General features: G+C 71.2%; 183 protein-coding genes, 2 tRNA genes and 1 pseudogene. 133 read left to right on the top strand and 53 right to left on the bottom strand.

What is annotated here, in order from left to right; genetic code table 11:
* The 7 genes and pseudogenes from AB3X52_RS02915 to AB3X52_RS02885 form a co-directional block, all read left to right on the top strand.
* Nucleotides 1–342 (top strand): annotated as a pseudogene (locus AB3X52_RS02915) (Asp-tRNA(Asn)/Glu-tRNA(Gln) amidotransferase subunit GatB); the annotation flags it as partial.
* A 72-nt stretch (nucleotides 343–414) separates the two neighbouring features.
* Nucleotides 415–717, top strand: a complete 303-nt coding sequence (locus tag AB3X52_RS02910; RefSeq protein WP_367991275.1) for a hypothetical protein — start codon at nucleotides 415–417, stop codon at nucleotides 715–717.
* A gap of 199 nt (nucleotides 718–916) precedes the next feature.
* Nucleotides 917–2,044, top strand: a complete 1,128-nt coding sequence (locus AB3X52_RS02905) for a prenyltransferase/squalene oxidase repeat-containing protein (protein WP_367991274.1) — start codon at nucleotides 917–919, stop codon at nucleotides 2,042–2,044.
* Nucleotides 2,045–2,056: 12 nt separating this feature from the next.
* Nucleotides 2,057–2,746 (top strand): hypothetical protein, encoded by a 690-nt coding sequence (locus tag AB3X52_RS02900; protein ID WP_367991273.1) that lies wholly within the window; start codon nucleotides 2,057–2,059, stop codon nucleotides 2,744–2,746.
* Nucleotides 2,743–3,894, top strand: a complete 1,152-nt coding sequence (locus tag AB3X52_RS02895) for an energy-coupling factor transporter transmembrane component T family protein (RefSeq protein ID WP_367991272.1) — start codon at nucleotides 2,743–2,745, stop codon at nucleotides 3,892–3,894. The genes AB3X52_RS02900 and AB3X52_RS02895 overlap by 4 nt, the downstream gene beginning before the upstream one ends.
* Nucleotides 3,891–5,492: an ABC transporter ATP-binding protein gene (locus tag AB3X52_RS02890; RefSeq protein ID WP_367991271.1), complete on the top strand. Its 1,602-nt coding sequence runs from the start codon at nucleotides 3,891–3,893 to the stop codon at nucleotides 5,490–5,492. Before AB3X52_RS02895 ends, AB3X52_RS02890 begins: the two co-directional genes overlap by 4 nt.
* Complete coding sequence (locus AB3X52_RS02885; RefSeq protein ID WP_367991270.1) at nucleotides 5,493–6,302, top strand: ECF transporter S component; 810 nt, start codon at nucleotides 5,493–5,495, stop codon at nucleotides 6,300–6,302.
* 8 nt (nucleotides 6,303–6,310) lie between these two features.
* Here AB3X52_RS02885 and AB3X52_RS02880 read toward each other — a convergent pair whose 3' ends face one another.
* The 7 genes from AB3X52_RS02880 to AB3X52_RS02850 form a co-directional block, all read right to left on the bottom strand.
* A complete protein-coding gene (locus tag AB3X52_RS02880) occupies nucleotides 6,311–7,240 on the bottom strand; it encodes an alpha/beta fold hydrolase (RefSeq protein ID WP_367991269.1) in 930 nt (309 codons plus the stop codon).
* Complete coding sequence (locus AB3X52_RS02875) at nucleotides 7,237–7,401, bottom strand: hypothetical protein (RefSeq protein ID WP_367991268.1); 165 nt, start codon at nucleotides 7,399–7,401, stop codon at nucleotides 7,237–7,239. Before AB3X52_RS02875 ends, AB3X52_RS02880 begins: the two co-directional genes overlap by 4 nt.
* Before the next feature lie 122 nt (nucleotides 7,402–7,523).
* Nucleotides 7,524–8,390: an EamA family transporter gene (locus AB3X52_RS02870; RefSeq protein ID WP_367991267.1), complete on the bottom strand. Its 867-nt coding sequence runs from the start codon at nucleotides 8,388–8,390 to the stop codon at nucleotides 7,524–7,526.
* Between the two features lie 77 nt (nucleotides 8,391–8,467).
* A complete protein-coding gene (locus tag AB3X52_RS02865; RefSeq protein ID WP_367991266.1) occupies nucleotides 8,468–8,863 on the bottom strand; it encodes a TA system VapC family ribonuclease toxin in 396 nt (131 codons plus the stop codon).
* Entirely contained in the window at nucleotides 8,860–9,090 is a 231-nt protein-coding gene (locus AB3X52_RS02860) for a hypothetical protein (RefSeq protein ID WP_367991265.1), read from the bottom strand. The genes AB3X52_RS02865 and AB3X52_RS02860 overlap by 4 nt, the downstream gene beginning before the upstream one ends.
* Nucleotides 9,091–9,133: 43 nt before the next feature.
* Nucleotides 9,134–11,746: a glycoside hydrolase family 65 protein gene (locus tag AB3X52_RS02855; protein WP_367991264.1), complete on the bottom strand. Its 2,613-nt coding sequence runs from the start codon at nucleotides 11,744–11,746 to the stop codon at nucleotides 9,134–9,136.
* A complete protein-coding gene (locus AB3X52_RS02850) occupies nucleotides 11,743–12,486 on the bottom strand; it encodes an HAD family hydrolase (RefSeq protein ID WP_367991263.1) in 744 nt (247 codons plus the stop codon). The genes AB3X52_RS02855 and AB3X52_RS02850 overlap by 4 nt, the downstream gene beginning before the upstream one ends.
* A gap of 19 nt (nucleotides 12,487–12,505) precedes the next feature.
* Between AB3X52_RS02850 and AB3X52_RS02845 the strand changes: the two genes are divergently transcribed.
* The 5 genes from AB3X52_RS02845 (at nucleotide 12,506) to AB3X52_RS02825 (ending at nucleotide 17,582) form a co-directional block, all read left to right on the top strand.
* Entirely contained in the window at nucleotides 12,506–12,751 is a 246-nt protein-coding gene (locus AB3X52_RS02845) for a hypothetical protein (protein WP_367991262.1), read from the top strand.
* Between the two features lie 68 nt (nucleotides 12,752–12,819).
* On the top strand, nucleotides 12,820–13,890 hold the full coding sequence (locus tag AB3X52_RS02840; protein ID WP_367991261.1) for a WD40/YVTN/BNR-like repeat-containing protein: 1,071 nt from the start codon (nucleotides 12,820–12,822) through the stop codon (nucleotides 13,888–13,890).
* Between the two features lie 104 nt (nucleotides 13,891–13,994).
* Complete coding sequence (gene ilvD / locus AB3X52_RS02835; RefSeq protein ID WP_367991260.1) at nucleotides 13,995–15,842, top strand: dihydroxy-acid dehydratase; 1,848 nt, start codon at nucleotides 13,995–13,997, stop codon at nucleotides 15,840–15,842.
* Nucleotides 15,839–16,864: an FUSC family protein gene (locus tag AB3X52_RS02830; RefSeq protein WP_367991259.1), complete on the top strand. Its 1,026-nt coding sequence runs from the start codon at nucleotides 15,839–15,841 to the stop codon at nucleotides 16,862–16,864. The genes ilvD and AB3X52_RS02830 overlap by 4 nt, the downstream gene beginning before the upstream one ends.
* Before the next feature lie 28 nt (nucleotides 16,865–16,892).
* Nucleotides 16,893–17,582 carry a GNAT family N-acetyltransferase gene (locus AB3X52_RS02825; protein ID WP_367991258.1) on the top strand — a complete coding sequence of 230 codons (690 nt, stop codon included), beginning with the start codon at nucleotides 16,893–16,895 and terminating at the stop codon, nucleotides 17,580–17,582.
* On the opposite strand, the gene AB3X52_RS02820 is transcribed toward AB3X52_RS02825, so the two are convergent.
* Nucleotides 17,560–18,003: an NUDIX domain-containing protein gene (locus tag AB3X52_RS02820; protein ID WP_367991257.1), complete on the bottom strand. Its 444-nt coding sequence runs from the start codon at nucleotides 18,001–18,003 to the stop codon at nucleotides 17,560–17,562. The genes AB3X52_RS02825 and AB3X52_RS02820 overlap by 23 nt on opposite strands.
* Before the next feature lie 64 nt (nucleotides 18,004–18,067).
* Between AB3X52_RS02820 and AB3X52_RS02815 the strand changes: the two genes are divergently transcribed.
* A complete protein-coding gene (locus AB3X52_RS02815; RefSeq protein WP_367991256.1) occupies nucleotides 18,068–18,481 on the top strand; it encodes a VOC family protein in 414 nt (137 codons plus the stop codon).
* Between the two features lie 18 nt (nucleotides 18,482–18,499).
* Here the strand turns inward: AB3X52_RS02815 and AB3X52_RS02810 are convergent, their stop codons facing one another.
* Nucleotides 18,500–20,167, bottom strand: coding sequence for an APC family permease (locus AB3X52_RS02810; protein WP_367991255.1), 1,668 nt, complete (start codon nucleotides 20,165–20,167; stop codon nucleotides 18,500–18,502).
* 207 nt (nucleotides 20,168–20,374) lie between these two features.
* On the opposite strand from AB3X52_RS02810, the gene AB3X52_RS02805 reads away from it, so the two are divergent.
* From AB3X52_RS02805 to ilvC, 4 genes are all read left to right on the top strand, one after another.
* Nucleotides 20,375–21,028, top strand: a complete 654-nt coding sequence (locus AB3X52_RS02805) for a 4a-hydroxytetrahydrobiopterin dehydratase (RefSeq protein ID WP_367991254.1) — start codon at nucleotides 20,375–20,377, stop codon at nucleotides 21,026–21,028.
* A 284-nt stretch (nucleotides 21,029–21,312) separates the two neighbouring features.
* Nucleotides 21,313–23,064, top strand: a complete 1,752-nt coding sequence (locus AB3X52_RS02800) for an acetolactate synthase large subunit (RefSeq protein ID WP_437440528.1) — start codon at nucleotides 21,313–21,315, stop codon at nucleotides 23,062–23,064.
* The gene (gene ilvN / locus AB3X52_RS02795) at nucleotides 23,061–23,627 is read left to right on the top strand and encodes an acetolactate synthase small subunit (protein WP_367991253.1); all 567 of its coding nucleotides are present in this window, start codon (nucleotides 23,061–23,063) and stop codon (nucleotides 23,625–23,627) included. The genes AB3X52_RS02800 and ilvN overlap by 4 nt, the downstream gene beginning before the upstream one ends.
* Nucleotides 23,628–23,778: 151 nt before the next feature.
* Nucleotides 23,779–24,804 carry a ketol-acid reductoisomerase gene (ilvC, locus tag AB3X52_RS02790; protein ID WP_367991252.1) on the top strand — a complete coding sequence of 342 codons (1,026 nt, stop codon included), beginning with the start codon at nucleotides 23,779–23,781 and terminating at the stop codon, nucleotides 24,802–24,804.
* An 83-nt stretch (nucleotides 24,805–24,887) separates the two neighbouring features.
* On the opposite strand, the gene AB3X52_RS02785 is transcribed toward ilvC, so the two are convergent.
* The 4 genes from AB3X52_RS02785 to AB3X52_RS02770 all read right to left on the bottom strand — a co-directional run bounded on the left by AB3X52_RS02785 (nucleotide 24,888) and on the right by AB3X52_RS02770 (nucleotide 28,425).
* Nucleotides 24,888–25,277, bottom strand: a complete 390-nt coding sequence (locus AB3X52_RS02785) for a PPOX class F420-dependent oxidoreductase (RefSeq protein ID WP_367991251.1) — start codon at nucleotides 25,275–25,277, stop codon at nucleotides 24,888–24,890.
* 104 nt (nucleotides 25,278–25,381) lie between these two features.
* Nucleotides 25,382–26,278, bottom strand: a complete 897-nt coding sequence (locus tag AB3X52_RS02780; protein WP_367991250.1) for a glycine betaine ABC transporter substrate-binding protein — start codon at nucleotides 26,276–26,278, stop codon at nucleotides 25,382–25,384.
* A gap of 52 nt (nucleotides 26,279–26,330) precedes the next feature.
* Nucleotides 26,331–27,221 (bottom strand): ABC transporter permease, encoded by an 891-nt coding sequence (locus AB3X52_RS02775; RefSeq protein WP_437440529.1) that lies wholly within the window; start codon nucleotides 27,219–27,221, stop codon nucleotides 26,331–26,333.
* Between the two features lie 25 nt (nucleotides 27,222–27,246).
* Complete coding sequence (locus AB3X52_RS02770; RefSeq protein ID WP_367991248.1) at nucleotides 27,247–28,425, bottom strand: quaternary amine ABC transporter ATP-binding protein; 1,179 nt, start codon at nucleotides 28,423–28,425, stop codon at nucleotides 27,247–27,249.
* Between the two features lie 305 nt (nucleotides 28,426–28,730).
* On the opposite strand from AB3X52_RS02770, the gene AB3X52_RS02765 reads away from it, so the two are divergent.
* From AB3X52_RS02765 to efeB, 4 genes are all read left to right on the top strand, one after another.
* Nucleotides 28,731–29,438 (top strand): DsbA family oxidoreductase, encoded by a 708-nt coding sequence (locus AB3X52_RS02765; protein ID WP_367991247.1) that lies wholly within the window; start codon nucleotides 28,731–28,733, stop codon nucleotides 29,436–29,438.
* 143 nt (nucleotides 29,439–29,581) lie between these two features.
* Nucleotides 29,582–31,138, top strand: coding sequence for an iron uptake transporter permease EfeU (gene efeU, locus AB3X52_RS02760; RefSeq protein WP_367991246.1), 1,557 nt, complete (start codon nucleotides 29,582–29,584; stop codon nucleotides 31,136–31,138).
* Complete coding sequence (gene efeO, locus AB3X52_RS02755) at nucleotides 31,119–32,348, top strand: iron uptake system protein EfeO (RefSeq protein WP_367991245.1); 1,230 nt, start codon at nucleotides 31,119–31,121, stop codon at nucleotides 32,346–32,348. Before efeU ends, efeO begins: the two co-directional genes overlap by 20 nt.
* On the top strand, nucleotides 32,348–33,610 hold the full coding sequence (gene efeB / locus AB3X52_RS02750) for an iron uptake transporter deferrochelatase/peroxidase subunit (RefSeq protein WP_367991244.1): 1,263 nt from the start codon (nucleotides 32,348–32,350) through the stop codon (nucleotides 33,608–33,610). The genes efeO and efeB overlap by 1 nt, the downstream gene beginning before the upstream one ends.
* A 45-nt stretch (nucleotides 33,611–33,655) precedes the next feature.
* On the opposite strand, the gene AB3X52_RS02745 is transcribed toward efeB, so the two are convergent.
* Nucleotides 33,656–34,225, bottom strand: coding sequence for an O-methyltransferase (locus AB3X52_RS02745; RefSeq protein WP_367991243.1), 570 nt, complete (start codon nucleotides 34,223–34,225; stop codon nucleotides 33,656–33,658).
* Between the two features lie 269 nt (nucleotides 34,226–34,494).
* Here AB3X52_RS02745 and AB3X52_RS02740 point away from each other — a divergent pair, with 269 nt between their 5' ends.
* The 7 genes from AB3X52_RS02740 (at nucleotide 34,495) to AB3X52_RS02710 (ending at nucleotide 42,187) form a co-directional block, all read left to right on the top strand.
* Entirely contained in the window at nucleotides 34,495–34,638 is a 144-nt protein-coding gene (locus tag AB3X52_RS02740; protein WP_367991242.1) for a hypothetical protein, read from the top strand.
* Between the two features lie 11 nt (nucleotides 34,639–34,649).
* The gene (locus AB3X52_RS02735) at nucleotides 34,650–35,702 is read left to right on the top strand and encodes a 3-isopropylmalate dehydrogenase (protein WP_367991241.1); all 1,053 of its coding nucleotides are present in this window, start codon (nucleotides 34,650–34,652) and stop codon (nucleotides 35,700–35,702) included.
* Nucleotides 35,703–35,735: 33 nt separating this feature from the next.
* Nucleotides 35,736–36,815 (top strand): branched-chain amino acid aminotransferase, encoded by a 1,080-nt coding sequence (locus AB3X52_RS02730; RefSeq protein ID WP_367991240.1) that lies wholly within the window; start codon nucleotides 35,736–35,738, stop codon nucleotides 36,813–36,815.
* A 106-nt stretch (nucleotides 36,816–36,921) separates the two neighbouring features.
* Nucleotides 36,922–38,493 carry a serine/threonine protein kinase gene (locus tag AB3X52_RS02725; protein ID WP_367991239.1) on the top strand — a complete coding sequence of 524 codons (1,572 nt, stop codon included), beginning with the start codon at nucleotides 36,922–36,924 and terminating at the stop codon, nucleotides 38,491–38,493.
* A 189-nt stretch (nucleotides 38,494–38,682) separates the two neighbouring features.
* The gene (gene cimA / locus AB3X52_RS02720) at nucleotides 38,683–40,266 is read left to right on the top strand and encodes a citramalate synthase (RefSeq protein ID WP_367991238.1); all 1,584 of its coding nucleotides are present in this window, start codon (nucleotides 38,683–38,685) and stop codon (nucleotides 40,264–40,266) included.
* A 63-nt stretch (nucleotides 40,267–40,329) separates the two neighbouring features.
* A complete protein-coding gene (locus tag AB3X52_RS02715) occupies nucleotides 40,330–40,728 on the top strand; it encodes a hypothetical protein (protein WP_367991237.1) in 399 nt (132 codons plus the stop codon).
* Nucleotides 40,729–40,777: 49 nt separating this feature from the next.
* Complete coding sequence (locus tag AB3X52_RS02710) at nucleotides 40,778–42,187, top strand: amidase (protein WP_367991236.1); 1,410 nt, start codon at nucleotides 40,778–40,780, stop codon at nucleotides 42,185–42,187.
* Nucleotides 42,188–42,336: 149 nt separating this feature from the next.
* On the opposite strand, the gene AB3X52_RS02705 is transcribed toward AB3X52_RS02710, so the two are convergent.
* From AB3X52_RS02705 to AB3X52_RS02695, 3 genes are read right to left on the bottom strand one after another with little or no spacing between them, the layout of a single operon-like run.
* The gene (locus AB3X52_RS02705) at nucleotides 42,337–42,942 is read right to left on the bottom strand and encodes an energy-coupling factor transporter transmembrane component T family protein (RefSeq protein ID WP_367991235.1); all 606 of its coding nucleotides are present in this window, start codon (nucleotides 42,940–42,942) and stop codon (nucleotides 42,337–42,339) included.
* Nucleotides 42,939–43,682 (bottom strand): energy-coupling factor ABC transporter ATP-binding protein, encoded by a 744-nt coding sequence (locus AB3X52_RS02700; protein WP_367991234.1) that lies wholly within the window; start codon nucleotides 43,680–43,682, stop codon nucleotides 42,939–42,941. Before AB3X52_RS02700 ends, AB3X52_RS02705 begins: the two co-directional genes overlap by 4 nt.
* Before the next feature lie 3 nt (nucleotides 43,683–43,685).
* The gene (locus AB3X52_RS02695; protein ID WP_367991233.1) at nucleotides 43,686–44,285 is read right to left on the bottom strand and encodes a biotin transporter BioY; all 600 of its coding nucleotides are present in this window, start codon (nucleotides 44,283–44,285) and stop codon (nucleotides 43,686–43,688) included.
* An 85-nt stretch (nucleotides 44,286–44,370) separates the two neighbouring features.
* On the opposite strand from AB3X52_RS02695, the gene AB3X52_RS02690 reads away from it, so the two are divergent.
* Nucleotides 44,371–44,928 carry a TetR/AcrR family transcriptional regulator C-terminal domain-containing protein gene (locus tag AB3X52_RS02690; protein ID WP_367991232.1) on the top strand — a complete coding sequence of 186 codons (558 nt, stop codon included), beginning with the start codon at nucleotides 44,371–44,373 and terminating at the stop codon, nucleotides 44,926–44,928.
* A 2-nt stretch (nucleotides 44,929–44,930) separates the two neighbouring features.
* Here AB3X52_RS02690 and bioD read toward each other — a convergent pair whose 3' ends face one another.
* The 3 genes from bioD to AB3X52_RS02675 are packed head-to-tail and all read right to left on the bottom strand — an operon-like array spanning nucleotide 44,931 to nucleotide 48,021.
* On the bottom strand, nucleotides 44,931–45,584 hold the full coding sequence (gene bioD, locus AB3X52_RS02685; protein WP_367991231.1) for a dethiobiotin synthase: 654 nt from the start codon (nucleotides 45,582–45,584) through the stop codon (nucleotides 44,931–44,933).
* The gene (locus tag AB3X52_RS02680) at nucleotides 45,581–46,717 is read right to left on the bottom strand and encodes an 8-amino-7-oxononanoate synthase (protein WP_367991230.1); all 1,137 of its coding nucleotides are present in this window, start codon (nucleotides 46,715–46,717) and stop codon (nucleotides 45,581–45,583) included. Before AB3X52_RS02680 ends, bioD begins: the two co-directional genes overlap by 4 nt.
* The gene (locus tag AB3X52_RS02675; protein ID WP_367991229.1) at nucleotides 46,714–48,021 is read right to left on the bottom strand and encodes an adenosylmethionine--8-amino-7-oxononanoate transaminase; all 1,308 of its coding nucleotides are present in this window, start codon (nucleotides 48,019–48,021) and stop codon (nucleotides 46,714–46,716) included. Before AB3X52_RS02675 ends, AB3X52_RS02680 begins: the two co-directional genes overlap by 4 nt.
* A gap of 73 nt (nucleotides 48,022–48,094) precedes the next feature.
* On the opposite strand from AB3X52_RS02675, the gene bioB reads away from it, so the two are divergent.
* A complete protein-coding gene (gene bioB / locus AB3X52_RS02670; protein WP_367991228.1) occupies nucleotides 48,095–49,090 on the top strand; it encodes a biotin synthase BioB in 996 nt (331 codons plus the stop codon).
* An 11-nt stretch (nucleotides 49,091–49,101) separates the two neighbouring features.
* The gene (bsaP, locus tag AB3X52_RS02665) at nucleotides 49,102–49,296 is read left to right on the top strand and encodes a biotin synthase auxiliary protein BsaP (RefSeq protein ID WP_367991227.1); all 195 of its coding nucleotides are present in this window, start codon (nucleotides 49,102–49,104) and stop codon (nucleotides 49,294–49,296) included.
* Between the two features lie 84 nt (nucleotides 49,297–49,380).
* Here the strand turns inward: bsaP and AB3X52_RS02660 are convergent, their stop codons facing one another.
* Nucleotides 49,381–50,268, bottom strand: coding sequence for a 3-methyladenine DNA glycosylase (locus AB3X52_RS02660; RefSeq protein WP_367991226.1), 888 nt, complete (start codon nucleotides 50,266–50,268; stop codon nucleotides 49,381–49,383).
* Between the two features lie 32 nt (nucleotides 50,269–50,300).
* Here AB3X52_RS02660 and AB3X52_RS02655 point away from each other — a divergent pair, with 32 nt between their 5' ends.
* From AB3X52_RS02655 to AB3X52_RS02635, 5 genes are all read left to right on the top strand, one after another.
* Nucleotides 50,301–51,131, top strand: a complete 831-nt coding sequence (locus AB3X52_RS02655) for a fumarylacetoacetate hydrolase family protein (RefSeq protein ID WP_367991225.1) — start codon at nucleotides 50,301–50,303, stop codon at nucleotides 51,129–51,131.
* Between the two features lie 32 nt (nucleotides 51,132–51,163).
* Nucleotides 51,164–52,633 (top strand): glutamate--tRNA ligase, encoded by a 1,470-nt coding sequence (gene gltX / locus AB3X52_RS02650; RefSeq protein WP_367991280.1) that lies wholly within the window; start codon nucleotides 51,164–51,166, stop codon nucleotides 52,631–52,633.
* Nucleotides 52,634–52,641: 8 nt separating this feature from the next.
* Nucleotides 52,642–53,607: a CPBP family intramembrane glutamic endopeptidase gene (locus AB3X52_RS02645; RefSeq protein ID WP_367991224.1), complete on the top strand. Its 966-nt coding sequence runs from the start codon at nucleotides 52,642–52,644 to the stop codon at nucleotides 53,605–53,607.
* Between the two features lie 55 nt (nucleotides 53,608–53,662).
* A tRNA-Gln gene (locus AB3X52_RS02640) sits at nucleotides 53,663–53,734 on the top strand.
* Nucleotides 53,735–53,858: 124 nt separating this feature from the next.
* A tRNA-Glu gene (locus AB3X52_RS02635) sits at nucleotides 53,859–53,934 on the top strand.
* A 144-nt stretch (nucleotides 53,935–54,078) separates the two neighbouring features.
* Here the strand turns inward: AB3X52_RS02635 and AB3X52_RS02630 are convergent.
* Complete coding sequence (locus tag AB3X52_RS02630; protein ID WP_367991223.1) at nucleotides 54,079–55,197, bottom strand: LCP family protein; 1,119 nt, start codon at nucleotides 55,195–55,197, stop codon at nucleotides 54,079–54,081.
* Nucleotides 55,198–55,344: 147 nt separating this feature from the next.
* Here AB3X52_RS02630 and AB3X52_RS02625 point away from each other — a divergent pair, with 147 nt between their 5' ends.
* Together AB3X52_RS02625 and AB3X52_RS02620 are read left to right on the top strand one after the other, a co-directional pair.
* Nucleotides 55,345–56,889: an Ada metal-binding domain-containing protein gene (locus tag AB3X52_RS02625; RefSeq protein WP_367991222.1), complete on the top strand. Its 1,545-nt coding sequence runs from the start codon at nucleotides 55,345–55,347 to the stop codon at nucleotides 56,887–56,889.
* Complete coding sequence (locus AB3X52_RS02620; protein WP_367991221.1) at nucleotides 56,889–57,368, top strand: methylated-DNA--[protein]-cysteine S-methyltransferase; 480 nt, start codon at nucleotides 56,889–56,891, stop codon at nucleotides 57,366–57,368. Before AB3X52_RS02625 ends, AB3X52_RS02620 begins: the two co-directional genes overlap by 1 nt.
* Before the next feature lie 91 nt (nucleotides 57,369–57,459).
* Here the strand turns inward: AB3X52_RS02620 and AB3X52_RS02615 are convergent, their stop codons facing one another.
* On the bottom strand, nucleotides 57,460–58,182 hold the full coding sequence (locus AB3X52_RS02615) for an IclR family transcriptional regulator (protein WP_367991220.1): 723 nt from the start codon (nucleotides 58,180–58,182) through the stop codon (nucleotides 57,460–57,462).
* A 103-nt stretch (nucleotides 58,183–58,285) separates the two neighbouring features.
* On the opposite strand from AB3X52_RS02615, the gene leuC reads away from it, so the two are divergent.
* Nucleotides 58,286–59,704, top strand: coding sequence for a 3-isopropylmalate dehydratase large subunit (leuC, locus tag AB3X52_RS02610; protein ID WP_367991219.1), 1,419 nt, complete (start codon nucleotides 58,286–58,288; stop codon nucleotides 59,702–59,704).
* A gap of 14 nt (nucleotides 59,705–59,718) precedes the next feature.
* Complete coding sequence (gene leuD / locus AB3X52_RS02605; RefSeq protein WP_367991218.1) at nucleotides 59,719–60,324, top strand: 3-isopropylmalate dehydratase small subunit; 606 nt, start codon at nucleotides 59,719–59,721, stop codon at nucleotides 60,322–60,324.
* 142 nt (nucleotides 60,325–60,466) lie between these two features.
* On the opposite strand, the gene cofC is transcribed toward leuD, so the two are convergent.
* A complete protein-coding gene (cofC, locus tag AB3X52_RS02600) occupies nucleotides 60,467–61,108 on the bottom strand; it encodes a 2-phospho-L-lactate guanylyltransferase (protein ID WP_367991217.1) in 642 nt (213 codons plus the stop codon).
* Between the two features lie 73 nt (nucleotides 61,109–61,181).
* Here cofC and AB3X52_RS02595 point away from each other — a divergent pair, with 73 nt between their 5' ends.
* Together AB3X52_RS02595 and AB3X52_RS02590 are read left to right on the top strand one after the other, a co-directional pair.
* Nucleotides 61,182–61,949 carry a lysophospholipid acyltransferase family protein gene (locus tag AB3X52_RS02595; protein ID WP_367991216.1) on the top strand — a complete coding sequence of 256 codons (768 nt, stop codon included), beginning with the start codon at nucleotides 61,182–61,184 and terminating at the stop codon, nucleotides 61,947–61,949.
* Nucleotides 61,946–62,950 carry an NAD(P)H-dependent glycerol-3-phosphate dehydrogenase gene (locus AB3X52_RS02590; RefSeq protein ID WP_367991215.1) on the top strand — a complete coding sequence of 335 codons (1,005 nt, stop codon included), beginning with the start codon at nucleotides 61,946–61,948 and terminating at the stop codon, nucleotides 62,948–62,950. Before AB3X52_RS02595 ends, AB3X52_RS02590 begins: the two co-directional genes overlap by 4 nt.
* Before the next feature lie 51 nt (nucleotides 62,951–63,001).
* On the opposite strand, the gene AB3X52_RS02585 is transcribed toward AB3X52_RS02590, so the two are convergent.
* On the bottom strand, nucleotides 63,002–64,093 hold the full coding sequence (locus AB3X52_RS02585; protein ID WP_367991214.1) for a trans-sulfuration enzyme family protein: 1,092 nt from the start codon (nucleotides 64,091–64,093) through the stop codon (nucleotides 63,002–63,004).
* A 130-nt stretch (nucleotides 64,094–64,223) separates the two neighbouring features.
* On the opposite strand from AB3X52_RS02585, the gene AB3X52_RS02580 reads away from it, so the two are divergent.
* Complete coding sequence (locus AB3X52_RS02580; protein ID WP_367991213.1) at nucleotides 64,224–65,579, top strand: UDP-N-acetylmuramoyl-tripeptide--D-alanyl-D-alanine ligase; 1,356 nt, start codon at nucleotides 64,224–64,226, stop codon at nucleotides 65,577–65,579.
* 66 nt (nucleotides 65,580–65,645) lie between these two features.
* Entirely contained in the window at nucleotides 65,646–66,794 is a 1,149-nt protein-coding gene (locus AB3X52_RS02575; protein ID WP_367991212.1) for a D-alanine--D-alanine ligase family protein, read from the top strand.
* Nucleotides 66,795–66,856: 62 nt separating this feature from the next.
* Here AB3X52_RS02575 and AB3X52_RS02570 read toward each other — a convergent pair whose 3' ends face one another.
* Together AB3X52_RS02570 and AB3X52_RS02565 are read right to left on the bottom strand one after the other, a co-directional pair.
* Entirely contained in the window at nucleotides 66,857–67,816 is a 960-nt protein-coding gene (locus AB3X52_RS02570; protein WP_367991211.1) for a D-alanine--D-alanine ligase family protein, read from the bottom strand.
* Nucleotides 67,817–67,836: 20 nt separating this feature from the next.
* A complete protein-coding gene (locus AB3X52_RS02565; protein WP_367991210.1) occupies nucleotides 67,837–68,073 on the bottom strand; it encodes an Lrp/AsnC family transcriptional regulator in 237 nt (78 codons plus the stop codon).
* A gap of 130 nt (nucleotides 68,074–68,203) precedes the next feature.
* On the opposite strand from AB3X52_RS02565, the gene AB3X52_RS02560 reads away from it, so the two are divergent.
* Nucleotides 68,204–69,163: a thiamine-phosphate kinase gene (locus AB3X52_RS02560; protein WP_367991209.1), complete on the top strand. Its 960-nt coding sequence runs from the start codon at nucleotides 68,204–68,206 to the stop codon at nucleotides 69,161–69,163.
* Between the two features lie 80 nt (nucleotides 69,164–69,243).
* Here the strand turns inward: AB3X52_RS02560 and rpmB are convergent, their stop codons facing one another.
* Nucleotides 69,244–69,429, bottom strand: coding sequence for a 50S ribosomal protein L28 (gene rpmB, locus AB3X52_RS02555; RefSeq protein ID WP_135080083.1), 186 nt, complete (start codon nucleotides 69,427–69,429; stop codon nucleotides 69,244–69,246).
* A 246-nt stretch (nucleotides 69,430–69,675) separates the two neighbouring features.
* On the opposite strand from rpmB, the gene AB3X52_RS02550 reads away from it, so the two are divergent.
* From AB3X52_RS02550 to AB3X52_RS02505, 10 genes are all read left to right on the top strand, one after another.
* Nucleotides 69,676–71,310: a DAK2 domain-containing protein gene (locus tag AB3X52_RS02550; protein ID WP_367991208.1), complete on the top strand. Its 1,635-nt coding sequence runs from the start codon at nucleotides 69,676–69,678 to the stop codon at nucleotides 71,308–71,310.
* Nucleotides 71,311–71,369: 59 nt separating this feature from the next.
* Nucleotides 71,370–73,613: an ATP-dependent DNA helicase RecG gene (locus tag AB3X52_RS02545; protein WP_367991207.1), complete on the top strand. Its 2,244-nt coding sequence runs from the start codon at nucleotides 71,370–71,372 to the stop codon at nucleotides 73,611–73,613.
* Nucleotides 73,610–74,185, top strand: a complete 576-nt coding sequence (gene rsmD / locus AB3X52_RS02540; protein WP_367991206.1) for a 16S rRNA (guanine(966)-N(2))-methyltransferase RsmD — start codon at nucleotides 73,610–73,612, stop codon at nucleotides 74,183–74,185. Before AB3X52_RS02545 ends, rsmD begins: the two co-directional genes overlap by 4 nt.
* 22 nt (nucleotides 74,186–74,207) lie before the next feature.
* Nucleotides 74,208–74,708, top strand: a complete 501-nt coding sequence (gene coaD, locus AB3X52_RS02535) for a pantetheine-phosphate adenylyltransferase (RefSeq protein ID WP_367991205.1) — start codon at nucleotides 74,208–74,210, stop codon at nucleotides 74,706–74,708.
* Between the two features lie 109 nt (nucleotides 74,709–74,817).
* Nucleotides 74,818–75,390, top strand: a complete 573-nt coding sequence (locus AB3X52_RS02530; RefSeq protein WP_367991204.1) for a YceD family protein — start codon at nucleotides 74,818–74,820, stop codon at nucleotides 75,388–75,390.
* 71 nt (nucleotides 75,391–75,461) lie between these two features.
* Nucleotides 75,462–75,647: a 50S ribosomal protein L32 gene (rpmF, locus tag AB3X52_RS02525; RefSeq protein WP_081790257.1), complete on the top strand. Its 186-nt coding sequence runs from the start codon at nucleotides 75,462–75,464 to the stop codon at nucleotides 75,645–75,647.
* Nucleotides 75,568–76,371, top strand: coding sequence for a ribonuclease III (rnc, locus tag AB3X52_RS02520; RefSeq protein WP_437440527.1), 804 nt, complete (start codon nucleotides 75,568–75,570; stop codon nucleotides 76,369–76,371). The genes rpmF and rnc overlap by 80 nt, the downstream gene beginning before the upstream one ends.
* A 6-nt stretch (nucleotides 76,372–76,377) precedes the next feature.
* The gene (gene mutM / locus AB3X52_RS02515; protein ID WP_367991203.1) at nucleotides 76,378–77,307 is read left to right on the top strand and encodes a bifunctional DNA-formamidopyrimidine glycosylase/DNA-(apurinic or apyrimidinic site) lyase; all 930 of its coding nucleotides are present in this window, start codon (nucleotides 76,378–76,380) and stop codon (nucleotides 77,305–77,307) included.
* Between the two features lie 14 nt (nucleotides 77,308–77,321).
* The gene (locus AB3X52_RS02510; protein WP_367991202.1) at nucleotides 77,322–78,251 is read left to right on the top strand and encodes a DUF6576 domain-containing protein; all 930 of its coding nucleotides are present in this window, start codon (nucleotides 77,322–77,324) and stop codon (nucleotides 78,249–78,251) included.
* Nucleotides 78,252–78,387: 136 nt separating this feature from the next.
* Complete coding sequence (locus tag AB3X52_RS02505; RefSeq protein WP_367991201.1) at nucleotides 78,388–78,588, top strand: hypothetical protein; 201 nt, start codon at nucleotides 78,388–78,390, stop codon at nucleotides 78,586–78,588.
* Nucleotides 78,589–78,715: 127 nt separating this feature from the next.
* On the opposite strand, the gene AB3X52_RS02500 is transcribed toward AB3X52_RS02505, so the two are convergent.
* Genes AB3X52_RS02500 through AB3X52_RS02490 form a run of 3 tightly spaced genes read right to left on the bottom strand, consistent with a single transcriptional unit; the run spans nucleotide 78,716 to nucleotide 80,646 of the window.
* On the bottom strand, nucleotides 78,716–79,390 hold the full coding sequence (locus AB3X52_RS02500; RefSeq protein ID WP_367991200.1) for a phosphotransferase: 675 nt from the start codon (nucleotides 79,388–79,390) through the stop codon (nucleotides 78,716–78,718).
* Between the two features lie 43 nt (nucleotides 79,391–79,433).
* Nucleotides 79,434–79,826 (bottom strand): VOC family protein, encoded by a 393-nt coding sequence (locus AB3X52_RS02495; protein ID WP_367991199.1) that lies wholly within the window; start codon nucleotides 79,824–79,826, stop codon nucleotides 79,434–79,436.
* 4 nt (nucleotides 79,827–79,830) lie between these two features.
* Nucleotides 79,831–80,646 carry an AraC family transcriptional regulator gene (locus tag AB3X52_RS02490; protein ID WP_367991198.1) on the bottom strand — a complete coding sequence of 272 codons (816 nt, stop codon included), beginning with the start codon at nucleotides 80,644–80,646 and terminating at the stop codon, nucleotides 79,831–79,833.
* A gap of 134 nt (nucleotides 80,647–80,780) precedes the next feature.
* Between AB3X52_RS02490 and smc the strand changes: the two genes are divergently transcribed.
* Both smc and AB3X52_RS02480 read left to right on the top strand, forming a co-directional pair.
* Complete coding sequence (gene smc / locus AB3X52_RS02485; protein ID WP_367991197.1) at nucleotides 80,781–84,323, top strand: chromosome segregation protein SMC; 3,543 nt, start codon at nucleotides 80,781–80,783, stop codon at nucleotides 84,321–84,323.
* A 104-nt stretch (nucleotides 84,324–84,427) separates the two neighbouring features.
* On the top strand, nucleotides 84,428–84,649 hold the full coding sequence (locus AB3X52_RS02480; protein WP_367991195.1) for a hypothetical protein: 222 nt from the start codon (nucleotides 84,428–84,430) through the stop codon (nucleotides 84,647–84,649).
* 7 nt (nucleotides 84,650–84,656) lie between these two features.
* Here AB3X52_RS02480 and AB3X52_RS02475 read toward each other — a convergent pair whose 3' ends face one another.
* From AB3X52_RS02475 to AB3X52_RS02465, 3 genes are all read right to left on the bottom strand, one after another.
* Nucleotides 84,657–87,317: a Stealth CR1 domain-containing protein gene (locus tag AB3X52_RS02475; RefSeq protein WP_367991193.1), complete on the bottom strand. Its 2,661-nt coding sequence runs from the start codon at nucleotides 87,315–87,317 to the stop codon at nucleotides 84,657–84,659.
* Nucleotides 87,314–88,153: a hypothetical protein gene (locus tag AB3X52_RS02470; RefSeq protein WP_367991191.1), complete on the bottom strand. Its 840-nt coding sequence runs from the start codon at nucleotides 88,151–88,153 to the stop codon at nucleotides 87,314–87,316. Before AB3X52_RS02470 ends, AB3X52_RS02475 begins: the two co-directional genes overlap by 4 nt.
* Before the next feature lie 123 nt (nucleotides 88,154–88,276).
* A complete protein-coding gene (locus AB3X52_RS02465) occupies nucleotides 88,277–89,413 on the bottom strand; it encodes a sulfotransferase family protein (protein WP_367991189.1) in 1,137 nt (378 codons plus the stop codon).
* A gap of 153 nt (nucleotides 89,414–89,566) precedes the next feature.
* Between AB3X52_RS02465 and ftsY the strand changes: the two genes are divergently transcribed.
* From ftsY to AB3X52_RS02420, 9 genes are all read left to right on the top strand, one after another.
* Entirely contained in the window at nucleotides 89,567–90,712 is a 1,146-nt protein-coding gene (gene ftsY, locus AB3X52_RS02460) for a signal recognition particle-docking protein FtsY (protein ID WP_367991187.1), read from the top strand.
* 262 nt (nucleotides 90,713–90,974) lie between these two features.
* On the top strand, nucleotides 90,975–92,231 hold the full coding sequence (locus AB3X52_RS02455; protein ID WP_367991185.1) for an ammonium transporter: 1,257 nt from the start codon (nucleotides 90,975–90,977) through the stop codon (nucleotides 92,229–92,231).
* Nucleotides 92,228–92,566, top strand: coding sequence for a P-II family nitrogen regulator (locus AB3X52_RS02450; protein ID WP_367991183.1), 339 nt, complete (start codon nucleotides 92,228–92,230; stop codon nucleotides 92,564–92,566). Before AB3X52_RS02455 ends, AB3X52_RS02450 begins: the two co-directional genes overlap by 4 nt.
* A 195-nt stretch (nucleotides 92,567–92,761) precedes the next feature.
* Nucleotides 92,762–93,100 carry a P-II family nitrogen regulator gene (locus AB3X52_RS02445; RefSeq protein WP_367991181.1) on the top strand — a complete coding sequence of 113 codons (339 nt, stop codon included), beginning with the start codon at nucleotides 92,762–92,764 and terminating at the stop codon, nucleotides 93,098–93,100.
* Nucleotides 93,101–93,128: 28 nt separating this feature from the next.
* Nucleotides 93,129–95,342, top strand: a complete 2,214-nt coding sequence (locus tag AB3X52_RS02440) for a [protein-PII] uridylyltransferase (protein WP_367991179.1) — start codon at nucleotides 93,129–93,131, stop codon at nucleotides 95,340–95,342.
* A gap of 81 nt (nucleotides 95,343–95,423) precedes the next feature.
* Nucleotides 95,424–96,989: a signal recognition particle protein gene (gene ffh / locus AB3X52_RS02435; protein WP_367991177.1), complete on the top strand. Its 1,566-nt coding sequence runs from the start codon at nucleotides 95,424–95,426 to the stop codon at nucleotides 96,987–96,989.
* A 139-nt stretch (nucleotides 96,990–97,128) separates the two neighbouring features.
* Complete coding sequence (locus AB3X52_RS02430) at nucleotides 97,129–97,497, top strand: NYN domain-containing protein (RefSeq protein ID WP_367991175.1); 369 nt, start codon at nucleotides 97,129–97,131, stop codon at nucleotides 97,495–97,497.
* 55 nt (nucleotides 97,498–97,552) lie between these two features.
* Nucleotides 97,553–99,394 (top strand): FHA domain-containing protein, encoded by a 1,842-nt coding sequence (locus AB3X52_RS02425; protein WP_367991173.1) that lies wholly within the window; start codon nucleotides 97,553–97,555, stop codon nucleotides 99,392–99,394.
* 52 nt (nucleotides 99,395–99,446) lie between these two features.
* A complete protein-coding gene (locus tag AB3X52_RS02420) occupies nucleotides 99,447–100,523 on the top strand; it encodes an amidohydrolase family protein (protein ID WP_367991171.1) in 1,077 nt (358 codons plus the stop codon).
* A gap of 3 nt (nucleotides 100,524–100,526) precedes the next feature.
* Here AB3X52_RS02420 and AB3X52_RS02415 read toward each other — a convergent pair whose 3' ends face one another.
* From AB3X52_RS02415 to AB3X52_RS02405, 3 genes are read right to left on the bottom strand one after another with little or no spacing between them, the layout of a single operon-like run.
* Nucleotides 100,527–101,498, bottom strand: a complete 972-nt coding sequence (locus tag AB3X52_RS02415; RefSeq protein ID WP_367991169.1) for a 3-hydroxyacyl-CoA dehydrogenase — start codon at nucleotides 101,496–101,498, stop codon at nucleotides 100,527–100,529.
* On the bottom strand, nucleotides 101,495–102,739 hold the full coding sequence (locus AB3X52_RS02410) for an iron-containing alcohol dehydrogenase (protein ID WP_367991167.1): 1,245 nt from the start codon (nucleotides 102,737–102,739) through the stop codon (nucleotides 101,495–101,497). The genes AB3X52_RS02415 and AB3X52_RS02410 overlap by 4 nt, the downstream gene beginning before the upstream one ends.
* Nucleotides 102,736–104,310, bottom strand: coding sequence for an NAD-dependent succinate-semialdehyde dehydrogenase (locus AB3X52_RS02405; RefSeq protein ID WP_367991165.1), 1,575 nt, complete (start codon nucleotides 104,308–104,310; stop codon nucleotides 102,736–102,738). The genes AB3X52_RS02410 and AB3X52_RS02405 overlap by 4 nt, the downstream gene beginning before the upstream one ends.
* 81 nt (nucleotides 104,311–104,391) lie before the next feature.
* On the opposite strand from AB3X52_RS02405, the gene AB3X52_RS02400 reads away from it, so the two are divergent.
* The gene (locus AB3X52_RS02400; RefSeq protein WP_367991163.1) at nucleotides 104,392–105,126 is read left to right on the top strand and encodes a GntR family transcriptional regulator; all 735 of its coding nucleotides are present in this window, start codon (nucleotides 104,392–104,394) and stop codon (nucleotides 105,124–105,126) included.
* Between the two features lie 104 nt (nucleotides 105,127–105,230).
* Entirely contained in the window at nucleotides 105,231–106,961 is a 1,731-nt protein-coding gene (locus AB3X52_RS02395; protein ID WP_367991161.1) for a sigma-54-dependent Fis family transcriptional regulator, read from the top strand.
* Between the two features lie 89 nt (nucleotides 106,962–107,050).
* On the opposite strand, the gene AB3X52_RS02390 is transcribed toward AB3X52_RS02395, so the two are convergent.
* From AB3X52_RS02390 to AB3X52_RS02375, 4 genes are all read right to left on the bottom strand, one after another.
* The gene (locus AB3X52_RS02390; RefSeq protein WP_367991159.1) at nucleotides 107,051–108,055 is read right to left on the bottom strand and encodes an ABC transporter permease; all 1,005 of its coding nucleotides are present in this window, start codon (nucleotides 108,053–108,055) and stop codon (nucleotides 107,051–107,053) included.
* 41 nt (nucleotides 108,056–108,096) lie between these two features.
* On the bottom strand, nucleotides 108,097–110,658 hold the full coding sequence (locus AB3X52_RS02385; protein ID WP_367991157.1) for an ATP-binding cassette domain-containing protein: 2,562 nt from the start codon (nucleotides 110,656–110,658) through the stop codon (nucleotides 108,097–108,099).
* Nucleotides 110,659–110,687: 29 nt separating this feature from the next.
* Entirely contained in the window at nucleotides 110,688–111,410 is a 723-nt protein-coding gene (locus AB3X52_RS02380; RefSeq protein WP_367991155.1) for an SDR family NAD(P)-dependent oxidoreductase, read from the bottom strand.
* 118 nt (nucleotides 111,411–111,528) lie between these two features.
* Complete coding sequence (locus AB3X52_RS02375; RefSeq protein ID WP_367991153.1) at nucleotides 111,529–112,692, bottom strand: substrate-binding domain-containing protein; 1,164 nt, start codon at nucleotides 112,690–112,692, stop codon at nucleotides 111,529–111,531.
* 258 nt (nucleotides 112,693–112,950) lie between these two features.
* Here AB3X52_RS02375 and AB3X52_RS02370 point away from each other — a divergent pair, with 258 nt between their 5' ends.
* The 3 genes from AB3X52_RS02370 to AB3X52_RS02360 all read left to right on the top strand — a co-directional run bounded on the left by AB3X52_RS02370 (nucleotide 112,951) and on the right by AB3X52_RS02360 (nucleotide 116,370).
* On the top strand, nucleotides 112,951–113,856 hold the full coding sequence (locus AB3X52_RS02370) for an alpha/beta hydrolase (RefSeq protein WP_367991151.1): 906 nt from the start codon (nucleotides 112,951–112,953) through the stop codon (nucleotides 113,854–113,856).
* Between the two features lie 110 nt (nucleotides 113,857–113,966).
* Nucleotides 113,967–115,592 (top strand): flavin-containing monooxygenase, encoded by a 1,626-nt coding sequence (locus AB3X52_RS02365; RefSeq protein ID WP_367991149.1) that lies wholly within the window; start codon nucleotides 113,967–113,969, stop codon nucleotides 115,590–115,592.
* 7 nt (nucleotides 115,593–115,599) lie between these two features.
* A complete protein-coding gene (locus AB3X52_RS02360; RefSeq protein WP_367991147.1) occupies nucleotides 115,600–116,370 on the top strand; it encodes an SDR family NAD(P)-dependent oxidoreductase in 771 nt (256 codons plus the stop codon).
* An 85-nt stretch (nucleotides 116,371–116,455) separates the two neighbouring features.
* On the opposite strand, the gene AB3X52_RS02355 is transcribed toward AB3X52_RS02360, so the two are convergent.
* Nucleotides 116,456–117,262: a VanW family protein gene (locus AB3X52_RS02355; RefSeq protein WP_367991145.1), complete on the bottom strand. Its 807-nt coding sequence runs from the start codon at nucleotides 117,260–117,262 to the stop codon at nucleotides 116,456–116,458.
* A 311-nt stretch (nucleotides 117,263–117,573) separates the two neighbouring features.
* Here AB3X52_RS02355 and rpsP point away from each other — a divergent pair, with 311 nt between their 5' ends.
* The 16 genes from rpsP (at nucleotide 117,574) to AB3X52_RS02275 (ending at nucleotide 131,290) form a co-directional block, all read left to right on the top strand.
* Entirely contained in the window at nucleotides 117,574–118,089 is a 516-nt protein-coding gene (gene rpsP, locus AB3X52_RS02350; protein WP_367991143.1) for a 30S ribosomal protein S16, read from the top strand.
* A gap of 2 nt (nucleotides 118,090–118,091) precedes the next feature.
* Nucleotides 118,092–118,334, top strand: a complete 243-nt coding sequence (locus AB3X52_RS02345; RefSeq protein ID WP_367991141.1) for an RNA-binding protein — start codon at nucleotides 118,092–118,094, stop codon at nucleotides 118,332–118,334.
* A 162-nt stretch (nucleotides 118,335–118,496) separates the two neighbouring features.
* Entirely contained in the window at nucleotides 118,497–119,057 is a 561-nt protein-coding gene (rimM, locus tag AB3X52_RS02340) for a ribosome maturation factor RimM (protein ID WP_367991139.1), read from the top strand.
* A 13-nt stretch (nucleotides 119,058–119,070) separates the two neighbouring features.
* Nucleotides 119,071–120,243 (top strand): tRNA (guanosine(37)-N1)-methyltransferase TrmD, encoded by a 1,173-nt coding sequence (gene trmD / locus AB3X52_RS02335; RefSeq protein ID WP_367991137.1) that lies wholly within the window; start codon nucleotides 119,071–119,073, stop codon nucleotides 120,241–120,243.
* Between the two features lie 186 nt (nucleotides 120,244–120,429).
* The gene (gene rplS, locus AB3X52_RS02330) at nucleotides 120,430–120,780 is read left to right on the top strand and encodes a 50S ribosomal protein L19 (protein WP_367991135.1); all 351 of its coding nucleotides are present in this window, start codon (nucleotides 120,430–120,432) and stop codon (nucleotides 120,778–120,780) included.
* Between the two features lie 36 nt (nucleotides 120,781–120,816).
* On the top strand, nucleotides 120,817–121,656 hold the full coding sequence (lepB, locus tag AB3X52_RS02325) for a signal peptidase I (RefSeq protein WP_367991133.1): 840 nt from the start codon (nucleotides 120,817–120,819) through the stop codon (nucleotides 121,654–121,656).
* Nucleotides 121,653–122,396 (top strand): ribonuclease HII, encoded by a 744-nt coding sequence (rnhB, locus tag AB3X52_RS02320; protein WP_367991131.1) that lies wholly within the window; start codon nucleotides 121,653–121,655, stop codon nucleotides 122,394–122,396. Before lepB ends, rnhB begins: the two co-directional genes overlap by 4 nt.
* Complete coding sequence (locus AB3X52_RS02315) at nucleotides 122,393–122,701, top strand: DUF2469 domain-containing protein (protein ID WP_367991129.1); 309 nt, start codon at nucleotides 122,393–122,395, stop codon at nucleotides 122,699–122,701. Before rnhB ends, AB3X52_RS02315 begins: the two co-directional genes overlap by 4 nt.
* Before the next feature lie 160 nt (nucleotides 122,702–122,861).
* A complete protein-coding gene (locus AB3X52_RS02310) occupies nucleotides 122,862–123,329 on the top strand; it encodes a TadE/TadG family type IV pilus assembly protein (protein ID WP_367991127.1) in 468 nt (155 codons plus the stop codon).
* Nucleotides 123,326–125,089, top strand: coding sequence for a pilus assembly protein TadG-related protein (locus AB3X52_RS02305; protein ID WP_367991125.1), 1,764 nt, complete (start codon nucleotides 123,326–123,328; stop codon nucleotides 125,087–125,089). Before AB3X52_RS02310 ends, AB3X52_RS02305 begins: the two co-directional genes overlap by 4 nt.
* 157 nt (nucleotides 125,090–125,246) lie before the next feature.
* Nucleotides 125,247–125,744: a TadE/TadG family type IV pilus assembly protein gene (locus AB3X52_RS02300; protein WP_367991123.1), complete on the top strand. Its 498-nt coding sequence runs from the start codon at nucleotides 125,247–125,249 to the stop codon at nucleotides 125,742–125,744.
* Nucleotides 125,745–125,785: 41 nt separating this feature from the next.
* Nucleotides 125,786–127,054, top strand: coding sequence for a pilus assembly protein TadG-related protein (locus tag AB3X52_RS02295; RefSeq protein WP_367991121.1), 1,269 nt, complete (start codon nucleotides 125,786–125,788; stop codon nucleotides 127,052–127,054).
* Nucleotides 127,055–127,187: 133 nt separating this feature from the next.
* A complete protein-coding gene (locus AB3X52_RS02290) occupies nucleotides 127,188–127,556 on the top strand; it encodes a YraN family protein (protein ID WP_367991119.1) in 369 nt (122 codons plus the stop codon).
* Nucleotide 127,557: 1 nt separating this feature from the next.
* Complete coding sequence (locus AB3X52_RS02285; RefSeq protein WP_367991116.1) at nucleotides 127,558–129,138, top strand: YifB family Mg chelatase-like AAA ATPase; 1,581 nt, start codon at nucleotides 127,558–127,560, stop codon at nucleotides 129,136–129,138.
* Entirely contained in the window at nucleotides 129,135–130,310 is a 1,176-nt protein-coding gene (dprA, locus tag AB3X52_RS02280) for a DNA-processing protein DprA (protein WP_367991114.1), read from the top strand. The genes AB3X52_RS02285 and dprA overlap by 4 nt, the downstream gene beginning before the upstream one ends.
* A gap of 29 nt (nucleotides 130,311–130,339) precedes the next feature.
* Nucleotides 130,340–131,290 (top strand): tyrosine recombinase XerC, encoded by a 951-nt coding sequence (locus AB3X52_RS02275; RefSeq protein ID WP_367991112.1) that lies wholly within the window; start codon nucleotides 130,340–130,342, stop codon nucleotides 131,288–131,290.
* On the opposite strand, the gene AB3X52_RS02270 is transcribed toward AB3X52_RS02275, so the two are convergent.
* Nucleotides 131,263–131,952, bottom strand: coding sequence for a peptidoglycan DD-metalloendopeptidase family protein (locus tag AB3X52_RS02270; protein ID WP_367991110.1), 690 nt, complete (start codon nucleotides 131,950–131,952; stop codon nucleotides 131,263–131,265). The two genes, AB3X52_RS02275 and AB3X52_RS02270, sit on opposite strands and share 28 nt — an antisense overlap.
* Before the next feature lie 402 nt (nucleotides 131,953–132,354).
* Between AB3X52_RS02270 and rpsB the strand changes: the two genes are divergently transcribed.
* The 10 genes from rpsB (at nucleotide 132,355) to AB3X52_RS02220 (ending at nucleotide 140,895) form a co-directional block, all read left to right on the top strand.
* Nucleotides 132,355–133,272 carry a 30S ribosomal protein S2 gene (gene rpsB / locus AB3X52_RS02265; protein ID WP_367991108.1) on the top strand — a complete coding sequence of 306 codons (918 nt, stop codon included), beginning with the start codon at nucleotides 132,355–132,357 and terminating at the stop codon, nucleotides 133,270–133,272.
* A gap of 47 nt (nucleotides 133,273–133,319) precedes the next feature.
* Nucleotides 133,320–134,129: a translation elongation factor Ts gene (tsf, locus tag AB3X52_RS02260; protein WP_367991106.1), complete on the top strand. Its 810-nt coding sequence runs from the start codon at nucleotides 133,320–133,322 to the stop codon at nucleotides 134,127–134,129.
* 141 nt (nucleotides 134,130–134,270) lie between these two features.
* Nucleotides 134,271–134,984, top strand: a complete 714-nt coding sequence (gene pyrH, locus AB3X52_RS02255; protein WP_367991104.1) for a UMP kinase — start codon at nucleotides 134,271–134,273, stop codon at nucleotides 134,982–134,984.
* A 61-nt stretch (nucleotides 134,985–135,045) separates the two neighbouring features.
* Nucleotides 135,046–135,600: a ribosome recycling factor gene (gene frr, locus AB3X52_RS02250; protein WP_367991278.1), complete on the top strand. Its 555-nt coding sequence runs from the start codon at nucleotides 135,046–135,048 to the stop codon at nucleotides 135,598–135,600.
* 22 nt (nucleotides 135,601–135,622) lie between these two features.
* On the top strand, nucleotides 135,623–136,531 hold the full coding sequence (locus AB3X52_RS02245; protein WP_367991102.1) for a phosphatidate cytidylyltransferase: 909 nt from the start codon (nucleotides 135,623–135,625) through the stop codon (nucleotides 136,529–136,531).
* Nucleotides 136,532–136,613: 82 nt separating this feature from the next.
* Entirely contained in the window at nucleotides 136,614–137,012 is a 399-nt protein-coding gene (locus tag AB3X52_RS02240; RefSeq protein ID WP_367991100.1) for a hypothetical protein, read from the top strand.
* A gap of 42 nt (nucleotides 137,013–137,054) precedes the next feature.
* Complete coding sequence (gene rlmN, locus AB3X52_RS02235; protein ID WP_437440526.1) at nucleotides 137,055–138,236, top strand: dual-specificity RNA methyltransferase RlmN; 1,182 nt, start codon at nucleotides 137,055–137,057, stop codon at nucleotides 138,234–138,236.
* A 4-nt stretch (nucleotides 138,237–138,240) separates the two neighbouring features.
* On the top strand, nucleotides 138,241–138,807 hold the full coding sequence (locus tag AB3X52_RS02230; RefSeq protein WP_367991099.1) for a P-loop NTPase family protein: 567 nt from the start codon (nucleotides 138,241–138,243) through the stop codon (nucleotides 138,805–138,807).
* A 47-nt stretch (nucleotides 138,808–138,854) separates the two neighbouring features.
* Nucleotides 138,855–139,649: a GNAT family N-acetyltransferase gene (locus AB3X52_RS02225; protein ID WP_367991098.1), complete on the top strand. Its 795-nt coding sequence runs from the start codon at nucleotides 138,855–138,857 to the stop codon at nucleotides 139,647–139,649.
* A gap of 70 nt (nucleotides 139,650–139,719) precedes the next feature.
* The gene (locus AB3X52_RS02220; RefSeq protein WP_367991096.1) at nucleotides 139,720–140,895 is read left to right on the top strand and encodes a glycosyltransferase family 4 protein; all 1,176 of its coding nucleotides are present in this window, start codon (nucleotides 139,720–139,722) and stop codon (nucleotides 140,893–140,895) included.
* Here AB3X52_RS02220 and AB3X52_RS02215 read toward each other — a convergent pair.
* Nucleotides 140,887–141,981: an LOG family protein gene (locus AB3X52_RS02215; protein WP_367991095.1), complete on the bottom strand. Its 1,095-nt coding sequence runs from the start codon at nucleotides 141,979–141,981 to the stop codon at nucleotides 140,887–140,889. The two genes, AB3X52_RS02220 and AB3X52_RS02215, sit on opposite strands and share 9 nt — an antisense overlap.
* An 88-nt stretch (nucleotides 141,982–142,069) precedes the next feature.
* Here AB3X52_RS02215 and AB3X52_RS02210 point away from each other — a divergent pair, with 88 nt between their 5' ends.
* The 6 genes from AB3X52_RS02210 (at nucleotide 142,070) to scpC (ending at nucleotide 149,947) form a co-directional block, all read left to right on the top strand.
* Entirely contained in the window at nucleotides 142,070–143,206 is a 1,137-nt protein-coding gene (locus AB3X52_RS02210) for a 1-deoxy-D-xylulose-5-phosphate reductoisomerase (protein WP_367991094.1), read from the top strand.
* On the top strand, nucleotides 143,203–144,516 hold the full coding sequence (locus AB3X52_RS02205; protein ID WP_367991093.1) for a M50 family metallopeptidase: 1,314 nt from the start codon (nucleotides 143,203–143,205) through the stop codon (nucleotides 144,514–144,516). Before AB3X52_RS02210 ends, AB3X52_RS02205 begins: the two co-directional genes overlap by 4 nt.
* 19 nt (nucleotides 144,517–144,535) lie before the next feature.
* Entirely contained in the window at nucleotides 144,536–145,687 is a 1,152-nt protein-coding gene (gene ispG / locus AB3X52_RS02200; protein WP_367991091.1) for a flavodoxin-dependent (E)-4-hydroxy-3-methylbut-2-enyl-diphosphate synthase, read from the top strand.
* Nucleotides 145,688–145,763: 76 nt separating this feature from the next.
* Nucleotides 145,764–146,609, top strand: coding sequence for a GNAT family N-acetyltransferase (locus AB3X52_RS02195; RefSeq protein ID WP_367991089.1), 846 nt, complete (start codon nucleotides 145,764–145,766; stop codon nucleotides 146,607–146,609).
* 51 nt (nucleotides 146,610–146,660) lie between these two features.
* Nucleotides 146,661–148,427 carry a proline--tRNA ligase gene (locus AB3X52_RS02190; protein ID WP_367991088.1) on the top strand — a complete coding sequence of 589 codons (1,767 nt, stop codon included), beginning with the start codon at nucleotides 146,661–146,663 and terminating at the stop codon, nucleotides 148,425–148,427.
* Nucleotides 148,424–149,947, top strand: a complete 1,524-nt coding sequence (gene scpC, locus AB3X52_RS02185) for a succinyl-CoA:acetate CoA-transferase ScpC (RefSeq protein ID WP_367991086.1) — start codon at nucleotides 148,424–148,426, stop codon at nucleotides 149,945–149,947. Before AB3X52_RS02190 ends, scpC begins: the two co-directional genes overlap by 4 nt.
* Before the next feature lie 357 nt (nucleotides 149,948–150,304).
* Here the strand turns inward: scpC and AB3X52_RS02180 are convergent, their stop codons facing one another.
* Complete coding sequence (locus AB3X52_RS02180) at nucleotides 150,305–150,745, bottom strand: DUF4439 domain-containing protein (protein ID WP_367991084.1); 441 nt, start codon at nucleotides 150,743–150,745, stop codon at nucleotides 150,305–150,307.
* Nucleotides 150,742–151,176: a hypothetical protein gene (locus AB3X52_RS02175; RefSeq protein WP_367991082.1), complete on the bottom strand. Its 435-nt coding sequence runs from the start codon at nucleotides 151,174–151,176 to the stop codon at nucleotides 150,742–150,744. The genes AB3X52_RS02180 and AB3X52_RS02175 overlap by 4 nt, the downstream gene beginning before the upstream one ends.
* 143 nt (nucleotides 151,177–151,319) lie before the next feature.
* On the opposite strand from AB3X52_RS02175, the gene rimP reads away from it, so the two are divergent.
* The 11 genes from rimP to AB3X52_RS02120 all read left to right on the top strand — a co-directional run bounded on the left by rimP (nucleotide 151,320) and on the right by AB3X52_RS02120 (nucleotide 163,961).
* On the top strand, nucleotides 151,320–151,799 hold the full coding sequence (gene rimP, locus AB3X52_RS02170) for a ribosome maturation factor RimP (protein WP_367991080.1): 480 nt from the start codon (nucleotides 151,320–151,322) through the stop codon (nucleotides 151,797–151,799).
* A 9-nt stretch (nucleotides 151,800–151,808) separates the two neighbouring features.
* A complete protein-coding gene (gene nusA / locus AB3X52_RS02165; RefSeq protein WP_367991079.1) occupies nucleotides 151,809–152,792 on the top strand; it encodes a transcription termination factor NusA in 984 nt (327 codons plus the stop codon).
* Between the two features lie 67 nt (nucleotides 152,793–152,859).
* Nucleotides 152,860–153,183: a YlxR family protein gene (locus AB3X52_RS02160; RefSeq protein ID WP_367991276.1), complete on the top strand. Its 324-nt coding sequence runs from the start codon at nucleotides 152,860–152,862 to the stop codon at nucleotides 153,181–153,183.
* Between the two features lie 120 nt (nucleotides 153,184–153,303).
* On the top strand, nucleotides 153,304–156,132 hold the full coding sequence (gene infB, locus AB3X52_RS02155; RefSeq protein WP_367991078.1) for a translation initiation factor IF-2: 2,829 nt from the start codon (nucleotides 153,304–153,306) through the stop codon (nucleotides 156,130–156,132).
* Nucleotides 156,133–156,239: 107 nt separating this feature from the next.
* Nucleotides 156,240–156,722, top strand: coding sequence for a 30S ribosome-binding factor RbfA (rbfA, locus tag AB3X52_RS02150; RefSeq protein WP_367991077.1), 483 nt, complete (start codon nucleotides 156,240–156,242; stop codon nucleotides 156,720–156,722).
* Nucleotides 156,719–157,609 (top strand): tRNA pseudouridine(55) synthase TruB, encoded by an 891-nt coding sequence (truB, locus tag AB3X52_RS02145; RefSeq protein ID WP_367991076.1) that lies wholly within the window; start codon nucleotides 156,719–156,721, stop codon nucleotides 157,607–157,609. The genes rbfA and truB overlap by 4 nt, the downstream gene beginning before the upstream one ends.
* Nucleotides 157,610–157,665: 56 nt before the next feature.
* Complete coding sequence (locus tag AB3X52_RS02140; RefSeq protein WP_367991075.1) at nucleotides 157,666–158,604, top strand: bifunctional riboflavin kinase/FAD synthetase; 939 nt, start codon at nucleotides 157,666–157,668, stop codon at nucleotides 158,602–158,604.
* A complete protein-coding gene (locus AB3X52_RS02135; RefSeq protein WP_367991073.1) occupies nucleotides 158,601–159,638 on the top strand; it encodes a hypothetical protein in 1,038 nt (345 codons plus the stop codon). Before AB3X52_RS02140 ends, AB3X52_RS02135 begins: the two co-directional genes overlap by 4 nt.
* Before the next feature lie 170 nt (nucleotides 159,639–159,808).
* Nucleotides 159,809–160,084, top strand: coding sequence for a 30S ribosomal protein S15 (rpsO, locus tag AB3X52_RS02130; protein WP_367991071.1), 276 nt, complete (start codon nucleotides 159,809–159,811; stop codon nucleotides 160,082–160,084).
* 274 nt (nucleotides 160,085–160,358) lie between these two features.
* The gene (locus AB3X52_RS02125; RefSeq protein ID WP_367991070.1) at nucleotides 160,359–162,587 is read left to right on the top strand and encodes a polyribonucleotide nucleotidyltransferase; all 2,229 of its coding nucleotides are present in this window, start codon (nucleotides 160,359–160,361) and stop codon (nucleotides 162,585–162,587) included.
* Between the two features lie 9 nt (nucleotides 162,588–162,596).
* Complete coding sequence (locus tag AB3X52_RS02120) at nucleotides 162,597–163,961, top strand: M16 family metallopeptidase (RefSeq protein ID WP_367991069.1); 1,365 nt, start codon at nucleotides 162,597–162,599, stop codon at nucleotides 163,959–163,961.
* 20 nt (nucleotides 163,962–163,981) lie between these two features.
* On the opposite strand, the gene AB3X52_RS02115 is transcribed toward AB3X52_RS02120, so the two are convergent.
* Nucleotides 163,982–164,497, bottom strand: a complete 516-nt coding sequence (locus AB3X52_RS02115; RefSeq protein ID WP_367991067.1) for a class I SAM-dependent methyltransferase — start codon at nucleotides 164,495–164,497, stop codon at nucleotides 163,982–163,984.
* A gap of 158 nt (nucleotides 164,498–164,655) precedes the next feature.
* Between AB3X52_RS02115 and dapB the strand changes: the two genes are divergently transcribed.
* Nucleotides 164,656–165,399 (top strand): 4-hydroxy-tetrahydrodipicolinate reductase, encoded by a 744-nt coding sequence (gene dapB, locus AB3X52_RS02110; protein ID WP_367991065.1) that lies wholly within the window; start codon nucleotides 164,656–164,658, stop codon nucleotides 165,397–165,399.
* 30 nt (nucleotides 165,400–165,429) lie between these two features.
* Here dapB and AB3X52_RS02105 read toward each other — a convergent pair whose 3' ends face one another.
* On the bottom strand, nucleotides 165,430–165,651 hold the full coding sequence (locus AB3X52_RS02105; RefSeq protein WP_367991064.1) for a hypothetical protein: 222 nt from the start codon (nucleotides 165,649–165,651) through the stop codon (nucleotides 165,430–165,432).
* 176 nt (nucleotides 165,652–165,827) lie between these two features.
* Nucleotides 165,828–166,415, bottom strand: a complete 588-nt coding sequence (locus AB3X52_RS02100; protein WP_367991062.1) for a DUF3043 domain-containing protein — start codon at nucleotides 166,413–166,415, stop codon at nucleotides 165,828–165,830.
* Nucleotides 166,416–166,595: 180 nt separating this feature from the next.
* Between AB3X52_RS02100 and AB3X52_RS02095 the strand changes: the two genes are divergently transcribed.
* The 11 genes from AB3X52_RS02095 (at nucleotide 166,596) to AB3X52_RS02045 (ending at nucleotide 177,705) form a co-directional block, all read left to right on the top strand.
* The gene (locus tag AB3X52_RS02095; RefSeq protein WP_367991060.1) at nucleotides 166,596–167,366 is read left to right on the top strand and encodes a PspA/IM30 family protein; all 771 of its coding nucleotides are present in this window, start codon (nucleotides 166,596–166,598) and stop codon (nucleotides 167,364–167,366) included.
* Complete coding sequence (gene pspAA / locus AB3X52_RS02090) at nucleotides 167,363–167,641, top strand: PspA-associated protein PspAA (protein WP_367991059.1); 279 nt, start codon at nucleotides 167,363–167,365, stop codon at nucleotides 167,639–167,641. The genes AB3X52_RS02095 and pspAA overlap by 4 nt, the downstream gene beginning before the upstream one ends.
* An 82-nt stretch (nucleotides 167,642–167,723) precedes the next feature.
* A complete protein-coding gene (gene htpX / locus AB3X52_RS02085) occupies nucleotides 167,724–168,644 on the top strand; it encodes a zinc metalloprotease HtpX (protein WP_367991058.1) in 921 nt (306 codons plus the stop codon).
* Between the two features lie 30 nt (nucleotides 168,645–168,674).
* Nucleotides 168,675–169,262 (top strand): PspA-associated protein PspAB, encoded by a 588-nt coding sequence (pspAB, locus tag AB3X52_RS02080; RefSeq protein ID WP_367991057.1) that lies wholly within the window; start codon nucleotides 168,675–168,677, stop codon nucleotides 169,260–169,262.
* A gap of 110 nt (nucleotides 169,263–169,372) precedes the next feature.
* On the top strand, nucleotides 169,373–170,632 hold the full coding sequence (locus tag AB3X52_RS02075; protein WP_367991055.1) for an efflux RND transporter periplasmic adaptor subunit: 1,260 nt from the start codon (nucleotides 169,373–169,375) through the stop codon (nucleotides 170,630–170,632).
* The gene (locus AB3X52_RS02070; RefSeq protein ID WP_367991054.1) at nucleotides 170,629–171,327 is read left to right on the top strand and encodes an ABC transporter ATP-binding protein; all 699 of its coding nucleotides are present in this window, start codon (nucleotides 170,629–170,631) and stop codon (nucleotides 171,325–171,327) included. The genes AB3X52_RS02075 and AB3X52_RS02070 overlap by 4 nt, the downstream gene beginning before the upstream one ends.
* Nucleotides 171,324–172,553, top strand: a complete 1,230-nt coding sequence (locus AB3X52_RS02065) for an ABC transporter permease (protein ID WP_367991053.1) — start codon at nucleotides 171,324–171,326, stop codon at nucleotides 172,551–172,553. The genes AB3X52_RS02070 and AB3X52_RS02065 overlap by 4 nt, the downstream gene beginning before the upstream one ends.
* A gap of 42 nt (nucleotides 172,554–172,595) precedes the next feature.
* Nucleotides 172,596–173,483, top strand: a complete 888-nt coding sequence (locus AB3X52_RS02060) for a hypothetical protein (protein WP_367991052.1) — start codon at nucleotides 172,596–172,598, stop codon at nucleotides 173,481–173,483.
* Nucleotides 173,480–175,534: an HlyD family efflux transporter periplasmic adaptor subunit gene (locus tag AB3X52_RS02055; protein ID WP_367991051.1), complete on the top strand. Its 2,055-nt coding sequence runs from the start codon at nucleotides 173,480–173,482 to the stop codon at nucleotides 175,532–175,534. Before AB3X52_RS02060 ends, AB3X52_RS02055 begins: the two co-directional genes overlap by 4 nt.
* A gap of 57 nt (nucleotides 175,535–175,591) precedes the next feature.
* Nucleotides 175,592–176,320, top strand: a complete 729-nt coding sequence (locus AB3X52_RS02050) for a response regulator transcription factor (protein ID WP_367991050.1) — start codon at nucleotides 175,592–175,594, stop codon at nucleotides 176,318–176,320.
* Nucleotides 176,317–177,705: a sensor histidine kinase gene (locus AB3X52_RS02045; RefSeq protein WP_367991048.1), complete on the top strand. Its 1,389-nt coding sequence runs from the start codon at nucleotides 176,317–176,319 to the stop codon at nucleotides 177,703–177,705. The genes AB3X52_RS02050 and AB3X52_RS02045 overlap by 4 nt, the downstream gene beginning before the upstream one ends.
* 130 nt (nucleotides 177,706–177,835) lie before the next feature.
* On the opposite strand, the gene nadA is transcribed toward AB3X52_RS02045, so the two are convergent.
* Nucleotides 177,836–179,020, bottom strand: a complete 1,185-nt coding sequence (nadA, locus tag AB3X52_RS02040; RefSeq protein WP_367991047.1) for a quinolinate synthase NadA — start codon at nucleotides 179,018–179,020, stop codon at nucleotides 177,836–177,838.
* Nucleotides 179,021–179,128: 108 nt separating this feature from the next.
* Between nadA and AB3X52_RS02035 the strand changes: the two genes are divergently transcribed.
* Together AB3X52_RS02035 and erpA are read left to right on the top strand one after the other, a co-directional pair.
* Nucleotides 179,129–180,211 (top strand): glycerate kinase family protein, encoded by a 1,083-nt coding sequence (locus AB3X52_RS02035; protein WP_367991045.1) that lies wholly within the window; start codon nucleotides 179,129–179,131, stop codon nucleotides 180,209–180,211.
* A gap of 98 nt (nucleotides 180,212–180,309) precedes the next feature.
* Nucleotides 180,310–180,663, top strand: a complete 354-nt coding sequence (gene erpA / locus AB3X52_RS02030) for an iron-sulfur cluster insertion protein ErpA (protein WP_367991044.1) — start codon at nucleotides 180,310–180,312, stop codon at nucleotides 180,661–180,663.
* A gap of 104 nt (nucleotides 180,664–180,767) precedes the next feature.
* Here the strand turns inward: erpA and AB3X52_RS02025 are convergent, their stop codons facing one another.
* On the bottom strand, nucleotides 180,768–181,028 hold the full coding sequence (locus AB3X52_RS02025; protein ID WP_367991043.1) for a hypothetical protein: 261 nt from the start codon (nucleotides 181,026–181,028) through the stop codon (nucleotides 180,768–180,770).
* 118 nt (nucleotides 181,029–181,146) lie between these two features.
* Between AB3X52_RS02025 and AB3X52_RS02020 the strand changes: the two genes are divergently transcribed.
* Complete coding sequence (locus AB3X52_RS02020; RefSeq protein WP_367991041.1) at nucleotides 181,147–182,130, top strand: carbohydrate kinase family protein; 984 nt, start codon at nucleotides 181,147–181,149, stop codon at nucleotides 182,128–182,130.
* Nucleotides 182,131–182,198: 68 nt separating this feature from the next.
* On the opposite strand, the gene AB3X52_RS02015 is transcribed toward AB3X52_RS02020, so the two are convergent.
* Nucleotides 182,199–182,435 carry a sulfurtransferase TusA family protein gene (locus AB3X52_RS02015; RefSeq protein ID WP_367991040.1) on the bottom strand — a complete coding sequence of 79 codons (237 nt, stop codon included), beginning with the start codon at nucleotides 182,433–182,435 and terminating at the stop codon, nucleotides 182,199–182,201.
* Nucleotides 182,432–183,574 carry a cysteine desulfurase family protein gene (locus AB3X52_RS02010; protein ID WP_367991038.1) on the bottom strand — a complete coding sequence of 381 codons (1,143 nt, stop codon included), beginning with the start codon at nucleotides 183,572–183,574 and terminating at the stop codon, nucleotides 182,432–182,434. The genes AB3X52_RS02015 and AB3X52_RS02010 overlap by 4 nt, the downstream gene beginning before the upstream one ends.
* Nucleotides 183,575–183,680: 106 nt before the next feature.
* On the opposite strand from AB3X52_RS02010, the gene ctaC reads away from it, so the two are divergent.
* The 4 genes from ctaC (at nucleotide 183,681) to AB3X52_RS01990 (ending at nucleotide 188,310) form a co-directional block, all read left to right on the top strand.
* On the top strand, nucleotides 183,681–184,670 hold the full coding sequence (ctaC, locus tag AB3X52_RS02005) for an aa3-type cytochrome oxidase subunit II (protein ID WP_367991037.1): 990 nt from the start codon (nucleotides 183,681–183,683) through the stop codon (nucleotides 184,668–184,670).
* On the top strand, nucleotides 184,667–186,364 hold the full coding sequence (gene ctaD / locus AB3X52_RS02000; RefSeq protein WP_367991036.1) for an aa3-type cytochrome oxidase subunit I: 1,698 nt from the start codon (nucleotides 184,667–184,669) through the stop codon (nucleotides 186,362–186,364). Before ctaC ends, ctaD begins: the two co-directional genes overlap by 4 nt.
* A 5-nt stretch (nucleotides 186,365–186,369) precedes the next feature.
* A complete protein-coding gene (locus AB3X52_RS01995; RefSeq protein ID WP_367991034.1) occupies nucleotides 186,370–186,786 on the top strand; it encodes a cytochrome c oxidase subunit 4 in 417 nt (138 codons plus the stop codon).
* A 255-nt stretch (nucleotides 186,787–187,041) separates the two neighbouring features.
* A complete protein-coding gene (locus AB3X52_RS01990) occupies nucleotides 187,042–188,310 on the top strand; it encodes a L,D-transpeptidase (protein ID WP_367991032.1) in 1,269 nt (422 codons plus the stop codon).
* Nucleotides 188,311–188,365: the final 55 nt, after the last annotated feature.

The following is a 188,365-nucleotide window of genomic DNA, read 5'->3' as shown; positions in this document are numbered from 1 at the left end:
GAGCTCCCGGTCGGTCCGGCGGAGGTCGCGGAGGTCCAGAAGCTCGTCGACGCCGGGACGCTCAACGACAAGCTGGCCCGCCAGGTCTTCGAGGGCATGCTCGCCGGCGAGGGCACCCCGACCGAGGTGATCGAGAAGCGCGGGCTCGCGCTCGTCTCCGACGACGGCGCGCTCGGCGCCGCGGTCGACAGGGCGATCGAGGCCAACCCCGACATCGCCGCGAAGATCCGCGACGGCAAGGTCCAGGCCGCCGGGGCGCTCATCGGGCAGATCATGAAGGAGATGCGCGGCCAGGCCGACGCCGCGCGCGTCCGCGAGCTGATCCTCGAGAAGCTCGCCTGACGTCGAGTCGGCGTACATGTACGCCGACTCGATGGAGGTTTCCGCGGTCCATGGACGCGGAAGGATCCGGGCATGGCCTCTTCCGATGACGCCCCCGCACCCACCACCGCACGTGGCGACGGCGACCCCGGCGACACCGGCCCCGAGTCACCCTGGGGGCTGGTGGCCGCCGGGGGCCTCATCGCGGCGCTGGGCGGTTGGTTCGTGACTGCCTCCGGGGGAGCCGTCTGGGCGTGGGTCGTCCTCGGCCTGGGGGCTGCGGCCGTCCACGTCGGGCTCGTCGGGCTCGGGACGATGATCGGCCTCCGGCGTGACCGCTGGAAGCGGTCCGCTCCGCGTGGGACCGATGCGGGAACCGGGCCCCGAGGGGACTAGGATTCGGCCCGCAACTCAACAACCACCACGCCCGTGGCGGGGGAAGCCGGTCGAAGTCCGGCGCTGACCCGCAACCGTAGGCCGTCTGCCCCGCGCAGCGGCGAGCCGGAGCACCTGCCGCGACGCGTCGACCACCACGCTGCCGAGGAATGCTGCGGGTCGCCCTCGGGCCTCCCGCTGTCGCGGCGGGAAGGACACCATGAAGAAGCTGCCGGTCCTCGTCGTCGCGGGCGCGCTCGTCGCGCTCGCCGGATGCGGCTCCTCCGACGACTCCTCCGGCTCGGCCGGCACGGACTCGAGCACGCCGAGCAGCAGCACGTCGGCGTCGTACGACCTGAGCGCGCAGCAGCGCGCCGCCACGTGGCTCGCCGGTCAGCTCGACGGGGGAGTGGCGCACAACCGGCAGTACAAGTTCGACGACTACAGCCTCTCCGCCGACATCGCGTTCGGGCTCCACACCGTGTCGGGGCACGACGAGGACGTCCGAGCGGTGGCGAAGGCCGTCGCCGCCAACCTCAAGGCGTACGTCGCCCCCGGATACGGCACGCTGACCTCCGCGGGCTCGGCGGCGAAGGCGCTCGTCCTCGGGCAGGACGCCGACGCCGACACCGACGGGCTGGTCGCCACGCTCGAGCGCACGGTCACGACGAGCGGCCCGAGCAAGGGGCGGATCGCCGACCAGCTGGATCCCAAGGACAAGAAGGCCACCGACTACGCGAACGTGATCGGGCAGAGCTACGCCGTCCAGGCGCTCGCCGCGGCCGGCAGCTCCGACGCGGACGAGGCGACCGACTTCCTGCTCGAGCAGCAGTGCTCCGCCGGCTGGTTCCGGGTGACGTTCACCGCCGACCCGAAGGCCGCCGACCAGACCTGCGACGGCGACCCGAAGGCCACCCCGGACCCCGACGCCACCGCGTTCGCCGTCCTCGCCCTCGCGTCGCTGGAGGACGCCGACGACGACGTCACCGCCGCGCGCGACAAGGCCGTGGCCTGGCTGGAGAAGCAGCAGGCGGCCAACGGGTCGTTCTCGTCGGCCCAGCCGAAGGTCGCCAACGCGAACACGACCGGTATGGCCGGCTGGGCGCTCGGCACCGTCGGGGAGACCGAGGCAGCCGGCAAGGCGGCGACCTGGGTCGCGCAGCACCAGCTCGGCTGCGACGCCGGGAAGGCCGCCGGCGCGATCGCGTACGACGACAGCTCGCTCGCTCAGACGAGGGCGAAGGGCATCACGGTGAAGACCGAGGGGCAGATCCGGCTCGCGACCGCCCAGGCGCTGCCGGTGCTGCGGTGGCTGCCGGTCCACGCCGCCCCACAGGAGACCTGCTGAGGTGAGGCCGGCATGAGGCTGTTCGGCACGGCGGTCGCCGCGCTCCTCCTCCCGACGGCGTTCGCGGTCGGAGGAGCGGCGGCGTCCGCGCCCGAGCGGCCGGCCCTCGCCGACCCGGCGGGCGCCTGTCAGCATGGCCACGGCGTCACGGTCGTCCTCGAGCCCGGATCGCTCGGCGGCCGGACCGAGGTGAGCTGCGACGCCTCTGGCGGCGGGCGCACCGCCGCACGGATCTTCGCCGACGTCGGCCACGAGCTGAGGCCGGTGAGCTCCTCGCCCGACTTCGTCTGTCGGGTCGATGACCGCCCGGCGGACGCCTCCTGCGCGCAGGTCCCGCCCGCCGATGCGTACTGGTCGCTGTGGTGGTCGGACGGCAGCACGCCGTGGACCTACGCCTCGCTGGCAGCCGGTGGCCTCACCGTTCCCGACGGTGGCGCGGTCGCGTTCACCTGGGTCGACGGCCGTGACGACGGCACCCCGGCCACCCGGCTCGCCGGGATCGCGGGCAGTCCGAACGGCCCCGAGGCCTCCGACACGGCGACCCCGAGCGACGACAGCCCCGACGACAGCGCTGACGACAGCGCTGACGACAGCGCCGACGACTCGGGCGGCAGCCTCCCGGGCTGGGTGGCGCCGGTGGTGGTCGTGGTGATCCTGGGCGGCGCCGGAGGGGTGGCGTTCGCCCGGAGGCGTCGGCCGTGACCTCTGCGCCGACGCTGGCATCGGTGCGGGCGGGCTGGTCGGCCGCCCGGCTGCCGCGAGACCTCCACCCGGTCGCGTGGTGGATCTGGGGCATCGGGCTGGCGGCGTACGCCTCCTCGACGATCAACCCGTGGCTCCTGCTCGGCCTGATCGCGGTGGCCGGCCTCGTGGTCGCCGCCCGCCGCTCGGACCAGCCGTGGGCGGGGGCCTTCCGGCTCTACCTCGCGGTGGGCGCCGTCATCGTCGTGATCCGGGTGCTCTTCCGGGTCCTCCTCGGTGGGGTGCCCGGACACGTCCTGCTCGACCTGCCGGCCGTGCCGCTGCCCGGCTGGGTCCTGGGCATCCGGCTCCTCGGTCCGGTGACGCGGGAGGCCCTCCTGGCCGGCTTGTACGACGGCCTGCGACTCGCCGCGATCATCATCTGCCTCGGAGCGGTGAACGCGCTCGCCAACCCGAAGCGCCTGCTGCGCTCGGTGCCGCCGGCGCTCTACGAGGTGGGGACGGCGCTCGTCGTGGCCGTGACGGTGCTGCCGCAGCTCGCCGACTCGGTCCGCCGGGTCCGGGCGGCGCAGGCGCTCCGCGCCGGGGACACCCGCCGGGTGGGCCGGCTCCGGCGCTTCCTCGTGCCGGTGCTCGAGGACGCGCTCGAGCGCTCGCTCGCGCTGGCCGCCGGGATGGACACCCGCGGCTACGGCCGGTCCGGCACGCTGTCCGCCCGCGCCCGGCGTACGACGTCGGCGCTGATGCTCGTCGGACTCGTCGGCCTCGCCGCCGGGGTGTACGCCGTCCTCGACCCGACCACGCCGGACTGGCTCGCCCCGGTGATGGTGGTGGGCGGCCTCGCAGCCGCCGTCACGGGGCTCGCGCTCGCCGGTCGTCGGGTGGGACGCACCGTCTATCGACCCGATCCCTGGCGCTGGCCGGAGCTGACGGTGGTCGCCGCCGGGGTGGCCGCCGGTGCCGTCGGCTGGTGGGTCGGCCACCATGACGTCCGCGTCGCCTTCCCCGACCTCTCGACGTCGCCCACGGTCAGCCTGCTCGCGCTGGTCGGCGTGCTCGTGGCCGCCGTTCCGGCGCTCGCCGCGCCGGAGCCGGCGGTGCTCGAGCCCGACGTCGGCGCGCGGGACCTCCTCGAGGAGGCGGCATGATCGAGCTGCGCGGCGTGACCTTCGCCCACGACGGCGCGACCCCGGTCCTCGACGATGTCGACCTCACCGTCGAGGAGGGCGAGCTGCTGCTCGTCTCCGGGTCGACCGGGTCCGGCAAGTCGACGCTGCTCGGCGTCTTGAGCGGGCTCGTCCCGCGGTTCTCCGGCGGCACGCTCACCGGTGACCTGCTGCTCGACGGCGTCTCGATCCTCCACCGGCCCCCGCGCGAGCGCGCGGCGACGATCGGGTACGTCGGCCAGGACCCGGCCGCCGGCTTCGTGACCGACACGGTCGAGGAGGAGCTCGCCTACGGCATGGAGCAGCTCGGCCTCCCGCCTGCGACGATGCGGCGCCGGGTCGAGGAGACGCTCGACCTGCTCGGCATCGCGGACCTGCGCCACCGAGCGCTGCGGACGCTCTCCGGCGGCCAGCAGCAGCGGGTCGCCCTCGGGTCGGTCCTCACGATGCACCCGCGCGTGCTCGTCCTCGACGAGCCCACCTCCGCGCTCGACCCGACCGCCGCCGAGGACGTCCTGGCGACCATCACCCGGCTCGTCCACGACCTCGGCGCCTGTGTCGTCCTGGCCGAGCACCGGCTGGAGCGCGTGGTCCCCTTCGCCGACCGGATGGCGCTGCTCGCCGGCGACGGCCGGGTCCGGGTGGGGGAGCCCGCCGAGCTGCTGCGGTCATCGCCCGTCGTACCCCCGCTGGTGGAGCTGGGCCGCGTCCTTGGCTGGGACCCGCTGCCGCTCACCGTCCGCGATGCGCGGCGGCAGGCCCGCAGCCTCGGGCTGGGCGCGTCCTCCCAGCAGGCCTCGGCGCCGTGCGCCGACGCCCCGGGGCGCGAGCCGCGGTCGGCGCTCACGGCCCGTGGCCTGACGGTGCAGCACGGCAAGCGGGTCGTGCTCCGGGAGGTCGACGTGGCCCTTGCCGCCGGTCGCGTGACCGCCCTGATGGGCCGCAACGGCGCCGGCAAGTCGACGCTGCTCTGGACGCTGCAGGGCACCCGCGGACGGGTCGCGGGCGAGCTCGTCGTCGACGGCCGTGACCCCGCCCGCCTGGACGCCGCGGGACGCAGGGCGCTGGTCGGGCTGCTGCCGCAGACCGCCGCCGACCTGCTCTACCTCGAGACGGTGGGGGAGGAGTGCGCCGCCGGCGGGCCGCGGACCCGGGAGATCCTCGACCGGCTGGTCCCCGGCATCCCCGACGACCGCCACCCGCGTGACCTGTCGGAGGGACAGCGGCTCGCCCTCGCGCTCGCCCTCGTCCTGGCCTCCGACCCGCCCGTGGTGCTCCTCGACGAGCCGACCCGCGGCCTCGACTACGCCGCCAAGGCGGCGCTCGCCGGCATCCTGCGCGACCTGGCCGGGGCCGGGCACGCGGTCCTGGTCGCCACCCACGACGTCGAGTTCACCGCCCGGGTCGCCGACGACGTCGTCGTCCTCGCCGAGGGAGAGGTCGTCTCCGCCGGGGACGTCCGCCGCGTGGTCGCTGAGTCCCCGGCGTTCGCGCCCCAGGTGAGCAAGGTCTTCGGCCCCGGGTGGCTCCGGGTCGAGGAGGTCGTCGCCGCCGCGCGCGACCGTCGGGGCGTGGTCTGAGTGCGCGCCGTACGCGTGTCGCCGTGGTCGGCGGTGGTGCTCGCCGCCGCGTCGGTGGGCGGCCTGCTGATGCTGATGTGGCCCCTGCTCGTGCACGGCGACCGGGTGCAGCCGCCGTTCATCTTCCTCGCCCTGCTGCCCGTCATGATCGCGGTCGTGCTCGCGGAGCTGGGTCAGGGCGGGCTCGACCCGCGGGTGCTGGCCGTCCTCGGAGTGCTGAGCGCGATCGAGGCGGTGCTGCGCGGGATCTCCGCCGGCACCGCCGGCGTCGAGCTGGTCTTCTTCCTGCTGGTGCTCGCCGGGCGGGTGTTCGGGGCCGGCTTCGGGTTCGTGCTGGGCTGCACGTCGATGTTCGCCTCGGCGCTCACCACGGCCGGGGTCGGGCCGTGGCTGCCCTACCAGATGCTCGTCGCCGGCTGGGTCGGCCTCGGCGCGGGCCTGCTCCCGCGCCGGCTCGGGGGTCGTGCCGAGATCGCCGCGCTGGCGGCGTACGGCGTGCTCGCGTCCTACGCCTACGGCCTGCTGCTCAACCTGCAGGGCTGGCCGCTGCTGACCGGTGTCGCCGTGCCCGGCCACACCGGGAACCTCTCGTTCGACCCCACCGCCTCGTTGGGCGACAACATCGTGACGTTCCTGCGCTACACGGTCCTCACCTCGACCGGGAGCTGGGACACCGGTCGGGCGGTGACGACCGCGATCGCGACCGTCGTCCTGGGGCCGGCCGTCCTCACGACCCTGCGTCGGGCCGCCCGGCGCGCCACCGTCGTCGGGCGGATCGGTGGGCCGGCCGAGGGGTCGGTCGGCGGCTGACGGACGGGTCAGCGGCTGACGGAGCGCAGCACGTCGACGCGGCGGAGGAAGTCGACCAGCAGCTGGTGGACCAGGTCGGGCTGCTCCATCTGGACGAAGTGGGATCCGCGGATCTCGACGTAGGTCCCGTCGCGGACCTGCTGGGCGGCCGCGGCCATGTGGCGAGCGCCGGCGAGCACGTCCCACGTGCCGGCGACGAAGAGGCACGGCACCTTGATCCGCCGCAGCGAGACGCGGCTGTGGTGGGAGGTGCGGACGGCGAGGTGGAAGTACCACTCGACCGGGGTCGAGAGGAACTCCTGCAGCGCCAGCGCGGCAAGCTCGGGGTCGGGGACCTTGAACATGAGGCCGGTGTGAGCGAGCACGTCGATCAGGCGCGGGCCGACCTCGAGGCGCGCGGCGAGCGGAGTCAGGAGCCGACCGGCGACGCGCAGGACGCGTGACGCGGTGAGCGTGACCGCGCGGGCCGCCGGACGCGGCATCCGCAGCGGGCCCAGCGTCGTCGAGAAGGTGTCGCCCGGGACGCCGGCCACGGCGAAGAGCCCGCCGACCCGCTCGGGATGGGCGGCCGCCAGCTCGAACATCGTGGCCACGCCGACCGACCAGCCCATGACGACGGGCCGCTCGAGGCCGAAGTGGTCCATCACGGAGAGCGCGTCCTCGACGAACTGGTCGAGACCGACCTGCTCGGGATCGAGCGGGCGGTCGGAGCCTGAGGTCCCGCGGTGGTGCCAGGAGACGACCCGGACACCGCAGTCGGTGTGGAGCAGGGCCGGCCAGTTCCACGGCGAGGTGCCGAGCCCGTTGCAGAGCAGGACGGTGGGGCCGTCGATCACGCCGTCGGGGTCGTTGGTCCACGCGCGCAGCAGGGTGCCGTCGTCGGACATCACGTCGCGGAAGGCGACGGTCGACTCGACCACGGCGCGCGGGAGTGTCACGCGCCGATTCTGCCCGATCCCAGCTCGTGGAGGAACCGCTGGACCTCCTCACGCTCGTGTCGGCGCGCGACGAGCGCCGTGTTGGCCAGCAACGCGTTGTGGCGCGCCCGCTGTTGCGACTCGACGGGCCAGTGCCAGAACCAGTGGACGAGAGCGAGCATCGCGCAACTCCGGGGTGGGGGCCGGGTGGGGACGGGACGACCTTAGGCCGGTGCCGGCCGGCGGCGGGTCACGCGCAGGTGACCGTTGTGTGAATGACGTCTCATCGCCGGCGGCAGGCGGCTCAGTCCACGGGTCGCGGCGCGGAGGAGGTCCGGGTCGCGCCCACGCTCGCCGCCACGACGCACAGCACCGCGAGCCACTGAACGGCGCTCAGGCGCTCGCCGACCACGACCAGGCCGGCCAGCGCCGCGGCGGCGGGCTCGAGCGACATGAGGATCCCGAAGGTCGCCGGCGGTAGCGACCGCAGGGCGACGAGCTCGCAGCTGTAGGGGATGACCGAGCTGAGCACGCCCACCAGCGCCCCGAGCAGCCAGGCCCGTGGGGCGTCCGGCCCGCCGGCGTACGCGAGGGTGACGGGGCTGAGCCCGAGGACCGCCACCAGGGAGGCGACGGCCAGCCCGTCGAGCCCGGCCCAGCGGGCGCCCGTGGCGCGGCTAAGCAGGATGTACGACGACCAGGCGGCTCCCGCGAGGATGGCGAACCCGACCCCCGCCCAGGTGACCGTGCCCGGCTCGAGCCCGAGGGCCAGGACGCCGAGACCGGCGAGCAGCACCCACAGCAGGTCGCGGGGACGGCGCGAGCCCGCGATCGCGAGCGTGAGCGGACCGGCGAACTCGAGCGTCACCGCGATGCCGAGCGGGATGCGCGAGAACGACTGGTAGATGGCCCAGTTCATCAGGCCGAGCGAGGCCCCGAAGCCCACGACGACCAGCCAGTCACGCCGGGTTCGACCGCGCAGCGACGGCCGCACCCACGCCAGCAGCACGACGCAGGAGGAGAGCAGCCGCAGCCAGACGATCGTCGTGGGAGAGACCTCGTCGAAGAGGCTCTTCGCGATCCCCGCGCCGAGCTGCACCGAGCAGATGCCCACCAGCACCAGGAGAACCGGCGAGGCCCCGCGTCGACGCACGGGCAGGGCGGGACTCACCACCACACTGTAGGGGTGGCGACGGGGCGCTCAGCCCTCGCCCGCGCGGAGCGCGGCGAGGGGTCTGAGGCGGGCTGCTAGGGGATGAGGTCGACGTGCTGGGGGAGCGCCGCTGCCAACGCCTGGTCGAAGGTGGCCAGCCGCGCTCCGCGCTCTGCGGCCAGCGCGGCGAGGTAGGCGTCCGTGACCTGGCGATGTCCCACCACGTGTCCGAGGTCGGCGGCCGTGTAGGTCAGGGAATCAGCCCAGAACTCACAGCGCGTCGAGGCATACATGTCGGAGAGGACCGTCACTGCTGTCGCCCTGTGCTCTCCGAGACGGACGAGGAACCGGACGAGTGCGCCTTCCACGATGGGGCACAGCGCGATCCGTGCGACGCTCGCTGCCCATGCCGCAGCACGATCGTGGTGCTCGTGATCAGTGATCGTGAGTGAGATGAGCGCGTTCGCATCGAGCAGGTAGGTGTCGGTCACTCGTCATCCAGCGCGTCGGCCACGTCGTCGGCGGTGATCCGCTGCCCCACCGTGATCGCCGGCAGTCCACTCACCGGATCGGTGGTCACCTTCGTCGGCTCGCCCAGAGCAGCGAGCCCACGGGTGGTGAGGTCGGCGACGACGGCGGACAGGGACTGATGACGCTCCTTGGCGATCTCACGCACGCGGCGGTGGACCGCCGGCGGCAGGTCTGTGGTGGTTCGCATGTCCGCATCATATCTGCATCAGGTGTGATGCACGAGTGGGCAGTCATCGAGGCCCGCCCGCCTCGGGCACAGGCCCCGCGGTCTCTTCGCGCCGGGTGGGAGGCTCGGGGCCGAAGGCGGGGACGGCGTGGGCATGCTCCTGCTCGTAGTCCTCGGGCTCGATCGCCGCCGGCACCTGCGCGGTGATGGTGCTGCCGTCGGGCCGCGTGCCGCCGACGATCGGCCGCTCGCCGAGCTGGCCTTCGATGCGCGGGCCCTGGTCGGGCAGCGGGACGACGAGCGGCGCGCCCTTCGAGACGGTGTACGGCGTCCCGCGGACCGTGAGCGGCACCTCGGGGGTCGCCCCCTCGGTCTCGACGGTGAAGGACACCTCGTCGCGGGTGAGCAGCACCCTGATCCGAGAGCCACGCCAGGCGGTGCGGAAGCACATCGAGTCCCAGGTCTCGGGCAGCCGCGGGTCGAAGTAGAGCCCGTCGGAGTGGTCGCGGAGCCCGCCGAAGCCGTAGACGAGTGCGCTCCACACGCCCCCCGTCGAGGCGATGTGGAGGCCGTCGACGGTGTTGCCGTGCAGGTTGTCCAGGTCGACATAGAGGGCGTCGTGGAAGTAGCGCAGCGCGACCTCGTGGTAGCCGACCTCGGCGGCGATGATCGCCTGGACCACCGCCGAGAGGGTCGAGTCGCCGGTGGTGATGGGGTCGTAGTACTCGAAGTCGGCACGCTTCTGCTCGAGCGTGAACCGGTCGCCCTGGAGGAAGAGCGCGAGCACGACGTCGGCCTGCTTGAGGACCTGGAAGCGATAGATCACCAGCGGGTGGTAGTGCAGCATCAGCGGCCGCAGCGAGGCCGGGGTGCGGGAGAGGTCCCACACCTCCCGGGAGAGGAAGAGGTCGTCCTGCGGGTGGATGCCGAGGCCCTCGTCGAAGGGGATGTGCATCCCCTCGGCGCAGCGCTCCCACTCGGCGACCTCGTCCGCGTCGAGCCGCAGCCGCCCGGCAACCTGCTCGTACTCACGCGGGTGGTCGCGCTGGATCCGCGTGACGGCCTGCGCGGCCTTCTCGAGGTTGTAGCGCGCCATCACGTTGGTGAACAGGTTGTTGTTGACGACGGTGGTGTACTCGTCCGGCCCGGTCACCCCGTGGATGTGGAACGACGGCTTGCCGTTGTGGCGCCAGAAGCCGAGGTCGGCCCACATCCGGGCGGTCTCCACGAGGATGTCGATGCCCTCGCGGATCAGGAACCCGATGTCGCCGACGGCGTACACGTACTTCATCAGCGCGTAGCAGATGTCCGCGTCGATGTGCATCTGCGCGGTGCCGGCGGCGTAGTAGGCCGAGGCCTCCTCGCCGTTGATGGTGCGCCAGGGGTACATCGCGCCGTTCGACGCCATCTGCGCCGCGCGCCGGCGCGCGGCGGGGAGCATCACAGAGCGGAAGTGGAGCACGTTGCGGGCGATGTCGGGCTGCGTGTGGCACAGGAACGGGACGACGTAGACCTCGGTGTCCCAGAAGTAGTGCCCCTCGTAGCCGGAGCCCGTGACCCCCTTCGCCGGCACGCCGAGGCCGTCGGTGCGGGCCGTCGCCTGGGCGAGGGAGAAGAGGTTGAACCGGATCGCCTGCTGGACCGCCTGGAGCTCGGTCCCCGGGCCGCACACGTCGACGTCCGCGCGCGCCCAGAAGTCGGCGTACCAGGCCTTCTGGTCCTCGACGAAGTGCTCGAGACCGAGCCGGCGGACCCGGTCGAGGGTGCGGTCGCAGCGGTCGGAGAGCTCACGGGCCGGAACGCCGCGGGAGGTGTGGTAGGCGACGACCTTCTCCAGTCGCAGGGTGTTGCCCTCCGTGGCGTCGACCCGGAAGACCATCTTGGTCACGTCGTCCTCGGACCGCAGGACGGTGTCGACCGGATCGGGCGTCCGGATGTCGTGGTCGGCCGCGACCGCGATCGTCATCCCCGAGCGCGCGCACTGGTAGCCGAGCGCCATCCGGTCCTCGGCGGCGTAGCTCAGCCGGGGGAGCAGGACGCGGTCCTCGAACGCCGCCGCCTTCCGCGGGTCGGCGGCGCCGTGGCCGAGCGACTCCTTCGCGACGTGGTATTCGTCCTTCCCGTCCTGGCGGTTGAGGATCTGCGACGAGATCACCACGGGTGCGCTGCCGGTGAGCATCGTGACCTCGAGCGTCATGATCGCGAGGTGGCGCTGGGTCATCGACACCATGCGGGTCGAGCGGATGCAGACCCGCTTGCCGGACGGCGTCCGCCAGATGAGGTTGCGCTTGAGGACCCCGTCGCGGAAGTCGAGCACCCGCTCGTAGTCCTCCAGGTCGGCGGTGCCGAACGTGAGCGGCTCGTCGTCGACGTAGATCTTCATGACCTTCGCGTCCGGCGCGTTGACGATCGTCTGACCGGTCTCCGCGAAGCCGTACGCCGCCTCGGCGTGCCGGATCGGCCAGGTCTCGTGGAAGCCGTTGATGAAGGTCCCGTGGGCGTACGCCGGACGCCCCTCCTCGGGCGTCGCACGCATGCCGAGGTAGCCGTTGGCGACCGAGAAGAGCGTCTCGGTCAGCCCCAGGTCGTCGGGGGAGTAGCTGCGCTCGACGAGGCGCCAGGGGTCGATCGGGAAACGGGCCCGGTCGAGCGGGTCGGGGCCGACGCCGGTCTTCATCGCGCACCTCCGGGGACGAGCTCGGCGAGGTCGCTGACGACGAGCGTGGCGCCGGCGGCGGCGAGGGCCTCGCGGCCGGCGCCGCGGTCGACCCCGACCACGAGGCCGAAGCCGCCGGCGGCGCCCGCGCGGACGCCGGAGACGGCGTCCTCGAGGACGACCGCGTCGGCAGCAGCCGCGCCGAGCTGCTCGGCGGCGAAGAGGAAGGTGTCCGGCGCGGGCTTCCCGGCCAGCCGGTGCTCCGTGGCGACCGCGCCGCTCACGATCGTCCGGAACCGGTCGACCAGTCCCGCCGAGGCGAGCACGCTCGGCGCGTTCGCCGACGACGAGACCACGCCGAGCGGGGTCCCGAGGCCGCGCAGGTGGTCGAGGAAGGCGACCGAGCCGGGGTAGGCCGCCACGCCGTCGCGGGCCAGGACCTCGTTGAAGGCGTCGTTCTTCCGGTTGCCGAGCCCGCAGACGGTCTCGGCCTCCGGCGGGTCGTCGGGCGTGCCCTCCGGCAGCGTGAGGCCGCGCGAGGCGAGGAAGTCCCGCACGCCGTCGTAGCGTGGCTTGCCGTCGACGTAGGCGTAGTAGTCGGCGTCGGTGTAGGGCGCCTGCTCGGGCGCCCTGTCATGGAGGTAGTCGTTGAACATCTCCGCCCACGCCCGCATGTGCACCACCGCTGTCGGCGTGATGACGCCGTCGAGGTCGAAGAGGACCGCGGCGTACTTCTCCCAGCTCACCTGTCCGGTGTCCATGCCTGAAAGGCTAGGGGTAATGGCCAGCCGACCGCAGTATCCGGAGCGCCGTGCCAGGCGATGCGCCCGGCTGATCGGCGCTCGGTCGGCGATCCGGGCCAGGCTCGCAGCGCTCGCCTCGCGGCCGGGCGTGGTGGGCGGCAAGATCCACGACACGCGGATCGCGGCGATCTGCTTGGGCCATGAGGTGACCGAGCTGCTCAGCGCGGCACGCGACTTCGGGCTCTTCCCGGAGCTCGTCGTCCCGAACCCGCTGGCCGGATGAGGGGCGGCCCCGTGCGCTTTTGCCCGTGAAGGGTCGCCATTTCCGTGCCGCAGGTTCATCGTGGAGGCATGGCTACGGTGCTGTTGGTCGGGACGCGCAAGGGGCTGTGGATCGGGACGTCGGACGACGCCCGGGAGGAGTGGGCCTTCAGCGGTCCGCACCACGACATGGAGGAGATCTACTCCGCGATGGTCGAGCCGGGCACCGGCCGTTTGCTCGTCGGGGCCTCCTCCCTCTGGCTCGGGCCACTCGTGCGGGCCTCCGAGGACGGCGGGAAGACCTGGAGCGAGGCGTCGGTGAAGTTCCCCGAGGACGTCGACGAGAGCGTCTCCCGGATCTGGCAGCTCCAGCCGGGGCCGCTCCCCGGCACGATCTGGGCCGGGACCGAGCCCGGTGCGATCTTCCGCTCGACCGACGCCGGCCGCAGCTTCGCGCTCGAGCGGGGGCTGTGGGAGCACCCCCACCGGCCGCAGTGGAACGCCGGCTTCGGCGGGCAGGCGTTCCACACGATCCTGCCGCACCCGACCGACCCCGACTCGGTGACCGCGGCGATCTCCACTGGCGGCGTCTATCAGACCCGGGACGGCGGCAAGAGTTGGGAGGCGCGCAACCAGGGGATCCGGGCGGTCTTCCTGCCCGAGGGGCAGCAGTTCCCCGAGTTCGGACAGTGCGTCCACAAGGTGGCCCGGCACCCTGCCGCACCGCAGCGGCTCTACCTGCAGAACCACGGTGGGGTCTACCGCTCCGACGACGAAGGGCTCACCTGGACCTCGATCGCCGAGGGGCTGCCGACCGACTTCGGCTTCGCGATGGTCGTGCACCCGCACGAGCCCGACACGATCTTCACCTTCCCGATCGGCGCGGGTGAGAGCCGGTATCCACCCGAGGGGAAGGCGAGGGTCTGGCGCTCACGGGACGCCGGCGGGACGTGGGAGCCGCTCGACCACGGCCTCCCCGAACCGTTCTACGTCGCGGTCATGCGCGACGCGATGTGCGCCGACGACCACGACCCCGCCGGGCTGTACGTCGGGGCGCGCAACGGCTCGGTCTGGGCCTCGCACGACGCGGGGGCGACCTGGTCGCAGATCGTCCACGACCTGCCGGACGTGATGGTGGTGCGCGCCGCCCGCACGGCATGAGCCGGTGGCGGGCTCGCCCGACCCGTGACGCTGGCCGCCGGCGTACTCGTCCACGTCCGGAGCAGGCGGAGGAGGCGTCCCGCTCGCAGGGTTAGCCTAGGACCATGCCGACTCTTCGCTCCGCGACCTCGACGCAGGGACGCAACATGGCCGGGGCTCGCGCGCTGTGGCGCGCGACCGGAATGACCGACTCCGACTTCGGCAAGCCGATCATCGCGATCGCCAACTCGTTCACGGAGTTCGTGCCGGGTCACGTCCACCTGCGCAACCTCGGCAAGATCGTCGCCGACTCCGTCAAGGAGGCCGGCGCGGTGGCGAAGGAGTTCAACACGATCGCCGTCGACGACGGCATCGCCATGGGCCACGGTGGCATGCTCTACTCCCTGCCCAGTCGCGAGCTGATCGCTGACGCGGTGGAGTACATGGTCCAGGCGCACTGCGCCGACGCCCTGGTCTGCATCTCCAACTGCGACAAGATCACGCCCGGCATGCTGCTGGCCGCGCTGCGCCTCAACATCCCGGTCGTCTTCGTCTCCGGCGGCCCGATGGAGGCCGGCAAGACGACCGCGATCGAGGGCATCGTCCACGAGAAGCTCGACCTCATCGACGCGATGATCGCCAGTGCCAACGACGCGGTGAGCGACGAGCAGCTCTCGACCATCGAGCAGTCCGCGTGCCCGACCTGCGGCTCCTGCTCGGGCATGTTCACCGCCAACTCGATGAACTGTCTCACCGAGGCGATCGGGTTGTCGCTGCCGGGCAACGGTTCCACCCTGGCGACCCACGCCGCCCGCAAGGGGCTGTTCCTCCAGGCCGGCCGCACGATCGTGGACCTGGCGAAGCGCTACTACGAGCAGGACGACGAGTCCGTCCTGCCGCGCAACATCGCCACCCACGCGGCCTTCGAGAACGCCTTCGCACTCGACGTGGCCATGGGCGGCTCCACCAACACGGTCCTTCACCTGCTGGCCGCCGCCCGCGAGGCCGGCATGACCTTCAGTGTGGACGACATCGACGCGGTCTCGCGCCGCGTTCCCTGCCTGTCCAAGGTCGCGCCGAACAGCCCGAAATACCACATGGAGGACGTCCACCGTGCGGGCGGCATCCCCGCCATCCTGGGCGAGCTCAACCGGGCCGGCCTGCTCAACACCGACGTCCACTCGGTGCACAGCCCCGACCTGCAGAGCTGGCTGGACGAGTGGGACATCCGGGGCGGCAAGGCCTCCGAGAAGGCCGAGCAGCTGTTCCTGGCCGCGCCGGGCGGCGTGCGCACCACGGAGCCGTTCTCGACCGAGAACGTCTGGGCGTCCCTCGACGTGGACGCCGCCGAGGGCTGCATCCGTGACCGCGCGCACGCCTACACCGCCGATGGCGGCCTCGCCATCCTCAAGGGCAACCTGGCCCCTGAGGGCTGCGTGGTGAAGACCGCCGGCGTGCCGGAGGAGGTCTGGACCTTCCAAGGCACCGCCCGGGTCTTCGAGTCCCAGGAGGCCGCGGTCCAGGGCATCCTGGACAAGACCGTCGTCGAGGGCGACGTGGTCGTGATCCGCTACGAAGGCCCCAAGGGCGGTCCGGGCATGCAGGAGATGCTCTACCCGACGTCGTTCCTCAAGGGCCGCGGTCTGGGCCAGAAGTGTGCGCTCATCACCGACGGCCGCTTCTCGGGCGGCACGAGCGGCCTGTCGATCGGCCACATCTCGCCCGAGGCGGCCGGGGGCGGTCTGATCGCGCTGGTCGAGGACGGCGACCCGATCGCCATCGACATCCCGAACCGCTCGATCCGGCTCGAGGTCGACCAGCTCGTCCTCGACGAGCGGCGGGCCGCTCAGGAGAAGCGCGACAAGCCCTACACCCCGCTCGACCGGCAGCGTCCGGTCTCGGCGGCGCTACGGGCCTATGCGTCGATGGCGACCGCCGCCTCCGACGGCGCCTACCGCCGCGTCCCTGAGTGACCTCTGGGTTGAACAACGACTTCGTCGCCCGGCTCATCGCGTTCGGGCCGCACGACGGCGCCCACCGGGTGGCCGTGCGTGCGTGCGTGTCGATCGTCGTACCCCTCCTGGTGGTGCAGGCGACGGGGCATGCGCCCTGGACGATCTATGCGGCCTTCGGTGCCTTCACCTCGCTCTACGGCCGTGAGCGGGTGGACCGCAGCCGGCTGTTGCTGCAGGCGGAGGCCGGGCTCGTCCAGGTGGCCTGCGTCGTGCTCGGCGTCCTGGTCGGGACGAGCGACCAGCGCGCCTGGCTGGCGGTCCCGATCGCGGCGATCGTGGCGACCCTCGCCGCCGCCCGGTCGTCCTTCGCCGGCTGGCATCCGCCCGGTTCGCTCTTCCAGATCTTCGCGTTCGCGTCGGTGGCGTCGGTTCCCAGCCACCTGGGTGACGTCGGCACCGGTGCCGCGGTCGCCGGGGCCTCGGCCGCCTTCGCCGTCCTGGTCGGGGCGGTCGGCTCCCTGCAGCGTCGCGTGCGTGGCTATGGCGTGGTCTCGATGAACCGCCCGATCGGCGGCGCGCTCGAGGGTGTGTGGCCCTATGCGCTGCAGGCCGGTGTCGGCGTGCTCGTCGCCGGCGCGATCGCCACCGGCGTCGGGATCGGCCGACCGTACTGGGCGATGGTGGCCGCCGTCGTACCCCTGGCTGCGCGCAACCTGACCGCCCAGCTGGTCCGCGGGCTGCACCGTATCGTCGGCACCGGACTCGGTCTGCTGGTCGCGTGGGCGCTGCTGGCGCTGGACATCCGGGGGATCGCCCTGGTCGCCGTCATCGCCGTCCTCCAGGCCGCGGCCGAGCTGCTGGTCGGTCGCAACTACGCGCTCGCCCTCGTCTGGGTGACCCCGCTGGCGCTGCTGATGGTGCATGCCGCCGCACCCGTGCCCACCGACCAGTTGCTGGCCGACCGCGGTCTGGAGACCCTCATCGGCGCGGTGATCGGGATCGTGATCGGCTACCTCACGCGGCCTCGCCTGAGGTTCTGAGCCCGAGGTCGTGAGAGTGGTCGAGGAGATGGACGCTACGCAGCTGCTGCCGGACTGGACGCCGCGGCCCTGGCCGGAGCCAGTAGCCCTGGAGGGACGGTACGTCCGGGTGACGCCGCTGACGTCGGCGGCCTACGCCGACCTGTACGCCGCGACCTGCGGCCCTGACGACGTCGACCTGTGGACCTATCGTCCGGTCGAGGCGCCGACGTCGCTGGCCGCGCTGTGGATGCATCTGGCCGAGGCGGTCGATGCGCCGGACCAGGTGCCGTACGCCCTCGTCCCGACTGAGGGTGAGCGGGCCGGGAAGGCGAGCGGCCTGGCGTCGTACCTGCGGATCTCGCCGACCCACGGCAGCCTCGAGGTCGGCGGCGTCCTGTTCGGCCACGCGATGCAGCGCACCCGGGCGGCGACCGAGGCGATCCACCTGCTGATGCGGCACGCCTTCGACGACCTCGGCTACCGCCGGCTCGAGTGGAAGTGCGACCGGCTCAACGAGCCGTCGCGGCGTGCGGCGCTCCGGCTCGGGCTCAGCCACGAGGGCCGCTTCCGGCGACACCTGGTCGTGAAGGGCCGCAACCGCGACACCGACTGGTTCGCCGTCACGGACGAGGAGTGGCCGGCGGTGCGGGCCGCGCACGAGCGCTGGCTCGATCCGGCGAACTTCGACCTCGACGGGCAGCAGCGGGTGGCCCTCAGCGCGCTGACGGCCGGCTGAGCCACGCGTCGAGGAGCTCCTGAAGACCCTGGGGGAGCAGGGGTACGTCGGTGAGCCCCGCGACCGGCCGCCACTCGAGCCGACCCGCCCCGGCCTCGGGCGCGGGGCCGAGCAGCCGCCCGGCGTACACGAAGACGACCTCGTGGCCCGACTCGTCCTCGCGCGAGAAGATGTTCTCCAGGACGCCGAGCAGCTCGGGCTCGGCCAGCGTGGCGCCGAGCTCGTGCGCGATCGCCCGCGCGACCGCGTCCGCCGAGCGCTCGCCGCGCCGGACGCCGGCGCCGAGGGGCCGGTGGAAGGTGGGGTGGGCGGCCGCCGTCGCGCGGACGACGGCGTGATGCTCCGCTCGCTCGTCGAGCACGACGACGTAGGCCTTCACCCTGATCCGGGAGCGGCCCACCGGCGGGTAGGGGAGGATCACCTCTGGAGCCTAGGGCACGAGCGGGCCGCTGAGGACTGTCGGTCGTGCGTGCCAGGGTGTCCTCATGGACCAGCGGATCAGCTTCGTGACCCTCGCCGTGCGCGATCTCGCGCGCTCCCACGCCTTCTATGTCGACGGCCTCGGATGGTCGCCGGAGATGTACGTCGCCGGGGAGGTGCTCATGCTGAAGGTCGGCCCCCACGTGGTGCTGAGCCTGTGGGACCGGGCAGCGTTCGCCGCCGAGGTGGGGGAGCCGCTCGACGGCCCGGGCGTCCCGCCCGTGACGCTCGCCCACAACGTCGCCACCCGGGAGGAGGTCGACGAGGTCCTGGCGACGATGCAGGCCGCCGGGGCCGAGGTGAGCGAGCCGGCCGAGCGGGAGTGGGGCGGTTACACCGGCTATGCCGCGGACCCCGACGGCTTCCGGTGGGAGATCGCGTGGAACCCCGGCGAGATCGGGCAGACCGTGCTGCCCTGATCGCGCCGGGGTCATCCGTCACGGCGTGGCGAGCTCCGCGTCCTCCTCGGCCGTCTCCTGCTCGGCCTCGGCGATGTGGCGCTCGATCGCCTCGCGCGGCAGCGAGTTGTTGACGCCGATGTAGTAGATCACCACCGAGAACACCACGATGATCGCGATCGCCGGCCAGAACGACACCCAGCCCCGGCCGCCGTCGAAGTCGCCGATGTAGGACATGACGGCGAGGCCGACGAGCCACGGGATGACCCAGATCGCGCCGGACGGAAGCTCGAGCGGCGGCGTCTTCGCCGAGATCAGCTCCCGCATCGCCAGCAGGACGTAGCCCAGCAGGATGGCGACGAAGAGCTTCCAGTCGGTGTTCCACCCCGTCCAGTAGATGATCAGGTTGCTGGATGCGAAGCCGAGGATCGGGATGAGGTCGCCGCCGGGGATGCGGAAGCCGCGTGGCAGCGACGGCAGGCGGCGGCGGAGCGCGCCGAGCACGAGCGGCCCGGGACCGAACGACAGCACGGTGGCCGAGGTGATGAAGCCGACCAGTTGCTGCCAGCTCGGGAACGGCAGGAACGCGATGATGCCGACGATGAAGGCGACCAGCAGGCTCACCCACGGCGCGCCGCTGGGGGTGGTCCTGGTGAGCGACTCCGGGGCGTTGCCGTTCTTGCCCATGGCGTAGGACAACCGGGCCGCGGTCGTGGTGTAGATCAGGCCCGTGTCGCCGGGGGAGACGACGGCGTCGATGTAGAGCAGGACCGCGAGCCAGCCGAGGCCGATCGCGCTCGCGACCGAGGCGAGCGGTCCGGCCGAGTTCGTCAGGATGTCGCTGACGTTGTCCCAGCCCTTCGTGGCCACGGCGTGCGGGTCGAGCGCGACCAGGAACGCGATCTGCAGCAGGACATAGAGGATCCCCGTGACGAGCAGGGAGCCGAGGACGGCGAGCGGGATATCGCGCTTCGGCTTCGCGCCCTCGCCGGCGAGCTCGATCGCCTGGCGGAAGCCGAGGAACGAGAAGACGATGCCGGAGGTCGCCACGGCACTGAAGACGCCCTGGGCGCCATGGGTGAAGAAGCCGTGGCTGTGAAGGTTGCTGCCGTGGAAGGAGACGGTGAGGAAGGCGACGATGACCAGGACGATCATGACCAGCTTCCAGGTCACCAGCACGTTGTTGATCCTCGCGAACCAGGCGATGCCGACGTAGTTGATCACCACGAAGACGGCCATGAGGACGATCGCGACCACGAACCCGAGCGGCGTGAGGGTGTGCACGGTGCCGTTCTTGTGCGGGGTGGTGAAGTCGACGTACCGGGTGGCGTACTGCAGCGCGCCCTCCACCTCGATGGGGGCCGTGGTCGCGGCGGCGACCCACGTCGACCAGCCGGCGGTGTAGCTCGCGAACGAGCCGAAGGCGAGGTGGGGGAAGCGCACCACGCCTCCGGCGATCGGGAACATCGAGCCGAGCTCCGCGAAGACGAGGCCGATGAAGGCGATCATCACGCCGCCGATCGCCCATGACAGGATCGCGGACGGCCCCGTGGTCGCGGCGGCGTTCATCGCGCCGAAGAGCCAGCCTGAGCCGATGATCGAGCCGACGCTCGCGAACAGCAGGCCGACGACGCCGAGCCGACGTTTGAGGCCGGGGGCGGACGCTGCGCCTCCGGCCGCCTTCGTGGTCGAGATTGGGGTTGTCATGGAACCTCCGAGATCGAAAAAAGGTCACTCGACCATAGGGGAACGATCATTTCGGTGGGGGAGCAGACGTCGGTGGGCGTGCCGCGGCCCGGAGGCCGGTACCCGGCCTGACCTGCGGCGATGCCTGCGCAGGAGCAACCGGCGTAGCCTCGCCGAAGAGGGGTACCTCGCTCTCGTCACCGTCGACCCCGACCCGGGAGGTCCCAGATGCCCATCCCCGACGAGGACCGTGTCGTGCTCGAGCCGTCCGCCGTGGCAGCCGAGCTGCTGAGCGACTGGCGGCTGCTCGCCGGACAACTGTGTGCCAGGTTCTCCACGGGCACCTTCGTCCGTGGCGTGACGCTGGTCGACCGGCTCGCGGAGGAGGCGGAGAAGGCCAACCATCACCCCGACGTCGACCTGCGCTACGGCCATGTCGAGGTGCGGCTCGTCAGCCACGATGTCGGCGGCATCACCCAGCGTGACGTGCGACTCGCCCGGGTCATCAGCGCGATCGCCGATCAGATGGGCGCCAGCCCGCAGCCGGCGGCCCTCCAAGTCGTGGGCCTCGCGCTCGACACGCCCGACCCGGCGACGGTCAGCCCGTTCTGGCAGACCGTGCTCGGGGCGCACCCGGATCCGTCGTACGACGCCTTCCTGGTGGCTGCAGACGGGCCCGGGCTCTATCTGCAGCAGACCGACGAGCCGCGCGGCTTCCACGTGGACGTCGATGTCCCCGACGACGTCGCCGACCTGCGGATCAGGCAGGCGCTCGACCACGGTGGCCGCCTCGTGAGCGACGCTCGTGCGCCGGCGTGGACGACCTTGGCCGACGCGCAGGGCAACAGGGTCGACATCGCGACCTGGCTCGGTCGCGACTGACCGGGGCGCGAACCCGTGCACCGCGCCTTCGACCCCGTTCCGAGACGTGGGACGGCGATCCCATATGGTGGGACACCTGCCACACTCGGGTGACAGGCCACGATCGGCGCGGTTACGGTGAGCGCATGCTGCACCAGATTCTCGTACTCACCGGGCGCGTCGGCTGATCCCAGCCAGCTGACGCGCCTCCCTCCGTTGCCCCTCGGGCCGGAGGGCTTTTTTATGCAGCACCGCTGTGGCAGCAGACACCACCGCAGGACCGACGGACAGGACACGACGGAGACATGAGCGAGCAGATCACGGGCGCGCAGAGCCTGGTCAAGTCGCTGGAGGCGGCGGGCGCCGACACCATCTTCGGCATCCCGGGGGGCGCGATCCTTCCGGCGTACGACCCCCTCATGGACTCGAGCGTGCGTCACATCCTCGTTCGCCACGAGCAAGGGGCGGGCCACGCCGCCGAGGGGTACGCCGTGGCGACCGGGCGGGTCGGGGTGTGCATGGCGACCTCCGGGCCGGGGGCGACCAACCTGGTGACGCCGATCGCCGATGCCTACATGGACTCCGTGCCGATGGTGGCCATCACCGGCCAGGTCGCGGAGAGCCTGATCGGCACCGACGCCTTCCAGGAGGCGGACATCCGCGGCATCACGATGCCGATCACGAAGCACAACTTCCTCGTCACCGATCCTGCTGACATCCCGCGCCGGGTCGCCGAGGCGTTCCACATCGCCTCCACCGGCCGTCCGGGGCCCGTCCTCGTCGACGTCGCCAAGAGTGCGCTCCAGGCGAGCACGACGTTCACCTGGCCGGCCCAGCTGAGCCTGCCCGGCTACCGCCCGGTGACCAAGCCGCACGCCAAGCAGATCCGCGAGGCCGCCAAGCTCATCCTCGCGGCGAGGAAGCCGGTGCTCTACGTCGGCGGTGGCACCATCCGGGCGCGGGCTCACCGCGAGCTGCGCACCCTCGCCGATCTCACCGGCATCCCCGTCGTGACCACCCTGATGGCCCGCGGCGCCTTCCCGGACAGCCACCCGCAACACCTCGGCATGCCCGGCATGCACGGCACCGTCTCGGCCGTTGCGGCGCTGCAGAAGAGCGACCTGATCATCAGCCTCGGGGCCCGCTTCGACGACCGCGTCACCGGCGACCTGTCCAGCTTCGCGCCCCACGCGGCCGTCATCCACGCCGACATCGACCCGGCGGAGATCGGCAAGAACCGGTACGCCGACGTGCCGATCGTCGGCGACATCCGCGAGGTCGTCACCGACCTGCTGGGCGCGCTCCAGCCGGAGATCGCGGCCGGGCGCACCGGGGACTACGAGGCCTGGGTGGCCTACCTCGCCGGGATCAAGAAGCAGTACCCGCTCGGCTACGACACGCCCGCCGAGGGGCTCGCCCCGCAGTACGTCATCGAGCGGCTCGGCAAGATCGCCGGGCCCGAGGCGATCTACGTCGCGGGCGTCGGCCAGCACCAGATGTGGGCCGCCCAGTTCGTCGGCTATGAGAACCCCAACACCTGGCTCAACTCCGGAGGGGCCGGCACCATGGGCTACTCCGTGCCGGCGGCGATGGGCGCCAAGGTGGGGTGTCCCGACTCGACCGTCTGGTCGATCGACGGCGACGGCTGCTTCCAGATGACGAACCAGGAGCTCGCGACCTGCGCCATCGAGGGCATCCCGATCAAGGTCGCGGTCATCAACAACGACAACCTCGGCATGGTCCGGCAGTGGCAGACGCTCTTCTACAACGAGCGCTACTCCAACACGAACCTGCAGCGTCACGACAAGCCCGTGCGCATCCCCGACTTCCCGAAGCTCGCCGAGGCGTACGGCTGCGTCGGACTCTCCTGCGAGTCCGCCGACGACGTCGACGCGACGATCGAGAAGGCCATGGAGATCAACGACGTCCCCGTGGTCGTCGACTTCCGGGTCAACAAGGACGCCATGGTCTGGCCGATGATCGCCGGCGGCGCCAGCAACGACGAGATCCAGTACGCGCGCGACCTCGCGCCCAAGTTCGACGAGGACGACCTGTGAGCATCACTCCCGTGAAGTCGACCGGCAAGCACACCCTCTCGGTCCTCGTCGAGGACAAGCCCGGTGTCCTGGCCCGCATCGCCGGCCTGTTCAGCCGCCGCAGCTTCAACATCGAGTCGCTGGCGGTCGGGCCGACCGAGCATTCCGAGATCTCGCGGATGACCATCGTCGTCAACGTCGAGGACACCCCGCTCGAGCAGGTCACCAAGCAGCTCAACAAGCTCGTCGAGGTCATCAAGATCGTCGAGCTCGAGCCCGACGCCTCCGTCCAGCGCGAGCTCATGCTCGTCAAGGTCGGCGCCACCGCGGAGACGCGCGGACAGGTGCTCGACGCCGTGCAGCTCTTCCGGGCCAAGGTCATCGACGTCTCGACCGATGCGGTGACGATCCAGATCATCGGCAACGCCGGCAAGCTGGCCGACTTCCTCCGCGTGCTCGAGCCGTTCGGTGTCCGTGAGCTGGTCCAGTCCGGCATGGTCGCCATCGGCCGCGGTTCGCGGTCGATCTCCGAGCGCAGCCAGCGCCCGGTCGCCGTACCCGCCCCGCCGCCGGCCGTCGGCTGACGACCCGGGCACTCCGCTCCACCCCGAGTAGTTAAGAATCAATCGCGCGGCAGCGTGGCGGCGGAGCCGTCCTGGTCGTGCAGCCCCATCCAGAGACAGTGACGGCGCAGCCGACACGCTCGCGCAATTCAACACAGAAGGAGAGCCCCAAGTGGCTGAGATCTACTACGACGACGACGCCGACCTGAGCCTGATCCAAGGCAAGAAGGTCGCGGTCATCGGCTACGGCAGCCAGGGCCACGCCCACGCGCTCAACCTGCGTGACTCCGGCGTCGACGTGCGCATCGGGCTCCAGCCGGGCTCGAAGAGCACGGCGAAGGCGGAGGAGGAGGGCTTCAGGGTCCTCACCCCTGGCGAGGCCGCTGCCGAGGCCGACGTGATCGTCATCCTCGCCCCCGACCAGCACCAGCGCGGTCTCTACAACAACGAGCTCGCCGAGCACACCACCCCGGGCAAGACGCTGGTCTTCGGCCACGGCTTCAACATCCGCTTCGGCTACATCCAGGCGCCCGAGGGCGTCGACGTGATCATGGTCGCCCCGAAGGCGCCGGGCCACACCGTGCGTCGTGAGTACGTCGCCGGCCGCGGCATCCCGGACATCATCGCCGTCGAGCAGGACGCCTCGGGCCAGGCCTGGGACCTCGCGAAGTCCTACGCCAAGGGCATCGGCGGCACTCGCGCCGGCGTCATCAAGACGACCTTCACCGAGGAGACCGAGACCGACCTGTTCGGTGAGCAGGCTGTCCTCTGCGGTGGCGTCTCCCACCTCGTCCAGGCGGGCTTCGAGACCCTGACCGAGGCCGGCTATCAGCCGGAGATCGCCTACTTCGAGGTGCTGCACGAGCTCAAGCTCATCGTCGACCTGATGTGGGAGGGCGGCATCGCCAAGCAGCGCTGGTCGGTCTCCGACACCGCGGAGTACGGCGACTACGTCTCCGGCCCCCGCGTCGTCACCGACGCCGTCAAGGAGTCGATGAAGGGCATCCTGTCCGACATCCAGGACGGCACCTTCGCGAAGCGCTTCATCGCCGACCAGGACAACGGCGGCAAGGAGTTCCTCGAGCTGCGCGAGAAGGAGGCCCAGCACCCGATCGAGGCGACCGGCAAGCTGCTGCGGTCCCACTTCGCGTGGAAGCAGCAGGACGAGGACTACACCGAGGGCAGCGCCGCCCGCTGACCGCAGCCCCCACGAGTCGGGGCAAATGCGAGCCATTTGCGCCGACTCGGCATTGTGGGGGCGGCCAGCGCCGACTGAGGGTCTCAGTCGAGCCGGATGACGACCGCACTGTCGGCGTATCCCAGGCCCTGACGCCGCATCATCAACCCGCCGGTGAGGCGGGCGAAGCGGGCCAGCAGGCCGTACTTCTTCTGGATCTTCGCCAGCACCTCCTCGTGGAGCGGGTCGGCCTGGTGGAGCTCGGCGGTCCCGGTCACGGGGAGGGAGCCAGGCTTCAGCTTCCCGCTCCAGCCGCATGGCTGCAGGGTCACTCGCGGGTCGCGCTTGAGGCGCTTGGTCTTGCCGGAGCCCATCGAGGTGTAGAAGCCGACGCGCCCGTCGTCGAGCCGCGTGATCCAGACCGGCGCGGTGACGGCCGCGCCGTTGCGTCGGTACGTCGTCAGCGCGACGCAGGTCGAGTCTGCGATGTCCATCGTCTCAACCTAACGGCGCCGCAGTGGCCGCGACAGAGCCTGGAGACGGCGATGCCCCGCCGCCCGGAGGCAGCGGGGCATCGTGGTTCCTGGTCGGCGCTGGGTCAGCCCAGGGACTTCTCGAAGTCCGGGTTGGCCTTGAGCCACTCCTCGACGCCGGCGTCCATGTCGTCCTTGTGGTCCTGCAGGACGGTCTGCTCGAGCGAGCCGAGGGACTTGTCGTCCATGTGGAACTTCTTGACCATCGCGGCGACCTCGGGGAAGTCGTCGGCGAACGAGCCGGTGCCGATCGCGTGGATGCCATCGGGCTTGCCCATGGCGCCCTTCGGGTCCTTGAGGTCCTTGATCGGGAACGCGGTGTAGGCCCAGTGCGGCCGCCACAGGTCGACGACGATCGGCTTCTTGGCGTCGGTGGCCTTCTTCAGGGCCGCCAGCATCGCCGAGGTCGAGGACGTCTGGAGCTTCCAGCTCGACAGGCCATACTGCGGCATCATCTTCTTCACGATGCCGGTCTCGCCGGCGCCCGGCTCGATCCCGGTGATGGTGCTGTCGAACTCGCTCGCGTGGGCCTTGAGGTCCTCGATCGAGTTGATGTCCTTCATGTACGTCGGCACCGCGATCGTGAGCGGGGCCGCGTCGTACCACGTCGTCAGGTCGGTCAGCTGGCTGCCGTACTTCTTCCAGTACGCCGCGTGCGTGGCCGGCAGCCAGCCGTCGAGGTAGAGGTCGATGTTGCCCTTGGAGAGGCCCACGTAGGTCGGGCCGGCGTCGGAGATCTGCTGGATCGTGACGTTGTAGCCCTTGTCCTCCAGGACCTTCTGCCACAGGTGGGTGACGGCGACGTCCTCGTCCCAGTTGATGTAGCCGATGGTGATCTGCTTGCCGCCACCGTTCCCGGCGTTGCCATCGGTGCCGCTCTCGCTGTTGCCGCTCGCGCAGCCCGCCAGCCCCACGAGGGACAGGGCGGCGATCAGAGCGGCGCCGAGCTTGAGGCGCTTCATGCTGACTCCTTCTGGTTCATCGTCGTCGTACGGTTTCCGAGAATCTGCGGGACTAGGAAGCGACCGGCTGTGCCGAGGCGCGCTGGCGCTGGAAGAGCCGGACCGCCTTGCTGAGCGGCGACGGCTCGCCGCGGCCGAGGCCGGCGGTGACGCGGTCGAGGTAGATCGCGAGGAAGACCACGGACACGCCCGCCTCGGCGCCCTTGCCGATGTCGAGGGTCGTCAGGGCGGACGTGACGTCCTGGCCGAGGCCGGGCGCGCCGACCATGCCGCCGATGACGACCATCGAGAGGGCCAGCATGATCACCTGGTTGACGCCGGCCATGATCGTGGGCATGGCGAGGGGGATCTGGATGCCGAAGAGCACCTTGCCGGGGGGAGCGCCGAAGGCCTGGCCGGCCTCGACCATCTCGCTGTCGACCTGGCGGATGCCGAGCTCCGTGAGGCGCACGCCCGGCGGCATCGCGAAGATGATCGTCGCGACCACGCCGGCCGCTGAGCCGAGTCCGAAGAAGAAGAGCGCCGGCAGAAGGTAGACGTAGGCTGGCAGCGTCTGCATGAAGTCGAGCACGGGCCGGACCACCATCGAGCCGATGCGCGACTTCGCGGCCACGATCCCGATGGGGATGGAGAGCACGATCGCGATCACGGCGGCGACCACGATCAGGGCGAGCGTCTGCATCGCGGAGGACCACTCGTTGAAGCTGTCGATCAGCAGGAGGCCGATGGCGGCGGCGATGGCGGTGCCGATGCCGCGGGCGAGGAGTGCGATCACTGCGAGCACGATGACGACGACGAAGATCGGTGACGACATCAGTGCGTCGGTCAGGTGCGCGACGACGCTGTTGAGGCCGTTGCCGATCCCGTTGAAGAAGCCGCTCCAGTGGGTGGTGAGCCACTCGACGGCGCTGTTGACCCAGTTGCCGAGATGGATCCGCGGCATCAGGTTGAGTGGGGCGATGAGCAGGTCAGACAAGGGTGCCCTCCTCGTCGGTCTTGATCGGGGCGTCGGCGTGCGCGCCGAGGGCGGAGAGCAGCGTGACGCGAGGGACGACGCCGGTCAGCCGGCCCTCGGCGTCGACCACCGGGAGCGGCAGCGGCGTCGCGGCGGCAGGCGCGAAGAGCTCGGCCACCGGCGTGCTCTCGGGCACCGCCTCGGGGGCCGGGCGGAGGAGGTCCGTCAGGTCGCCCTTCTGAAGCTGACCGCTGACGTCGTCCTCGGTGACGTAGCCGAGGAGGCGGCGGTCGCGGCCGACGACGTACAGGCCGCGCTGCTGCTGCTCGCGCATGAGCTTGTGGGCCGCACGCGGACCCTGCTCCCCGCCGAGCACGGCGACGGGCGGCTCCATGATGGAGCCGGCCGTCAGGACGCGGGTGCGGTCGACGTCGGCGACGAACTGGGCGACGTAGTCGTTGGCCGGATCGGTGAGGATCTCCTCGGCGGTGCCGACCTGGACGATCTCGCCGTTGCGCATCATCGCGATCCGGTCGCCCAGGCGCATCGCCTCGTTGAGGTCGTGGGTGATGAAGAGGATCGTCTTGCCGAGCTTGTGCTGCAGCTCGATGAGCTGGTCCTGCATGTCGCGGCGGATCAGCGGGTCGAGCGCGCTGAACGCCTCGTCCATCAACAGGATGTCGGTGTCGGCGGCGAGCGCGCGGGCCAGGCCGACGCGCTGACGCATGCCGCCGGAGAGCTCGCCCGGCTTGTGGTCGTCCCAGCCGGTCAGGCCGCAGAGCTCGAGCGCCTCGTGGGCGCGCTCGCGCCGCTCCGCCTTCCCGATGCCCTGCGTCTCCAGGCCGTAGGCGGCGTTGTCGAGCACCGTGCGGTGGGGGAAGAGGGCGAAGTGCTGGAAGACCATGCTGATCCGCTCGCGGCGGATCCGGCGCAGGTCGCGGCGTGAGGCCGCGGTGAGGTTCTCGCCGTACACCTCGACGTGCCCGGACGTCGGCGGGTGGAGGCCGTTCATCATCCGGATCAGCGTCGATTTGCCGGACCCCGACAGGCCCATGACGACGAAGATCTCGCCCTCCTCGACCTCGAACGACGCGTCGATGACGGCCGGCGTCAGCCCGGCCTTCCTCAGGTCCGCAGGATCCTCCCCGGCCTCGAGCCGGCTGACTGCGTCTCGTGCCTTCCTTCCGAACACCTTGTACAGATGGTGTGCTGCGATGGCCGGCACTCAGCCCCCTCGGTCGTCGTTTCGGTTGTACGCCTAGATGACGCTTCGGTCGTGTCGAGATCCTTTTCAACCCATCACAGGTAAAGGGTTTGTGCAAACCGAGCCGGGGTACCGGCACGGCCGTTGTGGGTCCTCGACACGAATAAATACGCGCGCGCGAGAAGACTTGTGGAGGCCAAGGGCCTCAGGTCCAGACCAGCCACGCTACTCCGGTGGGCACCGGCGTGCCATGGGGAAGGAATGCCGGACCGCCCGCGGGGCGTTGTTCGGCCATGCGCATCGACATCTGGTCCGACGTGGTCTGCCCCTGGTGCTATCTCGGCAAGCGCCGGCTCGAGGCGGCGCTGGGCGACCTCCCGCATGTCGAGGACGTCGAGGTGGTCTACCACTCCTACCAGCTCGACCCGGCGGCGCCGCGGACGGCGACCGAGACCGCGCGGGAGATGCTGGCGCGGAAGTACCGCATGACACCGGCGCAGGCGGCGGAGACCCAGGGCCGGGTGATCGCGCTGGCGGCCGAGGAGGGCATGCACTGGCGACACGACGAGTCGCCGCACGTCAACACGCTCGACGCCCACCGGCTGCTCCACCTCGCCCTGGAGCAGGGGCGTCAGCGCGAGCTCAAGGAGGCGCTGCTCCACGCCTACTTCGGCGAGGCGCGCAACGTCGCCGACCACGCCGAGCTGCGTGCCATCGCCGTCGGGGTCGGGCTCGACGGGACGCGGGTCGACGAGGTGCTGGCCGGGCGCGAGTTCGAGGCCGCGGTCGAAGCCGACGTACGCCAGGCGGCGGCGTACGGCGCGACCGGAGTCCCGTTCTTCGTCGTCGACGGCAGGTACGGCGTCTCCGGCGCCCAGCCGACCGAGCTGTTCCGTGAGGTCGTCGAGCGCGCCTGGAGCGAGTCGCACGCGAGCATCGAGCTGGTCGGCGGCGGCGCCGGCGGGGGAGAGGCGTGCGGACCGGACGGCTGTGCCATCTGACCGCTCTGGCATCTCGCGGCCCGACGGCCGAAAGGCAAAGTTCGAGACGTCACCTGGTCGGAAAGGCTGCCCTTAGATAGGCTAGCCTAAGTAAATCTGACCACGCGAGCGCTGCGCTCCCGGACCTGAATCGAAGACCTGCCGTGCTGCCTACGTTCGTGATCGGCCTGCGTGAGGGCCTCGAGGCGGCGCTGATCGTCTCGATCGTGGCCACGTTCCTGCGGCGCAACGGCGCCTCCCTGCGTGGTCTGTGGATCGGCGTGACCGCCGGTGTCCTGCTCAGCGTCGCCGTCGGTGTCGTCCTCAAGGTCGTCGAGCAGGGCCTCCCGCAGCGTCAGCAGGAGGGGATGGAGACGGTCATCGGAGCCGTGGCCGTCTTCTTCGTGACCGGCATGGTGCTGTGGATGCGCACCCACGCGCGCAGCATGAAGAAGGAGCTCGAGACCGCGGCCGCGGCGGCGCTCAAGAACGGCACGACGACGGCGCTGGCCGTGATGGCGTTCCTGGCCGTGCTGCGCGAGGGGTTCGAGACCTCCGTCTTCCTGCTCGCGACGTTCCAGACCGCCAGCAGCACGCCGAGCGCGCTGATCGGCGCGGTCCTGGGCATCCTCGTCGCCGTCGCCCTTGGCTGGGGCATCTACGCCGGCGGCGTCCGGATCAACATGCACCGCTTCTTCCAGGTCACCGGCGTCTTCCTGGTCCTCGTCGCGGCGGGGCTCGTGCTGTTCGCCTTCCGCACCGCGCACGAGGCCGGCTGGGTGACCGTCGGCCAGGGCCGCACGCTCGACCTCACCTGGCTGGCGCCGGCGGGATCGGTCCGCTCCGCCCTGATCACCGGCGTGCTCGGCATCCCGAACGACCCGCGTGTGATCGAGGTGCTCGCCTGGGCGGCCTACCTCGTCCCGATGCTCGCGCTCAGCTACCTGCCGGCGCGGCTGCGTCCCAGCGCCGCGCTCGCCCAGCGGCTGCGCGTCGGTGGTGCGGCGGTCATGGCGGTGGCCGCGGTGGCGCTCTTCGTCCTCGTGCGACAGCCCTCGGCCGTCGTACCCACGCAGGCGCCGGTCTCCGGCGGCGGCAACGCCATCGTCGACGTCTCCGGCGGTCACGCCACCGTCACCGAGAACGGCCACACCACCGTGCTGACGCGCGCGTCGGCCGCGGACCAGGAAGGCGCCGACACCCGCTGGACGGCGGCGAAGGTCGGTGGTGACCTGCCGGCGCGCCTCGACGTCGACACGCTCCTGACCTACACCGGCCAGCGCATCCCGGTCGGGCTCAGCGTCGCCACCGCGCCGGGCCCGTACGACGCGCGGTGGGTCGACTCCACCGAGCTGACCGTCCTCACCCGTGACGGTGGTCTTGTCGACGCCCACACCGACGGCCGCCTGCTGCTCACGATCTCCGGCGGTGGGCTGAGCTCACCGCGCACGTTCACCGTCGACAGCGCGGCCTGGCAGGTCGACCCCGCCTACGCCGCGAGCACGACGTCGGCGATCGCCTCCGCCGAGGCGACCGCGCACGACCGCACGCTGTGGAAGCACTGGGTCCCGGCCTTCGGGCTGGTGGCCGCCGCCGTGCTGCTCCTGCGTGCCTACCGGCTCCGGCCGGCGACCGTCTCGGACCACGACCCTGCACGCCCCGAGGCGTCGCAGGCGCCTGCATCGGAAGGAACCATCACCCATGCCGACTCCCTGGCGTAGGAGCACCGCGCTCGCCACCCTGTCCGTCCTCGCCCTGGGCGCCCTCGCCGCGTGCGGCAGCGGCTCCGACTCCGAGGCGAGCGCGAAGGGCAGCACCACCGCGAAGGGCGGCGCCTCGCAGGTCGCCATCACCCTCGCCAGCGGAGCGAACGGTGACGAGTGCACCGCCGACACCACGTCGGTGCCCGCCGGGCCGGTCACGTTCACGGTCACCAACAAGAGCGCCACCGGCATCACCGAGTTCGAGCTGCTCGACGGCCAGCGGATCGTCGGCGAGAAGGAGAACCTCGCCCCCGGGCTGCCTGCGGTCCGCTTCACGCTCACCCTCGGGGGTGGCAACTACGAGCTCTACTGCCCCAACGCGGCCACCGAGAAGAGTCCCTTCACGGTCACCGGCGAGGCCAGCGCCTCGCCGACCGGCAGCGCGGCGCAGGTCCTCGCGCAGGGCACCAAGGACTACTCGTCCTACGTCGACCTGCAGGTCGACAACATGGTCACCGCGGTCCAGAACCTCCAGAAGGCGGTCGACAGCGGTGACGTCGCCGCGGCGCAGAAGGCGTACGCCGAGGCGCGGCCGTTCTACGAGAAGATCGAGTCCGACGTGGAGGGCTTCGTGCTCCCGGGCTTCGACGCTACGGACAACCACGGCAACCTCGACTACCTGATCGACATGCGCGCCTCCAACTTGGACCCGGCCGTCGGCTGGCACGGCTTCCACGCCGTGGAGCGCGACGTGTTCGGCGCGAAGAAGATCACCGCATCGACCAAGAAGCTCGCCGCGGAGCTGACCACCAACGTCACCAAGCTCGCCAAGGTCGCCAAGGGCCTCACCTTCAAGCCGGAGGACCTCGCCAACGGCGCCGCCGGCCTCCTCGAGGAGGTTCAGGCCAACAAGATCTCCGGCGAGGAGGAGGCGTTCAGCCACATCGACCTCGTCGACTTCGCCAACAACGTCGAGGGCGCCCAGCAGGCGTTCGAGGCGCTGCGTCCCGGTCTGACCGAGATCGACCCGGCGCTGACGAAGACGATCAGCAAGCGCTTCGCGGCCGTCACGACGCTGCTCGAGAACTACAAGGACCCGAAGGCGCTCGGTGGATACCGGACCTACACCCCGGCGCTGAAGAAGTCCGACGCCAACGTGCTCAGCCAGACCGTGCAGGCCCTGCAGGACCCGCTCGGCCGGCTCGCCGAGAAGGTCGCCACCGCCTGATGACCGACACGCCGCAGGCCAAGGGACTCTCCCGACGCCGGCTCTTCGCCGGCGCCGGGGCGGCCGGCGTCGCGCTCGGCGCGGCGGCCGGGTTCGCCGGCGGACGTGCCTCGGCGGAGCCCGCCGGCGGCGCCGACGACGCAGACACCGTCGACCTGAGCCGGAGCCACGAGTTCTACACCGGCAGCCACCAGGCCGGCATCGAGACCGAGCCGCAGCGGCACTGCGTCTACATGACCTTCGACCTGACCACCACCAGCGTCCAGGACCTCCAGGTCCTGCTCGCGCGCTGGTCGGCCGGGATCGCCCAGATGATGGCCGGCCGGCCGGTCGGGACGGTCGACCCGGACCGGTCCAGCGCCGTACCCCAGGACACGGGGGAGGCCTACGACCTCGGACCGAGCTCGCTCACCGTCACGGTCGGCCTCGGGCCGGGGGTCTTCGACCACCGGTTCGGGCTCGCCGCCAAGAGGCCGAAGCTGCTCGCCGACCTGCCCACGCTCCCCAGCGACGTCCTCAAGCCGGAGCTCACCGGGGGAGACCTCTCCCTGCAGGCGTGCGCCGACGACCCGCAGGTCGCCTACCACGCGATCCGCGACCTCGCCCGGATGGGGCGCGGCACGGTCAACACCCGCTGGACCGTCATGGGCTTCGGCCGCGCCTCGGCCGGCAAGGGCCAGTCGACCCCGCGCAACCTGATGGGCTTCAAGGACGGCACTCGCAACATCCGCGAGCCGGAGGACTTCGACCGCTACGTCTGGGTCGGCCACGACAGCGAGCCGGTCTGGATGAGGGGCGGGACCTACCAGGTCGCGCGCAAGATCCGGATGGACATCGAGATCTGGGACTCCTCCGACCGGGGGACCCAGGAGGGCATCTTCGGCCGCAGCAAGGGCGCCGGTGGACCGCTCTCCGGCGGCAGCGAGTTCACCACGCCGGACTTCCACAAGATGGTCGCCGGCAAGCCCGCCATCCCGGCGAAGTCGCACGTGGCGCTGGCCGCCCACGAGAACAACGGCGGCATCAAGATCCTGCGGCGCAGCTACAACTTCACCGACGGCATCAACGAGCTCGGCCAGCTCGACGCCGGGCTGCTCTTCATCGCCTACCAGAACGACCCGGGCCACTTCGTGACCCTGCAGCGTCGGCTCGGCAGCGCGGACCTGCTCAACGAGTACATCTCCCACATCGGGTCCGGCATCTTCGCGGTCCCGCCGGCGCCGAAGCCGGGTCACTACCTCGCCGAGGGGCTCTTCGCCTGACCGACGACCCGGGCGGCCCGGGGGCGGCCCGGCGGGGGCCAGAGGTCAGCGCCGAGTCGCCAGCAGGACCGAGGTGTCGGCGGCGACCATGATCTCCACGGTAGTGAAGCGCTCGTCGGTCAGCCACTGCTCACGCAGGTTGTCGACCCGGCCGTGGACGAGCGGGGGCCACACCTCCGACGGCGTCAGGTCGTCGACCACGACGATGCCGCCCTCCTCGACGAGATCGACGATCTTGTCGACGGTGACCTCGCCCGGGGTCTCGGCGTCGAGGAACAACAGCGAGAACGGGCCACGGTCGCGTAGCGTCGACCAGTCGGCGGCGACGACCTCCACCTGCGGGTCGTCGGTGAAGATCTCGGCGGCCGACTTCGCGAGCACCTCGTCGAGCTCGGCGGTCACGATGCGCGCGCAGTCACGGCGTACGCCGGAGCGGAGCCAGGCGGTGCCGACCCCGCAGCCCGTGCCGAACTCGGCCATCGTGCCGCCCCGGGTCGCTGCGAGGGTCGCGAGCAGTCGGCCGGTCTCGTTGCGGCAGAAGGACACATAGCCGGCGCGCCGGGACACGTCGAAAGCACGGGCCACGATCTCCGGCAGCTCTGGCGGGGCACTCATGCCCTCAGTCTCGCCTCGACCGACGTCCTGCTCCCGTTCGTGGACAGTCGTCTCGGATCGCGGACGGATTCCGAGATCCATCCCCGTGGTCGCCGCGGGCGTCGTACCGTGGCGGCATCATGCGGAACATTCTCCTCGTAGCCATCCGCCGCGACGGGGCCCAGCAGCAGTAGCTGCCGAGAGGCCACCCCGTTGCGGTGGCGCTCCGTGGTTCCCACGTTCTTCCGGCTTCTCATGCCTCGTCCGACGATGAAGCCAGGAGCAGAACCATGTCCGTCACCACGTCCTTCTACGACATGTATCCCGACTGGGGACCCGCGCGCCGCGACCCGGAGAACCCGCTCAGCCACGAGGCCGTCCAACGCGCGCTCGACCTGCGGGACAACGGCGGCGAGCGCCCCGACGACAACTAGCCTTAGGCCCCATGACCGACGCATCGTCCAGCCTCAAGCTCGCAGTGATCCCCGGTGACGGCATCGGACCGGAGGTGACCGCCGAGGCCCTCAAGGTGCTCGAGGCGGCGTCGCCGGTGAAGTTCGAGCAGACCACCTACGACCTCGGCGCCGAGCGCTACCTCCGGACCGGCGAGGTGCTCCCCGACTCCGTGCTCGCCGAGATCCGCGATCACGACGCGATCCTGCTCGGCGCCGTCGGCGGGAAGCCGAATGACCCGAACCTGCCGCCGGGCATCCTCGAGCGCGGCCTGCTGCTCAAGCTCCGCTTCGCGCTGGACCACTACGTCAACCTGCGCCCCTCCAAGCTCTACCCGGGCGTGACCTCGCCGCTCGCCGCGCCGGGTGAGGTCGACTTCGTGGTCGTCCGTGAGGGCACCGAGGGCCTCTACACCGGCAACGGTGGCGCCATGCGGGTGGGGACGCCGCACGAGGTGGCGACCGAGGTCTCGGTCAACACCGCGTTCGGTGTCGAGCGGGTCGTCCGCGACGCGTTCGCCCGGGCCCAGCGCCGTCCGCGCAAGAAGCTCACCCTGGTCCACAAGACCAATGTGCTCGTCAACGCCGGGTCGCTGTGGTGGCGCATCACCCAGGAGGTTGCGCAGGAGTTCCCCGAGGTTACCGTCGACTACCTGCACATCGACGCGGTCATGATCTTCATGGCCACCGACCCGGCGCGCTTCGACGTGATCGTCACCGACAACATCTTCGGCGACATCATCACCGACCTGGCCGCAGCCATCACCGGCGGCATCGGTCTCGCGGCCTCCGGCAACGTCAACCCCGACCGCACCGCGCCGTCGATGTTCGAGCCGGTCCACGGCTCGGCGCCCGACATCGCCGGCCAGCAGAAGGCGGACCCGACCGCCGCCATCTCCTCGGCCGCGCTGCTCCTCGACCACCTCGGCCACGCCGACGCGGCGGCGCGCATCGACGCCGCCGTCCTCGCCGACCTGTCGTCGCGTGACGGCAGCCCCCGTCGTACGTCACAGATCGGCGACGCCATCGTGGCCCGCCTCGCCTGACGCACCCCTGACAAGAAGGATTAGGTTGATCCCATGGAGATCACCACGAAGCTCTCGTCCCACCCGGCCAGCGACGAACGTCTTGCGGAGATCCTGGCCGATCCGGGCTTCGGCAACTACTTCACCGACCACATGCTCCTGGTGGAGTGGACGCCCGAGAAGGGCTGGCACGATGCGCGCATCGAGGCGTACGGCCCGCTGAGCCTCGACCCCGCCACGGCGGTCCTGCACTACGCGCAGGAGATCTTCGAGGGCATGAAGGCCTACCGCCACGCCGACGGGTCGATCTGGGCGTTCCGCCCGGAGGCGAACGCCCAGCGGATGGCCCGCTCCAGCAAGCGGCTCGCGCTGCCCACGCTCGAGATCGAGGACTTCGTCCAGTCGGTCTTCGAGCTGGTCAAGGTGGACCAGCGCTGGGTGCCGGAGGCGTCCGAAGGCAACGAGAAGAGTCTCTACCTGCGGCCCTTCATGTTCGCCTCCGAGCCGTTCCTCGGCGTGCGCGCGGCCCATCACGTGACCTACATGGTGATCGCCTCCCCGGCGGGGTCCTACTTCAAGGGCGGCGTGAAGCCGGTCCGGATCTGGCTGAGCGAGGACTACACCCGTGCCGGCCGAGGCGGCATGGGCGCGGCGAAGACCGGCGGCAACTACGCCTCCTCGCTCGTCGCGCAGGAGGAGGCCTACAGCCACGGGTGCGACCAGGTGGTCTTCCTCGACGCCGCGGAGGGCAAGTACGTCGAGGAGCTCGGCGGCATGAACCTCTACTTCGTCTACGCCGACGGCCGGATCGTCACCCCCGAGGTCGGCACCATCCTCGAGGGGATCACCCGGTCCTCGATCATCGAGCTGGCCGGCAAGCTCGGCTACCAGGTCGAGGAGCGGAAGTTCGCCATCGACGAGTGGCGCGCGGGTGTCGCCTCCGGTGAGATCACCGAGGTCTTCGCCTGCGGCACCGCCGCCGTCGTCACGCCCGTCGGCGAGCTGGTCTGGGAGGGTGGCTCGCTGCCGTCGATCCCGGCCGGTGGCGTCGGAGAGACGCTGCGCAAGCAGCTCGTCGACGTGCAGTTCGGCCGCGCCGAGGACACGTTCGGCTGGATGCGCCGCATCATCTGACGAGCGCCGCCCGGTCCGCGCGCTGGCGGCGCCGCCTGGCCATCACACGCACCGGACGACGCTCGTGTTGCGCGCTCGTCGTGCGGTGGGCAGGTAACCTCGCAGCGTGACGACAGCGCCGCGCCGGAAGGTCAACGAGGGTCCTCGGATCGTCGGCGACTACACCCTCCAGGCGCCGCTGGGTGAGGGCGGGATGGGCGTGGTCCACCTGGCCCGCAACGAGCGGACGGGGGAGCGAGTCGCGCTCAAGATCCTGCGTCCGCAGATCGTCGGCGACGAGGAGGGCCGTGCGCGGCTCGCCCGCGAGGTGTCCTCGCTCGAGCGCGTCCGCAGCCGGTGGATCGCGGAGATCGTCGACGCGGACCCGTGGGGCCCGGTCCCCTACGTCGCGACCCGCTACGTCCCCGGCCTCTCGCTCCACGACGAGGTCGCCGAGGAGGGCCCGATCACGGGCGCCGATCTGACCTGGTTCGCGCGCTGCCTGGCGGAGGGCGTCGCGGCCTGCCACGCGGCGGGCGTCCTGCACCGCGACGTCAAGCCGTCCAACGTGATCATGGAGGGGCGCACGCCGATCCTCATCGACTTCGGCCTGGCGCGGGTGGCGGACGACCCCAAGATCACCCACACCGGCTGGCTGCTCGGCACGCCGGGGTATCTTCCGCCGGAGATCCTCCACGGCGAGCCGGCGACGCCCGCGACCGACGTGCACAGCTGGGCCGCCACCGTCGCGTACGCCGCCACCGGCCGGGCCCCCTTCGGCACGGGCCCCTCGATGGCGATCATGGACCGGGCCCGCCGCGGGCAGTTCGACCTCGCCGGTGTCCCCGATGAGCTGCGCGGGGTCCTCGCCGCGGCGCTCGACCCGGAGCCGGCGCGTCGGCCCACCCTCGAGGCCCTCCTCGGCTGGCTCCGGGATCCGGCCGCGTTGCCGCCGGTCGCGTCGACAGCGCCGCGGGGGAGCCGCGAGGCGCCTCCCGCCACGCTGCCGCTCTCGTTCTTCCACGACGACCCCGGCGACGGTCTCGCCGACGGCGCCACGCTCGTGGACGAGGACGTCGAGGAGACGACGGCCCCGGAGTGGACCCCGCCACCGGTGCCGGTGAAGCCGGGCTTCGCCACGCTCACGCGCCGCTTCGTCCTGTGGCTCGGCGCCGGCCTCGTCGCCGGCGCCGGGCTGGCGGCGTACCCCTGGATCACGCTCGCCGTGATGCTGGTCCTCGTCTGGCTGCTCCGCACCGGCTCGCTGGCGGCCTCGACGGTGTCGTCGCGGCGCGAGCTCCGCGGCGCGAAGTGGTACGACGGCCCGCGGCTCGTCCTGGGGGCGCCCTGGGACCTGGTCCGCTCGGTGCCGAGCACGCTGGTGCTCTGGCTGTGGTCGGTCGGGATCGCCGTGGCGGCGGTGCTCGTCTGCTACGCCGTCGCCGCGCCGCTCGCCTCGACGCTGTTCGTCGGCGGCGCCGTGCTCGGGGCGATGCTGTGGCTGGGCCCCGGCGGCGAGCGGGTCCGCGGTCCGTTGGCCCGGGTCGTGCACCCGTTGGCCGGCGGCCTGCGCCGCTGGGTGGTCGCCGTCCTGGTCCTGCTCGCGGTCGGTGCGGGCTGCCTGTGGTCGCTCTCGTCCGGCGGCCCCGACTGGGCGCCCGGCACGGGCGAGCCCGCGATCGCCTCGCTGCTTCACTGACCGCGGGCCCGGATCGTGAGACCTCCCGCCCACCACGCGGGACGCCGTGGCATCATGGCGCCATGATCACCGGCACGATCATCATTCGCTAGCGCGCTGAGCCTTCCAGCACAGCGCGCCACCTCTCGTGACCCGAGAGGTTTTTTTATGCCCCGACCCCGACGTACCGACGAGACGAAGAAGAGATCCATGGACCTGCAGGGCGCGTTCCACGTCTACGACACCACGCTGCGCGACGGCGCGCAGCAGGAGGGGCTCAACCTCACGGTGGCCGACAAGCTGGCGATCGCGCGCCAGCTCGACGGGCTGGGCGTCGGGTTCATCGAGGGCGGCTGGCCGGGGGCGAACCCGAAGGACACCGAGTTCTTCCGGCGCGCGCAGTCCGAGCTCGACCTCGAGCACGCGCGGCTCGCGGCCTTCGGCTCGACCCGCCGCGCCGGCGTACGCGCGGCGGACGACCCGCTCGTCGCCGCGCTCCGCGACTCCGGGGCCTCCGTCGTCACCCTGGTCGCCAAGAGCCACGACCGGCACGTCGAGCTCGCTCTGCGGACCACGCTCGAGGAGAACCTCGCGATGATCCGCGACACGGTCTCCCACCTGAGCGCCGAGGGGCAGCAGGTCTTCCTCGACGCGGAGCACTTCTTCGACGGCTACCGCGCCAACCGTGACTACGCGCTCGAGGTCCTCCGGACGGCGTACGACGCCGGCGCCGAGGTCATCGCGCTGTGCGACACCAACGGCGGCATGCTGCCCGGCTGGGTCGCCGACGTCGTCCACGACGTCGTGGACACCACCGGGGTCCGGGTGGGGATCCACTGCCACAACGACACCGGCTGCGCGATCGCCAACACGCTCGCCGCGGTCGACGCCGGCGCGACCCACGTGCAGGGCTGCATCAACGGCTACGGCGAGCGCACCGGCAACGCCGACCTCGTCGCGGTGGTCGCCAACCTGGAGCTGAAGCTCGGCCGCGAGGTCCTCCCGAAGGGGCTGCTCCAGGAGGCCACCCGCACCGCGCACGCCGTCGCCGAGGTGACCAACGTCCCGCCTGCCTCCCGCCAGCCGTACGTCGGCGCCAGCGCCTTCACCCACAAGGCGGGCCTCCACGCCAGCGCGATCAAGGTCGACCCCGACCTCTACCAGCACCTCGACCCGGTGACGGTCGGCAACGACATGCGGCTGCTCGTCTCCGACATGGCCGGTCGCGCCTCGATCGAGCTCAAGGGCAAGGAGCTCGGCTACGACCTCTCGGGGGACCGCGAGCTGGTCACCCGGGTCACCGAGCGGGTCAAGGAGCTCGAGGGCCGCGGCTACACCTTCGAGGCGGCCGACGCCTCCTTCGAGCTGCTGCTGATGGAGGAGGTCGAGGGGACGCGGCCGTCCTACTTCGACGTCGAGACCTGGCGGGTCATCACCGAGAATCGGCCGGGCGACGAGCCCGCGACCGAGGCGACCGTGAAGCTGCGTGCCGGCGGGACGCGCTACGTCGTCACCGGCGAGGGCAACGGGCCGGTCAACGCGCTCGACCAGGCGCTGCGGACGGCGATCACGCAGGCCTACCCGGTGGTCGCGCAGTTCGAGCTCATCGACTACAAGGTCCGCCTCTTCGACCAGGGCCACGGCACCGACGCCAAGACGCGGGTCCTCATCGAGACCAGTGACGGCGAGGGCTCCTGGGTCACCGTCGGGGTCGGCCCCAACGTCATCGACGCCTCGTGGGAGGCGCTCGTCGACGGGCTGACCTTCGGTCTGCGGCGGCATCTCGGCGACTGAGCGCTTTTCCACAGCCGGACCGGCGGCCGGTTTCGGGCGGCCGGCGCAGGGCATGCGTACGGCGTGACCCAGCCGCTGCCGCCGTACGCCCCACTCAGGAAACCGCCCGCCCGTGAGGGCGGGCTGGTCGCCGACCTCGTGGTCGGCTGGCTGCTCTTCGCGATGGCGGCCGTGCTGGGGGTGGTCGCCTCGTTCGTCGGGGCGTTCTCGATGATGATGACGGACGCGTGCCCCTCGCCCGCCGACGCGCGGTCCGCTCCGTGCGACGACGAGCGCGTGATGGCCGGGATCACGCTGGCCAGCACGGCGCACTGGCTCTTCCTCGTCGTCGCGTTCGGCGTGATGATGTGGCTCTCCTTCCGCCCGCGGCCGATCTTCTGGATCCCGCTGGTGGCGCTCCTCCTCGGCGCCGGGACCTTCGCCGGCGGCGAGATGCTGGCCTACTCCGGCATTCCGCACTGACCGACGGACGGGGGTGCCCAAGCCGCCCGCGCGAGGCTAGGTTCGGACCATGGCTGAGCTGCACGACCTGACCGCCCTCGAGCAGGGCGAGCTGCTGCACCGCTGCGAGATCTCGCCCGGCGAGCTCGCCGAGCACTACCTCAACCGGATCGACAAGCTCGACGACGTCGGGGCGTTCGTGACCCTCGCGCAGGAGCGGATCTCGAGCTGCGCCCGCGAGCTCTCGATCAAGCCGGTTGGCGCCTCGCCGCTGTGGGGCGTGCCGACGGCGATCAAGGACCTCAATCACACCTTGGGCGTGCGCACGACGTTCGGATCGAGGGCCTTCGAGGACTACGTCCCCGACGTCTCCGACAACGTCACGCTCTCGATCGAGGCGGCGGGCATGATCTCGCTCGGGAAGACCAACACCCCCGAGTTCGGCAGCCCCTGCTACACCGAGCCCGACGTCGCCCCGCCGGCGGTCACGCCGTGGGACCGCACGCGCACCGCCGGCGGCTCGTCGGGTGGCGCGGCGGCGGCCGTCGCGGCCGGGCTCGTGCCGGTCGCGCAGGGCTCCGACGGCGGCGGCTCTATCCGGATCCCCGCCTCCTGTTGCGGGCTGGTCGGCCTCAAGCCGACGCGGGGCCGGATCTCGCCGGCCCCGATGTACGGCGACCCGGTGGGCCTCGCCACCTCCGGCCCGCTCGCGCGGACCGTGCGGGACGCGGCCGCGTTCCTCGACGTCCTGGCCGGGCGTCGTACGGGTGACCCGTTCTGGGCGCCGGCGCCGATGGGGGAGTCCTTCCTCGACGCCTGCGACCGCGAGCCGGGCCGACTGCGGATCGCGCGGTTCGTCGAGCCGGTGATCGCCGACGTGCCGGTCGACCCGGAGTGCGTGCGGGCCTGGGAGGACGCGTCTGGGCTGCTCGAGTCGCTGGGCCACGAGATCGTCGACGTCCCGGTCCCGCTGCCGCCGGAGGCGGTGCCGGTCTTCGAGACCTGCTGGGCCGTGCTCACCGCGCTGTCGGTCACGCCGCTGCCGCCCGAGAGGCGGGAGCTGCTGCGCCCGCTGACCCTCTGGCTCACCGAGCAGGGCGAGGCGGTCTCCGCGCCGGAGTTCGGACTGGCGATCGGCGCCATGCGACGGTTCGCCGCTGCGGCCCTCGCCGCGCTGGCGCCGTACGACGCCGTCCTGACGCCCACCCTCGCCAGCCCGCCGCCGAAGGTCGGTGCGATCCGGAACGACGCCGACCCGGCGGCCGACTTCGCCGCCCAGAAGGCGTTCACGCCCTGGACCTCGGCGTGGAACGTCACCGGCATGCCGGCCGTCTCGCTCCCGCTCCACACGACGCCGGAGGGCCTGCCCGTCGGAGTCATGCTGGCCGCGCGGCCCGCGGAGGAGGAGCTGCTGCTCTCGCTCGCCGCGCAGGTCGAGGCGGCCGCCCCCTGGGCCGACCGGCGGCCGCCGGGCTGGTGAGCCGTCGGGCGGCGGGTTCGCGGGTTTGCCAAACTGTCACCGTGACAGTTGGCGGCGGGAGTGACATTTGTGAAGTGTCACCCGACTCGCAAGATGTCACGGTGACACTTTGGCCCCACCCGTTGATGTGAGTGAGTGGGGCGGCGGACTCAGTCGCCGATTCCGCGCGCCTTGAGCGCGTCGCCGGTCTCGTGGGCACGCGCGACCACCCGGATCACGAACGGCGTGAGGTAGGCGCGCGGCGAGCGCTCCAGCCCGCGGGCCCGGGCGGCGTTGCGAGTCTCGAGGGCGAGGGCGAGGGTGCCGGGCAGCGACTGCACGGCGAGGCCGATCGTCAGGGCGACCCGTTCGGGGTCGACGCCGACGCGACGCAGCGGCGTGATCCAGCCGATCACCGCGTCGAGCGTGTCGGTGATCGCCGTGGTGACGGTGAGGGTGAGCGCCAGCAGCGCCAACGAGACCAGGTCGAGCAGGGACTCCACCGCCCGGTCGAGGGAGAAGAGCCACCACTGGAGCAGGGCGACGACCACCGCGAGGACCAGGACGGTGCGCAGCGCGCGGGCCACGACCCGCAGGTCGAGCCGGCCGACGAGCGCGAGCACCATCGCGACGGCGAGGAACGCGACGGCCGACAGCGGGCCGCGTACGACGACGATCGCCACGCTCAGCGCGGCGAGCCCGAGCAGCTTCACACCCACCGGGAGCCGGTGGAGCGGGGTCGTCCCGGGGCGGTAGAGGCCGACGGTCATGCTCATGCCGGGCTCGTCCGTCCAGGCGTCGTGGACGTGGCCGGGTCCGCAGGGTCCACCGACGCCACGTAGTCGGCGACGGCCTCCTCGGCGGGGCCGTCGAAGCGGACGGCGCCGTCCTCGACGACCAGGACCCGGTCGCAGCGGCGGACCAGGTCGAGGTCGTGGCTGACCAGCACCAGCTGCTGCGGCAGCGAGAGGAGGAGGTCGCCGATCATCCGGGTGTTGCGCAGGTCGAGCAGCGTCGTCGGCTCGTCGCAGACGAGAACCTCCGGCTCGGTCGCCAGCACGCCCGCCAGCGCCAGGAGCTGACGCTGGCCACCGGAGAGGGCGTGGACGCTCACGTCCGCACGCTCGGCCAGCCCGAAGCGCGCCAGCGTCTCGAGGGCGAGCTGCCGCCGGCGTACCCGGTCCTTGACCGTACGCCGCAGGGAGAGCTCGACGTCCTCGACGCAGGTCGGCATCACCAGCTGGGCGGCCGGGTCGGTGAAGCAGAACCCGACCTTGCGGCGTACGGCGGCACCGTGGCGGACCACGTCGAGGCCGTCCACCGACACCCGACCCGCCGTCGGCTCGACGAGCCCGTTGACCAGCCGGGCGAGGGTCGACTTCCCGGAACCGTTGCCGCCGATGACCCCGATCCGCTGCTCGGTCAGCGTCAGGGTGGTGGGGGAGAGGATCGTCCGGGAGGCGCCGTCCGCGTCCTCGATCCGGACCTCCGCGCCCTCGAGCCTGATCTCCGCCACGTCTCAGCCGCGCCGCAGGAGCCGCGGGAACGCCCGGTGCACCTCCGCGGCGACGAGCGCCGCGACCGCGGCCTTGATGGCGTCGCCGAGCCAGTACGGCGCATCGAAGGATGCCGCCTTCGCCAGGTCGACGTGGAGCACGGCACTCATGCCGACGATGCCGCCGGCGTGGTTGACGAGGACGCCCAGCGCGCAGGCGAGGAAGACGTAGAGGGCGGAGGTGCGCCGCCGGCCGACGACGAACCGCACGACGAGCCCGACCACGAGGGCGACGAGCGGGAACGTCCACAGGTAGCCCGCCGTCGCGCCGGTGAAGACGCCCGGGCCGGCGCTGTGCTCCGCGAAGACGGGCAGCCCCGCGAGGCCGAGGACGAGGTAGACCACGACCGCGAGGAGGCCGCGGACGGGGCCGAGCAGCGCCCCGGCGAGCAGGATGCCGAAGGTCTGCAGCGTGATCGGGACGCCGGCGCCGCCGACGGGGATCGCGGCGACGTAGGAGCACACGCTGATGAGCGCCGCGAACGCCGCGACCAGGGCGAGGTCGGTGGTGGTGAGCAGGCGGCGAGCCGGCGCGGAGGTGGGGGTGGTGAGCGTCTCGGACATGGGCGCCTTTCTGGGCTGAACGGCGTTCAGGTTAAGGTGGCCCGCGAGCGTGGTCAAACGCGGTCCGACCGACGAGAGGGGCACGATGCGCTACCGCCGTGAGGACGTCGTCCAACGCGCGATCGACGTGCTCGACCGCTATGGCCTGGCGGACCTGTCGATGCGCCGGCTCGGCCAGGAGCTCGGCGTCCAACCGAGCGCGCTCTACCACCACTTCGCGAACAAGCAGATGCTGCTCGCGGCGCTCTCCGACGAGATCCTGCGGCGCGGCGCGCGCCCTGTCGCCGCGGTCGCGTGGGACGAGCGGCTCACCCGGGTGTGCACGGCGCTGCGGGACGCGATGCTGGCCTACCGCGACGGCGCCGAGCTGGTCGGCACGGTCATGGCGTTCGGCCTCGGCACCGTCCAGCCGTACGACGACCTCGCGACCGCTCTGGCCGACAGCGGTCTCCCCGGCGACCTGGTCCCGACGGCGGCGCGGACGCTGCTCCACTTCGTGCTCGGGCACACCCTCGATGAGCAGACCCACCTCCAGGCGGGAAGCGCGGGCGCGATCGGCGACGAGCCGCGGGCGGGCTCCGACTTCGCGGCCGGGCTCGGCATCGTCGTCGACGGGATCAGGGCGAGCGCCGTCGTCGGCTGACGTCAGCCGAACCAGCCGTCAACCTCGGCGGTGAAGCGCTCGCGGTCGAGCGCTCCGGCACCCTCGGGGATGCGCGCCAGCAGCGGCGCTGCGGTGTGGTGGGGCAGGTCGCCGAGGTTGCACCGGGACGCCAGGTCGGGCTCGGCGGGCCACGACCCGATGACGAGCCCGGCGACGTCGACACCGCGCTCACGCAGGGCACGGACGGTCAGCTCGCTGTGGTTGAGCGTGCCAAGTCCCGCGGCGCACACCACGACGGCGTCCGCGCCCGTCTGGGCGGCGAGGTCGAGCAGGGTGCCGCCGTCGTCGTCCAGGCGCACCAGCAGCCCGCCGGCACCCTCGACGAGGACGAGGTCGTGGAACGCGTCGAGGACCCGGATCCGGTCGGCGTACTCCGTCACCGGCGGCAGCGTCACGCCTTGCACGCGGGCGGCGGCGTCGGGGGCGAGCGGGTGGTCGAGGCCGGTGTACTCCTGCACCGCGCAGCCGGTGAGCCGGTGGATCTCCGCGGCGTCGGAGTCGCCGTCGGCGATCCCGGTCTGCACGGGCTTCACCACGACGACCTGCTGGCCCCGCGCCACGGCCCGCGCGGCCAGTGCCGCCGTCGCCACGGTCTTGCCGACGCCGGTCGACGTGCCGGTCACGACCCGGATCATGCGTACTCCTTCGTGACGCGCAGCAGCACCTCGGTGGCGTGCGCCCAGTCGTCGTCGCGGACGCCCGCGGAGGCGGTGACCCGCAGGCGGGAGACGCCGTCGGGCACGGACGGGGGTCGGAAGCAGCCGACCCGGACACCCGCGTCGAGCGCGGCTGCCGCGGCGGCCAGTGCCGCCTGCGGGGAGCGCATCGGCACGGACAGCACCGCCCCGGCGGGCGGCGCCACGCCCAGCAGCCCGGCCAGCCCGTCGACCCGGCGCCGGACCACCATCGGCAGCTCCGGGGAGCGGTCGAGGACCTCGAGCGCGGCCAGGGCCGCGGCCGCGGATGCCGGCGCCAGGCCGGTGTCGAAGATGAACGGCCGGGCCGTGTTGACCAGGTGGTGCACGAGCGCGTGCGGGCCGAGGACCGCCCCGCCCTGGCTGCCGAGGGCCTTGGACAGGGTCGCCGTCACGACGACGTGCGGGGCGCCGGCGAGACCGCGCTCCGCGACCAGGCCCGGACCGTGGACGCCGAGGCCGTGCGCCTCGTCGACGACCAGCCAGGCGTCGTACTCCTGACAGGCCGCGGCGAGCGCGGCGAGCGGCGCCTCGTCGCCGAGGACGGAGTAGACCGACTCGGCGAGCACGAGCGTACGGCGCCCGCCGGCGGCCGCCAGCGCCGTACGGACCGCGGTGACGTCGTTGTGGGGGACGACGGTGACCCGGGCGCGCGCCAGCCGGACGGCGTCGATCAGCGAGGCATGGACGTGGGCGTCGGAGATGATCTCGGTGTCCCGGTCGGCGAGCGCGCCGACGACGGCGAGGTTGGCGTGGTAGCCGGTGGAGAAGACCAGCGCGGCCGGTTGCCCCATCACCGTGGTCAGGCGCTGCTCGAGCCGGCTGTGCAGGAGGAGCGTGCCGCTGACGAGCCGCGACGCCCCCGCGCCGCCACCCCACTCGTGCGCGGCCTCGGCCGCCGCCGCCCGCACCTCCGGATGACGCGCGAGCCCCAGGTAGTCGTTGCCGGCCAGGTCGATCACGGACTCGTCGGCGGCACGCGGCCGCAGCGTGCGGGTCAGGCCGGCAGCGGCGCGCGCGTCCGCCTGGGTCGCGAGCCAGGACTCCCAACGGCCCGGAGCGGGGTAGGTCATGCCACCTCCACGGCGCGGCCGATCGCCCGGGTGATCGCCGCGACGTCGTCGTCGCCGCAGGCGTACGGCGGCATCGTGTAGACCAGGTCGCGGAACGGCCGCAGCCACACGCCCTCCTCGAGGGCGGCGTCGGTCGCCTTCGCCACGTCCACCGGATGGTCGAGCTGGACGACGCCCACCGCGCCCAGGGTGCGGACGTCGGCGACGCCCGGCCGCTCGCGCAGGGGCTCGAGGCCGGCGCGCAGCCCGGCGTTGATCCTGGCCACGTCGGCCCGCCAGTCGCGCGCCTCGAGCAGGTCCAGGCTGGCGAGCGCGACCGCGCAGGCCAGCGGGTTGCCCATGAACGTCGGGCCGTGCATGAGCACGCCCGACTCGCTCGCCGCGATGCCCTCGGCCACGTCGGGGGTGGTGAGCACGGCGGCCAGCGTCAGGTAGCCGCCGGTGAGGGCCTTGCCGAGGCAGAGGATGTCGGGCGTGACCCGGGCCGTGCCACCGGAGACGAACAGCTCGCCGGTGCGGCCGAAGCCGGTGGCGATCTCGTCGAAGACCAGCACCAGGCCGTGCTCGTCGGCGACCTCCCGCAGGACCTGCAGGCAGCGGGCGTCGTACGCGTGCATGCCGCCGGCGCCCTGCAGGAGCGGCTCGACGATGATCCCGGCGAGCTCGTGGGCATGGCTGGCGGCGACGGTGCGAACGCCGTCGGCCCAGGTCTCGACCATCGCGGCGTCGGCGCCCTGCGCCGGCGGGCGCTCGGCGAAGACCTGGCGGGGCAGCGTGCCGGTGAACATCGTGTGCATCCCGCCGACCGGGTCGCAGGTGCTCATGCAGCCGAGCGTGTCGCCGTGGTAGCCGCCGAGGACCGTCAGCAGCCGGGTGCGCTCGGGCCGCCCCTGCCCGCGCTGGTGCTGCAGCACCATCTTGAGCGCGACCTCGACGGCCACCGACCCGGAGTCGGCGAGGAACGCGTGCTGCAGCGGCGCGGGCGTCATCGCGACCAGGCGCTCGACCAGCCGGACCGCCGGCGCGTGCGTGAGACCGCCGAACATCACGTGGGCCATGTCCCGCGTCTGCGCGGCCAGCGCGGCGTCGAGCTCGGGCACGCGGTAGCCGTGGATCGCGGCCCACCATGAGGACATCGCGTCGATCACCTCGGTGGAGGGCTCGTCGGGCGATTCCAGCCTCAGGCGTACGCCGGCGGCGCCGGTCACCAGCCGGACGGGCGCGGGCAGGGTCGGGGAGGTGTAGGGGTGCCAGACGTGCGCGCGGTCGTAGGCCAGCAGGTCGGCCGGGGTGTCGAGACTCATCGGACGAGGACCCTAGACCATTTCCTGAACACCGTTCTGAACATCGTTCAGGAAATGGTCTAGGGTCGCCGCCGTGAGCGACATCATCGAGCGAGCCCGAGTCACGGTCCTGGCAGGCGGCGAAGGCCTGCCCTACGAGGAGCTGGTGGAGGTGCTGCGGCTGCCCGACGAGCGGGTGCCGGAGCTGCTGGCGCTGGCGCACGAGGTCCGCATGGCCCACTGCGGACCCGAGGTCGAGGTCGAGGGGATCATCTCCCTCAAGACCGGCGGCTGCCCGGAGGACTGCCACTTCTGCTCCCAGTCCGGCCAGTTCACCTCACCGGTCCGGTCGGTCTGGCTCGACATCCCACAGCTCGTCAAGGCGGCCGAGGAGACGGCCGCGACCGGCGCGACCGAGTTCTGCATCGTCGCCGCCGTACGCGGGCCCGACGAGCGCCTCATGTCGCAGGTGCGCGACGGGGTCAAGGCGATCCAGGAGGCGGTCGACATCAACGTCGCCTGCAGCCTCGGCATGCTCACCCAGGCGCAGGTCGACGAGCTCGCGGCGATCGGCGTCCACCGCTACAACCACAACCTCGAGGCGGCGCGGTCCTACTTCACCGACGTGGTCACCACCCACACCTGGGAGGAGCGGTGGGAGACCTGCGAGATGGTCCGCGCGGCCGGCATGGAGCTGTGCTGCGGCGGGCTCGTCGGCATGGGCGAGACGCTCGAGCAGCGCGCCGAGCTCGCCGCCCAGCTCGCCGAGCTGGACCCGCACGAGGTCCCGCTCAACTTCCTCAACCCGCGCCCCGGCACCCCCTTCGGCGACCTGCCGGTCATGGACGCCCAGGACGCGCTGCGCACCATCGCCGCCTTCCGGCTCGCGATGCCTCGCACGATCCTGCGCTACGCCGGTGGCCGCGAGCTCACGCTCGGCGATCTCGGCACCCGTGACGGCCTGCTCGGCGGGGTCAACGCGGTCATCGTCGGCAACTACCTCACCACCCTCGGACGCGACCCCAGCGAGGACCTCGACCTGCTCACCGAGCTCACGATGCCGATCCGCGAGCTCGCCCGGAGCCTGTAGTGGCGGGCGCGGTGAGCCCGGAGAGGGGCCTGGACGCCACCTACTGCGGTCATTGCGGCGAGCCCGGCGTCCACCCGGCCTGCGAGGCGAGGAGGGCGCTCGAGCCGCCGCGCTATTGCGCCCGCTGCCGTCGGCGGATGAAGGTCCAGGTCACGCCCCGCGGCTGGTCGGCCGAGTGCGTCGAGCACGGCGTCGTCCGGGGCTGACGCGGCGGTCACCTCGACGGGCATAGCTGCGCACGGGCCCACGGATCCGCGCCCGAGCGCGGCGTGTCGCGGCGACTCGGACGCCTATGCCGGTCGGGGTGACCGCGCCGGGGCGAGCAGCCGCTCGCACTCCGCGATGAGCCGCTGCCGCAGCGGGGCGGCGCGCTCGGCGAACCGGCGCTGCGCCTCGGCGTACTCCCGCTTCCCCTCGGGCGTCTCGACCCGGACGGGGGAGAAGGCTCCGTCGTCGAGGTCGCCGAGGTCGTAGGGCGCCGCGCGCATGTCGAGCGTGCGGATGTCCCACGCCAGCGCGAAGCAGTCGGCCACGAGGTCGGAGGGGACCATGGGAGTCAGCCGGAACGCGTGCTTGTAGAGGTCCATGTTGGCGTGCAGGCAGCCGGGCTGCTCGAAGTCGGGGCGGTCGTCCGAGCGCGGCGTGAGCGCGTTGAGCGGTGCCGCGGCCGGGGTGAAGAAGCGGTAGGCGTCGAAGTGGGAGCACGCGATCCGGTGCGACTCGACGACCCGGTCGGTGCCCTCGGGCCCGAGCCGCAGCGGCCAGTCGGCGTGCCGCACCTGCTCCGGCGTGAGCCGGTAGACCATGGCCCACTCGTGCATGCCGAAGCAGCCGAGGTGGGCCGACCTCCCGGCGGTCGCGCGCAGGAGCCGGAGCAGCGTCTCGAGCAGGACGCGCTGGGAGGCGACGTACGCCTCGGTGACCGCGACGCCTCGCTCGAGCCGCGCGTACCCTTTGAGCGAGGCGTACTCCGCCGCGTCCTCGAGCAGCACCCCGAAGCCGGGGTGCCAGCGCCGCAGCTGGGCGGGCCGCTGCGCGTAGTAGGTGAAGAGGAAGTCGTGCACCGGATGCTTGACGCGGGCCTCGCGACGGGCCAGATGAGGAGCGACGTAGGCGTCGATGCGGGCCGCGTGTGACGCGGCGCGCGCCTGCCAGTCCTCGCGCGAGAACACCTCCACGACCCGGAAGCCTAGGTCGATAGGCTCGCAGGGTGCGCATCGCGAGATTCACCACAGGCGGGGATCCACAGTTCGGCATCGTGACGGGCGAGCTCGACGAGTACGGCCAGCCGGAGGAGGGCGCGAGTGTCGTCGCGCTCGCCGGGGACCCGCTCTACGCCGGCATCAACCCGCTCGAGGAGGTCCACAAGCTCGACGACGTGCGCCTGCTGGCGCCGGTGCTGCCGCGCAGCAAGGTGGTCGCCGTGGCGCGCAACTATGCGAAGCACGCGGCAGAGCTCGGCAACGAGGTCCCCACCGAGCCGCTCTTCTTCCTCAAGCCCAACACCAGCGTCATCGGCCCGAACGACACCATCCAGCGGCCGGCGGCCAGCGAGGACCTCCACTACGAGGGCGAGCTGGCGGTGGTGATCGGGCGGATCTGCCGCGACGTCCCCGCGACCGCGGAGGCCGTGGCGCAGGTCGTCTACGGCGTGACGGTCGCCAATGACGTCACGGCGCGCGACGTCCAGCGCCGCACCGGCCACTTCTCGCAGGCGAAGGGCTATGACACGTTCTGCCCGCTCGGTCCGTGGATCACGCTGCTCGGCGACGAGGGCGACGTCGACCTGGCGCGGTTGGCCGACGGCGTACGCCTCCAGACGTTCCTCAACGGCGACGTGGTGCAGGACGGCTCGACTGCGAACCTCGTCTTCGACATCCCCACGCTGGTGCACGCCGTGTCCAGCGTCATGACGCTGCTGCCCGGCGACGTCATCCTCACCGGCACCCCCGAAGGTGTCGGTCCCATGGAGCCCGGCGACGAGATCGAGGTCTACGTCGAGGGCATCGGCTCTCTCACGAACAAGGTGGCATCCCGGTGAACAGCGCAACCACGTCCGCAGTCAGGGTCCGGATGGCTCCCAGCCCGACCGGGAGCCCCCACGTCGGCCTCGTCCGCACCGCCCTCTTCAACTGGGCCTTCGCACGCCACGCGGCGCTGAACGGCGGTCAGGCGACCTTCGTGTTCCGCATCGAGGACACCGACAAGGAGCGCAACACCGAGGAGTCCTACCGCGGGATCCTCGACCTGATGCGCTGGCTCGGGCTCGACTGGGACGAGGGCGTCGAGGTCGGCGGCCCGTACGGCCCCTACAAGCAGTCCGAGCGCGGCGACCTCTACCGCGAGGCGCTGGAGAAGCTCCGTGCGACGTCGCACGTCTACGACTGCTACTGCACCAACGAGGAGGTCACGGCGCGCCGCCAGGCGAGCGGCTCCAAGCTGATAGGGTACGACGGCTTCTGCCGTGACCTCAGCGCGGAGCAGGTCGCGGCGTTCGAGGCGGAGGGGCGCCGGCCGGTCCCGCGCTTCCGGATGCCGGACGGCTCGATCACCTGGACCGACCTGGTCCGCGGGGAGATCACGTTCGAGACCGAGTTCGTGCCCGACTACGCGTTGGCCCGGGCCAACGGCGACCCGCTCTACACGCTCACGGCGCCGGTGGACGATGCGACGATGCGGATCACCCACGTCCTGCGTGGCGAGGACCTGCTCTCCTCGACGCCGCGCCAGCTGGCACTCTTCGACGCGCTGATCGAGATCGGCCTCGCCGAGTCGACGCCGGCGTACGGTCACCTGCCCTATGTCATGGGGCAGGGCAACAAGAAGCTGTCCAAGCGCGACCCGGAGGCACACGCCCTGGCCTACCGCGAGGACGGCTTCCTGCCTGAGGGACTGCTCAACTACCTCGCGCTGCTGGGCTGGTCGATCGCGGCCGACCGCGACATCTTCTCGCTGGAGGAGATGGTGACGGCCTTCGACATCCGCGACGTCAACCCCAACCCCGCGCGCTTCGACCTGAAGAAGGCCGAGGCGATCAACGCCCAGCACATGCACCGGCTGTCGGTCGAGGAGATCACCCATCGGGTGATCCCGTTCCTCAAGCGCGACGGCGTGCTCTCCGACCCGGTCTGCGACAGCGACGCCCAGCTGCTCGAGGCGGCGATGCCGCTCGTGGCGGAGCGGATCAACAAGCTGACCGAGGCCTCGGGGATGCTCGGGTTCCTCTTCGTCTCCGACGACGAGTTCGCCCTCGACGAGACCGACGCGGCGAAGCTCCTCGATGACAAGGGCAAGGAGATCGTCCGGGCGGCGTACGACGCCGTGGCCGGTCTCTCCACCTGGTCGACCGCGGCGATCCAGGAGGCGCTCTCGGCCAGGCTCACCGGCAACGAGGAGGGTGAGCTGGGGCTCAAGCCACGGGTCGCCTACGGCCCGGTGCGGGTCGCGGTGACCGGGAAGCGGGTCAGCCCGCCGCTGTTCGAGTCGATGGAGCTGCTCGGGCGGGACCGCACGCTCGCCCGTCTCCAGGCAGTGTTGGGCTAGGCGTCCGGGTGGAGCCGCCGGAGGGGCTGACCTACCCCGAGCTGCAGCGCGGGGCGCGGACCGGCCTCGTGCGGGCGCTGCTCGGCGTCGTGGGGGCGTTCGCGGCCGCGTTCGCGATCGCCCCCGTCCTGGTCCAGGGACTCTTCCTCGCCGGCCTGGTCCTGAGCGGGTCCTCAGCCGCCGACGCCGCCGACGAGCTCGCGGACACCGCACACGCGACGCCGGTGACGCTGGCGTGCCTCAACGTCACGCTCGCCTGCGCCATCCCGATCGCGATCCTGGCGACCCTCCTCGTCCACGGCCGGCGGCCGGGGTGGATCCTGTCCGTCGTGGCGCGGATCAGGTGGCGCTGGCTGCTGGCCTGTCTCGGGCTGTCGGCGGTGACGCTCGTGGTGACGGTCATCGTGAGCTCGGTGCTGCCGGTGACCCAGACCGACAGCACGGGTGACCTGAGCGGCACGGTGAACGACCTCACGGCGACCACGGTCGGCTTCATGGTCGTCATCCTCCTGCTGACGCCGCTCCAGGCGGCGGGGGAGGAGTTCCTCTTCCGTGGCTATCTCACCCAGGCGGTGGGCGGCCTGTTCCGGGCGCGGTGGGTCGCGGTCGTCGTACCCGCCCTCGTCTTCGCGCTGTTCCACGGCATCGGTCAGGACGTCCCGATCTTCTTCGACCGGTTCGCGTTCGGTCTGGTCGCCGGCGTCCTCGTCATCGCCACCGGGGGCCTCGAGGCGGGGATCGCGATGCACGTGCTCAACAACTTCGTGGCGTTCGGCGCGGCGCTGGCCTACAGCAGCATCGGCGATGCGCTCACGACCAGCTCGGGGAGCTGGTGGAACATCCCGGTCACGCTCACACAATCGCTCGTCTACCTCGCCTTGGCGACGTGGTGCGCACGGCGCCGCGGGCTCCAGACCCGGACGGCCGCGCTGGCCGGACGGGGCGATTTCGCCTCTCCGGTGAGGCCCCTGTAATGTTCTCACTCGGTTCCAGAGCGCAAGCGAAAGAGCCGATCGACGCTTAAGTCGATGGGGTATGGTGTAATTGGCAACACGGCTGATTCTGGTTCAGTTGTTCTAGGTTCGAGTCCTAGTACCCCAGCTGATCGGCGGGCGAGGGAGACCAAGCCCCCGATTAGGACGAAGCCCGCGGATCCGCTAAGGTTTCATCCCGCTGAACGAAGTCCGAAGGGCACGATCCCGAGGGCCGAGGGAAGCACCAGTGAGCCCCCGTTGTGTAGCGGCCTAGCACGCCGCCCTCTCACGGCGGTAGCGCCGGTTCGAATCCGGTCGGGGGTACCACTACCAGAAGGCCCGCCGCGCTCCGCGCGGCGGGCCTTCTGGCATTTCTCCGGTCGCGGCGGATTTCGCCGTGGTGCCGGTGGTGCCGGTGGTGCCGGTGGTGCCGGTGGTGCCGGCGGCGGCCAGGCCGCCGGCACGACGGGGTCAGGCGCAGATGCCGACGGCGTTCGCCTGGCTCTTGGCGGCCTTGCCGGCATGCTTCTTCGGGCCCTTCGCGGTGAGCGAGCCCTTGGCGTACGGCCCCAACGGGCGGTCCTCCCGGATGCGCGTCATGAGGCCCTTGTACGACGGGCTGAGGCCGACGTACGGATAGCCGGCCTCGCCCGGCGAGAAGAGGTGGTTCGGCACGGTGATGAAGCGGATGTGGCCCAGGTCCGTGCCCTTGAGCTCCTCGGCCAGGTCGACGAGGTCGGAGGCCTTGGCGAGCTCCGGGTTGGTCTCGATGGACTTCGTCAGGGCGTTGGCGAACCGGTAGAGCCGGTCCGGGCGCGCGAGCGTGCCGGCGGAGACGACCTTCTTCACCATCGCGGCGATGAAGGTCTGCTGGCGCTTGGTGCGGTCGACGTCCGTGCCGGAGCCGACGTGTCGCAGCCGGACGTAGCTGAGCGCCTGGGCGCCGTTGAGGTGGACCGACGAGCCGGCGTCGAAGTGGACGTGGAGGTATTTCGGGTCGTCGAGCGGCTTCGGGATGCAGACGTCCACCCCGCCGATCGCATTGACCATGTCCTTGAAACCGCCGAAGTTGATGGCGAGATAGCCGTCGATGTAGACGCCGAAGGTGTGCTCCACCTGCGCGGCCGTGCAGTCGGCGCCGCCGGCCTTGTAGGCCTCGTTCCACTGCAGTTGCTCAGTGCCGGCGGCCCGGGGAGCGTTGCGGGTGCAGGCGACCGGGTCCACCAGGGTGTCGCGCGGGATGGAGATGCCGACGGCGGACTGACGGTCGGCGGACACGTGCAGGATGATCGTGGTGTCCGAGAGCCCGCCACCGGCCTCCTGGTCGACGCCGCATCCGGTGCAGTCGCGGGTGTCCGTGCCGAGGAGCAGGAGGTTGAGCGGCTGCTTCGGCGCGTCGACCTTCTTCTTCGAGACCTGGTGGTCGATCTCCGCGCCGGTGCGGATGTTGCCGTCCAGGTGGCGGTAGAGGAAGAACACACTGAGCCCGGTCACCAGGGCGAGCACGACGAGCGTCGCGGTGATCGTCGCGAGGACGGTGCGCTTGTGGCGCGGCGCGAGCTGCCCGGGGGTGTCAGAGGCGGGGGGCATGGCGTGATCCTTCCAGCATCGGCTGAGAGTGCGATGAATCTCACCGCTCTCCGGTTGCCGGTGTCGCGGCGGCTCCGGCCGCCGGCGCGATGACGCCATGTCCGATTCCCGCGAGAGACTGTCGGTGGCGGGAGGGAGGATGAGGACATGACCACGACGAACGGCACCGCCACGCCAGGGCTGGGGTTCGGGCTCGACCGCGAGTCGTGCTACCGCGCGGTCAAGTCGCGCGACCGCCGCTTCGACGGCGTCTTCTACACCGCCGTCCGGACGACCGGCATCTACTGCCGGCCGTCGTGCCCGGCGCGCACGCCGGCGTACGCCAACGTGACCTTCCACCGGACGGCGGCCTCCGCCCAGGCGGCCGGCTTCCGCGCCTGCAAGCGCTGTCAGCCGGACGCGACACCCGGCAGCCCCGACTGGGACCTGGCGGCCACGGCGGCAGGACGGGCGATGCGCCTGATCGCCGACGGCGTCGTCGACCGTGAGGGTGTGGACGGGCTGGCCGCGCGGTTGGGCTACTCGCCGCGTCATCTCACCCGGATCCTCACCGCCGAGCTCGGCGCCGGCCCGTTGGCGCTCGCCCGTGCGCGGCGCGCACAGACCGCGCGCACGCTCGTCGAGACCACCGACCTCGGCTTCGCCGACATCGCCTTCGCAGCGGGCTTCGCAAGCGTCCGGCAGTTCAACGACACCGTGCGGGAGGTCTACGCCGCGACGCCGACGCAGCTCCGCGGGCGTCGTCGCTCCCGGGATACGCCGGGGGGCACCGCGCCCGTCGGGACGGTCAGCCTGCGACTGGCCGTGCGGACCCCGTTCGCCGGTCGCGCGCTGCTCGGCTTCCTGCGCGACCACGCGGTCCCCGGCGTCGAGACCGCGGGCGAGGGGTGGTTCGCGCGCACGCTCGACCTGCCTCACGGTCCCGGCAGCGTCCGGCTCGAGCTCGACGACCTTGCGGCGACGGGGGAGACCGGCTTCGTCCGGGCGACGTTCCGGCTCGCCGACCTGCGGGACACCGGCGCGGCCGTCGAGCGCGCTCGCCGGCTCGTCGACGCCGACTGCGACCCATGCGCGGTGGGGGAGGCCTTCGCCGGCGACCCGATCCTCGGACCGCTCGTGCGCCGCTGGCCCGGGCTGCGGGTCCCGGGCAGCGTCGACGGGCCCGAGCTGGCGGTCCGCACGGTCGTCGGCCAGCAGGTCAGCGTCGCCGGGGCGCGGACCGTCCTCGGTCGGATCGTCGCCGCGCACGGCACGCCGGTCGACACGGGCGTCGACGGCCTCACCCATCTGTTCCCCTCGCCCGCCGCCCTGGCCGCGATCGAGCCGGGGGTGCTGCCGATGCCGCGCGCCCGCGGCCGCACGATCGCGACCCTCGCGTCCGCCGTCACCGCGGGTGACCTCTGCCTCGACCGCGGCACCGACCGCGCCGGCGTACGCGCGGCGATGCTGGCACTGCCCGGCATCGGGCCGTGGACCGCCGACTACGTCGCGCTCCGCGCGCTCGGCCATCCCGACGTGTTCCTGCCGACCGACGTCGGCATCATCCGCGCGCTCCGTCGGCGTGGCGCCGCAGACGCCGACCCCGAGCGGTGGCGCCCGTGGCGCTCCTACGCGCTGCTCCATCTCTGGACCGCGCTGTCCCTGGCCCCTGACGACCCCGATGACTCGAACGACCCTGGGGAGATGCCCTGATGTGGACCATCACCGACTCACCGATCGGCCAGCTCCGGCTGGTCGAGGACCACGGCTCGATCACCGCGATCGAGTTCCATCCCTTCCGCGACCCCGACGCCCGCATCCTCGGTGACCGCGACGACGATCACCCCGTGCTGGTGGAGTGCGCGCGACAGCTGGCGGCGTACTTCGCCGGCGAGCGCACGGAGTTCGACCTACCCCTCGCTCCGGTCGGGACGCAGTTCCAGGAGCGGGTGTGGAAGGAGCTGCTGACGATCGGCTACGGCCGGACGGCGTCGTACGGCGAGATCGCCGGGCGGCTCGGCCTCACTGGCCATGGCGCGCGGGCGGTCGGTCTCGCCAACGGCCGCAACCCGATCCCTGTCGTCATCCCGTGCCACCGCGTCGTCGGCGCGAGCGGCGCGCTCACCGGCTATGCCGGTGGCCTCGAGCGCAAGCAGCTGCTGCTCGGCCTGGAGTCCGACTCCCTCTTCTGACCGGGTCGAGAGGTCACTGATTTCCGGACCATCGGCCGCGACCGAGCGACGTCTCGGGGAGAACCGGTGACCTCTCGGGGAGGACGGGTGACTACTCGGCGGCGGCGCGGCGCAGCGCCTCGGAGAGCCGCTCGGCTGCGGCGAGGACCGCGGGCGCGTGCATCTTGCCGGGCTGGCGGGTGAGCCGCTCGAGCGGGCCGGAGACGGACACGGCGGCGATGACCTTGCCGCCGGGGGAGCGGACGGGCGCGGAGACCGAGGCGACACCCGCCTCGCGCTCACCGACCGACTGGGCCCAGCCGCGGCGCCGGATGCCGGAGAGGGCGGCGGCGGAGTAGGCGGCGTTCTGGAGGCCGCGGTGCATCCGCTCGGGGTCCTCCCACGCGAGCAGCACCTGCGCCGCCGAGCCCGCGCGCATGGTGAGCTGGGAGCCGACCGGGATGGTGTCGCGCAGGCCGGAGGGACGCTCGGCGGCCGCGACGCAGACGCGGAAGTCGCCCTGGCGGCGCCACAGCTGCGCGGACTCGCCGGTGATGTCGCGCAGTCGCGCGAGGACCGGGCCGGCGGTCGCGAGGAGGCGGTCCTCGCCGGCGGCGGCGGAGAGCTCGGCGAGGCGCGGACCGAGCACGAAGCGGCCCTGCATGTCGCGGGCGACCAGGCGGTGGTGCTCGAGCGCGACCGCGAGACGATGAGCAGTCGGGCGGGCGAGGCCCGTGCCGGCGACGAGCCCGGCGAGGGTGGCCGGGCCGGATTCGAGTGCGGTGAGCACCAGGGCGGCCTTGTCCAGCACGCCCACTCCGCTTGAGGTGTCCATATGGCAAGATTAACGTCTCACAAACTGGGATGCAACGGCTAATGTGTGTGACGTACAACGAGACGTGCGGTCGGCGTTGACCGCGAGAGGGATGGAGAGCGTCATGGGCAGGACACTTTCGGAGAAGGTGTGGGACGAGCATGTCGTCCGGTCGACCCCTGGGGAGCCCGATCTCCTCTACATCGATCTTCACCTCCTTCACGAGGTGACCAGCCCGCAGGCCTTCGACGGCCTGCGGCTGGCGGGTCGCAAGGTCCGCCGCCCCGACCTGACGATCGCGACCGAGGATCACAACATCCCGACGCTCGACTGGGACAAGCCGATCGCGGACCCGGTGAGCCGCAAGCAGGTCGAGACGCTGCGTCACAACGCCGAGGAGTTCGGCGTACGCTTGCATCCGCTCGGTGACGTCGAGCAGGGCATCGTCCACGTCGTCGGCCCGCAGCTGGGTCTGACCCAGCCGGGCATGACCATCGTCTGCGGCGACTCCCACACGAGCACGCACGGCGCGTTCGGCGCCATCGCGTTCGGCATCGGTACGTCGGAGGTCGAGCATGTCCTCGCGACCCAGACGCTGCCGCAGGCCAAGCCGAAGACGATGGCCGTGACGGTCAACGGCTCGCTGCCCGAGGGCGTGAGCGCGAAGGACCTCATCCTCACGCTGATCTCCAAGACCGGCACCGGCGGTGGCCAGGGCTACATCGTGGAGTACCGCGGACAGGCCATCCGCGAGCTCTCGATGGAGGCTCGCATGACGATCTGCAACATGAGCATCGAGTGGGGTGCGAAGGCCGGTCTCATCGCGCCGGACGAGACCACTTATCGCTACATCGAGGGCCGCCCCGAGGCGCCGAAGGGCGCCGACTGGGACGCCGCCGTCGCCCACTGGAAGACGCTCGTCACCGACGAGGACGCCACCTTCGACCAGGAGATCGTCCTCGACGCCGAGGAGATCACCCCGTTCGTCACCTGGGGCACCAACCCGGGCCAGGGCGTCCCGCTCGGCGCCGCCGTCCCGAGCCCCGACGACTTCGACGACGCCGACGAGAAGATCGCGGCCGAGAAGGCGCTGGCCTACATGGGTCTCGAGGCCGGCACGCCGATGCGTGAGATCAAGGTCGACACCGTCTTCCTCGGCTCGTGCACCAACGGCCGGATCGAGGACCTGCGTGCGGCCGCCGCGATCATCAAGGGCCACAAGGTCGACCCGGACACCCGCTTCCTCGTCGTCCCCGGCTCCGCCCGGGTGCGCCTCCAGGCCGAGGACGAGGGGCTCGACGTCGTCTTCAAGGAGGCGGGCGCCGAGTGGCGCGGCGCCGGCTGCTCGATGTGTCTGGGGATGAACCCCGACACCCTCTCGCCGGGTGAGCGCAGCGCCTCGACCTCCAACCGCAACTTCGAGGGTCGCCAGGGCAAGGGTGGTCGCACCCACCTCGTCTCGCCGCTGGTGGCCGCCGCGACCGCCGTACGCGGCACCCTGTCGTCCCCCGCCGACCTCGAGCCCGCCGTGGCCGCGAACTGACTGGAGCAGCTGAGATGGACAAGTTCACGACCCACACCGGCGTCGGCGTGCCGCTGCGCCGCAGCAACGTCGACACCGACCAGATCATCCCCGCCGTCTACCTCAAGCGGGTCACCCGCACCGGCTTCGAGGACGGTCTCTTCGCCGCCTGGCGCAACGACCCGTCGTTCGTCCTCAACAACGAGGCGTACGCCGCCGGCTCGGTCCTCGTCGCCGGACCCGACTTCGGCACCGGCTCGTCGCGTGAGCACGCCGTGTGGGCACTGATGGACTACGGCTTCAAGGTCGTCATCAGCCCCCGCTTCGGCGACATCTTCCGCGGCAACTCCGGCAAGGCGGGTCTGCTCGCGGCGCAGGTCGACGAGAAGGTCGTCCAGAAGCTGTGGGACTACCTCGACGACAACCCGGGTGCCTCGGTGACGGTCGACCTCGAGTCGCGCACGGTCAGGGCCGGCGACGGCGCCGACGCGATCGAGGACTCCTTCGACATCGACGACTACACCCGCTGGCGCCTCCTCGAGGGCCTCGACGACATCAGCCTCACGCTGACCCACGCGGACGACATCACCTCCTACGAGGCCACCCGTCCGAGCTGGAAGCCGGCGACCATCCACGCCTGAGGCGCCCCTCCTGGTGACGAGTGGTCACTCGTGGCAGCCGGACCCGCGTCCGGGATGCCGCGAGTGACCACTCGCGTTCTCAGCGGGCGTCTCCGCTGGCGTACACCCCGTCAGGCGGAAGGCGCCGGCTCTCAGCCCCGCGTCAGTCCCGCACCCCCGCCTGCAGGGCGGCGAGCATCGTGCGCGGGCCCAGACCGAGCGCCCGGGCGGCGCGGAGGTCGTCGAGGGTGTCGACGTCGTGGCGCAGCGAGGCGAGGTCCCCGGGGATCGGCGTCGCTCCGCCCTCCCGGTGGAGGCGTGCCGAGTCGATCCCGAACGACGGCCTGAAGGCGTCGTACGCCGCGGTGTAGAGCGTCGTGCCGCTGCCGGCGGCGTCGACGACGTACGCCGGCGTCCCGGACGCGACCGCCCCGACCGCCTCGGCGAGGTCGGCGGGGCGGAGAGCAGGCAGGTCGCCGCAGAGTGCGGTCGGGACGAGCCCGGGCCAGCGACGCCTGGCCTCGGCGGCGGCCTGGACGATCGTGCCGTTGAGGTCGCCGCTGACGCCGTCGGGGATCACCGCGCAGCCGAGGGCGCGCACCTCCGAGGCGAAGAACGCGTCATCGGTCACGACGAGGACCGCACCGACCGGAGCCGCCGCCAGGCAGGCCTCCGCGGTGTCGAGCGCGAACGCCCGGGCGAGTGCGACCCGCGCCTCGTCGTCGAGGTCGACGAGGCGCGACTTGCCGCGCGCGGGCGGCTTCACGGGGAGGAGGACGGCATGCGTCCGTGCGGTCTCGGACATCGCCCCGATCGTGACAGACCACCCCAGGGTGCATGGTGGCGGGCAGCGGGTCGGGGACCGGTAGCCTGCACCCGTGGGTAAGTACCGGAAGCTTCAGCACAGCCGCGGGTGGGCATGGACGCTCGCCGTCGCCATCGTCAAGCCGACCCTGCTCGCGACGACCAAGCACGAGTGGGTGGGTGCGGAGAAGATCCCGGAGACGGGCGGCTGCATCCTGGCGCTCAACCACGTCTCCCACATCGACCCCCTGACCGCGGCCCACATCACCTGGGACTACGGCCGGCAGTCGCGCTACCTCGCGAAGTCGAGCCTGTTCAAGAACAAGGTCGCCAACTACTTCCTGCGGTCGGCGGGGCAGATCCCGGTCGACCGCGCCGCCGGCGCCGGGGCGCTCGACGAGGCGATCGAGGCGGTGAACAAGGGCGAGCTCGTCGTCGTCTACGTCGAGGGCTCGATCACCAAGGACCCCGCCGGCTGGCCGATGAAGGGCAAGACCGGTGCGGCGCGGATCGCGCTCGAGACCGGCTGCCCGGTCATCCCGGTGGGGCAGTGGGGCGCGCAGGAGCTGCTGCCGGCGTACTCCGCCAAGCCCAACCTCAAGGGTCGCAAGCTCATCTCGATGAAGGTCGGCGACCCGGTCGACCTCAAGGACCTCGAGGTCGTGGAGCACACCCCCGCCGTCATCAACGAGGCGACGGACCGGATCATGAAGGCCATCGTCGCCCTCGTCGGCGACGTCCGCGGCGAGGAGCCGCCCGCGGAGCTCTTCGACCCGAAGAAGGCCGGCATCAGCTCGACGGGCAACCCCCACAAGAAGCGCACCACGGGGGAGACCGCGTGACGGGGAAGGTCGCCGTCTTCGGCGCCGGCTCGTGGGGCACCGCGTTCTCGATCGTGCTCGCCGACGCCGGCAACGACGTCACGCTGTGGGCGCGCCGCGAGGAGCTCGCCGCCACCATCAACGAGACCCACGAGAACGCCGACTACCACCCCGGCGTGGTGCTGCCGCCGTCGGTGACGGCGACGCACGACGTCGAGAAGGCGGTGTACGCCGCCGACCTGGTGGTCCTCGCCACGCCGTCGCAGACGCTGCGCGACAACCTGACCGAGTGGGCGCCGTACCTTCCCCGCACGGCGCCGCTCGTCTCGCTCATGAAGGGCGTCGAGCTCGGCACGCTCGAGCGGATGAGCGAGGTCATCGCCCACGTCGCCGGCGCCGGCCCGGAGCGGATCGCGGTCGTCAGCGGGCCGAACCTCTCGCCCGAGATCGCTCGGCGCGAGCCTGCGGCCGGTGTGGTCGCGTGCGCCGACGAGCAGGTCGCGAAGGCGCTGCAGAGCCGCATCCACAGCCCGGCGTTCCGGCCCTACACCTCGACCGACGTGATCGGCTGCGAGCTCGGAGGCGCCTACAAGAACGTCGTCGCGATCGCGGTCGGCATGGCGGTCGGTCTGGGCTTCGGCGACAACTCGACCGCGTCGGTGATCACCCGCGGTCTGGCCGAGACCAGCCGCCTCGCCGTGCGCCTCGGCGCCAACCCGATGACCCTCATGGGCCTCGCCGGCCTCGGCGACCTGGTCGCCACCTGCTCCTCACCGCTCTCGCGCAACAGGACGTTCGGCGAGAAGCTCGGTCGCGGCCTGAGCATCGAGGAGATCGTCGGCTCGTCCCACCAGGTCGCGGAGGGCGCGAAGTCGTGCCGCTCGCTCCGTGAGCTGGCGGCCGGGCACGGTGTCGACGCCCCGCTCGCGCAGTACGTCGACGAGGTCGTCGCCGGCAACATGACCGTCTCCGACGTCGTCGACGCCATGCTGGAGCGGCCGACGAAGGCCGAGACCGACTGACCCACGCGGCCCCCGGCCGGACCGGTCCGGCCGCTCAGCCGCGATGCGGGCTCACAGGCCGTCGAGCGCACCCTTGAGGTCCGCCCAGATGTCCTCGACGTCCTCGATGCCCACCGAGAGGCGGACCAGGCCCTCGGGGATCGTCGACGCCTCGCCCTTCCATCGGCGGCGCCGCTCGAAGGTGGACTCGACCCCGCCGAGCGACGTCGCGTGCACCCACAGCCGGGTCGCGCGGACGAGGACGTCGGCCGGCCCGGCGCCGCCACGGACGACGATCGCCACCATGCCGCCGAAGCCGGGGTAGCGCACCTCCTCGATCGCCGGGTGGTCGGCGAGGCGGCGGGCGAGCTCGGCGGCGTTGGCCGAGGCCCGCTCGACCCGCAGCGGCAGGGTGCGCAGGCCTCGCAGGGCCAGCCACGCCTCGAACGCCCCGGGGATCGCTCCGATCAGGTCGCGACGGCCCTTGAGGACGTCGTACAGCGCCTGTCCCTCGGTGTCGTCGGCGACGACGATCGCGCCCATGAGGACGTCGGAGTGGCCGGCGATGTACTTCGTCGCGGAGTGGACGACGATGTCGGCTCCGAGCGCGAGCGGGTTCTGCAGGACCGGTGTGGCGAAGGTGTTGTCGATGACGACGCGTGCGCCGGCCTCGTGGGCGGCGGCGATGATCGCCGGGATGTCGGCGACCTCCATCGCCGGGTTGGTCGGCGACTCGAACCACACCAGCGCGGTGTCCTCGTCGATCGCGTCGATCACCGCGGCGGTGTCGCTGATGTCGACGAGCGTGCTCTTCGCGCGTCCTCGCGCCTCCAGGTCGGCGAGGACCCCGAGCGTGCCGAGGTAGGAGTGCCGGGCGGTGACGACGACACTGTCCGGACCGACCAGGTCGAGGACCGTGGCCACCGCGGCCATGCCGCTCGCGAAGGCGAGTGCCCGGCCGCCCTCGAGCGCGCCGAGCGCGTCCTCGAAGGCGGTCCACGCGTCGTTGGCATAGCGGCCGTACTCCTTCGCACCGCCGGCGACGTAGGTCGAGGCCATCGTGATCGGGACGTTCAGCGGCTGGTCGGGGTCGTGCGGCGGCCGGCCGGCGTGGATGGCACGGGTCGCAGGGCAGAGGTCGGCGGGCAGCGGGTTCGAGGACACGCGACGACACTAACGATCCGGGGCCGAATCGGTGCAGGCGCCCGGTTAGGGTGGGCGCGTTCCGACGACTGGAGGCGCCCGCTTGATCCCGCTATCGCTACGACAGATCGCCGACGTCGTGGGAGGCCGGGTGACCGGCTCGGACGATCCCGAGCAGGTGGTCGTCTCCGGGCCGGTCGTGAAGGACAGCCGGGAGGCCGGCGCCGGGAGTCTGTTCGCGGCGTTCGTCGGTGAGCACAGCGACGGCCACGAGCACGCACCGCAGGCGGCGTCACTCGGCGCGGTCGCGGCGCTGGGCAGCCGTCCGACCGTGCTGCCGACGGTCGTCGTCGACGAGCCGCAGGCCGCGCTGCAGCGGCTGGCGACGTACGTCGTCGACGTCGTGCGGGACCGCGGCGACCTGACCGTGCTCGCGCTCACCGGCTCGCAGGGCAAGACTTCCACGAAGGACCTCCTCGCGTCGATCCTGGCGGGCGTCGCCCCGACGGTCGCCACGTTCGGCTCCTACAACAACGAGCTCGGCGTCCCGCTCACCGTGCTCGGGATCGATGTGGCCACGCGGTTCCTCGTCCTCGAGATGGGGGCGCGGGGACGGGGCCACATCACCGAGCTCACCACCATCGCGCCGCCGGACGTCGCGATCGTCCTCAACGTCGGCAGCGCCCACCTCGGCGAGTTCGGCTCCCGGGATGCCATCGCCACGGCGAAGGGGGAGCTGGTGAGCGGCCTCCGGGCGGGCGGCACGGCTGTGCTCAACGCCGACGACGAGCGCGTGGCGGCCATGGCCGGCCTCACCGCCGGGCGGGTGGTGACCTTCGGCAGCCGTGCCCCTGCGGAGGTGTCGGTGGCCGACGTGACCCTCGACCAGGGCGGTCGGCCGACGTTCAGACTGACGGCTCCGGCCGGCCCCGCGCGGGTCGCGCTCAAGGTGGTGGGCGCCCATCAGGTGATGAACGCCGCGGCGGCGGCCGCCGCCGCACTGACGGCCGGAGCGACGCTCGAGCAGGTCGTGGACGGCCTCACGGCGGTGACCGCGCTCTCGAAGTGGCGGATGGAGGTGCACGAGCTCGCCGACGGCGTGACGGTGCTCAACGACGCCTACAACGCCAATCCCGACTCGATGCGGGCCGGTCTCGACTCGCTGATGGCGCTCGGGGCCGGTGGGGCGGCGGGCGGACGGACGATCGCCGTGCTCGGCGAGATGCGCGAGCTGGGCCCGACCAGCGACCAGGAGCACGCTGCGATCGGCGCCTACGCCGTCGAGCGCGGCGTCCAGCAGCTCCTCGTCGTCGGTCCGGGCGCCGAGGCGATCCACGATGCCGCGGAGCAGGCGAGCGCCGGCGTCAGCGTGGCCGTGGCCGACAACGACGCGGCGTCTGCCTGGCTCGACGCCCACCTTCGCCCCGGCGACGTCGTCCTGTTCAAGGCGTCGAACGGCGCTCGGCTCTACGACGTCGCGGCCGCTGTGGTGGCCTCGAGAGCATGACGGCGAACGTCGCGACCCGCGCCGGGGATCCCGGGCGCCACCCACCGCTCAACTAGACTCGACGCCGTGCCTGAGACCGTCAGCGACCCCGCCCAGCCCGCCCGGAGGACCCGGGTGGCCCTCCTCTTCGGAGGCAGGTCGGGGGAGCATGCCATCTCGGCGGCCACCGCCGCGGGCGTCATGAAGGCGATCGACCGGGAGAAGTACGACGTCATCCCGGTCGGGATCACGCGCTCCGGCCAGTGGGTGGTCGCCTCGGACGACCCGGCCCGCTGGGAGCTGGCCTCCGGTCGGCTGCCCGAGGTCACCGCCGAGTCGGGGGCGGAGGTCGTGCTGGCCTCCTCCGGGGCGGGCACGGTGCTCCAGGTGCTCGAGCCGGGCTCGGTTCCCTCGGTCCTCGGCGAGGTGGACGTGGTCTTCCCGCTGCTGCACGGCCCGTTCGGCGAGGACGGCACCGTCCAGGGGCTCCTCGAGCTGGCGGACGTGCGCTACGTCGGCGCGGGTGTCCTCGCCTCCGCGGTCGGCATGGACAAGCACTACATGAAGCTCGTGTTCGCGGGCCACGGTCTCGCCGTCGGCCCGCACGTCGTCGTGCCGCCGCGCGACTGGGAGCAGCGCCGGGCCGAGGTGCTGACGCGGGTGCAGAACGAGCTCAAGCTGCCGGTCTTCGTGAAGCCGGCGCGGGCCGGGTCCTCGCTCGGCGTGACACGCGTCGACGATCTCGCCGACCTGCCACACGCGATCGAGGCGGCTCGCGTCCACGACCCCAAGGTGCTCGTCGAGCAGGGCATCGAGGGCCGCGAGATCGAGTGCGCGGTGCTGGGCGGTCGAGGAGGCGCTGCTCCGCGCGCGTCCGTGCCGGGCGAGATCGTCGTCGACCACGAGTCGGTCGACTTCTACGACTTCGAGGCGAAATACCTCAGCGCCACCCAAGCCCGCACCCAGGCGCCCGCTGACCTTCCGGGCGAGGTGGCCGAGAAGGTGCGCGACGTCGCCGTACGCGCGTTCGAGGCCGTCGGCGCCGAGGGGATCTCCCGGGTGGACGTCTTCGTGACCCCGGAGGGTGAGGTCGTCGTCAACGAGATCAACACGATGCCCGGGTTCACCCCGATCTCGATGTATCCCAAGATGTGGGAGGCGAGCGGGCTGAGCTACCCCGACCTCATCGACGAGCTCATCAAACTCGCGCTCGAGCGGCCGACCGGCCTGCGCTGACCGGCCTGCGCTGACCGGCCTGGGGCGACCGACGGGCGCGGTCAGCGCGGACCCGGTCGAGGTCAGGAGCGGGCGACGGCCCGCTTGAGGAGGTCGAGCGCGACCGCGCCGAGGGACGTCCCGGAGGCCGTGCAGGCATAGGGGAAGACCGAGGTCTCGGTGGTGCCCGGGGTGATGGCGACCTCGAGGACGACGAACGACCCGTCCGGGCTGACGATGAAGTCGCTGCGGGAAAGGTCGCGGAGACCGAGGATCTCGTGGGCGCGCACGGCGGTCTCGCCGAGCCGGTCGAGGAGGTCCTGCGGCAGGTCGGGCTTGGCGAGCCCGACGAACTCCGCGGTGTAGCGCGCCGCGAAGTCGAACTCGTGGCCCTTGGTGAAGTCGATGTGGACGGGCGTGAGCGGAGCGAGGCCCTCGTCGGTCTCGCGGACGACGACGCTCACGTCGATCCCGGCGTAGAAGCGCTCCACGAGCGCCTCCTCGCAGTAGGCGTAGGTGCCGACGAGCGCCGAGGGCAGCGTCGCGAGTCCGTCGACGCCGGTCACGCCGAGGGCGGACCCGCCGCGGGACGGCTTCACCACGACACGCTCGCCGAGCCGCTCGATGACGTGCTCCATGAGCGCGTTGGCGCCGATGTCGCGGAACGTCTGGGCCGACAGGCCGACGCTGTCCGGCACGGGAAGGCCACCGCGTCGCAGCAGTTCGCGGGCCGTGGCCTTGTCGTAGGCGACCCGGCAGGCGCGCGAGGTGGAGCCGACGTACGGCATCGCGATGAGCTCGAGGAGCGTCTGGATCTCGCCGTCCTCCCCGAACTGGCCGTGCAGCGCCGGCAGGGCGGCCACGACCTTGTCGCGCTCCAGGTTGTGGAGCAGCCCGCGGTCGAAGTCGTACGGCGCCGCCTCGATGCCGAGCGCGCGCAGCGCCCGCACGAGGTTGCGACCGCTGGCCAGCGAGACGTCACGCTCGTGGCTGAGACCGCCGGCGATGACCGCGATGGGACCGGGAAGCTCGGGGGAGGACATGTGAAGTCGCTCTGATCCGCTCAGATGTGGACGACCGGGCAGGTCAGGGTCCGGGTGATGCCTTCGAGGGTCTGGACCTTGGCGACCACCAGCTTGCCCAGCTCGTCGACGTTGCGCGCCTCGGCGCGGACGATGACGTCGTAGGGACCGGTGACGTCCTCCGCGAGGGTGACGCCCTTGATCTTGGCGATCTCGCCGGCGACCTCGGCGGCCTTGCCGACGTCGGTCTGGATGAGGATGTAGGCCTGCACGACCATTGCGCACTCCTTGCTGCTGGGGGTGCCTTCGTTGGCACTGGTCCGCCGGTCAACCTATCGTGACGCGCCGACGGACGCTCACCTGGACCCAATGCCCGGACATCATCTCGCGGCACGGTTGGATGGGTCCATGCCGATCCCGCGCGATGCCACGCTTGCCGACGTCGGTGAGTTCGGACTGATCTCCGAGCTCGTCAGCCACTTCCCCCAGGGCGAGCACGTGCTCGTCGGTCCGGGCGACGACGCCGCGGTGCTGCGCATCAAGCAGGGTCACGTCGTCGTCTCGACCGACCTGCTCGTGGAGGGGCGTCACTTCCGGCGGGACTGGTGCGACGCGGCCGACGTCGGCCATCGGGCGGCGGCGCAGAACCTCGCCGACATCAACGCCATGGGCGGCACCGGTCACTCGCTCACACTGGGGCTGGCCGCGCCGGCCGACCTTCCCGCCCGCTGGGCGGTCGAGATGGCCGAGGGCTTCGCCGCCGAGTGCGGACTCGTCGACGCCTCGGTCGTCGGCGGCGACCTGACCCGGGCCGACCAGATCGTCGTGGCGGTCTCGGTCCTGGGCGCGGTCAGGAAGGCGCCGATCCTGCGCTCGGGGGCCCGCCCGGGCGACGTCCTGGCCCTGTGCGGGCGTCAGGGCTGGGCCGCCGGCGGCCTGGCCATCCTCAAGCGTGGTTTCCGCTCGCCGCGGGCGCTCGTCGAGGCCTACCGCCGTCCGGAGCCGCCGTACGCCGCCGGGCCGGCCGCCGCGGAGGCCGGCGCCACGTCGCTGATCGACATCTCCGACGGGCTTCTCGCCGAGGCGGGCCACTTGGCGGCCGACTCGGGCGTCGCGATCGACGTACGCACCGATTCCCTGGTCGTGCCCGAGCCGCTCCACGCCGTCGCGTCGGCCACCGGCGCCGACCCACTCACCTTCGTGCTCGGCGGGGGAGACGATCATGCGCTGCTCGGCACGTTCCCCGCCGACGCCGCCCTGCCGGAGGGCTGGACGGTCATCGGCGCGGTCGGGGAGCGGACCGACGGCCCGCTCGTGACGGTCGACGGCGAGGAGTACGACGGGCCCACCGGCTGGACCCATTTCTGAGCCCGTGCCGGACCGCCTGACCGGCGAAATGAACGAGGGCCGTCACCCGCGTGGGTGACGGCCCTCGGCCGATCAGAACGTCAGCGCGTGACCTTGCCGGCCTTGAGGCAGGAGGTGCAGACGTTGAGACGCTTGGGGGTGCCGTTGACGGTCGCCCGCACTCGCTGGATGTTGGGGTCGAAGCGGCGCTTCGTGATCTTGCGGGACCACGGCCGGTTGTTGCCGAAGCCCGGCTTCTTGGCGCAGATGTCGCAGACGGCAGCCACCGTGAACTCCTGGTTGAATCGTGTGTCTAGGTCGAGGTGTCGCCGGCGACCGCGAGGTCGAGCCGGAGATCCGGCCGGGGCAACCAAAGGATGGTATCCGGTCCGGCGGCGTCGGGCGAAATCGGAGGGCCGCGACGACCTCCCGGCGGGCTGGAAGAATGGCACGGGGTCGCTGGTCCCCGGGGTGCCCTACCCTGTGGGCCGACGGAAGACCGAGATGGGCCGCGACGGGCAAGGGAGGGTGGGATGGCAGCGCTCGACCTCCGGGTGATCCACTCCTTCGCCGACCTTGCGACCGACGCCCTCGCCGCCCACCGCGAGGAGATCGACGCGCTCAACGTCTTCCCGGTCCCCGACGGCGACACCGGCACGAACCTCTACCTCACGATCGCAGCCGGTCGGGACCGGCTGCGCGACGAGGCGCCCGTCGAGCCGGAGGAGGCGCTGCGCGCGTTCGCGCGCGGCGCGCTGCTGGGCGCGCGGGGCAACTCCGGCGTGATCCTGGCCGAGATGGTCGGCGCGCTGATGCGGCGCGTCGCCGAGGCCGGTCCACACGAGCGGCGCGCCGTCGTCGTGGCCGAGGCCCTCAGGAGCGCCGCCGAGGCGTCGTACGCCGCCGTGGGTGACCCCCGCGAGGGCACGATGCTCACCGTCCTGAAGGCCGCGGCGGACGCCGCCGCACAGGCGGTCGAGGCCGCTGACGCCGGAGACGTCGCGGGCTCACCGCTGCGCGGGCGCGACGTGATCGCGGCGGCCGCCCGCGCGGCGCGCGAGTCGCTGGTGCACACGCCTGAGCAGCTCGACGTGCTGGCCGAGGCCGGCGTGGTCGATGCGGGCGGTCGCGGCGTCAGTGTGCTGCTCGACGCCTACGAGACCGCCGTGACCGGGCGTCGGCCGGTGCCCGTGCCGACGGCTCCGGGCACCCACACCATCCCGGTGCCGGGTCACACCGAGCTGCGCGCCGACGGGCCGGCGTACGAGGTCATGTACCTCCTCGACGCCGAGGACGGCCAGATCGCCACCCTGCGCAAGGCGCTGGCGCCGCTCGGGGACTCGCTCGTCGTGGTCGGCGGCGACGGGATCTGGAACGTCCACGTCCACGTCGACGACGTCGGGGCCGCGATCGAGGCGGGCATCGCCGCCGGCCGCCCCCACAGCATCCATGTCACCCACTTCGCCGAGCAGGTCGCGCCGCGTGCCCCGGTAGGACGGGCAGGCCGGCGGGTCGTCGCCGTGGCGGCCGGCCCCGGCCTGACCCGGCTCTTCGAGAGTGCCGGCGCGGTCGTCGTCGAGGGCGGCCCGCGCCGCCGACCCTCCAGCAGCCTGCTGCTGGCCGCGATCACCGACTGCGGCGCCGCCGAAGTGATCGTGCTGCCGAACGACCACGACTCGGCGCGCGCGGCCGAGGCCGCGGCCCGTGCCGCCGAGGAGGACTTCGGCATCCAGGTCGCGGTCATCCCGACGCAGGCGCAGGTCCAGGGCCTGGCCGCGATGGCCGTCCACGAGCCGGGGCGCAGCTTCGACAAGGATGTCCTCGAGATGACGGCGACCGCCCGGCACGCCCGCCACGGCGCGGTCACGATCGCCACCAAGCGTGCGATCACGATGGCGGGTCCGTGCATGCCCGGCGACGTCCTCGGCGTCATTGACGGCGACTTCGTGAAGGTCGGCCACGACCTCGCCGAGGTCGCCCGGCACATCCTCGGCCGGCTCGTCGGCGGTGGCGGCGAGCTCGTGACGATCGTCTCCGGTCAGGAGGACACCGACGGCCGCCTGGCCGCTGCGGCCGCCGCCTGGCTCGAGGACCACCACCCGACTGTCGACGCGGTGGTGTACGACGGTGGTCAGGAGCGCTACCCGCTGCTGATGTCGGTGGAGTGACCCGGCCCGCAGCGGCGGCGCCCACAGGAACCACGAGCGGAACGAAGGAGACGGAGCCGATGGCGATCACGCTCGACTCCCCGGTCGAGTCGGTTCTCGGGGCCAACAAGCGGGCGGACCGCTTCACCAAGGGACTCGGCCTGCGCACGGTCGGCGACCTGCTCCACCACTTCCCGCGCCGCTATCTCCGCACGGCCGAGCTCACCGAGGTCCCCGAGCTCCACGAGGGGGAGATGCTCACGGTCCTCGGCGAGATCGAGGACACCCGTCGGCATCAGTACACCGACCGTCGCACCGGCCGGCCGGCGTACCGCGTGGAGACCGTGCTGCGCACCCAGGGTGCGCGGCTGCGGATGACGTTCTTCTCGAAGTCCAAGCATGTCGCCGACTGGCACGAGCGCCGGCTCAGCCCTGGGACCCGCGGTGTCTTCGTGGGCAAGGCCGGCTCGTTCAACGGCAAGTGGCAGCTCACCAACCCGCAGGTGGTGCTCTTCGGCGAGGCCGGCGCCTCCGACACCGACTCCGCCGACATCGCGATGACGGTCGAGGCGATCCGCGACCTCTTCCCGATCTACCCCCTCACCTCCGGCCTGCAGCACTGGGACGTCATGCGGGCCGTCCGCTTCGCCCGGGAGGTCGTCGACGGACTCGAGGATCCGCTCCCGCCCGCCCTGCGTGAGACGTACGACGTCCTCGACCTGCGCACGGCGCTGGACTGGATCCACGCGCCCGACGACCTGGCGCAGGTCCGCGCCGCCCATCGCCGCTTCCGCTTCGCCGAGGCGCTGACGCTGCAGCTCGTCCTCGGCCGGAGGCGCCGCACGGTGATGGCGCAGGGGGCCCAGGCCCGCGTGGGCGGCGCCGGTCACCTGCTCGAGCTCTTCGACGAGCGGCTCCCGTTCACGCTCACGGCCGGTCAGCGGGAGGTGGGCGAGGAGATCGAGGCCGACCTCGCCCGGCCCCACCCGATGAATCGACTGCTCCAGGGCGAGGTCGGCTCGGGGAAGACCCTGGTCGCGCTCCGCGCGATGCTCCGGGTCGTCGACTCGGGTGGCCAGGCGGCGCTGCTCGCCCCCACGGAGGTGCTCGCGCAGCAGCACCACCGCTCGATCACCACCATGCTCGGCGATCTCGCGGGCGCCGGCCTCCTCGCGGGCGAGGAGAGCACCGGCGTCGAGCTGCTCACCGGCTCGATGACGAAGACCCAGCGCAAGGAGCCGCTCAGCCGGATCGCCATCGGCGAGGCGGGGATCGTCATCGGCACGCACGCCCTGCTGCAGGAGCAGGTGCAGTTCGACGACCTCGGCCTGGTCGTCGTCGACGAGCAGCACCGCTTCGGCGTCGAGCAGCGCGCGGCGCTGACCGACAAGGCCGGGACGCCGCCCCACCTGCTCGTCATGACGGCGACGCCCATCCCGCGCACCGTCGCGATGACCGTCTTCGGCGACCTCGAGATCTCCTCGCTCACCGAGCTCCCCGCGGGGCGGGCGGCGATCCAGACCAACCTCGTGCCGCTCGCCGAGCGCCCCGGCTGGGTCCACCGCGTCTGGGAGCGGGTCCGCGAGGAGGTCGAGCAGGGCCACCAGGTCTACGTCGTCGCTCCGCGCATCTCCGGCGACCAGCAGGAGGCGGGGGAGAGCGACCAGGTCGACTACGACGAGGAGGGCCAGGCGCTGAAGCCGCCCGAGTCCGCGCTGAGCGCCGTCGTGGAGGTCGCCGACGAGCTCGCGAAGGGGCCGCTCGAGGGGCTCCGGATCGCCGTCCTGCACGGCCGGCTGACGCCCGAGGAGAAGGAGCGCGCCATGCGCGACTTCGTCCGCGGCGACGTCGACGTCCTCGTCGCCACCACCGTCATCGAGGTCGGCGTCGACGTGCCCAACGCGACCACGATGGTGATCCTCGACGCCGACCGGTTCGGCGTGTCCCAGCTCCATCAGCTGCGCGGTCGGGTCGGCCGTGGCGGGCTCCCGGGGCTCTGCCTGCTGGTCAGCCGAGCCGAGCCCGGCACCCCGGCGCGCGACCGGCTGGAGGCGGTGGCCTCGACCACGGACGGCTTCCAGCTCTCCCGGGTCGATCTCGAGCAGCGGCGCGAGGGCGACGTCCTCGGGGCGTCGCAGTCCGGCGTCCGGTCGAGCCTGGAGAACCTCCGTGTGCTGCGCGACGAGGAGACGATCGTCGAGGCGCGTGCTGCGGCCGAGGCGCTTCTCGGGGAGGATGTCGACCTGCAGGGCGCTCCGCTGCTCGCTCGGAGAGTGGCGGAGATCGAGCGCTCGACGCAGGCCGACTACATGGAGAGATCGTGACGCGGATCATCGCGGGGCAGGCCGGGGGTCGCCGCCTCGCCACGCCACGAGGTTCCCAGACCCGCCCGACGAGCGACCGCGTGCGCGAGGCGCTCTTCTCGGCGATCGAGTCGTGGTGCGGGACCCTGCAGGGTCTTCGCTTCCTCGACCTCTACGCCGGCAGCGGCGCGGTCGGCCTGGAGGCCTGGTCGCGGGGTGCCGGGGTGGTGACGCTCGTCGAGTCCGACCGGCGTACGGCCGCCCTGATCGGCCACAATGCGAAGACGCTCGGCTTCCCGAAGGCCAACGTCGTGAGTGCCCCGGTGGCGAGCACGCTGACGAAACCGCCGGCGGCGCCGTACGACATCGTCTTCCTCGACCCGCCCTACCCGCTCGACGACGCGGCCCTCGCCCGCGACCTGGGTGCCCTGGTCACCTACGACTGGCTGGTGCCGGGGGCGATGGTCGTGGTCGAGCGTTCGGCGCGCAGCCCGGAGCCGGCCTGGCCCGCGGTGTTCGCCGACGTCCGCAGCCGCAAGTACGGCGAGACCACGCTTTGGTACGGTCACGCCGGTCCCGACCGAAGCGCCTGACGCTTCCAGCGAAGGAGTTCACGTGGTACGACGGGCCGTCTGCCCGGGGTCGTTCGACCCGGTGACCAACGGACACATCGACATCTTCCGCCGGGCCGCGGCGCTCTTCGACGAGGTCGTCGTCGGCGTCGGCGTCAACAAGGCGAAGTCGTCGTCCTCGAGCCGGCTCTTCTCCGCGGAGGAGCGGATGGCCATGCTCCGCGAGGCGGTCGCCGAGCTCGGGAACGTGCGGGTGGAGGGCTTCAGCGGCCTGGTCACGAGCTTCTGCGCCGAGATCGGCGCGCAGGCGATCGTCAAGGGACTGCGCGGCGCGACGGACTATGACTACGAGCTCCAGATGGCGCAGATGAACGCCCACCTGACCGGCACGGAGACGGTCTTCCTCATGACCGACCCGGGGATGTCGTTCGTCTCCTCCAGTCTGGTCAAGGAGGTCGCCTCCTTCGGCGGCGACGTGAGCGACTTCGTGCCGCGCCACGTGCTCGAGCGCCTCACCGCCCGCCTGGCCGAGCGGGCGGGCTGAACCGGGTCGCCCGCTCGCGGTGGCGATGGCGCTGTCGTGTTTTGGTCCGTCCCCGCCCCGACGGCTACGATTCTCTGGATTCGTCGTGCCCTCATCCGGAAGTGAACACGTGACCAGCCTGGACCCGAGAGCGCCGCTCGTGCTCGATACTCGCGAGCTCGGCCGCCGCCCGGGGTCCCAGCGGGAGCTGACACGGACGGTGCCGGCGCCGGCGGATCTGGGCATCGAAGTCCTCAGTGTCCCCGAGGGATCGCCGGTCGAGCTCGACCTGCGGCTCGAGGCGGTCATGGAGGGCGTCCTGGTCACGGGGTCGGCGCGAGTCGAGCTCGAGGGCGAGTGTGTGCGGTGCCTGGACGCGATCGAGGACGAAGCCGAGGTCACGTTCCAGGAGCTGTTCGTCTATGACGACACCCGCTCGGCCGCGGACGCCGAGGAGGACGACGAGGTCAGCATGCTCGAGGGCGACCTGCTCGACCTCGAGCCCCTGCTGCGGGATGCGGTGGTGCTCGCGCTGCCGTTCCAGCCGATGTGTGAGGATGACTGTCCGGGTCTGTGCCCCGAATGCGGGGTTCGACGAAAGGACGAGCCGGACCACACGCACGAGGAGCCGATCGACCCGCGTTGGGCGGGGTTGACCGCGCTCCAGCAGGACCCGAGCAGCAGCAACAACAGCAACGAGTGACGTTGGGCCACCCGGCCCGCGCAGAGTGGATCTGGCCGGTCGTCGACCGGTCCTGGTGAGAGGAACGAACAGTGGCTGTCCCGAAGCGGAAGATGTCGCGCAGCAACACGCGCCACCGTCGCTCGGCCTGGAAGGCCGTGGCCCCGACGCTGGTCACCTGCGCGAACCCCGCCTGTGGTGCCAAGCACCTCCCGCACCGCGCGTGCGGCGAGTGCGGCCAGTACGGCGCGCGCGCCGACCGTCGCCAGGTCCTCTGACCGGCCCGGTCTCCTGACCAACTACGTCGAGCTCCGCGCGGCGCTCGGTGATCCGACGCTGGATCCCGAGTTGCTGGAGCGTGCGCTCACGCACCGGTCCTACGCCTACGAGCACGGCGGCCTCCCGACCAACGAACGCCTGGAGTTCTTGGGAGACGCCGTGCTCGGTGTCGTGGTGACCGAGACGCTCTATCTGACGCATCCCGATCTTCCCGAGGGCCGGCTCGCCAAGCTGCGGGCCGCCGTGGTCAACGCCCGCGCCCTCGCCGGCATCGGTCGTGCGATCGGTCTCGGCGAGCACGTCAAGCTCGGCCGGGGCGAGGAGGCGACCGGCGGCCGCGACAAGGCGTCGATCGTCTCCGACACCGTCGAGGCGGTGATCGGCGCCGTCCACCTCTCCGGCGGCATCGAGACCTCGGCGGCGGTGGTGCACCGCCTCTTCGATCCCCTGATCGAGCAGGCCTCGGCGCTCGGCGCCGGCCTCGACTGGAAGACCTCGCTGCAGGAGCTCTCCGCGGAGCGGTCGCTCGGCGTCCCGGACTATGTCATCACCGACACGGGGCCCGACCACATGAAGACCTTCACCGCGCAGGTGAAGGTCGGTGACCGGCTCTACGGCAACGGCGTGGGCCGCTCCAAGAAGGAAGCCGAGCAGGCCGCCGCGGAGACGGCGTACGGCGAGATCCTCGCCGACACCGCCGCGCAGGGCCCCGCGCGGGACTAGGCGCCCGTGCCCGAGCTCCCTGAGGTCGAGGTCGTCCGGGCGGGCCTCGAGCGTCACGTCGTCGGCGCGACGATCGTCGCCGTCGACGTCCGCCACGAGCGGCCCGTGCGCCGCCATCCGACCGGCCCCGCGGGCTTCGCCGCGGAGCTGGTCGGTCGCCGCATCGTGGGTGCCCGCCGTCGTGGCAAGTATCTCTGGCTGCCGCTCGCCCCGCTCGACGGCGAGCCCGGTGACGCGATCATGGCGCACCTCGGGATGAGCGGCCAGCTCCTTGTGCAGCCGTCCTCGGCGCCGTACGAACGTCATCTGCGCGTCCGCCTCGGCCTCGCCGGCGCGGACGAGGGCAGCGAGCTGCGCTTCGTCGACCAGCGGATGTTCGGCGGTCTGTCGGTGAGTCGTGGGGGAGCGGAGCTGCCGCCCGAGATCAGCCACATCGCGCGTGACCCGCTCGACCCGCTCTTCGACGACGCGGAGCTCGTCCGCCGCGTGCGGCGCAGCAGCTCCGGGATCAAGCGCATCCTGCTCACCCAGACGGTGGTCAGCGGCGTCGGCAACATCTACGCCGACGAGGCGCTCTGGCGCGCCCGGCTGCACGGCGAGCGACCCGGCAACCGGCTCACGGCCGCTCAGGTGCGCGAGCTGCTCGGCCACGTCCGCGACGTCATGAACGAGGCGCTCGCCCAGGGAGGCACCTCCTTCGACGCGCTCTACGTCAACGTCAACGGTGAGTCGGGCTACTTCGACCGCTCCCTGCACGCCTACGGTCGCGAGGACGAGCCCTGCGAGCGCTGTGGCGCTTTGTTGCGGCGGGTCGCCTTCATGAACCGGTCGTCCTACTTCTGCCCGGTCTGCCAGCCGGCCCCGAGACGGCGCACGTCGACCGCCCGGTCCGGACGTCGTACGCCGACCACCCCTGCCGCACCAACCACGCGCTGACTAGGCTCATCGTCGTGCGAGGACGTTTCCGACTGACGCCGGGTGGCCGCCATCCCCACGAGCCGTGGTTCCACATCGGCACGCTCGAGGTGACGACGAGCTGGTTGGTCGTGCTCCTGAGCGTCGCCGCGCTCATCGTCTCGGCCGTGGTGGGCTCCGGGAGCCTCGACTACGGCTTCCGCGGGACGCTGGAATACAACCTCACGGCCGCGAAGATGAGGGTCGTCGACGACCTCAGGATCTGGACGCTGCTCACCTGGCCGTTCGCCTACTGGGGCGTCAGCCTGTGGGACGCGATCGCGATCTTCCTGTTCTGGTATTTCGCCTCCGACGTCGAGCGCAGCGTCCTCGGCAAGAAGCGATTCCTCTGGATGCTCGCGATCTGGACCGTGCTGCTCGGCGCGGTCTTCGTCGGGCTCAACGCGCTCGCCGGCGTGGACGCGGAGCTGAGCGGGCTCAGCATGCTCGAGATCATGGTCCTGCTGCTGTGGATCGCCGAGTGGCCGACGCGGATGTTCTTCTTCAACATCCCCGCCTGGGTCGTCGGCATCGTGATCGTCGGCATCCAGGTCCTGTCCTACCTCGGGACCCGGAACTGGACGCTGCTCGTCACCTTCCTCGTCGGCATCGTCGTCTGCGGATTCGTCGCCCGCCAGTTCGGCATGCTCGCCGACTATCCCTGGATCCCGCGGCTGGGGACGCCCCGGCGGCGTGCTCCCAAGACCCCCAAGGGCCGCAAGCGCGACTTCGACCCCGGCCGGCCCACGGTCGTGTCGGGTCCGTGGAGCCCGCCGCCCACGACCCCGCCACCGGCGCCGTCGCGCGACGAGCAGCGGATGGACGAGCTCCTGGACAAGATCCACGAGTCCGGCACCGCCTCGCTCACCGACGCCGAGCAGGCCGAGCTGCGCGAGCTCAGCGAGCGGCGGCGGCGTCGGTCCTGACCGGTCCTGACCGCGCCGTGAGCGCCGCGGGTCCGGGCGGACCGTCGTCGGATTGACCCCACGGCGTCTTGGTGGGACTCTTGAAGACGGCCCGGCGACCCGGGTCTTCCCCGAATCTGACTCGAAGGAACGATTCATGGCCAAGGCGCTGATCGGTTATATGAACAGCGACCTGCGGACTCCCGCTCACCTCACCGCCGAGAACGCTCGGCTGCGTGCGCGGGTCCGGGATCTCGAGGAGCTCGTGCTCTCCCTCAAGAAGGAGAACGAGTCGCTGGTCGAGGCGCATGCCGCAGACCTCCTCGAGTCCTCGATGCAGGAGATGCAGCCCGTCTGAGACGGGCACCCCCACAACGCACCACCACGGACGGGCCCGGCCCGTTCCGATGAGCCGACTCCCGGACATTCCCGGAAGTCGGCTCCTTCCATGCGTGCGCTCTCGCCGGGACCGAGCCGAACGGGGCTCAGCGGTGGACGCGGGCGAGCTCCTCGGCACGCTCGCGAGCCTCGCCGAGGCGGTTGAGCCGGTCCTGGGTCTGGTAGGGATCCTGGCGGCGGAACTCCTCGGCGTCGCCGAGGTGGTCCACGTAGGGCGTGGCGACCGAGGAGACGAACGCCGGGAAGAACTCACCGAGCGACTCGCGCAGCGCGGTCTCCAGCGCCGGGTCGCTCGGCAGCGTGCCGGGCGTGATGAGCAGCTGCTCGAGGATGAGGACGGTCAGGGCCACGTCCAGTCCGGCCGGTCCACGCCGGGCGTTGGACCAGTCGAGCACCACGGGACCATCGGCCGTGAGGACGACGTTCAGCGGATGCAGGTCGAGATGGAGGAGCGGCATCACGCCGTGGTGTTCCAAGGCATGGAGCCGGTCGTGCAGGTCGGCGAGGAGCGTGCCCCCGTCGGCCGGGGACAGGGGCCCCGTGGTCATCGCGCTGGCGAGGGTCGGCCCCTCGACCCGTTCCATCACCAGGTCGGGGCCCGAGGAGCGGTGCACCTCCGGGACCGGGTAGCCCGCGCAGCCGAGCCAGCGCATGAGCTCGGCCTCCTCACCGGCCGGACGGCCGTCGCGGTAGCGGCGCAGCACCAGCCCGTCGGCGTACGCGTAGACGTCGGCGTCTCGTCCCGAGGCGATCAGCTCCATCCCACGACCCTAAGGGAAGCCACCGCGCCGGCACGCCACGATCTCACTCGCCCGGATACGAGCCGATGCTCCACTGGTTGCCCTCGGGATCCAGGACGGTGCTCCCGCGGCCGCCGTAGTCCATGTCGACCGGATCGCGCAGGCTCGTGCCGCCTGCGGCGAGCGCTCTGGCGTGGACCTCGTCGACCGCCGCGTCCGCGTCGACGACCAGATAGCAGCGGGCCTGACCGACACCGGCCTTGTGCGGGTCGTCGGCCTTGCTCGAGCCGAACATCACGCCACCGGAGTCCCGCCAGTCGAACTGGGCGTGCAGCACCACCTCCGGGTGGTCGGGGTCGCGGTAGACCGCCTTCTCGGTGAAGCCGAGTGCCTCGAGGAACGTGATCCCTCGCTCGACGTCGGCGAAGGCCAGGGCGCAGAAGAGTGTGGTGGTCATGGACTCACCTTGCGCGAGCGTCGACCACCTCGTCTTGAACGATTGGGAACATCTCCCGCAAGGTCGCCACCGGAGGTGCCCCCGCCAGCTCGTGCCAGTCACGGGTGAGATGAGCCTGGTCGGCGTAGCCGGCCTGGTAGGCGATCGCCGCCAGGGGTCGTCCGCGAAGGGCGAGTGAGCGGGCATAGTGGAAGCGGAACAGTCGGGCTGCCTGCTTGGGGGAGACGCCGTACTCGGCGCCGAACCGGGTCTGCAGGTGGCGCCGGCTCCAGCCGGCCCGGTCTGCGACCACGCTGACCCGAAGGCGTCCGCGGGAGCGGGAGATCAGGTCCCAGGCGTGCGTGACCTCCGGCGGCGGCCCGACCGGGTCCGTGTGCAACTGGGCGAGGAGGAGGCCGTCGAGCAGCGCGAACCGGTCGGGCCAGGACACCGCGGAGGCGAGTCGCTCGTGCAGCTCGTCCCCGAGGCCGAGGTCGGCCAGGGTGTGCAGGCTGTCCGCGATCGCCGCCACGGGCATGCCGAGCAGTGCGCCGACGCCCGCCGGGGTCAGATCGAGCTGGATGCCACGTTGGATGCCATGGGTGTGGATCAGGGCGGGGCGTACGCCGAGCCCTGAGACCGTGGTCCACCGGCGGGCCCGGGAGCGGGGGTCGCCGAGCCACTCGGTGTCGAGCGGATCGTCGAAGGCGATCACGAGCGTCGCCGTCGGCGACGGCAGCCCGTGGTGGACCGCCCGTGGATCGGGCAGGTAGTCGTAGCCGACGCACCGCGCGACGTAGGTCTGCAACGCCGGGTGTACCCGATGCACCTGCTGGGTCATTCGGCCACGCTACGTCGTGGCTGCCGGGAATCGGGAGCGCCGGCCGGTAGGCTCGGCTTTGCTGACCTTCCCCACGCAGCGTCTGAGAGGATGCTGCGTCCGCACGCCGGCGCCAAGGACCAGGGAGCAGCACGTTGTACCTGAAGAGCCTGACCCTGAAGGGGTTCAAGTCCTTCGCGTCCGCGACGACCCTGCAGCTCGAGCCCGGTATCACCTGCATCGTCGGACCGAACGGCTCGGGCAAGTCCAACGTCGTCGACGCCCTGGCGTGGGTCATGGGCGAGCAGGGCGCGAAGAGCCTGCGCGGCGGCAAGATGGAGGACGTCATCTTCGCCGGTACGTCGGGCCGGCCGCCCCTCGGGCGGGCCGAGGTGGCGCTCACGATCGACAACACCGACGGGGCGCTCCCGATCGAGTACGCCGAGGTCACGATCAGCCGGACGATGTTCCGCAACGGCGGCTCGGAGTACGCCATCAACGGGCGGTCCTGCCGACTCCTCGACGTGCAGGAGCTGCTGAGCGACTCCGGCATCGGACGGGAGATGCACGTGATCGTCGGGCAGGGTCAGCTCGACTCGATCCTCCACGCGACCCCGGAGGACCGTCGCGGCTTCGTCGAGGAGGCCGCGGGGGTCCTCAAGCACCGCAAGCGCAAGGAGAAGGCGCTCCGCAAGCTCGACTCCACCGAGGGCAACCTCAACCGGCTCGCCGACCTGCTCACCGAGATCCGACGCCAGCTCAAGCCGCTGGGCCGTCAGGCGGAGGTGGCGCGCAAGGCCGCGACGGTCCAGGCCGACGTCCGTGACGCGAAGGCGCGGCTGCTGGCCGACGACCTCGTCACGGCGCGTACGGCGCTGGAGCAGGAGCTGGCCGACGAGTCGGTGCTCCTCGAGCGCCGGGCGGCGGTCGAGCGGCAGCTGGAGGAGGGACGCCGGCAGGAGGCCGCCCTGGAGGCGGCCCTGCGCGAGGACCTCCCGGCGCTGGCGAGGGCCCAAGAGACCTGGTTCGCGCTGTCCGGTCTGCGCGAGCGGCTGCGGGGGACGCAGTCGCTGGCCGCCGAGCGGGTGCGCAACGCGGCCACGACCGACGACCTCGAGAGCCGCGGCGGCCGTGACCCCGAGCAGCTGGAGGCCGAGGCCGCCAGGGCCAAGGAGCAGGAGCGTGCGACCGACGCCGATGTCGAGGCGCTCCGCGCCGCGCTCGAGGAGTCGGTGACGGCCAGGAAGACCGCCGAGGACGCCGCGGCCGAGGAGGAGCGCCGGATCGCCGCCCTCCACCGGGCGGCGGCGGACCGGCGCGAGGGGCTCGCCCGGCTCACCGGCCAGGTCAACACGTTGCGTTCGCGGGTGGCGGCGGCCGACGACGAGGTCGGGCGGCTCAGCGCCGCGCGGGAGGACGCGCTGGCCCGCGCGGAGCGCGCGCAGCGGGACTTCACCGCGCTTGAGACGAAGGTCGCCGGTCTGGACGCGGGGGAGGAGGGGCTCGACGCCGAGCACGAGGCGGCGAGCGCCGCGCTCGACGACATCGAGGAACGACTCGCCAAGCTGCAGGCGGAGGCCGCCCAGGCCGACCGCGACCGGGCCTCGCTCGCCGCGCGCAAGGATGCGCTGGAGCTGGGGCTCAACCGCAAGGACGGCGCCGGCGCCCTGCTGGCCGCGGAGGGAGTGGAGGGCGTCCTCGGCTCGGTCGCCGCCCTGCTGACCGTGCGGACGGGCTTCGAGACCGCCGTCGCGGGTGCTCTCGGTGCGACGGCCGACGCGATCGTCGTGGCCGATGCCGCGGCCGCGCTCGCTGCGATCAGACACCTCAAGGAGGAGGACCTCGGCCGTGCGGGCCTCCTCCTCGGCGGCGCCCCGGCCGAGGCGTCGTCCCGCCCCGCGGTCGCCGCCGAGGTGACGTGGGCGCTCGACGTCGTCGAGTGCCCCGAGGCGCTGCGGCCGGCGGTGACCCGGCTGCTGGGCGCCGTGGTCGTCGTCGAGGACCTCGACGCCGCCCGGACGGTCGTCGCCGGCTCACCCGGCCTGGCGGCGGTGACCCGCGACGGCGACGTACTCGCGACGCACGTCGCCGTCGGTGGCTCGTCGTCGGCGCCGAGCCTCCTCGAGGTCCAGGCCGCCGTCGACGAGGCCGCGGAGCAACTCGCTGAGGCGGTCGCCGCGTCCGAGCGGGCGACCTTCGAGACCTCCCGCCTCGAGGCGGAGCGGCTCGAGGCGCAGAAGCGCGTGGACGTCGCGCTCGCCAAGTTGCATGAGTCCGATGCGACCCTCGCCGCCGTCGCGGAGGAGCTCGGTCAGTACGGCGCCCAGGCGCGTGCCGCCCGCGGCGAAGCGGAACGGCTGACGGCGGCCATCGCGAAGGCCGAGGAGGCCAAGACGCAGGCGACGGCCGGCCTCGCCGAGCTCGAGGAGCGGCTGGCCGGCGCCGAGCAGGCGCCCGCCGAGGAGCCGGACACCGACGACCGTGAGCGGTTGGTCGAGGCTGCCCGTGCCGCGCGGCAGGCGGAGATGGATGCTCGGCTGGCGCTTCGGACCGCGGAGGAGCGAGCCCGGGCGATCCACGGGCGCTCCGACTCCCTGCTGCGTGCGGCGCGGCAGGAGCGCGAGGCGCGGGCGCGCGCGGCAGAGCGGCGCGCGAGGCTGCAGCGCGAGGCGCGCGCCGCCCGCGCCGTGGGCGTCGCGGTCGAGCGGGTGCTGGTGCGCCTGGAGACCTCGGTGCAGCAGGCCGCCGACGAGCGTGCCGCGGTCGAGCAGTCGCGCGCCGGACGCGAGCAGGAGCTGCTGACCGTCCGCGCCTCCCTCCGCGACCTGGGCCGTGAGCTCGAGGACCTGGTCAGCACCGTCCACCGTGACGAGATGGCCCGGGCCCAGCAGCGCATGCGGATCGAGCAGCTCGAGGAGAAGGCGCTTGAGGAGCTCGGCCTCGAGGCCGACGGCCTCATCGCCGACTACGGCCCCGACCAGCCCGTGCCTCAGCCGCCGCTGGAGGACGGCACCCCGCAGGAGCCGGTTGCGTTCGTGCGTGAGGAGCAGGCCAAGCGGCTCAAGCGGGCCGAGCGGGACCTGGCGCAGCTCGGCAAGGTCAACCCGCTCGCCCTCGAGGAGTTCGCCGCGATGGAGGAGCGTCACAAGTTCCTCACCGAGCAGCTCGAGGACCTCAGGACCACCCGCAAGGACCTCCTCGACATCGTGAAGGAGGTCGACACCCGCGTCGAGCAGGTCTTCACCGAGGCGTACGCCGACGTCGAGAAGGCCTTCGACCACGTCTTCAAGCGGCTCTTCCCCGGTGGTGAGGGACGCCTGGTCCTGACCGATCCGGCCAACATGCTCACCACCGGCATCGAGGTCGAGGCACGCCCGCCCGGCAAGAAGGTCAAGCGGCTCTCGCTGCTCTCGGGCGGCGAGCGTTCGCTCGTGGCGGTGGCGTTCCTGGTCGCGCTCTTCAAGGCCCGCCCGTCGCCGTTCTACATCCTCGACGAGGTCGAGGCCGCGCTCGACGACACCAACCTCGGGCGCCTGCTCGAGATCTACGAGGAGCTGCGGGAGAGCTCTCAGCTGCTCGTCATCACCCACCAGAAGCGCACCATGGAGGTCGGGGACGCGCTGTACGGCGTCACCATGCGCGGCGACGGTGTCTCGACCGTCATCTCCCAGCGGTTGCGCGAGGTCGAGCCCGCCTGACCGGTGCGGTGGCGACGTCCGCAGGCGTGCCTCCTGGCCCGGCGGGCAGGCCGGCTATGGCAGGGTTGGGCCCGTCCAGACCATTCCCCGGGAGGAAGCCCCGCGTGCTCGCCATCGTCGTTGTCATGATCGTCATCCTGGTCCTCGCGGGCCTGGTGCTGGTCTATGTCGCCTACCCCCATCGTGGTGAGGAGGTTCCGGCCGCGCCGTGGCTCGGAGGCGTGATGGAGCGTGCCGCCGAGGCGGCTCCGACGCTGGAGGGTCAGGACGCCGGAGAGGGTGAGTGGCCCTGGCCCCGGAAGACCGCGGAGGGCACGACGCGGTGACGCGACGTCAGGTGCGCTCCCACGGCGCGGTGAGCGGGAAGTAGTCCGCGAGGAAGTCCTCCAGCGCGGTGTGCAAGCGGTCCGGCGGCAGCGCATGGTCGTGGTGGTCGCCCAGGCAGAAGAAGTCGTTCTGCCGGTCCAGCAGTCGACGGAGCACCCCGAGTACGCCGCTCGTGCTGATGTCGAGGAAGGTGTCCTCCGCCGTGCCGACGACGGCCTGACCGGTCGCGAGCCCGAAGTGCTGGGCGAGCGAGGCGAGTACGGAGATGTCCGTGTCGGAACGGAACGGCGCGCGGAGCGTGTCGAGGAACTCCGCCGGAAACCTCGCCTCCAGCTCGGCGACGACGCAGGTGCGCTGTGGATGCGGGACGTGTCGCAGCGGAAGGATGTTGATCGCTCCGACGGCGTCCGCCAGGAGCTCCCGGTTGTTCCAGGCCGCCTTGAGCCACGGCTTCGCCCGAGGGTCGCCCACGTCGCCGACGCCGGACTCATCGAGCAGGACCTTCGGCTGGCCGGCGGGGGTGAAGAACGTCTCCGGCGACAGCGGACGCCCCAGGAACACATCGTCGTTGAGGTAGATCCAGTGCTCGGCGAGGTCCGGGATCTTGTGGAGAGCGGCCTCGATCGCGTGGGAGTTGAAGGTCGGCAGCGCCTCGGGGGGCAGGATCTCCTTGTGGTCGACCAGCCGCACCTTGGGGTGGTCGACGAGCCACGTCGGGACCTGGCTCGCCGTGACGAGATGGATCCGGCGGACCCAGGGTGCGAAGAGGTGGACGCTGCGCATCGAGTAGCGCAGCTCGTCCCGGCTCACGAACCGGGCGCGACCGCTCGACTCCCGGGTGGCCGCCGTACCTTCCAGGTCGGCCAGCCGTTCCGCGCGACTCGCCTCCCAGGCGGGGTCGCCGCCGTCGACCCAGGTGTAGACGACGTCGATAGGGAAGTGGCACTCATGGACGGTCGGCCGCGTCATCAGCGGCAACGTCCGGACGGTGACGCCCTCGACGTCGTACGACACGAACGACTCCGCCGGCGAGACGGACTGCACGAACCGGTTGCGGCGGGCCGCGACGAGATCGCCCTGCGGCGAGCGCTCCCAGAACTCGATCGCCACGGCGCAGCCCTGGGCGAGGACGCCGGGCTGCTCGTGACCGCCGGGCCATGGCTCCAGCCGGAGGTGCGGGGTGCGCCCGCGGCGGATCTCCGCGGCCAGTTCCGCGACCGGTCCGCGGCGGAACGGCCAGTCGAACTCACCGGGGTCGACGAGGGAGAGCTCCACGGGCGCCTCAGGACGCCCCAGGGCGTCGAGGAAGGCGGGGCGCGCCTCCATCGGGAGTACGACGGTGGCGGGGTCCCCGAGCCCGGGCGGAACGACGAACCACGACTCGGGCGCCGCGCTCTGGGCCGCGCCGGCGGCCCACGTCAACGCCAGCGTGCGCGCCTGCTGCGGTGTCAGGTCGGGCACCGCGCGGGTGGGCCGGACGGAGGCGGTCGAGACGACACCTGCCGAGACAGTGGCGCGCTGACGGCTGCGGGCCCGGTCGTAGAGGTGCGTCCGGGCGGCGAGCACCGCGGCAGCGTCATACTGCTCCACCACGGTGAGCGCCCGTTCGCCCAGGCGGTGGCGGAGGTCGGCGTCGACGGCGAGCCGGTGCAGCGCGCTCGCCATGCCGGGCACCGAGTCGGGGGACACGAGGAGCCCGTTGACGCCGTGATCGATGAGGTGGCGGGCACCGGAGGGATGATCGAAGGCGACGGCCGGGAGGCCGGCGGCCATCGCACCCCGGATGCTCCGGCGGACCTCCGCGTTCGGCGACACGTGGACCGAGAACGCGCCCCGGGCCCATTCAGCGGCGAGGTCGTCGCCGGCGGCCGGCAGCTCGACGCGGTCGTAGAGGCCCCACTTGCGGATCGGGCGGAGAAGCGCACCCTTGCTCCGCCCCTCGTCGAGGATCCGCAGGCGCCAGTCCGGCAGGTCGGCCGCGATCTGGCCGAACGCCGCGACCAGGCGGGTGTAGCTCGCGCCGCGCGACGGCCCGCCGGCGGCCACGATCAGCGGTGACGCGAGCGTCGATCGCGGTCGGTACGGCGCCGTCAGCTCGCCCGCGACGTCCGGGACGAGCTCGACCGGCATGCCGGTCGAGCCGCCCGCCGGCCCGGCCAGGGCGGCTCGGAGCCAGTGGAAGGTCGCGGGGGAAGTCGTGAGCACCAGGTCGATCCGCGCGGCGCACATGGCCACCGGGTCGAGGTCTGCTTCCGAGGGCAGGCGGTGCTCCTGGTAGACGAGCGTGGTCGTCTCAGGGGCGAGGCGCGCGGCTGCCGAGACGAGACCAGGACCGGCGGTCACGAGCACGTCGGTGTCGAGGCGAGTGAGGTACTGCCGCAGTGCGGGGTCCGCGCCGGCGCCGAAGCCGTCCTCCCACTGCGGGGGGACCAGGATCGAGGGCGGCTCGGTGGACACGCCGCCCTCGACGTCGCAGTCGTCCGCACGGTCGAGCAGCCCGACCACGGCGATGCCGGGCGCGAGCGTGCGAGGAGCCGGGCGGGTCAGACCGACGAGCGTCACGGCGTGACCGGCCGCTGCGGCGAGGCTCGCCTCGTCGACGAGGGCACGGTTGGCGGCGACCGCGTGGGGTGCAGGGTCCGCCGAGAGCAGGTACGTCACCCTCATGCCGCGCCTCCCGTGACGGGAGCAGTGCGACGCAGCACGAGCCGTCCGTGAGGTCGGAAGGCGAGCTGGGCGACGACGTCATCTCCCACAGGCCCCGGCACGAACGGGAGAAGGACCTGACGAGCGTCCGTCAGCCCATTGTCGCGACGCACAACCGGAAGCCCGCCGGCGACGAAGCGGAACGGCCCCGGCGCGGCGGGGACGTCGTCGGCGGTGAGGGAGCAGTGGAGGCCGTCGGTGCGGTGCTCTCCCCGCAGGACACCGGCGACCTCGTCGGACTCGTCGACGAGGGTCACCTCACCGGAGCAGCCCGCGGGAGCATCGAGCACGAGGTGCACCGTGCCGTCGGCGTACGCCGCCGAGACCAGGTCGACGGTGGGAGGCGGCACGTCGTGGTCGACGGCGAGGTCGCCGGCCTCGCTGCGCACGAGCCTGAGCTGCATCGTGCGTCCGCGCAGGGGCACTGCGGCCGCGAGGTCCTCCGGCAGGGCGGTGGGGAGCCGGACCGGTCGCCGCCCCTCAGGCGTGGGTACGACGACGGCGTACGTGCCCGGGCCGTGCTGCGCCAGCGCCGACTCGAGGTCCCAGCGCACGCTGCGCAGCCCGGACGGGGCATGAGGATCGTCCTCGTGCTCGTCGACGGGCGAGAACAGGCCCACCTCCCGCGACCACAACGCTGGTGCCGGGACGTCGAGGGGAAGCGCCAGCCAGAGGCGTCGGCCGTCGAGGATGCCGGCGTAGTGTGCATCGACCGCGGCCGGCGGCCGTCCGCGTCGTGCCGGCACCGGCCGGCGGAGGCCGGTGAGGAGCTTCCGGGCTCGGGGCTGCTCGGACAAGTGCGCGACGACCTCCACTCGTGCAGTGCGACGACCTCGGACGAGATCACCAAGGTACCGTTCGGAACGCGCCCGTCCGGCTCCGCACGCGCGGAGTCGACGCCGGACGAGGTACGGCGCAGATCAGCGCGGGAGCGCGCGGCGCGCCCGCCGGGCGATCCGGTAGGGGAGCGAGCCGCGGATCCGGTCGAGCTCCCGGGCGAGCCCGTCGTTCTGCTTCTGCAGCAGCGCCACCCGCTCCTCGAGACGCCCGGCGCGAGCCCGGGCCTGCGCCAGTCGCTCCTCGAGGCGCTCGATGCGGGCGCGGAACCGCTCCCGCGCGGCGGCCTGCGTCCGGCGATGGGCGGCGCGGTCGACGAAGGTCTGGTCGAGCATGAGGTCCCGGGCCAGCGCATAGAGCCGGTCGTAGCGCGCGTGGAGCTCGTCCATCCGCGCCATCGCCGCGGCGTCGCCGGGATCGCTGACGAGGAGGTTGACCGTCTCCCACACCTCGTCCGCGAGCGCCGTGACCTCGGCAGGCACCGAGAGGTCGTCCCAGGTGACCTTGCTGCGGTAGAGCGCCGTGTCGATGAAGTCGTCGTTCGCGTGGTGGGTCTCCTCGACATCGGTCATCACGCCGAGGCCGAGCTGCTCGTCGACGCGGCGCAGAGCGGCCCGCCAGTCCGACATCAAGTCGGCATACGGCACGAAGGTACGGCGGTCGTCCCGCGTCGCCCGCTCGGTGACAAGGATCCCGTGGCACCAGGAGGCGACGTTGGTGGTCTCCCGAGCGCGCCGGAGCTCCGCGTCGCGGCAGGCCAGGTAGTGCGTGTCGCGCGACTTGGCGACCTCGGCGGGGTGGCGGAGCATGGTGAGGAACACCGCCTCCATGCCGGTCTTCACGATGGCTCTGCGCCACAGCTCGTGCAGCCAGAAGGAGCGCGGGTCCTTGACGACGATCCGGTCGGCGGCGTACGGCGCGAGCCACTCGGTCAGCTCGTCGAACAGGTCGCTGCGCGCGCTCGCGACCGCGGCCCGATCGACCGCCTCCGGACGCGCGTCGTTGACCCGGATACCGATGTCCTCGAGGACGCGCTCGTGGAAGTCCACGACCCATTGCGGCTCGTAGAAGCCGCGCGGGTTCGACTCGTCGGGCGGAACCTCCGGCTGGGGAACGGCGAACCCGAGCCGGCTGAGCGCGCCGGCGACCGTGCTGGTGCCACTGCGGCCGGCCCCCGCCACGAACAGGACGGTCGGTGGGTTCCCCGGCTCGGTGGTCATGAGAGGAATCGTATCCGTCGACCGACGCGGTTCCGGCTCAGGCGAGCCGTCTCCGTGGCCGGGCACCCGCCGCGGATCCGGTCGACGATCCACGCGGGTGGGAGGCCGCGGCCGGGCTGCTGATCGGCTGGGTGGCTCTGGTTGGATGTGAGCATGCTCGTCACCCTCATCGTGATCATCGCGGTCGTCCTCCTCGCGGCCGTCGCAACGACGGCCGGCCTGGTCACGCGGAGCCGGCGCACCAAGGTGCCGACGCGGCCGGCTCCGCCGGTCGTCGCCCCTCCGAAGGAGGCCGAGCCCCGGGTCGAGGAGCCGGCGGCCCCGGTCGTCGTCGAGCCCGTCCCCGAGGTCGAGCCCGAGGCGCCGGTCGTCGAGAAGCCGGAGAGCACGGCGTCGCGCCTGGTCCGTCTGCGGCAGCGGCTCGCCGGCTCGCAGTCGGCGCTCGGGCGTGGTCTGCTGGCGCTGCTCTCGCGCGACCGCCTCGACGAGGACACCTGGGAGGACATCGAGGACCTGCTCCTCACCGCCGACGTGGGTGTCGCGCCGACGCAGGAGCTCGTCGAGCGGCTACGCACCCGGCTTCGCGTCGAGGGCGCCGACGCCGGTGACGTGCGCAGCGTGCTGCGCGAGGAGCTGGTCCACCTGGTCGGCTCCGACCTGGACCGCCGCCTCCAGGTGAGCGGCGCGGACGGCCGGCCCGGCGTCGTGCTCGTCGTCGGCGTCAACGGCACCGGCAAGACCACGACGGTCGGCAAGATCGCCCGCATCCTCGTGGCCGAGGACCGCTCCGTCGTCCTCGGCGCGGCCGACACCTTCCGCGCCGCGGCGTCCGAGCAGCTGACCACCTGGGGCGAGCGTGTCGGGGTCGATGTGGTTCGCGGTCCCGAGGGCAGCGACCCCGCGAGCGTCGCCTTCGACGCCGTCAAGGAGGGCATCGACACGGGCGCCGACACCGTCATCGTCGACACCGCCGGCCGGCTGCAGAACAAGGCCGGGCTCATGGACGAGCTCGGCAAGGTGAAGCGCGTCATCGAGAAGCAGACGCCGGTGAGCGAGGTCCTCCTCGTGCTCGACGCGACCACCGGTCAGAACGGCCTGATCCAGGCCCGCGTGTTCGGTGAGGTCGTCGACGTCACCGGGATCGTGCTGACCAAGCTGGACGGCTCCGCGAAGGGCGGCATCGTCGTCCAGGTGCAGCGCGAGCTCGGCGTACCCGTCAAGCTCGTCGGGCTGGGGGAGGGCGCGGACGACCTCGCTCCGTTCAGCCCCGAGGCGTTCGTCGACGCCCTGCTGGGCTGACGGTCCGGGCTGACCCGAGCCTGACCCCGTCCCGTCCGCGGCCGGCGTACGACGGTCGTCGGACCGCGCCGCGAGGCTCGCGTGCGCTCGTGGAAACGTCCGGGCAACAGCCGCGTCGGACTCGTTACGCGGGCGAAACACCGCACACCTGGCGCTGAAACGTCCGACCTTCAAGGTTGCTCCGAATGAAGGCGGGTGTGTCGCCTGCGACGACGGCGTCGTGGCCTCCTCGCCTCCCGAGATGCGAATCCATGGAGGTTCTGTGGACGGCTACTACGCCTTTATGTTGGTGGCGACGGCCCTCGTCCTGATGATGACCGTTCCGGCGCTGGCCCTGTTCTACGGCGGCATGACGCGCTCGAAGTCGGTCCTGAACATGATGATGATGTCGTTCGGTGCCTTCGGCATCGCGACCCTCGTCTTCGTGCTCTGGGGCTGGTCGGAGGGTTGGGGCAACCTCGGCAACGGCGACCTGATCAGCAACCCCTTCACCCTCTTCGGGCTGAAGGACGTCGAGTGGAGCTCCTACATAGGGATGGCGTTCCAGCTCACCTTCGCGGCGATCACCGCGGCGCTGATCAGCGGCGCGGTCGCCGACCGGGTGAAGTTCTCCTCCTGGATGGTCTTCGTGCCCGTCTGGCTGACGCTCTGCTACTTGCCGATCGCCCACAACGTGTGGGGCGGCGGCTGGCTCTCGGAGCACTGGGTCGCCCAGGACTACGCCGGCGGCACGGTCGTCCACATCAACGCCGGTGTCGCCGGCCTCGTGCTCGCCCTGGTCGTCGGGAAGCGGGTCGGCTGGCCCAAGGAGCCGATGCGTCCGCACAACCTGACCCTGACGATGATCGGCGCCGGCCTGCTGTGGTTCGGCTGGTACGGCTTCAACGTCGGCTCGATCGTCTTCCCGGCGGATGCGTCCGAGGCCGACATGACCAAGCAGTTCATGAGCGAGACCGGCGTCACCTTCGTCAACACGACCGTCGCCACGGCCGCGGCGATGCTGGCCTGGCTCCTCGCCGAGCGGGTCCTGCACGGCAAGGCCTCCGCCCTCGGCGCGGCCTCGGGCATCGTCGCCGGGCTCGTCGCGATCACGCCGTCGTGCGGCGCGGTCAACACCTACGGCGCGATCATCATCGGTGCCGTCGCCGGCGCCCTCTGCGCCCTGGCGGTGGGGCTGAAGTACAAGCTCGGCTTCGACGACTCGCTCGACGTCGTCGGCGTCCACCTCGTCGGCGGCCTGGTCGGCACCCTGCTCATCGGCTTCCTCTCGACCTCGTCGGCGCCGGGCGGCGTGGACGGCCTCTTCTACGGCGGCGGGCTGACGTCGCTGGGCCACCAGGTCATGGCGGCGCTCTTCACGATCGTGTGGACCGGTGTCCTCACCACCGTCATCGCCCTCGCGATCCGGTTCACGATCGGCTGGCGCACCACGGACGAGGCCGAGGTCGAGGGCATCGACAGCGACCAGCACGGCGAGACGGCGTACGAGATCGCCGCCGGCACGGGGGTGCTGTCGTGAAGCTCGTGACCGCGGTGATCAAGCCGCACAAGTGGGAGGACGTCCGTGAGGCGCTCGAGACCTTCGGGGTCACCGGGATGACGGTGTCCGAGGTGAGCGGCTACGGCCGACAGAAGGGCCACACCGAGGTCTACCGTGGTGCGGAGTACGACATCGCGCTCGTGCCGAAGATCCGGATCGAGATCGTCATCGAGGACGACGACGCCGAGGACGTCGTCGGCCTCATCGTCAAGACCGCCCAGACCGCCCGGATCGGGGACGGCAAGGTGTGGGTGAGCCCGGTCGAGACGGTCGTCCGGGTCCGCACCGGCGACCGCGACTCGGCCGCGCTCTGATCCGATCCGCAGGTTTGATCTGCAGGAACCAGGCGGTGCGGCCCGGCTCCCCACGGGGCCGGGCCGTTCGCCCACCGGAGCCGCCCGTCGGGTCCGGCCACCGTGCGGCATGATGCCCGTAGCCCGGACCGCCACCGAAGGCGTTCGGCCACCAGCGTGGGTGCCGCGCTCGACCGAATGGGAGTCGGAGGAGATATGAAGCTCGTCACCGCAGTCATCAAGCCCCACAAGTGGGAGGACGTCCGCGTCGCGCTCGAGGCCGTGGGGGTCACCGGGATGACGGTGTCCGAGGTCAGCGGCTACGGCCGGCAGAAGGGCCACACCGAGGTCTACCGCGGTGCGGAGTACGACGTCGCGCTCGTGCCCAAGATCCGGCTCGAGATCGCCGTGCCCGACGGTGACGTCGATGCGGTCGTCGGAGCCATCGAGACGTCGGCCCGGACCGACCGGATCGGCGACGGAAAGATCTGGGTCAGCCCGCTGGACACCGTCATCCGGGTCCGCACCGGCGACCGCGACGACGCGGCGATCTGACCCGGACGTCGCAGGGCGCGGGACTTCCGTGACGTCCGAGGAGAGGGCTCGACGCACCAGCGAGGCCGACCGGCTCTGTCTCGAGGCGTACGACGACCAGGGCGGCCCCGAAGCCGGGGTCGCCCTGGTCGCGGTCGGCGGCTACGGGCGAGGCGAGCTGGCGCCGTACTCGGACTGGGACGTCGTGCTCGTCCACGACGAGGGCGTCGAGCCCGGCGAGCTCGCGGCGAAGGTGTGGTATCCGCTCTGGGACGTCGCCGCGCGCCTCGACCATGCGGTGCGGTCGCTGCCGGAGATGGTGGAGGCGGCCGCGGCCGACCTGCGGGTGGCGCTGGGGCTGCTCGACATCCGGCACCTGGCCGGCGACCCGAACCTCACGCTGCGACTCCGGGCCACGATGCTCGCGCATTGGCGGCGTCAGGCCCGCCAGCAGCTGCCCGCGCTCAAGCAGATGACGATCAGCCGGCACGAGCTGATGGGGGAGCTGGCGCACGTCTCGGTGCCCGACCTCAAGGAGGCGGGCGGCGGCCTGCGCGACGCGACGGTGCTCAAGGCCCTCGTCGCGACCTGGCTCGTCGACGTGCCCCACGGCGAGCTCGAGCGCACCCGGCTCGCCCTGCTCGACGTCCGTGACTTCGTCCACGAGCTCGCCGGACGCGCGGTCGACCGGATCTCGCCCGAGCTGTGGGACGGGCTCGCCGAGCGGCTCGGCCTCGCCGACGCCCGGGCCGCGCAGGTGCACGTGCGCGAGCTCGGCCGCCGGATGATCCACCTGACCCGCCTCACCTGGCGACGCGTCGACGCCGTCCTCGAGCGCCCGCCGGCCACGGCCCCGCGCCGGCCCGCGCTTCACCCCCTCGGCCCCGGCGTCGCCCTCGCCTACGGCGAGGTCGTGCTCGACCGGTCCGCGAAGCCGGCGTCCGACCCGCTGCTGCTCCTGCGGGCCGCCGCGGCGGCCGCCGAGCAGGGCGCGGTGCTCGCGCCCCCGACCGCGGCCCGGCTCGCCCGCGAGACGCCGCCGCTGCCCGACCCATGGCCGCCGGAGGCCCGCCACCTGCTCGTCCGGCTGCTCGCCTCGGGCCGGGGCCTGCTGCTCGTGTGGGAGACCCTCGAGGAGACCGGCGCCCTGGCCCGGATCCTGCCCGAGTGGGAGCGGATCAGGATGCTGCCGCACGCCTCGATCGTCCATCGGTTCACCGTCGACCGACACGTCGTCGAGACCTGCATCGAGGCCTCGGCGCTCATCCGCGAGGTCGCCCGGCCCGACGTGCTGATGGTCGCCGCGCTCCTGCACGACATCGGGAAGGGGTCGCTGACCGAGCACTCCGTCGCCGGTGCTCCGATCGCCCGCGCGATCGCGCGACGGATGGGCTTCGATGAGCTGGCGGCGGACCTCGTCGCCAACCTCGTCCGCTGGCACCTCCTGCTCGCGACCCTCGCCACCACCCGCGACCCCGACGACCCGGCCACGGTGCATGCGATCACCGAGCACGTCACCCGGCCCGAGTCCCTGGCGCTGCTGACGGCGCTCACCGAGGCCGATGCCCGCGCGACCAGCCCCAAGGCCTGGTCGTCGTGGCGCTCGACGCTGATCCTCGACCTCGCCGCGCGGGTGCGCCGCGCGCTCGACACCGGCCTCGAGCCCGAGGAGCGCGGGCACGCCGAGGTCGAGATCCCCGCCGTCGTACGCCGGAAGGGGCAGGTGTCGTTCCAGGTCGAGCGGCGCTCGGACGGAGCCCGGGTCACGGTCATCGCTCCTGATCGGATCGGCCTGCTCGCCGACTGCGCGGCGACGCTCGCGTTCCAGCGGACGCCGGTGCGCGCGGCGCGCGCGTGGCCGCAGGGGGAGTACGGCGTCAGCGTCTGGGAGGTCGACGACCAGCACCTCGACAGTGCCGTCCTGCGCGCCCGCTTCGAGGCGATCAGCGAGGGCCGGCTGGACCCGGCAGCACGGTTGCGGCCGGGACCGTCGGCGGAGCTCGCGCCGTCGGTCGTCGTACGCCCGGAGGCGTCGGCGCAGGCGACCGTGCTGGAGGTCCGTACCGCCGACCGGCCCGGCATCCTCTACCTCGTGTGCGAGGCGTTGGCCCGGCTCGACGTGGCGGTGCGCTCCGCGCATGTGGACACGCTCGGGCCGCAGGCGGTCGACGTGTTCTATCTCCAGGAGGCGCATGCCGGCTCGCTGAGCGACCAGCGCGCCGCCGAGGCGGCCCACGCCGTACGCGCCGCGCTGACGGTGTGAGCGCCGAAACGGTGCTCGTGGGGGAGCCCGGTTAGTCTTGACCCTCGACACGTTCCAGACTCCCCTTAAGAGGACCTGCTCTTGTTCGCCACGCTCTCCGACCGCCTCGCCTCGACCTTCAAGAACCTCCGGGGCAAGGGGCGGCTCTCCGAGGCCGACATCGACGCCACCGCGCGCGAGATCCGCATCGCGCTGCTCGAGGCGGACGTCGCCCTGCCGGTCGTCCGGGAGTTCGTCGCGGCCGTCAAGGAGCGCGCCCGCGGCGAGGAGGTCAGCCAGGCGCTGAACCCGGCCCAGCAGGTCGTGAAGATCGTCAACGACGAGCTCGTCAACATCCTCGGCGGCGAGACGCGCCGGCTGCGCTATGCGAAGTCCGGCCCCACCGTCATCATGCTCGCGGGCCTGCAGGGTGCCGGCAAGACGACGCTCGCGGCCAAGCTCGCGCTCTGGCTCAAGGAGCAGGGCAAGCAGCCGCTGCTCGTCGCGGCCGACCTGCAGCGCCCCAACGCGGTCAACCAGCTCCAGGTCAACGGCGAGCGGGTCGGCGTCAAGGTCTTCGCTCCCGAGCCCGGCAATGGCGTGGGCGACCCCGTCTCGGTCGCCCGGGCGTCGATCGAGGAGGCGAAGCGCACCCTCCACGACGTCGTCATCGTCGACACCGCCGGCCGTCTCGGCGTCGACGCCGAGATGATGAAGCAGGCCGCCGACATCCGTGACGCGGTCCGGCCCGACGAGGTCCTCTTCGTCGTCGACGCCATGATCGGTCAGGACGCGGTCAACACCGCGCAGGCCTTCCTCGACGGGGTCGGGTACGACGGCGTCGTCCTGACCAAGCTCGACGGTGACGCGCGCGGTGGTGCCGCGCTCTCGATCGTCTCCATCACCGGCAAGCCGGTCATGTTCGCCTCCAACGGCGAGAAGATGACCGACTTCGACCTCTTCCACCCTGACCGGATGGCCTCGCGCATCCTTGACATGGGTGACGTCCTCACGCTGATCGAGCAGGCCGAGAAGGCCTTCGACCAGCAGGAGGCGCAGAAGGCCGCCGAGCGGCTCGGCACCGGCGAGTTCACGCTCGACGACTTCCTCAAGCAGATGCAGCAGCTGCGCAAGCTGGGCTCGATGTCGAAGCTCATGGGGATGCTGCCCGGCATGGGCCAGTTCCGCGAGCAGCTGGCCAACTTCGACGAGCGCGAGATCGACCGCATCCAGGCGATCATTCAGTCGATGACCCCCGCCGAGCGGGCCAACCCGAAGATCCTCGACGGCTCCCGCCGTCAGCGCATCGCGAAGGGCTCGGGCCGTCAGGTCTCCGACGTCAACCAGCTCGTCGAGCGGTTCCTCGAGGCCAAGAAGATGATGACCCAGCTCGCCCAGGGCGGTGGCATGCCCGGCATGCCGGGCATGCCCGGTGCCGGCTTCGGCAAGCGGGCCGGCGCTAAGCAGGCCCCCAAGCAGAAGAAGGGCAAGGGTGCCCGCAAGTCCGGCAACCCGGCCAAGGCCGCCGCGCAGGCGAAGGCCGAGGCGGAGAAGAAGCCGGCCGCGCCCAACCCGTTCGGTCTCCCGGCCGGCGAGGAGGACGTCGACTACGAGGCCGCGGCCGCGCAGCTCAACCTCCCCAAGGACTTCTCGAAGTTCCTCAAGTGAGCATCCGCGGCGCCGCACGCCACGCGCGGACGGGCGTCTCGTCGCCGGACGCTGCCCGCCACGAGGGCCGTTCAGCTCCCGTCGCGGTCTCGACGAACCCCGGCAGGCCGCCCTCAGTGGCTCCGTCCAGGGTCGGCGCGTGACCACCGTCCTCGTCGTCGACGGCGCCAACGTCGTCGGCGCCCGTCCCGACGGCTGGTGGAAGGACCGCGCCGGCGCGGCCCGACGGCTCCATGAGTCGCTGCTCGTCGCGGACATCGCGTACGACGAGGTCGTGCTGGTCCTCGAGGGTGCCGCCAAGGGTGGTGTCCGGGCGGGGCGGGACGGACATGTGCGTACCGTCCACGCGCCGAAGGACGGCGATGCGACGATCGTCGCCGAGGCGCGGGCCGCGGCGCAGCGAGGAGACCGGGTCGTCGTAGTCACCGCCGATCGGATGCTGCAGGCCCGTGCGTGGGGGACGGGCGCCACCACGATGAGCCCGACGTGGCTGCTCGACCAGCTCTGAGTGACCGGCTGAAATTCGCAGGTTAGGTCCGCCGATCCCTGGGCATGCTGCGCGCATGCCCCTGCTGCGCATCGAGGTCGACGGTCGTGCCCTGAGCTTCCCGCCCGACAAGGTGGTGAGGATCGGCCGGTCCATCGACGCCGACGTCGTCCTGTCCGCCGTCTCCGTCTCCCGGGCCCACGCCGAGCTGCGACCGACCCCGTCCGGATGGGTGCTGGCCGACGCCGGCAGCTCGGGCGGGACGTTCGTCGACGGCGCCCGGATCACGGAGCGGCCGATCCACGGGCGCACCGTCGTCCAGTGCGGTCCGCCGGCGCCGGGCTCGACCCTCACCGTCGACACCACGGCCGGCGTGGCTCCGGTCGCGCCCGCGTCGCCCGCCCCCGGCGAAGCCGCCCCGGTCAGGCCCACGGCGATGACCGCCCGACCGCCGGCGCCGGCGCCGCCTCCGGCCGCCCCGGTCCAGCCCGTCCAGCCGGGCCACCAGGGCGAGTCCGTCCAGCCGGCCCAGCCCGGTGCGCCGGCCTCCTGGGCGCCGCCCGCGCCCGGCGCCACGCCGGTGGACGCTCCGGCCCCCTCGGCAGCAGCCGGCGACGTACGCCCCGGGCCGGAGGCCTACGAGATGACCATCGCTCCCGGACGGGCCGCGCCGATCATCGCCGGTGCGCCCGGCATGCCGGGCGCACCGCAGCCGAGCAGCGGGCCGGACCTGCTGGTCGTCGCGGAAGGGCGGGAGCACCGCTTCCGCCATCCGGCGACGATCACGATCGGGCGCCTGCCCGACAACGACGTCGTCATCAACGATCCGGGCGTCTCCCGTCAGCACGCCCGGATCGTCGCGAAGCCGGGTGGCTGGGTCTTCCAGAACGGCTCGCAGAGCGGGTCCTTCGCCAAGGGGAAGCCGGTCACGAACCTCGAGTTCGACGACACGACCGACATCCGTCTCGGCCACCCGACCGCCGGTGAGCTGCTCTCCCTCGTCCCCATCCTCAGCGCCGAGGCGGAGGTGGCGCGGATCGCGCGCCGGCGCCGGTCGCGGCGTCTGCGGATCGCGGCGGCCGTGGTCTCGGTGGTCGTCGTCGCGGGGCTGGTCGGCGGCGGGATCGCGCTGCTCGGCGGGGGCGACGACCAGCCGAAGGCCGACTCGCTCTCCGTGTTGACCCGCGCTGAGCAGGACCGCGCGGAGGCGGCCACGGTGCTCATCTCCTACGAGGTGCACGACGCGAGCGGTGACGGGCTGGTCACCGGCTCCGGGTCGATCCTCACCAAGGACGGCGTCATCCTGACCAACGCCCACGTCGCCGCCCCCGAGGCGGACGGTCTCGAGGAGATCTACGGGCACGACCTCGGGATCGATGACCCCGACTACGTCGAGATCCACCTCACCGACCCGGACAACGGCTACTTCACCGGGGAGGCGGACTACCGCGCGAAGGTCCTCGCCGCGGACGGTCACGTCGACGCCGCCGTCATCGGCATCTACGCCGACGCCGACGGCAACCCGGTCGACCCGTCCACGCTCGACCTGCCGACGATGCCGCAGGGCGACTCCGACACCGTGGAGAACGGCGACGCCGTGACCGTCCTCGGCTTCCCGGGCATCGCGCGCTCCGGCACCGACGATCCGTTCCAGGAACATCCCGAGGTCACGGTCACCAAGGGCGTCGTCGCGACGATCATCAACTCCGAGGCCAAGGGGAAGCGCTGGGAGTTCGACACCGATGCCCGCATCGCGCCGGGCAACTCCGGCGGGGCCGCGGTCAACAACGACGGAGCGCTGATCGGCGTCCCCTCCTCCACCTTCCAGGAGGAGCGCGACGGGCAGGTGAGCGGCCGGATCCGGCCGCTCGCGAAGCTGCTCGACCTGATCAAGGAGGGCGAGTCGGCGCAGCGCTGAGCGTCGTACGGCGGGCCGAATCCGAGGGTGTCGGGCCTGTAACGTGCCTCATATGACTGCGTTGGCGTTCTCCGGGCCGGTGCTCCCCGACGGCGAGCCGCGGGAGCTGTACGTCGTCGGCGACCGCGTCACCTACGAACGGCCCGCGGGCGTGGAGACCGCCGTCCGCGGGTGGATCGTGCCCGGGCTCGTCGACGCCCACTGCCACATCGGGCTCGGCGCGGAGGGTGCCGTCGACGAGGCGACCACCGAGCGCCAGGCGGTGGAGGACCGTGACGGCGGCGCGCTGCTGCTGCGCGACTGCGGCAGCCCGGGCGACACCCGGTGGGTCCAGGACCGCGAGGACCTGCCCCGGCTGATCCGGGCCGGCCGTCACATCGCGCGCACCCGGCGCTACATGCGGGGCTATGCCGACGAGGTCGAGCCCGAGGCGCTGCCCGCCGCCGTGGCGCGGGAGGCGCGACGGGGCGACGGCTGGGTGAAGCTCGTCGGCGACTGGATCGACCGCGGCGAGGGCGACCTGCGGCCGAGCTTCGCGGCGGAGGACTTCACCGCGGCGATCAAGGTGGCCCACGACCATGGCGCGCGGGTGACGGCCCACTGCTTCGGCCGGGACGTGCTCCCCGGTCTCATCGAGGCCGGGATCGACTGCATCGAGCACGGCACCGGCCTCACGCCGGACCTGATCGAGGCGCTGGTCGAGCGTGGCACGGCGGTCGTCCCGACGGTGCTCCAGACCGCGATCTTCCCCGACCTGGCGGCGCAGGCGGGCGCGAAGTTCCCCGCCTACGCCACCACGATGACCGATCTCTTCGACCGGCGCCGCGAGACGATCATGACCGCCTTCGAGGCCGGCGTCCCCCTCTACGCCGGCTCCGATGGCGGCGGCAACCAGCGCCACGGGATCCTCCACGCCGAGGTGCTCGCCATGCATCGCTTCGGGCTCCCGGCCGACTACGCCCTCGGCGCCGCCAGCTGGCGGGCGCGGGACTGGCTGGGCTGGAACGCCGGGCTCGGCGAGGGCGATCCTGCCGACTTCGTGGTGTATGACGCCGACCCGCTCGCCGATCTCAGCGTGCTCGCGCGGCCGGCCGCCGTCGTACTCCGGGGGAGGGTGGTCGGCCGCTGAGCCTCACGACGTGGTGCGCGCCTCCTCCCACAGTGGCGTGAGGCGCATCAGCTGCTCGTCGCGCCATCGCACCCGGTCCGCCCACTCCTCAAGCGGCAGCGCCGCACGGCGTTGCGCCACGGCGCTCGCCACGAGGTCCGGCGTCCAGGGGTCGTCCTGACCGCGTTCGACGCCCATGCGGGCGTACGCCGGGCCCATCTTCTCGGCGTGTGAGGCGAGGCCGCCTCGGGTGTTCAGGTCGACGGTCTCGAACGGGCCGATGAAGCTCCACCGGCGCCCCAGCCCGCTGCGGACGACCTCGTCGATCTCCCCGACCGTGGCGACGCCGTCGCGGACGAGACAGTACGCCTCGCGCAGGATGGCGCCTTGGAGGCGGTTGAACACGAACCCCTCCGGCTCGTGCGAGACCGTCACCGGTCGCAGCCCCGCGTCGGCGTACGTCGCCCGTGCCCGGGCCGTGGCCCACTCCGCCGTGGCGGACGACGGCACGACCTCGACCACCGGCAGCAGGTACGGCGGGTTGCCGGGGTGCCCCACGAGCAGACGCTCCCGGACACGGTCAGGGAGCCCGGCCCCGATGGCGCTAGGGCCGATGGCCGAGCTGGAGCTCGCCAGCACCGCTGCGGGGGCGTGGTCGGCGATCTTCCCGAGGAGATCCTTCTTGACATCGACGAGCTCCGGCGCGCATTCCTGCACGAGCACGACCTCCGCGACCGCCTCGACGAGATCCGCGACGAAGCTGACCCGTGACGCGACCGTCTCGGGCCCCTCCTCGACCAGGCCGTGCCGGGCGAGCAACGCGAGCCGCTCGGCGAGCTCCTGCCGGGCACGCTCCAACGCGTCGGGGAACGGGTCCCAGACCCGCACCTCGCGCCCGCTGCGAGCGAAGACGATCGCAAACGCGACCCCGATCGAGCCGGCTCCGACGACGGCGAGCGGCGCGGCCTCACGGACCGGCTCGACCGGGGCGGTCACAGCTCCCACCAGCCGAGGTCGGCGGCATACCCGCGCTCGAGGATGGAGACGATCGAGCCCTTGGTGAGCTCTCGGGGGTTGTTGGCCGTGAGACGGGTGGCGAGCATCGCCTGGTCGGCGACGTAGGAGAAGTCCGTTGGCTCCAGGCCCAGGGTCCGTAGGTCCAGCGGGCAGCCCACGGTCCTCAGCAGCGACTCGATCCGAAGGATGCCGGCGCGGGCCTGGTCGAGCGGGGCCTCCGAGGGGTCTGCAGCGCCGAGCAACAGACCGATCTCGGCGAACTCCGTGACGCGCGTCGGCAGATTGTAGCGCATGACGTACGGCAGCAGTGCGCCCACGCCGAAACCGTGCGAGGTGTGGGTGAGCGCGCCGATCGGCGACTGGATGGCGTGCGCGGCCGCCGTCCCGGCGGTGTTGATCGCCATGCCAGCGTTGTAGGCGGCGAGCATGGTCGCCGAGCGGGCTTCAATGTCGCTCGGATCGGCGACGACCCGCTCCAGCGAGGTGTTCAGGAGGGTCAGCCCGTTGCGGCAGAAGATGTCCGTCAGCGGGTTCTTGCCGACGTAGAGGTGGGCGTCGAGGTAGTCGGGCGTCACCTCCTTGACCTTGTCGGTGTAGGTCTCGACCAGGTGCGTGAGCGCGTCGGCCGCGGTGGCTGCGGTGAGCGCCGGCGGGCACGACACGGTCAACTCCGGGTCGATGACGGCGGTGTGTGCCTCCAGGTAGGGGCTGGCCACCCCCACCTTCATGCCCTTCTCGCGGTCGAAGACGACCGAGATGCAGGTGACCTCGGCACCGGTCCCGGCGGTGGTCGGCACCGTGATCACCGGGATGCCAGGGCCGGGAACCAGGAACTCGCCGTAGTAGTCGCGGACGTCGGTGCCGTGCGCCAGGACGACCGCGACGACCTTGGCGAGGTCCATGCACGAGCCGCCGCCGATGCCTAGGATCGCGTCGACGCCGACCGAGCCGAAGCGGTCGGCGACCGTCACCACGTTCTCGCGGGGCAGGTCGGGCTCGGCTTCGGCGAACACCGACACCCGGACGCCGCGCTCCTCGATGGCCGAGACGATCTCCTTGAACTCGCTGGCGTCGGCCATGCGGGCGTCGGTCACCACGAGGAGGTGGCGGGCGATCCCGGCGACGAGGTGGGGGAGGTGGCGCCGCTCGCCCGGACCGAAGAGGACGGTCTTCGGCTGCCGCAGGATACCGAGCGAGCCGATGGCGGACAGGGAGGTCACAGGGCCACCTCCGTCTCGTCCACGGTGATCGCGAGGTACTTCGGCTCGAGGAACTCGTAGATGGCGTCGTGGCCACCCTCGCGACCCAGTCCGGAGGCCTTGATGCCGCCGAATGCGGCCGCCGGGTCGGCCATGATGCCGCGGTTGACGCCGACCATGCCGAAGTCGAGGCGCTCACTGACGGCGATGGCCCGGGAGAGGTCGCGGGTGAAGACGTACGCTGCGAGCCCGTAGGTCGTGTCGTTGGCCACGTCCACGGCCTCGGCGACCGAGTCGACGGTGTAGATCGTCGCGATCGGTGCGAAGAGCTCCTGGTGGCACAGGTCATTGTCACGGTCGTTGACGGAGAAGACCGTCGGCTCGAAGAAGTAGCCGCCGCCCTGGATCTCGTGCCCCCCTGCCAGAAGGGTGGCGTCGATGCCGGCGAAGCGGTCGACGAGCTCCTTGACCGTGTCCCGCTGCTGGGCGGAGATGATCGGCCCCACCTCGGTGGACGGATCGAAGCCGTCGCCCACCTTCAGACTCTCCGTGAGCGCGACGAATTTCCGGGTGAACTCGTCGGCGACCCCGCGCGCGACGATGATGCGGTTGGCGGCGACGCAGGCCTGACCGGCGTTGCGGAACTTGCAGACGATCGCCTGCTCGGCGGCCAGGTCGAGGTCGGCATCCTCGAGGACGAGGAAGGGCCCGTCGCCACCGAGCTCCATCGAGGCGTTGGTGATGTTCGGCGCCGCCTGGCTGAGCAGGGTACTGCCGACGCCGGTGGAGCCGGTGAAGCTGACCTTGCGCAGGCGGGCGTCGGCCATCAGTGTCTCGGAGACCTTCGAGGAGCTGGTGGTGTGCACCAGGTTCACCACGCCCGCCGGGAAGCCGGCGTCGTGAAGAACCTCCACGAAGAGCGCACAGGTCAACGGCGTCTCCTTCGCGGACTTGACCACGACCGGGCAGCCGGCTGCGAGCGCGGCGCCGGCCTTGCGGGCGATCATGAGGAGCGGGAAGTTCCACGGCGTGATCAGGAGGCATGGGCCTACGGGCTGGTGAGTCGTCACGATCCGGTAGGCGCCACGCGAGCCGTGGGCGTAGGTGCCATGGAGGTGGGCGATCTGCTCGGCGTACCAGAGGAAGAAGTCGACGGAGAGCTGGAATTCGCCGCGGGCCTCGCTGAGCGGCTTGCCACTCTCCAGCGTCATCGTCTCGATGATCTGCTCGGCGCGCTCGACGAGCAGCCGGTGTGCACGATGGAAGAGGTCGGCGCGCTCGCGCGGAAGCACGTCGCGCCAAGAGCCCTGGACGGCGACCGCCGCGTCGAGCGCCGCGACGGCCTGCGCCACGGTGCCGTCGGCGACCTCCGCGATCGTCGCACCGCTGGCAGGATTCATCACCGGGAAGGTCCGCGAGGCGGGCAGCCAGGCTCCGTCGATGTAGAGGCCGACGGGGACCTCCCCGTTGCGGACTCTGACCGTGGACGGAGGGGTGGCGAGCATGGTCATGAGAAGCGTCTCCTCGAAGGTTCGGTGCGTGGTGTACGACACGGGCTGCTTGGTCGGCAGCGCGACGTGGATGATCGTCATCTCGTAATACGCTAGGCAGTGGATGTGCTCCACGCGACGGTGTGGATCGAATTGAGACAGTCGAAGATCGAGGAGATCGCCATGACCACCCCGAGACTCACGCGGCACGCCGCGCCCCTGCGCCAGCAGGTCACCCGCCTGCTGCGGGAGGACATCCTGGAAGGCGTCTACCAGCCGGGGCAGCCACTGCGGGAGAGCAGCCTCTGCGAGGCGTACGGCGTCTCCCGGACCGTTGTCCGCGAGGCCCTCCGTCAGCTCGAGTCCGAGCGCCTGGTGACCGTCGTCGCGAACCGCGGTCCCATGGTCACCGTCCTCACTCCGCAGGACATCGGTGCTATCTACGACGTGCGGCGCGCCCTGGAAGGACTGGTTGGCGAGCTCTTCGCGCGCCACGCTCCTGACGAGGTCGCCACCGCGCTGCGCGACCTGCTGGTCGACATGGAGACGTCCTACCTGCGAGGCACCGTCAAGACGCGTGAGGAGACCAACGAACGCTTCTACAGCCTGCTCCTTGAGGGCGCCGGCAACGCGGTCCTCGCCGAGGAGCTCGGCCGGATCCACGCGCGCATCCAGGTCCTCCGGCGGTACGCCTTCGTCGACGACGAGCGGGCTCGGATCTCATACGCCGAGTTCTGTCGGATCGTCAAGGCCGCGGCGGTCGAGCGCGACCCGGTCGCTGCCCGCGGTGCCTGCGAGCACCACATCGCCGACGCGGGTCGGCTTGCCGTGAGGGAGTACCTCCAGCGCACCGGAATGGCCGGGGAAGGGCGCGGAGCGGAGGTGTCCGAGGGCGATCTGGCGGACGTCAAAATTTGATCGCGTAATACGAGAAGACGGTGATGGCATTGCGCCGGTGTGATAGACATCGCACTCATGAGTCGGTGCCAGATGTTCGTCGGCCCGGCGGAGAGGTGAGCCAGATGTCGGTTCGTTTCGACACCCCACACGTCCAAGAGCTCAAGGCCGAGTGGCTCTCCGGCGAGACCGGCAGGGTCGGTGTCGCCCCGGGGCTTCTCCGCTCGTGGGAGCGGTCCCGCGATGCGCTCGGCGTGCCCGCGAACGTCCGCGACGTACCGTACGTCGCCGAGGACCTGCTCGACAGCCACCTGCTGGACCTCTTCCAGGCGCCGATGTCGCGCCTCTCCGCGGAACTCGCCGGCACCGGCGTCGGACTTCTCCTGGCCGACGCCCAAGGGCGCATCCTCGGCCGGTGGACGGGAGACCGCACGGCGGCCCGCCACTTCGAGATGGTTGGCACGGATCGCGGAGCGGTCCTCGACGAGGCGGTCGTCGGCACGAACGGCGTCGGCACGGTGCTCGCGACGGGCCAGAGCGTCCAGATCACCGGCGCCGAGCACTATGCGGACATGTACAGCGATGCGGTCTGCACCGGGACGCCGGTGCGTCATCCGCTGACCCGGAAGATCGTCGCCGTGGTCACGCTGTCCTGCGGACTCATCGATGGCCGCGCACTGCTGCGTCCCATGGTCACCACGGTGGCTGCCCAGCTGGAGCAGCACCTGCTCGATGCCGCGTCCCCGCAGGCTCGGGCGATGTTCCAAGCGTTCCTCGACGCGTCGCGTAGCCACCCTGGCGCCGTCGTGGGCTTCGGTCCCCAGGGCCTGGTGATGCAGAGCCAGGCCGCGGGCCGTCTCTCCAGCGCGGACGTCATGACACTAGGCGAGCTCAGTGCGCAACAGAGCGGCGGCGGACGGTTCATGGTCGAGCTCTCGGCCGGCCCGACCGAGGTTCGGCTGTCGCCGGTCGAGGGCGGGGCGGGGGCCATCGCCTCGCTCCAGCGCGGGCGTACGACGACCTCGACGGCGCTGGGTCCGGCCCGCCCGCAGCTGATCGGGCGTGCGCCGGACTGGATGACCGCGCTCAACGCGGTCGCGCGCCGTCGCGAGACGTCCCGGCCGGTCGTCATCGCGGGCGAGGCCGGGGCCGGCAAGACCTCGCTTGCCCTTGGGCTGCCGTTCCGCCCGGGCGCGTCCGGGCCGGGAACGAACCTGGTCATCGACACGGTGGAGCGCACGCTGGTCGGCAACCGGCGCTGGCTGCGGAGCGTGGCGGAGCGGCTCCAGGGCGGGACACCTGTCGTCATCAAGGGGATCGATGCACTGGACGACCCCGCGACCGAAGCCCTCGGCGGTCTGCTGGAGAAGGTGGTGCCGCGAGGACCGGTCATGCTCACCGCGACGCTGAAGTCACCCGAGCTGGCCGAGGAGCTCTCCGTCCGGCTCGGTGCCTCGCACGTCTGGGTGCCGGCCCTGCGCGAGCGACCCGGTGACCTCGCCGCTCTGTGGCGGTACTTCGCCGACCAGGTCATGCCCGGCGTCGGCCTGGAGCCACGCTCGGAGACCCTCGACCTCCTGACCGGCTACACCTGGCCACGCAACCTCAAGGAGCTGCACAACGTGGTCGAGGGTCTCGCCCTGGCAGGCAAGCGCGGCTATGTTCTCCCCGGCGACCTGCCCGATCGGATCCAGGGCTCGCGCTCGCTCACGATGATCGAGCGCGCCGAGTTGGAGGCCATCTCGCGGGCCTTGCGCGAGGCCGAGGGGAACCGTTCCCGGGCGGCGGCCATCCTGGGTCTGTCCCGCGCCACGATCTATCGCAAGATGAAGGCCTACAAGCTCTCCGACGCCTGAGCCTGAGCACCACGAGTCGTCTTTCCTGCGAGGTGGGCCGGAGCGGATGCCGCTCCGGCCCACAGTCGTCCTAGGTCGTCGCAGGGCGCTCAGGTCATGGCCGGCGCGACGGCGCGGCGTCGCGCGGCCCACCGTCGACGGAGGACTGGAGTGGCCTCGCGCAGCAGGACGACCGCGGCGAGCACCACCGCCTGGGCGATGAGCTGCTGTGCGTCCGTCCAGCCCAGCGAGCGCAGGAGCTGGCCGAGCTGGGTGAGGAAGAGCGCGCTGACGCCGCTGGCGAGGATGCTGGCGACGCCGCCGGTCATCGCGGTACCACCGAGCACGACGGCGGCGACGGTCGGCAGCAGGTAGGAGTCGCCGATGAAGAGTCCCGGGGTCTGGGTATAACCGGCGAGGAGGACACCGGCGGCGCCGTACGCGAGCCCGGCGAAGCCGTAGGAGAGCACCTGGTAGAGCCGGACGCGGATGCCGAGGGCTGACGCGGTCGGGACGCTGACCCCTATGTAGGTGAGGCGGCGGCCGACGGCCGACCGCTTCGTCACCAGCCCGCCGATGGCCAGCATCACGACGGCGATGATCAGCGTGTTGGGGACGCCGAGGGTGCGGTCGACCGAGAACTGGCTCAATCCGTGCGGCGCCGTCGCCGGTGAGCCGTTGGAGACCTTCAGGACCGTACCGAGCAGCACCGCGTTCATCCCGAGCGTCACGACGAGGGGCGTGACCCCGGCGACGGCGACCAGAGCGCCGTTGAGAAGACCGATGAGGCTCGGCGCGATGAGAGCGACGACGACGGCGAGCCACGCCGGCCAGCCGTGGTACTGCACGAGGCAGGTGGACAGCGCCGCGGCCAGGGCCAGCATCCCGGGCACGGAGAGATCGAGCCCCCGTTGCTGGACGACCAGGGTCTGCCCGGCAGCCGCCATGGCGAGCACTGCCGCGAAGGGCAGCATGCTGAGCAACGGGGCTGAGCCGAGGCTGCCGGGGGCGATGGCCGGGCTGAGGACGAACAGCGCGATCGTGGCGATCACGATGCCGACCCAGCTTCCGGACAGGAGGCGGCGCCATGCCGCGCCGGCGTCGAAGGTGTTCATGCTTACTCCCTGATGGGCGGGCGACGTGCGACGACGGGTGCTCATGCCGCGGCCCCGGTTCTGCGGGTCCGGCGCAACCGGGCGTACAGCACGGCGGCCGCGACGGTGATCAGACCGGGGAGCCAGTAGCCCCACGATGGCGAGAGGTTGAGGAAGGGCGAGATGTTGACCAGCTGCTGCGCCAGCACAGCGGCGGCGATGATGCCGAGGAACGACCCTCGTCCGCCGAAGATGCTGGCACCGGCGAGTACGACCACGGTGACAGAGCTCAACGTGTAGCTGACTCCGGGGCGCCCGTCGCCGATCCCGATCTGGGCCATCATGATGATGCTGGCTGGGAGGACGAGCACCGAGCAGACGACGTACGACGAGAACCGCACGAGCCGGATGTTCACGCCGAGGCGCTCCGCTGCCTCCGGCTCGGAGCCGAGCGCGCGGAGCTCCACTCCCCAGCGTGTGCGCCGGAGGGCGAGCTCAAGGAGCAGGGCGACGGCGACCGCGATCACGGTGACGAGCGGCACGGCGCCGAAGTGGGCCCGGATGTCGTCCGCGACGGACGGGAAGATGATGCCGCCGGGCGTTGCGCGCAGCGAGAGGTAGATGCCCTGCAGCGCCATGTAGACGGTGAGCGTCGCGACGACGGGATTGACCCCGCACCAGGTGACGAGCGCTCCGTTGATCACGCCGACGCCGATCGCGCCGAGAGCCATCAACGCCAGGCCGAGGAAGAGGTTGCCTCCGTCGACGATCCAGAACGACGCGATGACGACGAGGAAGCCCATCAACGGCCCGACCGAGAGGTCGAAGCCGGCGCCCAGGACGACGACCTGCTGGGCCATGCCGACGAAGAGCAGAGGTGCGACGAGGAAGAGCAGGTTGTTGATGTTGAACGCGCCGAGGTAGTCGCTGTTGTGGAGCCCGACGGCGAGGCCCAGCGCGGCCACGACGGCCAGGAGGACCGCTGCGGGCGGCTGGTCGCCAGCGAGCCAGCCGCGCAGACCTCCTCGCCGCGCCCGGGCGGGGTCTGCCTGGGCACGCAGGGTGGTGGAGGTGAGGGCCGCGCGGGCGATGGCCTCCTCGGTGACACCATCGCCGGTGAGCTCACTGACGATCGTCCCCCGCGACATGATCAGGACGCGGTCGCAGAGGCCCTCGAGCTCGACACCGTCGGACGACAGCACGACGACCGCGGCGCCTGCGTCGGCCGCGTCTCGCAGGATCGTGTAGATGTCGACGCGCGCGCCGGCATCGACGCCCTGGGTCGGCTCCTCCGCGAGGAGGACCTTCGGTTCGGACAGCAGGGTGCGCGCCATCACCGCCTTCTGCTGGTTGCCGCCCGACAGGGCGCTGATCGGCGCCGCCGCGCTCGGCGTCTTGATCGCCAGCCCCCGGATCTGCGCCTCCGCGGCCGCCTTGACGCGGTCGTCGCGGACCATGCCGAGGCTCGAGACCTTGTGGAGCGTCCGGGCGACGATGTTCTCGCTGACCGGGAGCGGCAGGAAGACGCCTTCGCCGTGCCGGTCCGCTGGGACGTACACGACGCCGGCGCCGGCCGCCGCGGCGTTGCCGCCGCGGACGGCCCGGCCGTCGACCTCGACGCTTCCCGAGGTCGGAGCGAGGCCGGCGAGGGCGCGGATCAGGTCCGCCTGACCGTTGCCCTGGACGCCGGCGAGGCCGACGATCTCGCCGGCGCGTACGGCAAGGGATATGTCCTGGAAGCCAGGGCCGGAGAGACCGGTGACCACGAGTCGCTCGCGGGCCGAGGGCACGGTGCTCTTCGGTGGGAAGACGGTCTCGAGCTTCCGGCCGACCACACGCTCGACGATCCGCTCCTCATCGACGGTGTCGGCGTCGAAGGTGCCCCGGGTCTGGCCGTCACGGAGGACCGTGATGCGGTCGGCGATCTGCTTGACCTCCGGGATGCGGTGCGAGATGTAGACCACCCCGGCGCCGTCGGCGATGGTCTGGCGTACACGGTCGAAGAGCCGCTGGACCTCGTCGACGTTGAGATGCTCGGTCGGTTCGTCGAGGATCAGCACCCGCGGCGCAAGGGCGAGCGCCTTGGCGATCTCGACGATGAAGCGCCGCTCCATCGAGAGGTCGGCGACCCGCGCCCGGGCGCTGATCCCCATCTCCCACGGGTCGAGCGTCTGTTGGGCCCAGCGGACGGCGCGGCCGAGGCCACCGACGCGCTGATAGCCGACACCGAGGGCCATGTTCTCGGCCACAGTGAGGTCGGGCAGCAGCGCCGGATGTTGACGGACGATCCCGAGACCGAGGCTGCGGGCCATCTCTGGATGTGGGTGGGTGAGCTCGGCGTCGCCGATCCGGATGGTGCCCTCGTCGGCGGCGAGCGCGCCCGAGGCGACAGCCATGAGCGTGGACTTGCCGGCGCCGTTCTCGCCGACCAGCGCGTGGACCTCGCCGGCACGCACGTCGAAGCTGACGCCATCGAGGGCGCGGACACCGGGGAAGGACTTGCCGATGCCCTCCATCGCCAGCACGGTCGGTCGCGGGTCTGGATCGGGGTCGGTGGCTGGGCTGCGGCCCTGCTCGTGAAGCCGGACCCGGGAGTCGGGTCGGCTGAGGTCGAAGTTGGTCACGTCGGTCTCCTGCAGTTCGGGTGGGGCGCCTACTGCGCGAGGTAGCCGCCGTCGATGACAAGCTCCGAGCCGGTGACGAAGCTGGACTCGTCGGAGGCGAGGAAGACGACGCCGGCAGCAATCTCGTCGGGGTTGCCGGCGCGGCCCATGGGCGTCTGTGAGATGACGTACTCGTTGACCTCCGGCGCCTGCGCCTCGGTCAGCGGTGTACGGATGAATCCGGGGTGGACGGAGTTCACGCGCACCCGTTCCTTCGCGTAGCTGACCGCGGCGCTCTTCGACATGTTGCGTACGGCGCCCTTCGTGGCGTGGTAGGCGTGCGCGCCGGCGACGGCCGCACTGCCCCAGATCGAGGAGACGTTGATGATGCTTCCGCCTCCCTGCGCGATCATGTGCGGGATCGCCTCCCGCATGCCGAGCCAGGTGCCGGTCTGGTTGACAGCGACCACCTTGTTCCAGTCCTCCGACGTGAGGTCGTGGACGGTCTCGTAGGCGATGATTCCGGCGTTGTTGACCAACACGTCCACCCGCCCGTGGCGTGCCACGACGCCCGCGACGACGCGCTGCCAGTCGGCCTCGCTGGCCACGTCGAGGCATTCGTACTCGACCCCAGTGGGGAACGAGCCGTCGACCGCCGCGCGGCTGGTCGCGACGACGCGCGCGCCCTCGGCGGCCAGTGCGTCGACGATCGCGTGGCCGATGCCGCGCGAAGCTCCGGTGACGATGGCGACCTTGCCATCGAGTCGGTTCATGGGGACTCCTCAGATAGCCGCACGGCGATCTCGCCCGGTGCGGAGGGACGGTGGGTTGCCCCGGCCCGAAGGGAGGGCAGGGAGGGGACCGCTCGGTGCAGCGGTCCCGGTGCGTGGCCTACTGCTTGTAGAGCGCCTTGATCTCCTTGACGCTGAGGCCGGAGGAGAGGATCGCGTCAGAGGGCAGGGACTTGTCGCACGTGGGCATCATCTTCGGGTTCGTCGAGTCCTCGATGATCTGGAGGTTGTACGTCGACGGCTCGTCGTTCTCGATGCCGTTGTAGGCGGCAAGGCCCTTGTGGAGGGCGGCCAGGACCACCCAGTTGCGCGACGACTCGGTCGCGATCTGATAGGTGGGGTACCGCTTGTGGTATTGGTACCAGAGGCAGGCGAACTCGTTGGAGTCGTTCGCGGACCACACAGGGAGCGGCTTGTTGGCCGCGATGAACGCCCGGATGCCGCCGACCGAGCCCCCGCCGAAGTCGGAGACGATGCCGTCGATCTTGCCGTACTTCGTGATCAGGCCGGCCATGACCTGCTGCGTCTTGCTGACGTCCCAGTCGGTGGCGATGTAGCCGTCCGTGTTCAGCAGCTTCACGCCCGGGTGCTGGGCGACGGCCTGCTTCACGCCGTCGTAGACCGCCTGCGAGTAGGCGCTGCCGGCGACGCCGCCGAGCATCACGAGGTTGCCCTTGTCGTGCATCGTCTTGATGGTCCAGTCGGCGAGGTTCTTGCCGTAGGTGTTGACGTCCTCGGAGACGAAGTCGACGTAGTCCTTGCCTGGGGTGCCGCCGATCCCGGACACGATCGGCACCACTGCCACGCCCGCGGCCGTCGCCTTCTGGATGGTCGGGAGCAACGCCTGGCCGGCGTCGGCGAAGGTCACGATCACGTCGACGCCCTGGGCGACCATCGAGTTGATGTCGGAGATCGCTTTCTGGGAGTTGTTCTGGGCGTCGGTGACGACGACCTGGGTGATGTTCGGGCACTTCGCAGCCTCGGCGCGGAAGAGGGCGATCGTCGCCTTGCGCCAGGTGTTGTTGTCGTTCCCGTCGGCGTAGCCGACCTTGATCGGCTTCGTGCCGCAGAACTTGCTGATGTCCTGGATGTCGCTCTGGATGCCGACGCCGCCGACCTTGACGGTGGGCCACGGGGAGCCGCCGTCACCGCCGGACGACGTCCCGGCGGCAGTGGTCGAGAGGCCACCGCTGCAGGCGCTGAGACCCAGGGCCGTCGCGGTGGCCGCGGTCGCCGCCGCCAGGAGCCGCTTCTTGGTTCGCATGGATTTTCTCCTCGTTGATCGCCATCGATCGCTGTTGCTCCCGAGAGACCCGGTCGTTCGGGCCGGTGTGGAGACGGTCCCGAACCCGTGCCCCGGATGAAGGCTGCCGCGATGGCGACCGCGTGATGCGAGTCACAGTGAGACGCCGGTGACTCATTTTGTGACAGCGGCCGCAGCGCGCCGTCAGCGCTGGACATGCTGCGGATGTCGGGTCCTCCCGCCCGACGTCACAGCAACGGCCCATGACGAGGAGCACCTATGTCCCAACCCCGCCCCACTGATCCACTCGGGGAGATCTACGCCGAGTGGACGGTCGAGTTCGAGGCCAACCCCGAGATGTCGCTGCAGCTGATGCGGTGGGTGTTCGAGGACTGGCAGCGTGCGACCAGCGAGCCCGAGGGCGTCACGTACGCGAGCACGTCCGTCGGCGGCGTCCCAGGCATCCTGGTCACACCGCTCGACGCCGACCCCGCGCAGATGATGGTCGTGATGCACGGCGGCGGGTTCGCGCTCGGTTCGTCCGCCAGCCACCGGAAGCTCGCGGGGCACCTCGCGAAGGCCTGCGGCGCGCACGCCTTCGTCGTCGACTTCCGGCTCGCACCTGAGTTCCCGTTCCCGGCGCAGATCGAGGACGGCCTGGCCGTGTACGACGCGCTGCTGGCTGGTGGGATCGCGCCCGCCGACGTCTCCTTCGTGGGGGACAGCGCCGGTGGCAACCTCGCGATCGCCATGGTGCTCACGCTCCGGCGCGACGGGAAGCCGCTCCCTGGCGGGGTGCTCACGATGTCGCCCTGGCTGAACATGGAGAACACCGGCGCGACCATCGAGACGAACGACGCGACCGACTTCCTCATCACCCGCGAGGGGCTGGCGGGCAACATCAGCCGCTATCTGAGCGGAGGAGCGAGCCCGACCGACCCCTACGTCAACCCGCTCTATGCGGAGTACGACGGCTTCCCGCGGCTCTACGTCTGCGCCGCCGACACGGAGTCGCTGTTCGAGGACTCCGAGCGCCTCGTGGAACTCGCGACCAAGGCCGACGTCGATGTCACCTTCTCGGTCGGCCATGGCATGCAGCACGTCTTCCCGTTCCAGGCGGGGCGGCTCGCGCGCGCCGACGACGAGATCGCCGCCATGGCGGCGTGGTACCGCGCCGGCCGCTGAGCCGCGGCACCGCCCTTCCCGACGTACCCCGCCCCGAGCGGGCCTCCCGGCCGCCGTACCACCGGCCCGCCGGCAACTCCGTCATCACGGTTGAAAGGACCGACGAACCAATGACCACTCAGACTGACTACGACGCCCTCGTCATCGGCGCGGGCTTCTCCGGCCTCGCGATGCTGCACCACATGCGGGAGATCGGCCTGCGCACGCTCGTCGTCGACGGCGAGGACGGCATCGGCGGCACCTGGTGGGTGAACCGCTATCCGGGCGTCCGCACCGACAGCGAGTACAGCTACTACTCCTTCTCCTTCTCGAAGGAGGTACGTGAGGAGTGGGCCTGGTCGGAGCGATACCCCGCGGGGGCCGAGGTGCTCGAATACCTCAACTTCGTCGCCGACCGCCTCGACCTGCGCAAGGACATCCGGCTCAGCACTCGCGTCGAGCGCGCGGTCTACGACGAGGAGCGCAACCTGTGGACCGTCCACTTCCAGGACGGCTCCTCGCTGACCACGACGTACTTGATCAGTGGCATGGGCGTGCTCTCGCAGGCGATCTTCCCCGACATCGACGGCATCGATGGCTTCCGAGGGCAGAAGTACCACTCCTCGATGTGGCCTCGCGAAGGCGTCGACCTCGCCGGCAAGCGGGTCGGCCTGATCGGTCTCGGCGCGTCCGGCATCCAGGTCGTTCCCGAGGTCGCGAAGGTGGCCGGCGACTTCTTCGTCTTCCAACGCACCCCGAACTTCGTGGTCGAGACCACGAACGACCCCGTGACGGCCGAGGACATGGCCTACCTGCGCGACCACTACGACGAGATCTATGAGAAGGCTGCGAACCACCCGTTCGGCGTGGCGATGGAGCCGGCGACGCACAGCACCCTGGAGGTGTCACCGGAGGAGCGCGACCGGATCTTCGAGAGCAAGTGGAACGAGGGCGGCTTCCACTTCGCCAACGAGTGCTTCACCGACCTGGCGACCAACCACGAGGCCAGCGAGCTGGCCTCCGCCTTCATCCGCAAGAAGATCCACGAGATCGTCGAGGACCAGGCGGTGGCGGACATGCTCTCGCCGACGACCTACTCCTTCAACGGCAAGCGTGTCCCCACCGGCCACAACTACTACGCATCGTTCAACCTGCCGCACGTGCACCTGGTCGACACCGCCTCCGAGCCGATCAGCCGGATCACGGAGAAGGGCGTCGTCGTCGGTGACACGGAGTACGAGCTGGACGTGCTGATCTTCGCCACCGGCTTCGACGCCATGACCGGCACGCTGACCAAGATCGACATCGTCGGGCGTGGCGGCCGCACGCTGCGTGAGAAGTGGCTCGAGGAGGGCCTGAAGTCGAATCTCGGCATCAACGCCCACGGGTTCCCGAACTTCTTCATGTCGCTCGGCCCGCAGACGCCGTACTCCAATCTGCCGGTGCCGATCCAGCTCGGCGCCCAATGGCTGCAGCGCGCCATCCAATGGGCACGTGACAACGACGTCCCCTTCCTGGAGGCGACCCCCGAGTCCGAGACGTGGTGGATGGAGGAGACCGAGCGGGCCGGAAAGGCGACCGTGATGTACTCCGAGGGCAAGAAGGCGAAGGCCTGGTTCCTGGGGGACAACCTCCCCGGCAAGCCCGAGGAGTTCCAGGTCTATATGGGCGGCGGCCAGGTCTACCAGCAGTTCTGCCGCCAGGTGGAGGCCGACGGCTACCGCTCGTTCCTCGCCCACCAGCCGGTGAAGGCCTGAAGCGGCGATGGGACGCTTGGACGACAAGGTCGCACTGATCACCGGTGCGGCCATGGGCATGGGACGCGCCACGGCGGAGCTCTTCGCCGCCGAGGGAGCGAAGGTCGCGGTGACCGACCTCGACGAGGCGCGGGGCAAGGAGACTGTCGCGGCCATCCACGCCGGGGGTGGTACAGCGGAGTTCTGGCCGCTCGACGTGTCTCGGGAGCAGGAGGTCAAGAACGTCGTCGACGCGGCCGCGGAGGCCTTCGGAGGTCTGGACATCCTGGTCAACTGCGCCGGGATCATCGGGGTGGACAAGCCGACCCACGAGCTCGCCGAGGAGGAGTGGGACGCGCTCTTCGCCGTGGACGTGAAGGGCGTCTTCTTCTGCACCAAGCACGTGATCCCGCACCTGATCAGTCGCGGGAAGGGCAGCATCGTCAACTACTCGTCGATCTACGGGATGATCGGCAACGACGAGTTCACCGCCTACCACGTGGCCAAGGGCGCGGTCGCGATGCAGACCCGGCAGGACGCCGCCACCTACGGGAAGCACAACATCCGGGTGAACTCCGTACACCCGAGCACGGTGCTGACGCCGCTCGTCGAGGGGATCGCCCGCGACTTCCCGGGCGGGCTGCCGGCGTACGAAGCGCACATGACCGGGAACCAGTCGCTGCGGCGCCTGGGCCGCCCGGTCGATGTCGCGTACGGCGTCCTCTACCTCGCCTCCGACGAGGCGGACTGGGTGACGGGCGTCAACCTCCCGATCGACGGCGGCTACACCGCTCGCTGACCACTCACCTCGTGGGCGTCGTCGGTCGACGGCGCCCACGAGGCTATGCATGTGACGCCGCAGCATGGGCGTGGGCGGTGGCCGGTCACAGGTCGCGGATGCGCTCCTCGGGCGGGACGTACTTCACCAGCGCACAGTTGCGCTTGACGCACTCCTCGTCGATCCGCCGACCCGTCCGCTTGTCGATGCGCGTGCGCCAGATCTCGTTGCGGCGGTAGACGTCCCCGCCAGGGGCGCGCACGAACTCCTCGCCGCGCGCCTCGACCGTGTAGGACACGTCGGTGGGCCGGTCGGCACGCAGCTCGCCCTTGAGGTGCTTGTCGCCGACGCGGACCCTCAGCTGGAAGGTCGTCGCGGTGTCGTTGCGGACGACGAGGTCGACGTAGTTGTAGACGATCGAGCAGCCCACGCCCCACGGCAGCACCCGCTTGCTGTCAGGGAACGGGTCGAAGCTGTGCTCCGAGCGCTCCACGATCGTCAGCGGGCTGTGCAGGAACATCCAGTGGAGCAGGTTGGCGAGCTGGCAGATCCCGCCGCCGACGCCGCTGATCGCCGCGCCGTTGGAGAGGCGCATCCCCTCGACGTACCCCTTGCGGCGGGTGCAGTTGCCGACCACCCGGTTGAAGCTGAACGTCTCGCCCGGACGGATGAGGAGGGTGTCGACCTGGCGGCTGGCGAGGCGCAGGTTGACCACCTTGTTGTGCTGCAGCTGCATCTCGGCGCCCTCGAGCCGACGGAGGAGGAGCGAGCCGTGGCGCATAAGCCGGACCGGGAGGTCCTCGGCCGACCGGGTCCTGGCCCAGTCGGCGTCGGACAGCAGCCACCGCAGCCGGCGCCGGGTCCGATGGATGCGTACGGCGGCCGGGTACAGCCACGGATGCCGCTGGCTCACCCTCGGCCGGCTCGGTGGCGTGATCGGCGGCGCGACGGGCCGGGCGGTGGTTTCCTCGAGAATGGTCACATCGGGGAGACGCGCGAGGTGCGCGGCTGGTTGCCCTCGGGGCCGTGCTGGCACGGCGCGGCATCGCATGGCTGCCCGGATTTCACGAGGTCACGCGGTTCTGGCAGACTTGGACGTCGAGTCCTGCGCGCATCGGACCCTCTCACCGGGCGAGCAGTGCCCATCGAAGAGTCGCCTCGGGTGCTTTCCCCACGCCGGCGCGCCTGTTCACCCCAATTCGATTCCGAAGGAATTCCACACACGTGGCTGTCAAGATCCGCTTGAAGCGCCTGGGCAAGATCCGGGTGCCGCAGTACCGCATCGTCGTCGTCGACTCCCGCAAGAAGCGCGACGGCAAGGTGATCGAGGAGATCGGGAAGTACCACCCCAAGGAGGACCCGTCCTTCATCTCCGTCGTCTCCGAGCGCGCCCAGTACTGGCTCGGCGTCGGTGCCCAGCCGTCCGAGGCCGTCGAGGCGATCCTCAAGGTCACCGGCGACTGGCAGAAGTTCAAGGGCCTCCCGGGCGCCGAGGGCACGCTGAAGACCGCGGCCCCCAAGCCTGACAAGCTCGAGCTCTTCAACAAGGCGCTCGCCGAGGCCCACAGCTCCGCCGACGGCGAGGCCGTGACCAAGAAGTCCGCCAAGAAGGCCGAGCCCAAGGCCGAGGAGCCCGCCCCGACCCCGGACGTCGAGACCCCCGAGGGTGCGACGGCTGAGGCCGAGGCCGCGGAGGCCGCCGAGAAGCCCGCGAGCGACCCGACGCAGGCGGACAACTGAGCATGCTGGCCGAGGCTCTCGAACACCTCGTCCGCGGGGTCGTCGACCACCCGGACGACGTGGTCGTGCGCGACAAGCAGCTCCGTCGGGGCTCGGTCCTCGAGGTCCGGGTCCACCCCGACGACCTCGGCAAGGTCATCGGTCGCGGTGGCCGCACCGCCACCGCGTTCCGCACGGTCATCAGCGCCCTCGCCGGCAAGGGTGGCGCGCGGATCGACTTCGTGGACGTAGACCGGAGCCGCTAGGCGAAGGTCCGTCCACGAAGGATCGGACACTTCGTGGACGTAGACCGGAGCCGCTGACGGCAGAGCAACGGACGGGCGTCACCCCTCACGGGGTGGCGCCCGTTCTGCTGTTGTGTCGTCGCGATGGGGAGCCGCGGTCCTCGACCCCCTAACCTTCTGCCCGTGGAGTCCATCGAGGTCCTGGTCGGCCGCATCGGCAAGCCGCACGGAGTGCGGGGTTTCGTGACGGTGGACGTGCGCACCGACGAGCCCGAGCGCCGCTTCGCGCCGGGGGTCGTCCTGCGCGCGCAGCCGCCGAAGGGGTCGCCCAAGGAGTCGACCGGCGCCGCCTCCGAGCTGACCGTGGAGGACGCTCGCTGGCACCAGCAGACCCTGCTGGTCGCCTTCGAGGAGATCGCCGACCGCAACGAGGCCGAGGCCGCCCGCGGCACGCTGCTCTACGCCGACGTCCCGGCCGACGAGAGCCCGGAGGACCCGGACGAGTACTACGACCACCAGCTGATCGGGCTGGCGGCGTACGACGAGGACGGCCGCGAGCTCGGCACCGTCTCGTCCCTCGTGCACGGCGGCGCGCAGGACCTCCTCACGATCCGCACTCCCGATCGGCGCGACGCGCTCGTGCCGTTCGTCAAGGCGCTCGTCCCGGTCGTCGACCTCGAGGCCGGCAAGGTCGTCATCGCCGATCGGCCGGGGCTGGTCACGCCGCTCCCGGACGAGGACTGACCGAGGACCGACTGTGCGGCTGGACTACCTGACGATCTTCCCGGACTACCTCGCGCCGCTTCGGCTGAGTCTGCCGGGGAAGGCGATCGAGAGCGGGCTGCTCGAGCTCCACGTGCACGACCTGCGCGAGTGGACCCATGATCGACACCGGACTGTCGACGACACGCCGTACGGCGGCGGGGCGGGCATGGTGATGAAGCCCGAGCCGTTCGGGGAGGCCTTCGACGCGCTGGCGATCGACGGTGCCACGGTGATCGTCACGACGCCGTCGGGGGAGCCGTTCACCCAGGCGCTGGCGCGGGAGCTGTCGACGCGGGAGCGGCTGGTCTTCCTGCTGGGGCGCTATGAGGGGATCGACCAGCGCGTCCTGGACCACGCCGCCACGCGCGCCGAGGTCCGCGAGATCAGCCTGGGCGACTACGTGCTCAACGGGGGAGAGGTCGCGGCCCTGGCGATCACGGAGGCCGTCGTACGCCTGTTGCCGGGGTTCATGGGCAACGCCGCGTCGCTGGTCGAGGAGTCCCACTCCGAGAGCTCAGGCCGCCTGCTCGAATATCCGGTCTACACCAAGCCGGCCACGTGGCGCGGGCTCGAGGTGCCCGACGTGCTGCTCTCCGGCAACCACGCCAGGATCGAGGCCTGGCGCCAGGAGCAGTCGGTCGCGCGGACCGCTCAACGGCGCCCCGATCTGCTCCATCCCAGCCGAGCGATGGGGGAGTGGGACATCGTGCCGGCCGTCCGCGCCGACGCCGGCGAGATCCTCACACTGCAGCGGGCGTGCTGGCTGCAGGAGGCGATCGTCAACGACGACCTGGGGATCCCGACGCTCCACGAGTCGCTTGCGGAGGTCGAGGAGTCGATCGAGACCTGGGACACGTACGTCGTCCGGGTGGCCGGGCGGTTGGTCGGCTCGGTCCGCGGGCGGCTGACCGGCGACGACCAGGAATGGGAGGTCGGCCGGCTGATGGTCGCGCCCGACCTGCAGGGCGGCGGGCTGGGACGCCAGCTCGTCGAGCACATCCAGACGGTCGCGCCGGCAAGCGCACGCCGCTTCTGGCTCTTCACGGGCGCGCGCAGCGACCGCAACCACCGGTTCTACAAGCGGGCCGGCTTCCGGCTCCGGCCGGACCTCGACGCGCCGCCCGGGGCGGTCGTGCTGACGAAGGCACGACGGATTTCTGGCTGACCTCGGCGCTGTGGCAGACTTTGCGCTTGGTCTCGTCGGCCGAAGGATCGCTCCGAAGTCTCACCCGGAGGATCTGCGTCGGGCTCCTGCCACAGGGGGAACCGCACGCCGCCGGCCACCGTGCGTGACCACCACCTGAAGAACTCGACAACCGCGGCTGACCTGTGGCACCTGCGAGGAGAGATGATGAGCAACGTTCTCGCCGAGCTCGGCAACTCGATCAAGCGCGACGACCTCCCGGAGTTCCGGGCCGGTGACACCGTCAAGGTGCACGTGAAGGTCGTCGAGGGCAACCGGTCCCGCGTCCAGGTCTTCCAGGGCGTCGTGATCCGCCTCCAGGGCGCCGGCGTCTCGCGCTCCTTCACCGTCCGCAAGGTCTCCTTCGGTGTCGGCGTCGAGCGCACCTTCCCGCTGCACTCCCCGATCTTCGAGCAGGTCGAGGTCGTCACCCGCGGTGACGTCCGCCGCGCGAAGCTCTACTACCTGCGCAACCTGCGTGGCAAGAAGGCCAAGATCAAGGAGCGTCGCGAGGCCTGAGCGCGTCGGCAGAGCCGGTCTCTCTAGACTCTGCGCGTGACTTCCGACGACCGCGATCCGACCACCGTCGAGGTCGAGCCCTCCGGGCTCGCCGACGAGCGGGACGGGTCGCGGTCGTCGCGTTCCGGGGGGCGCCGTCCGGCCGGCCGGCAGATGCCGCTGTGGCAGGAGACCGCGGTGCTCGTCGTGATCGCGATCGTCGTCGCTGTGGTGGTGAAGTCGTTCTTCCTCCAGGCGTTCTACATCCCGTCGGAGTCGATGGAGCCGGGGCTGGTCAAGAACGACCGGATCCTGGTCGAGAAGCCGTCGTACTGGGCGGGCGGCGAGCCGCAGCGCGGTGACGTCATCGTCTTCTCCGACCCCGGTGGCTGGCTGAGCGCCGAGGAGGACAGCGAGCCCGGCAACCTCGTCACCAAGGGGCTCGCGAAGATCGGCCTCTATCCCACCGGCGGTCACCTCGTGAAGCGGGTCATCGGCGTCGCCGGTGACGTCGTCTCCTGCTGCGACAAGCACGGCCGGCTCATGGTCAACGGCACGCCGCTGGACGAGCCGTACGCCAGGCCCGGTACGACGCCATCGACCGGCGCCAGGAACGGTGTGCCGTGCTACGGGCCGATGCCCGGCCTGCTCAACGGGTCGTGCCACTGGACGGCGCCGAAGGTGCCGGACGGCTTCGTCTTCGTGATGGGGGACAACCGGGCCCGCTCGGCCGACTCCACGGTCCATCTGTGCACCGCGCAGGTGACCGACTGCTCCGACGTGCCGTTCGTGCCGACCCACGACGTGGTCGGGAAGGTCTTCGCACTCGCGTGGCCGTTCGGCAGGGCACACTGGGAGCATCGGCCGACGACCTTCGACTCCGTTCCGAACCCATGAGCCAGGCTCCTACGCTGCGTGTCGAGCGCGCGATGCTCCGTGGCGGGCTCACCCACCTCGCCGCGTGTGACGAGGTGGGCCGCGGCGCGCTCTGCGGCCCGGTGACGATCGGGATGGTGGTCATCTCGGAGACCACGCGTACGGCGCCCCAGGGCGTGCGGGACAGCAAGCTGCTCACCCCGGAGGCCCGGGTCCGGCTGGTCCCACGGATCCGGCGCTGGGCCGTGTGCTCGGCCGTCGGTCACGCCACGCCGGTCGAGATCGACGAGATCGGGATCATCGCCGCGCTCCGGCTCGCCGGCCGTCGGGCGCTCGCACAGCTGGCGGTGCGGCCGGACGGCGTACTCCTGGACGGGAACCACGACTACCTCTCGGACCCGGCCCAGGACGATCTGTTCGGGGATCGGGTCGCGAGCGTGCTGCCGTCCGCCGGCGAGGTGGCCGTGCCGCCGGTGACGACGATGATCAAGGCCGACCTGCGGTGCGCGGCCGTCGCAGCGGCCAGCATCCTCGCCAAGACCGAGCGCGACGCGCTGATGGTCGAGCTCCACGACGGGCACCCCGACTATGGCTGGGCGGACAACAAGGGCTATGCCTCGCCGGCCCACATCGAGGCTCTCGGGCGCCTCGGTCCGTCGATCCATCACCGCCGCTCGTGGAGCCTGCCCGGCGTCGTACCAGGCGTGCCGACCGGTATCCCGCCGGAGGCCGTCCTCGCCGGTCTAGAGTCTGATTCATGAGCGCCGAGGATCTCGAGAAGTACGAGACCGAGATGGAGCTGACCCTCTACCGCGAGTACCGCGACGTGGTCGGCATCTTCAAGTACGTCGTCGAGACCGACCGGCGGTTCTACCTGTGCAACCAGGTGGACGTGAAGGCCCGCACCGAGAGCGGCGACGTGTTCTTCGAGGTCACCATGAACGACTGCTGGGTGTGGGACATGTACCGTCCGGCCCGCTTCGCCAAGTCCGTGAAGGTGCTGACCTTCAAGGACGTCAACGTCGAGACCCTCACGCCGCCCGACATCGACCTGCCGAAGGACTGACCCCGCGGCCGACCAGGGTGGGCATAGCCCGTCCAGGCCATCTTCTCGCGCGTGCGGGCCACGGGGATCCTGAACCTCCGCGCGACCGGGACCAAGGTCCCTAACCTGAGCGGAAGATACTCGTCGGTAGAAGGACGGGTCCGAAGCTTGGGGGCCGGTCGTGGGTGGGGATCGTGGCGCGGGGCGCGAGCGCGGCGCTGCGGCGGTGGAGTTCGCGCTCGTCGCGCCGCTGTTGCTGTTGCTGATCTTCGGCATCATCAGCTACGGCGTGATGCTGAGCTTCCGGCAGAGCCTCAGCCAGGCGGCCGCCGAGGGCGCCAGGGCCGCTGCGGTCGCCCCGGCGACGCCGACCGACGCCGACGTGTACGGCGCCGCCGCGCAGGCGGCCCGGGCCGTCGAGAACGCGCTGGGTGACGGCTATGCGTGCGCTGACGGCGTCCTGCGGAAGGGCGACAGCACGGTCGGCACCTGTGTCATCGCGACGCCGGCGACGTGTACGGCGACGTCGTGTCCCTACCAGGTCAGCCTGACCTACGACTATGCGGACCACCCGTTGGTGCCGCAGCTGCCGCTGGTCCCGATGCCCGGCGTGCTCTCCTACACCAGCGCGGCCGAGGGCAACGCGTGAGCCGCGCGCGCGAAGATCGGGACGAGCGTGGGGCGGTCGCGCTCATGGTGGCGATCTCCGCCGCCGTACTCGTGCTGGTGGCGTCGTACTGCGTCGACCTGGGGATGCAGCGCGTCGTCCGCACCGACATGCAGTCCGTCGCCGACGTCGCCGCCCTGGACATGGCACGGAAGCTCGCGGCCGGCGTCACGCCTGCGCAGGGAGCGTGGGACGAAGCCCTGCGGACCAGCCTGGACGACAACGCGAGCACCCTCGGCACGGCCAACAGGGACGAGGACGGCTGGGTCTGCACCGCGAAGGTCTGCGCCCAGGCCATCCCGGGCACTGTCGATGCCAACGGCGTCTTCACCGCCTCCGAGTCCACCGGCCAGGGTGCTGATGCCGTCAAGGTCGTCACCAGCGCGGATGTCGACTTCGCGTTCCAGCAGGGGAGCGGCGCCGCCACGCGCAGCGCGGTGGCGCGCGCGTCCAGCGGTGCGTGCTACAAGGTCGGCTCGTGGGCGGCGTCCGTCAACACGGAGAACTCCGTGTTGCTGGACCCCGTGCTCCAGCAACTGGCGATGCAGTCGGGCGTCTTCAGCGACGGCGCCCAGGTCAAAGCGATCGACTACGAGGGGCTGGTTCAGGCATCGGTCGACCTCAATGCGCTCGCGACCTCTCTGGGCGTCGGATCCGCTGACCAGCTCGCAGGTGCGACGGTGTCGCTCCGCTCGCTCTACCTCGCGATCAAGGCCCTGGCGGAGCCATCGAACAGTACGGTCGTGAACGCGCTGGAGATCCTCGCGGCGAACGCCAGCTCGACGGCGATGGTGCAACTGGGCAAGCTCCTCGGCGTCAGCAGCGGCAACGGTTCGCTGATGACGGCGAGAGCGAATGTCCTTGACCTCGTCGGGGGTTCGATCTCCGCCGTCAACGGGGCCAACGTCGCGAACGTCTACCTCGACGCCCGCATCCCGAGCCTGGTCAATGCGGGCTTTGCTGCGAGGCTCGTCCAGGGTCCGCACCAGTACTGTGGTGCTCCCGGCGACGGTTCGACCATCGGAGTGGCGTCCGACACGGAGCAGCTCCATGCGCACTTGGGTGGCAACCTGAACCCGGTCACGATCGACTTCCTTCCGCCGGTGATCCCGGGACTCTTGACCTCGGTCGCCTCTGCCTCCATCACCGCGCAGAACTACGTCACGTTCGACCTGAGCGTCGCAGGCACCACGGCGACGCTGCGCTCCGTTGCCTGCGGCAACCCAGCCGGCATCACTCTCGATATACACAGCGGTCTGGCGACGGTCACGATCGCGACGCCGCTCCACGCAGAGGTCCGCGGCAGCCTCCTCGGTCTCGCCGTCAAGGTGAGCATTGACGCCACCGTCCAGATCGTCGCCACCGTGAGCCCGTCACGAACGTTCGACTACTCGATCACCGTGCCGCCGCAGCAGTTCGACACCCCCTACCCCACGACGAGCGGCGGACTCAGCATCGGGACAGCGACGATCCAGCCCGGCGCCAACGTGTCCGCGAACGTGGCCCTCGTTGCAGGGCTTGGTGCCTCGGTGCATTTGTCGGCCGACCAGGCTGCGCAACTCCTGAGCACGATCGTGAACTCTGGTCTCCGCGCGCTGCTCAGCCCGACTGACCCGCACAGCCTCAGCACGACGGTCATCGACCCACTATTGGGTCTCGCCGGCGCGGAGATCGGTGGCGCCGACGTGATCCTCGACAGCCTCCCGGCTCCCGAGTGCGGACGGCCGTGGCTCGTCGGCTGAGACCTGCGAGCCCGCTCGGTCCGTCGTACGGATGGGCCGTAGTGTCTAGTCCGTCTGGGTGATCCCGCGCGTCGAACGTCCCGACTTCGGTCAGATCCCGTGAGTTGGGATCCACGCCCCTCCACAATCGTCGTGGGGAGATCTGTGGGGAGGGGCAATGGCTATCCGTACACGCTTGCGGCGGGGTGACAGGGGAGCGGCAGCGGTCGAGTTCGCCATCGTGGTGCCGCTCCTGCTTGCCGTGCTCTCAGGGATCCTCGACTACGGCTTCTACTTCAACAACTCGATCAGTGTGCGACAAGGCGTCAGGGAAGCCGCGCGCCAAGGTGTCGTTCAGACGGCCGCCGCAGGATCCTGCGCCAGCCAGGTCGGGTACATGGCGCAACTGGCATGCACGGCCGACCTCGCAATCGGCCCGGTGGGCGGCGCGGCATATTCGAAAGTCTTCTACACCTCATGGGCGACCGGTCAGACCCTCACGGTTTGCTCGATGGTCTCGACCAAAGCGGTTGTCGGGTTGGTCCCGTACCCCAAGGACGGATGGACGACGTCGCGCACCGACATGTCCATCGAGGTGACCAGCACGACGCCGGCCGGCGACACCAGCTTCGCGCAGCAGCTTCCGGAGGGGGCGTCGTGGTCATGGTGCGCTTGAGTACGGTGAGAACATTGCGTCAGCGGGACGAACGTGGAGCGGTGGCGCTGATCGTTGCCATGCTCGCGGTCGTTCTCTTCGTTCTTTGCGCCTTCGTGGTCGATCTCGGCAACGCACGTGACCAGCGTCGCCAAGCGCAGAACGCCGCCGACGCGGCGGCGCTGGCGGCAGCGAACGTGCTCTATGCAAGCGGGACGTCCGACATCGCTGCTGCGACGGCGGCGGCGAAGGCGTATGCGGCATCGAACTTCGGAGTCACCAGCGCGCAGTGGGCGGGCTGTGTCGACAGCGCCGCGCTGCCGGGGAGCTCGGGCACGCCTTGTATCTCGTTCAACAGCGCGACATCTCCGACGACCGTACGCGTCGTCATCCCAACCAAGCGGGTGGCGACGCCCTTCGCGCAGGTGATCGGCACCAGCAGCGTCGACGTCAACGGCATCGCACAGGCGACGGTCCAGCCCGGGGGACGCGTGGAGTGCGGTCTGTGCGTGACTGGCGACGGGTCGCACGACATCCAGAACGGCAACATCACGATCAGCGGCGCGAGCGCCTACTTCAATGGGAGCCTCGACGCGAACCAGAACGGCTCTGTGGTCGTCACGGGCGAGGGCAGCAGGATCTCAATCGAAGGCTCGGTATCCCCGAAGGGCACCTTCTCGCCCACCCCGTCCACCAGCCAGCCTCACATTCCGGATCCGCTCGCGTCGTTGACACTTCCGCCGCGTTCGATGGCAGACCTCCACGTGGTGAGCGGCAGTGCTTGCCTGGGCGGCCCAGGGATCTACCTGGATTCGTTTCAGTTCAGCCAGGTCTCCGACTGCCAACTTGCGCCAGGTCTCTACGTGCTGGCCGGGAGCGGGCAGGAGAGGGAGTCCGGGCAAACACGTGTGACGGCGCACGGGGTGACCTTCTTCTTCACCTGCAAGAATGCGACGGCGCACACCGCGCGCGCGTGCAACTCGAACGGTGGGAGCGGCGAGCAAGGTGCGGGATTCCTCATGACGGGCAACGCCTCGCTCACCGTTACTGCGCCGACGAGTGGTGAGCTCCAGGGCTTGGCGATCTTGTCCGACCGGAACAACACAAGCACGTTCGGATTCCGTGGGAACGGGTCGGACCCGTCCACCGGCACCATCTACGCAGCGAGCGGAACGCTCGACTACCGCGGCAATGGGAGCGGCCCCGCCCTTGACTCCCTCACCGTCGTGAACTCCTTGACGTTCAGCGGCAACAACGCATCCTTCACGTCGCAGTACACGCAGGACAACAACTACCAGCTGCCGCCGGGCAAGCCTTATCTCTCCCGCTGAGGTCGCGCGCGGGCCACTTCCCGTCCACAAGAGGGGTTCATGCGGGCGTGATCCACAGCGCTCGGGGCGCTGTCGGCCGACCGTCAGCGTTCCCGCCGATGCTGGTCGTCAACCACACGGCAGGAGACCGCGGATGACGACAACAGCACTTCAGAAGCAGGCGCTGGGCAGATACGGCGAGAGTGTCGCCGAGCGCCACCTCGTCGAGCAGGGGATGGTCGTGCTCGGCCGCAACTGGCGCTGCGACGAGGGGGAGATCGACCTCGTGCTGCGTGATGGTGACGTGCTGGTGATCTGCGAGGTGAAGACCCGCAGCAGCGCCGACTACGGCGAGCCCCACGAGGCCATCGACGCGGTGAAGCTCGATCGGATGCGTCGGCTCGCCGAGCGGTGGAAGGCCGCCCACGGGCTCGCGCATGTCCCGGAGGTGCGCCTCGACCTCGTCGCCGTCATGCCGTCCCCGAAGGGGAGCGCGGTCACCGACCACGTCAGGGGGCTGTGAGGTGTTCGCACGTGCGCACACGGTTGCCCTCAACGGCGCGGTCGGACACCTGATCGATGTGCAGGCGGACGTCTCGGCGGGCATGCCCGGGCTCACACTGGTCGGGCGCGCGGACGCCGCGACCTCGGAGGGCAAGGACCGCGTCCGGATGGCGATCATCAACAGTCGGCTGGAATGGCCGACGACCAAGCGGATCACGGTGCTCCTCTCGCCTGCCGACCTGCCGAAGTCGGGCAGCCACTATGACGTGGCCATGGCGATGGCGATCCTGAGCGCCTCGGGGACCGTGCCGCCTGCGGCGCTGGAGCGGACGGCACTCATCGGCGAGCTTGCCCTCGACGGCGGCCTTCGTGCGGCGACCGGGGTCCTGCCGATGGTCCTCGCCGCCTCGCAGCGCGGGATCGACCGGGTGATCGTCCCCGAGCCGCAGGCCCGCGAGGCCGCCCTCGTCCCAGGGATGACGGTGCTGGGACTGCGCTCGCTCGCCCAGGCCGTCGCCGAGCTCCGCGGCGAGGAAGTTCCGGAGGCCGCGCCCGTCCCCGCGACGACCGGGGGACAGGTCCTCGGGTGGCGCGGCGACCAGCGCCTCGAGGAGGTGGACATGACTGACCTGCTCGGGATGCGCGAGGTCCGCTACGCCGTCGAGATCGCGGCCGCCGGCGGCCACCACCTCCTGCTCAAGGGCCCGAAGGGCTGCGGCAAGACCTCGATCGCCGAGCGCATCCCCACGATTCTTCCCGACCTCGAGCCCGAGGTCGCGGTCGAGCTGATGGCGGTGCAGTCGCTCGCCGGCGTCCTCGACCCCGGGCACGGACTGCTCACCCGGCCCCCGTTCTCCGCGCCCCACCACGACGCCACCAAGGCCGGGATCGTGGGCGGCGGCTCCGGCCGGGTGCGGCCCGGAAGCGTCTCCCTCGCCCACGGCGGCGTGCTCTTCCTCGATGAGTTCCCGATGTTTCGAGCAGATGTCATCGAGTCGCTCCGCGAGCCCCTGGAGAGCGGCGACATCACGGTCGCCCGCGCCGAGGAGGCGGTCACGCTGCCCGCGCGCAGCATCGTCGTCCTCGCGGCCAACCCGTGCCCCTGCGGCAACTACGACGGTCAGGTCGGGTCAGAGGCGTGCAAGTGCGGGCCCGTCGTACGCCGGGAATACATGCGCAAGGTCACCGGTCCGATCACCGACCGGATCGACATCACGCGAGCGCTCCGCCCGCTCTCCGCCGCCGACCGCGACCCGTGGCGTCCCGAGTCGAGCGCGAGCATCCGAGCTCGGGTCGTGGCCGCGCGCCGTCGCCAGGCCGAGCGATACGACGGCTTCGGCTGGCGCCTCAACGGCCAGGCCGCGGGAGCCGCGCTCCGCGAGCACTGGCCGCTCACGCCCGCCGCGCAGGCGAAGGTCGATGCGCAGATCTACGACGGCAAGCTCACTCGCCGCGGCGCGGTGCGGGTCCACCGACTCGCCTGGACCGTGGCCGACCTGGCGGGCGTCGCCCGTCCCGGACTGGCCGAGACCTCTACCGCGCTACAGCTGCGCGCCGGGGACCCCCTGCCGGTGGAGGCCTACGAGCGGAGGTCGGCATGACGTCGCCCGTCTTCGACGCACCGCCCGCTGACCGCGAGCGCCTGGCGCGTGCCGCGCTGAGCCGACTCCTCGAGCCGGGGGAGAAGCGCATCGACACGCTCATGCAGGGCATGACCGGCCTGAAGCTCTTCCAGCAGCTCTCCGACCCCGACACGGACGACCCCGACCTTGCCTCCGCGACCAAGGACGTCGCCGCGCGGCTCGAGCGGCTCCGACCCGACCTGGACCTCGAGATCGCCGCCCAGCACGGATGCCGGTTCGTCATCCCCGGTGACGACGAGTGGCCCGAGCAGCTCTCCCGACTCGCGGGCAAGGAACCCGTCCAGGAGCGGGCCGGCGTCCCGATCGGTCTCTGGGTCCGCGGCAACCTGCGGCTGGACGCCCTCGCGGCCTCGGTCGCCATCGTCGGGTCGCGCGATGCCACGAGCTACGGCTCGGAGGTGACGGCCCAGCTGGCCCACCAGCTCGCGACCAAAGGTCACGTGATCGTCTCCGGCGGCGCCTTCGGCATCGACGCCGCGGCCCACCGTGGCGCGCTCGCGAGCGCGGTCGGGAAGACCGTCGCCGTGCTGGCCTGCGGCATCGACAAGATCTACCCCGAGGGCAACGCCCGGCTCCTCCAGGCCGTCGCCGAGCGAGGCGCCGTGATCTCCGAGGTTGCGCCCGGGCTCCCGGTCACCCGGATGCGCTTCCTCGGTCGCAACCGCGTCATCGCGGGGCTCGCCTGCGGCACCGTGGTCGTCGAGGCGGCCGCGCGCAGCGGAGCGCTCAACACGGCGAACTGGACGACCAACATCAACAGCCCCCTCATGGGCGTTCCCGGCAACGTCACCGAAGCCGTCTCGGTCGGCGTCCACGAGCTCATCCGCGCCGGCAAGGCCGTCCTGGTGACGCGCGCGGAGGACGTGCTGGAGCTCGTCGGCCGCCCGGGAGAATATCTCGTCACCGTGCCGCGTGGTCCCGAGCGTCGGCGTGACAGGCTGACCGCCGTCCACCGCCAGATCCTCGACGCCGTGCCCGTCGCCCGGCCGGCGACGGCCATCTCGATCGCGCGTTCCGCCGGGATCCACCCCGGGACGGTCGGCTCGGCACTCGCGACGTTCGAGAAGCATGGTCTGGTCGAGCGGCTCGACGGCGGCTGGCTGCTGACCCCCGAAGCGGTGCGCTCCTGACCGAGCACCGCGCGGCTACACTCGCCGGTGTGACCAGTGAGGCTGGTGAGACAGAAGAGGCCGCCGTACTTCCGGAGACGCTGGCGCGCACCGTGGGGGAGTACGAGCGGCACCTCGTCTCCGAGCGCGACCTCACCTCCCACTCGGTCCGGGCGTACGTCGGCGACGTGACGGGCCTCCTCGAGCACGCCGCCCGCCTCGGCCTCTCCGACGTCGCCGACCTCGACCTCCGCACCCTGCGCAGCTGGCTGGCGAAGCAACAGAGCCTCGGCCGGTCGCGTACAACGCTGGCCCGGCGCGCCACCGCGGCGCGGGTCTTCACCGCGTGGCTGGCGCGGACCGGTCGTGCGCCGACCGACGCCGGTGCGAGCCTCGGCTCACCGCGGGCCCACCGCACGCTCCCGCCGGTCCTCCGCGTCGACGAGGCCGAGCAGCTCCTCCGTGCGGCAACGGAGCTGGCGGATGACGGCAGCCCCGTCGGGCAGCGTGACGCCGCGATGCTCGAGCTGCTCTATGCGACCGGGATCCGGGTGGGGGAGCTCGTCGGGCTCGACGTCGATGACCTCGACCAGGACCGCCGTGTCGTGCGGGTCCTCGGCAAGGGGCGGAAGGAGCGGACGGCGCCCTACGGCCAACCCGCCGCGCAGGCGCTCCGGACCTGGCTGGACCACGGTCGGGCGCGCCTCGTCGTCGAGGGCTCCGGGCCGGCGCTCTTCCTGGGCGTTCGCGGGCGCCGGATCGACCAGCGGGCCGTGCGCACGCTGGTCCACCGCCGGCTCCAGGACGTGCCGGGCGCGCCCGACCTCGGCCCCCACGGCCTGCGCCACACCGCGGCGACGCACCTGCTCGAGGGCGGCGCGGACCTCCGCTCGGTGCAGGAGCTGTTGGGCCACGCGTCGCTCGCGACGACCCAGCTCTACACCCACGTCAGCACGGACCGGCTGCGGCGGGCCTACCAGCAGGCACATCCCCGCGCTTGAGTGGTCATCCGCCAGGCGGCGTAGAGCGGCGTGACCATGGCGAGCGCCCGGCCCGACGGTACGTCGCGCCACAGCGGCAGCAGCCTCACGGGCTGGGGGCCGCCGACGAGCCGAAGAGGATCGAGATAGACATCCGGGTCGGCGATCCAGCCCCAATGGAGACACGCCCGCGGGAAGCAGTGGGACCCGATGACCGCGAGCGTGCCGATCCGGTCGCCGGCGGCGACACGGGTCCCGACGGCGACGCCGGCGACCACCGGCTCATAGGTCGTGCGTGTGGTCCCGTGGTCGACGACCATCACCCCGCGGCCCGCCAGCGTCCCCGAGAAGGAGACGACGCCGGGCAGCGCGGCGTGCACGGCCTCGCCCACGCGCCCGAGCAGGTCGACGCCGCGGTGTCCGGGCCCCCACGTCGAATCCGGTGGGTCGAACTGCCGCACGACCTGAGGCGCCGGCCGAAGTGGCCAGACTCCCACCGGATCGGAGGAGACCGACCCGATCGCGGACGGACCCTCGTCGTGGCCGACGGCCGGGGAAGGGACGGCAGCGGCGCTCGGGACGCCGGCCGCCCAGGGGGCCGCCAGGACGACGAGGAGGGCCACGACGAGGGCGCGATCGCGATCGGGGAGGAGCATCCGCAGGATGGGGGCGACGGAGGACATGCACCCAGGCTGGCCGACCGTGTGGCTGACAGCCGGCCGACGGCGTACGACCTGGGGAGAACGCGGTCACGAACCTCCCTTGTGGAGAGCAGGTGGCTCGGCGGGGCGGAGATTGGCCCGGGCGGCCGCACAGCGACTATTCTTGAGAGGCAGCCCGCCATCGGGCTGACTTCGCACGTCCGCAGACCGCGACGGGCTTCTCTCCGGAGTCCGACCACCCGTGGGCGACGATCCTCAGTCCTGAGCAGTCAGGTCGGATCGCGCGCAGGCGTCAGGGTCCACCACCCGGTGGACGCGAACTGAAAACCGACCGGATCCGGTCACCGGCCCTCCTCGACGAGCAGTGCTCGAGCGCAAGGACCGGGCGCCACGGTGCACGGATCCACCACAAGGAGAACCATCATGGCAGTCGTGACCATGCGCCAGCTCCTCGAGAGCGGCGTCCACTTCGGACACCAGACCCGTCGCTGGAACCCGAAGATGAAGCGCTTCATCATGACCGAGCGCAACGGCATCTACATCATCGACCTGCAGCAGTCGCTGGCCTACATCGACCGCAGCTACGCCTTCATCAAGGAGACCGTGGCCAAGGGCGGGACGATCATGTTCGTCGGCACCAAGAAGCAGGCCCAGGAGGCCATCGCCGAGCAGGCGACCCGCGTCGGCATGCCCTACGTCAACCAGCGCTGGCTGGGCGGCATGCTCACCAACTTCTCGACCGTGCACCAGCGGATCAACCGCCTCAAGGAGCTCGACGAGGTCAACTTCGACGACGTCGCCGGCTCCGGCCGCACCAAGAAGGAGCTCCTGCAGATGAAGCGGGAGCGCGACAAGCTTGAGAAGACCCTCGGCGGCATCCGTGAGATGGGCCGCACCCCGAGCGCCGTCTGGATCGTCGACACCAAGAAGGAGCACCTCGCCGTCGAGGAGGCTCGCAAGCTCAAGATCCCGGTCATCGGCATCCTGGACACCAACTGCGACCCCGACGAGGTCGACTTCCCGATCCCGGGCAACGACGACGCCATCCGCGCGGTCGGCCTGCTGACCCGCGTCGTCGCCGACGCCGTCGCCGAGGGCCTCATCGCCCGGTCCGGTGCCAAGACCGAGGGCGCCGCGGGCACCACCGACGAGCCGCTGGCCGAGTGGGAGCGCGAGCTCCTCGAGCAGGGCAACGCCGAGAAGCCGGCCGAGTCCGCCGAGACCCCGGCCGCTGAGGCCACCGAGGCTCCGGCGACCGAGGCCGCCGAGGCTCAGGCGACCGAGGCCGCCGAGGCTCCGGCCGCTGAGGCCACTGAGGCCGAGACCCCGGCCGAGGCCTGATCCGCCCGTCGTCGTACCCCTCCAATCCAGAAGTCAGAGGAACACACATGGCTTACACCGCTGCCGACGTCAAGAAGCTCCGTGAGCTGACCCAGGCCGGGATGATGGACTGCAAGAAGGCGCTCGACGAGGCCGACGGCGACTTCGACAAGGCCGTCGAGATCCTCCGCGTCAAGGGTGCGGCCAAGGCCGCCGCCCGCGCCGCGGAGCGCGAGGCCTCCGCGGGCCTCGTGGCTGCGTCGGGCAACGCCCTGATCAGCCTCAAGGCCGAGACGGACTTCGTCGCCAAGAACGACGCGTTCATCAACGCCGCGCAGGCGATCGCCGACGCCGCCGACGCCAACAAGGTCGGCGACGCCGAGGCGCTCAAGGGCGTCTCCCTCGGTGACAAGACCGTCGGCGAGACGGTCGAGGAGCTCGCCCGCACCATCGGCGAGAAGATCGAGCTCGGCGAGGTCGCCTACTTCGAGGGCGCCACCACGGTCTACCTCCACAAGAAGGCCTCGGACCTGCCGCCGACGCTCGGCGTCCTCGTCGAGTACGACGGCGACGAGGCGGCCGCCAAGCAGGCTGCCCAGCAGGCTGCGGCCCTCAAGGCGCAGTACCTCACCAGCGACGAGGTCCCCGCGGACGTCGTCGCGGCGGAGAAGGACGTCCTGACCAAGAAGACGCTCGAGGAGGGCAAGCCGGAGGCTGCCGTCGCCAAGATCGTCGAGGGTCGGATCAAGGCCTTCTTCAAGGAGATCGTCCTGCTCGACCAGGAGTCCGTCTTCGAGTCGAAGAAGTCGGTCAAGCAGGTCCTCGACGCCGCCGGCACCACCGTCAAGCGGTTCGCCCGCTTCGAGGTCGGCGCCTGACCGCTCATCGGTGAGGTTCCACGCAGACGAGGTAGCACACAGCACGACGGAGGAGGCCGGTTCGGTGACACAGACAGTGATCATCGGGCCGGCCTCCTCCGCATGTCGGCCAGCCCCGACCCACACCCGAAAGGACCGACCGTGACCGGTTACAAGCGCGTACTCCTCAAGCTCTCCGGGGAGGTCTTCGGCGGCGGCCAGGTCGGCCTCGACCTCGACGTCATCAACGCCATCGCGGCGGAGATCGCGGAGGTCGCCCGCTGCGGCATCCAGGTCGCGATCGTGGTCGGTGGTGGCAACTTCTTCCGCGGCGCCGAGCTGCAGCAGCGCGGAATGGAGCGCGCCCGCGCGGACTACATGGGGATGCTCGGCACGGTGATGAACTGCCTGGCGCTCCAGGACCTCATCGAGAAGCACGGCGTTGAGACCCGCGTCCAGACGGCGATCACGATGGGCCAGGTCGCCGAGCCCTACATCCCGCGCCGCGCGATCCGCCACCTCGAGAAGGGGCGCGTCGTCATCTTCGGCGCCGGCGCCGGGATGCCGTTCTTCTCGACCGACACCGTCTCGGCCCAGCGCGCGCTCGAGGCCCGCTGCGAGGTCATGCTCATGGGCAAGCAGGGTGTCGACGGGGTCTACGACTCCGACCCGAAGACGAACCCCAACGCGGTCATGTACGACACGCTGACCTACGACGAGTTCCTCTCCCGCGACCTCCGGGTCGCCGACGCGAGCGCCATCAGCATGGCCCGCGACAACAACCTCGAGATCGTCTTCTTCAACCTCTCCACCCCGGGCAACATCGCCCGTGCGGTGCGGGGTGAGAAGATCGGGACGACCGTCTCGCGCGACTGACCCGCGCCACCGACATCACCACACCGCAGCAGCGACACGAGCAGCTAGGAGCGATCCCGTGATCAACGACATCCTCGACGAGGCCGACAACAAGATGGACAAGTCGGTCGAGGCGACCCGTGAGGAGTTCGCGGCGATCCGGGCCGGGCGTGCGCACCCCAGCATGTTCAACAAGATCCTGGTGGACTACTACGGCACGCCGACCCCGATCCAGCAGCTCGCCACCTTCACTTCGCCCGAGCCTCGCATCATCGTGATCGCGCCGTTCGACATGGGCGCGATGGCCAACATCGAGAAGGCCATCCGTGACTCCGACCTGGGGGTGAACCCGGCGAACGACGGCAAGATCCTGCGCTGCGTGTTCCCGGAACTGACCGAGGAGCGCCGCAAGGAGTACATCAAGATCGCCCGCACCAAGGCGGAGGAGGGTCGCGTCGCGGTCCGCAACCTGCGTCGTACGGCCAAGCAGGGCCTGGAGAAGCTGGAGAAGGACGGCGAGGTCGGCAAGGACGACGTCACCGGCGCCGAGAAGCGCCTCGACGCCCTCACCAAGAAGCACACCGACGCGATCGACGAGATGCTCAAGAACAAGGAAGCCGAGCTGATCGAGGTCTGAGGACCTCGATCCCGGAGCGCCCATGACGGACATCTCGATGCCCGCCGCCACGCCGCAGCCCCCACGCCCGAGCGCCGAGCCGCCGAAGAAGGACTACGGCCGTGCCGGCCGCAACGTCCCGGTGTCGATCGCGTCGGCGGTCGTCCTCCTCGGCGTCGTCGCCGCCAGTCTCCTCATCGTCAAGACCGCGTTCATGGTCCTCGTGGCCGTCGCGGTGGTCGTGGCGGTCTGGGAGCTGCGCCGCGGCATGCTCGCCAAGGAGATCGACCTGCCGGAGCAGCCGCTCATGGTCGGCGGGGTCGTGATGGTGGCGGTGGCCTACTTCTGGGGCTCCGACGCCCTCGTCACCGCGACCGCGGTCACCGGCCTCTCGATCATGCTGTGGCTGCTCCACCGGGGCGTCGACGGCTACGTGCGTACGGCGACGGCGTCGGTCTTCACCGTCCTCTACGTGCCGTTCCTCGGCTCGTTCGTCGCGCTGATGCTCAGCGAGGGCGGCGGCATCGGTGCCGGCGGCTTCGGTGACGCCGGGGTCAAGGGCGTCATCGCCTGGGTGCTGGTGACGATCGCCTCCGACATCGGCGGCTTCGTCGCGGGCGTCCTCTTCGGCAAGCACCCGATGGCGCCCGTCATCTCCCCGAAGAAGTCCTGGGAGGGCTTTGCCGGGTCGTTCGTCTTCACCGTGGCGGTCGGCATCGTGGTCGTCACGCTGCTCCTGGACGGCCGCTGGTACGTCGGCGTCGCGCTCGGTGTCATCGCCGTCGTGATGGCCGTCCTCGGTGACCTGTGCGAGTCGGTGATCAAGCGTGACCTGGGCGTCAAGGACATGAGCCAGGTCATCCCCGGCCACGGCGGCCTGATGGACCGCCTCGACTCCCTGCTCGCCACCATCGCTCCGGTGTGGCTGCTGCTTCACTACGCCGTCTTCTGACCGGCCCGACCGGCGAAGTCCGCTCGGCGTTTCGCGGCCGCATGGCCGGAGTGGGGCGGCCCGCCGGACTACCGTGTGACAGATGAGCGAGGAGCCGACGACGGTCGCGGAGCCCGACGTCCCCACGGGCGACGGAACGGGCGCTCCTGCCTCCGACCACGAGTCGGGCGAGGGCCACTTCGCCTGGTGGCACCGGTCGCACCCGACCTTCGCGGCGCTGACCGGGTTCTACGCCGGACTGCTCTTCATCATCGTGGTGCCGGGCATCGCCGGGGCGATCCTGGCGTGGGTCTTCGGGCCGGAGAAGGCGGAGGACTACTTCCCCTGGGTGCTCGTCACGCTCGCCGTACCCCTGGCCCTGCTGGTCCCGCGCAAGACCCGGCGCTTCGCCGAGTTCGTCTGGCTCGGCATCGTCTCGACCGTCGTCGTGGTGGTCGGGGTCGCCACGCTCGTGCTCTGGGTGATGATCAAGCACAGTTGACCGTCTCGCGACGTTTAGGCCCGGTCTGCGACGGGTGGGAGAATGGTGTCGATGTCCGAGAGTCCCGCGCCCTCCGCCACCTCGCCCGAGGCCGAAGCCGCCGCCATGGCCGGGCGGGCGCTTCCCCTGGTCATGAGTCCGCCGCGTGGCCGGGCCAAGCCGCCGCGCCATCTGGCCGACCTCTCGCTCCCGGAGCGACAGGAGGCGGCGAAGGAGCTCGGCCTGCCGGCCTTCCGCGCCAAGCAGCTCTCGGTGCACTACTTCGAGCGGCTCGTCGACGACCCCGAGCAGATGACCGACCTCCCGGCCGTGCAGCGCGCCGACCTCGTCGCCGGGTTCCTGCCCGAGCTGATGACGTCGCTGCGCACCCTCGAGGCCGACAAGGGGACCACGCGCAAGACGCTGTGGAAGCTCTTCGACGGTGCGCTCGTGGAGTCGGTGCTCATGCGCTATCCCGACCGCGCGACCATGTGCGTCTCCAGCCAGGCCGGATGCGGGATGGCCTGTCCGTTCTGTGCGACCGGGCAGGGCGGTCTCCAGCGCAACATGTCGACCGCCGAGATCGTCGAGCAGGTCGTCGCCGGAGCGCGGTCGCTCGCGCGCGGCGAGGTGCCTGGTGGCCCGGGCCGGGTGTCCAACGTGGTCTTCATGGGGATGGGGGAGCCGCTCGCCAACTACAAGGCGGTCATCGGCGCCGTACGCCGCCTGACGGCCCCCGCGCCGGACGGGCTCGGCATGTCGGCGCGCGGCATCACGGTGTCGACCGTCGGGCTGGTGCCGCGGATCAGGCAGCTCGCCGACGAGGGCATCCCGGTGACGCTGGCGCTGAGCCTGCACGCGCCCGACGACGAGCTCCGCAACGAGCTGGTCCCGATCAACACCCGTTTCTCGGTCGCCGAGACCGTCGAGGCGGCGTGGGAGTACGCCCACAAGACCAAGCGTCGCGTCTCGATCGAGTACGCCATGATGCGCGGCATCAACGACCAGGCCTGGCGCGCCGACCTGCTCGCCGACGTGCTTAACTCCTACGGCGACTGGGGCTGGGTCCACGTGAACCTGATCCCGCTCAACCCCATCGAGGGGTCGAAGTGGACGGCGTCCGACCCGGCCGACGAGCGTGAGTTCGTCCGCCGCCTGGAGGCCAAGGGCATCTCGACGACCGTCCGAGACACCCGCGGCCGGGAGATCGACGGCGCCTGCGGGCAGCTCGCCGCCAAGGAGTAGCGACGTGTCGGTCCTCGGACCCGACGACGCGTTGCCCTACCGTCCGCGCCGCATCCTGGTCGGCGGGACCTCCGGCTCCGGGAAGTCGACGCTCGCCAAGCGGCTGTCGCATCTGCTCGGCGTGCCCTACACCGAGATCGACGCGCTGTTCCACGGTGAGGACTGGACGCCTCGTGCGGAGTTCATCGCGGACGTCGAGGCGCTCGCCGGTCGGGAGTCGTGGATCACCGAGTACCAGTACGACGCAGCGCGTCCGATCCTCCTGGCGCACTGCGACCTCGTCGTCTACCTGCTGCTCGATCGGCACCTGGTCATGAGCCGGGTGGTCGCACGGACCGTGCGCCGGTCGCTGCGCCGTGAGGTCCTCTGGAACGGCAACGTCGAGCCCCGGTTGCGGACGATCCTGCGCGACCGTGACCACATCATCCGCTGGGCGTGGCGGACGCATGGCCTCGGGCCGGGCCGCGTCGAGCACCTGGCCGCCACCCGCCCCGACCTCCCCATCGTCGTGCTGCGGTCTCCCGCCGAGATCCGCCGGTGGATCTCGGCGGTGTCGGCCGAGCGGGACTGATCGACGGAGGCGCATGGCCGCAGTTCCGGGGTGCTAGCGTCCGGCACGTGAGCGCGCTCGACTCGTCCGCCGTGGTGGCGGCGAGCAATGCCTGGGTGTGGTATCCCGACGACGCGACGGTGGTCGACACCGACGACCGTCTGCTCGTCCGCTGGCCCGACCACGTCGGGCTCCCTCCGACCCTGAACCGTTTCGCGCCGGCCGGTGACCTGGAGGAGGCCTTCGGCGAGGTTGTCGCGCAGGTGCGTGCCTGGGGTGATCGGGAGCTGGTCGCCTGGGTCAGGCTCGACTGCCCGGCGGGCCTCGAGGACCTGCTGCGCGCGCGGGGCGGCAGGCCCGAGGAGACGGTCGACGTCTTCGCGCAGTCGCTGGCCGGCGTACGCGATCTGCACGTGCCGGCCGGCATCGAGGTGCGCTGGCGCAACGACCCGGAGACGATCCGCGACGGCGCCGTCGTCTCGGTCGCAGCGTTCGGCGAGGGCACCGTCCCCGACGATGAGCGGGCCCGGAAGTGGGCGGCCGAATACGCCGCCGACCACGCCGTCGGCCGGGGCGGTTCCGTCGTGGTGTACGTCGACGGACGGCCGGCCGGCACGGGCGGGCTGACCCTCGCCGACGGCGTGGCGCGGCTCTGGGGCGGAGCGACGCACCCCGACCTCCGTGGTCACGGCGCCTACCGCGCGGTGCTGGCCGCCCGGCTGGCGTACGCCGCGGACCACGGCGCGACGATGGCGCTGGTGAAGGGCAGGGTGGAGACGAGCGGGCCGATCCTGCGGCGCGCCGGCTTCGAGGCCTTCGGCCAGGAGCGGTCCTACCGCCTGCCTCTCCTGTCACAGAACTAGCCACAGCTCATTCACCGACACGTCAACTGACCCTGGCGTGCCGTTGTGTCTCGCCGCTGACCATCGAGCTATGGCCACTCAGCTCGAGGTCACCGCGATGCCCGCCCGCAGGCGCGACCCGCTGCGGGTGCTGGTCGTCTCCGAGTCCTTCCTGCCGCAGGTCAACGGCGTCACCAACTCGGTCCGCCGCGTCCTGGAGCACCTCGCCGCCGAGGGGCACGCGGCCGAGCTGGTCGCGCCGACCGGCCCGGCGTCGTACGCCGGCTTCCCGGTCACGCGCGCCCGCGGCGCGAACCTATGGTTCTACCGCGACTTCCGCATCGGCCTCGAGACGCGCCGCCGGCTGCGTCACGTCATGCTGCGCTTCCGCCCCGACGTCGTCCACGTCGCGTCACCGGCCACACTCGGCTACCAGGCGGTCCGGGTGGCGAACGAGCTCGGCGTCCCGACCGTCGCGATCTACCAGACCGACCTGGTCGGTTTCGCCGAGAGGTACGGCGTCGCCGGCGCCTCGAAGGCGATGGCGGCCCTCACCCGCAAGATCCACGCCGGTGTCGACCGGACCCTGGCGCCGAGCACCTCCAGCCTGACCCAGCTCGACCGACTCGGGATCTTGCGCACGGAGCTGTGGCCTCGGGGTGTCGACGTCGAGGCCTTCCACCCCTCGCGGCTCGACCACGACCTGCGGGCGCGACTCGCCCCCGAGGGCCAGATGATCGTCGGGTACGTCGGCCGGCTGGCCGCCGAGAAGGAGCTGGAGCTCCTTGGCGCGCTCACCGCGGACCCTCGGCTCGCCGTCGTGCTCGTCGGCGGAGGCCCCGAGGAGCACCGCCTGCGCGCCCTGCTGCCGCACGCGCGTTTCCTCGGGGTGCTCCACGGCGAGGAGCTCGGGGCGGCGTACGCCTCGCTCGACGTCTTCGTCCACACCGGCCGCCATGAGACGTTCTGCCAGTCCGCGCAGGAGGCGCTGGCGTCCGGCGTACCAGTGGTCGCCCCGCGCTCCGGCGGGCCGGTGGACATCGTCTCGGACCAGGTGACGGGGTTCCTCTACGAGCCGGGCGACGCCGCGGCGCTGGCCGGCTATGTCGACCTGCTCCGCCGCGACGCGCAGCAGCGGCGTCGGATGGGACGCAACGGACGGGTGAGCGTCGCCCACAAGTCGTGGCGCACGGTCAACGAGGCGCTCGTCGGCCACTATCGCGACGTCATCGCGGAGCGCGCCATGCCGCGGCAGCTCTCAGCGTGAGTGCCCGTTGAGCACGCCCGCGGCCTCGTCGAGGGTGTCGACGAGGTGCACGTGGCCCTCCATCGCGCGCCCGCGGGCGAGCGACTGGAGCAGCGGCCAGGCCGGCAGGTCGCGCGTCCAGTAGTCCACGCCGACGAGCACCATCGGCGCGACCGCGGAGGTGTCGGCGTAGTAGTTCTCGCAGGCGTCCTGGAAGACCTCCTGGACCGTCCCGCCCAGCCCGGGGAGGAAGACGATGCCCGCGTCGCAGACCTCGAGCAGGATCGCCTCGCGGGTCGCGTTGCGGAAGTACTTCGCGACCACGCCGGCGAACACGTTCGGCGGCTCGTGGCCGTAGTGCCAGGTCGGGATCCCGAGCGAGCGCCCGGGCTCGCCCCCCACCCGCTCCCGCACGTCGAGGGCCACCTCGACCCAGCCCTGGATCGAGGGCCGGAAGCCCGGCACCCTCGCCAACGTGTCCAGCGCCGCAGTGAGGTCCTCCTCGGGCCGGTCGGCGAGCCAGGCGCCGAGGTTGGCGGCCTCCATCGCGCCCGGACCGCCGCCGGTGGCGACGGTGTGGGCGCGGCCGAGCAGCCGCCCGAGGCGGGCCGCGTCGGCGTACGCCGACGACCCACGCTCCACCGCGTGACCGCCCATCACGCCGACGAGGTGGCGCCCCGTGATCCAGGACTCCAGCGCCTGGTCGATCGCGTGGTCGTGGAGCGCCCGGGCGAGCGTGTCGTCCGGACCGCCGTGCTGCTGGGACCAAGCATAGGCCCGAGCGTCGAGCGTACGACGGTAGTCGGGCGCGTCGTACAGCTCATCGGGGGCGTAGAGCGTGGAGCGGTAGACGTCGACCGGGACCTCGGGGATCGTCGGCAGCAGCAGCGCGCCCTGCGCCTCGGCGAGCTCCGCGTCGCCCGGCGCGAACCGGCAGCCGAGGAACGTCGCCCCGGTCAGCTCGAGCCGGTGCAGCGCCGCCGACCGGTCGGTCAGGTCGAGCCCGCGCAGGCGCCAGCCCCGCAGCGACGTGGCTCCGGCCGCGAGACGATGGTCGAGCTCCGCGAGGGTCTCGACGTTGACGAGGCGGCCGCGATGGTGCTTCACGGGCACAACCTAACCGCGAGGTGATGCCCAGGGTGCGCCATGGCGCACCCTGGGCATCACCTCGGGACCGGACTGGGAGGATGGCCGGGTGAGAGATGTCGTGATCCTCGGTTCGACGGGGTCGATCGGGACCCAGGCCCTCGAGCTCGTACGCCGCAACCCCGACCGCTTCCGGGTCGTCGCGCTGACGGCCGGCGGGTCCAGCCCGGCGAGCACCGCGCTGTTCGAGCGGCAGGTCGCCGAGTTCGCGCCGGCGTTCCACGGGCTGGGGGAGGGCGCGAGCGTCGAGGCGGCGGCGCGTGCGGCCGACGTCGTCCTCAACGGCATCACCGGGGCCGTGGGACTGCGTCCGACCCTCGCCGCGCTCGAGGCGGGCAACACCCTGGCGCTGGCCAACAAGGAGTCGCTCATCATCGGCGGCCCGCTGGTGAAGAGGGTCGCGGAACCGGGCCAGATCGTGCCGGTCGACTCCGAGCACAGCGCGATCGCGCAGAGCCTGCGGGCGGGCAGCCCCGACGAGGTGCGCCGCCTGGTCGTCACCGCCAGCGGCGGCCCCTTCCGGGGACGGAGCCGCGCGGAGCTCGCCGACGTCACGCCTGCCGAGGCGCTCAAGCACCCCAACTTCGCGATGGGCCGGGTCATCACCACCAACTCCGCGACCCTGGTCAACAAGGGGCTCGAGGTGATCGAGGCCCATCTGCTCTTCGACGTCCCCTTCGACCGGATCGAGGTCGTCGTCCACCCGCAGCAGTACATCCACTCGATGGTGGAGTTCACCGACGGCGCGGTCGTCGCCCAGCTCGGGCTGCCGACCATGATGGTGCCCATCGCGATGGGCATGGCCTGGCCCGACCGCATCGCCGACGCGGAGACCCCGATCGACTGGACGAAGGCGTCCGACTGGCGCTTCGAGCCGCTCGACGACGACGCCTTCCCCGCGGTGAGGCTCGCGCGTCACGTGGGGCAGCTCGGGGCGACCTACCCTGCGGTCTACAACGCCGCCAACGAGGTCTGCGTCGACGCCTTCCACGAGGGCCGACTGCCCTTCACCGGCATCGTCGACACGGTCGCCGAGGTGGTCGAGCGTCACGGATCGGGCGTTGTTGGGATCGCCCCCGTAGGCTCGGGCGCGCACGACTCCCTCCCCGCGCTCACGGTGGAGGACGTGCTCGCCGCCGACGCCTGGGCGCGCGAGGAGACCGCTCGACTGCTGGAGACCGCATGACCGCCCTGCTCTACCTCGTCGGCGTCCTGATCTTCGTGGTCGGGCTGGCGGCGTCCGTGGGCCTCCACGAGCTCGGCCACCTCATCCCCGGCAAGCTCTACAACGTCAAGGTGACGCAATACTTCGTCGGCTTCGGCCGCACGATCTGGTCCCGGCGCAAGGGCGAGACGGAGTACGGCGTCAAGGCGATCCCGCTCGGTGGCTACGTCAAGCTCGTGGGGATGATCGAGCCCGGTGAGGGCGAGGACGAGACCCGCGTCCGGAGCCGCAACACCGGCATGTTCGCGCAACTCGTCGCCGACGCCCGGAGCGCGGAGTACGAGCACGTCGGCCCCCACGACCACCACCGGCTCTTCTACAAGCTGCCGTGGTGGAAGAAGATCGTCGTGATGGGGTCGGGCGTGGCGACCAACCTGGTCATCGCCTTCCTCCTCTTCGCGGTCGTCTTCATGGGGTACGGCGTCGACACCCCCACGCAGACCGTGTCGCAGGTGTCGGCCTGCGTGAAGGTGGTCGAGACCGGGACGGACCCGGGCGACTGCACGGCCAAGGACCCCGAGTCGCCGGCGAAGAAGGCCGGGCTGCTCCCGGGCGACCGGATCGTGGCATTCAACGGCACCCGGATCAGCGACTACGACGAGCTCCAGACGCTCATCCGGGGCAACGACGCCGGCGCCGCGACGCTGGTCGTCGAGCGCGACGGCAAGACGCTCACGCTCCACACCAGCACCACGGTCACGGACCTGCCGTCGCTGGAGGACGCCGACGCGTCGGTCAAGGCCGGCTTCCTGGGCATCACCCCGGCGCAGGTCCGCGAGCGGCAGGGCCTCGGCTACACCGTCGACACGATGGCGAGCGGCACCTGGGAGACGCTCAAGGCGATCGGCTCGCTGCCGCCGAAGGTCTACCACGTGGCGCGCGCGGCCGTCGGGCTGGAGAAGCGCGACCCCAACGGCCCGCAGAGTGTCGTGGGCGCCGGCCGGGTCGCCGGGGAGATCGCCTCGCACGACGGGGTGAGCGCGATGGAGCGACTGACCTCGATCCTGCTGATCCTCGCCTCCCTCAACCTCTTCCTCGGGCTCCTCAACCTGGTGCCGCTGCCGCCGTTCGACGGCGGCCAGATCGCCACCACCGTGGTCGAGGCCGTACGCCGCGGCATCGCCCGGGTCCGGGGACGACCGGACCCGGGCGGGATCGACGCCGCGAAGCTGTTGCCGCTGACCTATGCGATGGCCGCGGTGATCCTCGTGGTGAGCGTCATCCTCATCTATGCCGACGTCGTCGTCCCCATTCATCTCCCGTCCAACTGAGAGGACTAACCTGACCAGCATGACCGCGATCTCCTTGGGTATGCCTGCCGCTCCGCCGCCGGTCCTCGCTCCTCGTCGTCAGACCCGCCAGATCAAGGTCGGCTCGGTCGGTGTCGGCAGCGACCACCCGATCTCGGTGCAGTCGATGACGACGACGCTCACCGCCGATGTCAACAGCACCCTCCAGCAGATCGCCGAGCTCACCGCCGCGGGCTGCGACATCGTGCGCGTCGCGTGCCCGAGCCAGGACGACGCGGAGGCGCTGCCGGCGATCGCGCACAAGTCGCAGATCCCGGTCATCGCCGACATCCACTTCCAGCCGAAGTACGTCTTCGCGGCCATCGACGCCGGCTGCGCCGGCGTGCGGGTCAATCCCGGCAACATCAAGAAGTTCGACGACCAGGTCAAGCAGATCGCCAAGGCGGCCAAGGACGCCGGGGTCTCGATCCGGATCGGCGTCAACGCCGGGTCGCTCGACAAGCGTCTGCTGGAGAAGTACGGCAAGGCCACGCCCGAGGCGCTCGTCGAGTCGGCGGTGTGGGAGGCGAGCCTCTTCGAGGAGCACGACTTCCACGACTTCAAGATCTCGGTCAAGCACAACGATCCGGTCGTCATGGTCCGCGCCTACGAGCTCCTCGCCGAGCGCGGCGACTGGCCGCTCCACCTCGGCGTGACCGAGGCGGGCCCGGCGTTCCAGGGCACGATCAAGTCCGCCACCGCCTTCGGCGCGCTGCTCAGCAAGGGCATCGGTGACACCATCCGCGTCTCCCTCTCCGCGCCGCCGGTCGAGGAGGTCAAGGTGGGCCTCCAGATCCTGGAGTCGCTCAACCTCCGCCCGCGTCGGCTCGAGATCGTCTCCTGTCCGTCCTGCGGCCGGGCCCAGGTCGATGTCTACAAGCTCGCCAACGAGGTGACCGCTGGTCTCGACGGCCTCGAGGTGCCGCTCCGCGTCGCGGTCATGGGCTGCGTCGTCAACGGCCCCGGTGAGGCCCGCGAGGCCGATCTCGGGGTCGCCTCCGGCAACGGCAAGGGCCAGATCTTCGTCAAGGGCGAGGTCATCAAGACCGTCCCCGAGGCGGCGATCGTCGAGACGCTCATCGAGGAGGCGATGAAGATCGCCGAGGGCATGGAGCCCGTCGAGGGCGCCGGCGCCGAGGTCAGCGTCTCCTGAGGCGCTCGGCCGGGCCGGCTGTTCAGCTTGACGAGCATGCACCGATGTCCGGCCTCCGACACCGTAGGCTCGTCCCATGCTCACGACGCGCCAGGGGATCCGGCCGCTGAACGCCGGTGACCTGCCGGCGTTCCTGGAGCTGACCGGCCGCGATCCGGTGGTCAACGTCTTCGCGGAGTACCGCGCCCGCACGACCAGTCTCGAGCCCCGCTGGCTCGGCGGCGAGATGTGGGGCCGGTGGTCCGGTGGCGACCTCGTCGCAGCCTGTCACGTCGGCGCCAACCTCGTCCCGATCGAGGCCTCCGAGGACGACGCGCTCGCCTTCGGCGAGCGCGCCCTCGGCCGTGGGCGCACCGTGTCGACGATCGTGGGCCCGCAGCTGCCGGTGCGGGCGTTCTGGTCGATGGTCGGGCCCTCCTGGGGACGGCCGCGTGAGACGCGGTGGGAGCAGCCCCATCTGGAGCAGCGGCTGCCGAGCCGGGTCGAGCCCGACGAACACGTGCGGCGTACGACGCGCGGCGACCTCGCCGTGCTCTACCCGGCCTGCGTGGCGATGTACACCGAGGAGGTCGGTGTCTCCCCGGAGTGGGGCGGCGGCAGCGACCTCTACCGCGCCCGGGTCATGCAGCTCATCTCTCGAGGTTGGTCGTTCGCGCGGTTCGACGAGGGGCGGCTCGTCTTCAAGGCGGAGGTCGCCTGCGCGACGCCGTACGCTGCCCAGATCCAGGGCGTCTACGTCCCGCCCGAGCGCCGTGGCGAGGGCCTCGCCACCCGCGGCATGGCCGCGGTCGCCGAGATCGTGAAGCGGGAGATCGCTCCGGCGGTCTCGCTCTACGTCAACGAGTGGAACGCACCGGCACGCACGGCCTATGAGCGGGCCGGCTTCGTCGAGACGGATCGGTTCTCGACGGTCATGTTCTGAGCGGGGGATCTGGTTCGCCGCCCACCGAGCCGGCGCCGTACCCTTCTCGTCATGATCGCCAGGATGTCGACCTTGTTCCTGCGGACCCTGCGTGAGGATCCGGCGGACGCCGAGGTCGCGAGCCACAAGCTGCTCGTCCGCGCGGGCTACATCCGCCGCGCCGCCCCGGGGATCTACACCTGGCTGCCGCTCGGGCTGCGCGTGCTGCGCAAGGTCGAGGGCATCATCCGCGACGAGATGTCGGCGATCGGCGCCCAGGAGGTGACCTTCCCGGCGCTGCTGCCGCGTGAGCCCTACGAGGCCACCGGCCGGTGGACGGAGTACGGCGACGGCATCTTCCGCCTCAAGGACCGCAAGGACGCCGACTATCTCCTCGGGCCGACCCACGAGGAGATGTTCACCCTCCTGGTGAAGGACCTCTACGGCTCCTACAAGGACCTGCCGCTCTCGCTCTACCAGATCCAGAACAAGTACCGCGACGAGGCGCGTCCGCGCGCCGGCCTGCTGCGCGGGCGCGAGTTCATCATGAAGGACTCCTACTCCTTCGACGTCGACGACGCGGGACTGGAGGCGAGCTACCAGCGCCACCGTGACGCCTACGTCAAGATCTTCGACAGGCTCGGGTTCGAGTACGTCATCGTCAAGGCGACGTCCGGCGCCATGGGCGGCTCCGCGTCGGAGGAGTTCCTCGCCAAGGCCGCGGTCGGCGAGGACACCTACGTGCGCTGCACGAAGTGCGACTACGCCGCCAACGTCGAGGCCGTCCAGGTCCGGCCGCCCGCGCCTGTGCCGTACGACGACGCGCCGGCCGCCCACGCCGAGGACACCCCCGGCACGCCCACGATCGAGTCGCTCGTCGACCACCTCAACACCGCCTTCTCGCGCGAGGACCGCCCGTGGACGGCGGCGGACACGCTCAAGAACGTCCTGGTGCTGCTCAAGCACCCCGACGGCACCACCGAGCCGCTGGCGATCGGGCTGCCCGGTGACCGCGAGGTCGACCAGAAGCGGCTCGAGGGCCAGCTCGAGCCGATCGAGGTCGTGCCCATGGACGAGGCCGAGCTGAAGAAGCACCCGGCGCTCGTGAAGGGCTACATCGGCCCCGGCGTGCTGGGGGAGGACAACGCGTCCGGCATCAGGTACCTCGTCGACCCGCGCGTCGTCGAGGGCACCCGCTGGGTCACCGGTGCGGACGTCGACGGTCAGCACGTCCTCGACCTGGTCGCCGGCCGTGACTTCACCCCTGACGGCACCATCGAGGCCGCCGAGGTCTGGGACGGCGACGCCTGCCCCAACTGCGAGGACGGCGTCCTGGAGTCGGCCCGGGGCATCGAGATGGGCCACGTCTTCCAGCTCGGCCGCAAGTACGCCGACGCCCTCGGCCTCCAGGTCCTCGACGAGTTCGGCAAGCTCGTCACCGTCACGATGGGCTCCTACGGCATCGGCGTCACCCGGGCCGTGGCGGCGATCGCCGAGGGCACCCTCGACGACATCGGCCTCTGCTGGCCGCGCAACGTCGCGCCGTACGACGTCCACCTGGTCGCCACGGGCAAGGACAAGGCGGTCTTCGAGGCCGCCGCGCGCCTGGCCGCCGAGCTCGAGGCGGCGGGGATCGACGTGCTCTACGACGACCGCGAGAAGGTCAGCCCCGGGGTGAAGTTCAAGGACGCCGAGTTGATCGGCGTGCCGACGATCGTCACCGTCGGGCGCGGCCTCGTCGACGGTCTCGTCGAGGTCAAGGACCGGCGCTCGGGGGAGCGGAGCGACGTCCCGGTCGCCGAGGCGGCCGCCCACCTGGCCCGGCTCGTCCGGGCATGAGCCCGGGCGGCGGGGCCGACCGGATCCTCGACCGAGCCCTGGCCGGGCGGGTGATGACAGCCGCCGACGCGGCCGCCCAGATCCGCCCGGGCGACACGGTGGGCTTCAGCGGGTTCACCGGCGCCGGCTATCCCAAGGCGGTGCCGGGCGCGCTGGCGGAGCGGATGACGGCGGCCCACGACCGTGGCGAGGATTTCCGGATCCAGGCGTGGTCGGGCGCGTCGACCGCGCCCGACCTCGACGGCGTCCTCGCGGCTGCCCACGGGCTGAGCAAGCGCATCCCCTATCAGTCCGACCCGGTCCTGCGTCGCCAGATCAACGACGGTGAGGTCGAGTACGTCGACGCTCACCTGAGCCATACGGCGCAGCACAGCTGGTTCGGCTTCTACGGTCCGCTCGACGCCGCCGTCATCGAGGTGGCAGCGATCCTGCCGCACGGCCTGCTGGTGCCGAGCAGTTCGGTCGGCAACAACAAGACCTGGCTCGAGCACGCCGACCGGGTGGTCCTCGAGGTCAACAGTTGGCAGCCGCGCGAGTTCGAAGGCTTCCACGACGTCTACTACGGCACCCGGCTCCCTCCCCATCGCGCGCCGATCCAGCTCACCTCGCCGATGCAGCGCATCGGAGACCCCTACCTCCGGGTCGACCCCGACCGAGTGGTCGCGGTCGTCGAGACCAACGCGCCGGACCGCAACAGCCCGCTCGCGCCGCTCGACGACCACAGCCGCGCGATGGCCGACCTGCTCGTCGACTTCCTGCGCCACGAGGTCCGCCACGACCGGATGCCGGCGAGCCTGCTGCCGCTGCAGTCGGGCGTCGGCAACGTCGCCAACGCGGTGATGGCGGGGCTGCTCGAGAGCGAGTTCGAGGGGCTGACGTCCTACACCGAGACCATCCAGGACGGCCTCCTCGACCTGTTGGACGCCGGCAAGCTCACCGGAGTCTCAGCCACCTCCTTCGGGCTCTCGCCTGACGGCGTACGCCGCTTCAACGCAAGCGTCAACGACTACAAGGGTCGGATCCTGCTGCGCAGCCAGGAGATCTCGAACCATCCTGAGGTCGTCCGCCGGCTCGGGCTGATCGCCATCAACGGCATGATCGAGGCCGACATCTACGGCAACGTCAACTCCACCCACGTGGCCGGCAGCGCGATCATGAACGGCATCGGCGGCAGCGGCGACTTCGCGCGCAACGCCTATCTCAACTTCTTCGTCTCGCCGTCGACGGCGAAGGACGGCGCGATCTCGGCCATCGTGCCGTTCGCCAGCCACATCGACCACACCGAGCACGACGTCCAGGTGCTCGTCACCGAGCAGGGCCTGGCCGACCTGCGTGGGCTCTCGCCCCGGGCCCGGGCCCGCCGGATCATCGACCGGTGCGCCCACCCCGACTTCCGGGACCGGCTCGAGGACTACTTCGAGCGCGCCCAGAAGGCTCATCCGCACGCCCTCCACACCCCGCACCTGCTCGACGAGGCGCTCGGCTGGCACCGCAGCCTCCTCGAGACCGGGCGCATGTGAGTGGCGTTTGCGGGTGATACCCGGGCGCTCGGCGCTGGCGTTGGGTGCGCGTGGCGATAGGGCCAAGAGACAGGGATGGTCTGCAGGTTTATGCAATGCACAAGCATGACCCAGCCGCCCTCTGGCCCCTGATCGAGGGCTCACTGCAAACTTGTGCATGAGAGCGAAACCCGTCGGTCCCCACTTTCGAGGCGGAGCTCTCGAAGCGGCCTCGTGTCCAGGCCTTCCTGGCCCGCGGTCGTCCGGTTTCGGGGAACATCTCGGGAGTTCCCCGCACCAGACGACCGCGGGCCTTCTTCTTTGTCAAGGCGTCAGCGTCGAGGCATCAGCCGAGGACTGCCCCGCGAGAACGCCCCCTCAGCGTGTGCCGGGGAACGTCTCCGGTGCGCCGCCGAACGCGAGCTCGCGCACCGCGGTGTCACCCAGTGCGCCGACGAGCAGCCGTCGGTCGGTGCCGGTCACCGCGGCCATGCCGGCGAGGTAGGCGGCGGCGCAGCGTCGCTCCACCTGGAGCGCCGCCCTGCGTACGCCGCTCGGCGAGTCGATCCCGCCAGGGCGCGCGTACGCCGCCGACGACCCGACCGGGTCGGACCCGGCCGCCACCACGCGGTCGATCAGCGCGTCGCGGGCGGTCACGTGGTCGTCGTACGCCGTGCGGAGGGAGTCGGCGAGCGTGGGGTCCTGCGATGCCGAGGTGCGGCCGCCGAGGACGCCGTACACGTAGATCGCGGCGTGCTCCGCGGCGAGCGCGGTCTGGAGCGCGGCGACGCGCGCCGTGCTCATGTGAACCGTGCTCATGCGAGCCCCCGGGAAGCGAGGAGCTGGCGCTGGGCGGCGGCCATCGACGCCAGGGCGCGGACGAGATCGGGGTCCTCGGCCCTGACCGCAGCATCGGTCAGCGTGGCGACGAGGTCCTGCTGACGCGACTGCCAGCTCCCCGAGCCGGCGCGGTGGGCGGCGTGCCGAGACGGCGGGAACGACGCCAGCTGGGCGTCGTGCCTCCTGGTGAAGTCGGCCGGCGCCTGACGGTCGGCAGTCGCGATGGCCGCGCGCACCTCGGACACCAGCGCGAGGTCGGGGTTCGTGGGCGCCTGCGGAGTCGGCAGCGGGGACGGCCGCAGCGAGTCGACGGTGGAGTCCACCGAGCAACCCGCCGTACCGGCGAGTGCGACACCGAGCAGGCCCAGCGTCGTACGGCGGGTGTAGGAGGTACGTCGCGGCTCGTGCACGGAGGAGACCCTAGCGGCCGTCGCGGGTGCTCCGATCGGCGCCGGAGCCGGTAAGGTGTGCGTTCACCGGAACCGGCCTTCGTGCCGGGCGGACGCACCACCCACAACACGCACCCACAACAGGACACGGAGGTCGCGCAGGCGTGAGCCAGGCCCGTCAGGACGCCATCGCGAGCAGCATCGAGAGTGAGCTCGCGTCACCACTCCGTGCCCTCGAGCTCGACATCGAGGCGGTGGAGATCACCCCCGCCGGCAAGCGCCGCATCCTGCGGATCGCCGTCGACAAGGACGGCGGCGTGACGCTCGACGACGTCGCCGACGCGACGCGCGAGATCAACCGCGTCCTGGACGCCTCCGACGTGATGGGGGAGCAGCCCTACACGCTCGAGGTGACCTCCCGCGGTGTCGACCGCCCGCTCACCCTGCCGCGCCACTGGCGCCGCAACACCGGTCGCCTGGTCAAGGCCACCCTCGCCGACGGCTCGTCGGTGACCGGCCGGATCACCTCCTGCGACGAGGAGGGCGCCACCGTGGACGTGGCGGGGACGGCCCGCGTCCTGCCCTACGCCGAGGTCGCCAAGGCGCTGGTGCAGATCGAGTTCAACAAGCATGAGGACGAGTAGGAGAGCCTGATGGACATCGACCTGAGCATCCTTCGGATGCTGGAGCGCGAGCGCGAGATCTCGTTCGACGTCCTCGTCGAGGCGATCGAGACCGGTCTGCTGACCGCCTACCACAAGACAGCGGGCGCTCAGCAGCACGCCCGCGTGGAGCTCGACCGCAAGACCGGGCACGTGAGCGTCCTCGCCGCCGAGCTGGACGACGAGGGCAACGTCGTCGGCGAGTACGACGACACCCCGGAGGGCTTCGGCCGCATCGCCGCCACGACGGCGAAGCAGATCGTGCTCCAGCGGCTGCGCGACGCCGAGGACGAGGTGAAGTTCGGCGAGTTCTCCGGCAAGGAGGGCGACATCATCTCGGGCGTCATCCAGCAGGGACGCAACCCCGACGACGTGCTCGTCGACCTCGGCAAGATCGAGGCGACGCTGCCCGTCGGCGAGCGCGTGCCGGGGGAGGACTACACCCACGGCACCCGCATCAAGGCACTGGTCATGAGCGTCCGCAAGGGCATGCGCGGCCCGCAGATCACGCTGTCGCGCTCCCACCCCAACCTGGTCAAGAAGCTCTTCGCCTTCGAGGTCCCCGAGATCGCCGACGGCACCGTGGAGATCGCCGCCATCGCCCGTGAGGCCGGCCATCGCACCAAGATCGCCGTGCGCTCGAACGTCCCGGGCGTCAACGCGAAGGGTGCCTGCATCGGTCCGATGGGGCAGCGCGTGCGGCAGGTGATGTCCGAGCTTCAGGGCGAGAAGATCGACATCGTCGACTGGTCGGAGGACCCCGCCACGCTCGTCGCCTCGGCGCTGTCGCCGGCCCGGGTCAACTCGGTCGAGATCCTGGACGCGGCCGCCCGGTCCGCGCGGGTGGTCGTGCCCGACTATCAGCTCTCGCTCGCCATCGGCAAGGAGGGCCAGAACGCCCGTCTGGCGGCCCGGCTGACCGGCTGGCGCATCGACATCCGCTCCGACGAGGAGGGCGCCGACTCCGGCGCCTGAGCGCCGTGCCGGCGGCGTACGCCCCGGTTCGGAAAGTCTTGGCCTGAGGCGGTAGTGTGGTCACTTGGTGGCACGCCAAGACTTCTCCTCCCAGGACGGACCTGTCCGTACCTGCGTGGGCTGCCGGAAGCGGGCCGCCAAGCGCGAGTTGCTGCGGGTGACCGCCGGCTCGGGCCCCGACGGCCAGACCGTCGTGGTGCCCGATCCGTCAGCCACCGCACCCGGCCGTGGGGCGCACCTGCATCCCACCAAGGAGTGTTACGAGCTCGCGGTACGCCGGAAGGCCTTCACCCGAGCACTACGTCTCGCGGGTGGGTCCTCCAGTGCACCGGTGGGTGACTACCTCGACCAGCGCACCGACGAACACCGGCCGCTCCCTGCGGCCGACTGACCAGGAATGGGAGCAACAGCTCATGAGCACTCGATGAGTACTTCGCGATGAGCGTGTTCACCAAGCACTAGTGGTCACAGGTTTTCCCCGGGAGTCGGGTCTGTGGCCAGAAGGAGAAGCGTGGCTAAGACCCGAGTCCACGAACTCGCCAAGGAGTTCGGAGTCGAGAGCAAGTTCGTTCTCGAGAAGTTCAAGGAGATGGGTGAGTTCGTCAAGTCGGCGAGCTCGACCATCGAGCTGCCTGCGGAGATGCGTTTCCGCAAGGAGATCGGCCCGACCCTGAAGGGCGGGCAGGGTGGCGACCAGGCCGCGAAGCCTGCGGCGCCCGAGAAGGCGGCCGCGCCGAAGCCGTCCGCCCCGAAGCCGGCGGAGAAGAAGCCCGCGGCGCCCAAGCCGGCCGCCCCGAAGCCGGCCGCTCCCGCCGCCCCGGCCGCTCCCGCGGCGGAGACGCCTGCTGCTGAGGCGCCCGCGGCCCAGGCCGCTCCCTCGGCTCCGCGACCGGCCGCTCCGAAGCCCGGCCCGAAGGCTCCGCGCCCGGCGGCCCCGAAGCCGCAGGCCCCTGCCGCCCGCGGCGGCAACGCGCCGTCGTCGAAGGCCCCGTCGCCGCGTCCGGTCGGCAAGCCCGGTGCGCCGCGTCCGGGCAACAACCCGTTCGCCTCGAGCCAGGGCATGGGCCGCCGGCCCGCGCCCGGCCCCCGCGACGGTGGTGCCGCCGGTGGCGGCGACCAGCAGCGCCCACCGCGCCCGCCGGCCTCCCGTGAGGGCGGCGCTCCGGCGGGCGGTCGTCCCGGTATGCCGCGTCCCAACCCGGCCATGATGCCGAAGTCCCCGGCTGCGTTCGGGGCTCGTCCCGGTGGTCCGGGTCGCCCGGGTGCGCCGGGTCGTCCCGGCCAGGGCGGTCGCCCCGGCCCCGGTGGCCGTGGTGCGGGTGCCGGTACGGGCACGGGCGCTCCGGGCCGCGGCGGCTTCGGTGGCGGTCGGCCCGGAGGCGGCGGTGGCCGTCCCGGGCAGCGTGGCTCCACCCAGGGCGCGTTCGGTCGTCCCGGTGGTCCCTCGCGTCGTGGTCGCAAGTCGAAGCGGGCGCGTCGGCAGGAGTTCGAGGCCATGGAGGCCCCGACGATCGGCGGCGTGCGTGTCCGCAAGGGCAACGGCGAGACCGTGCGTCTGGCTCGTGGCGCCTCGCTGACCGACTTCGCGGAGAAGATCAACGTCGACGCCGCTCAGCTCGTCCAGATGCTCTTCAGCCTCGGCGAGATGGTGACGGCGACCGAGTCGGTCAACGACGCGACGCTTGAGCTGCTCGGTGAGGAGCTCAACTACGTCGTCCAGGTCGTGTCGCCGGAGGACGAGGACCGCGAGCTCCTCGAGTCCTTCGACATCGAGTTCGGTGAGGACGAGGGCGACGAGTCCGAGTGGCAGGTCCGTCCGCCGGTCGTGACCGTCATGGGTCACGTCGACCACGGCAAGACCAAGCTGCTCGACGCCCTCCGCAACGCCAACGTCGTGGCCGGCGAGGCCGGTGGCATCACCCAGCACATCGGCGCCTACCAGGTCGCGACCGAGGTCGACGGCTCCGAGCGCAAGATCACCTTCATCGACACCCCGGGTCACGAGGCGTTCACCGCCATGCGTGCCCGCGGGTCGCAGTCGTCCGACATCGCGGTCCTCGTGGTCGCGGCCGACGACGGTGTGATGCCGCAGACTGTCGAGGCGCTCAACCACGCCAAGGCGGCGGGTGTGCCGATCGTGGTCGCGGTCAACAAGATCGACAAGCCGGAGGCCGACCCGACGAAGGTCCGCGGTCAGCTGACCGAGTACGGCCTGGTGCCCGAGGAGTACGGCGGCGACACGATGTTCGTCGACGTCTCGGCGAAGTCCGGTCTCAACCTCGAGGGCCTGCTCGAGGCGATCGTCCTCACGGCGGACGCCTCGCTCGACCTGCGCGCCAACCCCAACCAGGACGCCCAGGGTCTCGTCATCGAGGCCCACCTCGACCGCGGTCGTGGCCCCGTCGCCACGATCCTGGTCCAGCGCGGCACCCTGCGGGTCGGCGACTCGATCGTCGCGGGTCCGGCCTACGGCCGCGTCCGGGCGATGCTGGACGAGTACGGCAACGAGCTCGACGAGGCGACGCCGTCGCGTCCGGCGATGGTGCTCGGTCTGTCCGCCGTCCCCGGCGCCGGCCAGAACTTCATCGTGGTCGAGGACGACCGGATGGCTCGCCAGATCGCCGAGAAGCGTGAGTCGCGTGAGCGTGCCGCCATGCAGGCGAAGCGCCGCGTGCGTCGCACTCTCGAGGACTTCATGGCCTCCATGGAGAAGGGCGAGAGCCAGGAGCTCAACCTCATCCTCAAGGGCGACGTGTCCGGTTCGGTCGAGGCCCTCGAGGACGCGCTGGCCAAGATCGACGTGGGCAGCGACGAGGTCACGATCCGCGTCATCGACCGCGGCGTCGGTGCGATCACCGAGACCAACGTCGACCTGGCCGCCGCCTCCGACGCGATCATCATCGGCTTCAACGTCCGCCCGCAGGGCAAGGCGACCGAGATGGCCGAGCGCGAGGGCGTGGAGATCCGCTACTACACGGTGATCTACCAGGCCATCGAGGAGATCGAGGCCGCGCTCAAGGGCATGCTCAAGCCGGAGTACGAAGAGCACACCCTCGGTCGTGCCGAGATCCGGGCGATGTTCCGCAGCTCCAAGATCGGCAACATCGCGGGCTGCATGGTCATCGACGGCGTCATCCGCCGCAACGCCAAGGTGCGGGTCATCCGCGACGGCGCCGTGGTGGCGGACAACCTCGACCTGGCCTCGCTGCGCCGCGAGAAGGACGACGTCTCGGAGGTCCGCGAGGGCTTCGAGTGCGGTCTGGTCCTGCGCAACTTCCAGGACATCAAGGAGGGCGACATCGTCGAGGCCTTCGAGATGCGAGAGATCCCGCGCAGCTGACGCGTCCGGTGCCGAGTCGGCGTCCATGGACGCCGACTCGGCACGACCCTGGGATCGAGTCGGCGTACGTGTACGCCGGCTCGATCCGATTTGAGAGAGTGAGAGACATGAGCAACCCGCGCGTGCGCCGTATCGCCGACCGGATCAAGGTGATCGTGGCGCAGATGCTCGAGCGTCGGATCAAGGATCCGCGCATCGGCTTCGTGACGGTCACCGACGTCCGCGTCTCGGGGGACACCCAGCAGGCGTCGATCTTCTACACCGTCCTCGGCGCAGACACGGAGGCGGAGCTGGCCGGGACGGCCGCCGCGCTCGAGTCGGCCAAGGGGCTCATCCGCTCCGAGGTGGCCAAGCAGCTCGGCATGCGCCACGCGCCGTCGCTGGAGTTCATCCACGACGCGCTGCCGGAGACCGCGCGCCACCTCGAGGAGGTGCTCGCCCGCGCGAAGGCCCAGGACGAAGAGGTCGCGGCGCACCGGGGCGACACCTACGCCGGCGAGCCCGACCCCTACAAGAAGCCGCACGAGGAGGAGGACGACCTCGCCGGCGTCGACGAGGACTGGGACGACGAGGACGACGCGGACGCGTGAGCACCGCTGAGTCCGGGTTGGTCATCGTCGACAAGCCCGGCCAGATGACGTCCCACGACGTCGTCGGCCGGGTCCGTCGGTTGGCGGGCACCCGCAAGGTCGGTCATGCCGGCACCCTCGACCCGATGGCGACCGGCGTGCTCGTCCTCGGTGTCGAGCGCGCCACCAGGCTGCTGGGTCACCTCATGCTCACCGAGAAGGCGTACGACGCCACCGTCCGCCTCGGGCAGACGACGACCACCGACGACGCCGAGGGCGACGTGCTGGCCACCGTCTCGGCGGCCGACCTCGACGAGGTCGCCGTGCGCGCGGCGTTCGCGACCCAGGTGGGCGACATCGAGCAGGTGCCGACCGCGGTGTCGGCGATCAAGGTCGACGGCAAGCGGGCCTACCAGCGGGTCCGTGAGGGCGAGGTCGTGGAGCTCAAGGCCCGGCCGGTCACCGTCCACGACCTGACCGTCCGTGACCTGCGGCCGGTCGCGTCGCCGGACGGGAGCCGCCTCCTCGACGTCGACATCGCCGTCCGCTGCTCGAGCGGCACCTACGTCCGCGCGATCGCGCGCGACGTCGGCGCCGCGCTGGGCGTGGGCGGTCACCTCACGGCGCTGCGCCGGACCGCTGTCGGCCCGTACACCCTCGACGTCGCGCACTCTCTCGACGACCTCGCCGAGGCGTACGCCGTGCTGCCGATCGCCCAGGCGGCCCGCGCGGCCTTCCCCTCGGTCGTCCTCGACGAGCAGCATGCCCAGGACGTGCGCGTCGGCCGTCGGCTCCGGCGCGACCTGGCCGGCCTGACCGCGGTCTTCGCGCCGGACGGCGAGTTCCTCGCGCTCTACGAGCCGGCCGGCGACGGCCTGGCCAAGGCCGCAGCGGTCTTCGTCGGCTAGGAGGCTGCTCCAGGCCGCTCCACGAGGCGGCCCGGGTGCCCGCTAGTCTGACCGGCGTGCAGTTGTGGCGAAGTCTCGATGACGTGCCGGCCGAGCTCGGCCGGACGGCGGTCGTGATCGGCAACTTCGACGGCGTACACCTCGGCCACCAGCATGTGCTGCGCCGGGCGCGGGACCTGGCCGACGAGCGTGCCCTGACGCTGGTGGCCGTGACGTTCGACCCGCATCCGATGGCGGTGCTGCGACCGGAGCATGCGCCGACGACGCTGACCACGCTGGAGGCGCGGGCCGAGCTCCTCGTGGACGCCGGCGCGGATGCCGTGCTGGCACTGCCCTTCGACATGGACATGGCCGGCTGGGGGCCGGACGACTTCGCGCAGCGGGTGCTCGTCGACGCACTGCACGCCGAGGTCTGCGTCGTCGGCGCCAACTTCCGCTACGGCTGCCGGGCGGCAGGGGACGTGAGCGACCTCCAGGACTTCGGCGCCGGGCACGGGTTCGTCGCGGAGGGCATCCCGCTCGACGGGGGTCCGCAGGTGTGGTCGTCGACCTACATCCGCACCTGCCTGGCGGGCGGCGACGTCGCCGGCGCCGCCGAGGCGCTCGGCCGCCCGTACGCCGTCCGAGGGCTGGTCGTGAAGGGCGATCAGCGCGGACGCGAGCTCGGCTTCCCGACCGCCAACGTGCCCACGAGCGGTCTCACGGCGGTCCCGCCCGACGGTGTGTACGCCGGCTGGCTGACCCGCCGCGACACCGGTGAGACGTTCCCGGCCGCCATCAGCGTCGGCACGAACCCGACGTTCGACGGGGTCACGGTGCGCCGAGTGGAGGCCTACGTGCTCGACCGCACCGACCTCGAGCTGTACGGCGTCGAGGTCGACGTGGCGTTCGTCGACCGGCTCCGCGGGATGGAGGCGTTCGACTCGATCGAGAGCCTCGTCGAGCAGATGCACGCCGACGTCGACCGGACCCGAGAGGTCCTCGGGCTGCGGTGAGGGGCGCCGAGGCGTCGGAATACCTGCGGGCCACCGACGCCTGGTTCGCCCGCCACGGCCTCACCTACTTCGTCCCCGAGGAGCGGGCGGCCGTCCGCCGCGCGCTCCGCCCGTCCCGTACGGCGCTGCCGCTGCTCCTCGGGCTCGTGGTGGCAGCGGCGCTGGGTGCCCTGCTCGGCTGGGCGACCGGCGACGCCGGCACCGGGGTGGCCCTGCTGCTGACGGTCGCCGGGCTCGGCGTGGCGTGGTACGCGCTGACGGCGCTCCGGTTCCGCCCCATCCTCGGCTGGGCGCTGGGCCGCACCTTCGGGTCGATGGCACGGCTGCTGCCGATGGTGCTGCGCGCGCTGCCTCTGCTGCTCGTCTTCGCCACGTTCCTCTTCGTCAACGCCGACGTATGGCAGATGGCGGCCCGGCTCGAGACCGGCCTGCTCTGGCTGACCGGCCTCCTCTTCGGCTGCTCGGCGATCGCGTTCCTGCTCGTGCGGCTGCCCGAGGAGGTCGACCGCGTCGACGACGACGTCGACGCCGCCTTCCTCATCCGCGCCTGCGCCGGGACGCCGCTCGAGCGGCCGTGTGCGGAGCTGGTCGCCGAGGCCGGGTCCGGCCGGCCCGAGAGCGCCACCCAGGCCGCGACCGACCCGGCGTCGTACGCCACCATCTCAGGGCTCGAGCGCTGGAACCTCGTCCTCGCCCTGCTCGTCATCCAGGCGGTGCAGGTGCTCCTGCTGGCCCTGGCCGTGTTCGTCTTCTTCGTCGTGTTCGGCGCGCTGGTGATGGGGAACGACGTGCAGCTCGGCTGGACCCAGCTCCCGAGCATCCACAGCCTGTCCTGGCTGCCGAGCGTCTCGGTCGAGCTGGTCCGCGTCTCGGTCTTCCTGGCGGCGTTCTCGCTGCTCTACGTCACCGTCTCGACCGTCACCGACGAGACCTACCGTGCCCAGTTCTTCGGGACCGTGCTCCGTGAGCTGGAACGGGCGGTCGGCATGCGGGCGGTCTACCTCGCGCTCCGCGACCGCGCATCGGCCTCGTGACGGGTGACCGCCCGCGATTGGGCCGCGCTCCGGCCCGCGGGATAGAGTTGTCCGGTTGCCCCGGCTGGGGTGACACGCCGTCAGAACGGCCGCGGATCCAGAGTGCCCCGGTGAACGTGCCCGGGCGCGCCGCGCAACGAGTGGCTCGCTGAGCCGGAAGGGAGAACCGCATGTCGATCGGTACCGACGCGGAGACCAAGAAGAAGATCATGGCCGAGTACGCCACGACCGAGGGCGACACCGGTTCGCCCGAGGTTCAGATCGCGCTGCTCTCGCACCGCATCACGCACCTCACCGAGCACCTCAAGGAGCACAAGCACGACCACCACAGCCGTCGTGGTCTGCTCCTGCTCGTCGGTCAGCGCCGTCGCCTGCTGAACTACCTGCAGAAGAAGGACATCGCGCGCTACCGCTCCATCATCGAGCGCCTCGGTCTTCGTCGATAAGGCTCCGCGAGGACGAGCGGTCACCCAGGTGGGTGACCGCTCGTTCTGCTTTTGGGGTACCTGCCCGATAGGCTGGCCCCGGTGCGGCAGCCGCTGGCCGTCGTACCACTGAACAACATCTCACCAGGAGCGGCCCGCCCGTCCGGCTCGGTCCTCGGTAGTGGCCCCCAGGAGCCCGTCCAGCTCGACCACGAGCCCGGTGCCTGTGGGTCTCGATCGAAGACCGGCCCACGTGAAGGCGGGGTCGCTCCTCGACAAGACAAGGAACGAATCCTTGACCGAACCCGTCATCTCCGCCGTCGAGACCGTCATCGACAACGGCAAGTACGGCAAGCGGACCGTCAAGTTCGAGACCGGTTTCCTCGCCCGGCAGGCCGCCGGCTCGGTGACCGCCTACCTCGACGACGACACCATGCTGCTCTCCGCCACGACGGCCTCGAAGAACCCGAAGGACCACTTCGACTTCTTCCCCCTCACCATCGACGTCGAGGAGCGGATGTACGCCGCGGGCCGGATCCCCGGCTCGTTCTTCCGCCGGGAGGGCCGTCCCTCCGAGGACGCCATCCTCACCTGCCGCCTCATCGACCGCCCGCTGCGCCCGACCTTCAAGAAGGGGCTGCGCAACGAGGTCCAGGTCGTCATCACGGTCCTCGCGCTCGACCCCGACACGCCCTACGACGTGCTCGCGATCAACGCCGCGTCGATGTCCACGCAGCTCTCCGGCCTGCCGTTCAGCGGCCCGGTCGGCGGCGTGCGCGTCGCCCTCATCGACGGCCAGTGGGTCGGCTTCCCGACCCACAGCCAGCTCGAGGAGGCCGTGTTCGACATGGTCATCGCCGGTCGCGTGACCGAGACCGGCGACGTCGCGATCATGATGGTCGAGGCCGAGTCGACCGAGCAGACCTGGGAGCTCGTCACGAGCCAGGGCAAGCAGGCGCCGACCGAGGAGATCGTGGCCGGCGGCATGGACGCCGCGAAGGTCTTCATCAAGCAGCTCTGCGAGGCGCAGGTCGAGCTGGCCAAGCAGGCCGCGAAGCCGGTGCAGGAGTTCCCGATCTTCCTGGACTACCAGGACGACGTGTTCGCCGCCGTCGAGGCCGCCGTCGCCACCGAGACCGCCGAGGCGCTCACGATCGGTGGCAAGCAGGAGCGCGAGGAGCGCCTCGACGAGATCAAGGCGTCGCTGCTCGACAAGGTCGCGGCCGACTTCGAGGGCCGCGAGGGCGAGATCGGTGCCGCCTTCCGGGCGCTGAACAAGAAGCTGGTCCGCGAGCGCGTCCTGCGCGACAAGGTCCGCATCGACGGCCGTGGCCTCGCCGACATCCGTCCGCTGCACGCCGAGGTCGGCGTGATTCCGCGGGTCCACGGCTCGGCGCTCTTCGAGCGCGGCGAGACGCAGATCCTGGGTGTCACGACGCTCAACATGCTCAAGATGGAGCAGCAGCTCGACACGCTGTCGCCGGAGACGCACCGGCGCTACATGCACAACTACAACTTCCCGCCGTACTCCACCGGTGAGACCGGCCGCGTCGGCTCGCCGAAGCGCCGCGAGATCGGCCACGGTGCGCTCGCCGGCCGTGCCCTCGTGCCGGTGCTGCCCTCGCGCGAGGAGTTCCCCTACGCCATCCGCCAGGTCTCCGAGGCGATGGGCTCCAACGGCTCGACGTCGATGGGCTCGGTCTGCGCCTCGACCATGTCGCTCCTCTCGGCGGGCGTCCCGCTGAAGGCGCCGGTCGCCGGCATCGCGATGGGCCTGATCTCCGGTGAGATCGACGGCCAGACGCAGTACGTCGCACTGACCGACATCCTCGGTGCCGAGGACGCCTACGGCGACATGGACTTCAAGGTCGCCGGCACGCGGGACTTCGTGACTGCGCTGCAGCTCGACACGAAGCTCGACGGCATCCCGGCCGAGGTCCTCGCGCAGGCCCTCAACCAGGCCAAGGACGCCCGCCTGACGATCCTCGACGTGATGCACGAGGCGATCGGTGGCGTCGAGGAGATGGCCCCGACGGCGCCGCGGATCATCTCGGTGAAGGTCCCCGTCGACAAGATCGGCGAGGTCATCGGCCCCAAGGGCAAGGTGATCAACCAGATCCAGGACGACACCGGCGCCCAGATCTCCATCGAGGACGACGGCACGGTCCTGATCGGCGCGACCGACGGCGCCGCCGCCGAGGCCGCCCGGGCGGCGGTCAACGCGATCGCCAACCCGACGATGCCGGAGGTCGGCGAGCGCTACCTCGGCACCGTCGTCAAGACGACCAACTTCGGTGCGTTCGTGTCCCTGCTGCCCGGCAAGGACGGCCTGCTCCACATCACCAAGCTGCGTGCCCTCAACGACGGCAAGCGGGTCGAGTCGGTCGAGGACGTCGTCGAGGTCGGTCAGAAGATCCAGGTCGAGATCGTCGAGATCGACGACCGCGGCAAGCTCTCGCTCGCCCCGGTGATCGAGGAGGCCGCCGAGGCCTCCGAGTCCGCCGAGACGGCAACGGAGGAGTGACCCAGCCGCATGGCTGATCGCAACACCCGGGCGACCGGTCGGCAGGCAACTGCCGACCGGTCGCCCGCTTCTCACCAGTCCGGGGCCGCCCAGGTGCCCGGCACCACCGTCACCCTGGAGGAGACGGCCGGGTCCGTCGTACGCCGCACGGTGCATCCCAGCGGGCTGCGCATCGTGACCGAGCAGATGGCCGGCGTACGCTCCGCGGCGATCGGCGTGTGGGTCGGCGTCGGCTCCCGGGACGAGTCGGCCGATCTCCACGGCGCCTCCCACTTCCTCGAGCACCTGCTCTTCAAGGGCACGCCGACCCGGTCCGCGCTCGACATCTCGGTGGCGCTCGACCGGGTGGGCGGGGAGTTCAACGCCTTCACTGCGAAGGAGTACACCTGCTTCCACGCGCGCGTGCTCGACGACGACCTGCCACTCGCGGTCGACGTCATCGGCGACATGGTGACCTCCTCGCTGATCACCGCTGAGGACGTCGAGGCGGAGCGCGACGTGATCCTCGACGAGATCGCGATGCATGACGACGACCCCGATGACCTGGTCCACAACCTCTTCGCAGCGCAGGCCTGGGGCGAGGACACGCCGCTCGGGCGGGGGATCGCCGGGACCGAGGCCTCGATCGAGGCGCTGACGCGTGACCGGATCGAGGCGTTCTACCGCGAGCACTACGTCCCCGAGCGGATCGTCGTCTCCGTCGCCGGCAACCTCGACCACGAGGCGGTCGTCACGCAGGTGATCGAGTCGTTCGGGCGGGCCGGCTTCCTGAGGCGTACGGCGACGCCGGTCCCGCCGCGCGGTGGCGACCCGCTCACGGTCCATCCGGGCTCGATCGAGACCCGGCGACCCTTCGAGCAGGTCAACGTGGTCCTCGGGATGGAGGGGCTGTGCCGTGACGACGACCGCCGCTTCGCGCTCGGCATCCTCAACGCCGCGCTCGGTGGCGGCACGTCGAGCCGTCTCTTCCAGGAGGTCCGCGAGCGTCGGGGGCTGGCCTACTCGGTCTTCTCGTTCACCAGCAGCCACGCCGAGACCGGCCTCGTGGGCGTCTCGGTGGGCTGCCTGCCGGCCAAGCTCGACGAGGTCCTCGCCACGGTGCGCGACGAGCTCGCGAACGTCGCGGCGGAGGGCATCACCGCCGAGGAGCTCGAGCTCGGCAAGGGCCAGCTGCGCGGCGGTCTCGTCCTCGGGCTCGAGGACTCCGCGTCACGGATGTCACGGCTCGGCAGGGCCGAGCTCGTCCACGACGAGCTGCTCACCATCGACGACGTGTTGGCCCGCATCCAGGCGGTCACGCTCGAGGACTGCGCCAAGGTCGCGGCCGAGGTCTTCTCCCGGCCCGAGCTGCTCGCGGTCGTCGGGCCGGCCTGATCGGCGAGGCGTCGTGGGGCTCAGCGGCGCCCGATGATGCCGACCGCGGCGGGCTGCCGGCTGTCGATGATCGACACCCGGAAGCCCGCCTCGGCGAGTCCTTTGGAGGTCTTCTCGATCATCTCGGGCACCTGCTCTCGGCGGGTGGCCTCATAGAAGATGTTGACCGTCCCGCCGGGGAGGACGCGCTCGTGGAGGAGGGCGATCTCGGCCGAGGCGTCGCGCACCCAGAACAGGTTGACGTTGAACGCGAAGACCTTGTTCAGCCGCTTGACGGGCACGCGCAGCGTGGCCAGGTCGATCTGGCGGACCGTGAGGCGGCCGGCGTCGATGTACTTCGCGCAGCGCCGCTTGGTCCGGTCGACGCCGGACTCGGATCGGTCGATGGCGAAGAGCTTCCCGGTCTCCAGGCGGCTGCAGATGAGCTCCGCGCCGGCTCCTGGACCGCAACCGACCTCGAGGATGTGGTCGTTGGGCTGCACGTCCATGAAGTCCACCGCCCAGCGGATGCGCGCCGGGATCGTCTGCACCACCATGGTGCCAAGCCTGCCAGACGCGTGGGGGTTCTCGCTTCCGCCCCTGCCCAGACGGGCAGTGGGGGTGGTGCGCCCCACGCGCCGAGGCTCTCGTGGCCCTGTCCCACGGTCGTGGGGCCGACACGTCGGTGGCGGCGCCGACTAGTAGGTTGTCGCTCGTGATGAAGGTGGCGGTGCTGGGAGCGAGCGGCAAGCTCGGGAGCGTGATCAGCGACGCGGTCGACGCGGCCGACGACCTCGACCTGGTCGCGAGGATCGGCTCACGCGACAGCCTGGAGACGCTCGTCGAGACCGGGGCGGAGGCCGTCGTCGACGTGACCACGCCCGCCGCCGTCATGGAGAACCTGCGGTTCTGCATCGAGCGCGGCATCCACGCGATCGTCGGCACCACCGGCTTCGACGAGGAGCGGCTGGCCACGCTGCGCGGCTGGCTCGACGAGCACCCCCGTGTGGGCGTCGTGATCGCGCCGAACTTCTCCATCGGCGCGTTGCTGATGATGCAGCTCGCGGCGAAGGCGGCGCCCTTCTTCGAGTCGGTCGAGATCGTCGAACTCCATCACCCGACGAAGGCCGACGCTCCGTCGGGGACGGCGCAGCGGACCGCGGCGCTGATCGCCGATGCCCGCCGCGAGGCCGGCGTCGGTCCGGTGCCGGACGCGACGACCACCGCGCTCGAGGGTGCGCGCGGCGCCGAGATCGACGGCATCCACGTGCACGCGCTCAGGATCCGTGGGCTGGTGGCCCACCAGGAGGTCGTGCTCGGCGGCGTGGGGGAGACCCTCACGATCCGCCACGACTCGCTCGACCGGGCGTCGTTCGCGCCGGGTGCACTCGCAGGGCTGCGGGCCGTGCCTGCCCACCCGGGGCTCACGATCGGCCTGGAACACCTCCTCGGCCTCTGACGCAGGGGCCGGGCCCCGTTGTCGGGGAGGTCAGTGGCGTCGTACGCGCATCCGGTGCGGATGCTCGTGGTGCGGCTCGCGCACCGCGGCGTACGCGAGCAGGATGCCGAGCGCGGCGCCGACCCCCGCTCCGACGGATCCGCCGAACGGAAGCTCCGCGGCGCGTGCGGCCCAGAAGCCACCAACCGCCCCGACGGCGAGACCGACGAGGATCACCAGGGCCTGGTGCAGCGCGGGAAGACGACCGAACATCGACGCCACCACTCCTTGGGGTCGTGGCCGCCGGCGGACGTCGTGAAGGGCGCCGGCGAGCACATGGATCACAGCGGATCTATCGTTACCCCTGCCAGGCCGATTTCAAGCCGCGCAGCGCGAACGCACCCGAAACGGCGTACGCCGCGGAGGTGACGGACCGAGAAGCGTCGCCCTCAGCGGTAGGTCTTCGGCAGCTCGGTGCCGATCTTGACCTGAGGCTTGGGCATGCGCAGGAAGCGCACCTGCATCGCCCGCATCACCGCGTAGTAGGTGGTGCCACGCACGTCCTTCTCGGAGAACCGCGCCCGGATCTGGCGGCGCATGCCGACGAGCAGCACCACGAGGTTGATCACGACGAGGACGATCATGAGGAGGACGACGAGCTCGCCGATCACGGCGAGGCGCGTGGAGCCGACATAGCCGAAGATCATGGCGACGATCAGGACCGGCAGGACCACCTCGGCGATCGTGAACCGGCTGTCGACGTAGTCGCGGACGAAGCGCTTCACCGGACCGCGGTCGCGGGCGGGGAGGTAGCGATCGTCGCCGGTCTTCATCGCCTCGCGCATCTTCTGGCTGCTCTCGGCGCGGGCCAGCCGGGCGGCGGCCGCCTGCTCCTTGCGCGTGCGGGGCGTCTTCAGCCGCGCCTTGCGCGCTGCCTCCGCCTCCTTGCGGGTCGGCGTCGGCCGGCCCTTCCCGCTGGGCTTGGCGGCGACCTGGGTCTCGGCGACCGGGGTGGACTGGGACTTGCGACCGAACAACGGAAAAGACCTCGAGTGGGCAGGTTTGGGTGAGTCGTGCGACGTACACACTATCGAGGTGATGGCCGGTTGTTGTGGTCGAGCCGTAGGGTGAAGCCCAGCGGCCGCTCCACAGCGACGGTTCGACCACACTGAGGCGGCACGGCGTACATCTACGCGCGAGAGAGGCGTTCGTTTTCCATGAGTCTGATGAAGCGCATGAGCCTGATCTTCAAGGCGAAGGCCAACAAGGCGCTCGACCGCGCGGAGGACCCGCGCGAGGTCCTCGACTACAGCTACCAGAAGCAGCTGGAGATGCTCCAGCAGGTGCGTCGTGGCGTGGCCGACGTGGCCACCAGCCGCAAGCGGGTCGAGCTCCAGATCAACCAGCTGAAGCAGCAGTCCGACAAGCTGACGAGCCAGGCGCAGCAGGCGATCAACATGAACCGTGAGGACCTCGCCCGCGAGGCTCTCACCCGCAAGTCCGGGCTGACCGCGCAGATCAACGACCTGACGGCTCAGCACGCCCAGCTCCAGGGCGAGGAGGAGAAGCTCACCCTCGCCCAGCAGCGGCTGCAGGCCAAGGTGGAGTCCTTCCGCACCAAGAAGGAGACCATCAAGGCGACCTACACCGCCGCCGAGGCCCAGACGCGGATCAACGAGGCCGTCTCCGGCATCGGCGAGGAGATGGGCGACATCGGCCTCGCCATGCAGCGGGCCGAGGACAAGACCCAGGAGATGCAGGCGCGTGCGGGGGCGGTCGACGAGCTCATCGCGTCCGGTGCCCTCGACGACCTCACCGCGAGCCCCAACGACGACATCAGCCGTCAGCTCGATGCGCTGAGCTCGCAGTCCGACGTCGAGGCCGAGCTCGCCGCGCTCAAGGGTCAGGGCGCACCGCAGGCGATCAACGGCGGCCAGTCCCAGCCGGTGATCGACGTGCAGTCGACCGAGAAGCAGGCAGAGCAGTGATCGTCCGGATCCTGGGTGAGGGCCAGTACGACATCGCCGACTCGGCCCTCGACCGGCTCAACCAGTTGGACGCTGCCGTGGAGGCCGCCATCGGTGCCTCCGACCAGGAGGCGTTCGAGGCGGCGCTGAAGGAGCTGCTCGACGGCGTACGCACCGCCGGGGTGCCCCACCCGGTGGACGCCATCGACGAGTCCGACCTCATCCTGCCGTCGGCCGACGCGACCATGAGCGAGGTCGCCGACATGCTCGCCGACGACGGGCTGATCCCCGGCTGAGCCTGGGCCGTGCGCCTCGCCGTCCCGCGCGCTTCCGACGCCTCTTGGGGCGACAGTTGGGAGCGTGCGGGACACTCATGTCATGGCACGCACGCGTTTCGTCGGTGACGCCGGGCTCACGGCCCGGATGACCACGGTGATGTTCCTCCTCGGCGCGGTCTTCGTCGCGCTGATCGTGGTGCTGATGCTGATCTTCCCGGCGAGATACGCGCCGTTCATCGCCGTCATCGGCCTCGGCATCGCCTGGTGGCAGTGGTACAGCTCCGACAGCATCGCGATGAAGGCGATGCGCGCCCGCGAGGTGACTCCTCAGCAGGCGCCCGAGCTGCACGCCATGATCGACCGGCTCTGCGCCCTGGCCGACATGCCGAAGCCGCGGGTCGGCGTCGCCGACACCGACCTGCCGAACGCGTTCGCGACCGGTCGCTCCCCGAAGCGCTCCGTCGTGGTGGTCACCACCGGGATCCTGCACCGGCTCGATGCCGAGGAGCTCGAGGGGGTGCTGGCCCACGAGCTGAGCCACGTCGCGCACCGCGACGTCCTCGTCATGACCGTCGCGTCGTCCGCCGGCATCATCGCCGGCATGCTGGCACGCGGTTCGCAGTACGGCGCGATCTTCGGCGGAGGACGGGACCGGCGCGGCAACAACAACGGCCTGCCCGTGTGGCTGGTCGTCCTCGTCGTGTCGCTGGTGGTGTACGCCGTCAGCTTCCTGCTCCTGCGGCTCCTCTCGCGCTATCGCGAGCTGTCGGCGGACCGGGCGGGCGCCCAGCTCACCATGAAGCCGCAGGCCTTGGCCTCGGCGCTGCAGAAGATCACCGGCGAGATCAACCGGATCCCGCAGCGCGACCTGCGGGCGGCGCAGAGCATGAACGCCTTCTTCATTGCGCCGGCGATCGGCGGCGTCTCGCTCCGCACGCTCACCTCCACGCACCCGTCGCTGGAGCAGAGGCTCGAGCAGCTCGCCCGCATCGAGGCCGAGCTCGGCCGCCCCAACGTCTAGCCGGCGGGCCCCGGGTAGGCTGCGAGGGCCATGGGATTCTGGGACGTCGTCACCGGCCGTTCGAAGCCGAAGCAGGCCAAGCTGGATGCGCTCTTCGCCGTGCCCGGTGCCGCCGTCACCCTCCAGGCCGCTCTCGGTCTGGTGCCGACCGGGGACGGCGCGGTCTGCTACCGGGCGGCGGCCGGGGCGGGCTTCGCGGGCACCCAGCAGGAGATCCTCGACCTGCTGAAGGCCTCCGACGGCGCGCCGCGTGTGACCACGAGCCAGGACTCCTTCGGCTTCACCTGGCTCGAGGTCGACCACGACCCGATCGACCCGGCCAACCCCGACCTCACCGGGCTCTGCACGGACCTCCACGCCGTCAACACCACGCTGGAGCTCCACGGCTACGGCCCCGGGCTGCTGTGCTCGCTCATCCCGTTCACCGGCGCCGACGGCCGCAAGGTGGGACTGGTCTACCTCTACAAGCAGGGCACCTTCTATCCGTTCGCGCCGACCGGCGACGACCAGCGCGACAACCTGCTCGAGATCTCGGTGCGTGACGCCGCGGCCGGCGAGCTCCCGCTTGAGAAGGACCTCTCCCGCTGGCTCGCGCTCTGGGGCGCTCCGGGCCTCTGACGTCCGGGCGGTCACAGGTTCGGCACAGGTTCGGCCCACAACCGCCACAGTCCGGGTCGGGAGAGTGCTCCCGGCGTGCCGGAGGAGTGCGCGGACGGAAGGGCGGATCGTTGGGCAAGCTACGCGCGAGGTTGCGTGCACTGGGCTGGAAGGGCGGGCTCGCGACGGTCGTCGTCGTGATGCTCGCCGTCGGAGGGACCGGCTGGTGGCTGATGACCCGCGGAGGGACGTCCCAGGCCGCGACCGCGATGACGGTGCAGGTCACGTCCGGCACCGTGAAGCAGACGGTGTCCACGTCAGGGACCGTCGAGGCCGCGAAGACCGCCGACCTCGACTTCGCCGTGTCGGGCACGGTCACGAAGGTCTACGTCGCCGCGGGTGACCGGGTCGTCAAGGGCCAGGCGCTCGCGCGGATCGACGACACCTCCCTGGTCGCGACCCGCGACGCCGCCCGGGCCTCGCTCACCGCCGCCGAGCAGCAGCTCACCGACGACGAGGACGCGGACGCCTCCGACGTCCAGATCGCGGCCGACCAGACCGCCATCGTGGCGGCGAAGGCGACGCTCGCAGACGCGCAGCAGGACGTGAAGGACGCGGTCCTGCGCGCCACCATCAACGGGACCGTCGCCTCGCTCGACCTCGCGGTCGGCGATGTCGTCGGCGGCTCCTCGGGATCGGGCTCGTCGGGCTCCTCCGGCGGCTCAGGTGCCGCCGGGACGGGCGGCTCGAGCACGAGCAGCGCCTCCACGAGTTCCAGCTCCTCCTCGGCTGTCACGATCGTGTCGACCAAGCGCTTCATCATCGACGCGACGGTGAGCGCCGACGACGCGCCCCAGGTGAAGAAGGGCATGCAGGCCACGATCACTGTGAGCGGTGCGAGCGACACCGTCTACGGCACGGTGAAGAGCGTGGGGCTCGTCGCGTCGGCCAGCTCGTCGGGAGCTGCGGTCTTCCCCGTCACCATCGACGTCACCGGTCAGCAGAGCGATCTCTACGCCGGCACCAGCGCCACGGCGACCATCACGGTCAAGCAGCGCACCGACGTTCTGACGGTGATGAGCCGCGCGATCCAGAGCTCGAACGGCAAGGCCTACGTCGAGAAGATGGTCGACGGCAAGCCGGTCAAGACACAGGTCACGGTCGGTGAGGTCTATGGCGCCACGACGGAGATCACGAAGGGCCTCAAGGCCGGCGACACCGTCCGGGTGTCGGGCGTGAGCCTGCCCGGCGGCAGCAGCTCGCGCACCGGCTCGGGGCGCTCCGGCAGCGGCTCCGGCGGGTACGGCAGCTTCGTCGGTCAGATGCCCGGAGGTGGCCAGATGCCGGGCGGCGGTCAGATGCCGGGCGGGATGCCGGGCGGTGGCTCGTGAGCCGCGAGATCGTCGTCGCGCTCAGCGGCGTCCGCAAGACCTATCGCTCCGGCTCGATCGAGTTCGAGGCGCTGCGGGGCGTGGACATGAGCATCGCCGAGGGGGAGTACGTCGCCGTGGTCGGCCCCTCGGGCTCCGGCAAGTCGACGTTGATGAACATCCTCGGCTGCCTCGACGTGCCGACCGACGGCAGCTACCACCTCGGTGGCGAGGACGTGTCGACCATGACCGAGGCCGACCTGGCGGTGGTGCGCAACCGGCGGATCGGCTTCGTCTTCCAGCAGTTCAACCTGCTGCCGAGCCTGCCGGCGTGGCGCAACGTCGAGCTGCCGCTGGTGTACGCCGGCGTGCACCGCTCGGAGCGTCGGGACCGCGCCGTCGAAGCCCTGACCCGCGTCGGCCTCGGCGATCGGACCGACAACAGGCCGGGCGAGCTCTCCGGCGGTCAGCAGCAGCGCGTCGCGGTGGCGCGTGCGCTGGTGACCGAGCCGGACATCATCCTCGCCGACGAGCCGACTGGGAACCTCGACTCGGCCTCGACCGAGGCGGTCCTCGGGCTGCTCGACGAGCTCCACGAGAGTGGCCGCACGATCGTGCTCATCACCCATGAGCACGATGTCGCTGCCCGGGCGAACCGCAACCTGACGATCCGTGACGGGCTGATCACCGCCGACGAGCCGGTGATGGCCTCATGAACTGGATCGAGACTCTGCGGACCGCGTGGGATGCGGTCCGCTCGCACCGGCTGCGGTCGATCCTGACGATGCTCGGCATCGTCATCGGCATCGCCTCGGTGATCCTCACCGTCGGCCTCGGCCAGGGCGCCCAGGACAAGGTGAAGGACCAGATCAGCGCGCTGGGCAGCAACCTCCTCATCGTCTCGCCCGGAAGCTCCACCAGCTCCTCCGGCGTACGCGGCGGCTTCGGGTCGGCCTCCACGCTCACGCTCCAGGACGCGGACGCGATCGGCGATGCGACCGCCGTCCCCGACGTGGCCGCCGTCGCGCCGGTGACCTCCTCGAACACGGAGGTGGACACCACCAGCACCAACTGGACCACGTCACTCGTCGGGGCGACGACCGCCTGGCCCGACGTACGCAAGCGGACGGTGTCCTCGGGGCGGTTCTTCACCGCGAAGGAGGTCGAGTCCGGCGCGAAGGTCGTCGTCCTCGGGCCCGACACGGCGTCCGAGCTCTTCAGCGGGCCGGTCAGCCCGGTCGGCCAGACTGTCACGGTCGGCGGCACGCAGCTGACGGTCATCGGCGTCCTCGCCTCGACCGGCAGCTCCTCGAGCGGTAGCAGCGAGGACGACACCGCCATCACGCCCATCAGCACCGCCAAGGCCCTCACCGGCTCGACCAGCTCCTCGGTCTCGACGATCTACGTCGAGGCGCGGTCCGACGCGGCGCTCTCGCCCGCCTACCAGGAGATCAACGCGCTCCTGCTCAACCTCCACGGCGTCACCGCCGACTCGGCCGACTTCAGCATCTCCAGTCAGGACTCGCTGGTCGAGACGGCCAACGCCACCAACAAGACGCTCACCGTCCTGCTGGGAGGCATCGCGGCGATCTCGCTGCTCGTCGGTGGGATCGGCGTCATGAACATCATGCTCGTCTCCGTCACCGAGCGAATCCGTGAGATCGGCCTGCGCAAGGCACTCGGCGCGACGCCACGGGTGATCCGACGGCAGTTCCTCGTCGAGGCCTCGCTGCTCGGCTTCGCGGGGGGAGTGGTCGGCATCCTGATCGCGGCCGCCGGCGCGCAGTTCCTGCCCGGCCTCATCGACCAACCGGTTTCGCTCTCCGTGGCGGCCACGCTCGCGGCGCTCGGCACCGCCCTCGCCCTGGGCATCGGCTTCGGTGTCTACCCCGCCAGCCGCGCCGCCCGCCTCACCCCGATCGACGCGCTCCGCAGCGAGTAGCTGCACTCCGCTCCGCCCATCTCGACGTACGAAGGAAGTCTCGTGAACCGCACGCTCCCGTTCCTCGCCCTCGCCACCGCCGGTCTGCTCACGCTCTCCGCGTGCGGCTCGTCCGGTGGCACGACCACGGCGGGCGACCAGCCGGCCCAGCAGGGGTACGCCGGCTCCGGCTCGGGCGCCGCCACCGGCTCCGGCGGTGCCGGCGGGCCCGGACAGGGCGGCGGCATGCCCGGCGCGTTCGGCAAGATCGCGGCGAAGAGCGGCAAGACGCTGCAGGTGCAGGGCACCGACAGCCAGGTCGCGGTCACCTACTCGGCCAAGACGGCGATCACCCAGGAGGTGACCGGGTCGATCAAGGATGTCAAGGTCGGGACCTGCGTCACGGTGATGCCGGCCGATGCGGGGTCGGGCTCGGCGAGCGGGTCGGCGAGTGCCTCGGCCAGCGGTCCCGTGACCGCCGGGACCATCCGGATCACTGCGGCGGTGAAGGGGTCGTGTGAGGGTGGCTTCGGCGGGCGTGGCTTCCGTCGGAACGGCGCCTCCGGCGCACCCTCGGGGATGCCCAGCAACCTGCCGAGCGACATGCCCTCGGACTTCCCCTCCGGCGGTGCGTCCGGTGGCCCGAGCGGCGGCCGGATGTTCGGTACCTCGGGGAAGGTGACCGCCGTGACCGCCGACGGCTTCACGGTCGCCGCCGTGACGCCCGGCTCCACGGACACCACCAGGGTGAGCGTCAAGGTCGGCTCGAGCGCCACCGTGACGGCCACGAAGAGCGCCACGGCGAGCGCACTGAAGGTCGGGAAGTGCGTCTCCGCGACCGGCCAGACCGATGACACCGGCGCGGTGACCGCCTCGAGGATCAGCCTCAGCGACCCGGTGGACGGCGAGTGCACCGGTGGCTTCATGGGTCGCAGCGGAGGCAGCCGGTGAAGCGCCCGGCCCGGCGCTGGCTGAAGGCCGCCACCGGCACGGTCGTGGCGGTCGTCGTGATCGGCGGCGGCTATGCGACGTACGCCGCCACCGCCAGCGGCGCCAGCGGCTATCGGACCGCTGCCGTCACCAAGGGTGACGTCGAGCAGACGCTCGCGCTCTCCGGCACCATTGCGCCCACCGGCCGGGTCGATCTCGCCTTCGGCACCTCCGGGACGGTCAGCAAGGTCGCCGCGGAGGGTGACAAGGTCACGAAGGGGCAGGTCGTCGCCCGCCTCGACCGCTCGTCGCTGCAGGCCACGGTGACCAAGGCGAAGGCCTCCCTCGCGTCTGCGCGGGCGCAGTTGGAGACCGACGAGGAGGCCCAGACCAGCGCCACGACGACGTCCTCCTCGAGCACCAGCACGTCGGCCGCCGGCTCCGAGGGCGGCACGACGACGGCGGTCTACGTGACTCGATCCACGACCGCCGGCGCGTCTTCCGTGACCCCGGTCGTCGCAACCGCCAAGGCATCAACGTCTGCGGGCTCCGTCGTCGATCCCGCCGCCTGTGCGAAGGACATCAGCGATGCGCTGAACGCGTTGAGCTCCGTGCAGGGCGAAGTGCCCGCTACGGGCGATGGCAGTGACCTCGCCCTTGCCATCACCGACGTCTCTGACGCCAAGAAGGATGTTTCGACGGCGCAGGATGCTGTCGACACAGCCCAGGGCAAGCTGAACGACGCTGTCGAGCAGCTCGACACACTGCTCGACACGGCCGCGTCGGACGGCACCTCGAGTTCGGACCTGATCGCGCAGATCAAGACCTGGCAGACGAAGGTGACGGACGCCGCTACGTCGCTCGGCGACGCGACCTCCGCGCTCGATGACGCAACGAAGGCTCTCTCGGACGCGACCACGGGGGCTGAGGCGCTGCTCGGGAACGTGAAGGGTGCGATCGTGACCCTCGGTGGCGACCTTTCGAGCACGGGCAACCTCGCCGCTAGCCTGCGCAACGCGCAATCCGACTGTGCCGGGACCGAGAACAGTGGCGACGACACGAGCGGATCCGAGGACGAGTCCGGCAAGTCCGGCCAGACGGGTCAAGGCGGACAATCCGGTAACAGTGACCAGCCCGGCAAGGGCCAGCAGACCACCCCGAGCCAGTCGGGCAAGGGTGGCAAGACCCCGAGCCTGCCCGGCAAGGGCCAGCAGACGCCCGGCGGTACTCAGAGCGCGCCGCAAGGCAGCGAGGGCACCCAGAGCGGCCAGAGCGGCCAGAGCAGCCAGAGCAGCCAGTCGGGTGGCGTGTCCGGCAGTGGTGGACGCAGCGTGACGGCGGCGACTCTCGCCAAGGACCAGGCCTCGATCGACCAGGCCAAGGCCGAGCTGGTCGCGGCGCAGCAGGCGCTGAAGGGCGCGACGCTGCGGGCGCCGGCGGCCGGGATCGTGGCCGCGGTGGACGTCGCGACGGGCGACTCGGCGAGCGCAGGGAGCGACGCCGTCACGATCGTCTCGAAGGGCCTGATCACCGTCGACGTGAACGTCACCAGCACGCAGGTGCGGGACCTCAAGGTCGGGCAGAAGGCGTCGGTCACCCCGGCCGGCGCCGACGACGCGCTCGAGGCGACGGTGACCGCGATCGGCCAGGTGCCGGCGACCTCCTCGGGCAGCACGACGTACCCGGTGACCGTGACACTGGCCAAGCGCGGGCTTGACCTGCTGACCGGCACCACCGCGTCGGTCGACGTCGTGGTCGGGTCGGCCGACGGCGTACTCACCGTCCCGACGTCCGCCGTGTCCGACGGGACCGTGACGGTGCTCGACGACGGCGAGCCGCAGCGCGTCCGGGTCACGACCGGCGTGGTGGGCCGGTCCCGGACCGAGGTCACCGACGGCCTCAAGGCGGGGGAGCAGGTCGTGCTGGCCGATCTCTCGACGCCGTTACCGACCGGCGACTCGTCCGGTCAGCAGGGCTTCGGCAGCGGGCAACGCGGCGGGTCCGCCAGCTTCAGCGGCGGCGGCTTCGGAGCCGGCGGGTTCAGCGGTGGCGCACCGACATTCTCCCGCTGACACCCGGCACAGAAGTCTCACAGGAAGCGCACAGCGGGATCGGTCAGGATGGGAGCCATGAGCACGACTGCGCCTGAGCTCACCCGGCCCGACGGATCGCCGCTGCGCGTCCTCGTCGTCGACGACGAGGTCAACATCGCCGAGCTGATCGCGATGGCCCTGCGCTACGAGGGCTGGGAGGTGGCGAGTGCTCACACGGGCAGCAAGGCGGTGGCGGCGGCGCGCGAGTTCGATCCCGACGCGATCGTGCTGGACATCATGCTGCCGGACTTCGACGGGCTGGAGGTGCTGCGCCGCGTGCGCGGCACCTCGCCCGACGTACCCGTCGTCTTCCTCACCGCCAAGGACGCCGTCGAGGACCGCGTGGCCGGGCTGACCGCGGGCGGCGACGACTACGTCACCAAGCCGTTCTCGCTCGAGGAGCTGGTGGCGCGACTGCGCGCCCTGATGCGGCGAGCGGGTGCCGCGCGGGTCGAGGAGCGCTCGGTGCTGCGCGTCGGTGACCTCGAGATGGACGAGGACAGCCGCGAGGTCTTCCGCGACGGCCAGGAGATCACGCTCACCGCGACCGAGTTCGAGCTGCTCCGCTTCCTCATGCGCAACCCGCGCCGGGTCCTGTCGAAGGCCCAGATCCTCGACCGGGTCTGGAACTACGACTTCGGCGGCCAGGCCAACGTCGTCGAGCTCTACATCTCCTATCTGCGCAAGAAGATCGACGCCGGTCGCTCGCCGATGATCCACACCATGCGCGGCGCGGGGTACGTCCTCAAGCCGGCCACCTCATGAAGCTCCTCGCCTCCCTCACCTCACGGCTCGTCCTCACCGCTGTCGCGCTGGTGCTGCTCGTCAGCGTCGTCATCGGCGCCATCACCACCCTGGCGATGCGCAACAGCCTGATGGACCGGCTGGACCGCGACGTCCGCGAGCTGGCGCAGGGACGTCCGCCGGGTGTCCGGAACAACCTCCAGCCGAACGCCCTGTCCGTCTTCGTCCCCGACAGCGGTCAGGCCAGCGGGTGGGTGGTCGACGGGCCGAACGACTACCGCGCGATCTCCACCGCGGGCCTCGACGCCGCGGCCTCCGTCACGGACGACGCCCGCCCGCACACCGTGGACGTGCCGGGCCTGGGCAGCTATCGCGTCGTGGCGGGTGCCGGCGTGGTGCCGAGCACCGGTCAGACCGGGACCGTCGTCGTGGGCCTGCCCACCAAGGACGTCGACGACACGATCCACAACCTCATCTGGTGGGAGGCGGCCCTCGCGCTGCTCGGCATCGCGGTCGCGGGATCCGCCGGCACCTACGTCGTACGACGCCAGCTGCGCCCCCTGCGCGAGGTGGCCGCCACGGCGAACACCGTGGCGGGCCTGCCACTCGCGTCCGGCGAGGTCGAGGTGTCGCAGCGAGTGCCGGAGCGGCTGACCGATGAGCACACCGAGGTCGGCCAGGTGGGCGCGGCTCTCAACACCCTGCTCGCCCACGTGGAGTCGTCGCTCTCGGCGCGGCATGCGAGCGAGCAGCAGGTGCGGCAGTTCGTCGCCGACGCGTCGCACGAGCTGCGGACGCCGCTGACGACGATCCGCGGCTACACCGAGCTCGCCCAGCAGCGGCCGGCGGCGGTCCCGACGGCGCTGGCGAAGGTGGAGGAGGAGTCGGTCCGGATGACCGGCCTCGTCGAGGACCTTCTGCTCCTGGCACGGTTGGACCAGGGTCGCCCGCTCGAGCGCGAGCCGGTCGAGCTCACCCGGATGCTGCTCGAGGCGGTCGACGACGCACGGGTCGTCGCGCCCGACCACACCTGGCAGCTCCACCTCCCGGCAGGGGTCGACCCGGAGGAGTCAGACGTCGTCGTCCCCGGCGACGAGCAGCGGCTCCACCAGGTCATCACCAACCTGCTCACGAACGCCCGACGCCACACCCCGGCGGGGACGACCGTCACCGTCACGGTGCGGCCCGACGGGTTCGACGTCCACGACGACGGTCCAGGCTTCCCGCCCGAGCTCGTCCCGCGCGCCTTCGAGCGATTCACCCGCGGCGACAGCGCGCGTCAGCGCGACGGCGGCGCCGGCCTCGGGCTGTCTCTCGTGCAGGCGATCGTCGCCTCCCACGGCGGCAGCGTCACCCTGCGCAGCGCCCCGGGGGACACCACGATCGCCGTACGCCTCCCGCGCTGAGATGTCGGTTGTGACGCGCCGAGATGTCGGTTGTCGCGCGCCGAGATGTCGGTTGTGACGCGCCGAGATGTCGGTTGTGGCGCCAGAATCGACATCTCGACTGGTCGGAATCGACATCTCGACCAGGTGATCAGTCGTTCTGGGTCTTGCCGGGAAGCTCGAGCATCCGCTCCAGGGCGACCTTGGCGTAGTGCTCCGTGTCGGGGTCGACCTCGATGCGGTTGACGACGACCCCGTCCACGAGAGACTCAAGCGCCCACACGAGGTGGGGGAGGTCGATGCGGTTCATCGTGGAGCAGAAGCAGACCGTCCGGTCGAGGAAGACGATCCTCTTGTCGGGGTGACGGTCGGCGAGACGCTTGACGAGGTTGAGCTCGGTGCCGATGGCGAACGCCGCGCCGGCGGGTGCGTCGGCGACCGTCTTGATGATGAACTCGGTCGACCCGACGAGGTCGGCCTGGGTGACAACCTCGTGGCGGCACTCGGGGTGGACGAGGATCTGGATCCCCGGGATCTCGGCGCGCAGCTCCGCGATGGTGTCGGGGGAGAATCGGCCGTGGACCGAGCAGTGGCCCTGCCACAGGATCATCTTCGCCTCGCGCAGCTGCTCGGCGGTCAGGCCGCCGTTCGGCCGGTGGGGGTTCCAGACCACGCAGTCGTCGAGCGAATAGCCCAGCTTGAGCACCGCGGTGTTGCGGCCGAGGTGCTGGTCGGGGAGGAAGAGGATCTTCGCGCCGCCCTCGACGTCGGCCTTCTGGTCGACGGCCCACTCCAGCACGGTCTGGGCATTGGAGGAGGTGCACACGACGCCGCCGTTGCGGCCGCAGAAGGCCTTGATGTCGGCGGAGGAGTTCATGTAGGTCACCGGCACGACCTGGTCCTGGATCCCGGCCTCGGCGAACGCGTCCCAGCAGTCCTCGACCTGCTGCAGTCGGGCCATGTCGGCCATCGAGCAGCCCGCCGCCAGGTCGGGCAGAACCACCTGCTGGTCGGCGGAGGTGAGGATGTCGGCCGACTCGGCCATGAAGTGCACGCCGCAGAAGACGATGAACTCCGCCTCCGGGCGCGCCGCCGCGTCACGCGCGAGCTTGAAGGAGTCACCGGTCACGTCGGCGAACGCGATGACCTCGTCACGCTGGTAGTGGTGGCCCAGCACGAACACCCGGTCGCCGAGCTTCTCCTTCGCGGCGAGGGCGCGGGCGACCAGGTCCGGGTCGGACGCCGGCGGCAGGTCGCCGGGGCACTCCACGCCCCGCTCGGAGGAGAGGTCGGTACCACGCCCGAGCGGCAGCAGCGGAAGGTCCACGGTCGTCATGGCCCCAGATCTTATGCCCGGGTGCGGTGGAGGCTCACAGGAGTGCGCCGTTGTGAACCTACGGCGTCGCCACGACTGACCACGCTTGCCACCCACTAGGTTGGCCCCATGCGCGTCCTGGTCGCTCCTGACAAGTTCGCCGGCACGCTCACGGCACCCGAGGCGGCCGCGGCGATCGCGTCCGGCTGGCGCCGGCACGCCCCGGACGACGAGCTCGACCTCGTGCCGATGGCCGACGGAGGCCCCGGCTTCGTCGACGTCCTCCACGAGTCGCTCGGCGGCCGGCTGCTGCCGGTCACGGTCCGCGGGCCGCTCGGATCGCCCGTCGAGGCGACCGTGCTGATCGACGGTGAGACGGCGTACGTCGAGTCCGCGCAGGCCTGCGGCCTGCACCTCACCCGGAAGCAGGATCCCGAGAAGGCGACGACGTACGGCGTCGGCCAGCTGCTCCTGGCCGCGCGGGATGCGGAGGCGCGCCGGATCGTGGTCGGCCTGGGCGGGAGCGGGACCAACGACGGCGGCGCCGGGATGCTCGCCGCGCTGGGCGCGACGGGCGACCGGCCGCTCGACGCAGGGCCGCTCGGGCTCGAGGGCGTCACGCGGGTCGACATCCCGCGCGAGGCGCTCGCCGGGATCGAGCTGGTCGCCGCCAGCGACGTGGACAACCCGCTGACCGGCATCTTCGGCGCCACCCGGATCTTCGGCGGACAGAAGGGTTTCGACGACGCCGAGACTCCCCGGTGGGACGCCGCGCTGGAGGCGTTCGCCGCCGCGACCGACCGCTTCGTCGCGTCGGGCAAGGGCGCCGGTGCGGCGGGCGGTCTCGGGTTCGGGCTGCTGCTCCTCGGCGCCGAGCGGCACCCCGGGGTAGAGGTCGTCGCCGAGGCCGTCGGGCTGCTCGCCCGCGCACGGAAGGCCGACGTCGTCCTCACCGGTGAAGGCTCCTTCGACCCGCAGAGCGGTGGCGGCAAGGCTCCTGCCGGCGTCGCGGCCGTCGCCGGTGAGGCGGTCCGGCCCTGTGTCGTCCTCGCCGGGCAGGTGACGGTCGGCGCCCGGGAGATGCGCGCGCTGGGCGTCGAGGCGGCGTACTCGCTCCTCGACATCGTCGGCGAGGAGCGCGCCTTCGCCGAGCCCGCGGCGGCGCTCGCCGACCTCGCCGAGCGGGTCGCCCGGACCTGGTCACGCGACTGACGCGACCGCGACATCGACGTACGCCACCGGGAATAACCAGAGGTGTGCGACGATTGGTCGAAGAGACAGACCTCCGCACCCATCACTAGGGGAGCCCCATGACTGAGCAGATCACTGAGCGCCGCGCCGACAGCATCAACCTGAGCCCGGTGGCGGCCGCGAAGGTGAAGAGCCTCCTCGAGCAGGAGGGCCGCGACGACCTCAACCTGCGCATCTCCGTGCAGCCGGGCGGCTGTTCGGGTCTGCGCTACCAGCTCTTCTTCGACGAGCGCAGCCTCGACGGTGACGTCGTCACCGACTTCGACGGCGTCGGCGTCGTGGTCGACCGGATGAGCGTTCCCTACCTCAACGGCGCCATGATCGACTTCGTGGACACGATCGAGAAGCAGGGCTTCACGATCGACAACCCCAACGCCACCGGCTCCTGCGCCTGCGGCGACAGCTTCCACTGAGCCGAAGGTCCACAGGCATAAGAAGAGCCCCCGCCGGCACGGCGGGGGCTCTTGCCTTCCGTGGGAGGGATGCGGAAGGCAGTACGTCGCGCGAGCGGGCTCGCTCAGTCCTGCTCGAGCGCCAGGGCGTCGGCGACGCGATGGGCCGCGGCGAGGAGACCGGTCCCGCCTGCCGGCACGCCGAGGTCCTCGAGACGCAGCTGCGGCGTGGGTCGGTGCGCGTCGCGCGGAGCCGGGACGTAGGCGAGGGCCGCGCCGGCCGCCCGGCAGTCGTCACGCAGCTCCTGGGGCGTCGGCAGGTCGTCGTACGCCATTCTGGTGAAATCGCTGGTCAGGCGCGCTGCGGGACCCGTGATCGCGGTCATACTGCGACGCTACGTACTACCCACCGGTAGAAGAAGCAGGACCGAGCGGTAACTTCCGCGCCGGTGCGGAGGCTCGCGGGTGGGGGATGCCGGGGAGCTGCCCGGTAGGGTGCCGATCATGCCCGGATCCCTCCTCATCGCCGGTTCCATCGCCACCGACCACCTGATGACGTTCGGCGGCAAGTTCGCGGACTCGCTCGTGGTCGACCAGCTCGACAAGCTCTCGGTGAGCTTCCTCGTCGACGACCTGGAGATCCGCCGCGGTGGGGTGGCCGCCAACATGTCCTTCGGCCTCGGTCGGCTCGGTCTGCGTCCGGTGCTCGTCGGCGCGGTGGGGGAGGACTTCGGCGACTACCGCTCCTGGCTGGAGCGGCACGGCGTCGACTGCGACCACATCCATGTCTCCGAGACCCGCCACACGGCGCGCTTCGTCTGCACCACCGACACGACGATGGCGCAGTTCGCCAGCTTCTATCCGGGTGCGATGAGCGAGGCCCGCGAGATCGAGCTCGCCCCGATCGTCGCGAAGGTCGGCGACCCGATGTACGTCGTCGTCGGCCCCGACGACCCCGACGGCATGCTGCGTCACACCGACGAGTGCCGCCAGCGCGGCTACCGCTTCATCGCCGACCCGAGCCAGCAGCTCGCGTTCAGCGGCGGCGACCTGATCCGCAAGCTTGTGGACGGCGCGGCGCTGCTCTTCACCAACGAGTACGAGTCCCACGTCCTCGAGCAGAAGACCGGCTGGTCCGCCGAGGAGGTGCTCGCCCGGGTCGGCACCCAGGTCACCACGCTCGGCGCCGACGGTGTCCGGATCAGCCGTCAGGGGCAGGAGCCGATCGTGCTCCCCGCGGCGAAGAACGTGACCGCCGTCGAGCCGACCGGGGTAGGCGACGCGTTCCGTGCCGGGTTCCTCGCCGCCCTCGCCTGGGAGCTGCCGCTCGAGCGCGCCGCCCAGGTGGGCTGCGTGCTGGCGGCGTACGTCGTCGAGACGGTCGGCACCCAGGAGTACTCCTTCACCGGCGCGGAGTTCGTCGCCCGCCTGCGTGAGTCGTACGGCGACGACGCGGCCGACCAGGTGGCCCCCCACCTGCCGCGCTGAGCCGGCGGGCTCGGGTTGTGAGTGTCAGCGAGGGCCATAGGCCACGCTGACACTCACAACCGCGGGCGTCAGCTCAGGCGCCGCACGACATAGAGCGGTACGCCGTCGTCGGCGGTCTCCTCGCCGACGTACCCCTGGCCGCGCATCCGCGCCCAGGCGGGCACGTCGACGCGGGCGGCCGGGTCGGTGGCGGCGACCGCGATGAGCTGGCCGACCTCGACGTCCCCGATGTGGCGCCCGAGCTCGATGACCGGCAGGGGGCAGGCCTTGCCGCGGCAGTCCAGCGTGTGGGCCGGCGCGGTCACAATCCGGCCTCCGCACGGATCTTGGCGACGACCTCGGGCAGGGCGTCGAGGAGCCGCTCGACCTCGGCGCGAGTCGTGTCGCGCGTGAGCGCGAGCCGGACGTTGCCGTGGGTGAGCGCTCCCATCGCCGCCAGGACGTGACTCGGCTCCAGCGTCGAGGCCGTGCAGGCCGAGCCGCTCGCGACGCCCAACCCGAGCCGGTCGAGCCCGGTGACGAGCGCCTCGCCGTCGACGTAGAGGCAGGAGAAGGTGACCAGGTGGGGGAGCCGGTCGTCCGGATCGCCGACGACGTCGACGTCGGGGATGTGGGCCACTCGGGCGCGCACCAGGTCGATGAGCTCGCGCTGCCGGGCATTGACCTCCGCACGCTCGGCGACGACGGCCTGCAACGCTGCCGCAGCGGCGAGGGCCCCGGCGACGTTCTCGAACCCGGTGGTGCGCTCGTCGATGCGGTCGTCGCCGGGGAACGGGCTGCGCCAGCGCGTTCCCTTCCGCACCAGCAGGACCCCGACCCCTGCCGGGCCGCCCCACTTGTGGGCGGAGCCGGCGAGCGCGGACCAGCGCTGGGGGAGGGGATCGCGGCCCATCGACGCGCAGGCGTCGACGAAGAGCGGCACGTCGTCGGGCAGGCCCAGGTCGTCCACGGGCTGGTCGGTGCCCACCTCGTGGTTGGCGCTCTGAAGCGCAGCCACGGCGACACCGTCCTGCCCGGCCGCGGCGGCGAACGAGGCGAGGTCGACGCGACCGAGGTGGTCCACGCCGACGACGGACGGCTCGCCCCACCACTGCGCCGCATGGTGGACCGACTGGTGCTCGACCGCGGAGTGGACGACCACGCGCCCGATCCGGCGGCGTGCTTCGGCCAGTCCGAGCAGCCCCAGGTGCACGGCGTGCGTGCCCGACGGCGTGAACGTCACCTCGTCGCGCCGAACCCCGAGGGACTGGGCGACGACCTCGCGCGCGTTGTCGAGCAGCAGACGCGCGTTGCGCGCCGGGCCGTGGAGACGGCGCGGGTCGGCGTACCCCTGCTCGAGCGCGGCGAACAGCACGTCACGGGCCGCGGGATGGAGCGGTTCGGAGGAGGCGGCGTCGAGATAGGAGTAGCCGTGCTGCGGGCGTTCCGCTGCGCCATTCGTCACGGCTCCACGTTAGTGGCCGACCCTCCCTCTCGCCCCGGCGACCATTCCGATAGTCTGCGGCTTATCCCGTGATTGCTTGAGAGAGAGGCTCGTAGTGGGTCTGCACGTGCCAGGACTGCACTCACCAGCAGCCGGCCGGACACGTCCGGTCGGCACTCGCGCGCGACGCGGCGCTCTGCTGGCCACGCTGGCCGCCGGCTCCGTCCTGTTGGGCGGCTGCTCCGGCGAGGCGAAGCGGCTCGGCATGCCCGACCCGCGATCGGAGCAGGGTGAGCACATCCTGCACCTGTGGCAGGGCGCATGGATCGCCGCACTGATCACCGGCGTCATCGTCTGGGGACTGATCTTCTACGCGGTCTGGCGGTTCCGCCGCCGGAGCGAGACCGACATCCCGCTCCAGACGCGCTACAACCTGCCGCTGGAGATCTTCTACACGATCGCGCCGGTCCTGATGGTGATCGTGCTGTTCTCCCACACCGTCAAGACGCAGAACGCCGTGCTCGACGATGACGTCGTCCCCGACAACGTGATCGAGGTCGTCGGCCAGCAGTGGCAGTGGACCTTCAACTACGGCATCGGCCAGCTCGACAACGACGCCGACCAGGACCTTACCGACGACACCTACCCCTACCAGGACTACGCGTTCGACGCCGGCACCGGCTCGCACATCCCGGTCCTGGTGCTCCCGGCGGGTGAGACCACCCGCTTCAACCTGCACTCCGCGGACGTCATCCACGACTTCGGCGTTCCGGACTTCGACATGAAGATGGACGTCGTCCCCGGCCGGGTCAACCACTACTCGGTGACCACCAAGGCCGCGACCGCGGCGTTCGACCCGAACGGGACGGACCTCCTCAAGCCGGTCAAGGCGGGTCAGTCCGCGACCTTCCGCGGCGCCTGCTACGAGCTGTGCGGTCTCTACCACGGGCGGATGATCTTCAAGGTCGCGATCGTCAGCCCCAGCGACTACGACCAGTACGTCAAGGCGCTCCAGGCCAAGGGCTTCGAGTCCAAGGGTGCCCCCGTCCTCGGTGGCGGCAAGTCCACGCTGCCCGCCGATCTGAACGCTGATGGAAGCGAGGGAGAGTCCAAGTGACCGCCACCGCTGCGAGCCCCACCACCACGGTGGGGAGCCGCAAGCCTCTGGGCCAGCAGGTCTACCGCCTCCTGACCACCACCGATCACAAGCTGATCGGCAAGATGTATCTCACGACCTCGTTCGCTTGGTTCCTGGTCGGTGGCGTCATGGCGCTGCTGATCCGCTCGGAGCTTGCGTTCCCCGGCCAGCAGATCGTCAACGACGAGCTCTACAACCAGCTCTTCACCATGCACGGCACGATCATGCTGCTGCTGTTCGCGACCCCGCTGTTCTTCGGCTTCGGCAACGTGATCATGCCGCTGCAGATCGGCTCGCCCGACGTGGCGTTCCCGCGGCTCAACATGTTCAGCTACTGGCTGTTCCTGTTCGGCGGCCTGATCGCGGCCTCCGGCTTCTTCACCCCGAACGGTGCGGCCGACTTCGGCTGGTTCGCCTACACCCCGCTCTCCACCGCGCAGTACTCCCCGGGCGCGGGTGGTGACCTGTGGATCATGGGTCTCTACATGGCCGGTCTGGGCACGATCCTCGGTGCGGTCAACTTCATCACCACGATCATCTGCATGCGCGCGCCCGGCATGACGATGTTCCGGATGCCGATCTTCGTCTGGAACACGCTCGTCACCTCGCTGCTGGTCCTGATCGCGTTCCCGGTGCTCGCGGGCGCCCTGCTCATGCTCGAGTCCGACCGCCAGTTCGGCAGCCACGTCTTCGACGCCGCCCACGGCGGCCCGATCCTGTGGCAGCACCTGTTCTGGTTCTTCGGTCACCCCGAGGTCTACATCATCGCGCTGCCGTTCTTCGGCATCGTGACCGAGATCCTGCCGGTCTTCAGCCGCAAGCCCGTCTTCGGGTACGTCGGCCTGGTCGGCGCCACCCTCGGCATCGCGGTCCTCTCGGTGGCCGTGTGGGCCCACCACATGTTCGTCACCGGCGCCGTGGACCTGCCGTTCTTCTCCGGCATGACGTTCCTGATCGCTGTGCCGACCGGCGTGAAGTTCTTCAACTGGATCGGCACCATGTGGGGCGGGTCGATCAGCTTCGACACTCCGATGCTGTGGACGATCGGCTTCCTCACGACCTTCCTCTTCGGCGGTCTGACCGGCATCATCCTGGCGAGCCCGCCGCTCGACTTCCACGTGTCCGACTCCTACTTCGTCGTGGCCCACTTCCACTACGTCGTCTTCGGCACGGTCGTGTTCGCGATGTTCGCCGGCTTCTACTACTGGTGGCCGAAGATGACCGGGCGGATGCTGAACGAGCGTCTCGGCAAGGTCCACTTCTGGCTGCTGTTCATCGGCTTCCACACCACGTTCCTCGTGCAGCACTGGCTGGGCGTCGAGGGCATGCAGCGTCGTATCGCCGACTACCTGCCCTCCGACGGCTTCACCACGCTCAACCAGGTCTCGACCGTGGGTGCGTTCCTGCTGAGCCTCTCGATGCTGCCGTTCTTCTACAACGTCTACATCTCGCGTCGTGCGCCGAAGGTCACCGTGGACGACCCGTGGGGCTGGGGCCGGTCGCTGGAGTGGGCCACCTCGTGCCCGCCGCCGCGCCACAACTTCCACAGCATCCCGCGGATCCGCTCGGAGTCCCCGGCCTTCGACCTGCACCACCCCGAGATCGCGGCCCTCGAACTGGGCCCTGACGCAGAGGTCGCCGCCGCCCGCGGCTCTCACGGTAAGGAGGGCTGAGCCCGATGAAGTCCGAAGCCTGGATGTTCGTGTCCTGCACCGTGTTCTTCGCGCTCGCCACGCCGGCGTACTGGTTCGTCACGGCGGCGAGTGAGCACGGCGGTGACTGGACCGGCACCTCGGCGCTCACCATGTGTACGCTGCTGGTGCTGATGATCTCGCTCTACCTCGGCTTCCACGCGAAGCGGATGGACCCGCGTCCCGAGGACCGTCAGGACGGCGAGATCGCCGACGGCGCCGGCGAGCTCGGCTTCTTCCCGCCGTACTCCTGGTGGCCGCTGTGGACGGCGCTCACGCTGTCGCTGAGCGTCTTCGCCGTCGCGATGGCTGCCTGGTGGCTGCTCATCATCGCCGCCGTCGTCGGCTTCATCGCCCTCGCCGGCTGGAACCTTGAGTACTACCGAGGCGAGTTCAAGCACTGACGCCGCCCGACACGCGCTCTCGCTGCGTTGCGGCCGCTCGACGACCCGCTTCGCTTGGAGGTCGCCTTCGCGTCCACGCCTGGCGATAACACGCACCGGACGACGTCAAGAGAACAGTCGCATCACCCGAACCCCGCGCAATCCGGAGGCAACCGGAGCGCGGGGTTCGGCGTCTCAGGGGTGTCACCAGTTAACCTAGGGCGGGGCCGACCGACGGGGGGCGGCCCGCCCTTGTTCCTGTTTGGAGTCTTCGCCATGACCTTGGTCCGCCGTCCTCGACGCCACGTGCCCACCTCGGCGCGCCGATCCGGACGTGCCGCTGCGCTCGTCGTCGCGGTGTCCGCGGCGCTCGCGCTGAGCGGCTGCGGCGCCGCCGGATCGGGTTCGCCCGACGCCGGTCCCGCGGCGGTCGGCTCCGCAGGCGACGCCGATGCCACCACCAGCGCGTCTCCCGCGGTGCCTGCCGTCTCGGTGCGCGCCAACGTCAAGCGCGGCGCCCACGATGTCGCTGTGGACAAGGTCGTCACGCTCACCGCGAAGAACGGCACGTTCGAGGATGTCGTCGTCTCGGCCGCGAAGGGCGCGCGCATCGCCGGCAAGCTCTCGGCCGACCGTACGACGTGGACCGCCTCGCAGCTGCTCGAGCCGGGGACGACGTACACCATCGCCAGCACGGCGGTCGACACCGACGGCAAGGTCGCGAAGAACCGCTCGAGGTTCGCGACCAAGGCGCTCACCCTCGACGAGCAGACCTACCCGTCGGTCGCGCCGCTCAACGGTGAGACCGTCGGTGTCGGGATGCCCGTGATCGTCACCTTCGACGTTCCGGTCACCAACAAGGCGAGCTTCGAGAAGCACATGCACGTCACCTCGACGCCGTCCCAGCCCGGCAGTTGGTACTGGCTGAGCGACAAGGAGGCGCACTGGCGGCCGAAGACCTACTGGAAGGCCGGCACCAAGGTCGACGTGAAGGTCGACGTGAACAGCGTCGCCGCCGGTGGGGGCATCTACGGCCAGGAGGACCGTGACGTCTCCTTCCACGTCGGCGACGCCCACATCTACCGCGTCAACGCGCAGACCGACCAGATGAAGGTCTTCTCCAACGGCAAGCTGCTCCGGACGATCCCGGTCACCACCGGGAAGCCGGGCTTCACCACGCGCAGCGGTGTCAAGGTCATCATCGAGAAGTTTCCGGTCAAGCGGATGAACTCCGAGACCATCGGCATCGGCAAGAACGACCCGAACTACTACGACATCGACGACGTCCAATGGGCGATGCGGATGACGTATTCCGGTGAGTTCCTGCACGCCGCGCCCTGGTCGGTGGGCAGCCAGGGCTACGCGAACGTCTCGCACGGCTGCACCGGCATGAGCACGGCCAATGCCGACTGGCTCTATCACATGAGCCGGCGCGGTGACGTCGTCGAGACCACCGGCACGGACCGCTCGATGGAGTTCAGCAACGGCTACGGAGACTGGAACATGAGCTGGGCGAGCTACCGGAAGGGCTCGGCGCTCTCCTGAGCCCTCTCGTGCGTGGAGGGGCCGCCCCGACGGCCGGGCGGCCCCACCCCCCGGC

The organism is Nocardioides eburneus, from assembly GCF_040838215.1.
Classification (GTDB): Bacteria; Actinomycetota; Actinomycetes; order Propionibacteriales; family Nocardioidaceae; genus Nocardioides; species Nocardioides eburneus.
The sequence above is the reverse complement of the archived record's forward strand: the minus strand, read 5'-3'. Positions and strand labels throughout refer to the sequence as shown.

Bases quoted from the DNA above. Each gene is read 5' to 3' on its own strand.
- AB3X52_RS02420 (WP_367991171.1), top strand. From the start codon at position 99,447: ATGACTGCGTTGGCGTTCTCCGGGCCGGTGCTCCCCGACGGCGAGCCG.
- AB3X52_RS02300 (WP_367991123.1), top strand. From the start codon at position 125,247: ATGGCTATCCGTACACGCTTGCGGCGGGGTGACAGGGGAGCGGCAGCG.
- scpC (WP_367991086.1), top strand. From the start codon at position 148,424: ATGAGCCCGGGCGGCGGGGCCGACCGGATCCTCGACCGAGCCCTGGCC.
- AB3X52_RS02345 (WP_367991141.1), top strand. From the start codon at position 118,092: ATGCTGGCCGAGGCTCTCGAACACCTCGTCCGCGGGGTCGTCGACCAC.
- AB3X52_RS02625 (WP_367991222.1), top strand. From the start codon at position 55,345: ATGACCACGACGAACGGCACCGCCACGCCAGGGCTGGGGTTCGGGCTC.
- bioD (WP_367991231.1), bottom strand. From the start codon at position 45,584: ATGATCCGGGTCGTGACCGGCACGTCGACCGGCGTCGGCAAGACCGTG.
- efeO (WP_367991245.1), top strand. From the start codon at position 31,119: ATGCCGACTCCCTGGCGTAGGAGCACCGCGCTCGCCACCCTGTCCGTC.
- AB3X52_RS02375 (WP_367991153.1), bottom strand. From the start codon at position 112,692: ATGCGAACCAAGAAGCGGCTCCTGGCGGCGGCGACCGCGGCCACCGCG.
- AB3X52_RS02550 (WP_367991208.1), top strand. From the start codon at position 69,676: ATGGCAGCGCTCGACCTCCGGGTGATCCACTCCTTCGCCGACCTTGCG.
- AB3X52_RS02815 (WP_367991256.1), top strand. From the start codon at position 18,068: ATGGACCAGCGGATCAGCTTCGTGACCCTCGCCGTGCGCGATCTCGCG.
- AB3X52_RS02245 (WP_367991102.1), top strand. From the start codon at position 135,623: ATGACGGACATCTCGATGCCCGCCGCCACGCCGCAGCCCCCACGCCCG.
- AB3X52_RS02405 (WP_367991165.1), bottom strand. From the start codon at position 104,310: ATGACGATCATCCACGTCGCGCTGCCGACCAAGCAGCCCGTGTCGTAC.
- AB3X52_RS02195 (WP_367991089.1), top strand. From the start codon at position 145,764: ATGCTCACGACGCGCCAGGGGATCCGGCCGCTGAACGCCGGTGACCTG.
- AB3X52_RS02680 (WP_367991230.1), bottom strand. From the start codon at position 46,717: ATGACCTACCCCGCTCCGGGCCGTTGGGAGTCCTGGCTCGCGACCCAG.
- AB3X52_RS02875 (WP_367991268.1), bottom strand. From the start codon at position 7,401: ATGCTCGCTCTCGTCCACTGGTTCTGGCACTGGCCCGTCGAGTCGCAA.
- AB3X52_RS02445 (WP_367991181.1), top strand. From the start codon at position 92,762: ATGAAGCTCGTCACCGCAGTCATCAAGCCCCACAAGTGGGAGGACGTC.
- ilvD (WP_367991260.1), top strand. From the start codon at position 13,995: ATGCCGACTCTTCGCTCCGCGACCTCGACGCAGGGACGCAACATGGCC.
- AB3X52_RS02505 (WP_367991201.1), top strand. From the start codon at position 78,388: ATGGCCAAGGCGCTGATCGGTTATATGAACAGCGACCTGCGGACTCCC.
- cofC (WP_367991217.1), bottom strand. From the start codon at position 61,108: ATGTCCGAGACCGCACGGACGCATGCCGTCCTCCTCCCCGTGAAGCCG.
- AB3X52_RS02905 (WP_367991274.1), top strand. From the start codon at position 917: ATGAAGAAGCTGCCGGTCCTCGTCGTCGCGGGCGCGCTCGTCGCGCTC.
- AB3X52_RS02365 (WP_367991149.1), top strand. From the start codon at position 113,967: ATGACCACTCAGACTGACTACGACGCCCTCGTCATCGGCGCGGGCTTC.
- AB3X52_RS02465 (WP_367991189.1), bottom strand. From the start codon at position 89,413: ATGACCACCGAGCCGGGGAACCCACCGACCGTCCTGTTCGTGGCGGGG.
- nusA (WP_367991079.1), top strand. From the start codon at position 151,809: ATGGACATCGACCTGAGCATCCTTCGGATGCTGGAGCGCGAGCGCGAG.
- AB3X52_RS02735 (WP_367991241.1), top strand. From the start codon at position 34,650: ATGACCGACGCATCGTCCAGCCTCAAGCTCGCAGTGATCCCCGGTGAC.
- AB3X52_RS02490 (WP_367991198.1), bottom strand. From the start codon at position 80,646: ATGACCCAGCAGGTGCATCGGGTACACCCGGCGTTGCAGACCTACGTC.
- rnhB (WP_367991131.1), top strand. From the start codon at position 121,653: ATGAGCCAGGCTCCTACGCTGCGTGTCGAGCGCGCGATGCTCCGTGGC.
- AB3X52_RS02860 (WP_367991265.1), bottom strand. From the start codon at position 9,090: ATGCGAACCACCACAGACCTGCCGCCGGCGGTCCACCGCCGCGTGCGT.
- AB3X52_RS02180 (WP_367991084.1), bottom strand. From the start codon at position 150,745: ATGAGCACGGTTCACATGAGCACGGCGCGCGTCGCCGCGCTCCAGACC.
- AB3X52_RS02850 (WP_367991263.1), bottom strand. From the start codon at position 12,486: ATGGACACCGGACAGGTGAGCTGGGAGAAGTACGCCGCGGTCCTCTTC.
- AB3X52_RS02765 (WP_367991247.1), top strand. From the start codon at position 28,731: ATGCGCATCGACATCTGGTCCGACGTGGTCTGCCCCTGGTGCTATCTC.
- rpsB (WP_367991108.1), top strand. From the start codon at position 132,355: ATGGCAGTCGTGACCATGCGCCAGCTCCTCGAGAGCGGCGTCCACTTC.
- AB3X52_RS02695 (WP_367991233.1), bottom strand. From the start codon at position 44,285: ATGTCCGAGACGCTCACCACCCCCACCTCCGCGCCGGCTCGCCGCCTG.
- leuC (WP_367991219.1), top strand. From the start codon at position 58,286: ATGGGCAGGACACTTTCGGAGAAGGTGTGGGACGAGCATGTCGTCCGG.
- AB3X52_RS02730 (WP_367991240.1), top strand. From the start codon at position 35,736: ATGGAGATCACCACGAAGCTCTCGTCCCACCCGGCCAGCGACGAACGT.
- AB3X52_RS02095 (WP_367991060.1), top strand. From the start codon at position 166,596: ATGAGTCTGATGAAGCGCATGAGCCTGATCTTCAAGGCGAAGGCCAAC.
- AB3X52_RS02425 (WP_367991173.1), top strand. From the start codon at position 97,553: ATGCCCCTGCTGCGCATCGAGGTCGACGGTCGTGCCCTGAGCTTCCCG.
- AB3X52_RS02740 (WP_367991242.1), top strand. From the start codon at position 34,495: ATGTCCGTCACCACGTCCTTCTACGACATGTATCCCGACTGGGGACCC.
- AB3X52_RS02290 (WP_367991119.1), top strand. From the start codon at position 127,188: ATGACGACAACAGCACTTCAGAAGCAGGCGCTGGGCAGATACGGCGAG.
- AB3X52_RS02840 (WP_367991261.1), top strand. From the start codon at position 12,820: ATGGCTACGGTGCTGTTGGTCGGGACGCGCAAGGGGCTGTGGATCGGG.
- efeB (WP_367991244.1), top strand. From the start codon at position 32,348: ATGACCGACACGCCGCAGGCCAAGGGACTCTCCCGACGCCGGCTCTTC.
- AB3X52_RS01990 (WP_367991032.1), top strand. From the start codon at position 187,042: ATGACCTTGGTCCGCCGTCCTCGACGCCACGTGCCCACCTCGGCGCGC.
- AB3X52_RS02675 (WP_367991229.1), bottom strand. From the start codon at position 48,021: ATGAGTCTCGACACCCCGGCCGACCTGCTGGCCTACGACCGCGCGCAC.
- AB3X52_RS02045 (WP_367991048.1), top strand. From the start codon at position 176,317: ATGAAGCTCCTCGCCTCCCTCACCTCACGGCTCGTCCTCACCGCTGTC.
- AB3X52_RS02825 (WP_367991258.1), top strand. From the start codon at position 16,893: ATGGACGCTACGCAGCTGCTGCCGGACTGGACGCCGCGGCCCTGGCCG.
- AB3X52_RS02025 (WP_367991043.1), bottom strand. From the start codon at position 181,028: ATGACCGCGATCACGGGTCCCGCAGCGCGCCTGACCAGCGATTTCACC.
- AB3X52_RS02115 (WP_367991067.1), bottom strand. From the start codon at position 164,497: ATGGTGGTGCAGACGATCCCGGCGCGCATCCGCTGGGCGGTGGACTTC.
- AB3X52_RS02475 (WP_367991193.1), bottom strand. From the start codon at position 87,317: ATGAGGGTGACGTACCTGCTCTCGGCGGACCCTGCACCCCACGCGGTC.
- AB3X52_RS02205 (WP_367991093.1), top strand. From the start codon at position 143,203: ATGACCGCCCTGCTCTACCTCGTCGGCGTCCTGATCTTCGTGGTCGGG.
- AB3X52_RS02360 (WP_367991147.1), top strand. From the start codon at position 115,600: ATGGGACGCTTGGACGACAAGGTCGCACTGATCACCGGTGCGGCCATG.
- AB3X52_RS02400 (WP_367991163.1), top strand. From the start codon at position 104,392: ATGACCACCCCGAGACTCACGCGGCACGCCGCGCCCCTGCGCCAGCAG.
- AB3X52_RS02620 (WP_367991221.1), top strand. From the start codon at position 56,889: ATGTGGACCATCACCGACTCACCGATCGGCCAGCTCCGGCTGGTCGAG.
- ftsY (WP_367991187.1), top strand. From the start codon at position 89,567: ATGCTCGTCACCCTCATCGTGATCATCGCGGTCGTCCTCCTCGCGGCC.
- AB3X52_RS02855 (WP_367991264.1), bottom strand. From the start codon at position 11,746: ATGAAGACCGGCGTCGGCCCCGACCCGCTCGACCGGGCCCGTTTCCCG.
- AB3X52_RS02805 (WP_367991254.1), top strand. From the start codon at position 20,375: ATGCCCATCCCCGACGAGGACCGTGTCGTGCTCGAGCCGTCCGCCGTG.
- AB3X52_RS02705 (WP_367991235.1), bottom strand. From the start codon at position 42,942: ATGAGCATGACCGTCGGCCTCTACCGCCCCGGGACGACCCCGCTCCAC.
- AB3X52_RS02785 (WP_367991251.1), bottom strand. From the start codon at position 25,277: ATGGACATCGCAGACTCGACCTGCGTCGCGCTGACGACGTACCGACGC.
- AB3X52_RS02220 (WP_367991096.1), top strand. From the start codon at position 139,720: ATGGCCACTCAGCTCGAGGTCACCGCGATGCCCGCCCGCAGGCGCGAC.
- AB3X52_RS02910 (WP_367991275.1), top strand. From the start codon at position 415: ATGGCCTCTTCCGATGACGCCCCCGCACCCACCACCGCACGTGGCGAC.
- rplS (WP_367991135.1), top strand. From the start codon at position 120,430: ATGAGCAACGTTCTCGCCGAGCTCGGCAACTCGATCAAGCGCGACGAC.
- AB3X52_RS02315 (WP_367991129.1), top strand. From the start codon at position 122,393: ATGAGCGCCGAGGATCTCGAGAAGTACGAGACCGAGATGGAGCTGACC.
- leuD (WP_367991218.1), top strand. From the start codon at position 59,719: ATGGACAAGTTCACGACCCACACCGGCGTCGGCGTGCCGCTGCGCCGC.
- AB3X52_RS02105 (WP_367991064.1), bottom strand. From the start codon at position 165,651: ATGTTCGGTCGTCTTCCCGCGCTGCACCAGGCCCTGGTGATCCTCGTC.
- tsf (WP_367991106.1), top strand. From the start codon at position 133,320: ATGGCTTACACCGCTGCCGACGTCAAGAAGCTCCGTGAGCTGACCCAG.
- erpA (WP_367991044.1), top strand. From the start codon at position 180,310: ATGACTGAGCAGATCACTGAGCGCCGCGCCGACAGCATCAACCTGAGC.
- AB3X52_RS02120 (WP_367991069.1), top strand. From the start codon at position 162,597: ATGGCTGATCGCAACACCCGGGCGACCGGTCGGCAGGCAACTGCCGAC.
- AB3X52_RS02545 (WP_367991207.1), top strand. From the start codon at position 71,370: ATGGCGATCACGCTCGACTCCCCGGTCGAGTCGGTTCTCGGGGCCAAC.
- AB3X52_RS02845 (WP_367991262.1), top strand. From the start codon at position 12,506: ATGGCCAGCCGACCGCAGTATCCGGAGCGCCGTGCCAGGCGATGCGCC.
- dprA (WP_367991114.1), top strand. From the start codon at position 129,135: ATGACGTCGCCCGTCTTCGACGCACCGCCCGCTGACCGCGAGCGCCTG.
- AB3X52_RS01995 (WP_367991034.1), top strand. From the start codon at position 186,370: ATGAAGTCCGAAGCCTGGATGTTCGTGTCCTGCACCGTGTTCTTCGCG.
- AB3X52_RS02560 (WP_367991209.1), top strand. From the start codon at position 68,204: ATGCCGATCCCGCGCGATGCCACGCTTGCCGACGTCGGTGAGTTCGGA.
- AB3X52_RS02380 (WP_367991155.1), bottom strand. From the start codon at position 111,410: ATGAACCGACTCGATGGCAAGGTCGCCATCGTCACCGGAGCTTCGCGC.
- AB3X52_RS02370 (WP_367991151.1), top strand. From the start codon at position 112,951: ATGTCCCAACCCCGCCCCACTGATCCACTCGGGGAGATCTACGCCGAG.
- pspAB (WP_367991057.1), top strand. From the start codon at position 168,675: ATGGGATTCTGGGACGTCGTCACCGGCCGTTCGAAGCCGAAGCAGGCC.
- AB3X52_RS02240 (WP_367991100.1), top strand. From the start codon at position 136,614: ATGAGCGAGGAGCCGACGACGGTCGCGGAGCCCGACGTCCCCACGGGC.
- AB3X52_RS02500 (WP_367991200.1), bottom strand. From the start codon at position 79,390: ATGGAGCTGATCGCCTCGGGACGAGACGCCGACGTCTACGCGTACGCC.
- AB3X52_RS02570 (WP_367991211.1), bottom strand. From the start codon at position 67,816: ATGTCCTCCCCCGAGCTTCCCGGTCCCATCGCGGTCATCGCCGGCGGT.
- AB3X52_RS02065 (WP_367991053.1), top strand. From the start codon at position 171,324: ATGAACTGGATCGAGACTCTGCGGACCGCGTGGGATGCGGTCCGCTCG.
- rlmN (WP_437440526.1), top strand. From the start codon at position 137,055: ATGGTGTCGATGTCCGAGAGTCCCGCGCCCTCCGCCACCTCGCCCGAG.
- AB3X52_RS02900 (WP_367991273.1), top strand. From the start codon at position 2,057: ATGAGGCTGTTCGGCACGGCGGTCGCCGCGCTCCTCCTCCCGACGGCG.
- AB3X52_RS02800 (WP_437440528.1), top strand. From the start codon at position 21,313: ATGAGCGAGCAGATCACGGGCGCGCAGAGCCTGGTCAAGTCGCTGGAG.
- AB3X52_RS02690 (WP_367991232.1), top strand. From the start codon at position 44,371: ATGCGCTACCGCCGTGAGGACGTCGTCCAACGCGCGATCGACGTGCTC.
- AB3X52_RS02020 (WP_367991041.1), top strand. From the start codon at position 181,147: ATGCCCGGATCCCTCCTCATCGCCGGTTCCATCGCCACCGACCACCTG.
- AB3X52_RS02270 (WP_367991110.1), bottom strand. From the start codon at position 131,952: ATGTCCTCCGTCGCCCCCATCCTGCGGATGCTCCTCCCCGATCGCGAT.
- gltX (WP_367991280.1), top strand. From the start codon at position 51,164: ATGGCTCCCAGCCCGACCGGGAGCCCCCACGTCGGCCTCGTCCGCACC.
- rpsO (WP_367991071.1), top strand. From the start codon at position 159,809: ATGTCGATCGGTACCGACGCGGAGACCAAGAAGAAGATCATGGCCGAG.
- cimA (WP_367991238.1), top strand. From the start codon at position 38,683: ATGGACCTGCAGGGCGCGTTCCACGTCTACGACACCACGCTGCGCGAC.
- ispG (WP_367991091.1), top strand. From the start codon at position 144,536: ATGACCGCGATCTCCTTGGGTATGCCTGCCGCTCCGCCGCCGGTCCTC.
- rbfA (WP_367991077.1), top strand. From the start codon at position 156,240: ATGAGCAACCCGCGCGTGCGCCGTATCGCCGACCGGATCAAGGTGATC.
- AB3X52_RS02050 (WP_367991050.1), top strand. From the start codon at position 175,592: ATGAGCACGACTGCGCCTGAGCTCACCCGGCCCGACGGATCGCCGCTG.
- AB3X52_RS02190 (WP_367991088.1), top strand. From the start codon at position 146,661: ATGATCGCCAGGATGTCGACCTTGTTCCTGCGGACCCTGCGTGAGGAT.
- AB3X52_RS02615 (WP_367991220.1), bottom strand. From the start codon at position 58,182: ATGGACACCTCAAGCGGAGTGGGCGTGCTGGACAAGGCCGCCCTGGTG.
- AB3X52_RS02890 (WP_367991271.1), top strand. From the start codon at position 3,891: ATGATCGAGCTGCGCGGCGTGACCTTCGCCCACGACGGCGCGACCCCG.
- AB3X52_RS02035 (WP_367991045.1), top strand. From the start codon at position 179,129: ATGCGCGTCCTGGTCGCTCCTGACAAGTTCGCCGGCACGCTCACGGCA.
- AB3X52_RS02775 (WP_437440529.1), bottom strand. From the start codon at position 27,221: ATGCCGCGGATCCATCTCGGCAACTGGGTCAACAGCGCCGTCGAGTGG.
- AB3X52_RS02780 (WP_367991250.1), bottom strand. From the start codon at position 26,278: ATGAAGCGCCTCAAGCTCGGCGCCGCTCTGATCGCCGCCCTGTCCCTC.
- AB3X52_RS02710 (WP_367991236.1), top strand. From the start codon at position 40,778: ATGGCTGAGCTGCACGACCTGACCGCCCTCGAGCAGGGCGAGCTGCTG.
- AB3X52_RS02630 (WP_367991223.1), bottom strand. From the start codon at position 55,197: ATGCCCCCCGCCTCTGACACCCCCGGGCAGCTCGCGCCGCGCCACAAG.
- AB3X52_RS02395 (WP_367991161.1), top strand. From the start codon at position 105,231: ATGTCGGTTCGTTTCGACACCCCACACGTCCAAGAGCTCAAGGCCGAG.
- AB3X52_RS02745 (WP_367991243.1), bottom strand. From the start codon at position 34,225: ATGAGTGCCCCGCCAGAGCTGCCGGAGATCGTGGCCCGTGCTTTCGAC.
- AB3X52_RS02810 (WP_367991255.1), bottom strand. From the start codon at position 20,167: ATGACAACCCCAATCTCGACCACGAAGGCGGCCGGAGGCGCAGCGTCC.
- AB3X52_RS02495 (WP_367991199.1), bottom strand. From the start codon at position 79,826: ATGACCACCACACTCTTCTGCGCCCTGGCCTTCGCCGACGTCGAGCGA.
- nadA (WP_367991047.1), bottom strand. From the start codon at position 179,020: ATGACGACCGTGGACCTTCCGCTGCTGCCGCTCGGGCGTGGTACCGAC.
- htpX (WP_367991058.1), top strand. From the start codon at position 167,724: ATGGCACGCACGCGTTTCGTCGGTGACGCCGGGCTCACGGCCCGGATG.
- AB3X52_RS02390 (WP_367991159.1), bottom strand. From the start codon at position 108,055: ATGAACACCTTCGACGCCGGCGCGGCATGGCGCCGCCTCCTGTCCGGA.
- AB3X52_RS02565 (WP_367991210.1), bottom strand. From the start codon at position 68,073: ATGGTCGTGCAGGCCTACATCCTCATCCAGACCGACGTCGGCAAGGCC.